The organism is Halomonas litopenaei, assembly GCF_003045775.1.
GTDB lineage: Bacteria > Pseudomonadota > Gammaproteobacteria > Pseudomonadales > Halomonadaceae > Halomonas > Halomonas litopenaei.
This window is the reverse complement of record NZ_PXNS01000001.1, coordinates 1-224,992: the sequence shown is the minus strand read 5'-3', so window position 1 is coordinate 224,992 and position 224,992 is coordinate 1. Positions and strand designations below refer to the sequence as shown.

General features: G+C 64.8%; 208 protein-coding genes, 4 tRNA genes and 2 pseudogenes (1 of these 214 cut by a window edge). 92 read left to right on the top strand and 122 right to left on the bottom strand.

The window, feature by feature from the left end:
• On the top strand, positions 1-617 hold the 3' portion of the coding sequence (locus tag C6W88_RS01070) for an ABC transporter ATP-binding protein (protein WP_108131209.1). Its footprint begins 1,018 nt before the window's first position; the window shows 617 of its 1,635 coding nt (coding positions 1,019-1,635); its start codon lies beyond the left edge, outside the window; its stop codon occupies positions 615-617.
• Positions 618-721: 104 nt separating this feature from the next.
• Here the strand turns inward: C6W88_RS01070 and C6W88_RS01065 are convergent, their stop codons facing one another.
• From C6W88_RS01065 to C6W88_RS01055, 4 genes and pseudogenes are all read right to left on the bottom strand, one after another.
• On the bottom strand, positions 722-1,768 hold the full coding sequence (locus C6W88_RS01065; protein ID WP_108131208.1) for an MBL fold metallo-hydrolase: 1,047 nt from the start codon (positions 1,766-1,768) through the stop codon (positions 722-724).
• 47 nt (positions 1,769-1,815) lie between these two features.
• On the bottom strand, positions 1,816-2,979 hold the full coding sequence (locus tag C6W88_RS22030) for a TonB-dependent receptor domain-containing protein (protein WP_308812409.1): 1,164 nt from the start codon (positions 2,977-2,979) through the stop codon (positions 1,816-1,818).
• A gap of 367 nt (positions 2,980-3,346) precedes the next feature.
• A pseudogene (locus C6W88_RS22025) lies at positions 3,347-3,727 on the bottom strand (TonB-dependent receptor plug domain-containing protein); the annotation flags it as partial.
• Between the two features lie 379 nt (positions 3,728-4,106).
• Positions 4,107-5,435: an OmpP1/FadL family transporter gene (locus C6W88_RS01055; protein WP_308812410.1), complete on the bottom strand. Its 1,329-nt coding sequence runs from the start codon at positions 5,433-5,435 to the stop codon at positions 4,107-4,109.
• Positions 5,436-5,829: 394 nt separating this feature from the next.
• Here C6W88_RS01055 and C6W88_RS01050 point away from each other — a divergent pair, with 394 nt between their 5' ends.
• The 7 genes from C6W88_RS01050 (at position 5,830) to C6W88_RS01025 (ending at position 12,259) form a co-directional block, all read left to right on the top strand.
• On the top strand, positions 5,830-6,279 hold the full coding sequence (locus C6W88_RS01050; protein WP_045991319.1) for a MerR family transcriptional regulator: 450 nt from the start codon (positions 5,830-5,832) through the stop codon (positions 6,277-6,279).
• Complete coding sequence (locus C6W88_RS01045; RefSeq protein ID WP_231498428.1) at positions 6,276-8,963, top strand: heavy metal translocating P-type ATPase; 2,688 nt, start codon at positions 6,276-6,278, stop codon at positions 8,961-8,963. The genes C6W88_RS01050 and C6W88_RS01045 overlap by 4 nt, the downstream gene beginning before the upstream one ends.
• Positions 8,964-9,058: 95 nt before the next feature.
• Positions 9,059-9,514 (top strand): VOC family protein, encoded by a 456-nt coding sequence (locus tag C6W88_RS01040; protein ID WP_045991321.1) that lies wholly within the window; start codon positions 9,059-9,061, stop codon positions 9,512-9,514.
• 90 nt (positions 9,515-9,604) lie between these two features.
• Positions 9,605-9,922, top strand: a complete 318-nt coding sequence (locus tag C6W88_RS21310; protein WP_146164620.1) for a hypothetical protein — start codon at positions 9,605-9,607, stop codon at positions 9,920-9,922.
• 81 nt (positions 9,923-10,003) lie between these two features.
• Positions 10,004-10,153, top strand: a complete 150-nt coding sequence (locus C6W88_RS21565) for a hypothetical protein (RefSeq protein WP_181248578.1) — start codon at positions 10,004-10,006, stop codon at positions 10,151-10,153.
• Positions 10,150-10,590, top strand: coding sequence for a DUF411 domain-containing protein (locus C6W88_RS01030; protein ID WP_045991323.1), 441 nt, complete (start codon positions 10,150-10,152; stop codon positions 10,588-10,590). The genes C6W88_RS21565 and C6W88_RS01030 overlap by 4 nt, the downstream gene beginning before the upstream one ends.
• 190 nt (positions 10,591-10,780) lie before the next feature.
• On the top strand, positions 10,781-12,259 hold the full coding sequence (locus C6W88_RS01025; protein WP_108131206.1) for a multicopper oxidase family protein: 1,479 nt from the start codon (positions 10,781-10,783) through the stop codon (positions 12,257-12,259).
• Between the two features lie 88 nt (positions 12,260-12,347).
• Here the strand turns inward: C6W88_RS01025 and recJ are convergent, their stop codons facing one another.
• From recJ to ffh, 11 genes are all read right to left on the bottom strand, one after another.
• A complete protein-coding gene (gene recJ / locus C6W88_RS01020) occupies positions 12,348-14,177 on the bottom strand; it encodes a single-stranded-DNA-specific exonuclease RecJ (protein WP_108131205.1) in 1,830 nt (609 codons plus the stop codon).
• 131 nt (positions 14,178-14,308) lie between these two features.
• Positions 14,309-14,926: a glutathione S-transferase family protein gene (locus C6W88_RS01015; RefSeq protein WP_045991326.1), complete on the bottom strand. Its 618-nt coding sequence runs from the start codon at positions 14,924-14,926 to the stop codon at positions 14,309-14,311.
• Positions 14,927-15,046: 120 nt separating this feature from the next.
• A complete protein-coding gene (thrC, locus tag C6W88_RS01010; RefSeq protein ID WP_045991327.1) occupies positions 15,047-16,438 on the bottom strand; it encodes a threonine synthase in 1,392 nt (463 codons plus the stop codon).
• 91 nt (positions 16,439-16,529) lie between these two features.
• Positions 16,530-17,846 (bottom strand): homoserine dehydrogenase, encoded by a 1,317-nt coding sequence (locus tag C6W88_RS01005; RefSeq protein ID WP_045991328.1) that lies wholly within the window; start codon positions 17,844-17,846, stop codon positions 16,530-16,532.
• 104 nt (positions 17,847-17,950) lie between these two features.
• On the bottom strand, positions 17,951-18,688 hold the full coding sequence (locus C6W88_RS01000) for a DsbC family protein (protein WP_045991329.1): 738 nt from the start codon (positions 18,686-18,688) through the stop codon (positions 17,951-17,953).
• 3 nt (positions 18,689-18,691) lie between these two features.
• The gene (xerD, locus tag C6W88_RS00995; protein ID WP_231498426.1) at positions 18,692-19,588 is read right to left on the bottom strand and encodes a site-specific tyrosine recombinase XerD; all 897 of its coding nucleotides are present in this window, start codon (positions 19,586-19,588) and stop codon (positions 18,692-18,694) included.
• 157 nt (positions 19,589-19,745) lie between these two features.
• Positions 19,746-20,102, bottom strand: a complete 357-nt coding sequence (rplS, locus tag C6W88_RS00990; protein WP_045991330.1) for a 50S ribosomal protein L19 — start codon at positions 20,100-20,102, stop codon at positions 19,746-19,748.
• Between the two features lie 110 nt (positions 20,103-20,212).
• Positions 20,213-21,019, bottom strand: coding sequence for a tRNA (guanosine(37)-N1)-methyltransferase TrmD (gene trmD, locus C6W88_RS00985; RefSeq protein WP_108131204.1), 807 nt, complete (start codon positions 21,017-21,019; stop codon positions 20,213-20,215).
• Positions 21,020-21,061: 42 nt separating this feature from the next.
• A complete protein-coding gene (gene rimM, locus C6W88_RS00980) occupies positions 21,062-21,631 on the bottom strand; it encodes a ribosome maturation factor RimM (RefSeq protein ID WP_045991332.1) in 570 nt (189 codons plus the stop codon).
• A 50-nt stretch (positions 21,632-21,681) separates the two neighbouring features.
• Positions 21,682-21,930 (bottom strand): 30S ribosomal protein S16, encoded by a 249-nt coding sequence (gene rpsP, locus C6W88_RS00975; protein WP_045991333.1) that lies wholly within the window; start codon positions 21,928-21,930, stop codon positions 21,682-21,684.
• Positions 21,931-22,182: 252 nt separating this feature from the next.
• Positions 22,183-23,592, bottom strand: coding sequence for a signal recognition particle protein (gene ffh / locus C6W88_RS00970; RefSeq protein WP_045991334.1), 1,410 nt, complete (start codon positions 23,590-23,592; stop codon positions 22,183-22,185).
• A 267-nt stretch (positions 23,593-23,859) separates the two neighbouring features.
• On the opposite strand from ffh, the gene C6W88_RS00965 reads away from it, so the two are divergent.
• A complete protein-coding gene (locus C6W88_RS00965; RefSeq protein ID WP_045991335.1) occupies positions 23,860-24,660 on the top strand; it encodes a cytochrome C assembly family protein in 801 nt (266 codons plus the stop codon).
• A 75-nt stretch (positions 24,661-24,735) separates the two neighbouring features.
• Entirely contained in the window at positions 24,736-26,031 is a 1,296-nt protein-coding gene (locus tag C6W88_RS00960) for an HlyC/CorC family transporter (protein WP_045991336.1), read from the top strand.
• A gap of 274 nt (positions 26,032-26,305) precedes the next feature.
• Here C6W88_RS00960 and C6W88_RS00955 read toward each other — a convergent pair whose 3' ends face one another.
• Both C6W88_RS00955 and C6W88_RS00950 read right to left on the bottom strand, forming a co-directional pair.
• Positions 26,306-27,013, bottom strand: a complete 708-nt coding sequence (locus tag C6W88_RS00955) for a 1-acyl-sn-glycerol-3-phosphate acyltransferase (RefSeq protein WP_308812411.1) — start codon at positions 27,011-27,013, stop codon at positions 26,306-26,308.
• Positions 27,010-27,660 (bottom strand): TetR/AcrR family transcriptional regulator, encoded by a 651-nt coding sequence (locus C6W88_RS00950; RefSeq protein WP_108131203.1) that lies wholly within the window; start codon positions 27,658-27,660, stop codon positions 27,010-27,012. The genes C6W88_RS00955 and C6W88_RS00950 overlap by 4 nt, the downstream gene beginning before the upstream one ends.
• 180 nt (positions 27,661-27,840) lie before the next feature.
• Here C6W88_RS00950 and C6W88_RS00945 point away from each other — a divergent pair, with 180 nt between their 5' ends.
• Positions 27,841-28,524, top strand: a complete 684-nt coding sequence (locus C6W88_RS00945) for an SOS response-associated peptidase (RefSeq protein ID WP_108131202.1) — start codon at positions 27,841-27,843, stop codon at positions 28,522-28,524.
• Complete coding sequence (locus tag C6W88_RS00940; RefSeq protein ID WP_108131201.1) at positions 28,524-31,448, top strand: insulinase family protein; 2,925 nt, start codon at positions 28,524-28,526, stop codon at positions 31,446-31,448. The genes C6W88_RS00945 and C6W88_RS00940 overlap by 1 nt, the downstream gene beginning before the upstream one ends.
• Positions 31,449-31,689: 241 nt before the next feature.
• Here the strand turns inward: C6W88_RS00940 and sbcB are convergent, their stop codons facing one another.
• From sbcB to minC, 4 genes are all read right to left on the bottom strand, one after another.
• Positions 31,690-33,180 carry an exodeoxyribonuclease I gene (gene sbcB, locus C6W88_RS00935; protein WP_108131200.1) on the bottom strand — a complete coding sequence of 497 codons (1,491 nt, stop codon included), beginning with the start codon at positions 33,178-33,180 and terminating at the stop codon, positions 31,690-31,692.
• A 215-nt stretch (positions 33,181-33,395) separates the two neighbouring features.
• Positions 33,396-33,650: a cell division topological specificity factor MinE gene (gene minE, locus C6W88_RS00930; RefSeq protein ID WP_045991341.1), complete on the bottom strand. Its 255-nt coding sequence runs from the start codon at positions 33,648-33,650 to the stop codon at positions 33,396-33,398.
• Complete coding sequence (gene minD, locus C6W88_RS00925; protein ID WP_045991342.1) at positions 33,647-34,468, bottom strand: septum site-determining protein MinD; 822 nt, start codon at positions 34,466-34,468, stop codon at positions 33,647-33,649. Before minD ends, minE begins: the two co-directional genes overlap by 4 nt.
• 149 nt (positions 34,469-34,617) lie before the next feature.
• Entirely contained in the window at positions 34,618-35,358 is a 741-nt protein-coding gene (gene minC, locus C6W88_RS00920; protein ID WP_108131199.1) for a septum site-determining protein MinC, read from the bottom strand.
• Between the two features lie 258 nt (positions 35,359-35,616).
• Here minC and C6W88_RS00915 point away from each other — a divergent pair, with 258 nt between their 5' ends.
• Positions 35,617-38,394 (top strand): DUF349 domain-containing protein, encoded by a 2,778-nt coding sequence (locus C6W88_RS00915; protein WP_108131198.1) that lies wholly within the window; start codon positions 35,617-35,619, stop codon positions 38,392-38,394.
• 135 nt (positions 38,395-38,529) lie between these two features.
• Here the strand turns inward: C6W88_RS00915 and phbB are convergent, their stop codons facing one another.
• Complete coding sequence (gene phbB, locus C6W88_RS00910; RefSeq protein ID WP_045991345.1) at positions 38,530-39,276, bottom strand: acetoacetyl-CoA reductase; 747 nt, start codon at positions 39,274-39,276, stop codon at positions 38,530-38,532.
• A gap of 369 nt (positions 39,277-39,645) precedes the next feature.
• Here phbB and C6W88_RS00905 point away from each other — a divergent pair.
• Positions 39,646-39,722: transfer RNA gene (locus tag C6W88_RS00905), tRNA-Met, on the top strand.
• A 403-nt stretch (positions 39,723-40,125) separates the two neighbouring features.
• Positions 40,126-41,070, top strand: coding sequence for a thioredoxin family protein (locus tag C6W88_RS00900; protein WP_045991346.1), 945 nt, complete (start codon positions 40,126-40,128; stop codon positions 41,068-41,070).
• A 104-nt stretch (positions 41,071-41,174) separates the two neighbouring features.
• Here C6W88_RS00900 and C6W88_RS00895 read toward each other — a convergent pair whose 3' ends face one another.
• Entirely contained in the window at positions 41,175-42,359 is a 1,185-nt protein-coding gene (locus C6W88_RS00895) for a MalY/PatB family protein (protein WP_108131197.1), read from the bottom strand.
• Positions 42,360-42,442: 83 nt separating this feature from the next.
• Here C6W88_RS00895 and C6W88_RS00890 point away from each other — a divergent pair, with 83 nt between their 5' ends.
• Complete coding sequence (locus C6W88_RS00890) at positions 42,443-42,877, top strand: hypothetical protein (protein ID WP_045991372.1); 435 nt, start codon at positions 42,443-42,445, stop codon at positions 42,875-42,877.
• Between the two features lie 16 nt (positions 42,878-42,893).
• On the opposite strand, the gene C6W88_RS00885 is transcribed toward C6W88_RS00890, so the two are convergent.
• Positions 42,894-43,229: a hypothetical protein gene (locus C6W88_RS00885; RefSeq protein WP_045991373.1), complete on the bottom strand. Its 336-nt coding sequence runs from the start codon at positions 43,227-43,229 to the stop codon at positions 42,894-42,896.
• A 62-nt stretch (positions 43,230-43,291) separates the two neighbouring features.
• On the opposite strand from C6W88_RS00885, the gene C6W88_RS00880 reads away from it, so the two are divergent.
• From C6W88_RS00880 to C6W88_RS00850, 7 genes are all read left to right on the top strand, one after another.
• Positions 43,292-44,095, top strand: a complete 804-nt coding sequence (locus C6W88_RS00880; protein WP_108131196.1) for a hypothetical protein — start codon at positions 43,292-43,294, stop codon at positions 44,093-44,095.
• A gap of 144 nt (positions 44,096-44,239) precedes the next feature.
• Positions 44,240-44,644 carry an acyl-CoA thioesterase gene (locus C6W88_RS00875; RefSeq protein ID WP_045991349.1) on the top strand — a complete coding sequence of 135 codons (405 nt, stop codon included), beginning with the start codon at positions 44,240-44,242 and terminating at the stop codon, positions 44,642-44,644.
• 2 nt (positions 44,645-44,646) lie between these two features.
• Positions 44,647-45,114 carry a Cys-tRNA(Pro) deacylase gene (gene ybaK, locus C6W88_RS00870; protein WP_045991350.1) on the top strand — a complete coding sequence of 156 codons (468 nt, stop codon included), beginning with the start codon at positions 44,647-44,649 and terminating at the stop codon, positions 45,112-45,114.
• 164 nt (positions 45,115-45,278) lie between these two features.
• Positions 45,279-45,593 carry a hypothetical protein gene (locus tag C6W88_RS00865; protein ID WP_045991351.1) on the top strand — a complete coding sequence of 105 codons (315 nt, stop codon included), beginning with the start codon at positions 45,279-45,281 and terminating at the stop codon, positions 45,591-45,593.
• Positions 45,577-46,098, top strand: a complete 522-nt coding sequence (locus tag C6W88_RS00860; protein WP_108131195.1) for a DUF501 domain-containing protein — start codon at positions 45,577-45,579, stop codon at positions 46,096-46,098. The genes C6W88_RS00865 and C6W88_RS00860 overlap by 17 nt, the downstream gene beginning before the upstream one ends.
• 54 nt (positions 46,099-46,152) lie before the next feature.
• A complete protein-coding gene (locus tag C6W88_RS00855; RefSeq protein WP_108131194.1) occupies positions 46,153-46,704 on the top strand; it encodes an LOG family protein in 552 nt (183 codons plus the stop codon).
• A 66-nt stretch (positions 46,705-46,770) separates the two neighbouring features.
• On the top strand, positions 46,771-47,739 hold the full coding sequence (locus C6W88_RS00850) for an NAD(P)H-quinone oxidoreductase (protein WP_108131193.1): 969 nt from the start codon (positions 46,771-46,773) through the stop codon (positions 47,737-47,739).
• Between the two features lie 202 nt (positions 47,740-47,941).
• On the opposite strand, the gene C6W88_RS00845 is transcribed toward C6W88_RS00850, so the two are convergent.
• Positions 47,942-48,448 (bottom strand): hypothetical protein, encoded by a 507-nt coding sequence (locus tag C6W88_RS00845; RefSeq protein WP_108131597.1) that lies wholly within the window; start codon positions 48,446-48,448, stop codon positions 47,942-47,944.
• 351 nt (positions 48,449-48,799) lie between these two features.
• Positions 48,800-49,255 (bottom strand): annotated as a pseudogene (locus tag C6W88_RS00840) (tetratricopeptide repeat protein); the annotation flags it as partial.
• Positions 49,256-49,514: 259 nt separating this feature from the next.
• Between C6W88_RS00840 and C6W88_RS00835 the strand changes: the two are divergent.
• Both C6W88_RS00835 and yaaA read left to right on the top strand, forming a co-directional pair.
• A complete protein-coding gene (locus C6W88_RS00835; RefSeq protein ID WP_108131192.1) occupies positions 49,515-50,546 on the top strand; it encodes an NADP(H)-dependent aldo-keto reductase in 1,032 nt (343 codons plus the stop codon).
• A gap of 170 nt (positions 50,547-50,716) precedes the next feature.
• Positions 50,717-51,493 carry a peroxide stress protein YaaA gene (gene yaaA / locus C6W88_RS00830; RefSeq protein ID WP_045991356.1) on the top strand — a complete coding sequence of 259 codons (777 nt, stop codon included), beginning with the start codon at positions 50,717-50,719 and terminating at the stop codon, positions 51,491-51,493.
• Positions 51,494-51,618: 125 nt separating this feature from the next.
• Here yaaA and C6W88_RS00825 read toward each other — a convergent pair whose 3' ends face one another.
• Positions 51,619-52,200, bottom strand: coding sequence for an isochorismatase family protein (locus tag C6W88_RS00825; protein ID WP_045991357.1), 582 nt, complete (start codon positions 52,198-52,200; stop codon positions 51,619-51,621).
• 138 nt (positions 52,201-52,338) lie between these two features.
• Here C6W88_RS00825 and C6W88_RS00820 point away from each other — a divergent pair, with 138 nt between their 5' ends.
• On the top strand, positions 52,339-53,184 hold the full coding sequence (locus C6W88_RS00820; protein WP_045991358.1) for a Tim44 domain-containing protein: 846 nt from the start codon (positions 52,339-52,341) through the stop codon (positions 53,182-53,184).
• A gap of 224 nt (positions 53,185-53,408) precedes the next feature.
• On the opposite strand, the gene C6W88_RS00815 is transcribed toward C6W88_RS00820, so the two are convergent.
• From C6W88_RS00815 to C6W88_RS00800, 4 genes are all read right to left on the bottom strand, one after another.
• On the bottom strand, positions 53,409-54,158 hold the full coding sequence (locus C6W88_RS00815; RefSeq protein WP_146164619.1) for a hypothetical protein: 750 nt from the start codon (positions 54,156-54,158) through the stop codon (positions 53,409-53,411).
• 185 nt (positions 54,159-54,343) lie between these two features.
• A complete protein-coding gene (locus C6W88_RS00810) occupies positions 54,344-55,093 on the bottom strand; it encodes a carbonic anhydrase (RefSeq protein WP_108131190.1) in 750 nt (249 codons plus the stop codon).
• Between the two features lie 174 nt (positions 55,094-55,267).
• On the bottom strand, positions 55,268-55,465 hold the full coding sequence (locus C6W88_RS00805; RefSeq protein ID WP_045991360.1) for a hypothetical protein: 198 nt from the start codon (positions 55,463-55,465) through the stop codon (positions 55,268-55,270).
• 165 nt (positions 55,466-55,630) lie between these two features.
• A complete protein-coding gene (locus C6W88_RS00800) occupies positions 55,631-57,094 on the bottom strand; it encodes an aldehyde dehydrogenase family protein (protein WP_108131189.1) in 1,464 nt (487 codons plus the stop codon).
• Between the two features lie 499 nt (positions 57,095-57,593).
• Between C6W88_RS00800 and adhE the strand changes: the two genes are divergently transcribed.
• From adhE to C6W88_RS00780, 4 genes are all read left to right on the top strand, one after another.
• Positions 57,594-60,377 carry a bifunctional acetaldehyde-CoA/alcohol dehydrogenase gene (adhE, locus tag C6W88_RS00795; protein WP_108131188.1) on the top strand — a complete coding sequence of 928 codons (2,784 nt, stop codon included), beginning with the start codon at positions 57,594-57,596 and terminating at the stop codon, positions 60,375-60,377.
• A 274-nt stretch (positions 60,378-60,651) separates the two neighbouring features.
• Positions 60,652-61,590: a helix-turn-helix domain-containing protein gene (locus C6W88_RS00790; protein WP_045991363.1), complete on the top strand. Its 939-nt coding sequence runs from the start codon at positions 60,652-60,654 to the stop codon at positions 61,588-61,590.
• 118 nt (positions 61,591-61,708) lie between these two features.
• The gene (locus C6W88_RS00785) at positions 61,709-63,109 is read left to right on the top strand and encodes an amidase (RefSeq protein ID WP_108131186.1); all 1,401 of its coding nucleotides are present in this window, start codon (positions 61,709-61,711) and stop codon (positions 63,107-63,109) included.
• 106 nt (positions 63,110-63,215) lie between these two features.
• On the top strand, positions 63,216-63,587 hold the full coding sequence (locus C6W88_RS00780) for a DnaJ family domain-containing protein (protein ID WP_108131185.1): 372 nt from the start codon (positions 63,216-63,218) through the stop codon (positions 63,585-63,587).
• A gap of 27 nt (positions 63,588-63,614) precedes the next feature.
• Here C6W88_RS00780 and C6W88_RS00775 read toward each other — a convergent pair whose 3' ends face one another.
• The 14 genes from C6W88_RS00775 to C6W88_RS00710 form a co-directional block, all read right to left on the bottom strand.
• Positions 63,615-64,079 (bottom strand): hypothetical protein, encoded by a 465-nt coding sequence (locus C6W88_RS00775; protein WP_108131184.1) that lies wholly within the window; start codon positions 64,077-64,079, stop codon positions 63,615-63,617.
• Between the two features lie 379 nt (positions 64,080-64,458).
• Positions 64,459-65,685: a benzoate/H(+) symporter BenE family transporter gene (locus tag C6W88_RS00770; protein ID WP_108131183.1), complete on the bottom strand. Its 1,227-nt coding sequence runs from the start codon at positions 65,683-65,685 to the stop codon at positions 64,459-64,461.
• A gap of 188 nt (positions 65,686-65,873) precedes the next feature.
• Positions 65,874-66,647, bottom strand: a complete 774-nt coding sequence (gene benD, locus C6W88_RS00765) for a benzoate diol dehydrogenase BenD (protein WP_108131182.1) — start codon at positions 66,645-66,647, stop codon at positions 65,874-65,876.
• A 53-nt stretch (positions 66,648-66,700) separates the two neighbouring features.
• Positions 66,701-67,471, bottom strand: coding sequence for an ABC transporter ATP-binding protein (locus C6W88_RS00760; protein WP_108131181.1), 771 nt, complete (start codon positions 67,469-67,471; stop codon positions 66,701-66,703).
• Positions 67,468-68,289, bottom strand: coding sequence for an ABC transporter ATP-binding protein (locus C6W88_RS00755; RefSeq protein WP_108131180.1), 822 nt, complete (start codon positions 68,287-68,289; stop codon positions 67,468-67,470). Before C6W88_RS00755 ends, C6W88_RS00760 begins: the two co-directional genes overlap by 4 nt.
• Positions 68,286-69,380: a branched-chain amino acid ABC transporter permease gene (locus C6W88_RS00750; protein ID WP_108131179.1), complete on the bottom strand. Its 1,095-nt coding sequence runs from the start codon at positions 69,378-69,380 to the stop codon at positions 68,286-68,288. Before C6W88_RS00750 ends, C6W88_RS00755 begins: the two co-directional genes overlap by 4 nt.
• Positions 69,381-69,471: 91 nt before the next feature.
• Positions 69,472-70,332: a branched-chain amino acid ABC transporter permease gene (locus C6W88_RS00745; RefSeq protein ID WP_045991438.1), complete on the bottom strand. Its 861-nt coding sequence runs from the start codon at positions 70,330-70,332 to the stop codon at positions 69,472-69,474.
• 90 nt (positions 70,333-70,422) lie between these two features.
• A complete protein-coding gene (locus tag C6W88_RS00740) occupies positions 70,423-71,712 on the bottom strand; it encodes an ABC transporter substrate-binding protein (RefSeq protein ID WP_108131596.1) in 1,290 nt (429 codons plus the stop codon).
• A 152-nt stretch (positions 71,713-71,864) separates the two neighbouring features.
• On the bottom strand, positions 71,865-72,884 hold the full coding sequence (benC, locus tag C6W88_RS00735) for a benzoate 1,2-dioxygenase electron transfer component BenC (protein ID WP_108131178.1): 1,020 nt from the start codon (positions 72,882-72,884) through the stop codon (positions 71,865-71,867).
• 20 nt (positions 72,885-72,904) lie between these two features.
• Positions 72,905-73,393: a benzoate 1,2-dioxygenase small subunit gene (gene benB, locus C6W88_RS00730; protein WP_108131177.1), complete on the bottom strand. Its 489-nt coding sequence runs from the start codon at positions 73,391-73,393 to the stop codon at positions 72,905-72,907.
• Between the two features lie 23 nt (positions 73,394-73,416).
• The gene (locus C6W88_RS00725; protein WP_108131176.1) at positions 73,417-74,784 is read right to left on the bottom strand and encodes a Rieske 2Fe-2S domain-containing protein; all 1,368 of its coding nucleotides are present in this window, start codon (positions 74,782-74,784) and stop codon (positions 73,417-73,419) included.
• A gap of 166 nt (positions 74,785-74,950) precedes the next feature.
• Positions 74,951-75,910: a catechol 1,2-dioxygenase gene (gene catA / locus C6W88_RS00720; RefSeq protein ID WP_108131175.1), complete on the bottom strand. Its 960-nt coding sequence runs from the start codon at positions 75,908-75,910 to the stop codon at positions 74,951-74,953.
• Between the two features lie 106 nt (positions 75,911-76,016).
• Entirely contained in the window at positions 76,017-76,307 is a 291-nt protein-coding gene (gene catC / locus C6W88_RS00715; protein ID WP_045991433.1) for a muconolactone Delta-isomerase, read from the bottom strand.
• A 75-nt stretch (positions 76,308-76,382) separates the two neighbouring features.
• Positions 76,383-77,501, bottom strand: a complete 1,119-nt coding sequence (locus C6W88_RS00710; RefSeq protein WP_108131174.1) for a muconate/chloromuconate family cycloisomerase — start codon at positions 77,499-77,501, stop codon at positions 76,383-76,385.
• 274 nt (positions 77,502-77,775) lie between these two features.
• Here C6W88_RS00710 and C6W88_RS00705 point away from each other — a divergent pair, with 274 nt between their 5' ends.
• Entirely contained in the window at positions 77,776-78,678 is a 903-nt protein-coding gene (locus tag C6W88_RS00705) for a LysR family transcriptional regulator (protein ID WP_045991431.1), read from the top strand.
• Between the two features lie 61 nt (positions 78,679-78,739).
• Here the strand turns inward: C6W88_RS00705 and C6W88_RS00700 are convergent, their stop codons facing one another.
• The 10 genes from C6W88_RS00700 to C6W88_RS00655 all read right to left on the bottom strand — a co-directional run bounded on the left by C6W88_RS00700 (position 78,740) and on the right by C6W88_RS00655 (position 88,198).
• The gene (locus C6W88_RS00700; RefSeq protein ID WP_108131173.1) at positions 78,740-79,102 is read right to left on the bottom strand and encodes a RidA family protein; all 363 of its coding nucleotides are present in this window, start codon (positions 79,100-79,102) and stop codon (positions 78,740-78,742) included.
• A 130-nt stretch (positions 79,103-79,232) separates the two neighbouring features.
• Entirely contained in the window at positions 79,233-79,871 is a 639-nt protein-coding gene (gene pcaG, locus C6W88_RS00695; RefSeq protein WP_083970203.1) for a protocatechuate 3,4-dioxygenase subunit alpha, read from the bottom strand.
• 62 nt (positions 79,872-79,933) lie between these two features.
• Positions 79,934-80,671: a protocatechuate 3,4-dioxygenase subunit beta gene (gene pcaH / locus C6W88_RS00690; RefSeq protein ID WP_108131172.1), complete on the bottom strand. Its 738-nt coding sequence runs from the start codon at positions 80,669-80,671 to the stop codon at positions 79,934-79,936.
• A gap of 214 nt (positions 80,672-80,885) precedes the next feature.
• Positions 80,886-81,866, bottom strand: coding sequence for a pca operon transcription factor PcaQ (pcaQ, locus tag C6W88_RS00685; RefSeq protein WP_231498425.1), 981 nt, complete (start codon positions 81,864-81,866; stop codon positions 80,886-80,888).
• A gap of 28 nt (positions 81,867-81,894) precedes the next feature.
• Complete coding sequence (locus C6W88_RS00680; protein ID WP_045991427.1) at positions 81,895-82,332, bottom strand: hypothetical protein; 438 nt, start codon at positions 82,330-82,332, stop codon at positions 81,895-81,897.
• Positions 82,333-82,583: 251 nt separating this feature from the next.
• Positions 82,584-83,768 (bottom strand): alpha/beta fold hydrolase, encoded by a 1,185-nt coding sequence (locus tag C6W88_RS00675; RefSeq protein ID WP_108131171.1) that lies wholly within the window; start codon positions 83,766-83,768, stop codon positions 82,584-82,586.
• Between the two features lie 18 nt (positions 83,769-83,786).
• Entirely contained in the window at positions 83,787-84,992 is a 1,206-nt protein-coding gene (pcaF, locus tag C6W88_RS00670; protein ID WP_108131170.1) for a 3-oxoadipyl-CoA thiolase, read from the bottom strand.
• Between the two features lie 87 nt (positions 84,993-85,079).
• The gene (locus C6W88_RS00665) at positions 85,080-85,859 is read right to left on the bottom strand and encodes a CoA-transferase subunit beta (protein WP_108131169.1); all 780 of its coding nucleotides are present in this window, start codon (positions 85,857-85,859) and stop codon (positions 85,080-85,082) included.
• The gene (locus tag C6W88_RS00660; RefSeq protein WP_108131168.1) at positions 85,856-86,677 is read right to left on the bottom strand and encodes a CoA transferase subunit A; all 822 of its coding nucleotides are present in this window, start codon (positions 86,675-86,677) and stop codon (positions 85,856-85,858) included. Before C6W88_RS00660 ends, C6W88_RS00665 begins: the two co-directional genes overlap by 4 nt.
• Before the next feature lie 183 nt (positions 86,678-86,860).
• Positions 86,861-88,198 (bottom strand): class-II fumarase/aspartase family protein, encoded by a 1,338-nt coding sequence (locus C6W88_RS00655; protein WP_108131167.1) that lies wholly within the window; start codon positions 88,196-88,198, stop codon positions 86,861-86,863.
• Between the two features lie 357 nt (positions 88,199-88,555).
• Between C6W88_RS00655 and C6W88_RS00650 the strand changes: the two genes are divergently transcribed.
• From C6W88_RS00650 to C6W88_RS00640, 3 genes are all read left to right on the top strand, one after another.
• Positions 88,556-89,347 carry an IclR family transcriptional regulator domain-containing protein gene (locus C6W88_RS00650; RefSeq protein WP_108131166.1) on the top strand — a complete coding sequence of 264 codons (792 nt, stop codon included), beginning with the start codon at positions 88,556-88,558 and terminating at the stop codon, positions 89,345-89,347.
• Between the two features lie 68 nt (positions 89,348-89,415).
• The gene (locus C6W88_RS00645; protein WP_108131165.1) at positions 89,416-90,387 is read left to right on the top strand and encodes an AEC family transporter; all 972 of its coding nucleotides are present in this window, start codon (positions 89,416-89,418) and stop codon (positions 90,385-90,387) included.
• A 164-nt stretch (positions 90,388-90,551) separates the two neighbouring features.
• Positions 90,552-91,475, top strand: a complete 924-nt coding sequence (locus C6W88_RS00640; RefSeq protein WP_108131594.1) for a DMT family transporter — start codon at positions 90,552-90,554, stop codon at positions 91,473-91,475.
• Between the two features lie 21 nt (positions 91,476-91,496).
• Here C6W88_RS00640 and aroQ read toward each other — a convergent pair whose 3' ends face one another.
• The 4 genes from aroQ to dacB all read right to left on the bottom strand — a co-directional run bounded on the left by aroQ (position 91,497) and on the right by dacB (position 97,212).
• A complete protein-coding gene (gene aroQ, locus C6W88_RS00635) occupies positions 91,497-91,937 on the bottom strand; it encodes a type II 3-dehydroquinate dehydratase (RefSeq protein ID WP_108131164.1) in 441 nt (146 codons plus the stop codon).
• 261 nt (positions 91,938-92,198) lie between these two features.
• Positions 92,199-95,174 (bottom strand): bifunctional [glutamate--ammonia ligase]-adenylyl-L-tyrosine phosphorylase/[glutamate--ammonia-ligase] adenylyltransferase, encoded by a 2,976-nt coding sequence (glnE, locus tag C6W88_RS00625; RefSeq protein ID WP_108131162.1) that lies wholly within the window; start codon positions 95,172-95,174, stop codon positions 92,199-92,201.
• 147 nt (positions 95,175-95,321) lie between these two features.
• Positions 95,322-95,696: a diacylglycerol kinase gene (locus C6W88_RS00620; RefSeq protein WP_045991417.1), complete on the bottom strand. Its 375-nt coding sequence runs from the start codon at positions 95,694-95,696 to the stop codon at positions 95,322-95,324.
• A 37-nt stretch (positions 95,697-95,733) separates the two neighbouring features.
• Complete coding sequence (gene dacB, locus C6W88_RS00615; RefSeq protein ID WP_108131161.1) at positions 95,734-97,212, bottom strand: D-alanyl-D-alanine carboxypeptidase/D-alanyl-D-alanine endopeptidase; 1,479 nt, start codon at positions 97,210-97,212, stop codon at positions 95,734-95,736.
• A 316-nt stretch (positions 97,213-97,528) separates the two neighbouring features.
• On the opposite strand from dacB, the gene C6W88_RS00610 reads away from it, so the two are divergent.
• Entirely contained in the window at positions 97,529-98,953 is a 1,425-nt protein-coding gene (locus C6W88_RS00610; RefSeq protein WP_181248580.1) for a mechanosensitive ion channel family protein, read from the top strand.
• Here the strand turns inward: C6W88_RS00610 and C6W88_RS00605 are convergent.
• Positions 98,947-99,276 carry a DMT family transporter gene (locus C6W88_RS00605; protein ID WP_045991415.1) on the bottom strand — a complete coding sequence of 110 codons (330 nt, stop codon included), beginning with the start codon at positions 99,274-99,276 and terminating at the stop codon, positions 98,947-98,949. The genes C6W88_RS00610 and C6W88_RS00605 overlap by 7 nt on opposite strands.
• Entirely contained in the window at positions 99,273-99,689 is a 417-nt protein-coding gene (locus C6W88_RS00600) for a PACE efflux transporter (RefSeq protein ID WP_108131159.1), read from the bottom strand. The genes C6W88_RS00605 and C6W88_RS00600 overlap by 4 nt, the downstream gene beginning before the upstream one ends.
• Positions 99,690-99,802: 113 nt before the next feature.
• Between C6W88_RS00600 and C6W88_RS00595 the strand changes: the two genes are divergently transcribed.
• Positions 99,803-100,708, top strand: a complete 906-nt coding sequence (locus C6W88_RS00595; RefSeq protein ID WP_108131158.1) for a LysR family transcriptional regulator — start codon at positions 99,803-99,805, stop codon at positions 100,706-100,708.
• Between the two features lie 58 nt (positions 100,709-100,766).
• Here the strand turns inward: C6W88_RS00595 and trmB are convergent, their stop codons facing one another.
• Positions 100,767-101,456: a tRNA (guanine(46)-N(7))-methyltransferase TrmB gene (gene trmB, locus C6W88_RS00590; protein ID WP_045991412.1), complete on the bottom strand. Its 690-nt coding sequence runs from the start codon at positions 101,454-101,456 to the stop codon at positions 100,767-100,769.
• Positions 101,457-101,999: 543 nt separating this feature from the next.
• Here trmB and C6W88_RS00585 point away from each other — a divergent pair.
• The 3 genes from C6W88_RS00585 (at position 102,000) to C6W88_RS00575 (ending at position 104,846) form a co-directional block, all read left to right on the top strand.
• Positions 102,000-103,931, top strand: coding sequence for a beta-ketoacyl synthase (locus C6W88_RS00585; RefSeq protein WP_108131157.1), 1,932 nt, complete (start codon positions 102,000-102,002; stop codon positions 103,929-103,931).
• Positions 103,931-104,410 carry a pantetheine-phosphate adenylyltransferase gene (gene coaD, locus C6W88_RS00580; RefSeq protein ID WP_045991410.1) on the top strand — a complete coding sequence of 160 codons (480 nt, stop codon included), beginning with the start codon at positions 103,931-103,933 and terminating at the stop codon, positions 104,408-104,410. Before C6W88_RS00585 ends, coaD begins: the two co-directional genes overlap by 1 nt.
• A gap of 187 nt (positions 104,411-104,597) precedes the next feature.
• Positions 104,598-104,846 carry a YfhL family 4Fe-4S dicluster ferredoxin gene (locus tag C6W88_RS00575; protein ID WP_045991409.1) on the top strand — a complete coding sequence of 83 codons (249 nt, stop codon included), beginning with the start codon at positions 104,598-104,600 and terminating at the stop codon, positions 104,844-104,846.
• A gap of 109 nt (positions 104,847-104,955) precedes the next feature.
• On the opposite strand, the gene C6W88_RS00570 is transcribed toward C6W88_RS00575, so the two are convergent.
• The 10 genes from C6W88_RS00570 to C6W88_RS00525 form a co-directional block, all read right to left on the bottom strand.
• Positions 104,956-105,393, bottom strand: a complete 438-nt coding sequence (locus tag C6W88_RS00570; protein ID WP_108131156.1) for a TadE/TadG family type IV pilus assembly protein — start codon at positions 105,391-105,393, stop codon at positions 104,956-104,958.
• Positions 105,394-105,396: 3 nt separating this feature from the next.
• Positions 105,397-107,022 (bottom strand): pilus assembly protein TadG-related protein, encoded by a 1,626-nt coding sequence (locus C6W88_RS00565; protein ID WP_181248581.1) that lies wholly within the window; start codon positions 107,020-107,022, stop codon positions 105,397-105,399.
• A 154-nt stretch (positions 107,023-107,176) separates the two neighbouring features.
• Positions 107,177-107,611 carry a DUF3613 domain-containing protein gene (locus C6W88_RS00560; RefSeq protein WP_108131154.1) on the bottom strand — a complete coding sequence of 145 codons (435 nt, stop codon included), beginning with the start codon at positions 107,609-107,611 and terminating at the stop codon, positions 107,177-107,179.
• Positions 107,608-108,417, bottom strand: coding sequence for a tetratricopeptide repeat protein (locus C6W88_RS00555; protein ID WP_108131153.1), 810 nt, complete (start codon positions 108,415-108,417; stop codon positions 107,608-107,610). The genes C6W88_RS00560 and C6W88_RS00555 overlap by 4 nt, the downstream gene beginning before the upstream one ends.
• 22 nt (positions 108,418-108,439) lie before the next feature.
• Positions 108,440-109,318 carry a type II secretion system F family protein gene (locus C6W88_RS00550; RefSeq protein ID WP_045991405.1) on the bottom strand — a complete coding sequence of 293 codons (879 nt, stop codon included), beginning with the start codon at positions 109,316-109,318 and terminating at the stop codon, positions 108,440-108,442.
• 44 nt (positions 109,319-109,362) lie between these two features.
• Complete coding sequence (locus C6W88_RS00545; RefSeq protein WP_108131152.1) at positions 109,363-110,241, bottom strand: type II secretion system F family protein; 879 nt, start codon at positions 110,239-110,241, stop codon at positions 109,363-109,365.
• A complete protein-coding gene (locus C6W88_RS00540) occupies positions 110,238-111,518 on the bottom strand; it encodes a TadA family conjugal transfer-associated ATPase (protein WP_052704231.1) in 1,281 nt (426 codons plus the stop codon). Before C6W88_RS00540 ends, C6W88_RS00545 begins: the two co-directional genes overlap by 4 nt.
• 43 nt (positions 111,519-111,561) lie before the next feature.
• The gene (locus tag C6W88_RS00535; RefSeq protein WP_181248582.1) at positions 111,562-112,881 is read right to left on the bottom strand and encodes a type II and III secretion system protein family protein; all 1,320 of its coding nucleotides are present in this window, start codon (positions 112,879-112,881) and stop codon (positions 111,562-111,564) included.
• Between the two features lie 205 nt (positions 112,882-113,086).
• Positions 113,087-114,004, bottom strand: coding sequence for a Flp pilus assembly protein CpaB (gene cpaB, locus C6W88_RS00530; protein ID WP_108131150.1), 918 nt, complete (start codon positions 114,002-114,004; stop codon positions 113,087-113,089).
• Between the two features lie 58 nt (positions 114,005-114,062).
• Complete coding sequence (locus C6W88_RS00525) at positions 114,063-114,305, bottom strand: Flp family type IVb pilin (protein ID WP_108131149.1); 243 nt, start codon at positions 114,303-114,305, stop codon at positions 114,063-114,065.
• Positions 114,306-114,744: 439 nt separating this feature from the next.
• Here C6W88_RS00525 and C6W88_RS00520 point away from each other — a divergent pair, with 439 nt between their 5' ends.
• From C6W88_RS00520 to C6W88_RS00510, 3 genes are all read left to right on the top strand, one after another.
• Complete coding sequence (locus C6W88_RS00520; protein ID WP_231498423.1) at positions 114,745-116,088, top strand: MATE family efflux transporter; 1,344 nt, start codon at positions 114,745-114,747, stop codon at positions 116,086-116,088.
• 151 nt (positions 116,089-116,239) lie between these two features.
• Positions 116,240-117,547, top strand: coding sequence for a short-chain fatty acid transporter (locus C6W88_RS00515; RefSeq protein ID WP_045991402.1), 1,308 nt, complete (start codon positions 116,240-116,242; stop codon positions 117,545-117,547).
• 170 nt (positions 117,548-117,717) lie between these two features.
• Positions 117,718-118,221, top strand: a complete 504-nt coding sequence (locus C6W88_RS00510; RefSeq protein ID WP_045991401.1) for an acyl-CoA thioesterase — start codon at positions 117,718-117,720, stop codon at positions 118,219-118,221.
• A 119-nt stretch (positions 118,222-118,340) separates the two neighbouring features.
• On the opposite strand, the gene C6W88_RS00505 is transcribed toward C6W88_RS00510, so the two are convergent.
• From C6W88_RS00505 to C6W88_RS00495, 3 genes are all read right to left on the bottom strand, one after another.
• On the bottom strand, positions 118,341-118,655 hold the full coding sequence (locus tag C6W88_RS00505; RefSeq protein ID WP_045991400.1) for an I78 family peptidase inhibitor: 315 nt from the start codon (positions 118,653-118,655) through the stop codon (positions 118,341-118,343).
• Between the two features lie 356 nt (positions 118,656-119,011).
• Entirely contained in the window at positions 119,012-119,143 is a 132-nt protein-coding gene (locus tag C6W88_RS00500; protein ID WP_045991399.1) for an entericidin A/B family lipoprotein, read from the bottom strand.
• 159 nt (positions 119,144-119,302) lie between these two features.
• The gene (locus C6W88_RS00495; RefSeq protein ID WP_045991398.1) at positions 119,303-120,049 is read right to left on the bottom strand and encodes a sulfite exporter TauE/SafE family protein; all 747 of its coding nucleotides are present in this window, start codon (positions 120,047-120,049) and stop codon (positions 119,303-119,305) included.
• Positions 120,050-120,140: 91 nt separating this feature from the next.
• Here C6W88_RS00495 and C6W88_RS00490 point away from each other — a divergent pair, with 91 nt between their 5' ends.
• Positions 120,141-120,566 (top strand): HIT domain-containing protein, encoded by a 426-nt coding sequence (locus C6W88_RS00490; RefSeq protein WP_108131148.1) that lies wholly within the window; start codon positions 120,141-120,143, stop codon positions 120,564-120,566.
• A gap of 108 nt (positions 120,567-120,674) precedes the next feature.
• On the opposite strand, the gene C6W88_RS00485 is transcribed toward C6W88_RS00490, so the two are convergent.
• The 4 genes from C6W88_RS00485 to C6W88_RS00470 are packed head-to-tail and all read right to left on the bottom strand — an operon-like array spanning position 120,675 to position 123,362.
• A complete protein-coding gene (locus tag C6W88_RS00485; RefSeq protein ID WP_108131147.1) occupies positions 120,675-121,730 on the bottom strand; it encodes a nickel/cobalt transporter in 1,056 nt (351 codons plus the stop codon).
• Entirely contained in the window at positions 121,724-122,368 is a 645-nt protein-coding gene (locus tag C6W88_RS00480) for a DUF1007 family protein (RefSeq protein ID WP_231498421.1), read from the bottom strand. The genes C6W88_RS00485 and C6W88_RS00480 overlap by 7 nt, the downstream gene beginning before the upstream one ends.
• A gap of 59 nt (positions 122,369-122,427) precedes the next feature.
• The gene (locus C6W88_RS00475) at positions 122,428-122,811 is read right to left on the bottom strand and encodes a hypothetical protein (RefSeq protein ID WP_231498419.1); all 384 of its coding nucleotides are present in this window, start codon (positions 122,809-122,811) and stop codon (positions 122,428-122,430) included.
• A gap of 17 nt (positions 122,812-122,828) precedes the next feature.
• Positions 122,829-123,362 (bottom strand): hypothetical protein, encoded by a 534-nt coding sequence (locus C6W88_RS00470; RefSeq protein ID WP_108195008.1) that lies wholly within the window; start codon positions 123,360-123,362, stop codon positions 122,829-122,831.
• Positions 123,363-123,574: 212 nt separating this feature from the next.
• Between C6W88_RS00470 and C6W88_RS00465 the strand changes: the two genes are divergently transcribed.
• Entirely contained in the window at positions 123,575-124,711 is a 1,137-nt protein-coding gene (locus tag C6W88_RS00465; RefSeq protein WP_108131145.1) for a glycerate kinase, read from the top strand.
• Between the two features lie 182 nt (positions 124,712-124,893).
• Complete coding sequence (locus C6W88_RS00460; RefSeq protein ID WP_108131144.1) at positions 124,894-125,367, top strand: Dps family protein; 474 nt, start codon at positions 124,894-124,896, stop codon at positions 125,365-125,367.
• A gap of 78 nt (positions 125,368-125,445) precedes the next feature.
• Here C6W88_RS00460 and rmuC read toward each other — a convergent pair whose 3' ends face one another.
• The 3 genes from rmuC to C6W88_RS00445 are packed head-to-tail and all read right to left on the bottom strand — an operon-like array spanning position 125,446 to position 130,819.
• Entirely contained in the window at positions 125,446-126,888 is a 1,443-nt protein-coding gene (gene rmuC / locus C6W88_RS00455; protein ID WP_108131143.1) for a DNA recombination protein RmuC, read from the bottom strand.
• 12 nt (positions 126,889-126,900) lie between these two features.
• On the bottom strand, positions 126,901-128,367 hold the full coding sequence (locus C6W88_RS00450) for an aminoacyl-histidine dipeptidase (RefSeq protein ID WP_108131142.1): 1,467 nt from the start codon (positions 128,365-128,367) through the stop codon (positions 126,901-126,903).
• Positions 128,368-128,401: 34 nt separating this feature from the next.
• Positions 128,402-130,819 (bottom strand): tRNA(Met) cytidine acetyltransferase TmcA, encoded by a 2,418-nt coding sequence (locus tag C6W88_RS00445; RefSeq protein WP_108131141.1) that lies wholly within the window; start codon positions 130,817-130,819, stop codon positions 128,402-128,404.
• Between the two features lie 374 nt (positions 130,820-131,193).
• On the opposite strand from C6W88_RS00445, the gene dctP reads away from it, so the two are divergent.
• From dctP to C6W88_RS00425, 4 genes are all read left to right on the top strand, one after another.
• A complete protein-coding gene (dctP, locus tag C6W88_RS00440; protein WP_108131140.1) occupies positions 131,194-132,300 on the top strand; it encodes a TRAP transporter substrate-binding protein DctP in 1,107 nt (368 codons plus the stop codon).
• An 86-nt stretch (positions 132,301-132,386) separates the two neighbouring features.
• Complete coding sequence (locus C6W88_RS00435; protein ID WP_045991387.1) at positions 132,387-132,899, top strand: TRAP transporter small permease subunit; 513 nt, start codon at positions 132,387-132,389, stop codon at positions 132,897-132,899.
• Positions 132,896-134,224, top strand: coding sequence for a TRAP transporter large permease (locus tag C6W88_RS00430; RefSeq protein WP_045991386.1), 1,329 nt, complete (start codon positions 132,896-132,898; stop codon positions 134,222-134,224). Before C6W88_RS00435 ends, C6W88_RS00430 begins: the two co-directional genes overlap by 4 nt.
• A 196-nt stretch (positions 134,225-134,420) precedes the next feature.
• Positions 134,421-135,380 (top strand): alpha/beta hydrolase family protein, encoded by a 960-nt coding sequence (locus C6W88_RS00425; protein ID WP_108131139.1) that lies wholly within the window; start codon positions 134,421-134,423, stop codon positions 135,378-135,380.
• 83 nt (positions 135,381-135,463) lie between these two features.
• Here the strand turns inward: C6W88_RS00425 and C6W88_RS00420 are convergent, their stop codons facing one another.
• The 3 genes from C6W88_RS00420 to C6W88_RS00410 are packed head-to-tail and all read right to left on the bottom strand — an operon-like array spanning position 135,464 to position 140,279.
• On the bottom strand, positions 135,464-138,508 hold the full coding sequence (locus C6W88_RS00420) for an efflux RND transporter permease subunit (RefSeq protein WP_108131138.1): 3,045 nt from the start codon (positions 138,506-138,508) through the stop codon (positions 135,464-135,466).
• Between the two features lie 3 nt (positions 138,509-138,511).
• Positions 138,512-139,669, bottom strand: coding sequence for an efflux RND transporter periplasmic adaptor subunit (locus C6W88_RS00415; protein WP_108131137.1), 1,158 nt, complete (start codon positions 139,667-139,669; stop codon positions 138,512-138,514).
• 16 nt (positions 139,670-139,685) lie between these two features.
• The gene (locus C6W88_RS00410; protein ID WP_045991382.1) at positions 139,686-140,279 is read right to left on the bottom strand and encodes a TetR/AcrR family transcriptional regulator; all 594 of its coding nucleotides are present in this window, start codon (positions 140,277-140,279) and stop codon (positions 139,686-139,688) included.
• Between the two features lie 217 nt (positions 140,280-140,496).
• On the opposite strand from C6W88_RS00410, the gene C6W88_RS00405 reads away from it, so the two are divergent.
• Positions 140,497-142,152 (top strand): ABC transporter permease, encoded by a 1,656-nt coding sequence (locus C6W88_RS00405; RefSeq protein WP_231498506.1) that lies wholly within the window; start codon positions 140,497-140,499, stop codon positions 142,150-142,152.
• Positions 142,153-142,220: 68 nt separating this feature from the next.
• Here C6W88_RS00405 and C6W88_RS00400 read toward each other — a convergent pair whose 3' ends face one another.
• Complete coding sequence (locus C6W88_RS00400) at positions 142,221-143,366, bottom strand: ABC transporter ATP-binding protein (RefSeq protein WP_108131135.1); 1,146 nt, start codon at positions 143,364-143,366, stop codon at positions 142,221-142,223.
• Positions 143,367-143,748: 382 nt separating this feature from the next.
• On the opposite strand from C6W88_RS00400, the gene C6W88_RS00395 reads away from it, so the two are divergent.
• Positions 143,749-144,768, top strand: a complete 1,020-nt coding sequence (locus tag C6W88_RS00395) for a Fe(3+) ABC transporter substrate-binding protein (protein WP_108131134.1) — start codon at positions 143,749-143,751, stop codon at positions 144,766-144,768.
• 146 nt (positions 144,769-144,914) lie between these two features.
• Here C6W88_RS00395 and C6W88_RS00390 read toward each other — a convergent pair whose 3' ends face one another.
• Together C6W88_RS00390 and C6W88_RS00385 are read right to left on the bottom strand one after the other, a co-directional pair.
• Positions 144,915-145,424: a hypothetical protein gene (locus C6W88_RS00390; RefSeq protein WP_146164618.1), complete on the bottom strand. Its 510-nt coding sequence runs from the start codon at positions 145,422-145,424 to the stop codon at positions 144,915-144,917.
• A gap of 265 nt (positions 145,425-145,689) precedes the next feature.
• The gene (locus C6W88_RS00385; RefSeq protein WP_231498504.1) at positions 145,690-146,598 is read right to left on the bottom strand and encodes a LysR family transcriptional regulator; all 909 of its coding nucleotides are present in this window, start codon (positions 146,596-146,598) and stop codon (positions 145,690-145,692) included.
• Between the two features lie 202 nt (positions 146,599-146,800).
• On the opposite strand from C6W88_RS00385, the gene C6W88_RS00380 reads away from it, so the two are divergent.
• From C6W88_RS00380 to C6W88_RS00365, 4 genes are all read left to right on the top strand, one after another.
• Positions 146,801-148,168, top strand: a complete 1,368-nt coding sequence (locus C6W88_RS00380) for a uracil-xanthine permease family protein (RefSeq protein WP_108131132.1) — start codon at positions 146,801-146,803, stop codon at positions 148,166-148,168.
• Positions 148,165-149,619 (top strand): amidohydrolase family protein, encoded by a 1,455-nt coding sequence (locus tag C6W88_RS00375; RefSeq protein WP_108131131.1) that lies wholly within the window; start codon positions 148,165-148,167, stop codon positions 149,617-149,619. Before C6W88_RS00380 ends, C6W88_RS00375 begins: the two co-directional genes overlap by 4 nt.
• Positions 149,613-150,326 (top strand): sulfite exporter TauE/SafE family protein, encoded by a 714-nt coding sequence (locus tag C6W88_RS00370; RefSeq protein WP_197037042.1) that lies wholly within the window; start codon positions 149,613-149,615, stop codon positions 150,324-150,326. Before C6W88_RS00375 ends, C6W88_RS00370 begins: the two co-directional genes overlap by 7 nt.
• Positions 150,327-150,399: 73 nt before the next feature.
• The gene (locus tag C6W88_RS00365; protein ID WP_045992633.1) at positions 150,400-151,467 is read left to right on the top strand and encodes a sodium:calcium antiporter; all 1,068 of its coding nucleotides are present in this window, start codon (positions 150,400-150,402) and stop codon (positions 151,465-151,467) included.
• A gap of 8 nt (positions 151,468-151,475) precedes the next feature.
• Here C6W88_RS00365 and C6W88_RS00360 read toward each other — a convergent pair whose 3' ends face one another.
• The gene (locus C6W88_RS00360) at positions 151,476-152,204 is read right to left on the bottom strand and encodes a haloacid dehalogenase type II (protein ID WP_108131130.1); all 729 of its coding nucleotides are present in this window, start codon (positions 152,202-152,204) and stop codon (positions 151,476-151,478) included.
• Positions 152,205-152,259: 55 nt separating this feature from the next.
• Positions 152,260-153,165 carry a LysR family transcriptional regulator gene (locus C6W88_RS00355; RefSeq protein ID WP_108131129.1) on the bottom strand — a complete coding sequence of 302 codons (906 nt, stop codon included), beginning with the start codon at positions 153,163-153,165 and terminating at the stop codon, positions 152,260-152,262.
• Between the two features lie 89 nt (positions 153,166-153,254).
• On the opposite strand from C6W88_RS00355, the gene C6W88_RS00350 reads away from it, so the two are divergent.
• Positions 153,255-154,001, top strand: a complete 747-nt coding sequence (locus C6W88_RS00350; RefSeq protein ID WP_108131128.1) for an NAD(P)H-dependent oxidoreductase — start codon at positions 153,255-153,257, stop codon at positions 153,999-154,001.
• 38 nt (positions 154,002-154,039) lie between these two features.
• On the opposite strand, the gene polA is transcribed toward C6W88_RS00350, so the two are convergent.
• Positions 154,040-156,841 (bottom strand): DNA polymerase I, encoded by a 2,802-nt coding sequence (gene polA, locus C6W88_RS00345; protein WP_108131127.1) that lies wholly within the window; start codon positions 156,839-156,841, stop codon positions 154,040-154,042.
• Positions 156,842-157,138: 297 nt separating this feature from the next.
• Here polA and C6W88_RS00340 point away from each other — a divergent pair, with 297 nt between their 5' ends.
• The 4 genes from C6W88_RS00340 to C6W88_RS00325 all read left to right on the top strand — a co-directional run bounded on the left by C6W88_RS00340 (position 157,139) and on the right by C6W88_RS00325 (position 161,792).
• A complete protein-coding gene (locus C6W88_RS00340; RefSeq protein ID WP_108131126.1) occupies positions 157,139-157,408 on the top strand; it encodes a DUF2782 domain-containing protein in 270 nt (89 codons plus the stop codon).
• Positions 157,409-157,574: 166 nt separating this feature from the next.
• Positions 157,575-158,540 (top strand): homoserine kinase, encoded by a 966-nt coding sequence (locus C6W88_RS00335; RefSeq protein WP_045992627.1) that lies wholly within the window; start codon positions 157,575-157,577, stop codon positions 158,538-158,540.
• Complete coding sequence (gene speA / locus C6W88_RS00330; protein WP_108131125.1) at positions 158,537-160,456, top strand: biosynthetic arginine decarboxylase; 1,920 nt, start codon at positions 158,537-158,539, stop codon at positions 160,454-160,456. The genes C6W88_RS00335 and speA overlap by 4 nt, the downstream gene beginning before the upstream one ends.
• A 229-nt stretch (positions 160,457-160,685) precedes the next feature.
• Positions 160,686-161,792 carry an alcohol dehydrogenase family protein gene (locus C6W88_RS00325; protein ID WP_108131124.1) on the top strand — a complete coding sequence of 369 codons (1,107 nt, stop codon included), beginning with the start codon at positions 160,686-160,688 and terminating at the stop codon, positions 161,790-161,792.
• A 35-nt stretch (positions 161,793-161,827) separates the two neighbouring features.
• Here the strand turns inward: C6W88_RS00325 and C6W88_RS00320 are convergent, their stop codons facing one another.
• From C6W88_RS00320 to C6W88_RS00300, 5 genes are all read right to left on the bottom strand, one after another.
• Positions 161,828-162,505, bottom strand: a complete 678-nt coding sequence (locus tag C6W88_RS00320; RefSeq protein WP_108131123.1) for a fumarylacetoacetate hydrolase family protein — start codon at positions 162,503-162,505, stop codon at positions 161,828-161,830.
• 147 nt (positions 162,506-162,652) lie between these two features.
• Positions 162,653-163,654, bottom strand: coding sequence for an ectoine hydroxylase (gene thpD / locus C6W88_RS00315; RefSeq protein ID WP_231498418.1), 1,002 nt, complete (start codon positions 163,652-163,654; stop codon positions 162,653-162,655).
• Between the two features lie 316 nt (positions 163,655-163,970).
• Positions 163,971-165,770 carry an ArnT family glycosyltransferase gene (locus tag C6W88_RS00310; protein WP_108131122.1) on the bottom strand — a complete coding sequence of 600 codons (1,800 nt, stop codon included), beginning with the start codon at positions 165,768-165,770 and terminating at the stop codon, positions 163,971-163,973.
• A gap of 4 nt (positions 165,771-165,774) precedes the next feature.
• The gene (locus C6W88_RS00305; RefSeq protein WP_108131121.1) at positions 165,775-166,107 is read right to left on the bottom strand and encodes a lipid-A-disaccharide synthase N-terminal domain-containing protein; all 333 of its coding nucleotides are present in this window, start codon (positions 166,105-166,107) and stop codon (positions 165,775-165,777) included.
• A complete protein-coding gene (locus tag C6W88_RS00300) occupies positions 166,104-167,024 on the bottom strand; it encodes a glycosyltransferase family 2 protein (protein WP_108131120.1) in 921 nt (306 codons plus the stop codon). The genes C6W88_RS00305 and C6W88_RS00300 overlap by 4 nt, the downstream gene beginning before the upstream one ends.
• A gap of 245 nt (positions 167,025-167,269) precedes the next feature.
• On the opposite strand from C6W88_RS00300, the gene C6W88_RS00295 reads away from it, so the two are divergent.
• Genes C6W88_RS00295 through C6W88_RS00285 form a run of 3 tightly spaced genes read left to right on the top strand, consistent with a single transcriptional unit; the run spans position 167,270 to position 169,938 of the window.
• Positions 167,270-167,791 carry a GNAT family N-acetyltransferase gene (locus tag C6W88_RS00295; protein ID WP_108131119.1) on the top strand — a complete coding sequence of 174 codons (522 nt, stop codon included), beginning with the start codon at positions 167,270-167,272 and terminating at the stop codon, positions 167,789-167,791.
• Positions 167,788-168,828, top strand: a complete 1,041-nt coding sequence (locus C6W88_RS00290; protein ID WP_108131118.1) for an alpha/beta hydrolase — start codon at positions 167,788-167,790, stop codon at positions 168,826-168,828. Before C6W88_RS00295 ends, C6W88_RS00290 begins: the two co-directional genes overlap by 4 nt.
• A gap of 51 nt (positions 168,829-168,879) precedes the next feature.
• Entirely contained in the window at positions 168,880-169,938 is a 1,059-nt protein-coding gene (locus C6W88_RS00285) for a zinc-binding metallopeptidase family protein (RefSeq protein WP_108131117.1), read from the top strand.
• Positions 169,939-170,136: 198 nt separating this feature from the next.
• Here C6W88_RS00285 and C6W88_RS00280 read toward each other — a convergent pair whose 3' ends face one another.
• Together C6W88_RS00280 and C6W88_RS00275 are read right to left on the bottom strand one after the other, a co-directional pair.
• The gene (locus C6W88_RS00280; RefSeq protein WP_231498416.1) at positions 170,137-171,123 is read right to left on the bottom strand and encodes an alpha-E domain-containing protein; all 987 of its coding nucleotides are present in this window, start codon (positions 171,121-171,123) and stop codon (positions 170,137-170,139) included.
• Positions 171,124-171,127: 4 nt separating this feature from the next.
• Positions 171,128-172,585 carry a circularly permuted type 2 ATP-grasp protein gene (locus C6W88_RS00275; protein ID WP_045992620.1) on the bottom strand — a complete coding sequence of 486 codons (1,458 nt, stop codon included), beginning with the start codon at positions 172,583-172,585 and terminating at the stop codon, positions 171,128-171,130.
• A 584-nt stretch (positions 172,586-173,169) separates the two neighbouring features.
• Here C6W88_RS00275 and C6W88_RS00270 point away from each other — a divergent pair.
• Positions 173,170-174,108 (top strand): transglutaminase family protein, encoded by a 939-nt coding sequence (locus tag C6W88_RS00270; protein WP_108131116.1) that lies wholly within the window; start codon positions 173,170-173,172, stop codon positions 174,106-174,108.
• A 70-nt stretch (positions 174,109-174,178) separates the two neighbouring features.
• Entirely contained in the window at positions 174,179-174,667 is a 489-nt protein-coding gene (locus C6W88_RS00265; protein WP_108131115.1) for a phosphatidylglycerophosphatase A family protein, read from the top strand.
• A 186-nt stretch (positions 174,668-174,853) separates the two neighbouring features.
• Here the strand turns inward: C6W88_RS00265 and C6W88_RS00260 are convergent, their stop codons facing one another.
• Positions 174,854-175,372 (bottom strand): fasciclin domain-containing protein, encoded by a 519-nt coding sequence (locus C6W88_RS00260; protein WP_108131114.1) that lies wholly within the window; start codon positions 175,370-175,372, stop codon positions 174,854-174,856.
• 403 nt (positions 175,373-175,775) lie between these two features.
• Here C6W88_RS00260 and C6W88_RS00250 point away from each other — a divergent pair, with 403 nt between their 5' ends.
• The 3 genes from C6W88_RS00250 (at position 175,776) to C6W88_RS00240 (ending at position 178,073) form a co-directional block, all read left to right on the top strand.
• Positions 175,776-176,039, top strand: a complete 264-nt coding sequence (locus tag C6W88_RS00250) for a hypothetical protein (RefSeq protein WP_045992616.1) — start codon at positions 175,776-175,778, stop codon at positions 176,037-176,039.
• On the top strand, positions 176,036-176,254 hold the full coding sequence (locus C6W88_RS00245) for a hypothetical protein (RefSeq protein ID WP_108131112.1): 219 nt from the start codon (positions 176,036-176,038) through the stop codon (positions 176,252-176,254). The genes C6W88_RS00250 and C6W88_RS00245 overlap by 4 nt, the downstream gene beginning before the upstream one ends.
• A 481-nt stretch (positions 176,255-176,735) precedes the next feature.
• Complete coding sequence (locus tag C6W88_RS00240; RefSeq protein WP_197037059.1) at positions 176,736-178,073, top strand: Na+/H+ antiporter family protein; 1,338 nt, start codon at positions 176,736-176,738, stop codon at positions 178,071-178,073.
• Between the two features lie 103 nt (positions 178,074-178,176).
• Here C6W88_RS00240 and C6W88_RS00235 read toward each other — a convergent pair whose 3' ends face one another.
• Entirely contained in the window at positions 178,177-179,067 is an 891-nt protein-coding gene (locus C6W88_RS00235; protein ID WP_045992614.1) for a LysR family transcriptional regulator, read from the bottom strand.
• Between the two features lie 173 nt (positions 179,068-179,240).
• On the opposite strand from C6W88_RS00235, the gene C6W88_RS00230 reads away from it, so the two are divergent.
• The 13 genes from C6W88_RS00230 (at position 179,241) to C6W88_RS00170 (ending at position 194,373) form a co-directional block, all read left to right on the top strand.
• Entirely contained in the window at positions 179,241-180,437 is a 1,197-nt protein-coding gene (locus C6W88_RS00230; RefSeq protein ID WP_108131110.1) for a M20 aminoacylase family protein, read from the top strand.
• A 44-nt stretch (positions 180,438-180,481) separates the two neighbouring features.
• Positions 180,482-180,706 carry a DUF3311 domain-containing protein gene (locus C6W88_RS00225; protein WP_045992612.1) on the top strand — a complete coding sequence of 75 codons (225 nt, stop codon included), beginning with the start codon at positions 180,482-180,484 and terminating at the stop codon, positions 180,704-180,706.
• Positions 180,699-182,174 carry a sodium:solute symporter family protein gene (locus C6W88_RS00220; protein ID WP_108131109.1) on the top strand — a complete coding sequence of 492 codons (1,476 nt, stop codon included), beginning with the start codon at positions 180,699-180,701 and terminating at the stop codon, positions 182,172-182,174. Before C6W88_RS00225 ends, C6W88_RS00220 begins: the two co-directional genes overlap by 8 nt.
• A gap of 169 nt (positions 182,175-182,343) precedes the next feature.
• Entirely contained in the window at positions 182,344-183,012 is a 669-nt protein-coding gene (acuR, locus tag C6W88_RS00215; RefSeq protein WP_108131108.1) for an acrylate utilization transcriptional regulator AcuR, read from the top strand.
• A gap of 131 nt (positions 183,013-183,143) precedes the next feature.
• Complete coding sequence (acuI, locus tag C6W88_RS00210; protein WP_045992609.1) at positions 183,144-184,124, top strand: acrylyl-CoA reductase (NADPH); 981 nt, start codon at positions 183,144-183,146, stop codon at positions 184,122-184,124.
• Positions 184,125-184,377: 253 nt separating this feature from the next.
• On the top strand, positions 184,378-185,802 hold the full coding sequence (gene aldA, locus C6W88_RS00205) for an aldehyde dehydrogenase (protein WP_108131107.1): 1,425 nt from the start codon (positions 184,378-184,380) through the stop codon (positions 185,800-185,802).
• A gap of 95 nt (positions 185,803-185,897) precedes the next feature.
• On the top strand, positions 185,898-187,133 hold the full coding sequence (locus C6W88_RS00200) for a mandelate racemase/muconate lactonizing enzyme family protein (RefSeq protein ID WP_108131106.1): 1,236 nt from the start codon (positions 185,898-185,900) through the stop codon (positions 187,131-187,133).
• A gap of 4 nt (positions 187,134-187,137) precedes the next feature.
• Complete coding sequence (locus C6W88_RS00195) at positions 187,138-188,754, top strand: GMC family oxidoreductase (protein WP_108131105.1); 1,617 nt, start codon at positions 187,138-187,140, stop codon at positions 188,752-188,754.
• A 92-nt stretch (positions 188,755-188,846) separates the two neighbouring features.
• Entirely contained in the window at positions 188,847-189,614 is a 768-nt protein-coding gene (locus C6W88_RS00190) for an IclR family transcriptional regulator (RefSeq protein ID WP_108131104.1), read from the top strand.
• Between the two features lie 55 nt (positions 189,615-189,669).
• Positions 189,670-190,542, top strand: coding sequence for a LysR substrate-binding domain-containing protein (locus C6W88_RS00185; RefSeq protein ID WP_231498415.1), 873 nt, complete (start codon positions 189,670-189,672; stop codon positions 190,540-190,542).
• A 158-nt stretch (positions 190,543-190,700) separates the two neighbouring features.
• The gene (locus tag C6W88_RS00180) at positions 190,701-191,663 is read left to right on the top strand and encodes an NAD(P)-dependent oxidoreductase (RefSeq protein ID WP_108131102.1); all 963 of its coding nucleotides are present in this window, start codon (positions 190,701-190,703) and stop codon (positions 191,661-191,663) included.
• A 70-nt stretch (positions 191,664-191,733) separates the two neighbouring features.
• On the top strand, positions 191,734-193,155 hold the full coding sequence (locus tag C6W88_RS00175) for an aldehyde dehydrogenase family protein (RefSeq protein WP_108131101.1): 1,422 nt from the start codon (positions 191,734-191,736) through the stop codon (positions 193,153-193,155).
• A gap of 177 nt (positions 193,156-193,332) precedes the next feature.
• A complete protein-coding gene (locus C6W88_RS00170; RefSeq protein ID WP_108131100.1) occupies positions 193,333-194,373 on the top strand; it encodes an Rpn family recombination-promoting nuclease/putative transposase in 1,041 nt (346 codons plus the stop codon).
• Positions 194,374-194,913: 540 nt separating this feature from the next.
• Here C6W88_RS00170 and C6W88_RS00165 read toward each other — a convergent pair.
• From C6W88_RS00165 to C6W88_RS00140, 6 genes are all read right to left on the bottom strand, one after another.
• Complete coding sequence (locus C6W88_RS00165) at positions 194,914-195,567, bottom strand: DUF1523 family protein (RefSeq protein WP_108131099.1); 654 nt, start codon at positions 195,565-195,567, stop codon at positions 194,914-194,916.
• A 10-nt stretch (positions 195,568-195,577) separates the two neighbouring features.
• Positions 195,578-195,844, bottom strand: a complete 267-nt coding sequence (locus C6W88_RS00160; RefSeq protein WP_108131098.1) for a hypothetical protein — start codon at positions 195,842-195,844, stop codon at positions 195,578-195,580.
• 3 nt (positions 195,845-195,847) lie between these two features.
• Complete coding sequence (locus tag C6W88_RS00155) at positions 195,848-197,203, bottom strand: DUF6638 family protein (RefSeq protein ID WP_146164617.1); 1,356 nt, start codon at positions 197,201-197,203, stop codon at positions 195,848-195,850.
• The gene (locus C6W88_RS00150; RefSeq protein WP_108131096.1) at positions 197,121-199,064 is read right to left on the bottom strand and encodes an AAA family ATPase; all 1,944 of its coding nucleotides are present in this window, start codon (positions 199,062-199,064) and stop codon (positions 197,121-197,123) included. The genes C6W88_RS00155 and C6W88_RS00150 overlap by 83 nt, the downstream gene beginning before the upstream one ends.
• A 76-nt stretch (positions 199,065-199,140) precedes the next feature.
• The gene (locus C6W88_RS00145) at positions 199,141-200,259 is read right to left on the bottom strand and encodes a hypothetical protein (protein ID WP_108131095.1); all 1,119 of its coding nucleotides are present in this window, start codon (positions 200,257-200,259) and stop codon (positions 199,141-199,143) included.
• Between the two features lie 139 nt (positions 200,260-200,398).
• On the bottom strand, positions 200,399-201,481 hold the full coding sequence (locus C6W88_RS00140) for a coiled-coil domain-containing protein (RefSeq protein WP_108131094.1): 1,083 nt from the start codon (positions 201,479-201,481) through the stop codon (positions 200,399-200,401).
• A 639-nt stretch (positions 201,482-202,120) separates the two neighbouring features.
• On the opposite strand from C6W88_RS00140, the gene C6W88_RS21830 reads away from it, so the two are divergent.
• Entirely contained in the window at positions 202,121-202,696 is a 576-nt protein-coding gene (locus C6W88_RS21830; protein WP_052704492.1) for an RpnC/YadD family protein, read from the top strand.
• 154 nt (positions 202,697-202,850) lie between these two features.
• Here the strand turns inward: C6W88_RS21830 and C6W88_RS00130 are convergent.
• From C6W88_RS00130 to C6W88_RS00100, 7 genes are all read right to left on the bottom strand, one after another.
• Positions 202,851-202,926, bottom strand: a tRNA-Thr gene (locus tag C6W88_RS00130).
• Between the two features lie 72 nt (positions 202,927-202,998).
• A tRNA-Gln gene (locus C6W88_RS00125) sits at positions 202,999-203,073 on the bottom strand.
• A gap of 7 nt (positions 203,074-203,080) precedes the next feature.
• Positions 203,081-203,156 (bottom strand) — tRNA-Phe (locus C6W88_RS00120).
• A gap of 95 nt (positions 203,157-203,251) precedes the next feature.
• On the bottom strand, positions 203,252-203,524 hold the full coding sequence (locus tag C6W88_RS00115; protein WP_045994673.1) for an oxidative damage protection protein: 273 nt from the start codon (positions 203,522-203,524) through the stop codon (positions 203,252-203,254).
• A gap of 180 nt (positions 203,525-203,704) precedes the next feature.
• Entirely contained in the window at positions 203,705-204,784 is a 1,080-nt protein-coding gene (gene mutY, locus C6W88_RS00110; RefSeq protein ID WP_231498413.1) for an A/G-specific adenine glycosylase, read from the bottom strand.
• Positions 204,785-204,938: 154 nt separating this feature from the next.
• Positions 204,939-207,305 carry an AsmA family protein gene (locus C6W88_RS00105; RefSeq protein ID WP_108131092.1) on the bottom strand — a complete coding sequence of 789 codons (2,367 nt, stop codon included), beginning with the start codon at positions 207,303-207,305 and terminating at the stop codon, positions 204,939-204,941.
• The gene (locus C6W88_RS00100; RefSeq protein WP_045994670.1) at positions 207,302-207,751 is read right to left on the bottom strand and encodes an acetyl-CoA sensor PanZ family protein; all 450 of its coding nucleotides are present in this window, start codon (positions 207,749-207,751) and stop codon (positions 207,302-207,304) included. Before C6W88_RS00100 ends, C6W88_RS00105 begins: the two co-directional genes overlap by 4 nt.
• Positions 207,752-207,924: 173 nt before the next feature.
• Here C6W88_RS00100 and hisB point away from each other — a divergent pair, with 173 nt between their 5' ends.
• From hisB to hisF, 4 genes are all read left to right on the top strand, one after another.
• Positions 207,925-208,518, top strand: coding sequence for an imidazoleglycerol-phosphate dehydratase HisB (hisB, locus tag C6W88_RS00095; protein WP_108131091.1), 594 nt, complete (start codon positions 207,925-207,927; stop codon positions 208,516-208,518).
• Between the two features lie 100 nt (positions 208,519-208,618).
• A complete protein-coding gene (gene hisH / locus C6W88_RS00090) occupies positions 208,619-209,260 on the top strand; it encodes an imidazole glycerol phosphate synthase subunit HisH (RefSeq protein ID WP_045994668.1) in 642 nt (213 codons plus the stop codon).
• 134 nt (positions 209,261-209,394) lie between these two features.
• Positions 209,395-210,135: a 1-(5-phosphoribosyl)-5-[(5-phosphoribosylamino)methylideneamino]imidazole-4-carboxamide isomerase gene (gene hisA, locus C6W88_RS00085; RefSeq protein WP_108131090.1), complete on the top strand. Its 741-nt coding sequence runs from the start codon at positions 209,395-209,397 to the stop codon at positions 210,133-210,135.
• Positions 210,136-210,144: 9 nt separating this feature from the next.
• Positions 210,145-210,918 (top strand): imidazole glycerol phosphate synthase subunit HisF, encoded by a 774-nt coding sequence (gene hisF, locus C6W88_RS00080; protein WP_045994666.1) that lies wholly within the window; start codon positions 210,145-210,147, stop codon positions 210,916-210,918.
• A gap of 107 nt (positions 210,919-211,025) precedes the next feature.
• Here hisF and C6W88_RS00075 read toward each other — a convergent pair whose 3' ends face one another.
• Together C6W88_RS00075 and C6W88_RS00070 are read right to left on the bottom strand one after the other, a co-directional pair.
• Complete coding sequence (locus C6W88_RS00075) at positions 211,026-211,610, bottom strand: YjaG family protein (RefSeq protein ID WP_108131089.1); 585 nt, start codon at positions 211,608-211,610, stop codon at positions 211,026-211,028.
• Between the two features lie 124 nt (positions 211,611-211,734).
• Complete coding sequence (locus C6W88_RS00070; RefSeq protein ID WP_045994664.1) at positions 211,735-212,028, bottom strand: MGMT family protein; 294 nt, start codon at positions 212,026-212,028, stop codon at positions 211,735-211,737.
• 71 nt (positions 212,029-212,099) lie between these two features.
• Here C6W88_RS00070 and C6W88_RS00065 point away from each other — a divergent pair, with 71 nt between their 5' ends.
• Positions 212,100-212,789 carry a type 1 glutamine amidotransferase gene (locus C6W88_RS00065; protein ID WP_108131591.1) on the top strand — a complete coding sequence of 230 codons (690 nt, stop codon included), beginning with the start codon at positions 212,100-212,102 and terminating at the stop codon, positions 212,787-212,789.
• Here the strand turns inward: C6W88_RS00065 and mnmH are convergent.
• The 4 genes from mnmH to C6W88_RS00045 form a co-directional block, all read right to left on the bottom strand.
• Entirely contained in the window at positions 212,786-213,892 is a 1,107-nt protein-coding gene (mnmH, locus tag C6W88_RS00060) for a tRNA 2-selenouridine(34) synthase MnmH (RefSeq protein ID WP_108131088.1), read from the bottom strand. The genes C6W88_RS00065 and mnmH overlap by 4 nt on opposite strands.
• Positions 213,889-214,926 (bottom strand): selenide, water dikinase SelD, encoded by a 1,038-nt coding sequence (selD, locus tag C6W88_RS00055; RefSeq protein ID WP_045994662.1) that lies wholly within the window; start codon positions 214,924-214,926, stop codon positions 213,889-213,891. Before selD ends, mnmH begins: the two co-directional genes overlap by 4 nt.
• 151 nt (positions 214,927-215,077) lie before the next feature.
• Positions 215,078-216,454: a DNA repair protein RadA gene (radA, locus tag C6W88_RS00050; protein ID WP_045994661.1), complete on the bottom strand. Its 1,377-nt coding sequence runs from the start codon at positions 216,452-216,454 to the stop codon at positions 215,078-215,080.
• A 46-nt stretch (positions 216,455-216,500) separates the two neighbouring features.
• Positions 216,501-217,277: a helix-turn-helix domain-containing protein gene (locus tag C6W88_RS00045; RefSeq protein WP_108131087.1), complete on the bottom strand. Its 777-nt coding sequence runs from the start codon at positions 217,275-217,277 to the stop codon at positions 216,501-216,503.
• A 190-nt stretch (positions 217,278-217,467) separates the two neighbouring features.
• Between C6W88_RS00045 and C6W88_RS00040 the strand changes: the two genes are divergently transcribed.
• On the top strand, positions 217,468-217,737 hold the full coding sequence (locus C6W88_RS00040; protein WP_045994659.1) for a YiaA/YiaB family inner membrane protein: 270 nt from the start codon (positions 217,468-217,470) through the stop codon (positions 217,735-217,737).
• A 5-nt stretch (positions 217,738-217,742) separates the two neighbouring features.
• Complete coding sequence (locus C6W88_RS00035; RefSeq protein WP_108131086.1) at positions 217,743-218,468, top strand: PspA/IM30 family protein; 726 nt, start codon at positions 217,743-217,745, stop codon at positions 218,466-218,468.
• A 152-nt stretch (positions 218,469-218,620) separates the two neighbouring features.
• Here C6W88_RS00035 and C6W88_RS00030 read toward each other — a convergent pair whose 3' ends face one another.
• The gene (locus C6W88_RS00030; RefSeq protein ID WP_045994657.1) at positions 218,621-219,076 is read right to left on the bottom strand and encodes a copper resistance protein NlpE N-terminal domain-containing protein; all 456 of its coding nucleotides are present in this window, start codon (positions 219,074-219,076) and stop codon (positions 218,621-218,623) included.
• A 101-nt stretch (positions 219,077-219,177) separates the two neighbouring features.
• Entirely contained in the window at positions 219,178-220,074 is an 897-nt protein-coding gene (locus C6W88_RS00025; protein ID WP_045994656.1) for an AEC family transporter, read from the bottom strand.
• Positions 220,075-220,210: 136 nt separating this feature from the next.
• On the opposite strand from C6W88_RS00025, the gene hisC reads away from it, so the two are divergent.
• From hisC to C6W88_RS00010, 3 genes are all read left to right on the top strand, one after another.
• On the top strand, positions 220,211-221,266 hold the full coding sequence (hisC, locus tag C6W88_RS00020; RefSeq protein WP_108131085.1) for a histidinol-phosphate transaminase: 1,056 nt from the start codon (positions 220,211-220,213) through the stop codon (positions 221,264-221,266).
• 49 nt (positions 221,267-221,315) lie between these two features.
• A complete protein-coding gene (gene gloA2, locus C6W88_RS00015; RefSeq protein WP_108131084.1) occupies positions 221,316-221,720 on the top strand; it encodes an SMU1112c/YaeR family gloxylase I-like metalloprotein in 405 nt (134 codons plus the stop codon).
• A gap of 66 nt (positions 221,721-221,786) precedes the next feature.
• Positions 221,787-222,773, top strand: coding sequence for a 2-hydroxyacid dehydrogenase (locus C6W88_RS00010; protein WP_108131083.1), 987 nt, complete (start codon positions 221,787-221,789; stop codon positions 222,771-222,773).
• A gap of 303 nt (positions 222,774-223,076) precedes the next feature.
• Here C6W88_RS00010 and C6W88_RS00005 read toward each other — a convergent pair whose 3' ends face one another.
• Positions 223,077-224,756: an IS1634 family transposase gene (locus C6W88_RS00005; RefSeq protein WP_108131082.1), complete on the bottom strand. Its 1,680-nt coding sequence runs from the start codon at positions 224,754-224,756 to the stop codon at positions 223,077-223,079.
• Positions 224,757-224,992: the final 236 nt, after the last annotated feature.

Here is a 224,992-nt window from a genome sequence, read left to right as displayed (position 1 = left end):
CCCTGCTGAGGCTGCTCAAGAGCCAGGGCGAGATCCGCTTCCACGACACCCGCCTCGACGTGCTGGACAAGACCGCCATGCGGCCGATCCGCTCGAAGCTGCAGGTGGTGTTCCAGGACCCCTACGGCTCGCTGTCGCCGCGGCTGACCGTTGGCGACATCATCGGCGAAGGGCTCAAGGTCCACGCCCCGCACCTGTCCCGCGCCGAGCGCGAGGCCCAGGTGATGGCGGCGCTCAAGGAGGTGTCGCTGGATCCTTCGATGCGCAATCGCTACCCCCACGAGTTCTCCGGCGGCCAGCGCCAGCGGATCGCCATCGCCCGGGCGCTGGTGCTCAAGCCGGAGTTCCTGCTGCTCGACGAACCCACCTCAGCGTTGGACCGCTCGGTGCAGGTCACCGTCATCGACCTGCTGCGTGACCTGCAACAGAAACACGGCCTGACCTACCTGTTCATCAGCCACGACCTGGCGGTGGTGCGAGCGCTGGCCGACACCGTGCTGGTGATGAAGGACGGAGAGATAGTGGAACAGGGCAGCGCCGAGGCGCTGTTCGCCGCGCCGAAGACCGAATACACCCGCAAGCTGCTGGCCGCCGCCATGCTCGATCAGGTGGCCTAGGCCAAGCGATCTACGAGCTCTACCTACGTAACGTAACAGGCGCTGCTTGAGCAGCGCCTGTTGTGCGAAGGCAGCGGCCGCTGCTTTGGCTCGTATGAACGTCTCTACTCTGTCGGATGCTCGCCTGCGTAGACACGCTCGGCCTGGGCCAGCGAACAGCTCATCAAGAGGTCCAGGGCACCCAGCGCCTGGTCGCTGACGAAGGGATGGGGATCGCCGGCTTGCCGCTGCTCCAACGCCTCGATCCGCGCCAGGGTGTTGTCGCGGGTGGGATGGTTGGACAGGAAGACGTCCACGCCCTGCTGTTCAGAGATCGTCTTCATTCGTGAGGCGGAGGCCGAGTACTCCCGCAAGCGGGCCTCGTCCGGCCCGAAGTTGAAACCGGTACCGCCCCACAGCACCGCCCGATGGGTACTGTCGCCATCCTTCAGCGGAATCACCAGCGACAGCGTGCCGAGGGTATGGCCGGGGGTCACGTAGGCCTCGAGGGCGGTATCGCCAAGAGTCAGGGTGTCGCCGTCGGCGATGGTGATATCGCGCACTGGAGGCTCGCCCCAGCGGGGATTGTCGATGGCCAGCTCCGGCTGTTCGAGGGCGGTCCAGTCCGCATCGCTCATGACCACCTGGGCTCCGTAGTTGTCGACCAGGTACTGCTGACCACCGTAGTGATCACCGTGGGCGTGGGTCACCACCAGATAGGTGATGTCCTCGGGATCCAGGCCCAGATCCACCAGCCCCTGCTCGATAAACTTCTGCGCTTCCTCGTTGTTGTTGAGGGCATCGATCAGAATGATCCCCTCGTTGGTGGTCAGCGCCCAGCTGGCGACGCCGGGCGTGCCGACGTAGTAGAGATTGTCGAATACCTGGGTCGGCATCGGCTCGGCCGGGCCGCGCTGGCGCCGGTCATCGCGACTGGACTCACGACGCTCCCGCTCTGCCGCCTCGCCTTTCGGACGCTGGCCCGCCACCTTGAGCCTGGCCGACAGGTCACACAGGCTGGACAGCCCGGGGAAGGCCTGTCCGGCCGCCAGGCCCCGCTCAGCCAGCTGCTCGGCCAGCTGCTCGGGCAGCTGCTGGGGAGGTTCATCCACCGCCAGGGCGGTCTGACTCAGGGTGAGGCTTACCACGGCCCCTGCGATCATCGCTTTCATGGTCCTTCCTGTTCGCTGCTGTTCGTTTAGGTGGGTCGCTGCGCGCTTTAGAACTCCAGGTCGAGCCCGACCCAGTAGCGCCGTCCATCGTCCACATGACCGAAGTTATCGAACTCGATGTCCTTGTCGGTCAGATTGTAGATGCCGGAAAGCACACGGATCTGTCGTGTCGCCTGCCAGCTGAGCCCCGCGTCCCAGGTAGCGTAGGATGGGGCCCGGATGGAGGTGCTGCTGTTGCTTGAGAGGTTCACCGGCTGGCTTTCTTCGCCGCGGAAGGTAAAGCGCAGCCAGGGAACGAGGGCCTCGGTGGCCTGCCAGTTGACGGTGGTATTGAACAGGTGGCGAGGCACCTGGGTCAGCGGCTGACCCTCGTTGTCACCGCTCTTCTGTTCGGAATCGGTGTAGGTGTAGGAGGCCTGGGCCTGCCAGCGTTCGCCGATCGGCATCTGGACACCAGCCTCGATGCCCTTGGTGATGGCGTCATCGATATTGACGTTGGTGCGGGCGTCCGGGTCGCCGGCCGCCGCATCACCGCAGTCGCGATCGCCACAGGCGATGGTGGAGATCTTGTCATCGAAGTCGTTGTAGAACAGCGTCAGGCTGGCCTGAAGGCCGTTGGCGCCGTCATGGACCAGCCCCATCTCGTAGCTACGGGACTCTTCCGCGTCCAGATCCGGGTTGCCGTAGATATCGCCGCCCCGGCTCTCCTGGACCCAGTCGCCTGACAGCTCGCGCAGGTTGGGCGCGCGGAACCCGGTGGACATACCGCCCTTCAGGGTCCAGTCGGGCAGCAGGCTCCAGACACCGTAGAGTCTTGGGCTGTAGTGGTCGCCGAAGAACTCGTGATCGTCCATGCGCAGCCCGGCGGTCAACGAGAAGCTGTCGGTCAGATACCATTCGTCTTCGAGAAACAGCGCGTACTGGTAGACGGTGATCTCGTCGGTGCCTGCCAGGGCGTTGGTGGTGGTGTCCTCGAGTTTCTCGTCCTCCCAGGTGCCGCCGAAGGTCACGAAGTGGTCGCCCAGCGGCAGTACCCAGCGTGAATCCGCCACCGTATTGTGAATCTCGATATCGCGACCGACGTTGTCGGTTTCCTCCAGCTGCACGTAGGAATCCGAGGTCAGCAACCCCCAGTTGCCCTGGTGGGACAGCGCAACGGTCTTGTGTCGATTTTCGGTCTCGGCGTCGCTCGGGCAGCGAGAATCCGGCACGACTGGTGCGATCCTGCTCTCGTCGACTGACATCAAGCGAAAGTGAGTGATCGGGCGTGGCCTCCAGCGACAGCCGCGCGGCCAGGTTGGAAAACTCGCGCTTGGCATAGCCGCGCTCGATCTTGTCCTCATGGCGATGCTGGTACTGACCGGTCAGCTGCAACCCGAGGACGTCGTCGGCCAGCGGACCGGACACATACAGCTGATTGTTGAATTCGTTGCCGGAGTCACTGTCTTCCTGAATCGTCGCCTCGGTACGCAGTTGGGTGACCCAATCCTCCGCGACCTTGCGGGTGATGATGTTGATGACTCCACCGATGGCATCGGACCCGTACAGGGTCGACATGGGGCCGCGGATGACCTCGATACGCTCGATGGCGCTCAACGGTGGCAGCCAGTCCTTCTGGAAGCCGCCCCCGCCGCTCGGCTGGGATTCCCGCGAAGTCTGCCGGCGACCGTCTACCAGCCACAGGGTGTACTGCGCCGGCATGCCACGCAGGCTGACGTCTTCGCCATCGCCACCGCCGGTCACCACGACGCCGGGCACATCCTGTAGCGCATCGGTGATGTCCCGGTAGGCACGTTTTTCAAGCGATTCCCGGGTCACCACGCTGATCGAAGCCGGTGCCTCGGTCTGCGTCTGCTCATAGCCCGCAGCGGTAACGACGATATTGTCCAGGGCGAGATCCTGTTGCGCCTGAACAGACAGGGAAGCCGCCCCCAGGGGCAGAACAGACCAGCGAATCATCAAGCGAAGGGACATCCGGAGCACCAGGTTGTTGTATTGACCAAATACGATTGATTCGCAATGTTAACCAACCGGGATACGTCCAGACAGCGTTTAGCGATCAGAAAACCGGCAAACCGATGCAACGGGATGTTCGACAATAGTGGACTTCGCCGATTCGCGTGCTATCACCCTGACGGTGAAGCATCGCTGTTGTTACCCCCTGCCCTTCCAGAAAGGCCTCCACTTGCAACGCTGATATCTTCTCTTGGCATGGCTGGCTTCCACGAACGACAGCGCCCCCTCCTGGGAGGGGGCGCTGCGCAGGGTCTGACTATGTTCTAGCGGAAGCCAATATCGGTCGCCTGGACCGAGGTGGTGGCCGGTCAGAAGCGATAGGTCAGAAGCGATAGGTCAGCTGGGCACCGAAGGCCTGGGCGGTGTTTTCGAAGTCCGCCTCGTAGGTGCCGCGATTTTCCTCTTCCTGGGACAGCTCGGCGTCGGATTCGTGGATATAGGAGTAGGCCACGTCCACGGTCAGATCCGGGGTCGGGGTCCAGCCGGCACCCAGCGAGAAGATGATGCGATCATCAGACGGCACACGCACGCTGCGGTACTCGTCCTTGATCGGGGTCTCGTCGTAGGCGAGGCCAGTACGCAGCACCCACTGGGGGTTGAGCTGATAGGCGGTACCGATGGAGTACTGCCAGCTGTCCTCATAGTTCTGGGCCTCGACGATCTCGCGAACATCGTTCTCGACACGCAGCTCATCGAACTCGCTCCAGTTGGTCATGGCGGCGCCGGCCATCACCGTCCAGCGATCATTGAGCTCGTGGGTTACCGAGAAGTCCCACACCTCGGGCAGGGTGATCGACAGATCGGCGTCGACTTGCTGGCTCGCAGTGCCTACAGGGACTACGGGGCCGATACCAGCAACGACCGTCGGGTCACCCTGTCCACGTACATTGGTAAAGCGCGCCTTGCCTTCGAGGTCATACTCCACCTCAGAGTGGTAGGCGAAACCGAAGGTGGTGTGCTCCCAGGGCTTGTACATGGCGCCGAAGGTAAAGCCCCAGGCGTTATCGTCACCCTCGATGTCCACATCCCCTTCGCCTGCGACTCCGGTAGGAGTGAAGGCACCGGTTTGGTCAAAGAAGCCCACCGGGCCTCCCTGAGTATTGGCAGTCAGCTCACCATCGATCTGGTTGTAGGTCAGGCCAAAGCCGGCCGAGAACTGCTCGCTGAACTTCACCGAGATGGTCGGCTGAACGGTGACCACCTCGACCTTGCTGCGATCGCCGAAGAAACGGCCCTGGAACTGGCCTTCGTAGTCGGTGATCAGACCGAAGGGCGCGTAGACACCGAGGCCAAAGTGCAGGTTGTCGTTGATCGGCTGGACGTAGAAGCCGAAGGGAATAAAGGTGTCCGGCACCATATCGCCTTCGTTGGAGCCCGTGGCGCTGCCGTCGGCATTCTTGATGTCGGTGTCCACGGTCAGGAAGGCGGTACCGGCGGTGACCTGGGCACGATCGAGAAACGACATGCCGGCCGGGTTGCCGAACACGATGGTGGCGTCGGTCACGGTGGAGGCACGGCCCGCGTTGGAGGTGCCCTGGCCACTTACACCCTGCTCGTTGAGCTGAAAGGCGCCGGCCATCGCCTGGCCGGAAAGAGCAGCGGTGGCCACGGCAACCGCCAGGGTCAAAGGCTTGAAGTTGTTGTGCATCATGTCGGCGTCCTTATTATCAGCAAGCGTGTCGGCGTACTTGTTATGGCGTAGTGGTTATTGTGCAGTTGCGTCCGCACACTTGTCCGGGCGCAGTTCCTTTCGAGCACTCTTTGTAATTTGTTTGACCTGAATTGCTTGGCCCTGTCGACGGGCCTGCTCGCAGTGTTTGCGAAGGCGCCAAAGAGTTCAAGGCCAAACGTTCGTTTTAATGGCCAAATTACTCATACTTTGGTCAAAGAACATTTGCCAATTCAGTCATTTCAAAGACTTAGACAAGCTAAACAAAACGCTTCCTGCATACTTCAGGCGCCCTTGACCTTTGTGCAACACACAGGTTTTACACTATCCCCATCGTTCTCCCATGCGCAGCGCCGATGGGCGCCGAGGAGTGCACATGAAGGTCAGTGAACTGGCAAGAATCACCGGCGTGACCGCCGAGACGGTGCGCCACTACACCCGCGAGGGCCTGCTGGCGCCCGATCGAGACCCTGACAACGGCTATCACCTCTATGGCGACCGCGATCGCGAGCGTCTGGACTTTATCCAGCGCGCCCGAACCCTGGGATTCAGCCTGGCCGAGATTCGCGACATCCTGTCCCATGCCGATCAGGGGGATTCGCCCTGCCCCATGGTGCGCGACCTGCTGGCCGAACGGCTGCCGCAGATCCGCAGGCGCATCGCCGAGCTCGAGGCCCTGGCAGCGCGCATGGAAGACGCCATGCAGAGCTGGCAACACCTGCCCGACGGCGTGCCGGACGGACACAGCCTGTGCCGTCTGATCGAAAGCGTGCCGACGGCGTCCGTACCACAATCCGCCACGGCCAGACAGCGGGAGTCGTCATGAATCGCCTCGAGGAGCACCAATTTCAGGTGACCGGAATGTCCTGCCAGGGCTGCGTCGGGCGCATGCGCCGGGCCATCCAGGAGCACGACGCCGAAGCCCAGGTCGAAGGCGACCCCGGGAGCGGCACGCTGTCGGTTGCCTCATGCCTCGGCGCCGACGAATTAGCCGCCCTGCTGTCGCAAGCCGGCTACCCCACCGAGGCGAGTGCCACCGATGAGCAGATAGCCAGCGACAGCACGACCACGCCGCTAGCGCCCGCCGAGGCGCCATCGCCTCAGGAAGCGTCCTCAGCGTCGCCGCATAGAGAGACCTCAGCGTCGCTGCAAGAAGCGCCCTCAGCGCCTTCGCAGCGTCTGGCGATCCAGGGCATGACCTGCGCCGGCTGCGTGGCCAGTGTGCAAAAGGCGCTGGCCGCCACCTCAGGGGTCGAGCGCGCCGAGGTCAACTTCGCCTCCCATACCGCGCGGATCCACGGCGACGTCGACGCCAAGGCGCTGGTTCAAGCGGTGGAATCCGTGGGCTACGGCGCCGAACCCATCGTCGACCTGCGCCAGGCCGAACGCCAGCGTGCCGAACGCAACCAGCGCGAATACCGACGCAAGCTCAAGGGCAGCCTAGCCTCGCTGGCGCTGGCGGTTCCGCTGATGGTGATGATGCTGATCCATCACCCTGAGCCGACGGGTCTTGCCCGCCTTGGCTGGGGACTGGTGGGCCTGGCGACGCTGGCCGTGCTGGCGTTCCCGGGACGCGCCTTCTTCGTCGGCGCCTGGAAAGCGCTGCGTCACCACCAGGCCAACATGGATACCCTGATCGCACTGGGCACCGGCACCGCCTGGCTCTACTCCATGGCGGTGGTGGTGGCTGCCCCTTGGCTGCCACAGGCCGCCCGAGGGCTCTACTTCGAGGCCTCGAGCATGATCATCGGCCTGGTGTTGCTGGGCAAGGCGCTGGAACTGCGTGCCCAGGGCAGGACCTCGGACGCCCTGCATCGCCTGCTCGACCTGCAGAGCCAGAGCGCCCGAGTGGTGCGTGAAGAGGGCGAGCTGGACCTGCCCATCGACGAGGTTCGCCAGGGCGATCTGATCCGGGTGCGGCCCGGCGAGCGCCTGCCCGTGGATGGTGAGGTGGTCGAAGGCGACAGCCATATCGACGAATCGATGCTCTCGGGTGAGCCCGCGCCGTTGGCCCGAGGCCCGGGCGACGAGGTCAGCGCCGGCACGGTCAACGGCCGGGGGTCGTTGGTGTTCCGCGCGACCCGCGTCGGTGCCGATACTCGACTGGGGCGCATCACCGAACAGGTGGCCAACGCCCAGGGCTCCAAGCCACCCATCGGCAACCTGGCCGATCGCGTCTCGGCGGTGTTCGTGCCCAGCGTGATGATCATCGCCGTGCTCACCGCCCTGGCCTGGTACCACTTCGGCCCCGAGCCGCGGGTCATCCATATGCTGGTCACCGCCACCACGGTACTGATCATCGCCTGCCCCTGCGCACTGGGCCTGGCCACCCCGTTGTCGACCATGATCGGTGTGGGCAAGGCCGCCGAGCACGGCGTGCTGATACGCTCCGGCGAAGCGCTCCAGACCGCCAGTCGACTGACCACCCTGGTGGTGGACAAGACCGGCACCCTGACCGAAGGTCGCCCCAGGGTCACCGACTGCCGCTGGTTCGCTGGCGAAGCCAGCGACGACCGCACCCGGCTGCTGGGTCTGGTCGCGGCCATCGAGGCCCGTTCCGAACACCCCCTGGCCGAGGCCCTGGGCCGCTATGCACACGACCATGGCCATGACCATGCCGCCGCCGACACCAACCCCAGCGACGAATCTGGCGGCAGCACCGCTAGTGCCTCTTCTTTCGCCAACAGCACCATCGAGGCCTTCGAAAGCCTGACCGGACGCGGCGTGCGTGCCCGGGACGCCGAGGGACGACGCCTGGCCATCGGCAATGCGGCGATGATGCAGGAGGAAGGCGTCACACTCGCTGACCATGAGCTCGACGACTGGCAGGCCCAGGCCCGCACCCTGGTCTATCTGTCGCTGGACGGCGTCCTGACGGCGGGCTTCGCCATCGAGGATCCGTTGCGCGAGGACAGCCTCGACGCGGTGGCGCGACTGCGGGCCGATGGCCTCAAGGTGGTGATGCTGACCGGTGACAACAGCGCCACCGCCCGTGCGATTGGGGAAGAGGTCGGCATCGATGAGGTCCACGCCGAGCTGTCGCCGGAGGACAAGTACGCCGAGATCGAGCGCCTTCAGGCCGAGGGCGAAGTCGTCGGCATGGTGGGCGACGGCATCAACGACGCCCCCGCCCTGGCCCGGGCCGACGTCGGCTTCGCCATCGGCCAGGGCACCGACGTGGCCATCGAAAGCGCCGGGGTGACGCTGATGCGCTCATCGCTTCACGGCGTCGCCGCCGCCATCGAGATCAGCCAGGCGACCCTGGCCAATATCCGCCAGAATCTGTGGGGCGCACTGGGCTACAACGCCCTGTGCATCCCCATCGCGGCCGGCCTTTTCTACCCGCTCACCGGCACCCTGCTGTCACCGATGATCGCTGGCGCCGCCATGTCGGCCTCGTCGATCACCGTGGTGGCCAACGCCAACCGGCTGCGACTCAAGCGCCTGCGCCCCCAGAACGCGCGAGCGCCACGCCCCGCCACCCCGCCATCGCAGGAGGTGCTGTCATGAGCATCGTGGTGACCCTGACGGGACTGGGATTGATCGGCCTGATTGTGTGGTGGTTCTGGCTATCCTGAAGAGACCGCCACGCCTAGGAGCGCCCCATGAGCAAGCCTTCCGTGAGTGACCTGGATTCGCCCCCCTGCCCCCGCCTCAGGTCGGTGCTGGAAACCGCCCTGTACGTGGCCGACATGGCGCGGGCGCGCGCCTTCTTCGAGGAGGTGATGGGGCTTGAGCCCTTCAACGCCGACCATCGCTTCACCGCCTACCAGGTCGGCCCTTCGGTGCTACTGCTGTTTCTCGAGGGCGAGACCCTGGAGACGGTGGTGCTGCCGGATGACATGGGCACCATCCCGCCCCACGACGGCCGCGGCTGGGTGCATATGGCGCTGGCCATCGACCGCGAGGAGCTCGGTGCCTGGGAGACGCGCCTCGACGCCCACGGGGTCGAGATCGAGGGTCGTACCCACTGGCCCAAGGGGGGTGAGAGCCTGTACTTCCGCGACCCCGACGGGCATCTGCTGGAACTCGCCACCCCGGGCATCTGGCCGAACTATTGACGTACCCGGAACCACTCCGGTGGAAAGTACGCGGCGGCTGACCATAGGAAGCCTGCTTGCGAGGTTAATCATCTCCAGAAGGGCAAGTTGATGAACCCCACGGCTCGAACACTGCTTGGCAACTGCATCAAACGCCTGGCCATGGTACCGATGGTGCTCACGATCATGCTGGTAGTGCTGGCGAGCCTTGCTGGACCGACCGACGTGGCCATGGAGGACTGCGCGGGCCCCTGTATCGCACTCCACAGCGACACTCCAGACCACACACACCCGGAGTGCAGCGTCTGTGCCGCCGTCTCGCCGTTGCCGATCATCCACGACACACCGCCAGCCGGCTTGATCGACATCGTCGTCCCGGCTGGCACCAGTCACATCATTGCGCCGCCGAGGCGCCCTCCCCGTTCCTGACAGCAAAAAGCGTCATTTCACCACCGTACACCACAAAGCACCTACCTCGGTGCCACGCTTCTTCTGTCAGGAGTTACACCAATGAGCACGACATGTTTCGCATTTATGGGTTCGATGGGCTGGATCGGTTGGGTGATGCCGATCGCCTGGCTGATCCTGCTGGGTCTCGGCATCTCCGCCCTCGGCAAGTACCTTCTCACCACTCACCGCTCTCGGGAGAAACAGTCATGAGCCACCGTCACGCCTCCCTGCTTTTCCTCGCCACCAGCCTGCTGGCTGCGGCGCCCGCGATGGCGGACCTGCCCGACACTGCCACCTTGTACAAGAATCCACAGTGCGGCTGCTGTGACGAGTACGCGCGCCTGCTGGAACAACGTGGTGTCGACGTGACCATCGTCGAGACTCGAGACATCGGTAGCATCAAGCAACGCCTCGGCATTCCGTTTGGCCTCGGCGCCTGTCATACCATCGAAATGGGGGGCTACGCGGTCGAGGGGCACGTGCCCTTCGCGGCGCTGGATCGACTCTTCGAACAGCACCCCGATACAGCCGGCATCGGTCTGGCCGGCATGCCTGCCGGCACCCCAGGCATGCCAGGCCCTCGCCAGCAGGAGTGGAACGTCTACGAGTTCCGCGATGGTGAGGCCAGGCCATTCATGACGCTCTGAACGCCCTCACGGGCAAGGCCCCGGCAGCTGCCGGGGCATCACCACCAGCGCCACAGCGATCCAGGGCCAGGCAACCCGGTCTTGTCGCCTTGACCTATCTGCTCTCACCTGACGAGTCAAAAGACTCGCTTGTTCGGCCACAGTCTGTCGATGTGAGCGCAACAAGATGGTTACCGTGAAGGAGAAAAGCATGTTCATGACACGCCGCTCGTTCCTGATGGGCTCCTTGCTATCGGGTGGTGCCGTGCTGGCAGCCAACGCCACAGGTCGCTTGTACTCACTGCCGCAACTCAACGAGCTTTACATCCCGGAACTGATCGATGCCCGCAGCCGTCACCAGTCGATTGCGCTGGAAGTTCAGGAGGGCTCGCGCCATTTCTTCCCTGGCCGAGAAAGCATCACCTTGGGCTACAACGGGAGCTACCTAGGTCCCACGCTTCGGGTCCACCAGGGCGACGATTCCGAGGTCACCATCACCAACACCCTGGGTGAAGACACCACCGTGCACTGGCATGGGCTGCTGGTCTCCGGCAACCTGGACGGCGGCCCTCACCAGACGATCCCCGCCGGAGCCACCTGGCGACCGGTACTACCGATACGTCAGCGGGCATGCACTCTCTGGTACCACTCACACGCTCATGGGCGCACCGCCAGACAGGTCTACGCAGGCCTGGCAGGAATGTTGATCGTCAGTGACGACCATGAAAAATCGCTGGGCCTGCCCTCGGATTACGGTGTCGATGACATTCCCCTGATACTTCAGGATAAGCAGTTCGAGCAGGGAACCCTGGTATTACCACAGGGCATGATGACGACGATGCATGGACGACGTGGCGACACTCTCTTGGTCAACGGCACTGTCAACCCAGTAGCAAAGGTTCCTCCCCGGCTGGTGCGTCTGAGGATGGTCAATGGTGCCAACGCCAGGTTTTTCGATCTGGCGTTCTCCGACGCCAGAATCTTTCACTGGATTGCCTCGGAGGGAGGTCTGCTCGAGAAGCCTGTTGCACTGCGCTCGCTACGCCTCGTTCCAGGAGAGCGAGCCGAAATTCTCGTCGATTTCTCTAATGGTCGCCCTGCGACCCTGACTACCGGACCAGACAGTAGTCTGTCGATGATGCGCATGATGACGCCCATGTCAGGGGCTAGCGAAACGACCGTCATCGAGTTCATTCCCCAAGGCACCGGCAGCAGTTCCCTTCAGGTACCACAGCGGCTTCACGCCCCTGAACCCCGGATCCCCTCAACGGCACTGCGCAGACGTCGCTTCGAGTTGACCATGGGCATGGAGATGGGCATGGGCATGGGAAACATGAGGAGGGACGAAACACGGATGAGCAGGGCCAGCTTCGGCATCAATGACCGTGCCTTCTCCATGGACAGAGTCGATGAGCGGGTCAACCTGGGTGATAGCGAAATATGGGAGGTGACCGGCACAATGATGGCCCACCCCTTCCATGTACACGGCGTGCATTTCCAGGTCATCAGCCGCAACGGTTCTGCGCCGCAGACCCGTGACAAAGGCATGAAAGACACTGTGCTGGTGCGCGAGCCCGTCGAACTGCTGGTCCATTTCAACCAGCCTTCGCAGGGTGCGCCCTTCATGTATCACTGCCACATCCTCGAACACGAAGATAACGGCATGATGGGACAATTCACGGTAACCTGAAGCCAGCAGCGCCAGGACCTCCGCAGGCAACGAAGACCGAGGTTTGCCGGGATCACGGACCCTCGTTCGACCGCTTCAGTCGACCGGCTTATTCAACGGGCTCTGCGTGCTCCACCATCAGCTGCAGTGACTCGCGTCCGCGGAAGCGGTTGCGATTGAGCTTGTAGGCGCAGTGGAGGGTGGCGCCCACGTCGAAGTCCGGCAACTGGCCCGGGGTCAGGCAGCGAAACCAGATGGCCTTCAGGGTCAGTCCGCGACAGGACAGCTCCAGGGTCAGGTGACTGCCGTCACCCACCGGCTTGAGCCGCTCCACCAGAAAGCGCCCCTCGAACAGCGGCGCCTCGAACTCGCGGCCGAAGGGGCCAAGGCCCTCGATCTCGGCCAGGGTCTCGAGGCTTAGCTGATGCTCGCCGAGTTCACCGTCGGTGTAGAGCCTGGGCACCAGTTCCAGATCGCCGAGCTGTTCGCTGACCGCGGTGATCAGCGCCTGGCGGAAGTCGTCGAGACGTTCCTGTACCACGCCGACGCCGGCGGCGCCCCGGTGGCCGCCGAAACGCGTAAGCGCCTCGGGGGCCAGGTCGTGGGCGCGCTGCAGAGCATCGCGCAGGTGCAGCGCCTCCACCGAGCGTCCGGAGCCGGTCAGCATGCCGGCCTCGGCGGCGGGGGTCAGCACCAGGGTCGGCCGTCCGTAGGCCTGCACCAGGCGCGAGGCGACGATGCCCTGAACCCCCGGATGGCCGTTCTCCAGATAGACGATGACCACCGGCTCGTCGGCGTCCAGCGCCCGGCGGGCCAGCAGCCTGGCCTCGGCGACCATGTCGGCTTCGATGGCCTTGCGCGACTGGTTGTCGGCGTCCAGGGTCTCCAGGTGACGCCGCGCCACCCCGTCATCCCCGGCGAGCATGAAGTGAAGCGCCGCGTAGGGATCGTCGAGACGCGAACGGGCGTTGATTCTCGGCCCCATCTGGAAGCCCAGGGTCTCGGCGTCGAAGGGCACGCTGTCGGCGCCCAGGCGCTCCGCCATTACCCGCCAGCAGGGCTCGCCCATGCGATTGATCAGCGCCAGACCGTGGCGCACCACCGCCCGGTTGATGGCGCTGCCACCCAGTGACACACAGTCGGCCACGGTGCCCAGCGCCACGTAGGACAGCCAGGGCGAGAGCTTGGGCGTGGACGGCGACAGTACCGCCTGTTCGATCAGTACCTGGCGGGTCAGCGACATCAACAGCCAGGCCACCATGCAGCCGGCGATGGTGGCGTCCGGGTAGTCGCAGTCGGCTCGGGTCGGATTGACCGTGGCATAGGCCGAGGGCGGCGGCCCTTCCTGGGGCAGAGCGTGGTGATCGCTGACCACCACGTCGATTCCCGCCGCCTTGAGCCTGGCGATACGCGCCTCGTCGCTGCTGCCGCAGTCGGCGGTAATCACCAGGCTGGGCCGCGGGGTCAGCTTCAGGGTGCGCTCCACCAGCGGCAGGCTGATGCCATAGCCGTCATGAATACGGTGACCGATCAGACTGTGCAGACGTGACTCTGGCACCCCGAACAGTTCGTTCAGGGTGCGCCGGATCACCACGTGGGAGGTGATGCCGTCCACGTCGTAATCGGTGAGGATGCCGATGTGCTCGCCCTCGGCCACCGCCTGGGCGATGCGCTCGGCCGCTCTCGGCGCATCGGCCAGACGCTCGGGATGGACCAGATGACGTAGACTCGGGTCGACCAGCGGGCCGAGTTCGCCCTGGTAGTCGGGCAGGCGTCCGGCCAGCAGCCGGGCCTGAAGCTCCGACAGCCCGGCCTCGAGTCCCTGCCGATACAGCCTTTCGTTGCGAGGACGCGGTTCGATACGCGGACGCGGTTCGATACGCGGACGCGGCTCGGCATGCTCGCTCGAGCCGGTATTTGCCGGAGAAGAGTGGGACATCGGATTCTCTGGAAGGTTGAAGCGAGGCTGGCGCAGGAGGGTGTCGGGAACCGAGAAGGTCGGCGCAGATGGCGTGCTGACCGCCACCTGCGCCGACGCGATACCGGCGCGTCCAACGCAGCTGGATCGACTTAACTGATCGGCAGCATCACGTGTTCGCGATAGGCGCTGCGCTGGGTCAGCTTCTCGTACCAGGCCTCGAGGTTCGGCAGGCTCGGGCGCTCGATATCCAGGGCGAACCACAGGTAGACGTAGGCCCCCAGCGGAATATCACCGATGCCGAATTCCTCGCCGGACAGCCAGGGCTGGCGGGCCAGCGCACCGTCGGCGATACGCAGGCTCTTCTCGAACCCGGCCAGGCCACGCTCGATGGCCGCATCGTCGCGGGTCTCGGGGGTGCCGCGCACCAGGTTCATGATCAGATCCCGATAGGGGCCCGCCAGACTGCCAAGCGCCCAGTCCATCCACATGCTGCAGCGCGCCCTGGCGCCGGCAGAGTCGGTCGCGAGCCGACCGTCACCGTGCACATCGGCCAGATAGCGGACGATGGTGTGGGATTCCCACAGCACCAGGTCGCCGTCCTCGAGACAGGGAATCAGGCCGTTGGGATTCTTGGCCAGGAATTCCGGCGTATCGAGCCCACCGAAGGGCCCTCCCAGATCGACCCGTTCGAGGTCGATCCCCAGCTCGATGGCACACCAGACGGGCTTCTTGACGTTGACCGAGTTGTTGCGTCCCCACAGCTTCATGGAAGTCTCCCTGTCGGGATGCCCGGCAGCGGGCACCCTTGGCAAAAACCGATGGATAAGAACCGATTGGCACAAAACCGAGCCGAACGCCGCAAGGCGCTCGGCCCCATGCCGAAGGCCTCAGCGACGACGATGTTCGGCGACGAAGGCCTGTACCGCTTCGAGTCTAGCCGGCAGCACCTCGTAGCGTTCCTCGCGCTCGAGCAGATCGTCCATATGTGGCGGTAGCGGCACACCCGGGAAGCCGGCCTTGACCACCGCCTCGGCAAACTTGGCCGGGTGGGCGGTGGCCAGGGTGATCATCGGCGTAGAGGCGTCCCTGCGCTCGCGCTCGGCGGCACGATAGCCGGTCGCGGTGTGGGGATCGAGGATCTCCTGGGTGCGGTGGTGGGCCTCGCGGATCACCTCGAGGATGGTGTCGTCATCCACGCTGTGGCTCGAGAAGACCTCGCGCAGCCGGCCCAGCGGGGCTTCGGCCAGCACCGTCGGCTCGTTCTGGAAGCGCCCGAGCAGCTCGTCCACGGCGCCGCCGTCGCGGTCGTAGGCTTCGAACAGCAGACGTTCGAAGTTGGACGACACCACGATGTCCATGGACGGCGCCAGGGTGGCCAGCAGTTCCTGCTTGGAGAAGTCGTTGTCGGCCAGGGTACGGTGGAGGATATCGTTGGCGTTGGTGGCGACGATGAACTGCTTCACCGGCAGCCCCATGCGGTAGGCCACGTAGCCGGCGAAGACGTTGCCGAAGTTGGCCGAGGGCACGCAGAAGCTGACCTGACGCTGGGGCGCACCCACCGCCACGGCGGAGGCCACGTAGTAGACCACCTGGGCCATGATCCGCGCCCAGTTGATCGAATTCACCGCCACCAGCCGAGCCCCATCGAGGAAGCTCTGGTCGGCGAAGCTGGCCTTGACCATGGCCTGGGCGTCGTCGAAGTTGCCTTCGATGGCGACGTTGAAGACGTTGTCGGCCAGTACCGTGGTCATCTGCCGGCGCTGTACCTCGGACACCCGGTTGTGGGGGTGCAGGATAAAGATGTCGAGGTTGTCACAGTGACGACAGCCCTCGATCGCCGCCGAGCCGGTGTCGCCGGACGTGGCGCCCATGATCACCGCGCGCTCGCCACGCTTCTTGAGGAAGTGATCGAGGATACGTCCGAGCAGCTGCAGGGCCACGTCCTTGAACGCCAGGGTCGGACCGTGGAACAGCTCGAGCAGGAAGTGGTTGGCGTCGAGCTGATTGAGCGGCACCACGGCGTCGTGACTGAAGGTCGCGTAGGCGTCCTTGACCAGGCCACGGAAGGTGTCGTCGTCGATCTCGCCACCGACGAAGGGCTTCATCACCCGAAAGGCGATCTCGGCGTAGGACAGCCCGGCCATGTCGGCCAGGTCGTCGGCGCTCAGGTGAGGGAAGTCCTCGGGAACGTAGAGGCCACCGTCGGCGGCCATGCCGGTAAGGACGACTTCTTCGAAGGACAGCGCGGGCGCCTGCCCGCGGGTGCTGATATAGCGCATCTTGTGATTCCTTGCCGCCGCCCGGGGCGCGGCCTGAGATTCCAGCGAAGCGCCCGCGAAAGCGAGCCTGGGCCCGCTCCCGCAGGCATCATCAGTCCTGCTCGTCGAGGCTCTCGACGCGAATGCGGGTCACCGAGCCGGCGATGTCGGCCAGGGACTCGATGCGGCGAATGGCCTCGTTCATGTGCTTCTCGAGGGTACGGTGGGTCAGCAGGATGATCGGCACCAGTTCGCCCTCGGTGGCCTCCTTCTGGATCAGCGCCTCGATGGAGATACCCTCCTCGGAGAGGATGGTCGCCACCCGCGCCAGCACGCCGGGGCGGTCCACCGCCAGCAGGCGCAGGTAGTAGGCCGTGGTGATGTCTTCCATGGGCATGATCGGCAGCTCGTCACAGTCATCGGTGACGCCGCAGAAGGCCAGATAAGGCGTGCGATAGCGATGCTCGGTGGAGATGTCGCGGGCCACGTCGAGCAGGTCGGCGACCACCGCCGAGGCGGTGGGCTCGTCGCCGGCGCCGGCACCGTAGTAGAGGGTCGGACCGACGGCGTCACCCATCACGGCGATGGCGTTCTTGACCCCGTGGACGCTGGCCAGGAGCCGCTCCTTGGGAATCAGCGTCGGATGGACGCGCAGTTCGAGGCCGTCACCGGTGCGCTTGGAGATGCCCAGGTGCTTGATGATGTAGCCCAGGTTGTCGGCCTGCTCGACGTCCTCCGCGGTGACCCGAGAGATACCCTCGGTGTAGGCCTTCTCGAACTGCAGCGGCACACCGTAGGCGATGGACGCCAGGATGGTCAGCTTGTGGGCGGCGTCGATGCCTTCCACGTCGAAGGTCGGATCGGCCTCGGCGTAGCCCAGCGCCTGGGCCTCGGCGAGCACGTCCTCGAACGCCCGGCCCTCGTCGCGCATATGGGTCAGGATGTAGTTGCCGGTACCGTTGATGATACCCGCCACCCAGCTGATGCGGTTGGCACCCAGGCCCTCGCGCAGCGACTTGATTACCGGGATACCGCCGGCCACGGCGGCCTCGAAGGCCACGATCACGCCCTTTTCATGGGCCGCCTTGAAGATCTCGTTGCCGTGCACCGCGATCAGCGCTTTGTTGGCGGTGACCACGTGCTTGCCATTCTCGATGGCCATCATCACCAGCTCGCGAGCCACGTCGTAGCCGCCGATCAGCTCCACCACCACGTCGATATCGGGGTTGGTCGCCACCTCGAAGACGTCCTTGGTGGTACGAATACCGGTAAGGTCACAGGCGGGATTGATGCTGCGATGGGCGACCTGCTCGATCACCAGCGGGCGACCGGCACGCCGAGCGATCTCGTCGGCGTTGCGCGTCAGTACATTGAAGGTGCCGCCACCGACGGTACCCAGCCCACAGATTCCCACTCTCACCGGTTTCAATGTCATTCTCCCTTCTCGACCGTCGCCGCAAGCGACGGCTGTGTCAGCGATTTGGCGAGGCCCGAGTCTGGCTCGGGCCTTCTCGATTGTGTTGTCGGACGGGCTCAGCCGTCGATGCCGAGGCGCTCGGCCAGCCGTTCGGCGGGCACATAGCCCGGGACCATGGTGCCGTCGGGCAGGATGATCGCCGGCGTGCCCTGCACGCCCAGCTCCAGCCCCAGATGATACTGCCGCTCCACCGGATTGTCGCAGCTTGTGGCGCCGCTCGGAACCTCTCCACTCTTGGCGGCGGTCATCGCCTCGCTGGTATTGTCGGCGCACCACACCTGTTCGAGCTGGCGGGCGCCTTCGCTCTGCATGCCGCCACGCGGGAAGGCCAGGTAGTTGACCTGGATGCCCAGCTCGTTGAGGCGCGGCACTTCCTCGTGCAGCTTGCGGCAGTAAGGACAGGTGGTATCGGTGAAGACGTGGATGGTGGCCTTGGGCTCATCGACCCCGCGATAGACGATCTGCTCGGACTCGTCGATGGCCGCCACGCGGCTGGCGCGGCTGGCGTTGCGGCTCTGCTCGGACAGGTTGACCAGGCCGTCCTCGGCGTTCTGGTACAGGTCCCCCACCAGGAAGTGGCTGCCGCTCTCGTTGGTGTAAAAGGACTCCCCGGTCTCCAGACGCACCTCGTAGATGCCGTCCATGGGGGTATCCAGCACCTGACTCACCGGCATCTTCTGGCCGTTCACCTCAAGCTCGTTGAGCGCGGCGGGAGGGGCCGCCAGCGCACCGCTGGTCCACAGGGCAGCGGTGAGCAGAGCGGGCAGGGAAAGCACGAACAGAGGGCGTTTCATGGGTCAGCCTCGAGGATGATGGTCGGCGTGCAGGGCTTCCAGTCGCGCCTGCGCCACATGGGTGTAGATCTGGGTCGTCGACAGGTCCGAGTGCCCCAGCAGCATCTGTACGACACGCAGATTGGCCCCATGATTCAACAGATGGGTGGCAAAGGCGTGCCTCAGGGTGTGTGGCGACAGCGGACGATCGATGCCTGCCACACTGGCGTAGTGCTTGATTCGGTGCCAGAAGGTCTGGCGGGTCATGGCGCCGTCGCCCCGTCCGGGGAACAGCGCCGGACGCTGGATATCGCTCATCAGCTCGCTACGCCCCTGGCGCAGGTAGCGCTCGAGCCAGTGGCCGGCTTCCTCGCCCAGCGGCACGAGACGGTCCTTCTGCCCCTTGCCGCGCACCCGCACCACGCCCTGGCGCAGATTGACCGCATCGGTGGTCAGACCGACCAGTTCGCTGACGCGAAGCCCTGCGCCGTACAGCACCTCGAGCATGGCGCGATCGCGCAGTCCCAGGGCGGTGGACAGGTCCGGCGCATTCAGCAGGCGCTCGACCTCGTCCTCGTCCAGGGTGTCCGGCAACGATGGCCGCACCCGCGGCAGGCGCACCCGGGCCAGCGGATCCGCTTCGATCATCCCTTCGGCCAGGGCCCAGCGGTAGAAGCGCCTGAGGCTCGACAGCAGCCGGGCGTTGCTGGTGAGCTTGTAGCCCTCTTCGCGACGCGAGTCCAGCCAGTCCGGCAAGGTCCGCTCACCCGGCGTGAGCAACGCGCACGACTGACCAGCAAGCCAGTTGGCCCAGGCCTCCAGATCGTGGCGATAGGCGCTCAGGGTATGGTCGCTGACGCCCTGCTCGAGCCATAGCTGGTCGAGGAAGCGGTCGATTGTCTGACGATCGCCGGCGCTCAAGCAACACCTCCTGGGCTCTGGTGGCTAGCCATCGAGGGCACTGGTGAAGCACGAGAGGGCCCCCAATGCACCGACACCCCGCCCCACGAAGGTGGTGACGGGGTGTCGGGCGAGGGAGGCGGGGCCTCCCTCAGACTGGCTGACAGCGCTGGCTGTTTTAAGCCAGCTTTTCCTTGATGCGCGCAGACTTGCCGCTACGCTCACGGAGGTAGTACAGCTTGGCCTGGCGCACGTCACCGCGACGCTTGACGCTGATGGAGTCGACCAGCGGGCTGTAGGTCTGGAAGGTACGCTCGACGCCGACGCCGTGGGAGATCTTGCGCACGGTGAAAGCGGAGTTCAGACCGCGGTTACGCTTGCCGATGACCACGCCTTCGAAGGCCTGGAGACGCTCGCGGTTGCCTTCCTTGACCTTGACCTGAACGACGATGGTGTCGCCCGGTGCAAAGTCCGGCACCTGCTTGCTCATCTGCTCGGCTTCGAGCGCCTGGATCACCTTGTTCTTGCTGCTCATTTGACTCACTCCTGAAATCGTTGTGATCCATCGATCGGTCGTGGGTGCCGATGGATCGTGATCCCGGCCCTCGAAGCTCGAGCGCGCGGGTCGTTGATGACGCAGGTCCGTCAGCGGCGACTGGCCGCCTCGTCGGAATCCCGACGTTCGTCCTGCACCTCCGCCTTGTCGGCGTGTTCGTCGATGAACTCGTTCAACAGCCGCTTCTGCTCCTTCGACAGCTGCCTGCCCTCGAGCAGGTCGGGCCGCCGTTGCCAGGTACGCCCCAGGGACTGTTTCATCCGCCACTGACGGATCTGTCCGTGGTGACCGCTGAGCAGCACGTCCGGCACCTTGCGACCGTCGATTTCCTCCGGGCGCGTATAGTGCGGACAGTCCAGCAGACCGTCGTTGAAGGAGTCCTCGACCGCGGAATCCTGATGCCCCAGTACACCGGGCACCAGCCTTGCCGCCGTATCGATCAGCACCATGGCGGGCAGCTCTCCCCCGCTCAGGACATAGTCGCCGATCGACCACTCCTCATCGATGTCCGCTTCGACCACGCGTTCATCGATGCCTTCGTAACGCCCCGCCACCACCACCAGGGGCGGTCCGGACGCCAGTTCCCGCGCGCCCTGCTGATCCAGTCTGCGCCCCTGGGGCGACAGGTAGATCACCTTGGGACGCTCGCCGGTGGCCGCCTGGGCTCGGCTGCGGGCGTCGTGGATGGCACTTCTCAGGGTGTCGACCTTCATCAGCATGCCGGGACCACCGCCATAGGGGCGATCATCCACGGTGCGATGGCGGTCGGTGGCGTAGTCCCGGGGGTTCCAGAACTCCAGCGTCACCTGGCCCTTGTCGACGGCCCTGCCGGTCACGCCGTGACGAGTAATCGCCTCGAACATTTCCGGAAACAGTGACACCACCCCTATCCACACGTTATCGATCTCCTGTCGACGCGGTTTTCGAACGCACTGCGCTCAAAACTCCGGGTCCCAGTCGACCAGCATCTCTCCTGCCTCGAGATCGACGCGCTTGACCACGTCATCGGGCAGGTAGGGAAGCAGACGTTCGCGATCGTCCGGGGCGTCGCCGCCCTTCACGACCATGACGTCGTTGGCACCGGTCTCGAACAGGTAGGCCAGGCGTCCCAGAGACACCCCTTCCAGCGTGACGACCCTGAGGCCTTCCAGCTGGTGCCAGTAGTACTCTTCACTGTCGAGTTCGGGCAGGTCTTGCTTGGCCAGCAGGATGTCCGCTCCGGCCAGACTCTCGGCGCGGTCACGGTCATCGACACCGTCCAATTGGGCGACCAGGCCCTGTCCCTGCTTGCGCCCCTGCTTGAGGCGATGGCGCGAAATCTGTCCGTCGTGACGGACCACCCACTCGGCATAGTCGAGAATGCCTTCCATGGGCGAGGTGTAGGAATACACCTTCAGCCAGCCCTTGATGCCGTAAGGACTGGTCAGCTTGCCCAGCACGACGTAATCGTCGCTGTGGCGATCGTCTTGCGCTTGGCGCTGCGCGCTAGGGCGTTGTGGCGATGCCATCTGGGTCAAACCTCTTTCACACCGGGACATTCACAGGCAAGGCTTGCGCCTCAGGCCTGCTTGCGAGCTTCCTTGACCAGCTCGGCGACGCGGTCAGACAGCTGCGCGCCGTGGGACTGCCAGTGGGCGATGCGGTCGAGGTCGATGCGCAGACGCTCTTCCTGGCCACGGGCCACCGGGTTGAAGAAGCCCAGACGCTCGATGAAGCGGCCGTCGCGGGCGTTGCGGGAATCGGTCACGGCGAGGTGGTAGAAGGGACGCTTCTTGGCGCCACCACGTGCCAGACGAATGGTAACCATACGTTGACTGTCCTTCGGTTGGGATTTCAGATAACGGCGACGGCCAGGCCAGCCACCGGTGTTTCGCTCACGACGAGGGCCGCGCCAGGCGCGGTCCTCGAGTGAAGAGGCAGTATTCTACGGAAAACCACCCCCCAAGGGAACCTTTTTTGCCGCTCATCCCTTGACGAGCGAGGAGAGCCGGGTCCTGTCATCAGCCCTCGTCATCTTCGCGCTTGGCATTAAAAACAGCACCAGCGCAAGAAAACTGACTCAGCGCCAGGGCATGCCGCCGGGGCCACCCATGCCACCCATGCCTCCGGGGCCGCCAGGGCCACCTCCGCCCATCATGCCGGACATGCCCCTCATCATTTTCTGCATGCCGCCTTTCTTGCCGGCCTTCTTCATCATCTTCTGCATCTGCTTGTGCTGCTTGAGCAGACGATTGAGGTCCGGCACCTGCAGGCCGGCACCGGCGGCGATACGGCGCTTGCGCGAGCCGTTGATGATGTCCGGATTACGGCGCTCCTTCGGCGTCATCGAGTTGATCAGCGCCTCGAGCTTGCCAAGCTCCTTTTCGGGCCCAGGTCCCTGGGCCATCTCGGCCATCTGCCCCATGCCCGGCAGCTTGCCCATCAGGCCGCTCATGCCGCCCATCTTCTTGAGCTGCTGGAGCTGTTCGCGGAAGTCCTCGAGATCGAAGCCCTGGCCTTTCTTGACCTTCTTGGCGAGCTGTTCGGCCTTGCCCTTGTCGACGGTACGCTCGGCTTCCTCGATCAGCGACAGCACGTCGCCCATGCCGAGGATACGCGAGGCCACACGATCCGGATGGAAGGGCTCGAGGGCATCGACCTTCTCGCCGACACCCATGAACTTGATCGGACGACCGGTGACGTGACGCACCGACAGGGCGGCACCGCCACGGGCATCACCGTCGGCCTTGGTCAGCACTACCCCGGTCAGCGGCAGGGCATCGGCGAAGGCGCGGGCGGTGTTGGCCGCATCCTGGCCGGTCATCGAGTCGACCACAAACAGCGTTTCGGAGGGCTCGATGGCCTGATGCAGCCCCTGGATCTCCTGCATCATCGCTTCGTCGATGGCCAGGCGACCCGCGGTATCGACCAGTACCACGTCATGGAACTGGATCTTGGCGTGTTTCAGCGCCGCCGTGGCGATGTCCACCGGGGCCTGATCCGAGCGCGACGGGAAGAAGTCGACCTCGACCTCCTTGGCCAGGGTCTCGAGCTGGTCGATGGCGGCGGGGCGGTAGACGTCGGTGGAAACCACCAGCACCTTCTTCTTTTCGCGCTCGCGCAGATACTTGCCCAGCTTGGCCACCGAGGTGGTCTTGCCCGCACCCTGCAGGCCGGCCATCAGCACCACGGAGGGCGTGCCCTTGAGCGACAGCCCTTCGTTGGCCTCGCCCATGGTGACTTCCAGCTCCTGCTGGACAATCTTGATGAACTGCTGGCCCGGCGACAGGCTGCGGGAGACCTCCTGGCCCACGGCACGTTCGCGCACTCGCTCGATGAACGCCTTGACCACCGGCAGGGCAACGTCCGCCTCGAGCAGCGCCTTGCGCACCTCGCGCAGGGTGTCCTTGATGTTGTCGTCGGTCAGGCGTGCCTGACCCTTGATCGACTTCAGCGTCTGGGACAGACGCTCGCTCAGGTTCTGAAACATGGGCCTCTCCAAATGCGATGGCCTCAAGGCGCCCTTGTCGAGACGCCCCTTGAGACGGCCGCCGGTGCGCGGCCTTGACGATGGCGCAAATTATACGCCTTGTGGCGCGGACTCTCCATGCAGTTGCCGGCAAGACAGCCGAAGAAGGCCGCCCGCTGGCTGTCAGCCGAGGCGCTATCCGGTATAGTCGGTGTCGAGGGGAAGGCATTCCCCGGACCCAGGATCCCTATCTTCAAAGGCGCCGGCAAGGCGCACGGACAGCACAGCATGCAGGCGTTACCTCTGGCTCTACTGGCCTTTGTCTTCTATCTGGCGGCTGCCTCCTGGCAAGGGCTGACCCTGATTCGCCGGGTACCTCCGCGCGACCTACTGGTGCGTGGCTTCGGCACCCTGGCGGCGGCTCTCCACCTGGTCGTCGCCGGCGGCCTGCTTGCCCTCGAGGGCTCGATGCTGCCAGGACTGTCCACCAGCGCAGTGCTGGTCACCGCCCTGGCGGTGGTGGTGCTGCTGGGCGCCAGCCTGTTCAAGCCGGTGCTCAATATCGCCGCCGTGCTGTTCCCCTTTGCAGGCGTGGTGCTGCTGCTCGGTACCGAACTACCGACCCCTACCAGCGCAAACGGCATGACCCCCGGCATCGCCTTCCACGCCGTCAGCTCCGCCCTGGCCTTCGCGGTGCTGGCCATCGCCTCGCTGCAGGCGATACTGGTAGGCGTCCAGAACAAGGCCCTCAAGCATCACCGGATACGCGGCGTGGTACAGGCACTGCCGCCGCTGACCACCATGGAGCGGGTGCTGTTCGAGATGATCTGGGTGGGCATGGCCCTGCTTACGCTGGCCATCGCCAGCGGGTTCGTGTTCCTCGATAACATGTTCGCCCAACACCTGGTCCACAAGACGGTGCTGTCGCTGCTGGCCTGGCTGGTGTTCGCGGTACTGCTGCTGTGCCACTACCGCCTTGGGTGGCGAGGTATGCGGGCGGTGCGCTGGACCCTGGGAGGCTATATCGCACTGCTTTTGGCCTACTTTGGTAGCAAGTTTGTCCTTGAGGTGCTGTTAGCGCACAGCTAGACAGGAGGTCTCCTTGACACTCCCGGCCCGACCCCCTACAACTCGACCCCTACCCGCGACCAAGGATTTCACGTCTTGAACGACGACTTTCCGGTGGGCCTGCTGTTCGGCCTGCTCTTTCTGCTGATTGCCCTATCGGGCTTCTTCTCCAGTTCCGAGACCGGCATGATGTCGATCAACCGCTATCGGTTGAGCCACCAGGCCAACAGCGGACAGCGCAACGCCAAGCGCGTGATGCGCTTGCTCGCGCGTCCCGACCGGCTGATCGGCGTCATCCTGATCGGCAACAACTTCGTCAACAACCTGGCGGCCTCCATCGCCACCATCATCGCCATCCACTTCTTTGGCGATGTCAGCGGCCCCGCCATCTCCACGGCGATCCTGACCATCGTGGTGCTGATCTTCGCCGAGGTTACCCCCAAGACCTTCGCGGCGGTGAAGCCGGAGCGCATCGCCTACCCGGCCTCGATGATTCTGGAGCCGCTGCTCAAGCTGCTGTATCCGCTGGTGTGGGTGGTCAACGTGATCTCCAACGGCCTGCTCAGACTGCTTGGCGTCAAGAATATCGACGGCAATGGTGACAATCTCACCCGCGACGAGCTGCGCACCGTGGTCCACGAGGCCGGCACCCTGATCCCCCATCGCCACCAGGCCATGCTGCTGTCGATTCTGGATCTCGAGAATGTCACCGTGAACGACATCATGGTGCCGCGCCATGAGGTGGTCGGCATCGATCTCGACGACAGTCTCGAGGATATCCTGACCCAGATCCGCACCAGCCAGCACACCCGGCTGCCGGTATTCAAGGGCGACATCAACAGCATCATCGGCATGCTGCACCTGCGCAATGCCGCCCGCTTCCTGTCCAGAGGCGAGGTGACCAAGGCGGCCATCGTGCAGGAAGCGCGGGAGCCCTACTTCATTCCCGAATCGACGCCGCTGCACACCCAGCTGTTGAACTTTCAGAAGCAGAAGCGCCGGATTGGTATCGTGGTGGACGAGTACGGCGACGTGGAGGGTCTGGTGACCCTGGAGGACATCCTCGAGGAGATCGTCGGTGAATTCACCACCGACGTGGCCGGCCAGGAACAGGACATGCTGCCCCAGAGCGATGGCAGCCACGTGATCGACGGCACCGCCAATATCCGTGATATCAACAAGTCGCTGGGCTGGCACTTGCCCACCGACGGCCCCAAGACGCTGAACGGGGTGATACTGGAACACCTCGAGTCCTTCCCCGACGGCCCGGCCTGTCTGCAGATCGGCAACATCCGCATGGAAATCCTCGAGATGCGCGACAACCTGATCACCTCAGTCAGCTGCTGGCCTGGCACTCGCCGCGTCCTGGCAGAATCCGACGCGGGCGACTGACCACCGCAAGGACCAGAGGCACGTCAGTCGCGACGCGACATGCAGGGAAGAAACCGGCGGGCAAGGCACCAGCAGGCAGAGTACTTGCCAGCAAAGTACTGACAAGCAAAGTACTGACAAGCAAAGTACTGACAAGCAAAGCACTGACAAGCAAAGCACTGACAAGCAAGGTATTTACGAGAAAGGGACGGCCGAGGCCGTCCCTTTCTGCGTTATCCCTTCCCTAACCCGACCTTCCCTCTGTCGGAGCCTGCGTACCCCGGCGGCGGTTGCCTCAGGGCTTACCGGTCTCGACCCAGCGATCGGCTTCGGCCTTGAGCTCGCGCACCCGGGCCTCCAGCGACTGACGGGTGGCTTGCCCCGGCGGCACCGGCTCGTCGAAGTAGAGCGCCACCCGGGCGCGGCAGCGCCTGGGGAAATGGGCCAGAGCCTTGCCGTGGCAATTGGAGGTCCACGAGCCCCACAGGCCTGACAGCGCGGCGGGAATCACCGGCACCGGGTCCCTCGACAGAATCAGATCGAGGCCCCGGCGGAAGGTCTTGACATCACCATCCGACGTCAGCCGCCCTTCCGGGAACAGCATCACCACGTCGCCGTTTCTCAAGGCGCGGCTGACTTCTTCCAGGGCGCGACGCACATTGCCCGGGTCACGACGATCCGACTCCACGGGTATCGCCCCGACCATGCGGAACAGCCAGTTGAGGCGCTTCGACTCGTAGATCGGGCGATCCATCAAGAAGCGCAGCGGCCTGGGACTGCCGCCGCCCATCACCAGCGCATCCATGAAGCTGACATGATTGCACACCACCAGCGCCGGCCCGCGCGGGGGCACGAAGCGACGCCCCTGGAAGCGAAGTCGGTACAACACATGGATAAAGGCAAACACGAAACGTCGGATATACACCGCCGGGGCGCGATAGAAGCGCCAGGCAGCGATGCAGGCAAGCAGGCCGACGAGGCCCCAGACGAGTACGTCGATCACGGCGTGTCGTTCACCTGTCTATCGCCCCTCTGGTCACGGCCTATCTGCTTGAGTCCGGCGAGGGTGGTCGACAGCAGTTGATCGAGCAGCTCCTCGACCTCAAAGGCGCCGCCCTGGGAATAGCCAAGACGATCATTGAGCCCCAGCTGCACCAGGCCATGAACGCTGCCCCACAGGGTTCGCGCCAGGCGCTGCGCCTCGAGCGATTCGAGATCCGGTTGATACTCGGTCAGGGTCCCCTCGACCCGGGCAAACAGTGCGCCGATCATATCGGTCTGGCGCTGATCGAGCTCGCCTTCCTGGGCCAGCGGATAGTCGAACATCAGCTGCCAGCGATGGGCGTCTTCGCGGGCGAACTTCCAGTACCCCTGGGCCAGGGCACGCAGCCGGGCCTCAGGCTCGGTGGTGTCGACCAGCAGGGGCTCCATCACCGTGCGCAGCCGACCGAGGCTTTCCAGGTTGACGTGCTGAAGCAGGTTGTTGAAGCTGCCGTAGAGTTTCAGCAGGGTGCTCGGCGCACAGCCCACCTCCCGGGCCAACGAGCGCAGCGACAGGGCATGCACCGGCTGCTCAGCCAGCCAGGCATCGCAGGCGGCCATCACCTGGGCGTGAAGCTCCTCGGGGGCATGCTGTCTTGGACGCGCCATCGCTCTTCTCTCTCGCGGCCGGACATCGGCGGCTTCAGGTTCAGCGGTATCGTTCAGCATACATTAATCGAACACTGTTTTCGACCGCTCATTATGCCCCCTTCGCCGCAACAACGGGCTCAAGGCTTTCCTGACACCGGGAGCTTGGGTACGCTGGCCCTCCAGATCGCAGGAGCCCCCATGACCGGCCGTCTCTATATTCCCGCCCGCGCCATCGAGACCGCCCTCGACGACCTCGATGCTCCGGCCCAGGCCATCAGCGGCGTCAACATGGCCCCGCGCCGTCCACTGTCGATCATCCGCCTGGAAGCTGGACGCCCTACCCTGGGGATCGGTTTCTGGGGCCTGACACCGCCCTGGTTGCAGGTGCTCGATCACGCCCCCCACTGCGCCCGCGCCGAAAGCCTCGACTCGCGCCCGATGTTCCGTGACGCCTTCCGCGCGCGGCGCTGCCTGGTGCCGGTAGCCGGCGCCTACGCCTGGCAGCCGCGTCCAAACTACAAGCAGCCCTTCTTGATCACCAGGGCAGACCGCGGGCCGATGCTGCTGGCCGGACTATGGTGTAGGTTTCACACCACCCTTACCGACTATAACGACTCCTTCGCCTTGATCACGGTACCTAGCCCTGGCTTTCTGGCCCCCCTGACCGACCGTCTGCCGGCGGTCATAGCCCCCGGTCAAGCGAGGGCCTGGCTGGACCCGCAGAGTGATCCCGAGGACCTCAAGCCACTGTTGAGCCCCCCTCCCGGGGAACTGTTGGGCGCTTTTCCGGTATCAAGACGAGTGAACAATCCTCAAGAGCAAGACCCATCCTGTGCCCACCCCATCGGCAAGATGTGGCGCCAGACTTCCAAGGAGACGTGATGGCTTCGACCCTCACACGACGCGGCGCCAGCGCCCTCGTCGCCACCCTGATCGGCCTGTGGCTACCGCTGGCTCAGGCTTCCGCGGCCCCGGCCGCTACCAGCGAGCAACCGGTCACGGCTCAGGCCGACGCCGACGTGGCCACCGCCACGACGCCGATCGTCAGCCCCCACGATGATCGCGACTATCGCGTACTGACCCTGGACAACGGCCTCGACGTCCTGCTGGTCAGCGATCCCGAGGCCGACAAGGCGGCGGCTTCACTCAATGTGTCGGTGGGCAGCGCCCAGGATCCCGATGACCTACAGGGGCTCGCCCACCTGCTCGAACATATGCTGTTTCTGGGCACCGAGGCCTACCCCGAGCCCGACGCCTACCAGGGCTACATCAGCCGCCACGGCGGGCGCCACAACGCCTTCACCGCCTCGCTGGACACCAACTACTTCTTCGATGTGGAACCCGAGGCCTTCGAAGGCGCTCTGGATCGCTTCAGTCGGTTCTTCATCGACCCGCTGTTCAACGCCGACCGCCTGGGCAGCGAGCGCAACGTGGTGCACTCCGAATATCAGGCGCGCCTGCGCGATGACGCACGCCGCGAGAACGAGGTCCTCGACGCCCTGCTCAATCCGGCCAACCCCACCGTGGGTTTCTCGGTGGGCAGCAAGGAGACCCTGGCCGAGCGGCCCGAAGGGGAGCCCAGCCTGCGCGAGCGGGTCATGAACTTCTACGAGAACCACTACGGCGCCAACGTCATGCATCTGGCGGTGGTGGCGCCGATGCCGTTGGATCAACTGCAGACACTGGTGGTCGAACGTTTCGCCGAGGTGCCCGATCGCGGCCTCGAGGCACCCGTCATCGACACCCCACTGGTGGATCGCTCACGCCTGCCGCTGGCCGCCGAGGCCCAGTCGCTGCGCGACGCTCGCCGCGTCAGCTTTCTGTTCCCGGTTCCCGACCCCGTGCTCAGCTATCGCCACAAGCCGGCCAGCTACATCGCCAACCTGATCGGTCATGAGGGGCCCGGCAGCCTGTTGAGCCGCCTGCGCGAGGCCGGCTGGGCCGACGGCCTGTCCGCCGGCGTCACCCGAGGTGACGGCCGCCATGCACTGCTGGCCGTGGATGTCAGCCTGACCCCTGAGGGTCACGAGCATCTCGATCGCATCCAGGCCAGTCTGTTTGCCACCATCGAGCAGATTCGCCAACAGGGCATCAGCGAGGAACGCTACGACGAGCAGGCCAGCCTGTCCGAGCAGGCGTTCCAGTTCCAGCAGCACGGTAACGCCCTGGACGAGGCCATGCGCCTGTCCATGAGCCTGACCCACTACCCGCTCGAGGACGTCAACCGCGCCGGCTACCGCATGGACGGGCTCGACGCAGAGGAAGTGCGTCGCTGGCTCGATTCGCTGCGCCCCGACAACATGATCCGCCTGTACACCGGCCCCGAGGTCGAAGGCGACCAACGTAGCCGCTACTACGACACCGCCTGGCAGGAGACGCCATTGGCCGACACCGCAGCCGACCCCCTGGCGGGGCTGGCGCTGCCCGAGCCCAATCCCTTTATCGCCGAGGACCTGGCGCTGCTTGAGGCCCACGACGAGCGCCCCTCACTGCTGATCGACACCCCCGAGGCCGGCGCCTGGTACAAGGCCGATGCCGAGTACGATACGCCCAAGGCCTCCTGGCGCTTCAGCCTGCAGCACCCTGGCGCCAGCCAGTCCCCGCGCCAGGCCGTGCTGACACAACTGCTGGCCGGCTGGCTCAACGACAGCCTCAACGAGAAGCTCTACGCCGCACGTCTGGCGGGACAGAAGTATGAAGCCTATGCCCACTCGCGTGGCATGACGCTGTCCTTCACCGGCTGGCGTGACCGCCAGGACAGGGTGATACGGGAGGTGATCGACCAGCTCAAGCAGGGTGAGATCCTCGACGCAAGCGTTGCCCGAGTACGCTACGGCCTGGAAAAGCAATGGGGCAATGCACCACGCAATCCGCTCTATCACCAGGGTCAACGCACCCTGTCCGAGGCGCTGATTCGGCCCCAGTGGTCCCCCCAGGTACTGCTGGAGGCGCTGTCCGACCTCGAGCCCCAGGACCTGCGCGACTTCCGCGAGCGCTTCCTCGACGAGCTGCACCTGCAGGCACTGGTGGTCGGCAACCTGGAAGAGTCGCTGGCACGCGACGAGGCCGAGCAGGCCATCGCGGCGCTTGAGCCCAGCCTTGGCGCGGACGCCATCACCGACCTGCAGGTACTCAAGGCAGTGGATCTGCCGAGCCTGACGCCGGACTCCAGCCGAGACGAGTCGCTGCTGATTCGCTACCTGCAGGGGCCGGACCAGGGTATCGCCACCCAGGCCCGCATCGCGGTGCTCGGCAAGCTGCTCGAGACTCCCTTCTACCAGCAGTTGCGTACCGAACAGCAGCTCGGGTACATCGTCAGCGCAGGCTACTCACCGCTGCTGCACGCTCCGGGCATCAGCCTGCTGGTGCAGTCTCCCTCCACCCAGAGCGACGAGCTCAAGGCCAGGGTCAGCGACTTCCTCGACCGTGTGCCCGAGCGTCTGGACAGCCTGGATGACGACACCCTGGCCACCTATCGCCAGGCGGTCCACGACGAGATTACCCAGCGTGATTCAGGCCTCGAGGAGCGCACCACCCGCCTGTGGCAGGCGCTGTCCTACGGCGACACCGACTTCGATAGGCGTGAGCGGCTGGCCGCCGCGGTGCTCGAGGTCGACGCCGCCAGCCTGAAGGACAGCTGGCAGCGTCTGGGTGGCGCCGCAGTGGTGGACGTAACCTTCGATCCGGGTGCCGCACCCAGCGACGTCATGGCGTTGAAAGGCGACCTGGAAGCCCTGCCCGGTGACGAGGAAGAAGCGCTGTCACCGACGCCGGCGGACACCAGCGCCCAGGCGGCCAAACCCTGACAGGGCTCTGCCAAAAGGCCCTGGCCCACCCCATCGCCCCCTGCTTGGGGGCGATCCCGCCCGGCTGGCGACGCCGCCGCCGACAGCAGTGACGACAAGGCCCGACCGGCATCGCCGGTCGGGCCTTGTGGTTTCACCCGCGTCGTTTCACCCGCTTCATCACATCTGATTCATGGCGCCATATTGATGATGCCCGACACGGCCAGTGCGACGCCGTACGTCTGCGCCAGGCCGCCCCCCCCTAGCCGAACGCCTGGGCGGGCATGATCGACTCCACAAACATCACCATCTCCTCGAGGATCTGGCGTTCGCGATCGCTCAGCGAGGTCTGGTTCAGACGTTCGATTTCACGCGCGAAGTCCTTTAGCGTCAGGCTCGCCAGCGCCGAGTCGTTCATCCGCTCCCACCGGAAGGTCTCCCAGCGCGCCTGCTCTTCGCCGGTCAGGGTGTCCGGATAGCTGCGGGCGCGGTAGCGAAACAGCATCTCCTCGAGGCGCGGGTCCTGGAAGGCAAAGCTGGCGTCGACCAGATCCCAGGGATCCATGGCACGCACGCGCTCCATCTGCTGGCGGTCGGCAGGAGAGAAGAACCCGCCGGAGTAGAGCATCAGGTCAGGATCCCTCGGCGGCTCCGGCGGTGGCTCGGCGAACACCTCCTGCACCTTGGCGACGATATCGGGGTCCTTGGCCAGCCGCTGGTAGTGACCGCGACAGGCGTCCATCTCGAGCCCCATGCGCGCCACGATCTCGCCGTACTCGCCCTGATGGGGCCCCGACACATCCTTGAGCGCACTGGGCGGAAAGATCACCGGGCACTTGTTGATGTGCACGACCTTCAGCGGAATCCGGCTTTCCCCCTCGGCCAGGTCGTCATTGCTGACAAATACCCGAGCACGAATCTCCTGGGGCGAGAGACTGAGCATGTCGGCAGGGTCCAGCGACAGGTCGTAGACGATGACGCCGTTGGGATTGGTCGGGTGTTCGGCCAGGGGCATCACCAGAGACCCGCAGGCGCGACTGGCCGGATAGCGCCGGGAGATATGCACCACCGGCTTGCGCTGGGTCGTATCCAGGCGTTTACGCACCTCACGCTTGGCCCTGAGCGACAGCAGGTAGTCGAACAGGTTGGCATTGGCGCCACGCAACAGTCGCGCCAGGGCGATGGTAGCGCGCACATCGGCCAGGGCGTCGTGGGCGCCGGCATGCTCGATACCGTTGGCCGCGGTCAGGTCTTCCAGGCGAAAGCTGGGACTGCCGTCCTCGCGCCTTGGCCACTCGATGCCCTCGGGCCTCAAGGCGTGGAAGGCGCGCACCACGTCGATCAGATCCCAGCGCGAATTGCCGTTCTGCCACTCCCGTGCATAGGGGTCGATCAGGTTGCGGTAAAACAGGTGACGACTGACCTCATCGTCGAAGCGCAGGCTGTTGTAGCCCACCGCACAGGTCCCGGCGACGCTCATCTCGTCGACGATGGCGCCGGCGAACTCGGCTTCGGGCACACCATTGCGCCTCGCCTGCTGGGGCGTAATACCGGTGATCAGGCAGGCCATGGGGTGCGGCAAGGCATCATCGGCGGGCTTGCAGAACAGCTCCACCGGCTCGCCAATCTCGTTGAACTCGGCGTCGGTACGGATGGCCGCGAACTGCGAGGGACGATCGCGCCGAGGATCGGCACCAAAGGTCTCGTAGTCGTGCCACAGAAAGGTCAGCGGAGCGGCTTTCGGCTGCGCCATGGGATTGCGGTCTCCACGCGTACGTCAAAGGCCCGTCAGCCTAGCACAGGCCAACGCCGGGCTCAGCCTGCACGATCACAGGTCGAGTCCGGCGCGGGAAGGAAATACACGAAAGACGCCCAAGGGGCGTCATCTTGATGGCTGGCATTGTCGATATCGCATCGGCGATGTGGCATCGACGATATCACGACGTTCAAGCAACACCAGGCGCTGCATCAACTGCTGCGCGGCAGGGTCACGTTGAGCTCGAGCACCGAGCAGTTGTCCTCGCTGTCCAGCGACATATTGATAGCATCGTCGTCCACCTCGACATAGCGGCGGATGACCTCAAGCAACTCCTTCTCCAGCATCGGCAGGAAGTCAGGCTGTCCCCGCTGGCTACGCTGGTGCGCCACGATGATCTGCAGCCGCTCCTTGGCGACAGACGCGGACTTCTTGCGTTCGCGCTTCAGGAAATCGAGTAGTTTCACCGGCGACCTCCTCCTCCGAACATGCGGCTCAGCAGGCTTTTCTTCTGATACTCGTGGAAGCGCAAGGGCACCTCCTCTCCGATCAGGCGGCTGACCGTATCCATATAGGCCTGGCCAGCGTCACTGCTGTCGTCGTGGGTGACCGGGACCCCCTGGTTGGAGGCTCTCAGCACGGCCTCGGACTCGGGAATCAAACCTACCAGGTTGATCGCCAGGATCTCGCGAATGTCCTCGAGATTCAGCATGTCTCCCTGGTCGACCCGTCCGGGGTTGTAGCGGGTGATCAGCAGGTGCTCCTTGATCGGGTCCTTGCCCTGCTCGGCCCGCCGGGTCTTCGAAGACAACAGCCCAAGGATCCGGTCGGAGTCACGCACCGAAGACACCTCGGGGTTGGTCACCACGATGGCTTCGTCGGCGAAGTACATGGCCAGCTGGGCACCACGTTCGATACCGGCGGGTGAATCGCACAGTATGTAGTCGAAGTCCTTGGTCAGGGTGTCCAGCACCTTCTCGACGCCCTCCTGGGTCAAGGCATCCTTGTCCCGAGTCTGGGAGGCAGGAAGGATATGCAGGTTGTCCACGCGCTTGTCACGGATCAGCGCCTGGTTCAGCCCGGCCTCGCCCTGGATGACGTTGACCAGGTCGTAGACCACACGGCGCTCGCAGCCCATGATCAAGTCGAGGTTCCGCAGACCGACATCGAAGTCGATCACTACCGTCTTGTTGCCTCTGAGTGCCAGCCCGGTGGCAATGGCTGCCGCACTGGTTGTCTTGCCGACCCCGCCTTTACCGGAGGTCACAACGATGATCTTGGCCAAGTGTCGCATCCTGTCGTCGTAAAGTTGTTGGTCCTGTGTGGTCACCGCAGTGACCAGGCACGGCCTTATAAAAATCGCTGTCCCGCGCTAAAGCGCCCGCTGATGCGGCAACGCCCCGCTGAAGGCGCTTCACAAGCCCGGCTGAAGGCTCACTTCAGCGCGGTGATCCCCAACTGATCGTCCATCAGCACGACCTGGACGGAGGAGCCGAGCAGCTGGGGGTCGATATCTTCGAGACGCTTGTAGTTGCCCGCCACCGACAACAGCTCCGCATGCAGCTCACGGCAGAAGATGCCTGCCTGGTGGTCGCCGTGAATGCCAGCGAGGGCACGCCCCCTGAGGGCACCGTAGACGTGGACATTGCCCGCCGCCAGTACCTCGGCCCCGGCATTGACCGCACCGATCACGGTCAGGTCGCCGTCGGGAGCGGTGATCTGCTGGCCGGAACGCACGGTGCCACGAAAGATACGTCCGCCATGAGGCGCGTCAGCCTCCACTTCCTCGATCACGGTGACGTCTTCGTCTTCCTGCACCGGAACGCTTTCCAGAGTGCGCGCACGGGCGGCATCCTGGGGGGGGAACCAGCCAAGTCCGAGCGCCCAGGCGGACTGCTTGACCGGATCAGCACCACCACGCACCGCTACCGGCAGCAGCTTGTGCGCCCGGCACACCGCACAGATACGTTCCAGGGCCAGGTGAGGTTCGTCGAGCTTCTCGACGCTGAGCACCACCGGGGTGTGCTGAAAGAAGGCTGGCGACTGCGAGAGCTTGCCCGCGAGCTGATCGCGAATTTCCTCGGGATCCGCACTGGAAAGCTCCATCACCGTCATGGGCAGCATCCCACCCTTGAACGTAAACGCCATGCTGTCCCTGTCCACTTTGAGGCTCATTGCCGAACTCCACGTCGGGTGTTGGTCGGGGGATGATCTCAAGCTAAGTCAGAGCCCCCGGTCCTGCAACCGATCATAAGCCTCAATTGTCCTCCTGTCAGTGTCTCCAATCAGCCACAGCCCTGCGCTGAGGCCTTTTCTGATGGTGGCGCGCATGCTTAGATAAACTTTCTATCTCGACGCCCGGCTTTGCCTGGCGCAATAACAAGATGGTGAAGCCGTTTCGCCACCTTTCTTTATTTCTTTGCAGGAAGCCCCATGCCCGGACTCCTCCGCCGCCTTTTCTCGCCACGCTGGCGACATCCCGATCCACAGGTCCGACGCGACGCCGCCGAACGGCTCGACCCCCAGAGCCAACGCGAGGCCCTCGAGACCCTGGTCCAGGACACCGAGCCCGACGTCCGTCTCGCCGCGGCGAGACGCCTGGACGACCCACAGCGACTGCAGGAGCTGCGCGTTGAGGGTAAAGGATCACGCGAGCTGGATCGTCAGCTCATCGCGCTGCTGATCGGTCGCCAGGGCGGCATCGAACTTGGCCGCCGCCAGCAGATCGTCGAGTCCCTGGACGACGCGGCGATGCTCGAGGAGATCGCCCTCCAGGGCGATAACCAGCAGCTGCGACTCGCCGCCCTGGCCAGGCTCGATGACGAGGCCGCCCTGATTCGCCAGGCCTGCGACAACGGCATCGCCGCCGTACGTCACGCCGCCGCCGAGCGGGTCACCTCCGAGGAAGGTCTCAAGCAGCTGGCCCAGGCGGCCCGCCGGGATCGCCACGTGGTGCGCGACGCCAAGGAACGCCTGGGTCGACTGCGCGCCGACGCCGACGCCGTGGAACAGGCTCGGGAACGACGCGAGCAACTGCTGGCCAGTCTCGAGCAGCACGCCCGCGCCACCTGGGAGCCCCTCTACGCTGGGCGCTTCCGCCATCTGGAGCGCGAGTGGTCTCGACTGGCGGATCTGCCCGACGCCGGGCAGGAGCAGCGCTACCAGGAGGCCAGCCTGCGCTGTCGCAAGGTGATTCACGATCACGAGGCCCAGGAACACGCCCTGCGTGCCGACCGACAGCGCCGCGAGCAGGCCGACCAGGACCGAGAGGCACTGGTCATGGCGCTGGAAGAAAGCCTGGCCGCGCTCTACCAGGGCGAATATGTCGGTGAACAGGACCTGGCCAGCCTGCGCGCTCAGAAGCAGTTGATGGCCAACCGCTGGCAGGCACTGTCCGAGATCCACCTGGCCGACGACGGCCTGCGCCAGCGCTACGACAAGGCCTTGAAGAACTACGACGCCATCAACCAGGCCCACCAGCGCCTGGTCGAGCGCGCCCTGCCGCTGGAGGAAGCCATCAGGGCCGGCGACGAGGCTGCGCTCAAGCAGCTGGTGAGCGACTGCAAGTGGCCCGAAGGTCTGCCGCCAGACCCGAGGCTCGAACGTGCCCGACACCATCTTCGCCTGGAGAAGGATCTTTCCGGAGACGAACCGTCGGAGTCCCAGCTCACACGCTTCGATGAGGAACTGGATCGTCTCGAGGCGCTGCTCGACGAGGGTACCTTCAAGGGAGCAAGCCGCCTGCACCAGCGGCTTCGCCACCTCGCCGATCAGCTGCCGTCCTCGGCCGGTGCCCAGCAGTCTCGACTCAAGCGCCTCGGCGCACGACTCGCCGAACTGCGTGACTGGCGCGGCTTCGTCGCCGGTCCCAAGCGCGAGCAACTGTGCCAGGCCATCGAGGCCCTGGAGCAGGACGCCACCCTCACCGACCGTGACCGTGACCGCCGCCATCGCCAGCTGGTCAAGGAGTGGAAGGCACTGGGCGACGCCGCGGCCAACCGCGAGCAGTCCGAGCGCTTTCGGGCAACCTCCGAACGTATTCGCGAGTCGCTCAAGGCCTGGCGTGAACAACAACAGCGCCTGCGCGAGGCCAACCTGGCAGAACGCGAAGCGCTGTGCGAGCAGATCGAGGCCCTTCTGGAGCAGCCCGCCGCCCAGGCCGACCCCGACGCGCTGCGCGAGATCCGCGACCAGGCCAGGGAACAGTGGCGCCGCACCGCCCCTGTCCCGCGCGATCACGCTGAGGCCATCGGACGACGCTTCGGCCGCATCCGGCACCAGTTGCAGGCGCTGATCGATCGCCGCGCCAACGAGATCGCCGACGCCAAGCGTGAGGTGATCGACCAGGCCCGAGCGCTGGTCGATGCACGACTGCCGGCACGCCAGCGAGCCGACCAGGCCAAGGCACTGCAACAGCGCTGGCGCGAACTGGGGCGCGCGCCCAAGGGCGAGGAGCAGACCCTGTGGCGAGAATTCCGCCAACTATGCGACCAGATCTTCGCCCAGCGTGACGCCGAGCGCGATGATCGTGCCCAGCGTGCTCGCGAGCGGCTGGAACAGATGCAGGCCCTGATCGACCGCATCGATGCCTGGCAACCCGCGGCAAGCAGCGAGGCCGACTGGCTGGACAAGGCGGTGGATGAGGCCAGCGCGCTGGAACCGCTGCCCTCGGGCCGGCGCACCGAAGGCATGCGCAAGCGCTGGACCGGCATCGTACGGGCTCGGCGCGAGCGCCTGGAACGGCTCTCCGTGGCAGAAGTCGTCGGTCGTTGGCGCGAGGTCAAACCCCTGATTCTCGAGCACCTTGAGGCCGACGATGACTGCCTCGCCGGTCGCCTCTGCAGTGATGTGGAGATTCCTGCCGCGTTATCGTTGCCGCCGGCGCTGAAACAGGCCCACGCACAGCGCAACGCCGCACGACGCGATCCTGCTCCAGCGGAGGAAGTCGCCGAGCGTCTGGCACGACTGCGGGTGCACCTGGCGCTCCTGGCGGGCCATCCGATCGGCCACCAGGACGAGCCACTGCGCCTGGCGATCCAGGTCGACCGCCTCAACGATAGCCTTGGCCAGGCGCCGAGCCGGGAAGACGAGCTGATCTCGGTACTGTGCGGGCTGCTGGCCACCGGTCCAGTGTCGCGCCAGCAGTGGGAGCGCGAGGTACAGGAGCTCGACGCCCTGCTGGATGGGCTGAGTCAACTGCCACCACCCTGAGCGATGCACGGCTTGCCGTGCCTCCCCCCCCCTCTTTCAACCCCTGAAAACCACGATGCGAGGCCTTTTGGCCTCGCATCGTGGTTTCTGGCGAAATGTACATCGCCGAGCCTCGTGAGCCCGGCGCGACGTCTGTCAGCCCATGAACTGACCGCCATTGATGTCGATATTGGCACCGGTGATAAAACCGTTGTCCTTGCTGGCCAGGAAATTGACCAGGCGGCCGATCTCTTCCGGCGTGCCGTACCGCTTCATCGGGATGGTCTCGCGAATGGCCTCGCGCACCTTCTCCGGAATCTTCATGATCATGTCGGTGGCGATATAGCCAGGCGAGATGGTGTTGACGGTGATGCCCTTGGTCGCAGTTTCCTGCGCCAGCGCCATGGTCAGACCGTGCATGCCGGCCTTGGCGGCGGAATAGTTCACCTGGCCGAACTGCCCCTTGCGGCCGTTGATGGACGAAATGTTGATGATCCGTCCGTAGCCCTGCTCCAGCATGCTCTCGATCACGCTGCGGCAGGTATTGAAGACGCTGTTGAGGTTGGTGTCGATGACCACGTTCCACTGGTCCGCCGACATCTTCTTCAAGGTGCCATCCTTGGTGATACCGGCACAGTTGACCAGCACTGCGATCGGCCCATGCTGGTCCTCGATCGCCTTGACGCCATTCTGGCAGGCCTCGAAATCGGTCAGATCGATGCCGGCGATGTCGATATTGTCATAGCCATCCGACTTCTGGGTCTCCAGCCAGGTCTTGGCCTTGTCAGGATTGTTGTAACCGGCCACTACCTGATAGCCGGCATCCGCCAGTTCGCGACAGATTGAGCTTCCGATACCACCAGTACCACCGGTGACCCACGCGACGGGCTTTTGCTGAGTCATAGACGACCTCCCTGATTGTCCTTCACGCCGCCGCTTGGCGACGGCACTTGTTGTTGCAAGCATGTATAGCAGTGGATGCTCTGGTGCTGCGCATTCGCGCAACCAGGAACCTCGGGCCCAGAGCGATCGCGGGTGGCCTCCTGCCACTGCGACGCCCAGCCCCACCTGCCTACCTCGGCAGGCCTTCGTCGTGGTACTGCGTCGAATCAACGTCCACAACGACTATCCACCAGGCTAGCGTCTAGCACTGACATTTGCATGACAGCCCCTCCAGTATGGACCACAGCGCCCGAACGGCACGACCCATCACACCCGAAATCGCACAGGGTTGACGCAGCCAGAATTATCCGTATACTACGTCCTCGTTGATGCGGGGTGGAGCAGTCTGGTAGCTCGTCGGGCTCATAACCCGAAGGTCATCGGTTCAAATCCGGTCCCCGCTACCAAATACGAAAACGAGGCAGTCCTTCGGGACTGCCTCGTTTTTTTGTTGGCTGTCCGGTGCTGGCCGAGGCCAGCGCTTCGCCACCAGACGCCGTTGCGGCATCGCTGTACTACGAAGCCCGCCCCCTGATTAAATCTTAATTTTTCTGTGCCAATTCGATATTTTTTGGCGCTTCCGTGTCCCCGGATTAGCCATCCACCCCTCCTTCTTTCGTCGAAGAGCTGACCTCGATCAACCCGAGTCGGTCAAGAATCGACCGTCGCCGCAGCCCTTTACCGCGTCTTGGGCACACCGCTGGCCAGTCATCGATTCCAGGCATGCTCCGGCGTATCGGCAGGCGCCTTGAAGTCGGTGGCCGTCGCCCGCATCTTTAGGGCAATTCACTTTTGACAAGGTTGTGTCCCATGCCCATCGTCGACCCTCGTACAGGCGAACCTCTGAGCAGCGATCCGAGCAGCGAACCCGCCCAGGGTGCCGCCGCGGCGTCCCAGGGGCCGGCCGACAGCGACCTGATCTTCGACGTCGACCGCAGCAACATTCAGCAGGTGCTGGAGCTGTCCATGCGCATCCCGGTGCTGCTGGACTGCTGGGCCCCTTGGTGCGAGCCCTGCAAGAACCTGATGCCGGTGCTGGAAAAGCTGACCCGCGAGTACGCCGGCACCTTCCTGCTGGCCAAGCTCAACATCGACGACAACCAGGACATCGCCGGCCAGCTCGGCGTACGCTCGGTACCCGACGTCAAGTTGATCAGCCAGGGCGGTCTGGTGGACCACTTCCAGGGCGCCTTGCCGGAAAAGGAAATTCGCGAGTGGCTGGGCCGCTACTTCCCGGCCCCGGAAGATGCTCCGGCAAGCCCCGAAGAACAGGCCGAGCAGGCCCTGGCGGCGGGCGACACCGCCACCGCGCTGGAGATCCTGCAGCAGCTGACACAGCAGTACCCCGACCACCTGGCCTACCAGATCCAGATGGCCCGAGTGCTGGTGGCGGAAGGTCGCAATGATGAAGCGCGCGCCCTGCTTGACGCGCTACCTCCGGAAGACCGCGACGGTCCCGAGGCCCGCGGCGTTCGTGCCAGCATCGAGTTCGGCGAAGAAGCGCCCGACGCCGAGACCCTGGCCGCCCTGGAGGGGCGTGACGACAGCGAGGCCAACTATCTGAGGGCGCTGCGCCAGGTGGCCGACGGTGACTATGAACCCGGCCTGGAAGGATTGCTGGCAGTGATGAAGCGCGACCGTGCCTACGGTGACGACCTGGCGCGCAAGACCCTGCTGCGGGTGTTCGACGCACTCGGCGCCGATCATCCGCTGACGGTGAGCTACCGCCGCAAGCTGTTCGCCCTGCTCTACTGAGTGGATCGAGACGTCGAGCGCCTTGCCGCTCATCGCCTGAGCATGAAAACGGGGCCCCTTCGAGGGCCCCGTTTTCGTTGTTGAGGATATTACGCCAGCGCCACTCAGCCGCCCAACACCTGGTCCAGGCGCGCCAGCGCCTCGTCAAGCTGGATGGCCGTGGTGCCGAAATTGAGCCGCGCAAAGCCCGGCCAGCCGAAGTCGGCGCCATCCGACAGCGCGACCCCGGCTCGCTCGAGCAATGCCGAGGCAGGCGATTTTTCGGCCCCCAGGGTCGACTGGCGCAGATCGAGCCAGGCCAGATAGGTCGACTCGGGGGCGCTGAAGCCCACGCCGGGCCAGCCAGCGACACGCTCGACCAGCGTCTGGCGGTGGCCACGCAGTACCGTCAACAACTCCTGGCGCCAGGGCTCGCCGTGGCGATAGGCGGCCTCTGCCGCCACCAGCCCGAGCACATTGGCGTCCGGCATCAATCCCTTGGCGGTATCACGAAAGCGCTTTCTCAGGCCGGCGTCGGGGCAAATCGCGCAGGCGGCGGTCAGCCCAGCCAGATTGAACGTCTTGGAGGGCGCCCACAGGGTGATGATGCGATCAGCCAGCGCCGGGAAGGCGGCGGCCAGGGGCTGGTGGCGCGCTCCTTCGTCGAGCAGCAGGTCGCAGTGCAGCTCGTCTGAGACCACGATCAACCGATGACGCTCGACCAGTTCGGCCAGTCCTTCGAGCTCTTCGCGGCGCCAGGCTCGTCCGGTGGGGTTGTGGGGCTGGCACCACAACAGCAGCCGGGTCCGCTCGGTGATCGCCGCCTCCAGCGCCTCGAGGTCCAGCGTCCAGGGCTCGCCCGGCGCCTGGGGCGGGCGCATGGCTGCCTGCTGGGGCAGGCGCCCGGTGCGCCTGGCCACCTGCAAGAACGGCGGATAGATTGGCGTCACCGTCAGCACCCCATCGCCAGGCTCGGTAAAGGCCAGGCTCGCCAGGTGCAACGCCGGAACCACCCCCGGCAGCCAGTGCTGCCAGCGGGCCTCGATGTCCCAGCCATAGTGGCTGGCACTCCAGTCGATCAGCGTCTGTTCCAGACTTTCCGCCACCAGACCGTAGCCAAAGACGCCATGATCGATGCGCGCCGACAGCGCCTCGACCACCGCCTCGGGCGAGCGGAAGTCCATGTCCGCGACCCACAGCGGCAGGACGTCATCACCGTGGCGGTGCCACTTCTGTGACGGCCAATGTGGCGAACGATCATCACCGCGGGGCTGTCGTCGATCGATCGGCGTGGCAAAATCGGGTTTCATGGTCATCTCCCTGACGATGGCTGGTCGGTTGCCAGGATACCCTGGCCAAGCACTTGAAGGACGCTTCCCCCATGACAAGCACCATGCCGCATCACGGATTCTTCGCCAAGGTATGCCGAGGAATGCCTGCCCTGATCGGCCAGTGGCTGGCGCTTGGACGCGGCGACCCCGATCGCCTGGCGCTGATCCTGGCAGAAACCGCCCGGGTCGCCGGCCTCGGCGACCCGGGAGAGACCCCGGACGGCGCCACACTGGAGCGCTGGGCCGCCGCCGACAACGACGAGATCCCACCCCACTGGGCGGTGCGTACCGCGCTGTTCCTGCTGGTCCAGATGCCTGCGCGGCCGACACCCGGCGATGAGCCCGAGGCCTGCGCCTGGGCCTACTGCTGGCTGCGCAATCGCGCCTTCGACAGCCGCGACGCCGCCGTCGATGCCCTGCCGGAACACCTTCGCCAACCGCTGGCGGCCGCGGTGACCGCCGCCTGGGTCGATCGCCAGGGGCTCAGGCTGGTCTAGGCACCGCACTGAAGCCCTAGCCTCTTCGCCGGGTCGGCCGCTTCGGCCGAAACCCATCCGGCTTGGTCGACAGCCATTCGACGAAGGAACGAATCTCCGGATGTGCCAGCAGCGCCTCGCGGCTGCGATAATGGTCGGCCAGCTCACGCTCGCTCAGCAGCGCGTGAAGATGGCGGTGGCAGCCATGGCACACCCACAGGATCGCCGTCAGGCGCTCGACGCGATCGTGGCGCTTGCGATAGCGCGCCTTGCCGTGCAGCGAACGCGGTATCAGATGATGCTTGGTCAGGGGCGCCCCTCGCGCGCACAGCTCGCAGCGCTCCGGCCTCGGGGGCGGCGACAGCTCGGTCATGGTCATCTCGCTTGAACCTGGTCACCAGATACATACGATAACCCAAGGAACCCCCTCCCCTCATGGACGTCCCCCTTCATTGGCAACTGGCCAAACTGCTTATCTCCGTCGGCGTCGTGCTCGGCCTGTCGGTCATCGCCGAGCGGGTCAGCCCCCGGGTCGCCGGCCTGCTCTCCGGCTACCCGTTGGGCACCGCCATCGCACTGTTCTTCATTGGCCTGGAGCTGTCGCCCCAGTTCGCCAGCGACAGCGCCGTACACACCCTGGCCGGCTTCACCGCGACCCTGGCGCTGGGCGGCGGCTACCTGCTGGCCGCACGCGGTGACGGGCTCAAGGGCGTGGCCCAGGGAACCGCGGGTGGCCTTGCCGCCTGGCTCGCCGCCAGCAGCCTGCTGACCCAGGTCGATTTCAGCCGCCTCGGAGGCACCCTCACCACCCTGGCCGCCATCATCGTCTTCACCTGGCTGTATCGCCGGGTCCCCGACGTCAAGGCCACCCCCAAGGGCGGTTTCTCCTGGCCGGCGCTGGCGCTGCGGGCAGGGCTCGCCGCGGGCATCATCTTCCTGATCACCGGCCTCGCCCATGTGGTGCCGAGCGCCTGGGCCGGGGTCATGGCGGCGTTCCCGGTGACCATGTACCCGTTCCTGGTGATCCTCCACCTGACCCAGGGGGCAGCGCCAGTGGCCACGGTCATCAAGCACTATCCTGCGGGCCTGGGCTCGCTTCTGTGCTACGCCCTGGTGGTGTCACTGACCTACGCAAGCCTCGGCCTGTGGCCAGGCACCCTGCTGGGCTTCGCCGCCGCCACCCTGTGGCTGTTGTCGTGGATGCGCGTGCAGCAGTGGTGGGCAGGCCGCCGAAGTTGAGAGACAAGGGCTGAGCTAAAGGCTGAGCCAAGCGTTGAGCCAAGACGGGCGCGCCGACGCCCGCATCTTGACCTAGCGCTTGCTTGGGATAATCCTGAAACCCTGACATCACCACATCGCCACCACAACAAACGAGAACGCCCTATGCTGACCCGCACCATCGAGCCCGCCTTCTACGACACCGACGCCCTCGGTCACGTCAACAATACCCGCCTGCCGGCCTGGTTCGAGCTGGCACGCAATGACCTCTTCCGCCTGTTCACCCCGGACCTGGACCCGGCCAAGTGGCGGTTGATCATGGCACGCATGGAGATCGACTATCGCGCCGAACTCCACTATGGCCATGACATCGAGGTTCGCACTTACCTGTCACGCCTGGGCAACAGCTCCTTCACCGTGACCCAGGAAGCCCACCAGAAGGGCGAGCTGACCAATCTCGGCCACACCGTGCTGGTGCACTTCGACCACCAGACCAAGAAGGCGGTGCCGATTGAAGGCGAGCTGCGCGAAGCCCTGATGGAGCACCTTCACGAACCGGAGATCGCCTGACCATGACCCCTGCCGTCAAGACGCTGGAAAAGGCCGGCAGACCATTTTCCACCCTCAGCTACGAGCATGACCCGCGCTCGCCGGCCTACGGCGAGGAGGCGGCCGAGGCGCTGGGGCTGGACCCCGCGGCGGTGTTCAAGACCCTGCTGGCAAGCATCGATGGCCAGCGCCTGGTGGTGGCCATCGTGCCGGTATCGCGCAAGCTCGACCTCAAGACCCTGGCCAAGGCGGCCAAGGGTCGCAAGGCCGCCATGGCCGAGGCCGAAGCGGCCGAACGAGCCACCGGCTATGTGGTCGGCGGCATCAGCCCGCTGGGTCAGAAGAAGCGTCTGGCCACCTTTATCGATGACAGCTGTCACGACCACAGCCAGATCCACGTCAGCGGCGGACGCCGCGGCCTGGAAATCACCCTGGCCCCGGACGACCTGATCGCGCTGACCGATGCCCAGGTGGTGGCGCTGGCGAGATAGTCCTTCGAAATAGCGCTTCGAGATAGCGTTTCAAGATAGCGCTTCGAGACAGCCTTTCGAGCTAGCCCTTCGAGACTGCCCCGTTCGCGGTAAAAAGACCGGCCGAACAAGCGTCAAAATGGCAAAAATGCTAGGGTGGAGCCATATCGACACCAGAGGTGCCCATGGCGATCCGCTACACCCTGTGGCTGGACCCGGACGACAAGGTCCGCCATCGCGCCGCCGAGGCCAGCCTGGAAGCCTTCTTCCTCGAGCGCTTCGCCGACTATCCGCACATTCGCTTGTTCGGCGCCGATCCCTACGATTATGATGCCCCGTTCAATCGCCTCTACGACGTGCTGATCGCACGCGGCGCCGAGTTCATCGAGCGCGAGCAGGCCTACGTCCCCACCCCGGAACAGCTCAATCGTGCCTTCTTTCGCGCGGTGGGGCGCTCCACCAAATTCGTAAGAGACAACCCCGATGGTGATCCGTCCTGACACGCCCCCCGATGCCGCCCAGACGGCGATCATCGCCGAGCAGCTCGGTCGCGAGCCCCGCGGCATCGAGGCCCTTGCCGCCACCGACGGCGAAGGCACTCCGCTGGTGCTGCGCATGGCCCCGATCGTCGACGGCAAGCCGTTTCCCACCCTGTTCTGGCTGAGTTCCGAGCTGCTCAAGGTGGAGCTGTCACGGATCGAGGCCGCCGGCGTGATCAAGTCGCTGGAAGCCCGGCTGAAGGAGGATGACGACTTCCGTGCGGCCTACCATGCAAGCCACCAGGACTACATCGCGACCCGCTGGGCGCACATGAGCGCCGGGCAGCGTGCCGAGGTCGAGCGTCTGGGCTATGACAAGGTGCTGCGTGAACGCGGCATCGGCGGCATCGCCAACCACGATCAGGTGCGCTGCCTGCACACCCAGTACGCCCATCACCTGTGCGGCAACAATGTGATCGGCCAGTGGGTCGACGAGCACTACGGCATCATCGATCTATTGCCCTGAGCTGCTCGCAGACAAGCGCTCTCCCCCTTCACGCCGCGACAGGAAGAACGTTCCATGGCCCAGATCTGTGTCTATCTTGGTTCACGCCAGGGCGAAGATCCCCGCTTTCTCGAGGATACCCGCGCCTTCGGCCGGCGCCTGGCCGAACGCGGCCATGGCCTGGTCTACGGTGGCGCCAGTGTCGGCCTGATGGGCGCGCTGGCCGATGCCACCCTGGAGGCCGGAGGCCAGGTCATCGGGGTCATGCCCCACCACCTGGTGGACCGGGAGCTGGCCCACGATGGCCTGACCGAACTGGTTCGTGTCGGCGACATGCACGAGCGCAAGGCCCAGATGGCGGCCAACGCCGACGCCTTCGTGATGCTGCCGGGCGGGATCGGCACCCTGGAGGAATTCTTCGAGACCTGGACCTGGCGCTACTTGGGGCTGCACGCCAAGCCCATCGGCATTCTCGACACCTGCGCCTTCTATCGCCCCTTGCTTACGTTCCTCCACGCTGGGGTGGAGCAGGGCTTTCTCGACACCGCCACGCTCGATACCCTGATCAGTGCAGCCAACCCCGACGCTCTGCTGGAGGCGCTCGAGGCCCGCCTGGACAAGCGCTAGGCTCCTGCGTCCAGGCGGCTTCTCAGCCGCCTCGTCGACCTCTCATTTCATCATGGAGGATGTCCGATGTACGCCATGCAGCAAGACGGCGACCGCCTGATCTGGCGGTCCACCGACGATCTCCCCGCCCCCCAGGCCAGAGAAGTGCATATCGAGGTGGCCTGGGCCGGCGTCAATCGCGCCGACCTGATGCAGCGCGCCGGTCAGTACCCGCCGCCCCCAGGCGCCTCCGAGGTGCTGGGACTGGAAGTCAGCGGTAGCGTGGTGGCGCTCGGCCCCGAGGTCGAAAAGCTCCAGGTTGGGCAGCAAGTGTGCGCGCTGCTCGCCGGTGGCGGCTACGCCGAGAAGGTCTGCGTGGACGAACGCCAGGTGCTGCCGGTGCCCGATGGCCTTGGCCTGCGCGAGGCCGCCGCCCTGCCGGAGGTCTACGCCACCGCCTGGCTGAACCTGTTCATCGAAGGCCAACTCGCCGAAGGCGAACAGGTGCTGCTGCACGCCGCCGCCAGCGGCGTCGGTACCGCCGCGATCCAGCTGTGCCGCGAGTTCGGTCACCCCTGCTTTGTCACCGTGGGCAGCGATGAAAAGCTCAAGCGCTGCCTGTCGCTGGGTGCCAGGGCGGGCTGGAACCGCCACCAGGGCAGTTTCGTCGAGGCGGTCAAGGCATTCGGCGAGGTCAACCTGATCCTCGACCCGGTGGGGGCCAGCTATCTGGCCGACAATCAACGGGTGCTGGCCGCCGATGGACGAATGGTGGTGATCGGGCTGATGGGCGGACGCCACGCCGAGCTCGATATCGGCCGCCTGCTGATGAAGCGCCAGCGCCTGATCGGCTCGACCCTGCGGGCCAGGTCACCGGAAGACAAGGGCAGGATTCTGGGTGAACTCGCTCGCCACGTATGGCCAAGGCTCGAGCGCGGCGAACTCGCTCCGCTGATCGACGCCGACTGGCCCATCGAGGAGGTCGAGGCCGCCCACCAGCACCTCGCCGACAATGCCAACACCGGCAAGCTGCTGCTGCGTGTCGCCGCCGATTGATCTCGCTCCCTGAAGGTTCACACCCGCATACGTTATCCACAGACGGTCAGCCGGACCGGCTGTGGGTAACTGTTCAGGTAGGCAGGCTCCCAACAGCTCCATAGAGAGCGGCGCCACATAGAGCGGCGCCATGGCGAAGCAAAGAGTGCGACAAAGAACGCGAGAAAGAGTGAGCGTCAGCGAGAGTGATAAACAGTGAGCGTCAGCGGCGCGCGCTGAGCTCCTGGGTGCGGGCGAAGGTCAACTGCAGCAGCCGGGCGTCCTCGCCGGCGCGATGGCGCTGGATGCCCCGCTCCTCGATCACCGACTCCTTGATGTCGCTCCACATCGCCATCTGGGTTTCGTCGAGCAACCGCCGCAGCGCTTCCAGGCGGAAGGCGGGAATCATGCCTGCGTGGTGGAACAGCAGCGACATCCAGGTGTTGTCGTACCCCCAGCTATCGCTGTAGGCGATGCCGATATCGTGCAGCTCATCGTTAAGCCAACGGGCGACGTGACGTACCGGATAGCCCTCGCGCTCGAGCCGGGCCCGGGATATCCCGTGCAGCAGCTCGGCCTTGGGATCCCAGTGGGTCCATTCCTCGAGGGGCTGAATCAGAAAGGCGCAGCAGCTGCCGTCCGGCCGCGCCAGGCCGATCTCGATCGGGTAGCTGCCGCGCCCGAATCCAGAGGCTTCGATATCCAGCAGAGTCGGTAACACCACAGGCAGCAAACCTCGTCGTGACAGTCGGCCAAAACGCCTCCCCGACGTCACCCGACAACGAAAACCGTACCCGAGGCCCAAACTACCAGCGGCGGCCAGGGAATCCTGAACCGCCGCTCGTCTCGGCCTCACCGGGACCCGTGCGCGACCCAACCGCCGCGCCTGATACCTCTAGTGTCGCTGTTGGGCTTCCGCTTTGTCCAGCGTGACACCGTCTTGCCTGGCGGACTGCCCCGGAACAGGCTGTCCATTGGCCAGGGCGCTATTGGCCGAACCTGGCGAGGCCTGCCGTGCCAAGGTTTGCCCTGACGAGGCCTGCCCTGACGAGGGCTGTCCTGACGAGGCCTGCCCTGCAGAAGCCAGCACCGCCCAGTAGGCGGCACGCTCTGGATCCACCGGTAGCGACAGCTCACCATCCCGGTAGGCGCGCTCCAGGCGCGCCGCCGCCAACGCATGACCTGCTTCCCCGGCCCGGGCGTACCAGGTCACGGCGTGGTCGTGGCGCGCCGGGTACAGCGCGCAGCCATGTTCGTGGATCTGGCCTGCCTGGTACTGCGCCCTGACGTCCCCGCCATGGGCGGCCTGCAGCACGTAGCGAGCGCCGCGTGCCTTGTCCTGGGGTGCCCGTGACCGGTGAAACAGCATGTGCCCGTACAACGACAGTGCCGCCGGGTGCCCGGCGTCCGCACAGCGTTGAAACAGACGCATGGTCAGCCTCTGGGTTCGCGGCGAGCGGGGCAACCAGCGAGTGTGAAACAACTGCTGGGCCAGACGGTACTCGAGCCGCGTCTTCAGTGACGATGCCTGCTGCATGGCAACAACCTTGAGTCCAAAGGATGGAAGTCGGACCGGACACCTCCTGTGTCGCGGGCGATCTCCTGTTGAATCGACGGTGCCACGGACTCCTCCGCGGCAACGGGGTGGCAAGCATACGCCTGGCCCGATACGGACTCAACCCCCGGGATTTGGCGACCCCTATCGGCCAAAGGTACCATCTCGATGCTTTGCAGCAAAAACGGTCCGGCGGCGGCGCTGCGCCCCCCCTGACAAAGGCCTACCACAAGGAGTCCCCATGCAGATCCGTCCCCTTGGCAACACCGGCATCGACGTCAGTCGCCTGTGCCTTGGAACCATGACCTTCGGCGAGCAGAACACCGAGGCCGAGGCCCATGCCCAGCTCGACCGCGCGGTGGCCTTCGGCGTCAACTTCATCGACGCCGCCGAGATGTACCCGGTGCCACCCAAGGCCGAAACCCAGGGACTGACCGAGAGCTATGTAGGCTCCTGGCTCAAGGGCCGCCAAAGCCGCGACGACGTGGTCATCGCCACCAAGGCTGCCGGCCCCGGTATCAAGCACATCCGCGGCGGACCTCGCCTGACTCGCGCCCATCTTCATGAGGCCATCGACGCAAGCCTTGCACGCCTGAACACCGACTACGTCGATCTCTACCAGCTGCACTGGCCGGACCGTTCGACCAACTTCTTCGGTCGCCTGGGCTATACCCACGACGAGGACGAGCAGGCCACCGATCTGGAAGAGACACTGTCGGCCCTCAAGGAACTGGTCGATGCCGGCAAGGTACGCGCCGTGGGTCTGTCCAACGAGACACCCTGGGGCGTGATGCGCTGCCTGCAACTGGCCGAGTCCCTGGGCCTGCCGCGGGTCGCCTCGATACAGAACCCCTACAACCTGCTCAACCGGACCTTCGAGGTGGGGCTGGCAGAGATCGCTCACCGCGAACAGGTGGGACTGCTGGCCTACTCGCCGCTGGCCTTCGGTGTGCTGTCGGGCAAGTATCTGGACGGCGCCCGTCCGCCTGGCGCCCGCCTGACCCTGTGGGACCGCTTCAGCCGCTACAGCTCCGATCAAGCGATCGATGCTACCCGGGCCTACGTCGAACTGGCCCGCGAGCACGCCCTGGACCCGGCCCAGATGGCGCTGGCCTACGTCAACTCGCGCTCCTTCCTGACCAGCAACATCATCGGCGCGACCACCATGGAGCAGCTCGAGAGCAACCTCGCCTCGGAGTCCCTGGTGCTGGCCGACGAAGTCATCGAAGGCATCGAGGCCATCCATCACAGGCTGCCCAACCCCAGCCCCTGAAGCGGCCTCGCCCCCTCGGCCTCAAGCAAAGAACAACGCCTGCCCTTGCCGGCAGGCATGCCCTCTTTACTATGGCGTCCATAGCCTCGCCCTCGTCCCGAGCGGCGGCGGGGCTTGGTACAATGACGGCCACTTGCCAATTTTCCCTACCTGACATCAGGAGCACGCCCATGCTCAGCGTGATCTCTCCGGCCAAGACGCTGGACTTCGAGACCCCGGCCACCACCGATATCCACAGCGAGCCCGACTACCTCGACCGCTCCCGCGAGCTGATCGACATCCTGCGCGACTACAGCCCGGCCCGCATCTCGGAGCTGATGGGCGTCAGCGACAAGATCGCCGGACTCAACGCGGCGCGCTTCGGTCAGTGGCAGACCCCGTTCACTCCGGACAACGCCAAGGTCGCCGCCCAGGCCTTCCAGGGCGACGTCTACGTCGGCCTGCAGGCCGACGCCTTCGATGAAGCCGACAACCGCTTCGCCCAGGACCATCTGCGCATCCTGTCGGGACTCTATGGCCTGCTGCGTCCGCTGGATCTGATCCAGCCCTATCGCCTGGAAATGGGCACCCGTCTGGAAAACGCCAAGGGCAAGGACCTCTACGCCTTCTGGAAGCCGCTGCTGACCGAGGAGCTCGACCGGGCGGTGGCACAGAGCGGAACACCTGTGCTGGTCAACCTGGCCTCCAACGAGTACTTCAAGGCCATCGATGCCAGAAAGCTCAAGGCCGAAGTGGTCACCCCGGTGTTCAAGGACTGGAAGAACGATCGCTACAAGATCATCAGCTTCTACGCCAAGAAGGCCCGGGGCCTGATGGCCGCCTGGATGATCCAGCAACGCCTGGACGACAAGGAAGGGCTCAAGGACTTCGACGTGGCCGGGTACCGCTTCAACGCCGCCGAGTCCGAGGGTGGCACCCTGGTGTTCACCCGCGACAACCCCGCCTGAGTCGCGCCGCCGCTACGCCGGTAGCGTCTCGCCTGAGCGCCGCAGACGGTGCACGGTGCCACCTTTCAGCGATCATGAAGGAGTGGCTTTATTGACTGGCTTGGCTGGCGCGCCAGCTGTGATCCTCAGGGCGCCAGCCGCAGCGGCCGGGACGCCCTGGGGCGCAGCAGTTCACGATGCACCTCGCGAAAGGTCGCGTCGTCACAGCGTTCCAGCCATTCGTAGGCCACCATGTCGGCGCTGACTTGCCAGGCGCCGGCCTGTCTTGCGCGCTCGCCGGCAAGTCTCGCTTCATCGCTGCGGCGACTGACGCAGCCTTCGACCAGCCAGAACAGCTCGACACCCCGTTCCAGCAGGCCAAGTGCCGTCTGCAGCACACAGATATGGGCTTCGGCCCCGGCAATCACGACCTGACGCGGCGCAGCCGCCTCGAAGGCCTGTGCAATATCGCGCTCCCGGCAGGCGTTGAAGTGACTCTTGGTGAACCAGCGGGTGCTCTGTGGCAGGGCACATTTCAGTCGCGGCTCGGTCGCCCCGAGCCCCTGAGGATACTGCTCGGTCACCCACACAGGCACCTCCAGGCGCTCTGCCACGGCCGCCAGCCAGCCGATCTCGGTGATCGCCTGATCCCCTCTTTCCACCACCGGCATCAATGCCGTCTGCACGTCGACCACCAGCAGCAGACTGTCACTACGTTCGATCAGCATGGGGTCTCCTCGACTTTTCGTTGTACACGGCTTCCCGCGGCGCCCGTTATCGCTAGAATGGACGAGCGACGTGCCTCTGACCACCAGGGTCAAAGGCCCAGACTGGCCAATGCAGGCCGAACTACGGAGATGTCTTCGATGCGTCACCTTCTCGTGATGATCCTTGTCGGCGTGATGGGCTTCGGCCTTGCCGTCGACAGCGCCGACGCCCGCCGCCTGGGTGGCGGCAAGAGTGTTGGTTCCTACTCGCGCCAGGCCAGCCCCAGTGCGACCCAGTCACAGAACACCGCTCGTCCCAACGCCGCCCCGACCGCCGGCAAGAAGAGCGGCCTGATGGGCGGTATGCTCGGCGGTCTGCTGGCCGGCAGCCTGCTCGGCGCGCTGTTCTTCGGCGGCGCCTTCGATGGCCTCGGCATGGTCGACCTGCTGCTGATGGCAGGCGCGGCCTTCCTGCTGTTCAAGCTGCTGGCACGGCGGCGCACGGCCACCGCATCGGCGGGAGGCGGTTCATCCGGCATGCACCGTGAACAGCACCAGAGCTCACCGTTCAACATGCCAGGCTCCGCGGGAGGTCTCGGTGCCCACAGCGCAGGCACTCAGACCGGAGGGCCTCAGGGAGACCCCGCCTGGTTCGACCGTGAACGCTTCCTCGGCGGCGCCAAGGAGCACTTCATGACCCTTCAGCGGGCCTGGGACAACAACGACCTGCCGCGCATCCAGGAGTACGTGACGCCGGAACTCTACAACCTGCTGCGCGAACAGCGGGCCCAGGAGCCGGCCAACAACCAGACCGAAATCGTGCGCCTGTTTGCGGAGCTCGGCGGCGTTCAGGAGTTCGCCAACCAGGCCGAGGCGCGGGTGCTGTTCCACGGCGTGCTCAAGGAAAACGGCAGCGAAACCGAGTTCAACGAGACCTGGCACCTGATCCGCGAAATGCGTGACGATGCCCCCTGGTACATCCAGGGCATCGAGCAGAACGGCTGATCATCGTCGCTGCCTGCCGCCCTCAGCGGCGGGCAGTGATGGCCACCCAGCCCACAGATAGGCAACGCAAAAAGGCCGAGATCCAGGATCTCGGCCTTTTTGTGTTTCTGACGGGCTCAAGGGCCGGTGGGTGCGTCTGAAGGCGCCATGAAGGCGCCAAGCCTGAAGAAACCGAGCCTGTAGAACCGACGCCCGGCGCAAAAGCCCCGACCAGAAGGTTCGACTTACTGGGCCGCCTCGTCGGTCGCCTGCTCGACCTCGTCACCGGCTTCCTCGACCGCCTGACCCGCGCTCTCGGCAGCCGCATCGGCCCCCTGTTCGGCGTCACCGGCCATATCGCTCAGGGCATTCTGGGCGTCCTCTGCCAGATTGCTCATGCCCTCCATGGCCTCGTTGGCCTGCTCTTGCACGGCATCGACAGCATCACCCAGCGCTTCCTGAGCGTCGTCGACCAGGTTGGAGGCTCCTGCGGCAGCCTCGTCGGCCTGCTGTTCGGCATCGGCAGCGGTTTCGTCCATCGCCTGCTCGGCGTCCTCGGCCTGCTGCTCGGCATCGGCGGCGGCTTCATCCATCGCCTGTTCAGCGTCGGCAGCAGTTTCATCCATCGCCTGCTCCGCCTCTTCGGCCTGCTGTTCGGCATCGGCAGCGGCTTCATCCATCGCCTGCTCAGCGTCGTCGGCGGTCTCGCTCATCGCCTCTCCGGCGTCCTCGGCCTGCTGCTCCGCTTCGGCGGCGGCTTCATCCATCGCCTGCTCGGCATCGTCGGCGGTCTCGCTCATCGCCTCTCCGGCGTCCTCGGCCAACTGCTCCGCTTCGGCGGCGGTCTCCTGCGCCTGCTCTTCCACCGCTTCGCGTGCATCGTCCACCTGAGCGCCAGCGTCTTCGGCCGCGTCGTCCTCGCAACCCGCCAGTACCAGCATCATGGACGCCACAGCGCTGGCCAGGGCCAGACGACGAAACATTCCTTGCTTCATGAAGCACCTCCAGGAGAAAAATTTGTAACTTCCCCGTTTACATTAGAGTGACAATCGCGACTTGGCTAGTACCGACGGCATCAATGATGCCATGCAAGTGCCGGCCCGGACCCAGCGCAGCAGCGCCGACGACGTCCGGGAGCGATGCTTATCACCATGTGACAAGGTGTTGTCGAGAGACGGAACTACTTGAGTGGCACTCTGGCATTCAGAGGCTGCAGCGGCCGGTTATTGGCGTCCCCGATCGCAGCAGAGAACGACTCGACCTGATCAGATGAAATATCCTGCGTGCTCTGCATGATCACCCAGCGGACGCCTTCGGAGCAGGGTGGAGTGGTCAAGGAACCGTTCAGGCGATAGTAGTCATGCTGGGCCGGCAACATCTGCGTGAAGTTCACGGTATCGGTTACGTCGGCACGTTCACCGGCGGTATCTGGCAGGCTATCGGCAAGCGAGCGCAATGCTGCATTTTCCTCGCCTTCCTCGAACAGCACCGTGACTACCGCCAGGTTGCCGTCCTTGTCGCTGTGCACCAGATGCGCTTCCAGCGGGAACCGGCGTCCGTCTACCGTGTGCTCGGAAGGCGCGTGAAAGTGCATCTGCTGCAGGATGAAGAGATCCCCATCAAGCGTCAGCGTGTTGCCCTCGGGGGAGGCTACCTGCACCGTGTGGCCATTGTTGAAGACCCTGGTCCCGGTGGTCGCGTAGTCAAGTTGTAGCGGTGGAAGTTCGGCATCGATAGCGCCATCGATATCGACGGGCGACTGGTTGCGACCCAGGCCACACATACTGAAGTCGTCGTCGATGTCAGCCCAGTAGGCAGGTCCCGTGTCTCCCGTGTAGGACCAGTGTGACGTTTCGGGCGCGGCGGCCATCACTGCCTGGGACATCAGCAGGCCGCTCAGTGCCGCCGCGATCTTGATCCGCTTGATCATGAAACAACTCCGTTGCACACAGAAAAGGCCTGCCCCTGGGGACAGACCTCTTATCCTGATACTCCTCAGCGGCGAAGACAGGCGACATCACCGACCCACAAGGTCAGTGTGAGCAGACCCGTCCTTCACGCTGCCTCTCTCGGCATAGCGCCGCTGACGGTGACGCCTGTCACATCAGTTGGTGGCTTCCTCGGCCGACTCTTCCATCTCTTCGCCCATGTCTTCCATGGACTCACCGGCATCCTCGACCGCCTGATCCATTTCCTCGCCGGCCTGCTCGGCAGGGCCTTCCTCTTCGCAGGCGGCCAGACCACCCGCCATCATCGCGATCACGAAAGCCATTCCGAAACGACGCATCATGCTGTTTTTCATAACATCTCCTTGTCTAAGACGTTGGTCGTGATTCCCTTTCACCCTAGCGCTGTCGGTTGACCCTGGCCAGGGTCCAGGGACGCTCACAGAGGGTTCAATCCACAACCCTAAGTCTACTTGACTCTAGCAGGCGGCACGCGCTTCGCACCGTATCCGAGGAATCCATCAGAAGGGATAGTCGCGAGGCTCGTGCTGGACGCTGACCCATTGCACGGTTGTCATCTCGTTCAGCACCCAGTCGCCGTTGAAGCGGCCGATCCCGGAATTCTTCTCACCACCGAACGGCATGTGTGGTTCGTCGTTCACCGGCATGTCATTGACGTGCACCATTCCCGACTCTATCTGGCGTGCCACCCGTTCGCCGCGCGCCGGACAACCGCTGAAGACCGCTGCGGAGAGGCCATACTCGGTGGCATTGGCGATGCGTATCGCCTCGGCCTCACCGTCGGCCTTGATGATGCCGGCGATCGGACCAAATATCTCGTTGCAGGCCAGGTCCATCTCCTCGCTGACATGGCTGAACACCCAGGGATGCAGGCAAGGGCCTTCAAGAGAGCCCTCGAGCGCCACCCGGGCACCAGACTCCCGGGCCCTGTCGATGGTGTCCTTCAGCCCGTCTAGCTGTTGATCGTTGATGATCGGTCCGATGACGGTATCTGCGTCGGAGGGGTCCCCGACCTTGAGCCCCTTGACCCGCTCGACGAAGCGCTCGACAAAGGCGTCGTGGATCGACGCATCGACGATGATACGGTTGATGGCGATGCAGATCTGGCCCTGATGCATGAACTTGCCGACCACCGCCGCCCGTACGGCCCGATCGATGTCAGCGTCATCGAGCACCACAAAGGGACTGTTGCCGCCGAGTTCCAGTGCCACTGGCTTGATATGTTCTCCGCCGACCGCCCCCTTGGCGATCTGTCGGCCCACCTCGGTGGAACCGGTGAAGGAGATAAGCTTGGCTAGCCGATGTCCGACCAGCGGGTCGCCGAGCTCGCTGCCGGCACCAACCAGAACACTGAGGAGCCCCTTCGGCAGCCCCGCTTCCTCGTAAAGCCGTGCCAGCAGCAATCCACCGGTCAAGGGGGTATCGCTGGCAGGCTTGAGCACCACGGCGTTACCCAGCGCAAGGGCGGGGCCGATGGTGCGCTGGGTCAGGTGGAAGGGAAAGTTCCAGGGACTGATCACGCCAATCACGCCCAGCGGCTTGCGATAGACCCTATGGTCCTTGCCCGGGACGCTCGAAGCGGCAGTGGTACCTTGCACGCGAGTGGCCATGGCGGCGGCTTCGAGCGACATCTCCCAGGCATTGTTCCACTCGAGTTCGGCCTTGATGCGAGTGCTGCCCGACTCGCGGATGAGCCACTCGACCAGTTCATCCTTGCGCTCTTCCATCAGTTCGGCGACACGGCGCAGTACAGCCGCTCTGTGGGTAGCGCTGGTATCCGCCCACTGCCGTTGCGCTCGGTCGGCTGCATCAAAGGCATGCTCGACGTCGGAGCAATCTGCCTGGGTGATCTCCACCAGTTGTTTCTGGTGGTAGGGGTCCATCACCTTGAGCGACTCGCCGGAACTTCCAGCCCTCCATTCACCGGCGATCGGCTGCAGATGAAGATCCTTGAGGCTCCACATAACGACTCCTTTCGCTCCGTATAGCTTTCGTCCAACTATCGTCACACGAGGCTAGTCAACCATCACTCGGGTCGCAAGACCCGTCGGAGTGACGATTTGTGTCCTGACATTATTGCCAATGGCCTCTCCTGACCGAGGTGGAGTCTACCTCTCCTCCTCCACAGGGGGCTCGGCTGAAGCGCCCTCCCTACCCCAGCCCACGGATAGGCTGAGCTGATGCTTGCGATCATCATGATGTTCGAATCAGCGGAATACCGGCGACAAAACTGACCCCTGTCAGCAGAGCTGAATCGAGACAGCCATAGACTGAATCTCGACGGGAAGACATCAAGCCACTTTTCAAGCCGCTTTGCTTCTTATGCTCGCCGACGCCCGAGCCTTATGCCCGCCGACGCCCGAGCCAGGCACATGCCCAGCTCCGAGCAACAGGCACTGCACACGCCAAGGAGGTTTCGCAGGTCGCTTTTTCTTTCCTTTGTCATGTTACTGGAGGCCAATGATGGCTGTTACCAACCTCGCTGAACTCGACGCTCTCGTCGCCAGGGTCAAGGCCGCGCAACGGGTCTTTGCCAGCTTCTCTCAAGAGAAGGTCGATGCGATCTTTCGCGCCGCCTCGCTTGCCGCCAACCAGGCCCGCATACCGCTGGCCCGCCAGGCGGTAGAAGAGACCGCCATGGGCGTGCTCGAGGACAAGGTGATCAAGAACCACTTTGCCTCGGAGTTCATCTACAACAAGTACAAGGACGACAGGACCTGTGGCGTCATCGCTACCCACGATGAAGCCGGCACCATGACCATCGCCGAGCCGGTGGGCCTGATCTGCGGCATCATCCCCACCACCAACCCCACCTCCACGGCCATCTTCAAGGCGCTGATCTCGCTGAAGACCCGCAACGGCATCATCTTCTCGCCCCACCCGCGCGCACGTCACTGCACCAACGCCGCCGCGAAGCTGGTGCTGGAGGCGGCGGTGGCTGCCGGTGCACCACAGGACATCATCGGCTGGATCGACCAGCCCTCGGTGGCGCTGTCCGAGGCCCTGATGAAGCACGAGGGCATCAACCTGATCCTGGCCACCGGCGGGCCCGGCATGGTCAAGGCGGCCTACTCCTCGGGCAAGCCGGCCATCGGTGTGGGTGCCGGCAACGTGCCGGTGGTGATCGACGAGAGCGCGGACATCAAGCGGGCGGTGGCCTCGATCCTGATGTCCAAGACCTTCGACAATGGCGTGGTGTGCGCCTCGGAGCAGGCGGTGATCGTGCTCAAAGAGGTCTACGACGAGGTGCGTGAACGCTTCGCCTCCCACGCGGCCTACCTGCTGTCCGCCGACGAGGCCGACCAGGTCCGTCAGGTGCTTCTGAAAAATGGCGCGCTCAACGCCGCCATCGTCGGCCAGTCGGCGGCGACCATCGCCGGGCTCGCCGGCATCGAGGTGCCCGCCGACACCAAGATCCTGATCGGCGAGGGCGAGCGGGTCAGCATCGACGACGCCTTTGCCCACGAAAAACTGTCACCGACACTGGGCATGTTCCGCGCCAGTTCCTTCGAGGACGCGGTGGACCAGGCCTGCACCATGGTCGAGTTCGGTGGTATCGGCCACACCTCGGGGCTCTACACCGACCAGGACACCCAGCAGTCACGTATCCGCTACTTCGGCGACCGCCTCAAGACCGCGCGCATCCTGGTCAATATCCCCACCTCCCACGGTGGCATCGGCGACATGTACAACTTCGACATGGCGCCTTCGCTGACCCTCGGCTGCGGTTCCTGGGGCGGCAACTCGATCTCCGAAAATGTCGGTCCCAAGCACCTGATCAACACCAAGACCGTGGCCAACCGGGCGGAAAACATGCTGTGGCACAAGCTCCCCGAATCGATCTACTTCCGTCGCGGCAGCCTGTCGGTGGCGTTGACCGACCTCAAGGACAAGAAGCGCGCCTTTATCGTCACCGACCGCTTCCTGTTCAACAACGGCTACGCCGATGAGCTGATGGCCCTGCTCAAGGGCCTCGGCATGGAGGTCCACACCTTCTACGACGTCGAGGCCGACCCCACCATGTCGATCGTCGACAAGGGCGCCGAGGCCATGGCCAGCTTCCAGCCCGACGTGATCCTGGCGCTCGGCGGCGGCTCACCGATGGACGCCGCCAAGATCATGTGGGTCAAGTACGAGCACCCGGACGTGCACTTCCAGGATCTGGCGATGCGCTTCATGGACATCCGCAAGCGGATCTACCAGTTCCCCACCATGGGCGAAAAAGCCAGCCTGGTGTGTATCCCCACCACCTCCGGAACCGGCTCCGAGGTCACGCCTTTCGCGGTGGTTACCGATGACGCCACCGGCATCAAGTACCCGCTGGCGGACTATCAGCTGACCCCGGACATGGCCATCGTCGATGCCAACCTGGTGATGAAGATGCCCAGATCGCTGACCGCGTTTGGCGGCTACGACGCCGTGACCCACGCGCTGGAGGCCTACGTCTCGGTGCTGGCCAACGAGTTCTCCGACGGTCACGCGCTGCAGGCGCTGAAGCTGCTGAAACAGTACCTGCCGGCCAGCTACCGTGAGGGCGAGCGCAACGCCGTGGCCCGCGAGAAGGTCCACAGTGGCGCCAGCATCGCCGGCATGGCCTTCGCCAATGCCTTCCTTGGCGTGTGCCACTCCATGGCCCACAAGCTCGGCGCCGAGTTCCACCTGCCCCATGGCCTGGCCAATGCGCTGCTGATCACCAACGTGGTGCGCTTCAACGCCAACGACAACCCGACCAAGCAGACCGCCTTCTCCCAGTACGACCGGCCCAAGGCGCGCAGCCGCTACGCCGAGGTCGCCGATCACCTGGGGCTGTCCCTGGCCGGCGACCGCACCGCCCAGAAGGTCGAGCGCCTGATCAACTGGCTCGATGAGCTCAAGCGCGAGCTGGACATCCCCGCCTCGATCAAGGAAGCCGGCGTCCCCGAGGCCGACTTCCTGGCCAAGCTCGATGAAGTGGCCGCAGAGGCCTTCGATGACCAGTGCACCGGCGCCAACCCGCGCTACCCCTTGATCAGCGAGCTCAAGGAAGTGCTACGAGCGTCCTACTACGGGGAGGTCTATGTGGAGGGCGAGACCTTCGCCGGCACCACCGTGATCAAGAAGAGCGAAGCGCGCGCGCCGGCCCGGGCGCTTGCCGATGACCCTGCCAAGGCCCCGGAAAAGGCCCGACAGAACGCCAGGAACGAAGCGAGCACACCCACCGGCAAGGCGGCTGGCCGCAAGGCGAAGAAGGAGAAGGCCGACGCCTGAGCCCAAGCTAGCGCCAGAGCCCTTGGCAGGGCTTGATCGAAAGGGGTCCCGCCACGACCACAGCCCCCGCGAGAGCGATCTCGCGGGGGCTGTTGCGTCTCGCAAACAGTCACCAGTGCTTATCCCCTGCGCTAAGGGCCCAACCGGTGTGCATGCCGCCGCCAAACCCGCCTGCGCTATGCCTGTGCTATACCTGCGCTATAGTGTCGGGACGATGGCTGCATCAATGTCCATTTTGAGACCCTGTGGCCGCCCCGCCTGGAAGGACACCTGCATGACGGCCGCCTTTACCACCCGACAGATCGACTCCCGAGAGCGCTTCGCCTTCTGGCACGACGTCGTCTGCAGCCACTGCATTCCAGCCGACAGCCAATGCCTCGACGAACGGCCCTTCCATGGCAGCCTCAACATCAGGCAATACGGCGACGTCGCCATCAGTACCATGGCCGCCTCTTCCCACCGCTGGCGCCGGCAGTCACACCACCTGTCCCGCGACAGCGACGATGACCTGTGGCTCGGCTTTCTCGAGAACGCCACGGCCAGACTCGACCAGGATCAGCGGCGGATCGCCATCGGGCCCGGCGACCTGGTGCTGTACGATGCCTGCCGCCCGTTCGAATGGTGCCTGAGCGCCAGCGCGCTTCATCTGGTGCGCCTTCCTCGGGCGCCCTTGATGCGTCGCCTGACCTCCACCGAGCCGCTGACCGCGCGACCTATCCCGGCGACCTTGCCCGGCGCCACCTCTTTGAAGGCGTTGATCCGAGACGGCGCCCGGCTAGACGCCGAAGCCTCGTCGATCGGGCTCGGCGAGGCGATGGTCGATCTGGCGGCTCTGGTGCTCGAGGGGCTGGGCGGCGCTGGCGACAGTCGCAACGACGTGCTCTACCGACGCCTTTGTCACTACCTGCAACAACAGCACCAGGACCCGTCCCTGAGCCTCGATCGCATCGCCCGGGACAACCATGTCTCTCGGCGCACCCTCACCCGGCTGTTCGCTCAGCACGGTCACACCCCCATGGCAGCACTGTGGGCGATTCGCCTGGAGCAGAGTCGCGCCACCCTGCGGGCAGGTGGTATCCGCAGCGTCACCGAGGTCGCCCTGGAGCATGGCTTCACCAGTGTCTCCCATTTCAGCCGAAGCTTCCGTCAGGCCTACGGTCATTCGCCCTCTACCTTGCTGCAAGCAGGTCGCCACGCACCCGAGACGATGTGACCCCACCAGCTCGCTCTGGCCCTCTCGGGCCACCGCTTGGCCCGTTCAGGCAAACCTGAGTCCCTCGCCCTGCCTACCCTGAAGGTGAGCGTCTTCTCTCACCATCAGGATGACAACAATGACAGACCATCCGCTGCACTTTGACGGCCTTATCGAGGTCGGCCGTCGAATCCAGTCCAGGGAACTGAGCGCCGTCGAGGTCACTCGAACCATGCTCGAGCGAATCGACAGCGTCGATACCACCCTGAACAGCTTTGTCACCGTCATGGCCGACAGTGCACTTGAACAGGCCGCCCAGGCGGACCGCGATCTGGCCGCTGGCATCCACAAGGGGCCGCTTCAGGGTGTTCCAGTGGCCGTCAAGGATCTGCTGTGGACAGCGGGGACCCGGACGACCCACGGCATGCCCCTGCACCGTGACCACGTGCCCCGGGAAACGGCCAGCGTGGTCACACGCCTCGACCAGGCCGGGGCCGTGCTGCTAGGCAAGCTGCAGCAGACCGAAGGCGCCTTCGCCGATCACCACCCCGACATCACGCCGCCCACCAACCCCTGGGGCGAGGCCCTGTGGTCAGGCGCCTCGTCCAGCGGTTCCGGCGTGGCCACCGCCGCCGGGCTGTGCTTTGGCTCGCTGGGCACCGACACCGGTGGCTCGATTCGCTTCCCCTCGGCCGCCAACGGCGTCACCGGCCTCAAGCCGAGCTGGGGCCGAGTCAGCCGACACGGCGCCTTCGAGCTGGCGGCCTCGATGGACCACATCGGGCCGATCGCCCGCAGCGCCGCCGACGCAGGGGCGCTGCTTGGCGTTATTGCCGGTGCCGACGAACGTGACCCCACCGCCGTCCCCCTCGCCGTGCCGGATTACCTGGCCGGCATGACACGGGGCCTGAAGGGCCTGCGTATCGGGCTCGACCCTCACTGGGCCATCGAAGCGGTGGATAACGAAACCCGCGGCGTCCTCGAACAGGTCGTGTCCACGCTAGGACAGCTCGGTGCAGTGATCGAGGAAATCGACTTCCCCGACACCCAGCAGGCGGTATTCGACTGGGCGCCACTGTGCGGCGTGGAGACCGCCGTCGCCCATGCCGAGACCTTCCCCAGCCAGCGCGAAGCGTACGGCCCTGGTCTTGCTGGTCTGATCGACCTGGGCCGCGCCCAGAGCGCCATGGACCACCAGCAACGACTGCTGCGCCGGGCCGAGTTCAAGGGCCGGGTCGATCGCCTCTTGGCCAGTATCGACCTGCTGATCGCCCCGGTCACCGCCTACGCCGCCCCGTCGATGGCGTTCATGGAGAAGTTCGGCGAGGATGAAGCGCTGTTTTCCGGCATGCTGCGCTATACCTGTCCTTTCGACCTGAGCGGGCACCCGACCATTACCCTGCCGGCGGGCTTCAGCCAGCAGGGCGGGCCCATCGCCTTCCAGTTCATCGCACCGATGTTCAATGAAGCGATGCTGGTACGCGCTGGCTGGGCCTTCCAGCAGGTCACCGACTGGCATCGTCGACATCCAGAGCTGTAGCCCTCGCGCCTTCCTTCTCTTGATGGCTCCCGCTGGCGGGTGATGGGAGCGCTCCGATGGCCTAAAGTCGGGTCAACAGGACCGCTTTACGCCACGAGGTGCTCCCATGTCCCTGCTCGACCAACTGGCCGAGGCACGTATCCAGAAGGCGCAGCAGGAAGGCGCCTTCGACAACCTGCCGGATCACGGCAAGCCCATCGAACTCGACGACGACAGCATGATTCCCGAGGCGCTGCGGGCAGGCTACCGACTGCTGAAGAACTCAGGCTATCTGCCCCCGGAGCTTCAGCTTCAGCGCGAGATTCGTGAGGTGGAAGACCTGCTGGCGCAGACACAGGAAGCCGCCGAGCGAAGCGCTTGCGAGAAACGCCTGCGTCTTCTGCGCGCACGGCTTGGCGAAAGCGGGCGGGGTGCCAGTCGGCTTCTTGAGCTGGGGCGCTATCATGACCGGCTGCTGGAGAAGTGGGAGGGAGACTGACCCTGCGGTTACCGTCAGTACGGTGTGCTAGCGTGAGTCCGACCGGGTGTGCAACGGGACGTCGCGTTGGCGCCAGCGCCGTGACCGCCACAGCCCCAGCGCCAGCAAGACACCGGCGGCGATGACCGGCAGCATGGGCGGCGACGCCGGCGTCCTGAGGGCCACCCCGACCTGGGCGTAGAGCGAGGTCGCGCACAGCACAAAGCCGGCCAGCGGCACCGTCCAGGTCGCCCAGGCAGCCCCCTTCCGAAACGGCCCCCACAGCAGCACACCGACCAGCAGCGCCACGCTGAGACAGGCGCCCCCCAGGGCGTGCATCAGCGCCAGCAGGACCTGCCGGGTACCTGGAGCGACCGACGCCCAGTCGAGCCCCATGGCGGCGGCGTGGTAGGGCATGAACTCGCTGCTGCCGAGATAGACCAGGCCGAAGGCGATCAGAATCAGGGTCGCCAGTGCATGGCAGGCGAGAGCACTTCTTGAATACGGGGTCACGGCGGTTTCCTGGTGATTCGAGCGAGTACAGCGGACATCTTTGCCTAGGGCTTGTCTGAAAAGTGCCTGCACTCGGTAATACGGCGTTAAAAATCGGATCAAAATGCTCATTTACACTCCGTAAACTGCGCTTTCTCACCGATTTTTGCCTTGTCTAACCTTCGCTCGTCGACTTTTCGGACAGCGCCCAAATAGGGCTCCGCCGATGATAGCCGGCAACTTTGTCACCCCGCGCTCCCACCCTGACGCCGCGATCGTTTCAGCACACTAATCCGACGGTATCAGACGGCCGCAGGTCAGGCTCACCGACGGTGCTGACATCGATGAATTCGCGACGCTCGAGCGCCATTCGGCCTGGGACCATGCATCACCGCCAGCGTCAGGCTGCGGCGCGTCCACCATGCAGCAACCTGACCGCCAGCATGCCGATCACCACCCCCCAGAAGGCCGCGCCCAGACCGAACAGGCTCATGCCCGAGGCCGTCACCATAAAGGCGATCACCGAGGCCTCGCGGTGGTCCTCGGCGGCGATCATGGCGGCCAGGTTGCTGGTGATCGCACCGATCAAGGCAAGCCCCGCCAGTACCGCCACAAAGGCCCCGGGCAAGGAGGTGAAGAGCGCCACGATAGTACCGGCGAACAGCCCGCCGACCAGGTAGAAGACGCCGTTGGCGACCCCGGCGACGTAGCGACGGCCCGGGTCCTGGTGGGCATCCTTGCCGGTGCACAGCGCAGCGGTGATGGCCGCGATCACCGTGGTGATGCCGCCAAAGCAGGCGGTGGCGAAGGAGGTCAGGCTGGCCACCGTCAGAATCGGCCGAGCCCTGGTGTGATAGCCCGCTGCGTGCAGGATTGCCATTCCCGGCAGGAACTGGCCGGTCAGGCTCACCACCACCAGCGGCAACGCGAGGCTCAGGGTGCTGGTGATGCTCCACTCGGGAGCGATGAAACGGGGAATCGCCAGGTGCACACCGACGCCGGCGAGACTCGCGCCTTCCAGCACCACGGCGAGCACCACACCGGTGATCAGCAACAGGATCAGGCTGTAGCGCGGCGCCAGCCGCTTGAACACCAGATAGGCCAGCAGCATGCCGACGGCGAGCCAGGGCGAGGTCTCGATGGCCGCAAAGGCACCGAGGCCGAACTGGAACAGGATGCCCGCCATCATGCCGGCGGCCACGCCCGACGGAATCAGCGCCATCAACCGGTCGAAGCTGCCGGTGATACCGATGATCAGCATCAGCACCGCCGCTGTCAGGTAGGCGCCTACCGCCTCGCCCAGCGACAGCTCCGGGAACAGGGTGATCAGCAGCGCCGTACCCGGCGCCGACCAGGCCGTCACCACCGGCACCCTGAGCCACAGGCTCAGGACGATGCCCGACACCGCCGCCCCCAGCGAAATGGCCCACACCCAGGAGGTCATCATCTCGGGTGAGATATCCGCCGCCGCCCCGGCCTGGAAGAAGATCGCCAGCGGCCCCGAGTAGGAAATCAGCACCGCGACAAAGCCTGCCGTCACCGCCGACAGTGACAGGTCACGAAAAAGGGACGACCCTGCAGCCGCCCCTTGGGGTGCGGTTACGGTATCGGAGTCGGTTCGGCGCATGGGCTGGCTCCTTGATGATGGCGTCGATGTACGGCCAGGAATGTCACCTGGTGGGTCCCCCGGCGACGTCGACGGAAGACAAAAAAGGCCCGGCACGCGGCCAGGCCAAGGAGGATACAAGATTCACCACGCCGTCCCGCAGGTACAGCGGGATGCAAGGTGGGTCCACGTCACGCGGCATCAACCGGCTAGCCCAGGTCGCCGCCGGCCACCGGCACCACCGTGCCGGTGATATAGCTGGCGTCGCGGGAGGCCAGAAACAGGATCGGCCCGACCTGCTCGTCCAGGGTGCCGTAGCGGTGCATCAGGCTCGACGCCAGGGTCTGGTCGATCAACTGCTGGTACCACAGCTTGTCCTGTTCGCTCTGGGGCTCGGCGTTGCGCGGCGTCAGCCGGGGCGGCGCCTCGGTGCCGCCGGGGGCGGTGGCATTGACCCGTACGCCGTGCTCGGCCATCTCGATGGCCAGCGCCACGGTCATGGCGTTCACCCCGCCCTTGGCTGAAGCGTAGGGCACCCGATTGACCCCGCGGGTGGCCACCGAGGAGACGTTGACGATATTGCCGCCGCTGTCGATCAGGTGGGGCAGCGCCGCGCGACAGCACCACAGCGTCGGAAACAGCGAGCGACGCACCTCGGCCTCGACCTGCTCCGGGCTGTAGTGGGTGTAGGGCTTGGCCCAGATGGTCCCGCCGACGTTGTTGACAAGTACGTCCAGTCGCCCGAAGCGCTCGATGGCGCTCTTGATGGCGCTCTCGGCGCCCTCCCAGGTTTCCAGATCGGCGTTCAGGGCAAGGACCTCGACTCCCTGCTCGCCAAGCTCGCGGGCCACCTGGTGGACATGTTCGGCGCGATCGACCAGCACCAGGGCAGCGCCCTCGTCGCCGGCCCGCTCGGCCAGACGCCGACCGATCCCCTGGGCGGCGCCGGTGATCAGCATCACCTGTCCTTCGAATCGCTTCATGTTGCTGTCCTTCTGCTGTCGGATGCGGTGGGTGAAGTGGCCACGGCGTGGCCTCAGCCCACACCGAGGTGGGTATCGAGGATCGAGGGATCGGCCCTCAGCGCCTGGCTGTCACCGTCGAACACCACCTTGCCCTTGACGATCAACAGGTGGCGGTCGCCCACCTCGAGCAGGTTGTCGATGTTCTTGTCGACGATGATGCTGGCGATGCCCGAGGCCTTGATGGTGCGCAGGATCGACCAGATCTCGTCGCGGATCAGCGGCGCCAGCCCTTCGGTAGCCTCGTCGAGAATCAACAGGCGCGGGTTGAGCATCAGCGCGCGACCGATCGACAGCATCTGCTGCTCGCCGCCGGACAGCAGCGAACCATCGTGGCCGATGCGCTCCTTGAGCCGGGGAAAGGTGTCCAGCACCCGCTCGATGTCCCAATCGGTGCGACCGTCAGCCCCCGGACGTGCGGCCATCACCAGATGCTCGCGCACGCTGATACCGGGAAAGATGCCCCGCCCTTCGGGCACATAACCGATGCCCTGACGAATGATCTGCCAGGGACGGCGCTTGCGAGTATCCAGCCCCATGATCCGCACCTCGCCATGGCGCGGCGGCACAAAGCCGAGGATCGACTTCAAGGTGGTGGTCTTGCCCATGCCGTTGCGACCGAGCAGGCTCAGCGTCTCGCCGGCTCTGAGGGTCAGATCCACCCCGTGCAGCACATGGCTTTCGCCGTAGAAGGTGTGCAGGCCGGTGGCCTCGATCAACGGCGACTCGACATCCTCGGCAGCGTCCACCCGTTGCGTTCCTGCCTCCTTGATCGCCACATTCATGACGTCACCTCGCTATTGCTGGAGCCGTTGCCGATATCGACGCTATCGCTGTTCGGGCGACTGTCCTCGCTGTTGTCGTGACGTCCCAGATAGACGTCACGCACCGTTTCGCTTGCACGAATGCTCTCGGTGTCGCCGCTTTCCAGCACGCAACCGTCGACCATCACGGTGATGCGATCGGCCAGGCGGAACACCGAGTCCATGTCGTGTTCGATCAACACGATGGTGTAGTCGCGAGACAGCCGCTTGAGCAGGTCGGCGACCTGGTCGGTCTCCTCCCGGCCCATGCCGGCCATCGGCTCGTCCAGCAGCATCAGCTGTGGCTGGGTCGCCAGCACCATGGCGATCTGCAGCTGGCGCTGCTCGCCGTAGCTCATGCCGGAGGACACCGTATGGGCCCGGGTCACCAGACCACAGGTGTCCAGCGCGGCCAGCGCCCGCTCATCGACTTCGCGGGCCCGCCGGCGCGAGCGCCAGCTGCCGATGACGCCACCGTGGTGGATACGCGCGGCCAGCTGGCAATTCTGCAGACAGCTCAGCCGCGGAAAGATGTTGGTCTTCTGGTGGCTGCGACCGATACCGAGTCGGGCGACCTGGTGGGCCTTCTTGCCCTGGATCGCGCTGCCGCGATACTCGATCTCGCCGCGGGTCGGCGGAATCTCGCCGGACAGCAGGTTGATCAGAGTGCTCTTGCCGGCACCGTTGGGGCCGAGGATGGCGTGGATCTCGCCCTGCTCGACCTCGAAGTCGACGTCATTGACCGCCAGCAGGCCACCGAAGCTGCGGGTCAGCCCGCGGGTCTTGAGCATGCTGCTCATGAGGACACCTCCCCGGCGCTTTTGCCGACGCTTTTACCGTCGCTGTCGGAGGCGGAAGTCTGTCTGCCCTTCGCCAAGTTGTCCTTGCCACCGCCAAGCCGCCCCAGCAGCGAGGCCTGGCGCCCCGGCGGGTCGAGCAGCAGCCCGGCGATGCCCTTGGGCAGCACCAGCACCGCGACGATGATGGTCAGGCCCATCAGGATCGGCCAGTGGTTGGTCAGGTGCTCGTAGAAGTACAGCAGCAGTTCGTAGGCGAAGGCGCCGAGGATCGGCCCGAAGATGGTGCCCATGCCGCCGAGGATGACCATCATCAGCACCTCGCCGGAGTGGTGCCAGCCAAGCTGGGCCGGGTTGGCGAAGCCGTACTGCATGGCCGCCAGCATGCCGGCGACGCCGGCGATCATCGCCGAAACCACGAAGGCGATCAGCTTGTATCCGGTAGTGGCGTAGCCCAGCGCCTGCATGCGGTGCTCGTTGTCGTGGATGCCGTCGAGCACCTGGCCGAAGTGGGAACGGGTCAGCGCGCGCAGGATAAGATAGACCGCTACCAGGAGCGCCAGGCAGAAGTAGAAGAACGTCAGCGGGTTGTCGAGGTCGATCAGCGGCGTCTCGCCCATGGCAAGGCTCGGCCGGAACATGATGAAGACGCCGTCGGTACCGCCGGTCATGCTGGAGGTGCTGACGGTGTAGAACAGCATCTGGCCGAAGGCCAGGGTGGTCATGATGAAGAAGATGCCCTTGGTACGCAGCACCAGCAGGCCGACGATGGCGGCGACCAGGCCGGAGACCAGCATCACCAGCGGCAGCATCCACCACAGCGAGGCGGCGCTGAAGTCGGGGCTGGCCATCGCCAGGGTGTAGGCCCCCAGGCCGAAGAACAGCGCATGGCCCAGGCTGACCAGGCCAAGGATACCGACCAGCAGGTCGAGACTGACGGCGAACAGGGCGAAGATCAGCATCAGGGTCAGCTTCTCCATGAAGAAGGCGCTGGACTCCCCGAATACCGCCGGCCCCCAGGCCGGATAGGCGATCAGCAGCGCCAGGCCCGCCAGCAGCAGGACCGTCACGCGCTTGGGATATCGATGCAACATGGTGTTTCTCCTCCAGACGGGTGTCCCGTCTGCAAAGGGGTCCGATCAGGCGGCAAGGGATGCCCGAGCGGAGGGTGATTGTCGTCGGGTCTCAGGCGAACAGGCCGCGCGGCTTGATCAACAGCACCAGCGCCATGATCAGGTAGATCAGCATGCTGGCGAGACTCGGGATCAGCACCGGACCGAAGGTCTCGGCCATGCCGATCAACAGCGCGCCGAAGAAGGCCCCCTTGATCGAGCCGATGCCGCCGATGACCACCACCACAAAGCAGGTGATCAAGATCGAGTCACCCATGCCCGGCGTGATCGACGACAGCGGCGCCGCCATCATCCCGGCGAAGGCCGCCAGGGCCACGCCGACACTGAAGATCAAGGTGAACAGGGTGCGGATATTGATGCCGAGCCCTTCGACCATCTCGCGATTGACGGCGCCGGCGCGGATCACGATACCGAGCCGGGTGTGGCGGATGATCCAGTAGATGGCCCCCGCCAGTACCAGGCACACCGCCGCCACGAACAGCCGATAGACCGGGTACTGCAGGTTGTCGGTCAGGGCGATGGCGCCGGTAAAGGGCTCCGGCAGCGCCACCGAGTGGACGTCGCCGCCCCAGATGATGCGCTGGGCCTCGTTGAGCACCAGGATCAGGCCGAAGGTCAACAGCACCTGGTAGAGGTGGTCACGCTTGTACAGGGTGTCGAGAAACAGCCGCTCGATGACCAGCCCCAGTAGCACCGCGATGGGCACCGCGATCAGGATCGCCAGCCAGAAGTTGCCGAGGCGCTGGGTCAGGTCGAAGGCCAGGTAGGCGCCGATCATGTACATGGCGCCGTGGGCCAGGTTGATGATGCCCATGATGCCGAAGATCAGCGTCAGGCCGCTGGCGATAAGGAACAGCAGCAGGCCGTACTGAAAGCCGTTGAGCAGCTGCACCCCGAAGAAGGCAAGGTCCATGAAGAACTCCTTTGGCGTTGGCCCGCCCGAGAGCGCCCGGTATTCGCGGGCACCTCGGCGAGGTCATTGACGCGGTGAACGAAGGTCGCCTCAGCTCTTCATCGGGCAGGCGCTGTCAGGAACTTCCAGCTGCTCGCTGGCGATCGAGGTGACGTGGTGCTCGCCGTCCCTTACCTCGCGCAGGTAGACGTTCTGGATCGGGTGGTGGGAGGCCGAGAAGCTCACCGGGCCGCGCGGGCTGTCGAGTTCTACCGCTTCCAGCGCCGCGATCAGCGCCTCGCGGTCGGGCTCGCCGTCAATCGAGGCGTAGGCCTGGGCCAGCAGCTTGCCGGCGTCGTAGCCTTGCACCGCGTAGGTGTCCGGGGCCTCGCCGTAGGCTTCCTGGTAGGCCGAGACGAAGGCCTGGTTCTGGGGGGTATCCAGGGTCTCGGCGTAGTGCATGGTGGTCTGTACGCCGTTGGCGGCCTCACCCAAAGCCCCCAGGTTGCCGTCGGTCAAGAAGCCCGAGCCATACAGCGGAATGCTGTCGTTGAGCCCGGCAGCGGCGTAGTCCCGCACGAAGCCGACCCCGCCACCACCGGCGAAGAAGGTGTAGACGGCGTCCGGGGCGATGCTGGCGATCTGCGCCAGGTAGGTCTGGAACTCGGTGCTCGGAAACGGCACCAGGATCTGCTCGACGATCTCGCCGCCGGCATCGGTGAAGGCCTGCTCGAAGCCGGCCAGGTCTTCCTTGCCGCCGGCGTAGTCCCAGGTGATGGTGACGATCTTGCGATGGCCCTGGTCATAGGCCACCTGACCCATGGGATAGCTGTTCTGCCACATGCTGAACGAGGTACGGAAGACGTTGGGCATGCACAGCTGGTTGGTGGCCGCCTCGAGTCCGGCGTTGGGAATGATGGTGATGGCGCCGGTCTGCTTGGCCACCCGCAGCATGCCCATGGCGACGCCGGAGTGGACCGGACCGATGACCACGTCGACGCCATCACCCTTGACCAGGCGGCTCATGTTCTGGGGCGCCTTGGACGGGTTGGCCTCGGAGTCCAGGGTCACGTACTCGACGCCATGACCGCCGAGGCTGCCGCCCTCCTGCTCGATGGCGAGCTTCAGCCCATTGGTGATGGACTCGCCCAGTGCGGCGTAGGTGCCGGAGTACGGCAGCATCAGCCCGAGCTTGACGTCGTGCTCGGCCAGGGCCTGGGTGGACAGGGCGGCGCCGGCCAGCGCCAGGGTCGCGGCCTGCAGCGACCGTGCAAGCGGGCCAAGGCGCCGGGATGACTGGGAAGCCTGGCGGCGGCGGTGCGTGTTATCGGTGGTGGGCGTGTTATCGGTGCTGGGCGTGTTATCGGTGTTGAGGTTTTTATCGATAGTGAGCTTGGCCATGATCATGTCTCGTCAGGTTGTGATTATCGTTATGAGATTGCGGGGCTCTCGGTCGACCGGACGCCCCGGCCTGTGGCTGTCGGTTGTCGGCTGTCTCTTGTCGGCAAGGGCGAAAGGTCTCCCTTGCCGGATCTGCTTCGGGGCAGGGCGCGTCAGTTGGGCGTGAACTTTTCGTAGTGAAAGCTCGCCGGCTTGATGCCCTGTTGGTCGAAGTGCTTGAGCACCGCGTCCACCATCGGCGGCGGGCCGCACAGGTAGACGTCGACGTCGCCGTCATGCAGCTTCTGCGGGTCCATGTGATGGGTGACGTAGCCCTTGCGCTCGTGGCTGCTGTCCTCGTCGGCGACCACCGTCAGGTAGTCGAAGTCGGGCAGCGCCTCGACCGCCGCGTCGAGTTCTTCGCACTTGACCAGATGATCGTCCTTGGTCACGCCATAGATCATGTGGATCGGCTGGTCTGCTCCCTCGCCCTGGGCCTCGAGCGCGGCAAGCTGCTTGAGCATCGACAGGAAGGGTGCAAGCCCGGTGCCGCCGGCCAGCATCAGGATCGGGCGCTGGATGGCGCGCAGGTAGAAGCTGCCCATGGGGCCGGTCACCGCCATGGCGTCACCGGCCTTGGCCTTGTCCGCCAGATAGCCGCTCATCAGCCCGTCCGGCACATTGCGGATCAGGAAGCTGGCGCGGGATTCCCCCGGCAGCGAGCTGAACGAATAGCTTCTGTGCTCACCACAGCCCGGTACCTCCAGGTGCACGTACTGCCCCGGCAGGAAGTTCAGCGGCTCGCCTTCGATATCGATGGCAAGCTCGATGGAGTCCTCGGACAAGGGCTCGACGTGGACCACCGTGGAGGCACGGCTGTCGACCTCGGTCTTGCATATCGTCGAGGCCACCGGCACCGACAGCACGCAGTCCGAGGACGGCACCATCTGGCAGGTCAGCACCTGCCCCTCGTGCAGTTCCTCGTCGGACAGCGCCTCGTCGATGTACTCGTCACCCAGCTCGAACTCGCCCTGGTCGCAGTGGCACTTGCAGGTGCCGCAGACGCCGTCGGAGCAGTCCATCGGCAGGTTGACCTTGTTGCGGTAGGCCGCATCGAGGACGGTCTCGCCCTCGTTGCAGTCGATAAAGCGCGACACCCCGTCTTCGAAGTTGAGCGCGATGGTGAAGCTCATGGTCGTTCTCCTTCACCGACTTAAATGTGATAAACGTCGATGACCTGGTGGATATAATCGTTATTGAGCTGCACCTTCTTGCGCGTGATAAGCGGGCTGTCACCGGACACGTCCAGGGTGTAGAAAGACACCCCGAAGTAGCTGTCGGTCTGCTTGTAGCGGTGGCTCAGGGTGTGCCAGTTGAAGCGCACCTCCAGGCTGTCGCCCTCCTCCTTCATCACCTCGATATTGGTGATCTGGTGGGTGGTGCGCGGCTCCGGCGTGCTGGCGCCACTGCGCTCGGTCTTGATCCGATAGACGCGATCCTCGAGCCCTTCCCGATTGGGGTAGTAGATCAGCGAGATCTCGCTGTTCGGGTCACCGGTCAGGGTGTCGTCGTCGTCCCAGCAGGGCATCCAGAACTCGGCCTTCTTGTGGTACAGGGTCAGCCACTCGTCCCACTCGCGTTCGTCCAGAAGGCGTGCTTCGCGATAAAGAAAGGCCTGGATGTCGTGATAGCTGATGCTCATGATTCGTCTCCTTTCCGCAGGATTCAGGCTGAGGCCGTGGCGATGAACTGGCTGCGTTCCTTGTCGATGGCGCGCAGCATTTCCTCGACCCAGTGCTGGTGGTGCAGCACGTAGAGGCCTTCGTCCTCCGGCGAGGCACCGCTCTTCAGCGGCTTCATGTCGATGGCGCTGGCGTCTTCGTCGGGACCATCGATCCACTGCTTGGCGCCACGCGACAGGTCATTCCATTCGGCCAGGGCACCGTTGTAGCCGTTCTGGCAGCCGCGGAACTCTTCCAGATCATCCGGCGTGCCCATGCCGCTGACGTTGAAGAAGTCCTCGTACTGGCGGATGCGCACGCGACGGTTCTCCGCCGATTCACCCTTGGGCGCGAAGCAGTAGATGGTGACCTCGGTACGGTCCACAGCCAGCGGACGCAGCACCCGAATCTGGGTCGAGAACTGGTCCATCAGATAGACGTTGGGGTACAGACACAGGTTGCGGGTCTGGTTGACGATGTTGTCGGCGCGGGCCTCGCCCAGCTCCTTCTCGATGCGCTCCTTGTGCTCGTAGACCGGACGCACCTCGGGATTGAGCAGCCGGGTCCACAGCATCATGTGGCCGTTCTCGTAGGAGTAGAAACCGCCCTTGGACTTGGACCAGCCGTCGGCGTCCACCGCCTTGGTGCCGCCTTCGTCGTAGTTGCGACGGTCCATGGTGGAGGCGTAGTTCCAGTGCACGGTGCTGACGTGGTAGCCGTCGGCGCCGTTCTCGGCCTGCAGCTTCCAGTTGCCGGTGTAGGTGTAGGACGAGGTGCCGCGCAGGATCTCGAGACCTTCCGGGGCCTGGTCGACGATGTTGTCGATGACCTTCATGGTCTCGCCCAGGTACTCCTCGATGGGCATGACGTCGTCGCTCAGGCTGCCGAACAGGAAGCCCTTGTAATTGCTGAATTTGGGCAGGCGCTTGAGGTCGTGGGAGCCGTCCTGCTTGAAGGCGTCCGGGTAGGCGCCGGCCTTCTCGTTCTTGGCCTTGAGCAGACGCCCGTCGTTCTTGAAGGTCCAGCCGTGGAAGGGACAGGTGAAGGTGCCCTTGTTGCCCTGCTTGCGACGGCAGATGGTGGCACCGCGGTGGGCGCAGGCGTTGATCAGGGCATGAAGCTCGCCCTCCTTGTCGCGAGTGATGACCACCGGCTGGCGCCCCATGTTCAGGGTGAAGTAGTCACCGGGCTCGGCGATCTGGCTCTCGTGGGCCATGAACAGCCAGTTGCCCTCGAAGATGTGCTTCATCTCGAGCTCGAAGAACTCGGGGTCGGTGAACATGCTGCGGTGGCAGCGAAAGACGCCCTGTTCGGGGTCATCCTCGACGGCACCACGCACGCGGGCTTCGATCTGATCGAGTTTGTTGCTCATCGTTGTTCTCCTCTCTCATTCGGGCAGCTGTTCCGAGTCGCTCGCCCAGCCCACCCTTTGGGGCAACATGCCCGTAGGGCAGGCGTGGCTTGGCGCGGCGCTGTCCACCACGGGGGCTCCCGTGGAACTCGGCGGTTAGTTCAGGGTTGTCGCGAGTCCAGGCGGCTCAGCCGTCTTCGAGGGCGCGGGGGCGCTTGTGACGCTGCTGCAGCTCGGTCTCGCTGGTGGCGGCAAGCTCGATGTCGAACACCACCTCGGTGAAGGGCCCCTCGAGGCCACGATCGCTGGCCTCGCTGGCGTCCTCGATGCGCCTGGCGTCCACCACCAGCTCCTCGCGGGTGGCGAAGGCGAAGTCGTCGTAGGTGTAGGGGTCGCCGGCGAGGTTGATCTGGGTGGTCAGGTGCTTGTACCCGGGCGCCGAGATAAAGAAGTGGATATGCGCCGGTCGCTGGCCATGACGACCGAGCAGGTCCAGCACCTGCTGGGTCGGGCTGTCCGGGGGGCAACCGTAGCCGGAGGGGATGATGCTGCGCGCGCGATAGCGGCCATCGGCGTCGGTGTAGATGGTACGACGCAGGTGGAAGTCGGCCTGGGACGGGTCGAAGAAGCTGTAGTTGCCCTTGCTGTCGGCGTGCCAGATCTCGACCTTGGCCCGTGAGATCGGCTGGCCCTGGGTATCGCGTACCTGACCGGTCAGCCACATTGCCTCGGCGTCGGTGTCCGAGCCGTCGTCCAGGCGCGCCTCGCCCTCGGACTCCGGGGCACCGGCGACGTACAGGGGCCCCTCGATGGTGCGCGGGGTACCCCCGGCAAGGCCGCGGGCGGCGTCCTCGGCGTCCATGCGCATGTCGAGGTAATGATCGAAGCCCAGACCCGGGGCCAGCAGGCCGTACTGGGTCTCGGCGCCGAGCGCGTTGAGCACGCTGACGCCCTGCCAGAATTCTTCCGGGGTGACGTCGAAGTCATCGATCAGCTTGTACAGGTCCGACAGCAGACGATGCAGGATTTCCTTGGCCCGCTCGTTGCCTTCGGTCTTGTCGAAGCCGGCGACGGTATTGAGGAAGTCCTGTACCTCCGGGGTGTCGAAGATGCGCACTGACTTGGTGGTGGGATTGAGACTGTTCATCTGGCGGTCCTCAGGTGTGGCGTACTTGTCGTTATCGTTGTTGGCGGTACTGGCCGGGGCCTGGCGATTCGCTCTGCCCCGACGTCTGGCTGGCCAGGGGCAGACCCTAGCTGTCGTCATCGCGGATCGAGGACGGGTGGCGGCACAGCGGCTTGACGCGGATCTCCATGTAGGGAAACAGCGGCAGGTTCGATACCAGCTCCTGCAGCTCGGCGTTGTCGGCCACGTCGAACACGCTGACGTTGGAATAGCTGCCGGCCACCCGCCACAGATGGCGCCACTTGCCGGAGCGCTGCAGCTCCTGGGCGTAGTCCTTCTCGCGGGCCTTGATCTCGGCGGCGCGCTCCGGCGCCATATCCGGCGGCAGCTTGACGGTCATTTCCACCTGAAACAGCATCTTCGTTCTCCTCTCGATCGGGGGCCGTCGATGCAGCCCTGGAGGCTCGCGCGGCCGGTCTGATGGCGATGTCGCTCAGCTGCGTGCGTACTCGCGCAGCTTGTCGTGATCCAGTTCGAGCCCGAGTCCCGGGCCTTGCGGCAGCGCCACGCCAAAGTCGTCGTAGCGCAGGGGGGTGGTGACGATGTCATCGGTCAACAGCAAGGGGCCGAACATCTCGGTGCCCCAGGCCATCTCGGGCAGGGTCGCCCAGGCGTGCAGCGAAGCGGCGGTACCGATGGAGCCCTCGAGCATGGTGCCGCCGTAGAGGCCAATGCCCCCGGCGTCGGCCAGGTGGGCCAGGCGCAGCGCGCCGCGCGGCCCGGCGCTCTTGGCGATCTTCAGGGCGAAGGCGCCGCTGAAGCCGGACTCGATCAGTGCCAGCCCGCAGCGCAGGTCCTGGACACCTTCGTCGGCCAGCATGGTGACCTCGAAGCGATTGGCCAGTCGTGCAAGCCCAGCCCGCTCGTGGGCCGGAATGGGTTGCTCGATCAGGTCGACCCCGGCCTCCTCCAGGGCGGCGATGGCGCGCACCGCGGTGGCCTCGTCCCAGGCCTGGTTGACGTCGACCCTGACGCTGGCGCGATCCCCCAGTGCGGCCTTGATGGCGGCAACGTGGCGCACGTCGTGATCCACCTCGTTGGCGCCGATCTTGAGCTTGAAGTCACGATGGCGACGCTGCTCGAGGCGCTTTCTGGCCTCCTCGATATCCTTGTCGGTATCGCCACTGGCCAGCGTCCACAGCACCGGCAGGTGATCGTGGCGGGCGCCGCCCAGCAGTGTCGCCAGGGGCACCCCGAGACGCTTGCCCTGGGCATCCAGCAGCGCGGTCTCGAGCGCCGACTTGGCGATGACGTTGCCCTTGGCCAGCTTGTCGAGCCGGGCCATGGCGAGGTTGACGTTGTCCGCCGCCAGGCCGACCAGCGCCGGCGCCAGGTAGGTATCGATGTTGACCTTCATGCTCTCCGGACTTTCCGGGCCATAGGCCAGGCCGCCGATGGTGGTGGCCTCGCCGATGCCTTCGATACCGTCTGCGCACTTGAGGCGTACGATCACCAGCGTCTGGGTGGCCATGGTGGCCATCGACAGCTTGTGCGGTCGGATGGTGGGCAGGTCGACCAGCAGGGTCTCGACGCTTTCGATCAGGGCGGTCATGGCGGCTCCGGCAATTACCATCAGCTCGTTGTCATCCACGGGCTGGCGATCTGGGTGATGAGGAAAGCCGCAAGCGCTGTAAGCCTCGGCGACTCGTAAGCGATCAAGCCATACCTTGGTAAGATTTCTCTTACGCTGCGAAGCACCACTGCCATCGACATCGGAAGAGACCTACGGCGGAAAGGCGCTTGATCCGGCGATTGAGTGCAGTGTGATTGTCTTTGAGGGGCACAACCAATATGGTCTGGGTAGATCGCAATACCCTGGAGGTATCATGGAGCTTCGACACCTGCGCTATTTCTGTGCCGCAGCGGAAGAGCTGAACATCACCCGGGCGGCCGCCAGGCTGCATATGGCGCAGCCCCCTTTGACCCGGCAGATCAATCAGTTGGAGGAAGAATTGGGGGCCCAGCTATTCATTCGTGGTCCCCGAGGGCTGACCCTGACGCCCACCGGCAAGTTCTTCCATGAGCATGCCCTGCAGATGCTCGAGAAGCTCGATACCACGGTGGCGGCGGTACGCCGTATGTCTCGAAGCCACAAGGAAATGTTCGGTATCGGCTTTGTGCCCTCGCTGTTTTACGGCCAGCTGCCGCTGCTGGTGCGCGAGTTGCGACAAAAGGACGAGGTGGAGCTGACCCTGGCCGAATTGACCACGGTGGAGCAGGTGCAGGCGCTCAAGGCAGGACGTATCGATATCGGCTTCGGACGCCTGAGGATCGACGATCCCGACGTGGAACAGGAGGTGCTGTTCGAGGAACCGATGATGGCGGCGGTGCCGGAGGGCCACCCGCTGGTGGGCACCACCCCGACCATGGAGGAGCTCGCCCGCTACCCGCTGGTGCTGTATCCGGCGAGCCCGCGCCCGAGCCTTGCCGACCTGGTGCTGGGGCTGTTTCGCCGCCGGGGGCTCAAGGTCACGGTGGTGCAGGAGGCCAACGAGATGCAGACGGCGCTGGGCCTGGTGGTGTCGGACTTCGGCATCACCTTGGTGCCGGAGCAGGTCAAGCGACAGAACCGCGATGGCATTCGCTACCTGTACCTGGCGGAGAAGCACATAACTTCACCGATCGTCTGCAGCCGGCGCCGGGGAGAGACGCCCAGCGCGACCATGCAGGCGGCCAACGCCATCCTTGAGGTGCTGGTGGAGAATCGTCGGACGGGCAAGTACCCGTGAAACATATCGAGGGGCGGCAGGGCCAGGGCCCTGCCTGCGGCGCGTTGATAGCGCTGCGGTGTTAGCGAAACTCTTCCCCCGCCGCGGCCACGAAGGCCATCTCGACCAGCAGTTCGGGGTTGGCAAGCTCGGCCTTGACGCAGGCGCGGCTGGGGGCGGTGCCGGGCTCGAACCAGGCCTCCCAGGCGACGTTCAGGGCATCGAAGTGGGCAAAGTCGGTCAGGTAGATGGTCACCGAGATGATGCGTGTCTTGTCGCTGGCCACCTTAGCCAGCGACTCCTCGGCCTGTTCGAAGATCTGCTCCACCTGGCCGGTGATATCGGCGCGGGTGTCCGCCTCGGCGACTTCGACGAAGTGGGCCATGCCATTGAACACGGTGATGTCGGACCAGCGGGGGGTGGGATTGATGCGGTGGATATCCATGGGGGGCCTCGAAGCCAGGGCGGGAAAGACCGCTAGCATAGGCCATGGAAGCGTCGGTGCAAACGCGGGCAAATAGCGACACGGACGTCGCGGTTCACGCCGCGACGTCCGTGTGGTCAGGCGAACGCGATCAGAAGTCGAAGAACACCGTCTCTCCCTCACCCTGCAGCACGATATCCAGACGATAGCGTGGCAGGCCGCCTTCCCCGCCCTCTTCACGCCGGGCGATCAGCGTCTGGCGCCGGGCCGGCGACTCGATCGCACCCAGCACCGGACAGCCGGCATTGGCTTTGTGCTCGTCATCGAAGTAGAGCCGGGTCTGCAGATGCAGGTTCACGCCCCGGGCAAAGATCGTCAGGTTGATGTGCGGGGCCATGGTGCGACCGTCGGGCCGAGCGATGGCGCCGGGCTTGACGGTGACAAAGCGCCACTCGCTGTTGCCCTCGGCGGTGGTCGCGGTACGCCCGAAGCTGTTGAACGGCGCCTTGAGGTCGAACGCCGTCTGATAGTCACCATTGGCGTCGGCCTGCCAGGCCTCCAGCAGGGCGTCGCGGACCAGGTCGCCGTTACCGTCGATGACCCGTCCCGCCACCTCGATACGCTCGCCTTCGGCGTTATCCTTGGCCAGTTCGTTCCAGATCTCCTCGTCGCGCTCGGGCAGGCCGGCGACGGCCAGCGCCAGGCCGATGTGCACGTAGGGGCCGGCGGTCTGGGACGCGGTCTCGCGCAGCATCAGGTTCGCGGTGGGGGTAAGGTTTGGCTGTTGCATGAGGTCTCCTCGCTGCCGTGGGCCGACTCGGGCACCACGGCACCTGTTGTTCCTGGTCTTGTTCACTGATTCTCGAAATAGGTCTGCAGTTCGCCACGCACCACCAGGTCGAAGCGGTAGGCCAGGGCGTCCATGGGACGCGAGCGGGCCATGTCGAGTCGACCGATCATGGTGCCCACGGCCTCCTCGTCCTTCAGGGTCTGGACGATGGGGCAGATCGGAATCAGCGGGTCCCCCTCGAAGTACATCTGGGTGATCAGCCGGGTGGAGATGGCCGGGCCCATGACGCTCACATGAATGTGCGCCGGGCGCCAGGTGTTGATGCCATTGGGCCAGGGATAGGGACCGGGTTTGATGGTGCGGAAGTGGTACCAGCCATCGTCGTCGGTGAGACAGCGCCCGACGCCGCCGAAGTTGGGGTCCAGCGGGGCCAGATAGCTGTCCTTCTTGTGGCGATAGTGGCCACCGGCATTGGCCTGCCACATCTCCACCAGAGTCTGCGGCACCGGCTTGCCGAACTGGTCGACGACCCGGCCGAACATGATCACCCGCTCCCCCACCGGCAGACCGGGGCTATCGGCATCGCGGAAGTTCAACAGCAGGTCGTTGTCATGGGGTCCCATGCGCAGGCGGCTAAACTCGGGGCCGGTGAGTTCCGACACGCTGGGGGTCTGCAGGCTGACCAGCGCCTGGGAGGGAGAGCGCGGCACCGAGGTCTTGTAGCCGGGGGTGTAGGCGGCGGGGTGCCACTGGCGATCCCGCTCGACGAAGCGACGATTGAGGTTCCGATTGAGGGTCATGGGGGAAGAGGTCCTGGCGTGATTGTTGGTTGTTCACACGCGCCTCGAGACACGAGGCGATGATTGCAGTGTGACCAGCCACACCCGGGCTGCCAATTGAGACCTTGGCCGGTCGTCATAACCCAGGGGTTATGATGACCGGATGGCGGGGCGTCGGACCGCAGGAACGAGTACGTCCTGGCCTGCTGCTTCGCCCCCGGATATTTCAGCGCCGCTACTGGGGTCTTGCCGCGGCGGCCTGGCGCAGCGACTCGGCGAAGCCTTCCAGCGCCAGGCTGGGGCTCAAAGAGGTGTTGGTACACAGCCCTACCGAGCCACCCTGGTGCTCGAAGGACAGTGCCAGCTCGACCAGCTGGCCGCTTTCCAGATCCTCGGCCACCGCCTCGAAGGGCGCCACCCAGATGGCATCGGTGTCCAGTGTGAAGCGCCGGCTGACCGGCAGCGACAGGGTCTCCAGACAGGGCGCGGGCAAACTGATGGCGTGACGCACACAGAAGCTGTCGACCCGCTGACGCAAGGTGGTCTGAGGGGGAGGCACGGCCCAGGGGTAGTCGCTCAGGACCTCGGGAGGACAGGGCGAGACGGTGGCCAGCGGATGCCCCCGGCGCACCACCAGCCGCAGCGACTCGTAGTAGAGATGTTCGAAGGCCAGGTCACGAATCTCGCGGGCTTCGGTCATACGCCCCACCACCACGTCGAGCTCACCCAGCGCCAGCCGCGACAGCAGAAAGGCGCTGGCGCCGGTGGTCACGGTCACGCTGGTCTCCTGGCCCAGCGGCGAGGCCTGGAAGTGCTGAATCGCCGCCGGCAGCAGCCGCGATTCCACCGTCGACAGCGCCCCGACCCTGAGCCAACGCTGCCCACCATGGCCGTCGGCCAGCGCCACCACGCCCTCTTCCAGGGCGCGCAGCGCAGGCCCCGCGTGGCGCAACAGGGTGAGTCCCGCCTGGGTCAGACTGACGCCCTGGGCGCTACGCTCGAACAGGCTGGCGCCAACGATCTCCTCGAGTTCACGGATGGCCTTGGAGATGCCCGGCTGGGTGATCGCCAGGGCATCGGCGGCACGGGCGAAGCTGCGGCTGCGCGACACCTCGAGGAAGGCGTTGAGATGGCGCAGCTTGATACGATGATTGAGCATGGTGGCCTGCGATCTGGCGACGTGACGGGTGTCCAGCGTGGCGCCGTGGCGTGGCACCTCGTCAGCCTCCACCACGCCGACAGCGCTAGCGACAGGCCGCCAGCACGCGCTCGATGGGCTCGTCGGCGCCACTCAGCGGGAAGCGTGAGGGACGGGTATCCTGGGGTGTGACCACCGCCACGTTGCCGCCTTGCAGGGTCTTGGTCAAACCGAGGGGAGACGGGGCGAACCACACGCCGTCGTGGGGGGAGTGGCGTGACTCCAGGCGATACCCGATGCCGTCCACCAGCACCTCCAGCGGCTTGCGCCGATCGGCGCCCATCTGGGAGGCATAACCGGCCACAGATACCATGGGCACACCGTTCCAGCACACCAGTGCCAGAGAATGACCGCTGCCATCATCGACTCGCGCCGCCGGGGCGTCGCCGAACATCTGGTGGGCCTGGGTGTAGCGCCACTCTGCCGACGCCGTATTCGCCATCAGGGTGCCGAGCAGTATCGCCACAAACGTCTTGAACCACATCAATAGTTGACCTCTTGCTGCCGAAACGGGCATGCATCGGGCACTCCCTGCCTGACGGAATCCTCTCCTTCTCCTTTTGCCAAGTCTAGCAACTGACTGAGGATCCACGAATGGAGCAGCAGGGTTGCCCTGCCACCTATGGCATGGCAAGTCACCAACGGCCAGGAAGCCTTGCTGCCTGCCTGGAGGATTCTGTGCTCCGTGAGTCAGCTATTTACCACTCTTTTACCCCAGGCGGCAAACCATGTCCCTCATGCCGATGATTCGCCGCTTCCCCAGCCCAGTTCCTTGGCCAGGGCAAAGGCATGATTGGCCGCCGGCACGCCGGCATAGATGGCCACGTGCATCAGCACCTGACGCAGCTCCGCCTCGCTGAGGCCGATACGCTGGGCGGTCTTCAGGTGCAGGGTCAGCTCCTCGCGCCCCAGGGCGGCGAGAATGCCGGTGGTGATCATGCTGCGCTCGCGTCTCGTCAGGTCGTCGTTGGACCACAGCTCGCCCCAGGCCAGCCGTGTGATCATCTGCTGAAACGGAGTGTCCAGGCTGTTGGCATTGTGGGTGGAGCGGGCCACATGCTCCTCGCCCAGCACCTGCTTGCGGGTCGCAAGGCCAGTGGAATAGTCGACGCCCTCCGCGCCCACATCGCCCAGGTCCACCGCCATCACCGCCAGCAGCTTCTCGGCGAATCGGCTTGGCGCCTCTACCGAAGGCACGTGACCGACGCCTTCGAGTACCTCGAGCGGGGCGCCGTCGCACTCGGCCGCCAGTGCCTCCAGGGTGGCCGGTGGCGTCGCCAGGTCCTCGCTGCCACCGAACAGCTGCACCTTGACGCCCTTGCCGGAGAGCTTGCCGGTGAAGGTGTCTCGCCCCAGCATTTCGCAGAGCAGCGCGTAGGACTCGTCGTCACCGCGCCCCATCTGGGTGCACCAGCCCGCCTTGAGGGCCGGCTCGGCGTCGAAGCAGGCGGGAGCGAACCAGCGCGGCACGATCTCGCCGGACATCGCCGCCAGGCCCTCGCGCCGCACACGCTCGGCCCTGGTGGTCCATAGCTCGCTGGTGCCGATCACCGCCCCGGTGTTGGTCAGGGCGGCGGAGAGCAGGCGCTCGCCGTGCTCGCTGATCAGCTGCTGCCCCACCACGCCACCGATGGAGGTACCGACGAAGTGGAAGCGGCCGGCGCCGGCGTGGTCGGCCAGGGCGATGGCTTCCTTCGCCAGTTCGGCCGGAGTGATCGGCCCGTCGCCCCAGGCCTGGCTGGCGCCGTGACCGGGCAGGTCCCAGGTCAACACTCGGTAGCGTGGCAGCAGCGCCGGCAGGACGTCTTCCCACACCGCCTGGCTCATGCCCAGCGGATGCGCCAGCACCACCAGAGGATTGGCCTCGGCGCCGAGCAGGCGATACGCGACACTGCGTCCTTCGATATTCAGAAATGCCATGACCTCTCTCCTGTTCCTCTATACCCGTTCGATCAGGGTGGCGATGCCCTGGCCCACGCCCACACACATGGTGCACAAGGCGTAGCGCTTGCCGCTCCTGTTGAGCTCGTGGGCGGCGGTCATCAACAGGCGCGCCCCGGACATGCCGAGCGGATGGCCCAGGGCGATGGCCCCGCCGTTGGGGTTGACCCGGGGATCATCGTCGGCGACGCCGAGGTCGCGCAGACAGGCCAGGGCCTGGGCGGCGAAGGCTTCGTTGAGCTCGATCACGTCGATCTCATCGATCGTAACGCCGCTGCGCTCGAGCAGCCGGCGCACCGCCGGGACCGGGCCATAGCCCATGATGCGCGGTTCCACCCCGCCGGTGGCCATGCCGACGATACGCGCCATCGGCACCAGGCCATGGCGCTCCACCGCCGCCTGGCTCGCGACCAGCATGGCACAGGCGCCGTCGTTGACCCCGGAGGCGTTGCCGGCGGTGACACTGCCATTGTCCTTGAAGGGGGTCGGCAGGGCGGCCAGCTTCTCCAGGGTGGTGCCGGCGCGAGGATGCTCGTCGATGTCGAACACCAGCGGCTGCTGCTTGCGCCGGGGGATCTCGATGGGGGTGATTTCCTCGGCGAAGCGACCCTCCTGCTGGGCCCGCGCGACCTTTTGCTGGGAGCGTACGGCAAAGGCGTCCTGATCGGCGCGGGAGATGTCGAACTGTTCGGCCACGTTCTCGGCGGTCTCTGGCATCGAGTGGGTATCGTGAAGCTTCTTCATCAGCGGGTTGACGAAGCGCCAGCCGATGGTGGTGTCCTCGATCTGCTGCCCCCGTGAAAAGGCGCCTTCCGCCTTGCCCATGACGTAAGGCGCCCGGGACATCGACTCCACCCCGCCGGCCAGGGCCAGATCCATCTCGCCGGCCTTGATCGCGCGCATGGCGGTGCCTACCGCATCCATGCCGGAGCCGCACAGACGATTCATGGTGGTACCGGGCACCGAGGTCGGCAGGCCCGCCAGCAGCGCCGACATGCGCGCCACGTTGCGGTTGTCTTCGCCGGCCTGGTTGGCACAGCCCATGAAGACCTCTTCGATGGCGCCGGGATCAAGCTCTGGCGCCTGGGCCAGCACCGCCTTGAAGATGTCGGCGGCCAGGTCGTCGGGGCGCACACTTGCCAGGGTGCCACCGAAGCGCCCGATGGCGCTGCGACGGGGATGACAGAGAAAGACGTCGGTCATGTCGGACTCCTTGGTCACCCCGCGCACTGGCGCAGGGTGTGTCGGGGAAGGGGCGAAATGGAGGTCTAGTTGGGGCTGACGGGCCGGTTACTGGCCGCTGTGGGCACGATCGGTGCGCGCCTTCAGCTCACGCAACACCTCGAGCTCGTGGGCACTGGGGACAGGCGTGGTCTCGAGTTCGGCGGCGAAACGAATGTCCCAGCCGGTGGCCTCCTGGACCTGCTCGCGCGTCACGCCGGGATGCAGCGAGACCACCGTCAGTTCACGATCCTCCGGGTCTGGCTTCATCACGCACAGGTCACTGATCACGCGAGTCGGCCCCTTGCCGATATTGGGTACACCGTCGCGTCCCTTGCCGTCGCGACCAAAGCCCAGGGTGGTGATGAAATCGACGTCACGCACGAAGGCCCGCGGCGAGTGCTTCAGGGTGATGAACACTTCACCTGCGTTGGTGGCGATCTCAGGGGCGCCGCCGCCGCCGGGCAAGCGCACCTTGGGTGCGGTGTAGTCGCCGATCAGGGTGGTGTTGAGGTTGGCGTAGCGATCGATCTGGGCGGTTCCCAGAAAGCCCACACTGACCTTGCCGCCCTGCAGCCAGTAGCGAAACATCTCCGGCACCGACACTGTGGTCAGCGCCGACTCGCACAGCTCGCCATCGCCGATCGACAGCGGCAGCACGTCCGGCCTGGTCTGCAGGGTGCCGGATTCGTAGATCAGCACCACCTCGGGGGCATGGGTGAGCCGCGCCAGGTTGGCGGCCTCGGACGGCAGGCCGATACCGACGAAACAGGTCATGCCGTTTTCCAGCGCCCGGGCGGCGGTGACCGTCATCATCTCGCTGGCGCTGTAGTCGATTGCGGTGCTCATCGGGCGTCCTCCGCGGTGTTCATGATGTTGTCGTCAATCCAGCGGGTGAAGGCGTCACGGTCGCGGGCAATGGCGTCCCACTCCTTGTAGAAGCGGTTGTCACGCGGGTAGTAGCCGTGGGCGTAGGACGGCAGCGAGCCCTTTTCGGCCACGGCGATGGCGTCGATGGCCCAGCCTGGGATCACGCAGGCGTTGGGGTGGGTGTCCAGGTCATCGACGATCTCCTCGACGGTGACGATGGCGCGGCTGGCTGCCAGCACCGCTTCCTTCTGCACCCCGATGATCCCCTCGACCAGCACATTGCCGGCACGGTCGGCCTTCTGGGCGTGAACGATGGAGACGTCCGGGCGCACCGAGGGCACCGCCGCCAGGCGCTCGCCGGTGAAGGGGCACTCGATGAACTTGATCTGGTCATTGACGTTGGGCAGCTCGCTGCCGACGTAGCCGCGCAGCACCGCCAGCGGCAATCCGGCGGCGCCGGCCTCGAAGGCGCAGGCCATGGCGGCGTGGCTGTGCTCGAGAATCTCGACCTTGTGGGGCCAGCCCTTTTCCACCGCATCACGCAGGCGATGGAGCGAGCCGACGCCAGGGTTGCCCCCCCAGGAAAAGATCACCTTCTTCACACAGCCGGCACCGATCAACTGGTCGTAGATCAGGTCCGGGGTCATCCGGATCAGGGTGAGGTCGCGCCTACGCTGGCGAATGACCTCATGCCCGGCGGCGAAAGGAATCAGGTGGGTAAAGCCTTCCATGGCGACGGTGGCGCCGTCATGGACGTAGCGCCTTACCGCTTCGTCAAGACTCAGGATCTCGGCCATGTGGGTTGCCTCTGTTAACGATGAACCAATGCGGTGGACAGAATAGCCTTGTTCGCTATGTGAACGTAGGTTTGTTATACGAACAAGTTACTGCTGATCGTCAGGGCCGTCAAACGCAAAAAGGGCGGGAACGGCATACGCCGCTCCCGCCCCTTCTCGTTCTTCTACCGATCAATCAACGTGTTAGCGTTGCTCCAGCCACTCCCTGGCCTTGCTGACCTGTTGTCGACTGCTACCAATGTATAACGCCGGATCGGTGGCGGCCTTGAGCTGCTCGACACTGATATCGGGGGGCAGCCGGGGAGCCTCATGCAAGACCTCGTGATAAGGACGCCCCTGGCGGCGCGCGGTCTCGGCAGCCTCGGCCGCCAGCGCCTTGGCCCTGTCGCTGCCGAGGTGGGGTGTCAGCAGGCGCGCCACCGGCTCGGCCATGATCGCGCCGCCGGTCAACGCCAGGTTGGCGGCCATGCGCTCAGGATGTACTTCGAGTCCCTCCAGCAGGGTTGCCGCCTGCTCCAGCGCCCCTTCCACCAGCAGCACCGATTCGCTGAGCGGTGCCCACTCGGCGTGCCACTCGCCGAGGCCTCGTTCCAGCGGCTGGGCCACGGCACCGATGATCACCGTGGTGTGGCCGTGCACCCGACGCGACGCGCCGCGAATCAGGGCGCAGCGTACCGGATTGCGCTTGTGCGGCATCGACGACGATTCGCCCATGCCAGGGGCGCTCGGCTCGCTGACTTCGCCAACCTCTGTCTGGGTCAGCAGGGCGACGTCCAGCGCCAGGCTCTCCAGCGCCCCGGCGACGGCGTCCAGGGCGGTCTGCAAGGCATGGATCGGCTGGCGGTCGGTATGCCAGGGCAGTACCGGGCAGGACAGGCCAAGCTCCTCGGCCAAGGCCTGCATCAGCTCGAGCCCCTGTTCCCCCCAGCCCGAGTGCACCCCCACTGCACCGCCGAACTGCACCGGCAGTCCTTCGGCGGCGATATCCCCAAGCCGGCGTCGCGCGCGCTCGAGCCCGATGCCCCACTGGGCCGCCTTGACCCCAAAGGTCATCGGCAGCGCTTGCTGCATCAGGGTACGGCCGACCATGGGCGTCTGCTCGTGGTCACGCATCAGCGCGAGAACCGCGTTGCGACAGCGCTCGAGCAGGCCATCCAGGCTCGCCAGGCGCGGCGTCAGCAGGTGCATCAGCGCCGAATCCACCACATCCTGGCTGGTCGCCCCCTGGTGCCAGCACGCCTTGAGCTCGTCCGGCAACGCCGCTCGCCCGGCCTTGACGAAGGGGATCGCCGCGTTGCCGCCGCTGGCGATACCCCGGGCGATGGCCGCGGTGTCAAAGTTATGATGCTCAAGCGCCGCCGCCATGCGCCCGGCGCTGCCCGCTGGCAGTGCGCCGACACCTTCCTGGACGCGCGCCAGGGCGAGTTCGAAGGCCAGCATCGAGGCCACCAGGTCATCGTCGCGACAGGCTTCCAGGGCACTCTGGCTCATGAATGGATGGCTCAGCAGGGCGTCGGACATGGCAAGGTTCCTCTTCTTCTGGGGGAGCGAATGGGGCGTATCGACCGGGGCGAGTTCAAGGGGATAGCAGCGAGGAGGCAACGACAAGGACACGCGATAGCGACAGCATGGCCGCTCCACCAATAGTCGCACAGGTGTTCGCACTTCGAACAAGCATGCTAGATTATCGACAACACGGGAGCAAACCGTCGCCCACAGAAGACGAATGTCTTCTCGCCGCCATGACATCGGGGGCCGTATCCGGACGCTGCCCTGCTATCATCGTCGCTCGGGCTGTACAACGCTCTCACGTCGTGGCGCTCGATCACTGCAACACTAGATCTTAGTGACACTCGAATCTGAAAAAAGGACACCTCGATGGATACGGCACCGGCCGACGCCGCCCTGAGCCCGGATGACCGCGACTTCGTCACTGCCCTCGCCAGCGGCCTCGACGTCATTCTGGCCTTCGATGAGGCCCACCCTCGGATGACCTTGAGTGAGGTGGCGACGCGCACTGGCATGAACCGTGCCCGCGCCAGACGCTTTCTGCTGACGCTGCATGCCCTGGGCTACGTGCGCAAGGACCATCGCCACTTCGAGCTGGCGCCGCGGGTGCTCAAGCTCGGCTACGCCTTCCTGTCCGCCAACAATTATCAGCACCTGATCCAGCAGGTGCTCGAGGACATCACCACAGAAAGCGGCGAATCCTCTTCTCTTGGCGTACTCGACGGCGATGAGGTCACCTATGTGGCGCGCTCGGCGTCGCGCCAGCGGCTGATGGCCATCACCCTGTCGGTGGGCACGCGGCTGCCCGCCGCCTACACCTCGATGGGGCGCATGCTGCTGGCACAGAAGACCGACGACGAACTGGATGCCTTTATCGAACGCACCACCCTCGAGCGCTTCACCGACAAGACGATCACCGACAAGGCTGAGCTCAAGCGCGCCATCCTCCAGGCTCGTCAGCAGGGCTATGCCATCGTCGATCAGGAGCTGGATTCTGGGCTGCGTTCGTTGGCAGTACCCGCCTTCGACGCCAACGGCGAGCTGATCGGTGCGATCAATATCAGCACCAACGCCGCCAGAATCGACCACGACACATTGCTTGAGCGCTACCTGCCGCTGCTCCAGGGCAAGGCTCGCCAGATTCGTGTCAACGTGAGCTGATCGTCTTTGTCTGAGCGCACCGGGGACAGGAGCACATGGGGAAGTGTGACAATGGCAGGGAGGCCTGAATGCTAGCGATACTCTCCATCACCACACCGATCTTTCTGCTGATCGGCGTCGGCTTTCTAGCCCGGCGCTGGAACCTGGTGTCGCCGGTGCAGCTCTCCGGTGTCGCCAACTTCGTGCTGTACGCCGCGCTGCCGGCACTGATCCTCGGCGCCCTGACCCGCAACTCGCTTGGCGAAGTGATCAGCCTGCCGCTGCTGGCAGCCTACGCCCTGGGTTCCGTGGCCACCTTCGTCGCCTGCCTGTGGCTGCCGCGCAATCGCCAAAAGAAGTCCCCCACCGAGCGGGCCATCCAGGCCCTTGGCATGTCCGCCTCCAACAGCGGCTTTGTCGCCTACCCGATCGCTGCCCTGGCGCTGGGTCAGGCGGCTGCGGGTATCATCATGGTCCACACCATGATGGTCGAAATCCTGCTGGTGATTCCCGGCGCCCTTGTGCTGGCCGAGGTCGGTCAGCAGCGCGACACCCGCGCCGGTGATGCCCTGCGCCAGACCCTGACCAGGCTTGTCCGCAACCCGATCCTGATCTCGCTGAGCCTGGGGCTGGCACTGGCGGCACTGGGAATACGCCTGCCGGCGACGCTGGATCGCACCATCGAGCTGCTGGCCGGCGCCGCCGGGCCCGCTGCGCTGTTCGTCATCGGCGGCACCCTGTACGGCCTCAAGATCCGCGGCATGGTCAAGGACATGGGCCAGATCATGCTCGGCAAGCTGGTCCTCCACCCGCTGCTGGTGCTGGGCATGCTGCTGGCGTTCCAGGCCGTCCTGGCGCCCTTGCCCCCCCTGATCTTCGCCGGCGCCATGATCTTCGCCGCCTGCCCGATGATCAGCATCTACCCGCTGATCGCCCAGCGCTTCGGCATGGAGGGCGTGGGTGCCGCCTCCCTGATGGCAAGCACGCTATCGAGCTTCGTGACCCTTAGCATCGTCCTGTGGGCGCTGTCACACACCGGCCTGATGCCGCTGCTTGGCTGAACCTCCCGCGGTGCCGACAACTGACTGAGGCCTGATGCCCAACCCTGGCTGACTCGCTGGCGACCGACTGCTGGCTCACGTACCATGAAAGGCATCATTTAGCTTGCTACTTTTTTTGTCGGCGCCGAATGTCGCCGTCCCGCTTCGACCGCCAACGGCCCGCCATGTCCACACCTTCATCGACACCAGACACTACGCCCCTGACGCCGCCCCAGGCCCTCAATCGCGACCGGCCGATGAAGGGCATCGCCTTCATGCTGGCGGCGGGGCTCCTGTTCTGCATGCTCGACACCGGGGTCAAGACTCTGGCCCAGGACTATTCGCCGGTGCAGGTGGTTTGGGCGCGCTACGTTGGCCATATGCTGGTGCTGACCGGCTACCTGGTCTATCTGGGACGTGGGCCGGGCATGGCCATGCTGAAAACGTCATCCCTGGGCGGACAGTTCGTTCGTGGCCTGCTGCTGCTGGGGGCCAGCACCTTCGCCTACCTGGCCTTTCGCACCCTGCCGATCCTGCAGGTCTACGTCATCAACTTCAGCTCGCCGCTGCTGGTGACCCTGCTGGCGATTCCGCTGCTCAAGGAGCGGGTCGGCTGGCGCCAGTGGCTGGCGATCCTGGTGGGCTTCGGTGGGGTGGTGATCTGCGTGGGCCCGGTGGACTGGCGCGCCAACCCGGCGATTCTGCTGCCGTTCGGCCTGACCGCCTGTTTCGCGCTCTACCAGCTGTCTACCCGACGTTTCGGGCGCGAGGACCATCCGCTCACTTCGCTGTTCTACGCGGGCCTTGCCGGCGCCCTGGTCAGCTCGGCCGTGGTCCCGGCCTTCTGGACCCCGGTGGCATTGGGTGATCTGCCGCTGTTCGTCTTTGTCGGCCTGATGGGCGCGGCCAGTCAGCTCACGCTGATCCTGGCCATGCGCTATGCGCCGGCCTCGCTGGTCTCGCCCTTTCTGTATCTGCAGATCGTCTGGGCGGCGCTGTTCGGCTTCCTCTTCTTCGGCGACGTGCCACGCCCGGAGACCTGGATCGGCGCGGCGCTGATCAGCGCCGCCGGAATCACCCTGGCGCTGACTCGGGGGCGCGATCGCTGAACCGGCGTCACCCCTTTCCGATCAGCCCTTCCTGATCACTGCATCCAGGGCGGCGTGGTAGCCCTGACTGCCGAGCCCGGCGATGACGCCATCGGCACGCAGCGAGACGTAGGAGTGGTGGCGGAAGCTCTCGCGCTTGTGCACGTTGGAAAGGTGCACCTCGATCACCGTGCCGTCGAAGGCGTTCAGGGCATCGAGGATCGCCACCGAGGTGTGGGTATAGGCCGCAGGGTTGATGATGATGGCGACGGTGCCATCGAGACGTGCGGCATGGATGGCGTCGATCAGCTCACCTTCGTGATTGCTCTGGCGACTGGCGAGCTCCCAGCCTTCAAGCACGGCGTGCTCGCGCAGCGCGTTGTCGATATCGGCCAGGGTCTCGTGGCCGTAGATCTCGGGCTCTCGGGTACCCAGCAGATTGAGGTTGGGGCCGTGCAGGACCAGTACCTTGCCACTCATCAAGGATTCTCCTTCAACAGTTCACGCCGTGGGGGGCAAAAAAGAGAGACGGCCTGCTCGTTGGCGGCACGCTTTCGCTCATCCTCACAGAACTGCTTGAAGGCGTCCACGCCCAGGACCACGAACCGGCTGGCGCGAACAGGCAGCGAGGTGCGACGCTTGAATCCACGGTCATGTCGCTTCACCAGGTGTTTGCCCTGTTGCCCTGGCGTGCCTCGCCCTCTTGCGGTGTGCCACTCGAGCGGGGCTGGACCCCGCCGTCATTCACCCCTGTTCAGGCTCCAGCCAGGCTTTCCAGGCCTCGATGATGGCCCGGCGGTGGTCCTTGAACGCCTCGACGTCGCCCCGGGCGCTTTCCCGCGTCAGGGCGGCGCGGTGGTTGGCGCTGCGCGCGGCCAGGTAGCCGTCACGCAGCGCCTGGGCCTCGCCGGCCTCGAGATGGTCGGTCTCCTCCAGGGTCTCGAGGATGCGCATGTTGTCGCTGAAGCGCATCAGCTCCGGTGTCTGGTGGGATAGCGCCAGCACCGCGTACTGGCACAGGAACTCGATGTCGACCATGCCGCCGGGGTCGTGCTTGAGGTCGAAGGTATCGTCGGAGCCCTTCGAGCCCAGGTGATCGCGCATCTTGTGGCGCATCTTGACCACCTCCTCGCGCAGCGCCTCGCGATCGCGCTCGCGGCCGAGGATCTCCCGGCGCACCTCTTCGAAGCCTTCGGCCAGGGTCGCGTCGCCGGCCACCACCCGGGAGCGCACCAGCGCCTGGTGCTCCCAGGTCCAGGCCTGCTCGCGCTGGTACTCGGCGAAGGCCTTGAGCGGGCTGACCAGCAGGCCGGAGTTGCCCGAGGGGCGTAGCCGCATGTCGACCTCGTAGAGCGAACCGGCCGGCGTCACCGCCGACAACAGGTGGATGATGCGCTGGCCCAGCCGGGTGAAGAAGACGGTGTTGTCGATCACGCGCTTGCCGTCGGTCTCGCCCTGAGAGGCGCAGTCATGCAGGAACACCAGGTCGAGATCCGAGCCGTAGCCAAGCTCGATGCCGCCAAGCTTGCCGTAACCGACGATCAGAAACTCCGGTGCTTTACCGGCGCGCTCGCCGTCCTTGCCCAGCGGATAGCCGTGCTTGCGGGTCAGGGTCTTCCAGGCCATGGCCAGCACAGCATCGAGGATCACTTCGGCGATGTAGGTGAGGTAGTCGCTGACCTTCATCAGATGGCGGGTGCCGGCGATGTCCGAGGCCGCCACGTGCAGCACCTGGGCGTGCTTGAACACCCGCAGTGCCTCGAGCTGGGCTTCCTCGTCGTCCTCGGGAATCCGTGCCAGGGTCTGGCGCAGCTCGTCGGCCAGGCGTTCCTTGTCCGCCGGGGTGTAGAGGGTATCCGGAGTCAGCAGCTCGTCGAGCAGGATCGGGTAGCGGGCGATCTGTTCGGCGATCCAGGGACTTGCACCGCACAGCTTCATCAGGTGGCCCAGGGCATCGGGGTTCTCGCGCAGCAGCGCCAGGTAAGCGGTGCGCCTGAGCACCGCCTCGATCAGCGGCAGCACCCGCTCAAGCGCCGCATCCGGCGCCTCGCTCTCGGCCACCGCGTCCAGCAGCAGCGGCATCAGCGCATCGAGGCGCTCGTAGCCTACCCGCTGCATGGCCTGAACCTGGCGTGACCCGGCCAGTCCCTTGATTCGCTTGAGTGCGGTGGCGGCATCGTCGAAGCCGGCGTCCTGCAGTGTCGCCTGGGCCTCGTCATCGTCCGGCTCGCCGCGCCATAGCTGGCGCCAGGTATCGAGACTGGCGCCCTCGTCGACGCCATCTTCCTCGACCTCGTCCTCGGGGTCGCTGATGACCGCGTCGAAGTGCTTGCGCACCCGCCCACGCACCTCATCCAGACGCGCCATCAGCGCCGGCCAGCCCTGGGCGCCCATCGCCAGCGCCACCCGCTCGCGGTCGAGGTCGTCGTCGGGCAGCGCCTGGGTCTGGCGGTCCTCGAGGGCCTGGATGGCGTGCTCCAGGTCGCGCAGAAAGGCGTAGTCCGGCAGCAGTTCGTCGATCACCTCCTGGGGCAGCAGGCCCAACTCCGGCAGCCGCTGCATGGCGGTCTTCAGCGAGGTCACCTGCAATTCCGTATCGCGCCCGCCGCGAATCAACTGAAACGCCTGGACGATGAACTCCACCTCGCGGATGCCGCCGGGCCCCAGCTTGATATTGCCCTGCATACCCTTGCGCCGGACCTCGCGATTGATCATCGCCTTGAGCTCGCGCAGCGACTCGATGGCGCCGAAGTCCAGGTACTTGCGGTAGACGAAGGGGCGGATGCTCGACAACAGCTCGTAGCCGGCGTCGATATCGCCGGCCACCGGGCGCGCCTTGAGCATGGCGTAGCGTTCCCACTCGCGGCCCTGATCCTGGTAGTAGCCGGCCAGCGAAGAGAAGCTGCCGACCAGGGGGCCACCGTCGCCCAGCGGGCGCAGGCGCATGTCGACGCGAAAGACGAAGCCGTCGGCGGTCACCGGGTCCAGCGCCGAGATCAGCTTCTGGCCGAGCTTGGTGAAGTACTCGACGTGGTCCAGCGACTTGCGCCCACCCTGGGTCTCGCCCTTCTCGGGGTAGGCGAAGATCAGATCGATGTCGGACGACAGGTTCAGCTCGCCGGCCCCCAGCTTGCCCATGCCGAGCACCACCAGGCGCTGCTCGCTGCCGTCCTCGCGCGGGGCCGGACGCCCCCAGCGGGCCTCGACAAAGCGCTCGAGCCAGCCAAGCGCCCCTTCCAGGCAGACCTCGGCCAGGCGCGACACCGCGGCACCGGTGGCCCAGGCGTCGACGCCCTCGGGACGGTTGATGTCGCGCCACACGATGGCCAGCATGCGCGCGGCACGAAAGCGCCGAATCGCCGCCTGCATGGCGGCTTCGTCCTCGGCGGCCTCGAGGCCCTCGTCGAGCAGCTGCCTGAGCGCCTCGGGCGTCAAGGCACGATCCAGCTCACCGCTGGAGTCCAGGCAACCCAGCCACTGGGGATGGCGACACAGGGTCTCGCAGGCGAACTCGGAGATCGCCAGCACCCGGGCGAGTTCGACCCGGCGATGGGGCTCCAGTGCCTGGTAGAGCTCGCCGGGGGGCTCATTGCCGCTCATTTCGGCGACGTTATCTGCCTGTTCGAGCCGCGAGGCAAGGCGCTCCCAGGCGGCATCCAGGGCACCGACAAGGGCGGTGGGGATGTCGTCTCGGGGCAAGAAATCCTGGCTCAGCTGCATGGCGGCTCTCCTTGTTCACTCGTCGCCCCCGTGCGCAGATCACGGCGGGCCTGGGCCTGTGCTCCTCCCCTGAGCATACTCAAGCCCGGGCGTGTGAGCACGGTCCCTTAGGCCATCAGGCAAGCCCGGTCGTGTGAGCACGGCCGCTTATGCCATCAGGAATTTCTCCACGGCCAGCAGTCCCCAGGTCAGCCCCGCCATCGCCAGCGACAGCATCACCGCTGCCGAGCCGATGTCCTTGGCCCGACCGGACAGCACATGGCGCTCGGGGCCGATGCGATCGACCACGCTCTCGATGGCACTGTTGAGCAGTTCCACGATCAGCACCATGAAGCAGCTACCGACCAGCAGGATCCACTCCACCGGGGTGTCACCGATCCACCAGGCCAGCGGTACCAGCACCAGGCACAGCGCGAGCTCCTGACGGAAGGCGGATTCGTGACGAAAGGCGGCCCGCAGGCCCTTGAGCGAGTAACGCGTCGAGTGAATCAGGTGGCGCCAGCCGGTGTGTCCGGGCTTCATGAGGGTTCCTCGTGGCGAAAGGGGCGCTCCCGGCCCCTCAGTGGTTGGCAATCATGCGGTCGAGATCCAGGGATACCAGGTCAAGGACCCTGGCCCAGCTGATGTAAGGGGTGTTGGCAGTACCGTTGACCAGCACGGTGAAAACACCGAAGCGGTGGCTGGCGGTACGGAAGTAGCCGGTTACCGCGCGTACCGCCACCGGCTGATTGAGGGTGCCGGTCTTGAGCGTCACGTGGCTCTGGAAGGTCGGCGAGCCGCGCCGGATAAAGCGCATGGGGCCGTTGGTCGGGGCCTGGAGGCCTGCGTTGAACACCGGGAACAGGTCCGCCCGCCCGAACATGTACTCGAGCAGGGCGTTGCCGCCCCGGGCCGAGATCTTGTTGCCGGTGGTCAGGCCGCTGCCGCTTTCCAGGGTCACCTCGCCGTGGCCAGGCACCCGGGCGACGAAGGCCTCCAGCGCCGCACCGGCCTGATCGAGTTCGACCCGGGGCCCCTCCACCAGATCCAGCGCCAGCACATCGGCCATGTAGTTGTTGGAGTAGTTGAGCATGCGCAGCAGGATCTCCTGCAGCGGCTTGCCGTCCACCGCTGCCAGGCGACGGGCGCCGCCGGGGGGCGCCTCGCTGCTGGTGGCCACGCCGCCTTCGACGAGGATGCCGGAGCGCGCCAGCATGGCGTTGAGGGTCGCCGCCGTCTGGGCCGCCGGATCGGCGCTGGCACGGTAGACCTCTCGCGGCAGGGCGTTGGACGAGATCTGGCCGCTGACCGTCAGGGTCTCGCCTTCGGCGCCATTGACCCGGGTCGCCTGCAGGCTGGTGCCGGCGTTGGCGCCCTGGGTGGTGACCCTGTTGTTGACCGCGAACAGCGGCGCCTGGCTGTTGCAGCCGGTGATACGCGCCGGGCCGCCGACGGCGCCAGGCGCCACCTGCACGCACCAGCTACCGTAGTTGACCCCGGCCGACGTCAGCAGCGCGCTGTAGGCGTTGTCGGAGCGCTCGCGGGCGGTGCAGCGATCGATGGTCCGGCAGGTCACCGGACCGAAGCGCCATTGACTGACCACCAGCCGTCCGGTCACCCGGCGCACCCCGGCCTGGTGCAGACGCTGGGCCAGGCGCCACAGGTCCTCGCTGGTCAGGCTGGGATCGCCTCCCCCCACCATCACCAGATCGCCGGCCAGGGTACCGTCGCTTCCCGGGCGCGCGGTGCTGACAAGCTCGGTGGTGAAACGATGCTGCGGGCCCCAGGCATCCAGCGCCGCTGCCGCGGTGTAGACCTTGGTCACCGAGGCCGGGGTGAGCTGGCGCTCCGGGGTCAGGCTGCCGAGGGTCTCGCCGGGCGCATCACCGGTGCCGAGCAGACGTGCCTCGGCACTGATCAGAAAACCCTGCTTGGATAATTCGGCCAGATTGCCGAAGCCGGCGGCCTGCGCCGAGGCGGCGGACAACAGCGTGAGGCACAACGCCACCAGGGCGGAAACGAGGAGAACGGGCCAGGCGAATGGCGAGCGAGGCGACATGAAGACTTCCCTGCGATGAACGGGCGTTGCGCCCATGCGGCGCAACGAGGGCCGAGTCTACCGCCTGGCGTCCAAGGATTCGACTATAGCTTGATGACATGACCACGCACGCTCTCTACGCCACCGGGGCGGCGGCGGATTGGTGACGATTCTCGCAATCCTCGGAGAACCACCCGCCTTCTTCGACCGACATCACCCGACGCACGACCGCGCGTATCGACGAGCAGAAACAGCGCCAGCCAAGCACAGCCTGCAGTGGCTAAGCCAGGAAAATACCAGCATGCTGAGAAGCGACTTGCATTCGTGGAGAAAGGCCATGCGCGGGATCCTGTACGTACTGATCCTTGGCACCATGCTTGGCAACGTCGTACTCGACAGCAGCGCACGTGCCCAGGAGGCGCCGAGCGCCGAGGGCACCCAGACAATCGCGGTCTCCGAGCGCACCGAGGATGCCGATATCGAACGTCGATTGACCGGCATTCTGGCCTCGGCCGGCTGGTATCGTAGTCTCGACGTCGAGGTCAAGGAAGGCATCGTCTACCTGGACGGTGCGACGGCCTCGGGGAACCACCGCGACTGGGCCGGTTCCCTGGCCGCCAAGACCGAGGGCGTTGTCGCCGTCGTCAATCGCATCGAGGTGCAGCCCGAATTCACGCTGTCGCTGACGCCGGTCATCGACGAACTTGGGCGCTTTGGCCGCGAGGCGCTGACCTATGTACCGCTGGCCTTGCTGGCGTTGCTGGTGCTGCCGCTGGCCTGGCTGATTGCACGCCTGGTCTCGGCGCTGGCCAGGCGTCTGTTGCGCAAGCGTGTCGCCTCGCCCTTTCTACGCCAGGTGCTGGCCCGTGCCATCGCCCTTCCTGTGTTGCTGCTCGGCATCTATCTCATCCTGCAGGTCGCCGGGTTGACCGGCCTGGCGTTTTCCGTGGTCGGCGGCGCCGGCATGATCGGCATTGTCGTATCCTTTGCCTTTCGCGACATCGCCGAGAACTTCCTGGCCACGCTGATCATGTCGATACGCCAGCCCTTTCGTCGCGGCGACTGGATCACCGTCGCAGAGCACAGCGGGATCGTGCAAAGCATGAACGCCCGCTCGACGGTGCTGCTGTCTGCCGAGGGCAATCATATTCAGATTCCCAATGCCACGATCTTCAAGACGATCGTCATCAACTACTCCACCTCACCAGGCCTCAGGACCAGCGTCGATATCGGCATCGGCTACGATGACTCTGTCACCCATGCCCAGACGCTGATCCATCAGGTTCTGACCGCGCACGAAGCGATCATCGCGCACCCCGAACCCATGGTACTGGTCGATGCCCTTGGCGCATCCACGGTCAATCTCAAGGCCTACTTCTGGTTTGACGGCCAGACCATCGCCGGCGTCAAGCTGCGCTCGGCAGTACTGCGCCAGATCAAGAACACCTTGACCGAAGCCGGTATCTCGATGCCGGACGAGGCCCGGGAAATCATCTTTCCCCAGGGTGTACCCGTCGTTTCCCCACCGGAAGTCTCCGCCGTCGAGCCGCCTCAGGGAGTCGCGACACCGTCCACGACAGCACCGAGCAACGTCGTCCCGGCCAGTGACAGTGCCGACGTCACCAGTGCCGAAGGCGGCCTCGAGACCGAACGCCGGGCCATCGAGCAGTCCATCGGCACTACGACGCCGCCGGAAGGCCGCACCGACCTGCTGGGCGGCAACGACTCAACCCGGTCACACGACGAACCACCCCATCAGTGAGAGGACACCGAGGAAAACAGCTGAATGACAGCGACACCTCCCACGATCATGGCCAATCCGATCACCGCGGGAAGGTCTGGCTTCTCGCCGTAGACCACGATACCCACCAGGGTCACCAGCACGATGCCAAGCCCCGCCCAGAAGGCGTAGGCGATGCCTACCGGCACGCTGCGCAGCACCAGTGACAACAGATAGAAGGCCGCCAGGTAGCCGACCACCACCACCACGCTTGGCCACAGCCGGGTGAACTCGTTGGAGGCCTTGAGCGCCGAGGTGGCAATGACCTCGGCCACGATGGCGAGCGCCAGGTACAAGTAGCTCATCCGTTTGCCCCGTGGAGTCGACGTTCGACGAGGCGGTCGAACAGGGAATTGAAGACCATGGCATAGACCAGAAAGAACAGCATGAAGCCGGCGTCGAGCCAGAATGCCTCGACCAGGCCGATCTCCATCCACCAGGCCACCGCCGGCAGGGTCATGATCAGAAGCCCGGTCTCGAAGCCCATGGCCTGGGCGAAACGCTGGGACAGGGTGCGCCGACGGGTCGGCAGCCAGCGATCGAACAGCCAGTTCCAGACCAGGTTCCAGAGCATGGCGGCGGTGGCCAGCCCCGCCGCCAGCGCGCCCATCTCACCCAGACCGTGGCCTGTCAGCACGCTGGCCAACGGGGTGACGATCACCAGCCCGCCGAGTTCAAACGACACCATATGGACCAGGCGTTCCTTGAGCGACCGCATTTCATTACCCCCGCCGACGGCATGATGACTATCGATGGATCGCTATTCTAGTGACTTGGACGATGGTTGCCAGGTAGCTACTATCAGGTTTTACGATAGGTGAGACCCACCCCATGCACTGGACCCTGGATCAGCTGCGCCTGTTCATTGCCTGCGCCGAGCGTGGCTCCTTCTCCGCCGCGGCGCGCCACCTTGGCCGCGCCCAGTCGGCAGTGAGCACCGCCATCGCCCATCTCGAGCTCGATCTGGCCTGCGAGTTGTTCGACCGCAGTTCGCGCTCGCCAACCCTGACCCCGGCGGGTCAGGCGCTGCTGCCGGAAGCCAGGGCGGTGCTGGCCCAGTGCGAGCGCCTGAACGCGCGAGCCGCGACCCTGTCCCAGGGCGAAGAGGCCCAGCTGGTGGTGGCGATCCACGAGGCGCTGGTCGAGATGCCGCCGGTGGATGCCACCCTGGAGGCACTGGCGCAACACTACCCGGCGCTGTCGCTGACCCTGCTCTACGGCGCCCAGGGCGACGTCGCCGACTGGGTCGAACAGGGCACCGCCCATCTCGGCATCCTGTTGAGCCAGGCCCACACCGCCGGCCCGCTGGAGGGTCAGCGTATCGCCCACCTGCGCCAGCGCTGGGTGGCGGGTAGCGACCACCCCCTGGCCAGCGTCCACTCGGTGACCCCTAGCGAACTGGCCCATCATCGCCAGCTGATGATCGCCTCGCGCCAGCCAGACCGTCAGGCCGAACAACCGTTGAGCCCCCAGCACTGGCGACTCAACAGCTTCTACTCCATGGCCGAGTTGACCGCCCGCGGGCTTGGCTGGTCGCTGGTACCGGAGCACATCGCGCACTATCCACCCTTCCGGCGCCAACTGGTCGAGCTGACCGGACCGGGACTCGGCGAGCCCCCCACCATCGAGGTGGAGACCGTGGCCCGCCGCGACGCCGCCCGTGGCCCCATCGCCAGCTGGCTCGCCCGGACCCTGGGCGAAAGCTTCCGCGCGCTAGAGCACAATTCGTCCCGGTGAGCCATGTGCCGTGCCCCCCCCTGGTAGAGTGCCGGCCTGGGAGTCGGCGAGTGGCCGCTTACATGCCGGGCATCAGCCCCGGGCGATGATCAAGATTGACGACCAGGTGCCACAGCGGCTGGTGGTGCTCATGGTACTTGCGCTCGAAGTGGGTGAGCGGGTCATCGCCGGGGTCGAAGGGCCCCAGCGGTGTGGTGACGCCGGTGGCCCGGGACACGGCGATGGCGAACTCCTCGATGTACAGACGCCAGTTGGAGCGCACCTCGAGACGTCCGCCCAGGCCGACGATGGCGGGAAATACCGGATGCCCGTGCCAGCGCAGCTTGAGCTGCACCGACTTGGGATAGGGGTTGGGGTACAGCAGGTAGTGGCGCTCAGGTCGCCAGCCTTCGGCCAGCGCCAGCCGCCAGAAGTCGACCAGGTCGGCGCGCACCAGCAGGGCGTTGTCCGGCAGCCGGCCGTGGTCCCGCGACAGTCGATCGGCGCTGCGATCGACGCCGATCACGCAGTGCTCGGGAAACCGCTCGGCCAGCTTGCGGGTCGACAGCCCGACCCCGCAGCAGGCGTCGAGAATAAGCCCTCGCTCACCCTGAGCCCTGCGCCAGGTCTCGGCCTCGGCGAAGGCTTCACGGGTGTGCTCGGCCAGCGGCTTGCGCCAGACATGGGACAGACCGCGACTGACCCGACGCGGCAGGTCCTCGTGGGGGCCGGTCTGGTTCGAGGTGACGATGCGGGGGGCGTCGGACATGGGCGATCTCGGGCAGTGGAAACGGCGAGGCGAAGACCTGGTCTTGCCCTGGCGTGCAGTGTATCAAGTGCCTCACGCGTAAGCAGGGGCTTACACCGCAGGACTCGTCCCGCCTTCACCATTCACGCTGTCGAGCGAGACCAGGCGCGAGCCCCGGCGCCAAGCCTTTCTCCCCCTTGGCTTCACCGAAACGCGCATGACTGAGGCAAGACCAAGTGCTAACATCGCTGGCCTGAATCCCTCTCCCATGGCAATATCGAACGGCGTTTTGCTTGGGGCGCACGCGGCATCGCGCGAGGCACGACTCCTCGCCGCCAGAATGGTGAGGTTCAGGCTCCTCTCGACCGACGCTTGCAGGCGATCGTCACGCTATCGCTGCAAGGCAACACGAGAGTCGAGCCGTCTTTACCTCGTTCACGGACAGCCAGGCTGTCCGGGTCTGTCGCAGCGCCCTTCAATGTCGTTTCTCCGCTCCGAGAGCGAGCCTTTCACCCGCTTCAATACGAGGACTCCGGCTTGTCACACTTACCGGTGATCGTGGGCATGGGCGGCGTCAACCCGGCCGGCCGTACCTCGGGCCACCAGGCCTTCCGTCGCACCGTGCTCGACGCCCTTCCCGAGGCCGAGCAGACCTCCACCCTGCTCGGCCTGGCGGCGATGATGCGCCTGGCGCACTGCGACGCCGACCAGCGCTGGCACAACGCCCAGGGGCAGGTGCTCGATACCGCCCAGCTGGCGCTGGAGACCCGCGACCAGGTGCTCAGTCACACCCTGATTCGTCGCATCGAGGATCCCCGCTTCAATGACGAGGGGCTGCCCGCCAATCGCCGCGCCAACCTGGCGCTGGAATCGCCGTTGACCTTTCGCCTGCGCCGCAGGCAGCTACCGGACAACCTGCCGCCCACCTGGCAGGTGCGTGAGGTCGATCGCCATCATCTGGAAGTCACGGTACCCGCCGGCCAGATGGACGTGATGCTGCCGGAGACCCGCCAGGCCCAGGTCCGTGCCGCAGGCCAGTTGCCCAGCGGCTTCGACCCGAGTCAGCTCTACCGTAGCGTGCACCACCCGCGCGGGCTGTCCATGGCGGTATTCGCCGCCAGCGACTGCCTCGGTGACAGTGGACTCGACTGGGACTCGCTGCGCGACCGCCTGGACCCGGACGCCATCGCCGTCTATGCCGGCAACTCCATCGGTCAGCTCGACGACGAGGGCTGGGGAGGCCTGCTCAAGAGCTTCGTCTCGGGCAAGCGCGCCACCTCCAAGCAGATGCCGCTGGGCTACGGCCAGATGCCCGCTGACTTCCTCAATGCCTATGTGCTGGGTAGCGTCGGTGCCACCGGCGCCGCTCTGGGCGCCTGCGCCAGCTTCCTCTACAACCTGCGCCTGGGCATCGACGACATCAGAAGCGGCCGCCGCCGCATCGTCATGGTCGGCACCGCGGACGCCCCGATCACCCCCGAGATCATCGAGGGCTTTCGCACCATGGGGGCGCTGGCCGACGACGACAGCCTCAAGGCGCTGGACGCCCTGGAGCTTCTGACCGACGCCGACTACCAGCGCGCCAGCCGCCCCTTCGCCCGTAACTGCGGCTTTACCATGGGCGAGTCCAGCCAGTTCGTGATGCTGATGGACGACAGCCTGGCGCTGGAAGTGGGTGCCGATATCCTGGCCGCCGCACCGGAGGTGTTCGTCAACGCCGACGGCTGGAAGCGTTCGATCTCGGCCCCCGGCATCGGCAACTACGTGACCCTGGGCAAGGCCTGCTCGCTGATTCGCGACATGCTCGGCGAGACCAGCCTGCGAGAACGCAGCTATATCCACGCCCACGGTACCTCGACGCCGAAGAACCGCACCACCGAGTCCCATGTGTTCGACGCCGTGGCCAAGGCCCACGGCATCACCGACTGGCCGGTGGTGGCGATCAAGGCCTACCTTGGCCACTCCCAGGGCAGCGCCGCCGGCGACCAGCTCACCAACGCCCTGGGCAGCTTCGCCTACGGTCTGCTGCCGGGCATCTGTACCCTCGACCGGGTCGCCGACGACGTCCACGCCGAGCGCCTGCGACTGTTCAAGGACACCCAGACGTTCAAGGCCGACGCCAGCCTGATCAACGCCAAGGGCTTTGGCGGCAACAACGCCACCGGGGTGCTGATCTCCCCCGAGGCCACCGAACGGCTGCTGGCCAAGCGCCACGGCGCCGATGCCATGGCCGCCTGGCGCGAGCGTCGCGAGGCGACCCGGGCCCAGGCCGCCGTCTACCACCAACAGGCCGATGCGGGACACTTCGCCGTGCGCTATCGTTTCGGTGAAGGCGTGCTGGAAGGCCCTGAGCTTGAGGTCGGTGCCGACAGCATCCACATCCCCGGCTACCAGCAGCCGGTGTCGCTGAGCGTGGACAATCCCTTCGGCCGGCTCGACGAAGCCGGCGACGAGCTGGACACGCCGTTCGCTGACGAGAGACAGGAGAAGAGGTGATGACCACCGCCATCTATCCTGGCACCTTCGATCCCATCACCAATGGCCACTATGACCTGATCGAGCGCGCCTCGCGGCTGTTCGGCAAGGTGGTGGTGGCCATCGCCTCGAGCCCTGGCAAGGGCCCGACGCTGGACCTGGACACCCGTCTGGCGCTGACCCGAGAGGTGGTTGCCTCCCTTGGCAACGTCGAGGTGGTGGGCTTTTCCGGCCTGATGACGGAGTTCATGAAAGAGCAGAACGCCCGGGTGCTGCTGAGAGGCCTGCGCGCCGTCTCCGACTTCGAGTACGAGCTGCAATTGGCCAACATGAACCGCGCCCAGATGCCGGACCTGGAGACCGTGTTCCTGACCCCGGAGGTGGAGAACTCCTACATTTCCTCCACCCTGGTGCGGGAGATCTCTCGGCTGGGCGGCGACATCTCGAAGCATGTGCACCCCAAGGTCGCACAAACCCTGCGTAGCCATTACAATACTTGACCATCACACTGGGAATTGACCTCGGCGCGCTGCGACCAGGCCGTGGTCTTCCCGTTGATCCCGAACTCCAGGGTGGCTATCGGCCATGCCGAGCCCCCGTGCAGCCTGCCCGGCCCCCTCGCGACGGCGAGATTCCGGCGGCACGCTGCCTTGGCCCTGTGGCCACGACTCTGCGCGAGGACCCCCAATGTCACTGATGATCACCGACGAGTGCATCAACTGCGACGTCTGCGAACCGGAATGCCCCAATGGCGCCATTTCTCCCGGCGAGGAGATCTACGTCATCGACCCCAACCTGTGCACCGAATGCGTGGGCCACTATGACGAGCCCCAGTGCCAGCAGGTGTGTCCGGTGGACTGCATTCCGCTGGACCCGGAGCGGGTCGAGAGCCACGATCAGCTGATGGAGAAGTACCACATCATCACCGCTGCCTGAGTCCGGCAACGGGCCAAGCCTGCAGGACGACGCAAGCCACGACCCGAAAATCTCAACGAGCCGCCCAAGGGCGGCTCGTGTCGTTTCAAGGCCAGGGGCGGCACGCCGGCTAGAGCTTGATCACCGCCCGCCCACTCAAGGCGTCGGGCAGATCGGGGACGCTGATGCCCGCCACGCTCAAGGTCTTTATCGAAAGCGAGCGCTCAAGACACACCGTGAGGGTGTCGTCCTCGATCGCCACCCTGGCACCTTCGATGCAGCCAGGGGTATCGTCGGCAAGCCAGCCCATGGCCTCGATGCTGTCCAGCACTCGCTGGGAGGCCTCGGCCAGCATATCCTCGTCGGCGAGCCAGGGGGCGCTCGCCACCACCGCGGCAGACCTGGCCGCCTCGCTGGTCACCTGGGTCAACTGGTGCTGCTGCACCATGGCCACCGAATAGCTGACCAGGGCGTACAGCAACAGCAGGAAGATCGGCAGCACGATGGCAAACTCGATGGCCACTGCTCCGCCCTGGCGGCACGCTCGCGTGCCCTTGCCTCTATGCATGGTCTAGGTTCCTCCTCGACAGCCGGCCTGGGTTGCCTCGCAGGCAGTCAACGACTCGACGCCTCCGGCGTCCACCGCCAGCACCCGCACCTCCAGGGTGTTGATACCGATGCCCAACCCCTCGAGCAGCGGCTCGAGCAGTATCGTATTGACGTCCGTGAGGGTCCCGGACAACAGCGCCGAGAGCCCCAGGTCTGATAGCAGGCCGCTGAGCACGCCGGTCAGTTGAGCCCCCCCCTGGTCATCGAACTCCGCCCCCTTCTGCGCTGGCCAGCGGATGAGCTGCGTGGCATCACCAGTCCCGCCGGAGCGCACGGTCTGCGAAACCGAGCCGATGCCGAGCAATCCAGTACCCTCCACCGACTGGGTGACCTCGAGCAATTCGCGCCTGGCGGCGAGCGTCAGCGCGAGGTTATCGTCCGCTGGGGCCAGTGAACCGATCGCCGCCTTGCCACTGGCCCCGGTCACTCGCGTGCTCGCCTTCACACCGATCAGCCCAAGAACATTCAGCTCGACATCCAGCGCCACCCCGAGCTGGGCATTGCGTGCCACGCTGCGATAGCAACTGGAAGGTGCACAATCGCTCGCGAGGCTTGCCACTGCGGGCCCCGGAGGGCCCACGGCGATGCTCGGCGGCGAGATGACGTCGAGTTCAAGCGAGATATCGGCAAGGCCTAGCCCCAGGCCGACAACAAGCGGGGAGAGATCGTCCAAGCCGAGGCTGACGCCATCCTGCTGCTTGCTGGTCGTCAGCAGCAGCGCCCCCTCGAGCAGATCCCGTACCGGAACGCGTGCCTCGAGCAAGGATGTCATCGACACTTCGCCACTGGTATCGATCGCCAGCAACTCGCCCAGGGTGAAGCTCTCTCCTGGCGCGTCGCCAAGCACCGGGTTGCCACCCGCCAGATCCAACACCGATGCCAGTCGACTGCCCAGCGTGTGCAGATCCAGAGGTTCGTTCAAGGTCTGGGCCAAGTTCTGAGCCAGGCCCTCATCGAGGTCGACGTCCAGCGCTTCCACGTCCAGCACCTCGCCCAGGCTGACGTCCAGGCCCACGCCGTCATCTGCACCCAGCACGGTGAGATCGAGACTCCCCCCGATCAGCTTTCCGAGCAGCGCATCGAGCAGCGTCGACTCGCTGGTATCGAGCGCAAGCAGGCGGGTGCCGGCGCTCAGGGTCACCACCGCGGTTCGCCGCGCCACACCGCTGGCCTGGAGCATGACCAGATCTTCCACCTCGTTCCCGAGCAGCTCTCCCAGGTTGGCCAGCAGGCTGCTGGGCACCTGGCGGTTCAGGACCACGCTGACGGCGTTGGCCAGTCCCGCCTCGTCATCAAAAGCACCTTCATCGTCCAGCGCCCCCTGGGTCACCGCCAGAGTGGCCTCGCCCTGTTCGACATCGGCGCCCACGACGACTCCGTTGGCCGCGGCGGCGGCGATGGCGGCCTGGCGCAGCTCTCCCGAGCGGCACGCCTCGCCCTGAAACAGCGCGTCGCAGCTTGCCGCCGTCGAGACCGCCGCCAGGTCGGCAGCCTGCTGAAGTCGGCGCTGCTCGAGATACAGGCGACCGGCGTCCAGTGCCAGCGTCACCACCACCACCAACCCCACCAGCAAGAAGGCGGTCATCACGCCGATGGCGCCACGCTGGGAGGCTGGGCCACACCTGCGCTCCTTCGCTCGCCCAATCGCCTGAGCACTATCGCCCACCGGCCAGCCGGTTCTGGCCTTTCTGGTTACGTGATTCGGCCAGGGCTCAACCCGCGGCGATGGCGCCATGGCACGTCTAGTCCTCGCCAAAGCCCGTCTCGATATAGCGCTCAGGAATCGGGTGGCCGAAGCTGTCCACATAGCGCTGGTAGATCTGACCTTGCACCTTGCCCGAAAGCGCCTGGGGCGAGGGTGACGCCAGGCGCCCGTCACGCTGGACGGCCAGCAGCGTGCGGGTACGCTCGCCGAAGGGATCCCGGGTGGCCGGCAGGCGCACGACCTGCGACGAGGCAACGGCCTGGGAGCTGGTCTGCGCGGTTCCTGTCTGCGCGGTTCCTGTCTGCTGCGCGCTGGCGCTGTCGGGCCAGAACACCAGCGCCAGGCTGACCAGCAGGCAGATAAGGGCGACGGTGACCAGCGTTCGCGGCTCGAGCAAGGTCTTTTTCGACAACAGGTTCGACAGCATGGACAGGCGCTCCTTGCACGGATGGATGGATCGACGAGGCTTCATGACTCTTCACTCTCGGCCTGCGCCCCCGGACGTGATACCGACCGCGATGCCGAGCCCGATGCAGAGAGCACCGTGGCTGCAGCGCTATCGCGCACGCCCACCAGCCTTGAATCCACACCGAAGTGCCGGGCGGCGTCGGCGGCACGCTGCCGCTGTCCGCTGCGGCTCAGCGCCAGCACCAGATTGGCGGCGGCCTGCTCGTGCCCCGGGTCCAGCTCGAGCGCGGTGCGGAACTCCTCGGCGGCGGCCCGATTGTCCCCCGCCAGCATCAGCAGGTAGCCCAGGTCGTTGCGAATGCGTGGATCGATCGGCCGTGTCTGGCGGGCTTCGCGCATCAGCGCCAGCGCCTGCTCACGCCGTCCCTCGCTGAAGGCATTGCGGGCCAACCCGCGATAGCCGTCAGCAGCCAGGCAGGTGCCCAGCAGGGCCTCGTAGGCCCGGTCGCTGGCGACAGTGTCGCCGACGGCGCGTAGCGCCTCGCCCTCAAGCCGCCAGGCCAGCGGTAGACCATAGTCGCCGGCCTCTAGATGGGCCGCGGCCGAGCGCGGCTTGTCGTCGTCCAGCATGCGCTGGATCAGCGACAGCTCGACGCCGATCTCGGCGTCGTAGCGTCGGCCGCAGGGGCCGACGCTCTGCTCCGGGGCGGCCCGCGAGATGTCCGGCGACAGCGCGCCCAGCGCCGCCATCGACGTCGGGCCATCCGGTGTACTCGAGCATCCGGTCATCAGCACCACACCGGTGGCCAGCCACAGGCGACGCATCTTCGGTGATGGCGAGCGCTTGTTCAGCGTTGTTGTCATGCGCATGGGCGCCTCCAGCGATCCGTTGTCATGGTCCACCGAGCGACCCCATCAGGCCGCCCAGGTTGACCAGCGCAGGCCCTGCCATGACGATCAGCAGGGCGGGAAACAGGCACAGCATCATGACCAGCGACATGGTGCCGGAGAGCTGGCTGACCTTCTGTTGCAGCCGGGTACGTCGCTGCGCCCCGAGGCGATCGACCAGGGTCGCCAGACTGTCCCTGGCTCGCCCGCCGGTACGGGCGATCTGGGCGAACAGCAGAAAGAACTGCTCGACCCCTTCGCTGGCCTGCACCGCGGCCGCCTCTTCCAGCACCCGTTCCCGGTCCTGGCCGCTGTCGATACGATTGGCCACGACACGAAGCTCCAGCACCATGTCCGGGGTGGTCGCACCAAGCTGCTGGATCAGCCGGTTGAGCAGACTCTCCAGGGTCATGCCGGTGTCCCACAGCATCCGCGTCACCTGCAGCACCAGCTCGATATCCTCATCGAGTCGCCGAATACGTCGCCGCCGCTTGCGCTCCATGGCGAGCCAGCCGAGCCCGAGCGCGAAGCCTCCCCAGGCGGCTCCCATGGCGACCACCGCCAACGGTGGCCTGCCACCGGCCAGCGCCAGAAGCCCCCCCAGCATCACCGCACCGACAGCGAGCACGCCCCAGGCCAGCAACACCGCAAGCTGCGCCTTGGCACCGACATGCCCACACTGGCGCAGGCGCAGCGACAGTCGCGCCGCCATGCCCTGCTGACGGGACCGACTACGCCACAGCCCGCGCCCCTCGCGCAGCAGCCGGGATTCGTCGTGGCGTCGCTCGCCCTCGGCGCCCAGCGGCCGGCGGGCGCTGATCAACAGCAGTGACGCCGCCAGCGCCAACGCCATCACCGCCCCGCTCCACCATAGGTTCCACATCCGCGCCTCCTGTTCGTTATCGTCATGTCGCGACGCGCCCGGGTTTACACCGACTTGAGCATTCGCCACAGCAGCCAGCCGCCGCCGAGCTGCAGCGCCACCGCCAGCATCAACGCCTGGCGTCCGCCGGCGCTTTCGAGCATCGGTGCCAGAAATTCCGGCTGGGTGAAGTGGATAAACAGCGTCAACGCCAGCGGCGACAGTCCCAGCACCCAGGCGCTGACGCGGGTCTCGCCGGTCATGGCGGCGAGTTCTCGGCTGCTTTGCTCGCGTTGATGCAGGGCCGAGGCGAAGGCGTCGAGCATCTCGGAAAGGCTGCCGCCGTGACGCTGATTGATGCGTATCGCGGTGGCCAGCAGCCGCAGTTCGTCGAGCCTGAGTATCTCGCCCTCCCGAGCCAGGCCCTCGTCCAGCTCCTGGCCCAGCTGGCGACGCAGCTTTACTCGGGAAAGGGCATCCGACAACGGCGGTCGAGAGCGCTTGATGGCCTGTTCGAAGGCGGTTTCCAGGCCCTGACCGGCGCTGAGCCCTCGCGTGATCTGCCCAAGAAAGGGCCCAAGCTGGCGCCTCGCCCGGCGTCGCAGCCTCGCCGCCCTGAAGCGAATCAGGGCGTTGGCTGCCAGCACCATGACCAGCACCATGGCGGGGCCCCACACCGCCCCCAGCCGCGACAGCAGCAGCATCGCCAGCACCAGCAGGCTGCCTCCCGACAGCGCCACGACGGCCGGCGAGGCCGGCAGCCCCGCCGCGGTGAGTCGCTCCACCAGCCACTCCATCAACGAATCCTGGGACATCAGCCGCCGCCGGGCGGTACGTGTGCCACCTGCGGCGCGTTCTGTAAGCGCACTGGCGCTCTTCAGCAGCAGCCAGGCGGCGCCCCCCAGGCATAGGGCTACCAGCGAAAACATCCCCCAGACCGTCATGGCGAAGGCTCCTGCAGGGAGCTCAGCAGCCGGCGCCAGCCGATCGGTGAGTCATCGTCGCCCGGTGGCTGCAGCGAGGGCACCGCGCCACCGCCGGCTCGGTACAAGGGCTCCAGCTGGACTTCGCCGCGCTGGAGACCACCGACTCGCAGTACCTCGGCCACCCGACGCTTGCCGTCGCTGCCCCGCTCCACATGGACGATCAGATCGAGGGCGGTGGTGATGATCTGGCGTACCAGGGCGTCGGTGCCCTGAAAGCGTGACATCCGTACCATCATTTCCAGGCGCACCACGGCGTCGCCGGCGGAGTTGGCGTGCACCGTGCTCATGGACCCCTGGTGGCCGGTATTCATGGCCTGCAGCATGTCGAGCACCTCGTCGCCCCGGCTCTCCCCCAGCAGCACCCGGTCAGGACGCATGCGCAGGGCGTTCTTGACCAAGGCGCTGGCGCCGACTTCGCCTTCGCCTTCGATGTTTGGCGCCCGGGTCTCGAGGCGTACCACGTGATGGCTGGCGAGCTGCAGCTCGGCGCTGTCCTCGATGGTCACCACCCGCTGGCTGGCCGGTATCGCCCCACTCAAGACGTTGAGCAGGGTGGTCTTGCCGGCACCGGTGCCGCCGCTGATCAGCACATTGCAGCGCTCTTCCACCGCCCGGCGCAGAAAGGTCATGAGGTTGGGCGGCACACTGCCCATGGCCACCAGGTCATCGGCACCCAGCGCCTCGCGGCGAAACTTGCGAATCGACACGCTGGGGCCATTGAGCGACAGCGGCGCGATGATGGCGTTGACCCGGGAGCCGTCGGCCAGTCGCGCGTCGACCATGGGGCTCGACTCGTCCAGCCGTTTACCCAGGGGGGCCAGCATGCGTCGCACCACCCTCAGCACATGGTCGTCGTCGAGGAAGTTGACCGCGCAGGGTTCGAGCCGACCACCGCGCTCGATAAACACCTGGGAATGGCCGTTGATCAGGATGTCCGAGATACCGTCATCGGCGAGCAGCGGCTCCAGCGGCCCAAAGCCGTTGAGCTCGCGGCAGACACCTTCGACCAGCCGCTCGAGACACTCGTCGGAACGCGCGTAGCCCCTGAGTCTGAGGGTCTCCTCGATCAGCTCCCGCACCCGCTGGCGTAGCTGCAGCGGATCATCCAGCAGTCCCCGCGAATCATCCTCGAGGCGCTCGATGACCAGCTGGTGCAACTCGCTGACCAGCCCAGGCCCCACCACCGGGGCGGACTGGGGCTCAGTTTCCTGGACTCGCTTTTGACGAAAGTGCATGCATCCTCCTGATCGCCGAACACCAGCCGTCGAACGCCAACCTTCAGGGACTGAAGCCGACCTCGGAGACACGCTGGATCTCCTGGGCATCACGGGGATCGAACATCAGCTCGAGAAAATTGGGGTCATAGTCCTCGAAAGCCTCCCCAGGCATCGGCCCCAGATCGACGCCGGCAGCCAGTGGCCGCACCAGATGGGGGGTCACGATCATCACCAGCTCCTTCTCGTCGCGATCCAGTCGGGTGGAGCGAAAGAAGCTGCCGATCACCGGGATATCGCCAAGCCCCGGAATCTTGTCCACGCTCTGGATGATGTTGCGACTGACCAGGCCACTGATGATGAAGCTCTCGCCGTTGCCGAGCTGCACGGTGGTGTCGGTCCTGCGCACGTTGAGTGCCGGCACCGCCACTCCTGCGGTCTGCACGCCCCGGGAGAAGTCGAGCTCGGACACCTCGGGCGCCACCTTGAGCATGATCCGACGCTCATCGAGCACCGTCGGCGTCAGCTGCAGGCGGATACCGAACTCCTTGAAGTCGACGCTGATCTCGTCATCGCCGCTTTGCACCGGGAAGGGAAACTCACCACCGGCCAGGAAGCTGGCGGTCTGGCCCGACAGGCTGACCAGGCTGGGTTCGGCCAGGGTGTAGGCGAAGCCGTTGGCGCTCAGCGCACTGATCGCCGACAGCACCCCGCTGGTGTTGACCTGGATGATCGAGAAGCCACCGTCTCCGGCGTTGGGTGCCACCGCACCGCCAGAAAGGAAGTCGAGGGTCTCGTCGCTGCGCCCCAGCGCGAAGCGGGTGGAGCCGGCCTGATTGCGACCGATGAAGAAGCCGGCCGAAGCCATGCGACTGCGGTTGACCTCGACGACGCGGATATCTGTCTGAACCTGAACAGGGCCTAGCTGCTGGCTGGCATCGATGGGAGGGGTAGCGAAGCGTGACACCGCCTGATCGTGGCGTTCCAGCGACCTCGTAACGCCACGGATCTCGGCGCTGGAAGAATGGGGGGCCAGCGAATACTCGCCTTCGAGCCCCTCGCCGCCGGCGGGACGTACCTGAATGAGCGTCTCGCGGGGCTGGCTCGCCCCCGCCGTCCACACCCTGAGGGTGGTGCTGCCCGGCCCCACCGCGGTGACCAGCAGCGAACGCGGGTCCAGAACCTGGGCCTCGACCACGTCGCCCCGCCCCACCGCCGTGCGGGTGATACGGCCGGGCTGGCCCAGCCACTCCTGATCGCCGACCGCCAGGGTCAGCGGCGGCTGTTGCGCCAGCGCCTGGCCGTTGCTTGCCGTGACACCGGCCAGCATAAGTGCCAGACCGAATACAAGGCCAAGCACCAGGCTGCGCCCAAGGCCGAACATCAGGCTCGGTGCCGAAGGGGCCGCGTTCGCCAGACGGCTAACCGGCGTTCCGGCGCACGTACCCCCGCGCCCCGATCTGCGTGGGACGATCTCATTGTCTCGCGTCATGGTCCTTCCTGTTCCCTGCGCGGGCGCGGTATCTCGCCTTTCCCTCGGCGACTACCGGCCTCTCGTTATGGTTGTCTGCCTGCTTCTTCCAACGCCGTCACGGCAGGGTGACCACGCTACGACTGGCGCCGACGTGCTGCACCACCCGATAGCCGGTCTGTGGCGGCGCGGGAGCCCTTTTCGCTGCCGGTCGCTCGACACCGGTCAACTCCTCGAAGCTGACGGTCTGGCCCGGCTCACTGAGGCTCTGGCCCAGGGATACCGGCAGGAAGCTGGCGCCGCCTGCCATCATGCGCAGATCATCGATCCCCTCGCCAAAGCCGGCGGCCTCCTCGCTGCCCACCACCGCCAGGCGCAGCCGCCCGGTGGTCTCGGCCAGCAGCAGCCGGGCGGTCTCGGTCTCGGGCATCGCCAGCACCGCGGTGCGCTCTCCACCCTTTTCGTCGTCACCGTCCACGCCCACCAGTCGCTCGCCGACCCCCAGCACCGACACGTCGGCAAACAGTCGTCGCGCCAGGCGGTGTCGCTCGCCACCTTCCCCCTGAGCCTCGGCAAAATAGAGCACGTCGACGCGATCCCCCGGGGCGACGAAACCACCGCCACCGATCACCGCATCGATGCCGACCCCCACCGCGCGAAAGCCCGGAGGCACCACCTCGGCCAGAGCGCTGCCACCGACAAAGCCGCTTTCACGCAGCACGTCGCCTTCCGCCAGAGGACGTGCCAGGCGCGTGTCGGGCAACTGATCGAGAGCAGAGAAGGTGCTTGCAGGCGGCTCGGGGAAGTAGGCCAGGCGCAACGCGTCTTCGAGATCGGCAGGACGCTCCCCCGCTGCCAGGTCTCTGGCCGCCACCAGAACCGGATGGCCCAGAGGTTCGGGGGTGGGCTCGGGGCCTGACACCGAATCGACGCTCGTCGTCATCGCGGTGCGACTTAGCGACCAGCCGATAAAGGCCATGACACAGGCAAGTACTACCAACCCGACGGCTGCCCAGCGCAACACCATTGGCGACATTCAAGCAACTCCCTTAGCATTCTAATATAAATCAATCGCAAATAAGACGGAGCGCATATTAGGGATCTTCGGTTGTCGGCGGGTTAATCGTATTGCTGATATTTTCGACAAAAGTGTTTAGCGCTTCCGGTATTCCCCCACTACTAAATGCGGCCACCAAGGCTACGGCTATAAGCGCAATAATGACCGCATACTCGATCGCACTGGCTCCGCGCTGCCCACGGTAGCGGGGGTGATTCAGGGAGGAAATCTTGCGCACAGGGGCCGCCTCGCCCCGGGAAAAGCGCTGGAATACTTTCATTTTGACACTCCTGCGTAAAATCGTTTTTTTCTTTGTATATCGTCAGCTTTTCGCGAGTGATTCCTGTTTTCTTCTTATACCTCCTGCCTCTTATTAATCCTTTTTTATTAATATCGACCTCTCTTTATTAGTAGTCATCCTGACTATTTTTGTCATCCTCTAGAATGAAACCAAACGTATCTATTGATTAACAGGAGATACAGATTGTTTCATCACACGAGATGACACTTGAATGATATATCGGACATTTCAACTCCAGGCATGGCCCTGCCCTGAGCAACCACTTCCCGCGACGCGACCGCCATGCCTGGCGACGGCATTACCTTGAGGCCGTCGCCTTGGGGTCATGGCCTTGACCCCCTTCCCCCATCACCGGACACTTGCCCACCTCGCCGCCGTCCCGTAGCGCCCTTGCCTTCAGCCGAACAGGCCTTTCATCGTGTCGACCTCCACCAGCACCTTCTCGTCCACCCTCGAACGCCTGCCGCGCATCGCCGGCCTGGCCTGGCCGATCATCCTGTCCAATATCACGGTGCCGCTGCTGGGCCTCGTCGACACCGCCGTGGTCGGCCACCTGCCCGATTCACGCTACCTGGCCGGAGTGACGCTGGGCGCGACCCTGTTCGGCTTCCTCTACTGGGGGTTTGGCTTTCTGCGCATGGGGACCACCGGCCTGACCTCCCAGGCGCTGGGACGCGAGCGCGACGATCAGGTGCGCCATCTGCTGGGGCAGTCGCTGCTGTTGGCAGGAGGGATCGGACTTGCGCTGATCCTGCTGGGTGACCCGCTGATCGCGCTGGGGCTATGGCTACTGGACGGAAGCCCCGAGGCTACCGGGCTCGCCGAGAGCTACGCCGCCATTCGTCTGCTGTCGGCGCCAGCGGTGCTGGCCAACTACGCCATCCTCGGCTGGTTCCTCGGCCAGCAGAACAGTCGGGTGACGCTGTTGCTGCTGCTGACCAACAACGGCGTCAATATCGTGCTCGATGTGCTGTTCGTAGTGGGGCTCGACATGACCAGCGACGGCGTGGCCTGGGCCACGGTAATCGCCGACTACACCACCGCCGCCCTGGGGCTGTGGCTGTGCCGTCGACGCCTGGGCCGACTGGGTGGACATTTCGAGCGGGCGCGACTGTTGACCATTGGCGCCTACCGGGAGCTGTTCTCGGTCAACGCCAACCTGTTCGTGCGCACCCTTGGCCTGCTGTTCGCCCAGGCCTTCTTTACCGCCCAGGGGGCGTCCCAGGGGGACACCGTGCTGGCCGCCAACGCGGTGCTGCTGCAGTTCATCATGCTGACCTCCTACGGCCTGGACGGCTTCGCCAACGCCGCCGAGGCCCTCACCGGTCACGCCATCGGTCGCCGTCGTTTCGATGACTTCGCGCTGTCGGTGCGCGCGGCGGCGTTGTGCTCGCTGGCCACCGCGGCCCTGGCAAGCCTCGCCTTCGCGCTGGGTGGCAACGCCCTGATCGCGCTGCTTACCGGCCTGCCGGAGGTGCGCGCCACGGCGGCCCAGTTTCTGCCCTGGATGGTCGCCATGCCGCTGATCGCGGTGTGGAGCTACCTGCTCGATGGGGTCTTCATCGGCGCCACCGCGATTGCCGAAATGCGCAACTCCATCTTCATCGGTCTGGCGGTCTATCTGCCGCTGTGGTGGCTGACCCAGGGGCTCGGCAACCACGGCCTGTGGCTGGCCTTTACGACCTTTACCGCAGTGCGCTCGGCGGTACTTGTGACCTACTATCTTCGCTATCGCAGCACGCGCTGGCGTGACACTGCCTGAGGAGCGACGGCCGAAGATCACCGATGGTGAATGTGCCGAGACGTTATCTGCCTTACAGGTGGTTTTGACTCACGGGCGCCTGCTGCGGCACCGTTGACTCCCAGTGGCCCGGGAAGGCCCTCTTTCACAACCAGAAGAAGCGATACACGCCATGCTGAGAGCATTGTCACGACCCGCCGTGAAACTGGTGGAACGCTATCTGCCAGATCCCTACATCTTCGTCCTGTTGCTGACGATCATCGCCGCCGCAGCAGCCATCGCCATCGAACGCCAGTCGCCCATGGCCGTGCTCACCTATTGGGGTGACGGCTTCTGGAACCTGCTGAGCTTCTCCATGCAGATGCTGCTGGTGCTGGTCACCGGCTTCATGCTGGCAAGCTCACCGCCGGTCAAGCGACTGCTGCAGAGCCTGGCAGGCCTTGCCAACAATGCCGGCGCTGCCATCCTGCTGGTGACCCTGGTGTCGCTGGCGGCCAGCTGGATCAACTGGGGCTTCGGTCTGGTGGTCGGCGCCCTGTTCGCCAAGGAGCTGGCCCGGGTCATTCGGGTGGACTATCGCCTGCTGGTGGCCAGCGCCTACTCCGGCTTCGTGGTCTGGCACGGTGGTCTTGCCGGCTCGGTGCCGCTGACCATCGCCACCGATGGCCACTTCTCGGTGGAGCAGATCGGCGTGATCGGCACCAGCGAGACGATCTTCTCCTACTTCAACCTGTTGATCGTGCTAGCTCTTTTCATCGCGGTGCCGCTGGTCAACCGGCTGATGCTGCCCGGCGAAAAGGAAAGCGTCTACGTCGATCCGGCGCTGCTGGGAGATGACGAGGACCGTCGGGTACGCATCACCCGCCCGGCCGAGCGCCTCGAGAACAGCATGACTCTGGCGCTGCTGGTAGGCGTACCGGGTCTGATCTATCTAATCAGCTACTTCGTCGGCGGCGGCGGTCTGAACCTGAACGTGGTCAACTTCATGTTCCTGTTCCTGGCCATCATCCTCCACCGCACCCCCCAGAGCCTGCTCAACAGCCTGCACGAGGGCATCAAGGGTGGCGCCGGCATCGTCATCCAGTTCCCCTTCTACGCCGGCATCATGGCCATCATGATCCAGTCGGGACTGGCCGAGACCATGTCCGAGGCGATGATCTCCTTTGCCACCGAGACCAGCCTGCCGTTCTGGACCTTCCTCAGCGCAGGCATCGTCAACATGTTTGTGCCCTCCGGCGGCGGCCAGTGGGCGGTTCAGGCCCCGGTGGTCATTCCTGCCGCCCAGGCGCTTGGCGTGGATATTCCCCGCGCGGCCATGGCCGTGGCCTGGGGTGACGCCTGGACCAACCTGCTGCAGCCCTTCTGGGCGCTGCCGGTACTCGGCATCGCCGGGCTAAAGGCCAAGGACATCATGGGCTTCTGCCTGATCCAGCTGTTCGTCACCGGCATCATCATCTCGGTCTGCCTGACCTGGCTGTAGAGGCCTCCCGGAGCGTCAGCCGGGCGCCTGGCGGCCTGTACAGCCGAGGCGACAACTGACTTTCAACGAGCGCCTTGTCCCCTTGCCGGGGGGCAAGGCGTTATGCTGTGGTGGAGCGCCAGACAGACGCCAACAGCCCCCTCCGCGCACCGTATTCCGAGGAAACTTCGATGGCAGAGCAGAGCCTACCGGGTCAGCACGAATTGAGCATGACCGTACTGATGACCCCCGACATGGCCAATTTCAGTGGCAAGGTACACGGTGGCGCCATCCTCAAGAAACTCGACGAGGTCGCCTACGCCTGCGCCAGTCGCTACTCAGGCCATTATGTGGTGACCCTGTCGGTGGACCAGGTGCGCTTCAAGCAACCGATCCACGTGGGCGAGCTGGTGACCTTTCTGGCCAGCGTCAACCATGTGGGCCGCTCTTCCATGGAGATCGGCATCAAGGTGGTGGCGGAGGACATCCGCCAGAAGGTCATTCGCCACACCAACAGCTGCTACCTGACCATGGTGGCGGTGGACCCCGACGGCCGCCCGGCCTCGGTGCCTCCGCTGACCCTGGACACGCCGATCCGCAAGCTGCGCTACGAAAAAGCCGCGTTGCGCAAGAAGTTGCGCAAGCAGGCCGAAGAGGAAGAGATGCGAACGAATCAGGAACTGGGCGAGCGCTGAACGCGAGCCATCCCCCAACAGCTCGATAGGTCTTCACACAGCAAGTCCACATTGCTGTCCACACAACAAGGCCGCCCCGAAGGGCGGCCTTGTCGATTGCCGAGCAGGCAGCATGACGCTCAGCCGCAGGCCAGCTCACGGATGACATCGGCATCATCCAGGCGCACGTTGAGGCGATCCAGCCGCAGGTCCATGGTGGCAACCCCGCCGGGACGCAGCACCCGCACCGTCTTGGCCCCGCTCTCGGCCTTGAGCCGTTCATCGAAGCTGGCGTCGTAGCTCTGGCCGACCAGGCCCTGCACCGCCTCGGCGTCGCAGGCCTCGGCCATGGGAGCGCGCTCCGGCGGCAGCGGTGCCGGTTCGCCGGATCCACCGGACGACGACGAGCAGCCGGCCAGAGCGGCGACCAGCAGCAGGGGAAGAAGTGGTTTCATCGATGGCCTCCAGTGCCAGAAATCCTTGTGCAAGCGCCCGCCAGCCTCGTATCGCTGCAGCGCGCCTCAAAACCTATCACGGCGCTGCGCCTGACGGACAGGCCGTGGTCAACTCGTTGCCAACTGACAGACCTGGCGGTCGGGACGACGAACACGGAACCTGTTGGAGACAGCAATGGCGGGAAAGTTCCGGCGGAGAAACGGATAGCGCGAGTCAGCAGAGGCACGGCGATAAAGAGCACCCATGGAGGGAACAGCGACGACGAGGCAACTCACCGCCGTGGTTCTTCTCGCTGCCCCTGCGTTTCCTGGCTTGGTCTAGCCGGAATGTTTCCGGCTAGACCGAGCTTTTCTGGCTAGCTGGAGCTTTTCTGGATCGCCTCTCCACCCTTCTCGATATCCTCGCCCACCCCACGAACGGTGTTGCAGCCGTTCAACAGCGCCAGGGTGAATACTGATACCAGAATCAACGACAGCATCCTTTTCATGGTTCCTATCTCCTTGCAGCCAGGCAGGTAAGCGAAATACATCATCCTCTGACAATCTAGCACGATCACCGCCCATCGCTAGCCTCCCAGCCAACGCTCGGACGAGGTAATCCGCCACACGGCACAACGCCAGACGCCGTCCGGCTACTGCGAAGCCCCTCACGACAGCGCCAGCTTGAGAATGATCACGCCAATCACCGCCACCGTCAGCCACTTGACCACCATGGCGCCACGGGAGCTCATGTTGACCTTCACCGCCAGCCAGGCCCCGGTCATGCTGCCGGCAGCCAGCACCAGGCCGTAGCTCCAGCGCACCTGGTCGTGCCACAGGAAGATGGCCAGCGCCGGCAGGGTGTAGACCAGGATGATCAGTACCTTGAAGGCGTTGACCTGGCCAAGATCGATCTTGAGCATGCGATAGAGCACGATCATGAACAGGATGCCGACACCCACCTGCAGAAAGCCGCCATAGAGCCCGATGACAAACATCGCCAGATAGACCCCAGGGGTCAGTCGCTCGACGGTCAGCGGGCGGGTGTCGAGCTTCGGCTGGGGCAACAGCATGATGATCGCCGCAGCCACCATCACCACCATCAAAATGGTTTCGAACAGGGCGTCGCTGACCCTGAGCGCCAGCCACACCCCCAGCATCGAGCCCAGTACCGCGGGCACCGACAGGCGCAGGCTGAGACGGATATGACGGGCGCCGGCGCGGAAAAAGTTGGCCACCGCCGACACGCTTTGCAGGGTGATCGACACCCGGTTGGTACCGTTGGCCACCTGCGGCGGCAGGCCCAGAAACATCAACAGCGGCAGGGTCAGCATCGAGCCCCCGGCCGCCAGCACATTGATAAAACCTGCCACGATACCCGCAAGCAGCAGGGCCACTCCCTCGACTGGCGTCATCTGTCGTCCTCTGTTCGAATCATCTGCGTTGTCACCCTGCCCACCCGCTCTGATGTACCCTAGGCGCTGGACACCATCCTGGAGGCCTTGCATGAGCGACTTCGTCGTCGATCCGCGCCTCGTCGCGGACAGCTACCCCATCACCGAACTGCCACTGTGTCAGCTGCGGCTGATGGACGACGCCCGCTATCCCTGGCTGATGCTGATCCCGCGCCGCGCCGAGGTGAGCGAGGTGTACGATCTGTCCGAACAGGACCAGCAGCAGCTATGGCGAGAGGCCACCCGCATCGGCAAGGCGTTGAAGGCCTATGCCAGCGGCGACAAGCTCAATATCGCCAGCCTCGGCAATATGGTCGCGCAACTGCACATCCACGTCATCGTTCGCCACCAGGGAGACCCCGCCTGGCCTGGCCCGGTGTGGGGTCAGGGCCAGGCGACGCCCTACGACAAGGACAGCCTTGCCGCCACCAAGGACCGTATCCTGGCGCTGGCAGGCGGGCTTTCCTTCAAGGGTTGAACGAGACGGTGTCATGCTCGGGGCAGTGCCCCGGGCATGGCCCCGGGCCGCCAGATAGCGGACTACAGCCCTGGTCCCATCGCGAAAGCCAGGTCGAAGCGGCCTGGCTCAGGCTCCCAGTCCCCCTGGTCGCCCTCCGGGGGACATCAGTGGCAGGCTGGGGTCGCTGGCGCCGACCTGAGACATCAGCAGGATCCCGAGCCCGGCGATCAACAGCCCCCCGGTCAGCGCTACCAGCGCACCCAGCCGCGCCATCACTCGACCACGAGCGGCGGAGGTCCGTGCGGCACGGGCGGCGACCCAGTCCCGCGCCAACACGCTGGCAAGCCCCAGCGTCGATACCGTCAAGGCGGTACCCAGCGACATCGCCAGTACAGCGGCCACCCCCATCCAGGGCTGGCCGAGCAGGCTGGTCACCCCCATCAGCAGCACCGCCCCTGAGCAGGGTCTTGCGCCGATCGCCAGCACCGCAAGCCAGGCCTCCCGACGCGGCCCGTGGGGCGAGACATGATGATGGCCGGAGCAGCAATCGTGGTGTTCGTGGTGACCGTGGTGGTGTTCGTGGTGACCGTGGTGTTGGTCGTGGCGGTGCGCTTCATGAGGGCCATGGTGGCCATCATGAGAAGGCGCCGGGTCCGCCGAGGAGGATCGCGCGATCTTGAGCAGTCGTCCAAGCGCCCGTGCACTCAGCCACAGGCCCAGCAGCGCGACCAGCGCAAAGCTCAGTCGCTCAACCCAGACCACGCTGCCCAGGGCCTCCCGGGTCAGCCAGCCAAGCCCCTGCACCAGCGCCAGGATCAGCACGATGGCCACCGCACCCTGCAGCAGGGCGGCCGCCACCGACAGCGCCAGGGCCCGCCGCCAGGCTCCGCCCTGGGAGACCAGGTAGGCACTGATCACGGCCTTGCCGTGGCCTGGCCCGGCGGCATGGAAGACACCGTAGAACAGGCTCAGGCCGATCAAGGTCAGCCAGGCGTCGGAGGAAGGCGTCCGGTCGAGCAGCGTTACCGCCTGGGTCAAGCGGCGGTGCAGGTCGGCCTGCATGGCGATGACCCAGTGTCCGAGGGCGTCCAGCGCTCCGCTGGCCTCGAGCGCCAGGATGAGCACCGCCACCACGCCCAGCGCCAGAACCAACTGCAGCCAGGGTCGTTGCCTGCTCAGCATGACACCCGCCCCGTCTCGGCAAAGAAGCGACCGAGCCCCTGGGGGGCGCTATCGTCGACATCGAGCTGGGCCGCCGCCATGACCTTCTCGGGATCGGGGTCGGCGACGATGATCGACGCCTGACAGGCATCCGGCACGCTCAACGCCTGGGCCAGAGGCCCCTCGTCGTCGGCTTCGTGCACCACCTCGACGTAGTAGGAGGGATCGAAGACGCGATATTCCAGGGTACTGCCGGCAAGGTCCTGAGGCTCGGCCAGCGGCAGCCGAAAGTGCAGCACCACGCGCTCGTCACGGGCCATCACCGTGGCTTCGCTGACCGCTGCGAAGGCCAGCGCCTTGCCGTCGACCTCGGCCTCGGTAAAGAAGTCCCGAGGCGCAAGATTGACCAGCATGTCGCCCCCCAGGCGATCCAGCGCGGCGTCCTGGCCATCCTCGGCGGCGCGAGCCTCCTCGAGCAGCACTAGGCTGTAGAAGGGATCCAGGCGCCACACCTGGCGCAGGGCGGTGACCCTGCCCTGGTCGTCGGTCTCGAGCGTCACCGACAGATCCACCCAGCTATGGGGATGCGCCATCGCCAGTGTGGCGGGCGCCAGCCACAGGCCGGCGCCCAGCGCGAGAGACAGAAGAAATGCCGCCACGGCGCGGCGATGCAAGTCCAAAGCGGCCTGAAATCCGGCCACAGCACGCGAGAGATAGATCAACGAGCGAGTCTTCCTTGTAGTTCGACAAACAGGGGTTCCACCACCGCAGGCGGCAGACGCCGCCCGCCACGGTAGCCTTGCAGCGAGACGCTGGCACCGGAGGCGCCGGCAGGCTCGCCCCTCGCCTCGATGCGATAGCCCGGCGGACGTGCCAGGGAGGCGTCGATACGCCCCAGTTCGCCGTCGGCCTGGGTGATGACATAGCCCTGCTCCATCAGCATCGCCAGGGTTTCGTTCAGGGCCGGCCCGGGCGCTACCGCGACCAGCATCTGGCGCGGCGGCTCGGCCATCGATGATGAGCCGGCGCACCCCGACAGCCAGACGGCCATCAGTACCACCGCCAGCGCCAGCAGTCTCTTTCCGGGGGCCTTTCCCTCCACTGATGTCCACCTTCGCGTCATTGCACACCCCCGCTGCTGGATGCCACCGACGCCAGTTGCTGACGCACTGATGCGCAGAAGTCGGCGTCACTGGCGGTGCGGGACTCACGTAGCTGGCCGGTCCAGTCAAACAGGCGAATATCCCGCGTCAGACGGACGTCCTGGCCATCCAGCGCCACCGAGACCCGCTCGACCCGGGTCGCATCGTCGTTGGTACCCCAGCCCCAGGAGCCAAAGCCGACCCCTACGCCGGCGCCGACGTGGCCACCGCTGCCACCCAGCACGAAGCCGCCCAGGCGTGGGCGCACGGCGTCGGCGTTATGGTAGGTGGTGCGCTCGGTCTTCTCGGCGCTGACCACCCCGAGTGCGGTATCGGTATCACGCACCAGGAAGTCGCGGCCTTCCAGCACCGTGACCACATCGGCCAGGGATACCGAGCCGGCTACCACCGGCCATTGACACCCGGACGAGGGAGCGGGTTCCGCCACCGGCATCTGCTGAGGCGTGCTCTGACAGGCGCTTAGCCAGGGCAACAGGCCCAGCACCGCCACTGATGAGCATTTCGCCCAAATGTTGCGGCCTCTATCGGGCAAATTTTTGTACATTTGCATCAGGACCTCCCAGCCAGGGGCGTGAAATACTGTCAAGAGTCTACGCTGTCCCGAGCCACGGGCAAACGCTCGCCCAGCCGAACCTCGGGCCCAGCGGCGATCCGCCTGTCGCCCCTCAGGCGTGCGCCCACCTTTTCACCAGAGGACCGACCATGAACCTGTTGATCTGCCCCGACAGCTACAAGGATGCCCTGGCCGCCAGCGACGCCGCCCGCGCCATTGCCGAGGGGGCCCGCCGCGCCGACCCGGACATCACCATCGACGAGTGCCCCATGGCCGATGGTGGCGAGGGCAGCCTCGACGCCCTGCTCGGCGCCACCGGGGCCGAAAAACGCAGCGCCAGGGTACAGGACGCCCTGGGGCGCCCCGCCGAGGCCGCCTGGGGTTGGCACCCAGCGTCCCGCACCGGCTATATCGAGCTGGCCGAGGCCAGCGGCCTGCAGGCGCTGGGCCCGTCAGAGCGCACCGCGCTGGACAGCACCACCCACGGTGTCGGCGAGCTGATCCTGGCCGCCCTGGACGCTGGCGCCGAACGCCTGTTGATTACCCTGGGCGGCAGCGCCACCAACGACGGGGGCGCCGGCATGCTGGTGGCCCTGGGTGCACGCCTGCTCGACGCCGACGACCAGCCGATTCCCCCCACCGGGGCGGGACTCGAGGGACTGGCACGGGTGGATCTGTCGGGGCTCGATTCGCGCCTGGCCGATGTCAGGGTGGAGGCGGCGGTGGACGTGGACAATCCGCTGCTGGGCGAGCGCGGCGCCAGCGCGGTCTTCGGTCCCCAGAAGGGTGCCAGCGAAGCCGATGTAGCGCGCCTGGACGCCGCCCTGGCGCACTGGGCCGACAAGGCTGCCGAGTGCCTCGGCGAGGACCTGCGCGACGCCCCCGGCACTGGCGCGGCCGGGGGCATGGGCTTTGCCGTCGCTGCCTTCCTTGGCGGCGAGCTTCGCCCAGGTATCGAGATGATCATGGAACAGGCCGGCATGGACGAACGCCTGGCACGAGCGGATCTGGTGATCACCGGCGAGGGTCAGCTCGATGGCCAGAGCCTGTCGGGCAAGACCCCGATCGGCATTTCGCGGGCGGCCCGCGCCAAGGGGGTGCCAGTGATCGTGCTGGCCGGTCGTATGGCGCCAGGCTGGCAGGCGGCGCTGGACGAGGGCGTCAGCGCCGCCTTCGCCCTGGCCGACGGCCCGATGGCACTGGACGAGGCGCTGGAACGCTGCGCCGAGCTGCTCGCCGATCGCAGCGAGAACCTGATTCGCACGCTCCAGGCCATCGGCCGTTGAAGGGAGGCTCGGCCTACCAAGGTGACAGGGCTGCCCTTGAAAGCGGCCTTCGTCGTCCCTATGTCATCCCTACGTCATAGGCAGGCGTCATCAATGGACGCTATCGTGGCGATGGAAGAGATTCACTCTCCAACGCCCTCCCTTAGGGATAGACTGGAACACAGCGATCAAGGAGGTATTGCATGAGCGACACTAACGCCATCGGCCTGCATTCAGGCAGCGCCAGCGATCTGGCCGAAAAGCTCAACGAGCTCCTGGCCAACTACCAGATCTTCTACATGAACGTTCGTGGCTATCACTGGAATGTGAAGGGCTCGAACTTCTTCGAACTCCACGAAAAATTCGAGGAGTTCTACACCGACCTGCTGGCCAAGGTGGACGAGGTCGCCGAGCGCATCCTGACCCTCGGACACAAGCCGGTTCACGCCTACAGCGACTATATCTCGCTGTCGCGCATCACCGAGGCCAAGGACGTACATGACGGCGAAGCCTGCGTACGCGGCGTGCTGGAAGGCTACCAGCGGCTGATCGAACTGCAGCGCGAGATCCTGTCCGTTGCCTCCGACGCCGACGACGAAGGCACTGCCTCCCAGGTCGGAGACTACATCCGCGAGCAGGAAAAGACCGTGTGGATGCTGGGCGCCTACCTGGGCTGACCCCCTGGCGACCCACGCAGTGCAAAGGAAGACGCCCCGCTCGGCTTGAGCGGGGCGTCGTCGTTTACGGCGGTCACTTCAGTCGTCGTCGACGGCCTGACCATCGTTGCCCAGCGTCGCCGGCGACTGAGCCGCCCTTTTGAGCCCCTCCGGCAGCGGCTTTTTCATCCGCGCGCCGAGGCGTTCGAGCTCGAGCGCCTGAGCGACCAGGCTGCCCTGGCCCTGGGACAACCGGTTCATCGCCTGGTGATGACTGGCGCTGGCGCGCTCCAGGTGCTTGCCGACGTCGTCGAGGCTGTCGACGAACCCCGAGAACTTGGCCAGCAGGCGCTCTGCCCGTGACACGATGACCCGGGCGTTCTCGTTCTGGCGCTCCATGCTCCAGAGCCCCGCCACGGTACGCAGACTGGCCAGCAGGGTGGTCGGGGTGACCACCACCACCTGGCGGTCGAAGGCTTCCTGGAACAGCGAAGGATCACGCTCGAAGGCCGCGGCGAAGGCCGGTTCCACCGGTACGAACAGGAACACGAAGTCCGGCGAATGCAGCCCCGGCAGGGCCGGGTAGTCCTTGGCGGCGAGTTCGCGGATATGGCTGCGCAGCGAGGTCAGGTGGGCGCTCATGGCGCTTTCGCGCTCGGTTTCGTCGTCGGCGTTGACCACCCGGGTCCAGGCGGTCAGGGAGACCTTGGCGTCGACGATCAGGTGGCGATCCTCGGGCAGGTAGATGATGGCGTCGGGACGCTGGCGTCCCTGCTCGCCGTTCATCGACACCTCGCGGCGGTACTCGATGTCGCGCCGCAGGCCGCTGCGTTCCAGCACGGTCTCAAGCATCAACTCGCCCCAGCCGCCCTGGGCCTTCTGGTCGCCCTTGAGCGCCCGGGCAAGCCCCGCCGCCTCCTCGCCGAGGCGGGCGTTGAGACCCGCCAGCTGCTCGATCTGGGCCTTGAGCGATACCGCCTCGCGGCTGTGCTGTCCGGTCAGGTCCTCGACCCGCTGGCGGAACTGGTCCACCTGCTCGCGAAACGGCTTGAGCAGCGACTCGAGTCCCTCGCGGCTCTGGGTCTGGTAGGCCTGCTGGCGCTCGTCGAAGACCTGGCCCGCGAGCCGATGAAATTCCTGCTTGAGCTGCTCCCGGGAGGATTCCACCAGCGCCATCTGCTCGCGATGACGCGCCGCCATCTGCTCGCGCTCGGTCTCCAGGCGGGCGTTGTGCTCACGCACATCGGCGAGCTGCTGACGGGCGGCCCCGAGCTCGCCCCGCTGGGTCTCGAGCTGCTCTCGGCTGGCGTCGAGCTGGGCATCGCTGATGGCCAGCTCCTGCTCGAGCTGGCGTGCGGCCTCGCGCCGCTGCTCGAGCTGAGCCTTGGTCGTCTCGAGCTCTGCTGCCAGGGCCTGTTCACGCCGCTGCCCCTGTCGATGCCCTCGCCAGGCCAGCGCCAGCAACGCAATCGCCAGCAGCGAGACGCCGGCAAGAGCCGGCGCCAGGGGCTGGGCGAACAGTGACTCGAGGGCCGGACTCATCTCAGCCTCATATCAGCGGGTGCCCTCGGCCAGGTCGCCGATCAGCGCCTTGAGCAGGCCGTAGAATTCCTCCACCGAGGCGATCTCGACGCGCTCGTCCGGCGAGTGGGCGCCGCGAATCAGGGGGCCGAAGGAAATCATCTGAAGCTCGGGGTACTTGCCGCCGAGAATCCCGCACTCGAGCCCGGCGTGGATGACCTTGATCTCCGGGTCCACCGCCAGGCGCTGACGATGCAGCTCGCAGAAGCGCTTGAGCAGGTCGCTGTCGGGCTGAGGCGTCCAGCCGGGGTAGCCGTTCTCGACCCGGGTACGGGCACCGATCAGCTCGAACAGCGCGGTGAAGCGCTCGGCCAGATCCATGGTGGCGCTGTCGCGCAGTGAACGCACCAGGGCGCACAGGTGAAAGCGGCCGTTCTCGAGGCTGACCACGCCCAGGTTGTTGGAGGTCTCGACTACGCCTGGCACCTCGACGCTCATGCGCTCGACACCGCAGGGCGCGGCATGCAGCGCCGCCACCAGCAGGCGGCTGGCGTGGCGGGTCAGCGCTTCCTCGCGCGGCGTGGCGCAGGGCTCCAGGGTCAGCCGCAGGCCCTCGTCGACGCCGGACAGCTCACGGCGCATATCGGCCTCGAGGCGCTCGATGCGCGAGCGCAGCGCGTCGATCTCGTCCCGAGGCACCATCACCACCGCCTCGGCCTCGCGGGGGATGGCGTTTCTCAGGGTGCCGCCACGGTAGTCGACCAGGCGCACCTCACAGCTGTCGAGGGCGCGCAGCACCCGCACCAGCAGGCGATTGGCGTTGCCCAGCCCCTTGTCGATATCGATCCCGGAGTGGCCACCACGCAGTCCCTTGAGGCTCAGCGTCAGGGCTTCTTCGTCCTCGCCCACCGACTCCACCGGCAACTGGGCCTCGACCACCACGTCGGCGCCACCGGCACAACCGATGTAGACCTGGCCACGGTCCTCGGAGTCCAGGTTGAGCAACAGACTGCCCTCCAGCCAGCCTTCGGCCAGATTCAGCGCACCGCCCATGGAGGTCTCTTCCTCCAGGGTGAAGATCGCCTCCAGCGGACCATGGACGAGTTCATCATCGCCGAGGATCGCCAGCGCCGCCGCCACCCCCAGGCCATTGTCGGCGCCCAGGGTGGTCTGGTCGGCCTTGAGCCAGCCGTCCTCGACCCGCGTGACGATGGGATCCCGGGTGAAGTCGTGGGGCTTGTCGGCGTTGGCCTGGGCCACCATGTCCAGATGGCCCTGGAGGATCACCCCCGGTGCCCCTTCGCGCCCGGGGCTCGCCGGCTTGGACAGACGCAGGTTGCCGTAGGCGTCACGGTCGTGGGCGATGCCGCGCTCGTCTGCCCAGGCTTCAAGGATCTCGACCAGAGCCGCCTCGTGGCCCGAGGGGCGCGGCGTGTTGCACAGGGTACGGAAGTGACGCCATACGGCGGTCGGAGCGAGGCTATCGAGATGTTCGTTCATGATGTCTATGTCTGCCTTTGCGAATGTTGGCACTCTACCCTCGCCCCGGGGCCTTGGAAAGGGTCTCCAGCAGTGCCAGGGCTCGGCCCACGGCGTCCCGCAACCATTGCTTGACCTGTGCCTTGCCGCGCAGCGATAGCCCCTGCGCCAGGGAACTTTCCGAACGTCCCTGAAACGCCCACGCTGCGAGCCAGGCCAGACTGTCGTGGTCATCGCCAGCCTTGGACCTCGCCTTGGACCTCGCCTTGGACATGGACGACGACATGGGCGGCGACAGTGACAGCGACGCCAGCCGGCGAACCAGAGCCTGGATGGCCGGACGCGCCAGCGCCGGCTCGCGCTGGCCCCTGGCCAGGTCCTGGAGCTCACGACGGTCATCGGCGTCGAGCGAAAAGCGATCTTCGGCGTCGAGCGAGAAGCAGTCCTCGACGCCCGCCAGCAACGCCAGCACCAAAGGTGGCGACAGGCGTGTCAGTTCGAAGGCCAGCAGCCCCGGCAACTGCCGCTCAAAGCGCCGCGACAGCCGCTCGATCAGGTCCCGGTTGTGCTCCCCCAGGGCCAGCGCCACCATCGCCGCATGCTCGCCGGTGGCGGCCTCCCGGGTCAGTCCCAGGCGCACCGGACGAAAGCCCTGCGCCTGCCAGAACGCCAGCAGCTCGGGATCGGCGCCGAAGCTCGCCCCCAGCAGCGCCTTGCCGGCCTGTTCGGCCTGGCATGCCGCCTCCTGGATTAGCCTCGCCCCGCACCCCAGGCGGCGCCAGTCGGGGTGTACGGCAATCCGGGTGATGCGGGCGCTGGGTGCCTTCAGCGCCGCTGCTTCACCAGCGTGGGCCGCCAGCGACTGGGCCATCAGGTGACCACGCGGGCGTCGCCGTCCCAGCAGCACTCGCTCGGCCAGATCGGCATCGAAGCCGCCCTCATCGACGTACACGCACACCGCCAGCGGCGCACGTGGTGTACCAAGGATCGAGATGCGGGTCGCCGGTGCGTCAAGCAGCGCCCGCAGGTCCGCCGGGGTGGTGCGGTAGTGAGCCTGGACCAGCAGGCCGAAGATGGCTCTCAGGGAGGCTTCGTCCCGGGCCAGGACCTCGCGATCGAGCGTGGTACAGGGCAGCTCGGCCAACTTTTGACCAGGACAAGGCGCACTCACCCTCGCCCCCTTCGGCACTGTGGGAAGTTCTGCATCCAGGCACAGCAGCGCGTCGATGGCCCGCTCAAGGGGGTCTCCATCGGCCCAGCGTATCGGCGTCCTGAGCTCGATGGCCTGCCACTGGGGCGTCTGCGCCTCCAGATGACGACGAAAGCGCAACGCAAAGCCTCGCCCCGAGCCCTCGTAGCCGTGCACCGTGGTGGCGAAGGCGAGCCGCGGAAATGCCGCCAGCCACTCGCCCAGCAGCGCCGCCGGAATCGCCGCCGCCTCGTCCACCAGCAGCAGCGAGCCGGGGCCGCCGGCTTCCCCCCGGGCGACGGCGTCAGTCAGTGCGTCAGGGGCGATAAAACGCACCCGCCCCCCGGGCGCCTCGAAGTCCCTTTCGTCGCCCTGTCCCTCGGGCAGCAGCGTCGCCAGGCGCTCGAATACCGGCGCCACCGAGGACGCCCTCGGTGCCGTCACCAGGATATCCAGCGGCGCCTGGCACTGCTGCTCGGCCTTGACCAGCAGGCGGGCGCAGGCGATGCCCAGCGCCGCCGACTTGCCGCGACCACGGTCGGCGGTGATCACCAACGGGCGGCGACGCCTGAGCCGCGTCAGCCGACGTACCACCTCGGCCTGGTCGGGGCTCAGGCAATCCGGGTCGGGGCTGTCTAGACACGGGCTGTCTGGACAAGGGTTGTCTGAACATGAGCCATCGGCAAAAGGGCTTTCCTGGCCATCATCGGGCGTTGCCGTCAGGCCCTCCCCCTGCCGCCAGCGCAGCATCCCGGGAAAACCCGCCAGCAGCCGATGGCAGCGCTCTAGATAACGGCTCGTGAGCTGTTCCGGCCGCCAAGGGTGAGCCGCCAGGCGGCGGTAGTCGTCGTCGGGTCGGCGGCCACCGTCGTCGGGGGTCAACAGCACCAGCAGGCCTCCCGCCACCAGGGTGCCGGCCACCGCCCCCAGGGCGTCAGGATCGAGGCCAGTGCCTGGCGAGGCGGCGTCGAACACCACCAGGTCGTGCTCGCCGCCGAGCCGGGTACGCGCCTTGGCGGCGGGAAGGCGCTCAAGCGACGGCGGGGGGTTGGCGGCCCTGGCATGGGCCCCGGTGCCGGCCCTGTCAGCAGCCTCGTCGATCGCCGCTTCCCCGACCCACAGCGGCGCCGACCATCCGCCTAGGGCCAGGCACTCGCGGGCAACGCCCCGCGCCCGGTCAGGAGCCTCGCTCACCCACAGCAAGCCGCGAAAGCGCCGCCCTCGCAGTTGCTGTCGAAAGGCAGCGAGCCGCGCGAGGTCCTGTCGGGTCAAAAAGTGGGACATTAAGGCTCCCTGATAAATCAACTTTGGTCTAAAGGCTGCGCCGATTAAACGATCGAGCCGACTACGGCAGCGCAGCATAGATGTCGCTCTAACTTATTCATTTTGCTGAATTGTCGAAACTTTTTCTCACGCCATCGACTGTGCAGCCGCCAAAAAAGTGTGCCGTTTCATCGACATGGGTCGCATCGATCATCTCTTGAAGACCGTGCTAGCTTGATGAAGCCGAGGCGCCATCGTGGGCCAACCCCACGCTGGAACGCCACTACCCCCAGGCACCGAACCCAAGACAATGGCCCAGGGTGCCGGACGCAATTTCGGTGAGGCAGCGATCGCCTCCTTTGCACAGAACACAACAACCCACGGGGAGCACCTGCATGAAGCAAATGACCAAGTTTACCCTGACCAGCATGGCTGCCGGCATCGCCCTGGCCGCCCTGTCGAGTGGCGCCATGGCCCAGGAAAAGTGGACCATGACCACCACCTGGCCGGAAAACCTCGACCTGATCCAGATCGACAAGCACTGGGCCGAGCTGGTCAACCAGCTGGCCGGGGACGAGATCCAGATCGAGTTCTACGCTGGCGGCACCCTGATGCCCGGCACCGAGGTCTTCGACGCCACCGAGACCGGCAGCATCCAGGCCGCCGGCGACTGGCCGGGCTACTGGGCCGGCCGCAGCCCGGCGTTCTCGCCGCTGGCAGCCACCCCCAGCCTGTTCAACGGCATGGACTACCTGAACTGGATCACCCAGTGGGGCGGCTTCGAGCTCTACCAGGAGATCTACGGCCAGTACAACCTGGTCTACCTGCCCTACGGTATCACCAACAACGAGTCCGGCTTCCGCGGCGGCACCCCGATCGCGTCTCTCGCCGACATCGAAGGCAAGCGTCTGCGTCTGTCCGGGCGTGACCAGGGGCGGGTGCTCGAGCAGCTTGGTGGTTCCCAGGTCACCCTGGCCGGCGGCGAGATCTACCAGGCCATCGAGCGTGGTGTGGTCGACGGCGCCGAGTTCTCGACCCCCGGTGTCGACTACAAGGCCGGCTTCTCCGAGGTTGCCGACTACTGGATGACGCCGGGCTGGCACCAGTCTGCCAGCGTGTTCGGTGTAATGATCAACAAGGACGCCTGGGACGCTCTGTCCGAGGAGACCCAGGAGAAGCTGAAGATCGCCTCCGAGGCTACCATGGCCTGGTCGCTGGCCTGGTCCGAGAAGCAGTCCACCGAGGGTACCGCCAAGTTCCTCGAGGACGGCACCACCATCAACCAGCTGTCCGAGGAAGACCTGGCCCAGATCCAGGAGGTCACCAATAAGGTGATCGTGCAGGGTTCCTGCGAGGACCCGATGCTCGGCAAGGTCTACCAGTCGATGATCAGCTACATGCAGGACTACGCCCAGTGGCGTGACGTCTCGGTGCCCTACAACATGAGCCGCGTCACCGACAACCTGCCGTCGCTTGACGAGATCGAAGCCTGCCTCGAGTAACAACCAGGCACGTTTCTGTCACTACCGGCCGGCGGCTCTCTGCGCGAGGCCGCCGGTCATCGTTGGACTTCGACGAGAACCCCACCATGAACGCCATTGCCAAGGCCATCGACTGCTTGAACGAGTGGTTCGGCCGTTTGATCGCTCCGCTGATCGCGATCATCACCCTCGTGGTGGTCTACGACATCGCGATGCGCTTCTTTATCGGACGCCCCAGCGACTGGGCCTTCGACGTCACCACCATGCTGTTCGGTACCCATTTCATGCTGATGGCCGCCTACGGGCTGCGCCACCACGCCCATGTGGAGGTGGACATCGTCAAGCAGCTGCTTTCCCGGCGCGGTCGCGCACTGATCGACCTGCTCGGCTACCTGCTGTTCTTCACCCCCTTCATCATCATGTTCATCACCTATAGCTGGCGCTTCTTCGAGCGCTCCTGGAGCCGCGCCGAGTCCACCTACGGCATCGTCTCGATCCCGGTCTACCCAGTAAAAGCCGTGCTGGTCATCGCCAGCGTGCTGATCCTTCTGCAGGCCATCGCCATCGTCATTCGCGCCATCAATGAGCTGACAGGCCAGGGCGTGGAGGAAGCCAAATGAGCGCTGAACTTCTGACCATCTTCATGTTTGCAGGCCTGATGCTGGGGCTGTTCATGGGCCACCCGTTGGCCTTCGTGCTGGGCGGTGTCGCGGTACTCGGCGCCTGGTTCGGCCCCGGTCCCCAGGTGCTCGGCATCATCATCAACAACATCTATGGGCGCGCCATGGACAATTATGTCCTGGTGGCGATCCCGCTGTTTATTCTGATGGCGCGCTTTCTCAATGACTCGGGCGTCACCGAGAAAATGTTCGAGAGCATGCGCCTGTTGCTCGGACGCGTGCGCGGCGGCCTGGCGCTGACCGTGGTCATCGTCTCGGTGCTGCTGGCGGCCACCACCGGCATCGTCGGCGCCTCCATCGCGGTGATGGGCCTGATCGCCCTGGCACCGATGCTCAAGTACGGCTACAACAAGGGCCTGTCCGCCGGCGTCATCATGGCCAGCGGCTGTCTCGGCATCCTGATTCCGCCAAGCATCATGCTGATCCTGATGGCCAGCTACTCGCCGGTGTCGGTGGGTGCGCTGTTCGCCGGTGCCCTGGTGCCGGGTCTGCTGCTGGGCTCGATGTACGCGCTCTACGTGCTGGTGATCTGCCTGATCAAGCCCGACTTCGGCCCTCCTGTAGGCGCCGAGGAGCGTGCCGAGACCAGCACCGGGGAGCTGGTGATCCGCTTGTGCAAGTACGTACTGCCGCCGATGAGCCTGATCCTCGGGGTGCTGGGCGCCCTGTTCACCGGTATCGCCACCGCCACCGAGGCCTCGGCCATCGGCGTGACCCTGGCCTTCCTGCTGTTCCTGATCTTCGGTGATCGCAAGCTGTCGACCTGCTACAACACCTTCATCGAGGCCGGCAAGACCACCACCATGGTGATGTTCGTGCTGGTGGGGGCGACCGCCTTCACCGGGGTGTTCTCCATCGGCGGCGGCATGGACGTGATCAGCGAACTGGTGCTGGCGATGCCCGGTGGCACCACCGGCGCACTGATCCTGATGTTCCTGCTGGTATTCGTGCTGGGCATGTTCCTCGACTGGACCGGCATCGTGCTGCTGAGCTTCCCGATCATGCTGCCGATCATCGAGACCATGGGCGTCGACATGCTGTGGTTCGTGGTGATGGTGGCGGTGGTATTGCAGACCTCCTTCCTGACCCCGCCCTTCGGCTATGCGCTGTTCTACCTGAAGGGCGTGGCGCCACCGGAGGTCGAGACCCTCGACCTGTACAAGGCGGTGATCCCGTTCTGCGCGCTGATATTGATTGCCTGCGTGCTGATGTCCTACTTCCCCGCCCTGGTCACAGGCCTGCCCTCGATGCTGCTGGGCTACTGACCCTCAGGGTAGCCTCCAGCACAACCACACAGCCCCCGCTTCGCGGGGGCTACTCGTTTAGAACGACGATTTTGACAGTGCGTTTCCGGCATATTCTTCGACTTTTCACCCCCTCGCGCTCCTGATTGGGTAAAGCCTCGACGCCGTTCCTGCATCGTATTAAGAGTTCTTAGACACTCTGTGCAAGGGCAGCATCATGGCCAACGTGACCCGCTTCACCCTCTCCGCCTCCGATGCCTATCCGCTCGGCGCCAGCCACTTCGAGGCCACACAGCCGCTGCGTGGGGTGGTGATCATTCACTCCGCTTCGGCGGTGTCACAACGCCTTTATCAGGCCTTCGCACTATTCCTGGCCGAGCAAGGCTTCCACGTGCTGAGCTACGACTATCGCGGCATCGGGCGGTCGCGACCGGAGCATCTCGAGAAACTGGGGGTGCGCATGCAGGACTGGGCCGAGCTAGACGCCGACAGCGTGACCCAGTGGGCTCGCCAGCACTGGCCGGACTTGCCGCTGCTTGCCATCGGTCACAGCTTCGGTGGCCATGCCATCGGCCTGGGCGACGCCAGTCGACACTTGAGCGGCGCGGTGCTGATCGCCTGTAATGCCAGCTGTCTGCGCTTCATCTCATCACCCTGGCTGAGGCTGCGCGCCTGGATGCTGTTCAAGCTGGTGTTTCCCTTGCTGTCCCGCATCAAAGGCTATGTGCCCTGCCGACGGCTCGGTATCGGTGAAGACGTGCCCGATGGTGTGGCTCGCCAGTGCAGTCGCTGGACCAGCCTGCCGCGCTACTTCTTCGACGACCCGGAACTCAACGCCGAAGTGCGATTCGCCCGCGTGGCGTTACCTCTGTTGGTGGTGGGGCTAGACGACGACCCCTACGCCAGCAGCGACAGCATCGACCTGCTGGCAGGCTACTTCACCGGGGCTTCGATCAAGCGCCTGCAGCTGTCTCCCAGGGTAATGGGCAGTGGTGTGCTGGGGCACCTGGAAGGATTTCGCCGCCGCCACCGTGACACCCTGTGGCCGCTGGTTTCTTCCTGGCTGGTGGAGCGGGCCCCGTCGACGCAGCCAGATGGCGTGTCAGACGCCCCCTGGTCCCCCATCGCCGACGAGGCTGGCCCCCATGGGGCCAGCGTTCAGGGGGCCGGCGGCTAGGCAGCGGCGGTTGGAATGTCGCGCCAGAATCAGCCGGCGCGCACTCGCACCAGGGTGCGGGTGGCTAGACAGCGGCGGCAGGATCAGTCGGCGCGAATTCGCATCAAGGTGCAATACACCACCGGCAGGATCACCAGGGTCAACAGGGTGGCGACGCCCAGACCGAACACGATGACCACCGCCATGGAGGCGAAGAAGGCATCGGTGAACAGCGGCAGCATCCCCAGCATGGTGGTCACGGCGGCCATGGTCACCGGCCGCACACGACTGACCGCGGCCTGGATCACGGCGTCGTGGGCATTGTCCTGCTGGCCACGCTGCACGTTGATCTCTTCCATCAGCACGATGGCGTTCTTCAGCACCATGCCGATCAGGCTCAAGGTGCCGAGCAGCGCCATGAAGGTGAAGGGCGCCCCGAGCAACGCCAGGCCACCGATGATACCGATCAGCATCAGCGGCACGATCGACCAGATCGCCAGCGCCTGGCGCAGCCGGCCAAACAGCAGCACGGTGATGATGAACATCCCGAGCAGGCCCATGGGCAGCGATGACAGCAGCGCCTTCTGGGCGTCGCTGGCAGTTTCGTACTCACCGCCCCATTCGATGGCATAGCCCGGCGGCAGCTCGATGGCCTCGACCTGGGGACGCAGCCGCGCCAGCACGCTGGCGGCGGTCTCACCGGACAGCGGCATCGGCTCGGCGTACACCGCCAGCATGCGACGCCGGTCACGGCGCTTGATCAGCGGATCACGCAGCTCGGTGTGCAGCTCGCCGAGCACGTTGCCGGCGCTGAGATAACGTCCCTGCTCTTCACTCCAGACGTTGACCGCGCTGAGGTTGTCGATGTCGTGGCGCTGGTCCTCCCGGGAGCGCATCACGATCGGAATCAGCTCGCTGCCTTCGCGGTAGACGCCGACCTGCTCGCCGTCATTGTTGAGCCTGAGCGCCTGGTGCAGGGCGTCCCGGGTGACTCCGACGCGACGTGCCTGTTGCTCGAGGAACTCGGGCACGATGACGCTCTCGCGATTGCTCCAGGACAGTCGGATGCTGTCGGTCATCGGCTCGTCCTGGAAGATGCCACGCACCTTGGCGCCCAGGCGGTGCAGGGTCTCGGGGTCGTCACCGTAGATGCGCGCCTCGATGCTGGCCTTGGCCGAGGGGCCGACCTGCAACGCCTGGACCTTGTACTGGACCCGGGGGAAGTCCTCGCGCAGGGTCTCGATCACCTCTTTCATGCGGGCTTCCCGGGACGCGCGGTCCTCGGTCTCGACGATCAGCTGACCAAAACTCGCATAGCGGTCCTCGGGGGCATAGGTCAGGGTGAAGCGCTGTGCGCCGCCACCGATCACGCTGGTCACCCGGGTCACGTCCTGCATCTCCAGCACCTGCGTCTCGAGGCGCGCGATGGTGCGCTCGGTCTCCAGCACGTCGGTGCCCTCCGGCAACCACACATCGGCAAAGAACAGCGGAGTGGTGGCGTCGGGAAAGAAGGCGTTCTTGACCTGCCCCGACAGCGACAAGGCACCGGCCAGCAGCGCCACCGCCAGCACCAATGTCAGGTAGCGGAACCGAATCCCCACCACCAGCAGGCGGCGAAACACCCGGAACAGCAGGCCACGATAGGGATCGCTATCCCCCTCCTCGCCCGCTTCGATGCGTTCCTTGAAGAACAGATCGAAGAAGAAGGGGGTCAGGGTCAGGGCGGTGATCCAGCTCAGGAACAACGAATAGCACAATACCCAGAACAGTGACCCGACGAACTCGCCGGTAGCGTCCGGCGACAGCCCGATGGGAGCAAAGGCGGTGATCGCGATGACCGTGGCACCCAGCAGCGGCAGGCGATTCTGACCGACCACCTCCAGCGCCGCCTGGCGCTTGGTCTTGCCCCGGGCAAGGCCGATCATCATGCCCTCGGTGACCACGATGGCGTTGTCCACCAGCATGCCGAGGGCAATGATCAAGGCGCCCAGCGAGATCTTCTGCAGCTGGATGCCGTGAATCGACATCATGATGAAGGTGCCGAGGATGGTCAGCAGCAGGATCAGGCCCATCAGCAGCCCGCTACGCACCCCCATGAACAGCAACAGCACCAGTATGACGATGCCGACCGCCTCGGCCAGGTTGATCAGAAAGCCGTTGACCGCGTCCTCCACCACCTCGGGCTGGTGGTAGACGGTGGCCAGTTCCATGCCCAGCGGCATGCGCTGTTCGAGCTCAGAAAGCCGCTTCTCGACCCGTTCGCCGACCTCCACCACGTTGACGCCGGAACCAAACGAGATGCCGATGGACAGCGCGGACTGCCCCCCTGCGTGGTAGAGCAACTGGGGCGTATCGGTGGTCTGGCGAGTGACCTCGGCGATATCGCCAAGGCGGATCAGGCCGTCACCGGGACGGCCCACCACCAGCCGCTCGAGCGACTCGACGCTGTCGAACTCGCCGGTGGGCTGCACCGACAGCGACAGGCCATCGAGCTTGATATGGCCCGCGTCGCCCACCACGTTCTGGGCGTTGAGCAGGTCACTCAACTGCTGTGGCGAGATCCCCAGCGCGCGCATCCGGTCACGGTCCAGCGACACCACCACCTGGTCCTGCACGGTGCCGGCGATGGCGACCTTCTTGACCCCGTCGACCAGGCGCAGCTCCCGCTGCAGCAGGTCGGCGTGGTCTTCTAGGTCCTGCTGGCTGTAGTCCTCGCCGGTCAGGGTCAACAGCAGGCCGAAGACGTCACCGAAGTCATCGTTGACGATGGAGGTCCCGGCGCCGGGGGGCAGCTCGGCCTGGACGTCGCTGATCTTGCGCCGCAGCAGGTCCCAGTACTGGGCAAGTTCGTGCTCGCGCACCGTGTTCTCGAGCTCCACGGTGATCTGCGACAGGCCGTCGGCGTTGACCGAGCTGACCCGCTTCAGGTCGGGCATCTGCTGGATCGCCTTCTCCAGGCGCAGGGTGACCTCCTCTTCTACCTGTTCTGGCGTGGCGCCGGGGTACTGGGTCGAAATGATGGCGTTGCGGATGGTGAACTCGGGAAACTCCAGCTGCCCGAGCCCGAAGAAAGACACCACCCCGCCGACGGCCAGCAGCAGGGTGATCATCCAGCTGATGACCTTCTGGCGCAGAAAGTAGTCGACCATCGATCAGAGCCCCTCTTCCTTGATCCAGGGTCGTACCCTGCGTCCTTCCTGCATGCGTTCGGCACCGGCGGCGACCAGCCGGTCGCCGGCCTCGAGCTCGCCCTCGATCAGCATCCCCTGGGTGGTGATGCGCCCCGGCACGACCGGCACCGCCTCGACACGTCCAGGGCCATCGGCGCGGGACTCGTCGTCGGGCACGAAGCGCCACACCACCGCCTGGTCAGGCTGCGATTCCCGCGTGGCCACCGCCGCCACCGGCACCCGCCAGGGATCCTGGCTATCACCGGTCAGGGCGCTCATGTCCAGCAGCACCGTGGCGCTCATGCCCGACAGCACCGTGATGTCGTCGGGTTCAGGCAAGGTCAGGGTGACCTCATAGCTCAGCGACCCCTGGCTGACGCTGCTGTCGTGCTCCTTGTAGCGGGCCGGGTAGCGCTGCTGCTGGTTCTCGGCGAAGGTCACCCAGACCACCGCATCCTCGCCGTCCTGCACCGCCTGGGCGCGCTCGTCATTGATCCGGCGGACCTGCTGCTCAGGCAGTTGGAAGGTCACGTCGATGGATCCCGGCTGCTGCAGCTCGGCGATGGTCTGCTGGGCACCGACCACCTGATAGTTGTCCACCGGGACCGACGCGATCACGCCGCTGAAGGGCGCGCTGAGCTCGGTGTAGCTGAGCTGGTCCTGGGCCTGCTTGAGCTGGGCCTGGGCCGACAGAAACTCGGCACGCGCCTCGTCGAAGCGGGACCGACTGATGGCACCACGCTCCAGCGAGATACGCATACGCTCGTAGGTCGCCTCGGCCAGGTTGTAGCTCGAACGGGCGTTGGCCAGCTGGCTCTTGGCATCACGATCATCGAGGCGGGCGATAAGGTCCCCCGCTTCCACCTCATCCCCCGGCTGCACGGCCAGCTCGCGCAGCTCCCCACCGACCCGGAACGACAGCTCCGAACGCTCCGAGGCCTGCACCTGGCCGGGATAACGCATCAACATGCCCTGGCGCCCGGCGTCCAGCGACACCAGCTTCACCGGGTGTACCTGCTGCTGGGACAAGGGCGGTTGGTCGGATTCACAGCCGGCGACAAGCGCCACGACGGCAAGCAGACTGAACCTGGCCAGCAGGCGCTCAAGGCGCGACGTCGGAGGAAACGTAGAGAAGGTCATGGGGGCTCCTGAGGCGTCAGGGACGCGGGTTGTCGTGGCGAACGGCAATGGCGTCCCAGGCCATCGCAAAGGCCTGGTCGATATTGGTGTGGGTGGGCTCGAACGGGTGGCTCCCCTGGCTCTGCACCAGGTGGTAGATCGGGCGGAACATGAAGCTTTCCAGCAGCGCAAGCCCAACCGGCTTGAGCACGCCATCCCGATGCCCCTGGGCGATGGCATCGAGCAAGGGCGCCAGGCGCAGATCGTTGCGCTCGCGGACCCGATCATTCATCCATACCGAATGGCTGAAGGCGTCGTGGAAGCGAAACAGGCGCGGCTGGTCGAGGGCCAGATGAAACAGCGCATGCCACATCTCGCGCAGCGCCTGGCGCAGCTCGAGTGCCGCATCGAAGGCCTCCAGGGCGGTATCAATCAGCTGGTCACAGACGTGCACAAAGGTCGCCTCCAGCAGGGCGTCCTTGTCGGCAAAGTGGATATAGAGGGTGGCGGGCGACACCCTGGCGCGACGTGCGATACGGGCCACCGAGGCCACGCCGAAGCCGTGCTCGGTGACCTCGACCAGGGTCGCCTCGAGCAGTGCCACCCGCTTGGTGTCGTCGCGTGGGCGCATGACATTTACCCTCTTTTGAGATGCCTCTTAAAATAAATGAATAGTTATTCACTTTCAAAGCCCGCCGAGCCAAGGTCTCACTTCCGTTTGGTGCGCGCCTCCATGCCTCCCCTTGATGGCCAACTGCAGCCGCCGGCACGGACTGGTATGATCTGGCCTCCCGTCCGTCAGCGGTGCCCGCAGCAGGAGTCCGTCCGTGTCCAGCAGTACTCATTCCGTGGCCAAGGTTCGTTCCCGGCGGCTTTCGCGCTGGGGCTGGTTGACGCTGGCTGTCGCCGCGGTGGTGGCACTGCCGGTGCTGGTGATCCTGGCCCATATTCTGGTGCCCGCCGGCGATATCTGGCGTCACCTGGCCGACACTGTGCTGACGCGTTATCTGCTCAACACCCTGTTCCTGGTACTCAGCGTCGGCCTTGGTACCCTGGCCATCGGTACCGGCTGCGCCTGGCTGGTAGTGATGTGCCGTTTTCCCGGCAAGCGCCTGTTCGAATGGGCCATGCTGCTGCCGTTGGCGGTACCCACCTACGTCATCGCCTACGCCTACACCGACTTTCTGCAGTACGCAGGGCCGGTGCAGGAGGCCCTGCGCGAAGCCTTCGGCTGGTCCCGCGGGGACTACTGGTTTCCCGACATCCGCTCGTTACCGGGTGCCGCCACCCTGATCACCCTGGTGCTCTACCCCTACGTGTACATGCTGGCCAGGGCGGCCTTCCTCGAGCAGTCGGTGTGCATGCTCGACGTGGGACGCACCCTGGGCCGCGGCCCCTGGCAAATGTTTACCCAGGTGGCGGTACCGCTGGCGCGACCGGCGCTGGTGGGGGGCGTGTCGCTGGCCTTGATGGAAACCCTCAACGAGTTCGGCGCGGTGCAGTACTTCGGCGTGGATACCTTCACCACCGGCATCTATCGCACCTGGTTCGGACTTGGCGAACAGGTCGCCGCCGCCCAGTTGGCGGCGTGCCTGCTGGCCTTCGTGATCCTGTTCGTGCTGCTGGAGCGCTGGTCCCGGGGCAAGCGCCGCTTCCACCACACCTCTCACCGCTACCAGCAACTACCGGAGTACCGTCTAAGCGGTGCACGCGCCTGGGCGGCCACCCTGGCCTGCGCGCTGCCGGTGACGGTGGGCTTCCTGTTGCCCTGCCTGCTGCTGGGGTACATGGCGCTGAAGGCCGGAGACAGCGTGCTGGGCAGCGCCTTTTTCGAGTACGCCGGCAACAGCCTGCTGCTGGCAGCCGTCGCCGCCCTGATCGCGGTGGGGCTGGCGGTGGTGCTGAGCTATGGCGCCCGACTCGAACAGGGCCCGCTGACCCGCACGGCCACTCGGGTGGCCTCGCTGGGCTACGCGATTCCGGGTTCGGTGGTAGCGGTAGGCATCCTGATCCCCTTCGCCTGGGTCGACGTCCAGCTCAACCAGCTGTACAAGGCCGCCACCGGGGAGGTGATCGGCCTGATCCTCAGCGGTACCGCCTTTATCCTGATCTATGCCTATGTGGTGCGTTTTCTCGCGGTGTCGTTCAACGCCGTGGAAGCGAGCCTGGGCAAGGTCACCCCGTCGATGGACGCGGCGGCCCGGACCCTCGGCGAGACCGCCACCGGCACCCTGCGCAAGGTGCATACGCCGATCATGCGCGGCAGCCTGCTGGCCGCCGGGATCCTGGTCTTCGTCGACGTGATGAAGGAGCTGCCGGCCACCATCATCCTGCGCCCGTTCAACTTCGACACCCTGGCGGTGCGAGCCCACAACCTGGCCGCTGACGAACGCCTGGCCGAGGCCTCGACAGCGTCCCTGGCCATCGTTGCCGTGGGGATCATTCCGGTGGTGCTGCTGAGCCTGGCGATGCGCCGCTCGCGCCCGGGCCAGGCCAGCGACTGACGCTGGCCCCTGCTGGATACGACTGGATACGAATAGTCCCCCCCCCTGGTGCGCCGGGGCCAGGGGCCCTAGACGGCCTCGAGGCCGGACGCCTCGGCGGGGAACACGAATACCTGGGCCGGGTCGAGACTGACCTGCACGGCCTGGCCTTCCCTCGGCAGAAAGACCCCGGGTACCCGGGCGTGCATGTGGGCCTCCTGGCCATCGATACCGTGCACGCAGAGGTGCAGCAGACTGCAACGCCCCAGCAGTCGTGCCATCAGCACGTGGCTGTGGTGGGCGTGCTGGCCGTCGCTTTCGATTTCCACCACCCTGAGCGCCTCCGGGCGCATCAGCACCTGGGCGCGGGCGCCGTCAGGCAGGTCGGTGGCGACGGGCCCCACCGCGGTATGCACATAGCCACGCTGGGCGACGCCTTCCAGGCGATTGACGTCCCCGAAGAAGGTCACCACGAAGGGGTCGGCCGGCCCGCAGTAGAGCTCTTCCGGCGTGCCTACCTGCACCACCCGACCATCGCGCATCAGCACGATGCGATCGGCCATGAACATCGCCTCTTCGGGGTCATGGGTCACCAGTAGGGTGCCTGCGCCCACCTGCTTGAGCACGTGCAGGGTGTCATCGCGGATACGGTCCCTGAGACGCGCGTCGAGGCTCGAGAAAGGCTCGTCCAGCAGCATCAATTGCGGCGAGGGCGCCAGGGCCCTGGCCAGGGCCACCCGCTGCTGCTGGCCACCGGACAGGGTGTGCGGGAAGGCCTCGGAGTAGCCGTCCATACCCAGCTGAGCGAGCAGCTCCAGGGCTCGTTCACGGCGCGCCCGCGCCGGCATCCCCTTGAGCCCGAAGGTCACGTTGTCGAGCACGCTCAAGTGGGGAAACAGTGCCGATTCCTGGAAGGCCAGCCCCACGCTGCGCTTCTCCGGCGGCACGTGGGGGCGCCCCGGTGCGGCCAGGGTCTGGCCGTCGAACTTGAGCTCCCCCTGCTGCAACGCCTCGAGTCCGGCGACGATGCGCAGCAGGGTCGTCTTGCCACAGCCCGACGGCCCGAGCAGGCACACCACCTCGCCCGGCGCGATGTCGAAGGAGGCGTCGCTGACGGCTAGCTTGCTGTCGTATCGATGCTGGATATTGCGCACAGCCAGCAGAGGATCGGCGACAACGCCTTCCTCGAAGGTCTGCTCGGAAACGGTGGCGGAGCTGGCAAGGTGTGAGGTCATGGAGGGGATCGCGTGTCGAAGGTCGGATGGACGACGGCGAAAGCCGATGGATTGGCCATGGTAACGCGAATCCTTTCGACACGCCTTCTCCTTTGCCTGTGCGATATCTCCCGCTCCAACAGGTCAGCCTCGCAGTTCTGCCGGCTCCCGAAGCAGCGGGTGCCAGGGGGCCCAGCGCCAGGCTGGAGCGCCCGATGGTCGGAGGTATCCGCCCCCGACGCAGCCCCCATCAGTACATCGATCGTGCCCCCTCCACTATGCCGAGAGAAGCACCCTGCATCAGCCCAAGGAGGCACAGTGATTGACGCCGTGCCCGGGAGGTCGTTCAATACGGACACCGAATGACACGTATTATCATTCCATCCGCCACTCGAGGTCTCCGATGTCCAACGTCTCTCGTCTTGCCATCGCCATCGCCCTGGCCGGCGCTTCCGGTCTCGCCTACGCCGACGGCAGCGTCAATGTGTACTCGGCACGTCACTACGACTCCGACCAGGCCATGTACGACGCCTTCACCGAACAGACCGGCATCGAGGTCAACGTGCTGCAGGGCGATTCCGACCAGCTCATCCAGCGCATCAAGCGCGAGGGCGAGGCCAGCCCCGCCGACATCATGATGACCGTGGACGCCGGCCGCCTGTGGCGCGCCGAGGAGGAAGGCATCTTCGCGCCGGTGGACTCCGAGGTGCTCAACGAGCGCCTGCCCGAGAGCATGCGCCATCCCGAAGGCGACTGGTTCGGCTTCAGCCAGCGCGTGCGGGCGATCTTCTACAACCCCGAGACCATCGAGCCCGAGCAGGTCGACAGCTACGAGAAGCTGGCCGACCCCAGCCTCAAGGGCAAGATCTGCATCCGTTCCTCCAACAACATCTACAACCAGTCACTGCTGGCCTCGATGGTCGAGCACCACGGTGAAGAAGGTGCCGAAGAGTGGGCCCAGGGCGTGGTCGACAACATGGCTCGCGACCCCGAGGGTGGCGACCGCGACCAGATCAAGGGCGTGGCCAGCGGCGAGTGCGACGTGGCGGTGGCCAACCACTACTACTACGTGCGTCTGCTGACCTCCGACGACGCCGACGAGCGCGAGGCCGCCGAAAGCGTGCAGATCCTGTTCCCCAATCAGGATGACCGTGGTGCCCACGTCAACGTCGGTGGTGCCGGCCTGGTCAAGGGTGCACCTAACCACGACAACGCCGTCGCCTTCCTCGAGTTCCTGGCCTCCGACGAAGCTCAGGAACTGTTCGCCGTGGGCAACCACGAATTCCCGGTGGTCGAGGGTGTCGCCGTGGACGAGGTACTCGGCTCCTGGGGCGAGTTCAAGAAGGACGAAGTCAACGTCAGCGTGCTGGGCGAGAACAACCCGGAAGCGGTCAAGATCTTCGATCGCGTCGGCTGGCGTTAAGCCCGTCCACGCCAGGCCCTCGCCGCTGGCGGGGGCCTGCGCAAGCAGCACAAACGCCAAGGCCACAACGACAGGGCCCGTGCCGATCGGCACGGGCCCTGTCATTGGTGCAGCCAATGGACCCGTCATGGGTCCAACAGCGGCAGTCAGCCGTCGGTGGACTCCAGACGCAGGTCATCCGGGTGCTGCCAGACATCCAGGCTGCCCATACGGCGGCCGCGGTCGTTGAGGAAGGTTTCCAGCGTCACGGTGGTGTCGCTGCCGGCCCTGGAAAAGACCAGACGATCGGACGTCTCGCGGGTGGAGGTCCAGTCACTGCCCAGGCACTGGCCAAGGGCCTCACCACCGGCCACCAGGGCACCACGCGGGTCGTCACTGTCCATCCGTCCGAAACAGGAGTAGTGATCCGGGCGCTGCGCCGAGGTGATCAGACAGGAGTCGTGGAAGGCCTGGACATCGGTTTCCCAGCTGCGGGTCAGCCGAGTGTCGTCGAAGCGTCCCTTGATGTCGGTGAAATCATTGTCGGCACTGGCCACGGCCTGATTGAGGGCGTCGCAGTCGAACATCTCGGCCGCCGTCTGCGGTTGTGAGGTCGACGCACAGCCAGCCAGTGTCAGCATGGCCACAGCGGCCCATCCCATCTTTCCCCGTGTCATATCCTTGTCTCCGGCAGTGAGGCCGTGGCAACCACGACCAGATAAGCAATCCATGACCGACACCATAGCACCCGCAGTGCCATCTCGGCAGTCTGAAGACCTACTTCGCGTGACGCGAGTGACTAGGCGCTGTCCGAAAAGTCGACGAGCGAAGGTTAGACAAGGCAAAAATCGGTGAGAAAGCGCAGTTTACGGGGTGTAAATGAGCATTTTGATCCGATTTTTAACGCCGTATTACCGAGCGCAGGCACTTTTCAGACAAGCCCTAGACGGTGGTGGCGACATCCAGTTCCTTCAGCGCCTCATCCAGCATTTCGGCGAATACGGCGATGGCCAGAGGCAGCGGCCGATCCTTGGCCACACACATTTCCAACTGTGCCGCAGCGATACCACGATCCCGCAAAGGCACAAAGACAAGCTCCCCCTCGGCCAGTTCACGAGTCACATCCAGCGGATTGAGAAACGCCACGCCCACGCCCTCTCTGGCGAGCGACTTCATGCTCAGGATGCGGCCACACGCGGCAACGGCGGAGAGTCGCACGTCCTGAGTGGACAGCGCGCGTTCCAGAGTAGAGCCACGAAACATTGCCTGGTCCGGCAAGATCACCGGGACGTTCTCGAAATCCTTGAGGCGAAGCTCGCTCGCCCTGGCCAGAGCGTGCCACGGCGCCATGACCGCCCCGAAACGCAATTCGAGCCGGCGCAGGGTACGCAGGCGGGGATTGGACGGCGGATTGATGCAAAGTCCGATGTCAGCCTCTCCCGACAGGATAGCGTCGATGATGGGGTCGGTAAGATCGGTGGACAGGTCGAAACGCACACGAGGATAGCGCTCCATGAAGCGCCGAATGGTCACCGGCAGCAGGCGGTCGGTCACTGACTCCACCGACGCGACCCGCACCTCACTGGTACCGGTGCCACGGATATCGTCCAGCACCCCCAGCAGCTGACGTTCGTCCCGCTGCCACTGTCGCACCTGATAGACCAGCAGCTCGCCCGCCGAGGACAGGCGCAGGCCGCGGGGAAGCCGCTCAAACAGCGGTACGCCAAGCTCGTCCTCCAGCTTGAGGATCTGGCGATTGACCGCCGAGGCCGCCACATGGAGGTGGTCTGCGGCCCTGCGGATCGACCCTTGTCGGGCAACCTCATCGAAATAGCGTAGCGCGGTGGTCATCAAGGGCACGCGGAGTCTCCTGATTCGTCAGACCATGGCTGGCTCACTAATCGTTGCCATTTCGGCAACACATCTCACGAAAAACGATGATAGACGCGCACACTGACTCAGCGCTAGCTTTCCTCTGAAACCTGCTGAAGAAACGCGATTCGACAAACACCTGGACGCACACTCTTGAACGACAACAACAATGAGGCCACCCATGTCTTCTCCTCTTCACACCGATTCCGTCGATCCGGTGGATGAACGGCTGCCACTGAAGGCTGCCATCCTCTACGGCTTGCAGCACGTATTGGTGATGGCAGCCGCACCGATCACGGCGGTCTTCCTGGTCGGCCAGGCGCTGGGCTTCGGGCCTGACGTCACGGTACCGCTGATGAGCGCCACCTTCCTCGCCTGTGGCCTCGGCACCCTGCTGCAATCCATCGGGGTACTGGGCTTCGGTGCGAGACTCCCGTTCGTGCAGGTACCTGGCGGTGCCCCCATCGTCATTTTTCTGGCGATCGCCCAGGCCACCGATATCCAGACCGCCACCGGTGCGGTGATTCTGACCGCCTTGTTCTACTTTCTGGCACTGCCCTTCTTCACCCGAGTTCTCCGCTTCTTTCCGCCCATCGTGATCGGCACCATGCTGCTGCTGGTGGCCATCAACCTGGTCAAGATCTTCGGTGGCCTCATCGCCGGGCGCCCTGACAGCCCCGACTTCGCTGCCCCTTCGACCATTCTGCTGGCGCTGGCCACCATCGCCTGCATCGTCGTGAGTGCCAGAGTGTTTACCGGCGCCCTGCGTCGCATCTCGGTGATGATCGGGCTGGTCATGGGTGCGCTGATCGCGGCAGCCTTCGGTCACCTCAGCGTGGCGGGCATCCTCGATGGCCCCTTGATCGCCCTGCCCCAGCTCTTTCCTTTCGGCATGCCCAAGTTCGACCTGCTGGCGTCGCTGCCGCTGATCATCTTCAGCGTGGTGTCGATGACCGAGGCCACCGGCCAGACCATGGCCACCGCCGAAATCGTCGGCAAGCGAGGCGATGCCAAGGCCCTGGTTCCCAGGAACATTCGCGCCGACGCCCTGGGCTCGCTGTTCGGCGGCTGCCTCGGCACCTCGCTGATCATCACCAGCGGCGAGAATATCGGCATCATCCGGGCCACTGGCGTGCGCTCGCGCTATGTCACCATCGCCGCCGGCTGTCTGCTGATCCTGCTGGCCATGCTGGCACCTCTGGGCCGACTGGCCGCCACCCTGCCGACACCGGTGGTGGCCGGCACCGCCGTCATCGTCTTCGCCATCATCGGGGTCATGGGCATCAATATCCTGCGCCGCGTCGACTTCAATGAGCACGGCAACCTCTTCACCCTGGCCTCGGCGCTGGCCATGGGTCTGCTGCCGATCGTTGTACCGGGCTTCTACTCTGCCTTCCCGACCCACCTGCAGATCATCCTGGGTAATGGACTGGCCATGGGCACCCTCACCGCGGTGATCGTCAACCTGGCCTTCTACCACCTGGGCAGCGGCAACAGCGCCCGAGAGACCCAGCCCACCCACACCGAAGCTCCGGAGACAGATTCATGACGCTCGATCAGCAACTGCGCCAGCGACTCTCGGCCAGCGAGCTGCTGCTGTGCCCTGGCGAACTGCTTGCGAATGGAAGCATTCAGCGTGACATGGGAGTCGTGACGAGCGCCGGGCGCTTCATCGATATCGGACCCAAGGAAGCCCTGGTCGCCCGTCATCCGACGTTGCCCCCGATCGACCTGCCGGGACACCTGATGATGCCGGGGTTCGTCGACAGCCACCATCACCTGACCCAGTCACTGGGCAAGTCGCTGGTGTTCGGGGAGCCCTCCGAAATCTTTCGACGCATCTGGGTGCCGCTGGAGTCCAGCCTGGACGAGCGACTGCTTCACTTGTCGTCCAAACTGGCGGCGCTCGAGGCCTTGCGTGGAGGCTTTACCACTGCGGTGGACGCGGGTACCCGCAGTGCGGGGGAAATCGGCGCACTCGCCAAGGCGGCCGAAGAAAGTGGGCTTCGCTGCGTGCTCGGCATGATCTGCAATGATCGCGGCGGTAGCGCTTCGCCCCAGCAACGCAACGCCATTCTCGACCGTGCCGTGGCCCACCTGGCGGACTACCGCGACCACGCGTTGATCCATCCATCCCTGGCAATTTCCATTCCCGAAGCGGCCAGCGACGATATGCTCAACGACGTCGCCACGCTATGCCGCGACAAGGGAGCGATCTTCCAGAGCCACGTCAACGAGCACCTCCAGGCGGTCGAACGTTCTCTGGTAACGCGCTCACAGCGGCCGCTGGAGCATCTGCATGCGGTGGGCGCACTCGGCCCACAGACCCTGATCGCCCACGCCACCCTGGTCACGCCAGACGAACTCAATCTGCTGCGAGATACCGATACCGCGGTGGCCTTCAATCCGGTCGCCAGCAGCTGGAAAGGCAACGCGGTGGCGCCCGCCCTGCAGATGGCGGCGCTTGGCATCCGTTTCGGGCTCGGTACAGACGGGACCCGCAGTGACGGCTTTCGCCTGATGGATGCGGCCGAGACCAGCCAGCGAATGGCCTTCGGTCTGGCTACCGGCGACAGCTCCTGCGGCGGTGGCTGGCGCTGGCTGGAACACGCTACCCAGGGCAGCGCCGAGTGCTGCGGGCTTGGCAGCATCACCGGCGACATCACTGTGGATAAAGCCGCCGACTTCCTGCTGGTGGATCTCGAGGTGCCTGAGATGACGCCTTCCTGGGACCGGCCCTGGGAACTTGTGCGCTACGGCAATCGGGATCAGATCGAAGCCGTGTTCACCGCTGGCCGACTGAGACTCTGGCAAGGCTGGCCAGTGGACTGGGACGCACGGGCACTGCTTGCTGAAGTCCGCGAGGTGGCTCCCGCCGCCATCAACAAGGCACCGATCCAGCGGGTCCATCCGACCTCCGAGGTGCATCGCGAGCGCCATGGAAAAGCTGGTGAAGCGACGCCCTCAAGGCAGCGAGGCAATGGGGAGCCCCGATGCTGACGACCACTACCTATGCGATCGCCGCCGTAGCCACCCTGCTGGCGTCCTTCGTCCAGGGTGCCATCGGTATCGGTTTCGCGCTGATCGTGGCCCCGGTGCTGGGAATTCTGGCACCGACTCTGCTGCCGGTGGCATTGCTGGTCCTGATGCTTCCGCTGAATCTGCTGGTGGCGCTGCGCGAGCGAGAGGCGATTGATTGGCGCGGCAGCGCCTGGATCAGCGCTGGACGATTGCCAGGCACCCTGGCCGGGCTCGCGGTGTTGATGGTGCTGAGCACCCAAGGGCTCAACCAGTTGATCGGAGCGTCCACCGTGCTCGCGGTGCTGGTCGCCCTCTTTGCTCCGGTGTTTCGACCGGGCACCGGCGCCTGCCTCACGGTGGGTGCCATCACCGGTGTCACCGAAACCGCCACCGGGGTCGGTGGCCCTCCCCTGGCCCTGCTCTACCAGCATCGACCGGGTCCCGAGCTACGCTCCACCATTGCCTGCTGCTTCGTGGTCGGCGAAGTGCTGTCACTGTTGATTCTCGCCATGGCAGGTGCCGTGCAACAGACACAGCTGTGGTGGGCGCTCGCTCTTCTTCCCCCTCTGCTGATCGGAACCGTCTTGAGCCGAATCATGCACCAGCGTCTGGATGCGAAGCGCCTGCGTCAGGGCGTCCTGTTGTTTGCGCTGCTCTCCGGGCTGTTCCTGATGGTGCCGCGATAGCCAGCGTCTGTCTTTTGCGCGAGCGATCAGGAAGGCTAAGCTGACAGGGCCACCTCTCGCTCAAGGATAGGGAATGTCCGCCATCTTGCTCTGGACGCTGGTCGCCGTCATCGCCACCGCCATCATCTGGAAGGGCAGCGGTCTGCTCGAACGCTCGAGCCAGCGCCTGTCGGCCTACTACCGGCTGCCGGAAATCGTTCAGGGTGCCATCGTGGTGGCGGTGGGCTCGAGCTTCCCGGAGCTGTCCACCACCGTCATCTCGACCCTGGTCCACGGCGAGTTCGAGCTCGGTGTGGCGGCCATCGTCGGCTCGGCGCTGTTCAATATTCTGGTGATTCCCGGGCTCAGCGGGCTGGCCTCGAAGTCACCGCTTCAGGCCAATCGCGACCTGGTCTACAAGGAAGCCCAGTTCTACATGATCGCGGTGGCGGTGCTGACCCTGACCTTCGCCTTCGCCGCCATCTACCACCCGGTGGAGACCTCGCCCCAGGGCGGCAGCATCCAGGGCGAGATGACCCGCTGGCTGGCCTTGATGCCGGTAGCCCTGTACGGGCTCTACCTATTTGTGCAGTACCAGGACACTCTGGATCATGAATCCGACGAGGACGTCAGCGACATCCGCCCGGGACGTGAGTGGGGACGACTGGCGCTGTCGCTGGTGGTCATCGTGGTCGGCGTCGAGGGGCTGGTGCGCGCGGCGATCAATTTCGGCGAGATCTTCGGCACTCCGAGTTTCCTGTGGGGCATCACCGTGGTCGCGGCCGGCACCTCGATTCCCGATGCCTTCGTCTCCATCCGCGCGGCACGCCAGGGACGCGGCGTCACCAGCATCGCCAATGTGCTAGGCAGCAACACCTTCGACCTGCTGGTGTGCATCCCGGCAGGCGTGCTGATCGCCGGTACCGCGGTGATCGACTTCTCGCTGGCGGCGCCGATGATGGCCGCGCTGACCTTCGCCACGGTGCTGCTGTTTCTGATGATGCGCACCCACATGATCCTGTCGCGGCGCGAGTCGATCTGTCTGCTGGTGGTCTACGCGGCCTTCGTGGTGTGGGTCTCGCTCGAGTCCTTCGGCACCATCGACCTGGTGCCGCACCTGCCGCCATCGGGCGCTGTCAGCGCCCACGCCACTACTGGATAGCGATGACACTAGGCGCCCAGACGATCGGCCAGATCGATCAACGAGGTGCAGTGGAGATCGTTGTCGGGCGAACCTTCCACCGCGTTGGGGGCGTCTTCGCCGAACTCATGGGGACGCTCGATGTAGGCGGTCTTGAGGCCGCAGCGGCGGGCGGCGTCGAGGTCGTCCTGGTGGGCGGCCACCAGCATCACCTCCTCGGGGGCCACCTCGAAGACCTCGGCCACTCCCAGGTAGGTGTCGGGATGGGGCTTGTAGGCGCGGAAGACCTCGGCGGACAGGATCAGGTCCCAGGGCAGGCCGGCGTGCTTGGCCATATTGGCGAGCAGCCCCAGGTTGCCATTGGACAGGGTGCACAGGGTATAGCCGCGCTTGAGCCGTGACAGCCCCTCGACGCTGTCGGGCCAGGGCGCCAGACGATGCCAGGCGCGGTTGAGATGGGCCCTGCCCACCTCGTCCAGTGCCAGCCCGTGGCGATCGAGCAGCTCATCGAGAATCATCCGATGCAAGTCGTCGATACGCGTCCAGCCAAGCTCGCCGGACATCACCCTGTCCATGGCCGGCCGATAACCCGCGCGCCAGGCTCGGGCGAAGTCCGCGGGCGTCATCGATGCCGCTGCGCCTGGCGACGTGAGCAAACCCAGCGCCTCGACCTCCCGGGCGATACTGCCGTGCCAGTCGACCACGGTGCCGAAGATATCGAAGGCGAGTATCTGCGGGCGTACCGGTGTTGTCGTCATCGTCGCTCTCCTTGTTTCGCGGCCGGTGGATCTTGTCCGAAGTCGTAGCGGTACCCTACGGCGGGTACCAAGGCTTGGCATAGCGCTTTGGGTCTGCCGCCCCGGGCGCCAACCTCGCCCTGAGCGACTCGGCAAGAAAGTCGATAAACAGGCGTATACGCACGACCTGACGCATGTCCTGGTGGGCCAACAGCCACAGGTCGACCGCCAACGCCTCCAACTCATCTCCCACCTGTTTCAAGCCGACATCAGCATCGCCCAGATAACGAGGAAGCACCACCGCCCCCAAGCCACGCCTGGCGGCCTGCTGCCGCCCCAGCAGGCTATCGCAACGGAAGCGGACCATCGCTTGCTCGACCTTGTCTTCCATCCAAGCCGCCAGCGCCGCATCGTCGGGGCGCTGTCCCTGATCAATCCAGGCGGTAATATCGCCCGGCTCGGAGATGTCGCCATCGCGAGCCACGTAGATCGCCTGGCGGATCGAACCGACTCGCCGACCCACCAACGTCTCGGGCGGCTGGTTGGAGGGCCGAATCGCCACCTCGGCGTCGCGAGCAGCCAGATCATAGAGGGCATTGGAGACCGAGACATCAAGCACGATGGCGGGATGGCGTTGCTGGAACGCCTCGAATACCGGCATCAGCAGCCCCTGCAGCAAGGAGTCTGTCAGGGTGACGCGAATGACGCCCTCCAGCCGTTGATCCCTCCCCTGGATGCGGCGCGTCACCCCTTCTACCTCCTGGTGCACGCGCGCTGCCGCCTGCGCCATCTCTTCCCCCGCCAAGGTGGGCTGGTAACCGCCGGGTGAGCGCTCGAACAACAGCACGCCAAGGCGCCGCTCGATGTTTCGCAGGCGCCGAAACACGGTGGCGTGGCTGACGCCAAGCTGGCGTGCCGCCCCTGAGAGAGAGCCCGAGCGCGAAATCTCGAGGACCGTCCTCAAGTCGTCCCAACTGTTCATTTTTGCAAAGCCTACCGACAAGAATAGGGAATTTCGTTGCACAAGTGTAAGGCATAGCCTGAACCACACCCACCGCAACGGAGTCGACCATGAATGTCCTGATCGTTCACTGTCACCCTGAACCCCACTCCTTGAACGGCGCCTTGACCGCCATCACCGCCGACACTCTGACCCCCCAGGGCCATAGGGTGGTCATCAGCGACCTTTACGCTGAAGGCTTCGATGCCATTGAACACCCTCGCCACTATCGCAATCGCCAGGACTCGCAGGTGTTTAGTGCACTGACGGAGCAACGCCATGCCTTCGAAGGCGGACAGCTTCCCGAGGATGTGGCAAGAGAAATCCAACGGCTGGAACAGGCAGAGTTGGTGATTTTTCAGTTTCCACTGTGGTGGCATGGACCACCGGCCATGCTCAAGGGCTGGTTCGATCGCGTGATGGTGTACGGAGGGATGTACTCCGGAAGTCGCCGCTATGATCACGGGCGACTCAAGGGCAAACGTGCCATCTGCGCGGTGACGACAGGTTCGCCGGCGGAAGCCTTCGAGCCCGCCGGCAGAGCGGGAGACATCGTTCGGCTGATGTACCCCTTCCACTGTTCCCTGTATTACCTGGGCCTCGAAGTGCTGCCACCACAGCTCGCCTTCGGCATCCAGGGCGGCGGCCTCGCCTATCAGGAGGAGACCGCATTCCGCCGGCACCTCGAAAGCACCAAGACCGACTGGCGGGCCAGGCTCAAGGGCCTGGAAGGGGAGTCGACGATCCCCTTCTCAGGGTGGGATGACTGGGACGAACAAGGTCGGCTGGGCCTGCGTCATCCTCTGCGATGGCGATAGAAGCTCCGACCCGGCACTCCAGTATCCGCGGCAACGTCTCAGTGCGCTTCATCCCAGTTGTCACCGCACTCGGCCTCGACGATCAGCGGTACGTCGAGGCTGGCGGCGTTCTGCATGCGCGTCTTGACCTCTTCCATGAAGGCCTCGGCCTGGTCCTCTCTGACCTCGAACACCAGTTCGTCATGGACCTGCATCACCATCCAGGCGTCGAAGCCGTCGCTGCCGGCCTGGTCTGCGAGCCAGGCATCCATGTCGATCATCGCGCGCTTGATGATGTCCGCCGCGGTGCCCTGCATCGGTGCGTTGATGGCGGTGCGCTCGGCGCCCTGGCGCCGGGCACGGTTCTGGGAGTGGATCTCCGGCAGGTAGAGCCGGCGTCCGAACACCGTCTCGACGTAGCCGTCTTCGGCGGCCTGGGCGCGGATGCGCTCCATGTAGCGTGCGACTCCGGGATAACGATCGAAGTAGCGGTCGATGTAGGTCTTGGCCTGGCTCTGCTCGATATGCAGCTGGCGGCCCAGGCCCCAGGCACTCATGCCGTAGATCAGGCCGAAGTTGATCGCCTTGGCGCTGCGCCGCTGCTCGCCGTTGACCTTGTCCAGGGCCACCCCGAACACCTCGGCGGCGGTGGCGGCGTGGATGTCCTTGTCCTCGGCGAAGGCTGACAACAGGCCCTTGTCGCCGGACAGGTGGGCCATGATGCGCAGCTCGATCTGGGAGTAGTCCGCCGCCACGATGCGATAGCCCGGGCGTGCCACGAAGGCCTGGCGGATGCGCCGTCCCTCGTCGGTGCGAATCGGAATATTCTGCAGGTTGGGGTCGGAAGACGACAGCCGCCCGGTGGCGGTCACCGCCTGGTGGTAGCTGGTGTGGACCCGGCCGGTGGCCTTGTTGACCAGCTTCGGCAGCTTGTCGGTGTAGGTCGAGCGCAGCTTGGACAGGCCGCGATGCTCGATGATCACCTTGGGCAGCGGGTAGTCCAGCGCCAGCTCCTCGAGCACCGCCTCGGCGGTGGAGGGCGCGCCCTTGGGGGTCTTCTTGATCACCGGGATGCCCTGCTCCTCGAACAGGATCTGGCCGAGCTGCTTGGGCGAGCCCAGGTTGAACTCGCGCCCGGCAAGCTCATAGGCGCGGGCCTCGAGCTCGCGAATGCGCTCCCCCAGCTCCCGGCTCTGGGTGTGCAGTAGCTCCGCGTCCAGCGCCACGCCGTTGCGCTCCATGCGCGACAGCACCCGCACCAGCGGGCGTTCGAGCTCGTCGAGGACCTCGGCCAGGCGGCCAGTCTCGTCCACTCGCGGGCGCAGCGTCTGGTGCAGCCGCAGGGTGATGTCGACGTCCTCGCAGGCGTAGGGCGCGGCCTGTTCCAGTGCGATCTGGTTGAAGGTCAGCTGCTTGGCGCCCTTGCCGGCGATGTCCTCGAACTTGACGGTGCCCTCGCCCAGGTACTTGAGCGCCAGCGAGTCCATGTCGTGGCGGGTGGCGGTGGAGTCGAGCACATAGGACTCGAGCATGGTATCCACCAAGGGCCCCTTGACCGGGATGTCGTAGCGCGCCAGCACCGAGATATCGTACTTGAGATTCTGGCCGATCTTGGCGATCGCCTCGTCGGCCAGGATCGGCGCCAGCGCCTCGAGCACCGCCTTGCGATCGAGCTGGGCCGGGGCGTCGAGATAGTCGTGGCCCAGCGGAATGTAGGCTGCCTCGCCGGGCGTCAGGCACAGGCCGACACCGACGATGTCGGCCTCCATGTAGTTGAGGCTGGTGGTCTCCAGATCGAAGCAGAAGGCCTCGGCAGCGGCCAGTCGTTCAAGCCAGGCGTCCAGCTCGGCCTGTTCGAGGATCACCGTATCCTGACGCTCGCTGGAAGGTGTCGCCTGGGCCTTGTTCTTGTTATCGCCTTCGCCTCCGTTGTCCCCCTCGGGGGTGGCGGAACCACCGGCGACATCATCGACGCCTTCATCCTGGCCTGCCAGCAGCTCCGACAGCCAGTTCTTGAACTCCAGGCGTTGATAGAGCGTCTTCAGCGCCTCGCGATCCGGCGCGGCGATGGCCAGATCATCGAGGCCGAGCTCCAGCTCGCAGTCGGTCTTGATGGTCGCCAGTTCGTAGGACAGGTAGGCCTTGTCGCGGTGCTCCTCGAGCTTCTTCGGCAGCGTCTTGGCGCCACGAAACGACAGCGTCTTGACCTTGTCGAGATCGCCGTAGATGACGTCGAGCCCGCCTTCCATGCCCTGCAGCAGGCCGATGGCGGTCTTCTCGCCCACCCCGGGGACTCCGGGGATGTTGTCGACCTTGTCGCCCATCAGCGCCAGGTAGTCGATGATCAGCTCCGGCGGCAGGCCGAACTTGTCCTTGACCCCGTCCACGTCGAGGGTCTCGCCCTTCATGGTGTTGACCAGGGTGATATGGCCGTTGACCAGCTGGGCCATGTCCTTGTCACCGGTGGAAATCACCGCGTCGCGACCGGCGTCGGTGGCCATCTTCGCCAGGGTGCCGATGACGTCGTCGGCCTCGACCCCCTCGATGCACAACAGTGGCAGGCCGAGCGCACGCACGCACTCGTGCAGTGGCTTCACCTGAGCGCGCAGGTCGTCGGGCATCGGTGGCCGCTGGGCCTTGTACTGGTCGTAGAGCTCGTCGCGGAAGGTCTTGCCCGGGGCGTCGAAGATCACCGCCATGGGACTGTCCGGGTAGTCCTTGATCAGCCGCTTGAGCATGTTGATCACGCCCTTGATGGCGCCGGTGGGCTGACCCTCGGAGGTGGTCAGCGGCGGCAGAGCGTGGAAGGCACGGTACAGATAGGAGGAACCGTCGACGAGAACGATGGGGCTTGAGGCCATGGATCGGCGTCCCTGTAAGGATAAATGACTACGATGCCACCCATGATACGCATCCCTTTCGTCTTTTGCCGGACGCTTTTGCGACCCTCGACGCGGTCACGGCCATCGCCCTGTCCTTGCGTCAGCCCCTGGCCCGCCCCACGCCCGCCCCCTGTGCCGGCCATCAGGCGTCGACCTGGGGCATCGGCCTTGTTCCTTTACTTTGCGAGGGGAACCTGTGCCGACGTATCATGGTCTGATCGAACAGTGTTCCCTTTGCTTTGCCAACCGCTCATTCTCCCATCCTGGAGACCCACCATGACGATCACCCGCATTGCGAGCGCCCTCCTGCTGTCGCTGGCCCTGCTGGCCGCCGCCGCGCCGGTGCTCGCCCAGGCGCAACCCGACATCAGCGTCCGCCAGGAAGCCAACCAGACGCTGCGCGAGTACCGCGTCAACGGCAAGCTGTACGCCATCAAGGTCGAGCCCAAGGATGGCAGCGCCTACTTCCTGGTCGACCGCAACGGCGACGGCAACTTCGAGCGCCAGGGCGGCGGCAATGTCGAGATTCCCGGCTGGGTTCGCTGACCCAAGGCCGCTGCCTGGGCGGCGCGCCCGCCGCTACGTCCCCTAGCTGTTGGTGCCCGTCTGGCAAGCGGCGCGAAAGCCCGCTGAGACCACTCCCGTAGATCACGTGCAACTCGGTGCCAAGTCGCTACAATAGGCGCCTTGGCAACCCCGGGCGAGATGATTCATGGCCGTATTCACTCCGCTTGACGACGCACAGGTCGCAGGCTTTCTCAGCCGTTTTGACGTCGGCGAACTGACGAAGCTGCAGGGCGTGCCCGCGGGCACCGAGAACAGCACTTTCTTTGTCACCACCGACCGTCGCGAACTGGTGCTGACGCTGTTCGAGCAGGGAGAGCACGAAGAGCTGCCGTTCTTCGTCGAGCTGCTCGACTTCCTCGACGAGCACCGAATCCCGGTGGCCGGGCCGATTCACGACCGTGACGGTATCGCCCTGCACGAACTGGCGGGTCGGCCCGCGCTGCTGTTTCCGCGGCTGCCGGGCGCCCATCCCAGCGCGCCCGACGTGACCCAGTGCCGAGCGCTGGGGCAGGCGCTCGGCGAGATGCATCGTGTCTCCCGCCACTTCGGTGGACACCGTCCCAATCCTCGCGATATTCACTGGCTGTCGGCCATGCACCACAAGGTGCTGGTCTACCTCTCGCCCGAGGACCAGGCGCTGATGCAGGACGAGGTCGACGCCTATCAGGCCGCGCTGGAAAGCGCCGAGCCGCTGCCCCAGGGCGCCCTGCACGGCGACCTGTTTCGCGACAACACGCTGTTCGACGGCGAGCGCCTGGGTGGCATCATCGACTTCTACAACGGCTGCACCGGCGACCTGCTGTTCGACCTGGCCATCGTCATCAATGACTGGGCCACCGACGCCGACGGTCGCCTGGTAGCCGAGCGCCACGACGCCCTGCTCGAGGCCTACCTGGCCGAACGCCCGCTGACCGCCACCGAGCGCGAACTGTGGCCGCTGATGCTGCGTCTGACCGCCCTGCGCTACTGGCTGTCTCGCCTGCTGGTGGTCTACGTTGACCCGCCGGCCCACGACCTGACCCCCCACGATCCCGAACAGTTCCGGCGCATCCTGCTTGCGCGCCTGGAACATGGAGCCCTGCCCTTGCCAGATATCGAGGCCCGCCCGTGAGCCACAAGCCCGACGCCGACTCCGCCGTGCAACGCGCCCGCCGCACCTGGAACATCGACCAGTGGGGCAGCGGCTACTTTGACGTGGACGAGGACGGACAGGCACTGGTCCGCCCACTAGGCGAGGTCGAACCCGGCCCCAGCCTGCCGCTGCGTGGCCTGGTCGACCAGATCCGCCAGGCCGGCCTGCGCCTGCCAGTGCTGATCCGCTTCACCGATATCCTGCACGACCGGGTCGAGCAGCTGTGCGCGGCCTTCGACCAGGCCATGGGTGAGGAAAACTTCGAGAGCGGCTACACCGCAGTGTACCCGATCAAGGTCAACCAGCAGCGCCGAGTGGTGGAAGAGATCCTCGCCACCAACGAGCGCGGGCGCGACCGGGTCGGCCTGGAGGCCGGCAGCAAGCCGGAACTGCTGGCGGTGCTGGCGCTGTCCGGCGATGGCCCCTCGCTGATCGTGTGCAACGGCTACAAGGATCGCGAGTACATTCGTCTGGCGCTGATGGGCGAGAAGCTCGGCCACCGGGTCTACCTGGTGGTGGAAAAACTCTCCGAGCTGCCGATGATCCTCGAGGAAGCCGAACGCCTGGACGTGACCCCGCGCATCGGTCTGCGTGCCCGACTGTCCTCGGTGGGCCGCGGCAAGTGGCAGGACACCGGCGGAGAGAAGTCCAAGTTCGGCCTGACCGCCGGCCAGATCCTGACCGTGGTCGAGCGCCTGACCGAAGCCGGGCGACTCGACAGCCTGCAGCTGGTGCACTTCCACCTGGGTTCCCAGATCGCCAACATCGGTGATATCCAGCGTGGCCTGCGCGAGTGCGCGCGCTTCTACCAGTACCTGCGCCAACTGGGCGCGCCGGTGGACACCGTGGACGTGGGCGGTGGACTTGGCGTCGACTACGAGGGCACCCACTCGCGCAACTTCTGCTCGATCAACTACTCGATGCTCGAGTACGCCCGCAACGTGGTCTACGCCTTCAATCAGGTGTGTGCCGCCGAAGGTCTGCCGCAGCCGCATCTGATCAGTGAATCCGGCCGTGCCCTGACCGCCCATCACGCGGTGCTGATCACCAACGTGATCGGCGAGGAAAGCGTGGACACCGCGCCGCCGACCGAACGCAAGAGCGACGATCCCGAGGTCGAGGCGCTGTGGCGCACCCTGGACTTCCTCAAGCGCGAGCCGGAACCGCGTGGGCTGGTGGAGGCCTGGCACGACCTGATCCAGGACATGGGCGACCTGCACGACCGCTTCGTGCTGGGGGCCGCCGATCTGGCCGCCCGTGCCGAGGGCGAGAGCGTCTACTTCGCCGCCTGCGCCGCCCTGAGGTCACAGCTCGACCCACGCAACCGCGCCCACCGCGAGATCCTCGACGAGCTGGCCGAGAAACTCGCCGACAAGCTGTTCGTCAACTTCTCGCTGTTTCAGTCGATGCCCGACGTCTGGGGCATCAAGCAGATCTTCCCGGTGCTGCCGCTGTCCGGGCTCGACCGTCGCCCAAGCCGCCGTGGAGTGATTCAGGACATCACCTGCGACAGCGATGGGCGCATCGACAGCTACGTCGACGGCCAGGGCGTCGAAACCACCCTGCCGCTGCCGGAGTGGCGCGAAGACGACGAGCGCCTGCTCGGGTTCTTCATGGTCGGCGCCTACCAGGAGATCCTCGGTGATCTGCACAACCTGTTCGGCGACACCGACGCCGTCGATGCCTCGCTGGATCGCGACGGTGGCTGGCGCCTGACCAACCTGCAGTGGGGCGACCGGGTCTCCGACGTGCTCGGCTACGTCAACTTCAACGCCGACGTGCTGCGCGAACGGCTCCGGGTCCAGCTCACCCGCAGCAACCTCGACCCACGCGAACAGCGTCACTTCCTCGATGATCTGTCAGAAGGGCTCGACGGCTACACCTACCTGGAGTGAGCCGATCCGCACGCCTCACTCCGTGTGAGCCTTCGCCCGGCGATGCCTACAGGTATCGCCGGGCGCCTGCTATTGGGGACTTGAGCTCTTGCGCCTGGCCCACGCTCGTGGCGAGATATGCATCAAGCCAGAGACATCTTGACCACAGGAGGACAGCGCCATCGCATCCCCGGCCCCCTACCCCCAAGACTCACAGCCCCGAGACTCACAGCGCAGCATTCCCCCCACCATGATGGCGGTGGTCACCACCGGCAACGGTGGCTACGACAAGCTCAGCTATCAACAAGTCCCGACCCCGACGCCGGGCCCCGGAGAGGTGCTTCTGCGGGTGCTCGCTGCCGGCGTCAACAACACCGAGATCAATACCCGGCTCGGCTGGTACTCCGCCAGCGTCAAGAGCGACACCCGGGCATCGGCGGACGCCTTCGATGACAGCGCCGAGAACGCCGCCGACGCCGAGGATGGCGGCTGGAATGGCGCCACTCCCTTTCCATTGATTCAGGGCACCGACTGCTGTGGCGAGGTAGTGGCCCTGGGCGCGCCGGGAGAGGAAGGTGCCAACGCCTCGGTCACGGCGGACCTGCTGGGTAAGCGGGTACTGGTACGCGCCTGCATGCGCACCAGGGGCTTCGATCACTGGGACTCGGTGTGGATGGCCTCTGACTTCGACGGAGCCTTCGCCCAGTTCGTCAAGGTGCCCGCCAGCGAGGTATTCCCGGTGGACTGCGACTGGAGCGACGAGGAACTCGCCACCATCCCCTGCGCCTACGGCACCGCAGAGAACATGCTGCACCGCGCTGGTGTCAGCGCCGGCGACCGGGTGCTGGTCACCGGTGCCTCGGGAGGTGTCGGCTCGGCGGTGGTGCAGTTGGCCAAGCGCCGGGGCGCCCACGTCACGGCGGTGGCGGGCAGCGCCAAGCACGAGGCGATCCGCGCCCTTGGCGCCGACCGCCTGCTCGACCGCGACGATGACCTGCTGGCAAGCCTCGGCGAGTCGAGCATCGACGTCGCGGTGGATAACGTTGCGGGCAAGGGCTTTGGCGGGGTGCTGGAGGTGCTCGACCGCGGCGGCCGCTACGTCTCCTCCGGCGCCATCGCAGGGCCGGTGGTGGAACTCGACATGCGCAAGCTGTACCTCAAGGACGTGCGCCTGATCGGCTCCACCGCCTGGGACGAGCCGATCTTTCCGGACCTGATCGGCTACATCGAGCGTGGCGAGATTCGTCCCCTGCTGGCCAGGACCTTCCCGCTTGCGCAGATCGTCGAGGCCCAGCAGGCCTTTCTCGAAAAGCAGCACGTGGGCAACTTCGTGCTGCTGCCGCCGCCGCTGGACTGACGCCGAAGGCGTCGGGACTGCGGGTTAGCCAAGCGTCAACCGAGCACGCGGGTCTCGAGGGCGTGGCGCTGGCCGCTGGGCAGTGTCAGTTCGAAAGCCAGGGTCGCGCCCTTCTCCAGCTTGCCGACACCGGCCGGGGTGCCGGTCAGCACCACGTCGCCCGGGGCCAGGGTGAAGTGCTGGCTCATCTCGGACAGCAGCGCCGGGATCGCGAACAGCATGTCTCGGGCCACGCCGTGCTGGCGACGTTCACCGTTCATGTCGAGACTGAACTCGATGGCCGACCAGTCGAGCGGTGCCTCGATGGGCACGAAACGCGACAGCGGGCAGGCGCCGTCGAAGGCCTTGGCGATCTCCCACGGATGGCCCTTCTTCTTCAGTGCCGACTGGACATCACGCAACGTCAGGTCCAGCGCAAGCCCGACCCCGACCACTGCCGCCTCGGCCTGCTCTGGCGTGGCCTCACGCAGGGTCTCGCCGATCAACAGCGCAAGCTCGGTCTCGAAGTGTACGTCGGAGCGCTCGAAGGGACCGCCGATCGGCTCTTCCAGGGGCACCACACTGGTTGCCGGCTTGATGAACAGCAAGGGTGCGTCGGGTACCGGGTTGTCGAGCTCCTTGGCGTGCTCGGCGTAGTTGCGTCCCACACAGACCACCTTGCCAAGTGGCTGGGAGAAGGCGTCACCGTCGACAAAGCTCGGGACGAGAGACATGGCAGGCTCCTGAAGGCATGAAAAGGATAGGAAACGACACGGCCCAGCGAACGGGGTCGCGTGGCATGCAAAAAAGGCGCGCCCAGGGCGCGCCTTTCGAGTCTATCCCAGCCATCGCGCTCATCGCGAGCGGTGGCGACCGTCGCTTCAGGGATTGAAATCGCTGCCAGGCTCGTGGGCCAGGAAATCCGGGCGACGGCGGTTGGCCGCAAACGGCTCGACGCAGCGGTTGTCGACGCGGTTGTAGACAAAGAAGGCATTGCTGCGCGGATCCGGCGACATGTTGGCGTTGGAGCCATGCAGGGTGTTGCAGTCGAACAGCAACAGCCCACCAGCGCTGCCCTTGGGCGCCTCGATACCGTTGCGATCGATCAGCTGGCGCAGGGCCTCCTGACTCGGCACCCCGATCTCCTGCTTCTGCAGCGACTTCTCGTGGTTGTTGTCCGGCGTCTCGCCAATGCACGGCACGAACACCCGATGGGAGCCGGGAATCAGCATCAGCGGACCGTTGAACTCGTGGTTGTCGGTCAGCACGATGGAGGCACTCACCGCGTGCATGTCGGGCATGCAGTCCTCGGCGTGCCAGGTCTCGAAGTCCGAGTGCCAGTTGAAGCCCTTGCCCTCGAAGCCCGGCTTGTAGTTGATACGCGACTGGTGGACGTAGCTCTCGCCGCCGAGAATCTGGCGAGCGCGGCCGACCAGACGTTCATCATTGGCCAGGTGGGCGAACACCCGGGACAGATAGTGCACGGCGAACAGCGAGCGGATCTCCTTGCCGCTCGGCTCGACGATGCTGTAGTTCTTGCCCCGATAGGCGTCGTTGTCGAGCAATGCCTTGAGCTCTTCACGCAGGCGTGCGAGCTCTTCGCCACCGAGGAAGCCGGGCTCAAACAGAAAGCCCTTCTGCTCGAACTCGTCGAGCTGCTGCTGGCTCAGCGGCCCCTGGTCGGCGCTGCCCTTGACCACCGGGCCCTGGCGGTCGACCCACAGGCTGTCCATCGGTTCGGGCAATCGCGTCGGGTAGCGGGTGGCGCGAGCCTGGCCGCTGTCGAGCCCGGCGAAACGTTGCCAGTCGAAACGCTGCTGGTCTTGTGGGTCCAGGTTGCTGCGATGCTTGGTTTGCGGATTGGACGATGTCTGCACTTCCATCCGATCACCCTCCCTTGGTATTGATCAGCTTTCAGATTCGAACTCGTACCCGCGGCGCTACTTACCTGTACACCAGCGACGGCCCAGAAATGCTGCGCCACACAGGCGTCACTGACCGTCAAAGGCCATATCACCGACTGCATCAAGGGCAGCATTCAAGGCCACATCACAGGGTGCATCTAAGGCTGAACTCAAGGCTGCATTCAAGGCTGAATTTGAGGTATAGCGCCGCCCTGAAGGAGAAGGCTATCTCCCCGAGTCCAAGCTACAAAAGCCGCCTCTTGAATTCAACCCTTGCACAACTTGCGTCCAACTTTCAGCGATGCGTCACTCCTGCTACCTCGCCGGTGACAGGCTGTGTCTCGGTGAAGTAGCGCCAGGCGCCGGAGCCAGGAACCGACGTTGGCGCCAGGTAGATCGGTGCTGCGCCGCGATCCTGGTGGCAGCCGGCGAAGGCGATGCCCGGCAGCAAAAGCCAGTCGTGGCGATTCTGATGGCCGAGGTCGAACCCTTGGCCAAGCTCGCCGCAGTCGATGTCTTCCAGATCCTTGTCCACCACCAGCATCCAGCGCCGGGAGGGTGCCTTGGCGAGCCAGGCCATGGCGGCGGGAAGCTCTTCCTCGATGGGCGTCATGTCGCCGAAGTGAACACTTGGCGTGCGCGAATGCAGCAGGATCTCCTCATCGAAGTTCAACAGCGCCACCTCGCCGGTCGGCCCTACCTGTTGCGCCACCCTGGCCATCATGTCCCGGGGCGAGCGCTCCGGGTCCATCCAGACGTAGCCTTGGGTACTCCACCACCCCCACAGGCACCACAGGAACAGGGTCACGGCGACCAGGCCCCGGCGCGGTCTCAACACCAGCGCCAGGCCGAAGGCCAGACCACCCAGCGCCAGCCACTCCCACCAGGGGGTGATCCCGTAACGATGGGCCAGACGCTCCAACGGCGCGAAGTCACAGAGCCCAAGAATACCCGCCAATCCCAGCAGCCCGCCAAGCAGGATGACGGCTGCGAAGCCCGCGCGATTGGGGCCGATCCGCCTGACAAGCGCCGGCAGCAGTGGCGCCAGCGCCAGCACCATCAGCGGCAGGGTCGGCAGCATATAGACGCCGCGTTTACCCGGTGACAGCGAGAAGAAGATCACGATCAACACCACGGCGCTTACAGGCAGCAGCGTACGGGCATCACCACGGCGAATGCGTCGCCACCAGTTGGAACAGGCCCAGGGGAAGGTCAGCACCAGCGGCATCCAGGCCCAGGGCAGCACCTGGGCGATGTAGTAGTACCAGGGGCGCAGGTGGGCCCAGGCGTCGGCGTAGCGCTCACCGGTCTGCTTGAACAGAATATTGTCACGATAGGCCGCCAGGCTCGGGTCGTCGCTCAGGCTGGTGATCAGGATCATCGGCAACCCCCAGGCCAGCACCACCGCGAGCAAGCACCCCAGTCCCTCGAGAAGGTCGCGAAGGCGGAGCGGCGTCAGCCGGCCAGCCCCCCTGTTACCGCTGACACCGCCGCGCCCCAACCACCACCAGGCGGGCAGCAGCGCCAGCGGCAGAAAGCCCACCCCCTTGGTCAGGATGCCGGCCCCCATGGCCGCAAAGCCCGCCCGCCACCACCAGCGAGAGGGCCCCAGCAGGGCATGGCGTAACAGTCCGTAGGCGCCCAGGGTGGTAAAGAAGGTCAACAGCATGTCGATCTGGGCGGTCTTGGCCTGCAGCACGAACTGCAGGGTCGCCAGGGTGGCAATGCCCGCCAGCAGACCAATGCGCTGGCCATACAGGCGCCGGCTCAGATCCACGATCAGCGCCAGGGTGCCGAGCCCGGCCAGCAGCGACGGCAGCAGAAAGCCGATTCGCATCGAGCCGGTCAGCCAGATGCCCAGGGCGCTCGTCCACATGAAGATCGGCGGCTTGTCAGCGTAGAGTTCACCGCCGCGATGGGGGATCCAGAAGTCTCCGGTCACCAGCATCTCGATGGCATTCAAGGCGAAACGGGGCTCATCGGCAGGCCAAGGATCGCGCCAGCCGAGGCCGAGCGCCAGCAGCAGGACGGCGAAGGCGCCGAAGGCCAGCCAACCGGCCCAGGACAGGCGAAGAGGCATTCTCAAGGGGGGCATGACGCTATCCTACGGCACGCGACGACGTCGACTTGATGGAGGCCTGCGACGTTTCTTGCTGGCGGAGACCCGAACTGCAGAACCTGTTGCCACGCAATAACGTCAGGTTGCGTAGATAGATAAAGAGCCCGGCCCCCTGCCCGAGCATGAACACCGGGTCTCGGCGATGGATGGCATAGACCAGCAGGGTCACACCCCCGGCCAGGCTGAGAAACCAGAAGGCCACCGGCACCACGCTGCGTTTCGCCCTCTCACTGGCGATCCACTGCACGACAAAGCGCGCCGAAAACAGTGCCTGACCGAGAAAGCCCACCGCCAGCCACCAGGACAGCGTCATTGCGACGGCCCTGCGGCGGCCTGGTTCAGGGTAACGCTGCTGCTTGAGGCCGTACTGCCAAAGACGACACGGGGCAGGACAACATCGAGAGCGTCAGGCATCGGCTGCTGCCGACCAGTTTTGTTGACGGTGGTGTCCGTCGCAAAGGCCAGCTCCCCATGCCCCAGCGTCGTCCCGACCCGAGGCGGGTCGAGCGCATCATCGATACCACGACAGTCCACCGGCAGTCGCGAGCGACGTTGAAGCCAGCGCACTCCGACCAGATCGATGATGCCGACCCATAGCCGGTTGCCGAGACCATAGTGGGAACGCCCCGCCCCCCGGGGGCGGTGATTGACGGGGCGGGACAGACAACGCCCGCCCTGAGCGGCGACAAGGGCAGGTAAAAAACGATGCATATGATCGAAGTACGGTAGCGAAAGAAACGCCTGCCGGCGGATCACCTTGAGACCACAGCCGCTATCCGGCGAGCCATCGCCGAGCAGTCGTGCTCGAACCGCGTTGGCCACCCTAGAAGACAGCCGCTTGAGCGCGGAGTCCTGGCGCGTGACGCGATGGCCGCCCACCAGGTCCACCCGCGCCGCCTTTGCGGCTTCCAGCAACGCAGGAATATCGGCGGGGTCGTTCTGGCCATCGCCGTCCAGGGTCGCCAGCCACTCGCCTCGGGCATGCCTCGCTGCCTGCCACAGGGCGGTGCTCTGACCCGCGCTATCGCGATGGCGAAGTGGCCTCAGTGAGTCCTGACGGTGCGCCCGCGTCACCAGCAGGGGCCAGGTATCATCGTCAGAGCCATCGTCTACCACGACGACCTCGTAGGCCTGGTGCGACAGCGCTTGCTCGATCTCATCGAGCAGCGTGGGCAGGTTGGCGGCTTCGTTATGGGCGGGGATCACTATCGATACGGTGACAGCGTGCATGGGATTCGCCTCGGACTGGGGAATACCGTCACCTTGCCCGGCGATACTTAAGCCACCCTTAATTCATCGATACCGCCCTTGGTCGAGACGTCACCGAGACGTCACCACGCTCACAGCGTCGCAGGAGCCTCCAGGCGAGACACCTTCATCGACCTCCTGTGCGAGACGACGTGCCACCGCATACTCGATGTCCGAAAACCGTGCCACCTGAGGTACCCTGAAGGCACCACTGCATCGAGGTAGCCATGTTGCGTTTCCAGCAAGAGGACCCTGCCGCCCCCGCCATGGCGGCGATGATCCGCGCCCACCGCCGCGGGCTGAAGAAACTGGCGCCCACCTCGCCGCCGGAAAGCCGCCATGCCCTGACCCTGGATGAACTGAAGGCGCCGGAGGTGACCCTGTGGGGGCTGTGGGAGGATGACGATCTGGTCGGCTGCGTCGCCCTGAAGGAAGTCAGCCACGACCATGGCGAGATCAAGTCCATGCGGACGGCACCAAGCCACCTTCGCCGGGGTCTGGCCTCCTTGATGCTCGACAAGGTGATCGAGGAGGCCAGACTGCGTGGCTATCGCCGGCTGAGCCTGGAGACCGGCTCACAGCCGGGCTTCGCTCCGGCTCGCCAGTTCTACACGCGTCACGGCTTTACCCCCTGTGCGCCCTTCGCCGGCTATGTCGAGGATCCCAACAGCGTCTACATGACCTTGGCCGTCATCGATGACGGGCGGGATGACGGCCTGGATGGCGAGCTGAAGGAGGCCAGCCGATGAGCGAAAGTGATGACGCCAGTCCCGACAACAGCGCCACACCGTTGCCCCTCGACAGTGCCGGCACCCGCGAGCTGTCCTGCGCCGAAGCGGTAACCTTCGACAGCGGTGATACTCGCTGTCGCGGCTGGTGGTTCGAAGGTGTCGACGATGGTGCGGTGGTGGTCATGGCCCACGGTCTTGGTGGCACGGTGGCAGGCGGCCTTGTCGGCTACGCCCAGGCCCTGCATCACGCCGGCCACAGCGTGCTGGTCTTCGACTATCGTCACTTCGGCCGCTCCGACGGCGAGCCTCGCCAGCTGCTCGGCATCAAGCGCCAGCAACAGGACTACACGGCCGCCATCGAGTACGCCCGGGGCCGGGCACCGGCCCTCCCGCTGGTGCTGTGGGGTACGTCGTTCTCGTCGGCCCATGTCATCACTCTGGCGGCTCGTCGCGACGATGTCGCTGCGGTCATCGCCATGAATCCGATGCTCGACGGTCGGGCCTCGTCGCTGCTCAAGCTCAAGGACGCAGGACCTGGCACCTTCCTGCGCATGACCGGAGTGGGACTCGCCGACCTTGCCAGGGGTTGCCTCGGCCGGGCTCCTCGGTACCTGCCACTGGCCGGCGAGCCGGGGACCCTGGCCGCGCTCTCCGCCCCGGACGCCCTGACGGGGATCCTGTCGTTTGTCGATGACGACTTCGACAATCGCATTGCGCCACGCGCCCTGCTGGGGCTTGGGCTCTACCGTCCGGTCACCCGGGCCCGCCAGGTTCACTGTCCGGTGCTGCTGCAACTTTGCCTGCGTGACAGCGTCGCGCCGATCGCCCCCGGCTACCGACTGGCCGAAGCACTGGGATCACGGGCCACACTCAAGACCTACGACACCGGCCACTTCGAGATCTACGAGGGTGACTGGCGGGCGGCCTTCGCCGACGACCAGCGGAAATTTCTCGCCCAGGCGCTGGCGCAGTCGCCGGCGCCAGCGCCCACGGCCCACGCCACCGAGTCGCCTCAGCACACTCCAGACGAGACCGCCCCGCCGCCCGCCCGGTAGCCTGGCTATACTGGCGACGACACCTGACTGGCCACGCCCGAGGGCATGCGAATGCGCCATTACCCCTGCCAACGCTGTGACAACCGCCTGTTCTTCGACAATACCCTCTGCCTGGTATGCCACTCCGAACTTGGCTGGTGCCCGGGTTGCCATGCCCTGGTGACGGTCGATCTCCAGCCCGATGGTCGCTACCGTTGCGTCGACGACACCTGCGCTACGCTACTGGTCAAGTGCCACAACTATTCCGTGGAAGGGGTCTGCAACCGCATGATCACCAGCGAGGAGGCCGACCGTGGCATGACGCTGTGTGACTGCTGTCGCCACAACCAGGCCATCCCCGACCTGTCGGTGCCCGGTCATCGTGAACGCTGGGCCAAGCTCGAGAGTGCCAAGCGCCGGCTTTTCTACACCCTCGACCTGCTGGGGCTGCCCCACGAGGTGGATGGCCGCCGTGCCAACCCGCCGCTGGCCTTCGCCTTCCTCGCCGACGAAGTGGCGGCGGAAGGCGACTGGCACTCCAGCGACGAGGGCATGCCGGTGTTCACCGGTCACGCCGGCGGACTGATCACCATCAACGTCAAGGAAGCCGACGACGTCGAGCGCGAGCGCCTGCGCAACGACTTCAATGAGGCCCACCGCACCCTGATCGGCCACTTCCGCCACGAGATCGGACACTATTACTGGGAGTTGTTGATCAAGAACCGGGACGAGCCAGCCTGCATCGAGGTATTCGGTGACCACAACAACCCCAGCTACAGCGAAGCCCTCGATCGCCACTATCAGCAGGGACCACCGAATGACTGGCGCGGCCGCTTCGTGTCGGCCTACGCCACCATGCACCCCTGGGAGGACTTCGCCGAAACCTTCGGCTTCTACCTGGACATGGTCGCCATCCTCGATACCGCCGGACACTTCGGCATCACCCCCACCGGCTTCGACGAGGACCTCGAAGCGATGTTGACCACCTTTCGCCGCCTGAGTCTCGGCTTCAACGAGATGAATCGCGAGATGGGGCTGCTCGACCTGGTGCCGGAGGTGATCACCCCGACCATCGCCTGCAAGCTTTGCTATATCCACGACATGGTGCTGGCAGCGCGACGACAGCAGTGAACCGCCCGGTGCCCACCTAGCACCACCATGCGCCCCTCCCTTTCCAGGAGGGGCCGCAATGCTTGGCAAGGTCCGGCTTGGCTAGATCCGGCCTGGCTAGATACGGCTTGGCTAGATCCGGCCTGGCAAGATCCACCTTGGCTAGATTCAGCAGTGGCTCAGGGCAGGCGGGCCATGGGATACCTGGCCCGCCTGGCTTCACGCCTGGTCGCTGGCCGCCAGTAGCTCGCCATCGCCCAGGTCATCGAGGGTCGGGAAGTAGGTGCGGGCGATCGCCGTATGCAGCTCGGCAAAGCCCTGTTGCAGCACGTCGATAAAGTCGTGCAGGGCCTCGGGGGAGCGCACCAGGGCACGGACGTCGGCCTCGGCCACATCGGCCAGCACCAGCGTTGCCGTGGCCAGGGCGCGCTCATGTCGTGGCAGCGAGCGCAGCGCGCGAATACTGTCCTTGAGACTGCGCGACACCGAACGCGGGAACAGGGAGTCCTGCACCAGGAAACGCAGCACGTCGGTGGCCCTGACCCGGCAGCGCACGTGCTGTCGATACATCTGGTAGGCCGTCAACGACTTGAGCACGCTCATCCACTGCAGGTGCTCGAACGGACGAATCTCGTCGCTGTCACGCTGCAGCAGGTTGGCCGAGCGCACATCGATGATGCGGGTGATCATGTCGGCCCGTTCGAGCTGGCGCCCGAGCATCATGAAGGTCCGTGATCCACCGTAGCTGAGGGTGCCCTCGATCAACCCGATCAACGTCTGACAGCCACGAATCACCAGCTTCAGAAAGCGCTCTCGGCGTCCCGGGCCGAGGCCCGCATCGGCATGGGCACTGGCGGTCATGTAGAGCTGGTTGATTTCTTCCCATACCTCCCGCGGTACCACGTCCCGCGTGGTGCGCAGATTCTCGCGGGCCTGGGCAAGGGCGGACAGGATCGAGCCGGAGTAGCGTCGGTCGGCACACAGGAACTGCACCACGTTGCGATCGTTGGGCTCGTCGTAGAGGGTCTCGAACACCTCGGCGCCCCCGGTGATATCGACCATCGCCGCCCATCCCAGCGGTTGGCGGTAGGGCATGTCGAGCATCAGGTGACTGGAGACGTTGATCAGCCGGGCGGTATCTTCGGCACGCTCGATGTAGCGGGCCATCCAGTACAGGTTTTCGGCGACTCTGGAAAGCATCAGCATGGTCTCAGTCCTCCCCCGTCTCGACGATCCAGGTGTCCTTGCTGCCGCCCCCTTGGGACGAGTTGACCACCAGCGAGCCCTTGACCAGGGCCACACGGGTCAAGCCACCGGTGGTGACGTAGGCACCGTCCTGGCCCGACAGGATGAAGGGGCGTAAATCGACGTGGCGCGGCTCGGGCCGGCCATCGAACAGCGTGGGGGTGGTGGACAGGTTCAGCATGGGCTGAGCCATGTAGTTGCGTGGGTTCTCCTGGATCAGCCTGGCGAAGGCATCACGCTCGGCCTGGGAGGCCTGAGGCCCCATCAACATGCCGTAGCCGCCGGACTCGTTGGCGGGCTTTACCACCAGTTCATGCAGGTGCTCCAGCACATAGCGGCGGTCTTCCTCGAGCATGCACAGGTAGCTCGGCACATTGGGCAGCAGTGCCTCCTGATCCAGGTAGTACTTGATCAGTTTCGGCACGAAGGCGTAGACCACCTTGTCATCGGCGACACCGGCCCCCGGGGCGTTGGCCAGCGCCACCTTGCCGCTGCGCCAGGCCCGCATCAATCCGGGTACGCCCAGTACCGAGTCCTTGCGAAACGCCTCCGGGTCGAGGAAGGCGTCGTCGACGCGGCGGTAGATCACGTCCACACGGGTCAGCCCCTGGACGGTGCGCATGTAGACCACGTCGTCGTCATCGACCAGCAGATCCGGGCCCTGGACCAGTTGCACACCCATTTGCTGGGCCAGGTAGGCGTGCTCGTAGTAGGCCGAGTTGTAGATACCCGGGGTCAGCACCACCACCTGGGGATCGTCCCAATGGCGTGGCGACATGCCCGCCAGCATGTCGTAAAGCTGGGGCACATAGTCGTCCACCGGATGAATCTTGCCCGAGGCAAACAGCTCCGGCAGCACGCGCTTGGTCACGTTGCGATTCTCGAGCATGTAGGACACCCCGGACGGTATCCGCAGGTTGTCCTCCAGTACGTAGACGGTGCCGTCGCCACCACGCACCAGATCGGAGCCGCAGATATGCGCCCAGACCCCGTGGGGCGGATCGATCCCTACACACTGGGGGCGAAAGTTGACGGATTGCTCGAGCACCGCCGCCGGCAGCACGCCATCCTTGACGACCTTCTGGTCGTGGTACAGGTCGTCGATGAACAGGTTGAGCGCCTCGACCCGCTGCTTGAGGCCTGCCTCGGTGCGTCGCCACTCGTCGGCGGGGATGATGCGAGGCACGATGTCGAAAGGCCAGGCGCGGTCGATCATGCTGCCCTCGGAATACACCGTGAAGGTGATCCCCATGGTGCGAATGGCGATCTCTGCTGCGTTCTTGCGCTCTTCCAACTCGTCAGGGGCAAAGCCCGCGAGCACGTCACACAGCATCTTGGCCGCCTCCCGCGGCATCCCGGGCGTCGCCACCAGTTCGTCATAGAACCCTGCGCAGTCGTACTGCTGCCAATCCACATGGCTCATCGGCACACCCTCGATTGTTTTCGGCATCCGGCGACCCGACCACGACGATGGCACCCCCGCCTTCGACCGTACCGGGTCCCTCCTTGCTGTATAGCAAGCCCTGTACCAGACCGCCGAGAATAGGCCGCAGCGCCGAGCCTTCTCGCCGAATGGGCTGGCGCAATTGAGCAATTTGGACAAAAAGCGACCACTTGCTCCTGCCGAAAGTGCCCCACGAACCAGCAAGAAGGGGCAGCGAGCACCGATCTGGTGCAATCATGGCGCCCCCCGGCAAGCGCGGGCGGTAGCCCTCGGCAGCCCTTGCAGAAGCCGGTCGATGGCACCTGCTGCTGACGACGCCCACCTTTCGGGCTTGAGAGAAAGGCAGGAGTCGGGTACATCTTGTCGCCACGGTTCGGGGGGGATATCGTCACCTTCTGCAACATTCGCCGACACCCAGGAGCCTCCTCGCTTCCCATGCCTGCCTCTTCTCGTTCCGCACTCCCTGGCTCGTGCGCACCGCTGTCCTGCCCTGCTCAAGACAGCGGCGCCAGGCGGTGCCGTCTGGCCAGCCTTGTCAGGGGTGGCACGGCGGGATCCGGCAGATGATCTATCGACTTCGCCACACCACGCGCTACCACTACAGCGAGATCGTGACACTCAGCGAGAACGAGGCCTGCCTGATGCCCCGTGAGATGGCCTACCAGCAGGTTGCCTGGGCGCAATTGTCGATCTCGCCGGGCGAGTCGCTACGCCAGAGCCGACAGGACGCCTTCGGCAACCATATCGCGCTGTTCGCGGTCGACACCCCCCATACCCAGCTCGAGGTCACGCTGGAGGCGCAGGTCATGACCTCGCCTCGCGCCACACCGCCGCAGGCCATCATTAGCTGGGAGCGGTGTCGAGAGCTGTTGGCAGACCGCCACCAGCCAGGTTTCCGCGAAGCACAGCCGTTTCTTGAAAACTCCGCCTATATCGAGCGCCGCCCGCTGCTCGCCGCCTGGGCCGAAGACTGTTTTCCCGCTGGTGGCGATCTGGTGGACTGCGTGGAGCGCTTGAACCGTCGCATCCATGAGGAATTCCGCTACGACAGCGAGTTCAGCGACCTGGAGACGACACCGTCCCAGGTGCTCCAGCATCGCCGTGGGGTGTGTCAGGACTTCTCCCACCTGGCCATCGCCACCCTGCGCTCGGTGGGTCTGGCCGCGCGCTACGTCAGCGGCTATCTCGAGACTCGACCGCCTCCAGGACAGCCTCGACTGATGGGCGCCGACGCCTCCCACGCCTGGTTCTCCGTGCTGATACCCGGCTGGGGTTGGCTCGACTTCGACCCCACCAACGGTGTGCGCGCTGGCGAACGTCACCTGCTGCTTGGCTGGGGCCGCGACTACGAGGACGTGGCGCCGCTCAAGGGCGTGGTGACCGGTGGTGGGCGCCAGCGCCTCGAGGTGGAAGTGGACGTTGTTCCCGCCGGGGAAGTCACGGCCACCGGCCCGACCTCCACCAGCCCCGGCGATCACCCGGCAGCGCCGATGGCCGGCTGATTCGCTGTCCTTTATATTGCGCAGGCTCTGCCCGGCCTTGCCCTGCCCACCGTCTTCCAGGAGAGATTCCATGCAGGACCTGTTGATCTGGATCGCCACCGGCTTCGGCCTGGGCTATTCCCCCTGGGCGCCGGGGACGGTCGGCTCCCTGATCGGACTACCGGTCGCCTGGTGGCTGTTCCGGCTACCGCTCGGCACGCGCCTGGCCGTTACCCTGACGCTCCTCGTGCTGGCCGTTCCCGTCTGCCACTTTGCTTCGCTGTGGCTGGGCGGCGGTGACCTGCCCCAGATCGTGCTCGACGAATGGGTGGCCCTGCCCATCGCGGTGCTGGCCTTCTCGCGCTACCGACGGCGCATCATCCTGCCGCTGGGCTATCTACTGTTTCGCCTGTTCGATATCTCCAAGCTGTCTCCGGTACGCGAGATCGAAGGTATTGGCGGGGGACTCGGCATCGTCGCCGACGACGCAATGGCGGCATTGTATGCAGCCCTCACCCTGGTACTGCTGGTGCGCCTGACCCGCCGCTACTGGCAGCGAGATCCCGAGCAGTCCTCATAAGCCAATAGCGGCCTGCCAATGCCGGGCGCTGCTTCCTATATCCACAGCCCTGACACAAAAAAACCGCCCTCGACGGGCGGCCAAACGGGACAGGGATCTATCGAAACAGTGACCGGGGGAACTCGTACCCGGCCTCTGGCGACCAGTGCAGCAGATGTTGCACTGGCGTCAGTCACTCAGCATCGGTTATTCAGGGATCAGCACGCTGTCCACCACGTGGATCACCCCATTGCTGGCCTTGATGTCGGACTCCACCACGGCGGCATTGCCTACGCTTGCCGAGCCTTCCTGGGCGTCGATGGCCATGTCGGTTCCCTGCAGGGTGGTCACCTCGGATGACCCCTCCAGTGACACTTCTCCTTCCACCATGTGGTAGGAAACGACCTCGACCAGACGTCGGTGGGAGGCCTTGTCGTTGCTCATCCACTCGTCGAGCTGTCCTGGCTGCAGGGTACCGAAGGCTTCGTTCGTTGGAGCAAAGAGCGTATAGGTTTGATCTCCCTGTAGCGGCTCGTCGAGGCCAGCCTTCTCGACAGCATCAAGCAATGTCGAGAAACGTCCGTCGGCCTGGGCGACTTCGAGCAGATTGCGTGAGGGATCCTGCTGTTGCTGCTGATCCGCTTCGGCCACCCCGCCAGCGAGCAGCGCTACGCCGAGCACGCAGCTCGGCAGGAACGACGTTGCGGCAGACATTGCTTTTTTCATGCTCTCGCCTCCTTGCGGTGATTGCTCCGAGATGTCGCGTCGCCACTGCGCGCCTCCCGGGAACCTCTCTGTCGGGGCTGTTCAACCAGGACGACGCAGTTCATGTACAAAAATTAGATCAAGAACAAGTAATGTACAAGAAAAAGTTTTACGACAGCTTTCGCCACTCTGATCATCAAAGCGTCATCTTTTGACGTCATGATATGGGCGCTGCTCGGAAAGACGGTAATGACGGCGAGATGCCGATACGCTTCCGGCGACAGAAAACCTATACAATACTTGCATATCAAGCCTGGCGATGAGAACCTTTCGTACCGTTGAGGCTCGGCCAGGAGGGCCATGCGCAGCCTCGCTTCCACAACGGAACGAACGACGGCACGTCATGCGCCAAGGAGGGCGACCCGTGTACTACCCGATTTCCTGTACCCGCTGTGGCCACGACCTGGCCAGCACACCGGGACCTGTAACGGCTCAGCCCAATGACTGGGAAGAGCTGAACTGCACCGAGTGCGGTGAGTTTCATGCCACCTTGGGCGCCTGGGAAGAACAGCAGACGCCCGACCGCCTGCGCTTTCTCAACAAGTCTCGCAGCCTGATGATGGCCATGCGACGTGAGCACGATGCCTTGATCGAGCAGCAGCACACCAAGGGAGAGCGAGTCGCATGATCACCGTCGCCCTGGACCTGAGCTGCACCATCTGTGGCCACTCCCGCTTCACGCTGCCTGTTGGTCAAGACGACGGCGACAGCGTTCACTGCGCCAACTGCACTGCCTACAAGTGCAAGGCCATGGACCTGGAGCGCGCGCTGATGGCGACCCTGCCACCGTCCATGCCTGCAGTACCGGCTTCCTCTGGCGCCGCCCAGGCGGTACCCGCCTGAGCGATGGCTTGAGAGACAGCGTTTCTGCGCCCCGCTTTTCGCCGACGCGTCCTGGCGATTCACGCCGCCCCTTTTGGGGCGGCGTTTTTGATGGAAGGCAGCGCAGCCGCTTCTTTGCTTTCTTCCTTTCCTCCTTTCCCCCCTTGCCACCATGGCGGCGACCATCGAGACCGCTATCGAGGCAACTATCGAGGCCAGTGCGGGCCACGGCCCAGGTTTGGGGTATCATTCGCCCGCTAGCGAACGGCCGTCAGGCTTCAACCTCCCCTAGAAGAGGACCAGCCCTCCGCGGTTACGCCACGCTCGCCGGCACTCTCACGCCCCCTGGACACGTGGCTCATGACGAGCCGGAGACCCCATGCAAGAGACCGCCCTTACCGACCCTTCTCCCAAGGCAAACCGTTTTGCCCGCACCCGCGCACTGCCGACCATTGCTCTGTGCGCCCTGATCTACGCCTCGACCCTGGCCGTCGGCTACCACATCAACGCGGCGGTGTTGACGATCCTCAGCATGATCGTGCTGTGCCTGCTGCGTATCCCCGTGGCCATCGCCCTGATCAGCGCCGCCATGCTAGGCGCGCTGCACGCCGGACTGTCGATGAACGACGCCATCGGCGCCTTCAATGACAACCTGCTGGTCGGCGCCCAGGTCGGCCTGACCTACGTGATGATCGGCGCCTTCGCCGTGGCGCTGTCACGCTCGGGCTTGCTCGAATTGCTGGCCGATGCTATCTCGGCGCGCCTCGGCAGCGACGAGCAAAGTACCCGCAAGGGCGTCAAGTGGACGCTGTTCGGCCTGTTCATCGTCGCCTCACTGATGTCGCAGAATCTGGTGCCGGTGCACATCGCCTTCATTCCGATCCTGCTGCCACCGCTGCTTGTGGTGCTCGATCGCCTGCGAGTCGACCGCCGCGCCGTGGCCTGCATCCTGGCCTGCTCGATCAGCGCCAGCTACCTGCTGCTGCCCACCGGCTTCGGTGCCATCTTTCTCAACGAGATCCTGCTGGCCAACGTCAACAGCGTCGGCGCGGACTACGGGCTGACCGCCACCGCCGACATGGCCCCCAAGGCCATGGCACTACCGGTGCTGGGCCTGGTCGCGGGGCTGCTGGTGGCCGTTTTTATCAGCTATCGCCGCCCGCGCGACTACGTCACACCACGCCCCACCGCCGCCGCCAGGCCCGCCTCGCCGGCGCGCCTGAAGCCGCTGCAACTGGTCATCACCTTGGGCGCTCTGGCGGTGGCCCTGGTCTTTCAGCTCAAGTTCGACTCGCTGTTGCTCGGAGCCATGGTCGGTTTTCTGATCCTGGGGGTGTCCGGTATCTTCCGCTGGCAGGAGCAGGATGACGTCTTCACCGACGGGCTGCGGATGATGGCGCAGATCGCGGTCATCATCACCGTCGCCTCCGGCTTCGCCGGCGTGCTGACCGCCACCGGAGAAATCGAGCCTCTGGTAGCGGCGTCGGCCGAACTGATCGGCGGCAACATGGCGCTGGGCGCAGCGGTGATGCTGGTCGTGGGACTGTTCATCACCATCGGCTTCGGTGACTCCTTCGCCAGCGTGCCGATCCTGGCGCCCATCTACCTGCCGCTGGCGCTGACCCTGGGCTTCGACCCGCTGGCGGCGATGGCCTTGCTGGGCGCCTCGGCGTCCCTGGGAGACGCTGGCTCCCCGGCCTCGACCATCACCCTGGGCGCCACCGCCGGGCTTAACGCCGATGGCCAGCACGACCATATTCGCGACAGCGTCATCCCCACCTTCCTGCACTGCAACATCGGCATGCTGGTGTTCGCCTGGATCGCCGCCATGGTGCTGTAATGCACAGCACCTGACACCAAGCCTCGCAGCAATGGCAAAGGCCACCCCTCGGGTGGCCTTTTGCACGGCACCAGGCCAAGCGCAGATAACAGGGCGCGGCCGTTCAGGCCAGCGATTGCGACTCTGCCACCTCGATCAAGCGTCGGACCGCCGGCAGGCTGGCATCCCTGCGCCAGACCAGCATCAGTGGCAGCACTATATCCAGATCCTCCAGAGGAAAGCTGACCACGCCTTCCGGGGCCCCGGCCATGGTCATTTCCGGCAATATCGTGCAGCCCATGCCCGCCGCCACCAGGCACAGCATGGTGGCGTTGTCGGTGCCTTCCTGCACCACGTGGGGGGTGAAGCCACGTCGCTGAAAGGCATGGATCAGCTTGTCGTGATAGACCGGTGTCGCGCTGCGCTCGAACCAGATGAAGTCTTCACCGGCCAGGTCCGCCAGTCGAGAGGGGGGATGCTGCGCCAGGCGCGACCCTTCGCTGGCTACCAGCACAAGACGGTCTTCATAGAGGCAGTGGCTGTCGAGCTGATCATCATCGTCAGGGGGAAAGAACAGCATCCCCGCATCCAGCTGATGATGGCGCAGCGCCTCCACCTGGGGCGCGGACAGCAGCGACTGTACCTTGAGGCTGACGTCCGGGTAACGCTGGCGATACCCGTTGAGCAGCTTGACGATCTGGGGCACCCACAGGTGCATGACGGTGACGCCCAGACGCAGCTGTCCGAGCTGTCCATCGGCAATCCGACGAGCATCGAGCTTGGCTGTCTCGAACTCTCGCAACAGTCGTCGCGCTTCGCCGTGAAAGGCAACCCCCGCAGCGGTCAAGCTTACGCCCTGACGTGATCGCTCCAGCAGAGTGGCTCCCACCGACTCCTCCAGCAGCCTGAGCTGGCGGGTCAAGGCCGGCTGGGCCAACGGGATCTTTCTTGCCGCGCTGGAAATCGCGCCCTCCTCGACCACCGTCAGAAAGTAGCGCAGCTGCTTGAAGTCCATGTTCGATCCTTGTTGAGCGGGGCCACCACGCCAGTGCCAGGATTCACCCAAGTCGACGGCTCATACGGCAAATCCATACAATAAAAGCATGGAAATATAAAAATAATAATATTTTATCTATGACATACCGCCAACCATGATGAAGGACACAATCAACAAGCGTCCGGAATATCATGACCCAGCCTATCGACCCCACCTTCTTCGACGACCAGCACAGCAGTCTGACAGAACTGCGCCAGCACTTTCATCGGCATCCGGAACTCGGCTTCAAGGAACACGCCACCTCCGCGCGTGTCTGCGATGAACTCGAGCGGCTCGACATACCCTTCGACCACGGCCTGGGCGGCACCGGTGTCGTGGCCACCATCAGAGGGCTTGGCCCCGACAACGGTCGCCGTATTGGCCTGCGCGCCGACATGGACGCGCTGCCGATTCAGGAGGCAAGCGACCACGGCCATGTCTCCGAAGTGCCTGGTGTCATGCATGCCTGCGGCCACGATGGCCACACCACCATGCTGATCGGCGCCGCTCGCTACCTCGCCCGCCACCGCGATTTTTCCGGCACCATCCAGCTGGTGTTCCAACCGGCGGAAGAAGGCCTGGGCGGTGGACGAGCGATGGTCGAGGAGGGGCTGTTCGAGCGCTTCCCCATGGATGCGATCTACGGCCTGCACAACTGGCCGGCTCTGCCCCGGGGGCAGGTGGCGATTCGCCCGGGCCCGATCATGGCCGCCACCGATCGCCTGGATATCTGCATCCGCGGCAAGGGCGGCCACGGCGGGGTGAACCCACACCTTTCTACCGACCCGGTCAGAATGGCCGGCGCTCTGATCCAGGCCCTGCACAGCGTGGTCTCGCGCGATGCCGACCCGCTGTCTCCAGCGGCACTGAGCTTGTGCGGCATCAAGGGAGGTGAACTCGACGGCTTCGCCATCATTCCCGACGAGGTCCGACTGAGCGGCACGGTGCGAACCCTCGACAGCGCTACCCAGGATCGCATCGCCGAGGCCATCCAGCGCACCTGCGATGGTGTGGCGGCGACCTACGGCGGCGAGATCGAGGTCGATCACCAGCGCATCTTTCCGGCCACGGTCAATCACCCGGCGGCGACCGACCACGTCATCGCCACCGCGAAGGAACTGCTGGGCGAGACCGCACTGGAGCGCGACGTGAGTCCCAGCCTTGGCGGTGAAGACTTCGCCTTTATGCTCGAAAAGTGCCCGGGAGCCTACTTCTTCCTCGGCAGCGCCGAATCGGACACCACCCCGCCGCTTCATAACGCTCGCTACGACTTCAACGACGCCATCATTCCCGTAGGCAGCCGACTGCTGGTTGCCATCGCTCTTGGCGCCTTGAACGACCATCGCTGAGGCGATGCCGACAACGACCACACTCAACAACAAGAGGTCTTCCCATGAACCACCAAAAAGGCATGCCTTCCAAGGGCCTGCTGATCTACTTCGTGCTGTGCACCCTGGCCATGGTGTGGCCGGGTGCGCTGATCGCCAATCGCATCGATCCGATGGTGCTCGGCATGCCGTTCTTCATGTTCTGGTACGTGGCCTGGGTCTTCGCCCTGTTCGTGGGCCTGTTGATCGCCTATCGCAAGGATACCGGCGAGGAGGCAGACCATGAGTGATTCTCTGCTGATCACCGCCATGACGGTGGGCTATCTGGTCATCGTGCTGCTGGTGGGCCTGCGCGCAAGGCGTGGCCAGGGCTCCTCGCTGGAAGGCTACGTAGCGGGCGGTCGCCATATGGGCCTGCTGGTCCTGTTCTTCATCCTCGGTGCCGAGATCTTCTCCGCCTTTGCCTTCCTCGGTGCACCTGGCTGGGCCTACAGCAAGGGCGCCCCGGCGTTCTATATCATCGCCTACCTGACGCTGGCGGTGATCGTGTGGTGGCTGATCGCGCCGCATATCTCGCGACTGGGTCGCCGCCACGGCTTTCTAACCCAGGCCGAGTTTCTGTCGGCCTGCTACCCCACTCCAAAGAATGTGCTGGGCCTGGTCATCGGTGTCGTCAGCGTGCTGGCGATGATTCCCTACCTGACGATCCAGATCGCTGGCGCCGGCATGCTGTTCGAAGCGGCGACCTCTGGCACCATTCCGTTCTGGCTGGGCAGTCTGCTGGCCTGCGGCGTGGTGGCCGCCTACGTCTACGCCAGCGGCCTTCAGGGCATCGGCTGGACCAACCTGATGCAGGGCCTGATGATGGTCGTCATCGCCTGGGCACTGGGGCTGACCACGGCCGAGCAGTTCTTCGGTGGCGTCGGTGAAATGTTCCAGCAGATCAAGGACCAGGCGCCGGAATACCTGACCATGCCCGGCGCCACCGGGATGGGCTGGGGCGCCTTCTCCACTGCGGTGCTGGTCAGCGCGCTGGGCTGCGTGATGTGGCCTCACATCTTCATGAAGTTCTACAGCGCCAAGGACGTCAGGACGCTCAAGCGCGTCTTTGTGCTCTACCCGCTCTACAGCTACCTGCTGGTACCGCTGCTGATCATCGGCTTCGCCGGCATCGTGCTGCTCGCCGACACGCCACTGGATTCGCCTGACCGGGTGCTGCTGACCATCGTGGTGGAACTCGCCGACCTGCCCGCCTGGGTGATCGGACTGGCACTGTCCGGCGCCTTGGCGGCAGCCATGTCGACCGCCGCCAACCTGGCTCACACCTCGGCCACCATCCTGGTACGTGACGTGGTCCAGTTCACGCCCAGGATGCGCGCCCTGCCCGAGCACAAGGCGCTGTCACTGACGCGCTACGGGGTCATCGCGATATCGCTGATGGCGTACCTGCTGGCACTGGCCAACCCCGGCTCGCTGGTCAGCCTGCTGCTCGGAGCCTACGGCATTATTGTGCAACTGCTGCCGATGCTGCTGGGTGCCCTGTTCTGGCGTCGCGCGTCCCAGACCGCGGCCTTTATCGGGTTGAGTGTCGGCGCCGTCATCACCCTGCTGCTGCAATTCGGCATCGATGCGCCTTTCGGCTGGCACCCGGGCTTCTGCGGGTTGGTGGTCAACTCGGCAATCTTTGTTGTCATCAGCCTGATGCGCAAGTCGAGCGAGTCTCGCTCGCCGGTCGAGTGCCTGTCACCCCAGGTCTGATAGACCCTCGTCGATGACCTGCTCCAATCGCCAGCGGCCCGATACCGGGCCGCTGGTGTCGTGTCAGGTGACGCTGTCGCCCCCCGTGGCCACCCTCGCGTGTCTTCTCGTCTCCCCTCGTGGTCAGCCCCATCATTGATTTTATAGACATCTGGTCTAAAATCATTGCATGACCAATCCGACGATAGCCAGGCGCCGGGGGCGACCGCCGAAGACCGACTACAGCGTCGGCGCCACCCAGGGCGACGCCAGAGCGGCGCTGATCGCCAGCGGCCTCGAGACCCTGACCGAACACGGCTTTCTGAGCGCGGGACTCGACGGCATGCTCAAGCGTGCCGGGGTGCCCAAGGGGTCCTTCTATCACTACTTTGCCAGCAAGGAAGCCTTCGGCCAGGCGGTGCTCGAGCGCTACGCCCGCTATTTTGCCGACAAGCTCGACCGCCATCTGCAAGACGATTCCCGACCACCGCTCGAGCGCGTGCAGGCCTTTGTCGACGATGCCAAGGCCGGCATGGCACGCCACGACTATCGCCGTGGCTGTCTGGTGGGCAATCTCGGTCAGGAGGCGGCTGGCTTGCCACCGGACTACCGCGAGCGGCTGATCGCCACGCTCGCCGACTGGCAACGACGTCTCGCCGCTTGCCTGGAAGAAGCCCGCCACCACGGCAATATCGCCTCCGACAGAGACCCTGACCGGCTGGCCGAGGCCTTCTGGATCGGCTGGGAGGGCGCCATCATGCGCGCCAGGCTGGAACGCAGCCCGCGCCCGATCGATGTGTTCACCGACAGCTTCTTTTCGGGCCTGGACACCCAACGCCAGGGTCGTCCGTCGCCATGAACTGAACTGAGCCGACCTGACTTGACAATAGTCCGACACTGAACCAAGAGCCCGCTCCTGCGGGGTCGTATACGGCGCCCTGATACTGCTTGCGCCAATTTATAGACAAACCGTCTAAAAAGGAGACCGCCATGTTCGACGCCATCGTGATCCGCAAGGAAGGCGACACTCAGAAGGCCGCTATCGAGTCACTGGATGACCAGGCCCTGCCAGAGGGCGACGTGACCGTGAACGTCGAATACAGCACCCTGAACTACAAGGACGGGCTGGCCATCACCGGCAAGGGCCCGGTGGTCAAGTCCTTCCCCATGGTCCCGGGTATCGACCTTGCCGGCGTGGTGGAAGCCTCACAGCACCAGGACTTCCAGCCGGGTGACCGGGTGGTCCTGAACGGCTGGGGCGTCGGCGAGAAGCACTGGGGCGGGCTGGCCCAGAAGGCACGGCTGAACGGCGACTGGCTGATCCCGCTGCCCGAAGCCTTCAGCACCAGAAACGCCATGGCCATCGGCACCGCCGGCTACACCGCCATGCTCTCGGTGCTGGCGCTGGAGCGCCACGGGGTGACCCCGGACCAGGGCGAGGTGCTGGTCACCGGCGCCAGCGGTGGCGTCGGCAGCTTTGCCATCACCCTGCTGGCCAAGCTGGGCTACGAAGTCGTTGCCTCCACCGGCAAGGTCGAGGAGGCGGACTATCTGAAGGCACTGGGCGCCACCTCGATCATCGACCGCGGCGAGCTCGAACAGCCCGGAAAGCCCCTGGCCAGGGAACGCTGGGCGGGTGCCGTCGACAGCGTCGGCAGCCACACCCTGGTCAATGTGCTGGCCTCGACCCGCTACGGCGGCACGGTGACCTCCTGCGGCCTGGCCCAGGGCATGGACCTTCCCGCCACGGTGATGCCCTTCATCCTGCGCGGCGTGACCCTGGCCGGCATCGACAGCGTGATGCAGCCCAGAGAAGTTCGCCTGGAAGCCTGGCAGCGCCTGGCCGAGCTGATGCCTGAAGAGCGTCTCGACGACATCGCCAGCGAGATCCCGCTGAGCGAGGCCATCACCACCGCAGAGCGCCTGATGGAAGGCAAGGTCAGAGGCCGCGTGGTGGTCGCCACCCGCTAGGCCCGATGACACGTGCCCTGCTGGCCGTCGCCGGCAGGGCGCCTGATGTTGCTTTCCTCGGCGCTTTCTCGGGCCTTACCTGGCGCTTACCTGGCGCGTACCTGGCGCTGTCTTGGCTTCCTGCCGGCTCGCCTACAGGCACCAGCACACCGCAATATATTCCATATGCGGAATTTTATTTCTACATAGGGAATTTTCTTGACGCCTTCATGGTCGCTTCCTAGGCTGGTTTGAACTTGACGAGGAATCAGCCATGAGCACCGATGGGAACTTCATCAACAACGACTTTGTCAGCGCCCCCCAGGCCAGCATGATCCCGGTCTACTGCCCCGCCACGGGAGCGATGGTGGGCGAGGTACAGGCCGCCACCAACGCCCAGGCGATGGAAGCTGTCGAGGTCGCGGCCAGGGCCCAGAAGCACTGGCGCAGGCTGACCAGTGCCGAGCGGGCGGTACATATGCAGCGCCTGGCCGACGCCCTGATGGAGCGTCGCGAGGCCATTGGGCGGGCGCTGGCCGAAGAGTCGGGCAAGAGCCTCGAGGACGCCACCAACGAGGCGGTATACGCGGCCGATATCACCCGCTACCACGCCGAATGGGCGCGACGGATCGAGGGCGATATCGTGCCCAGCGACACCCCTGACGAGAGCCTGCTGCTCACTCGGGAGCCGATCGGCGTGGTGGCCTGCCTGATTCCCTTCAACTACCCCGTCTTCACCCTGCTGCGCAAGATTGCACCGGCGATGATCACCGGCAACAGCGTGATCGTGCGCCCGAGCAACAACACTCCGCGTTCGGCCTTCGAAATTGCCCGGGCCGTCCAGGCGGCCGAGATCCCGCCGGGGGTGGTCAACATCCTGAGCATGGACCACGCCACCGCCGAGGCCGTGTGTACTCACCCAAGGGTCGGCATGATCACCCTCACCGGCAGCGTCGGCGCCGGCCGCAAGGTGCTGGAGTACTCCCAGGTCAATATCGCCAAGTCGTCGCTGGAACTGGGTGGCAAGTCACCGGCCATCGTCGAGCCCGACGCCGACCTCGAGCAGGCCGCCCGTCAGATCGTGGCCTCCAAGACCACCAACTGCGGCCAGCTGTGTACCGCCATCGAGCGAGTCTACGTGCATCAGTCCATCGCCGAGCCCTTCATCGCCCTGCTCAAGGACAACATGGAGGCCTGCACCTTCGGCAATCGTGCCGAGGACCCCAGCCACATGGGCCCCCTGATCAACGAGAACACCCGCCTCAATGTCCACCAGATGGTCGAGCGTGCCATCGACGACGGCGCCACCCTGGCCACCGGCGGCGCGATTCCCCCTGGCCCCGGACACTTCTACCCGCCGACCCTGCTGACCGACTGCCGCCAGGACATGGAGATCGTCCAGGAAGAGATCTTCGGCCCGGTACTGCCGGTGCTGACCTACGCCAATGTGGATGAAGCCCTGGCGCTGGCCAACGACCACCAGTTCGGCCTTGCCTCGGTGGTGTTCACCGAGAACTACCGCACCGCCATGAAGGTGGCCCACAACATCGAGGCAGGCGAGGTCTACATCAATCGCACCCCATCGGACCCCTACCAGGGCTACCACGCCGGCTGGAAGCGTTCGGGCCTCGGTGGCGACGACGGCAAGCACGGCATGCTGGACTACACCCAGACCCGGCTGGTGGTATTGAACTACTGACGCCATCCCGCGCCACCCCACACCCAAGCCCATCACCGCCGCGTCTACGCCGGGCGGTCGGCCGCTTGCTGCCCTTTTCAGAGGACTCGCCGTTCATGAAAGTCGTCAGTTGTGAAAGCCATGTGGTCGCCACACCTCCGCCCCACATCGGCGGCATGTACTGGATCTTCGTCAAACTGGGAACAGCCTGTGGCATCGAGGGCGTCGGCGAGGTCTATGCGGCGACCTTCCACCCGCAAGTGGTGGTCGCCGCCATCGAGGACGTGTTCGAGCGCTACCTGAAGGGACGGGATCCCCACCATCTGGAACGGCTGTATCGCGAGACCTACTCGAGCGGCTTCACCCAGCGCCCGGACCTGACCATGATGGGGGTGCTCAGCGGCCTCGAGATGGCCTGCTGGGACATCGTCGGCAAGGCGGCTGGCCAGCCGGTACATGCACTGATCGGCGGCAAGCTCCACGATCGGCTGCGCTCCTACACCTATCTCTATCCCCGGGCCCCCGGCGGTGAATATGACTACGACAATGTCGAGCTGGCGGTGGAGTGCGCCCTGGAGCAGAAGGCCCTCGGCTTTACCGCGCTCAAGTTCGATCCGGCGGGCCCCTACACCGCCTACTGCGGGCATATGCTGTCACTGGAGGCGCTGGAAAAGAGCGCAACCTTCTGCCAGCGCATTCGTGAGGCGGTCGGCAACGGCTGCGACCTGCTGTTCGGTACCCACGGCCAGATGACGCCGGCCTCGGCGATCCGCCTGGCCAAGCGCCTCGAACCCTTTGACCCGCTGTGGTTCGAGGAGCCGGTGCCACCCGGCCAGAGCGAGGCCATGGCCAGGGTCGCTGACCATACCTCCATCCCGGTGGCCACCGGTGAGCGGCTGACCACCAAGTACGAGTTCCATGACCTGCTGCGCCACCAGGCCGCCTCGATCCTGCAGATGAACCTTGGCCGGGTCGGCGGCATCCTCGAAGGCAAGAAGATCGCCGCCCTGGCCGAGGTCCACTACGCCCAGATAGCGCCCCACCTGTACAACGGCCCGGTGGGTGCGGCGGCCAGCATTCAGCTCGCCGCCACCACACCCAACTTCCTGATCCAGGAGAGCATCGGCACCTGGGACGGCTTCCACGCCGAGGTGCTCGAAGCCAAGATCGAGTGGAGTGACGGCTTTATCATTCCCTCCGATCGACCGGGGCTCGGGGTGGAACTGGACATGGCGGTGGTCAGGGCCCACTCACCCTATACCGGCAAGCGCCTGCACCTGAGCATGGACGCCACGCCCTACGACGTCGTCCAGCAGTCCTGCACCCGCTGGAAGACCCGACCGGAGGCCTGAGGCGATGGACTACGACTTCATCATCGTCGGTGCAGGTTCCGCAGGCTGCGTGCTGGCCCACCGGCTGAGTGCCAGCGGACACCACAAGGTACTGATCGTCGAGGCCGGCGGCCGTGACAGTTCCCCCTGGCTTCGGGTGCCGGTGGGCTTTGCCAAGACCTACTATCACCCCGGCTACAACTACATGTACTACAGCGCCGAGGAGCCGGCGTTGGCCAACCGGCGGATCTACACACCCCGGGGCAAGGTCCAGGGAGGATCGGGCTCGATCAACGCCATGATCTATGTGCGAGGCCAGCCATCGGACTTCGATGACTGGGAGCGCGCGGGTAACCCGGGGTGGGGCTACCAGGCGCTGTTGCCCTATTTCAGGAAACTCGAGCAGCACCCTGCGGGCGATACCGAATTCCACTCGAGCCAGGGACTGATCGGCATCACCCCGCTCAAGGAAATCGCCCATCCGATCTGCCAGTCCTACCTCAGGGCTGCCGATGAACTCGGCTACCCGCTCAATGACGACTTCAATGGCGCCTCCATCGAAGGTGCCGGCCTCTATGAGACGAACATCCGCCGAGGCCGTCGCGATTCCAGCAACACCGCCTACCTGAAGCCGGCGCTCGAGCGCTCCAATCTCACCCTCAAGCACGTCCGCCAGGTTCAACGGGTGCTGTTCGACGATCAGCGTCGCGCCAGCGGCATTGAATACCGAGAGCAAGGCCAGTTGAAGACCCTGCGCGCACGCCGCGAGGTGATCGTCTGCGCCGGTGCGGTGGACTCGCCAAAGCTGCTGATGCTATCGGGGCTCGGGGACAGCGAGAAGCTGCGACAACACGGGATCGCAGCGCTCCAGCAGCTGCCCGGCGTGGGCCGAAACCTGCAGGATCACCTGGCCGTCAGCTACTTCTATCGCGCCAACTGCCGGACCCTGAACGACGACTTCAACTCTCTGCCCGGCCTGACCAGGGCAACGATGAGGTACCTGATCAATCGCAGCGGCCCGCTGGCGATGAGCGTCAACCAGGCCGGCGGCTTCTTTCGCGGCCATGCCGACGAACCCGTGCCCAATATCCAGCTCTACTTCAACCCGCTGTCCTATCGCATCCCGGCACCGCCGGACACGACACTGACCGCGGATGCCTACTCCGGCTTCCTGCTGGCCTTCAATTCCTGCCGTCCCGACAGTCGTGGCGCCATCGAGCTGGCCAGCGCCGATGCCAATGAGCCGGCGGTGATCCGGCCGAACTATCTGGGAAGCCGGCGAGATCAGGACGAGGCCATTCAGGGCAGCCGGCTCATTCGCGCGCTGGCCGAAACGGCGGCCCTGGGTGCCGTCATCGACGCCGAGGTCACTCCGGCGGATGCCGTCCACGATGACCAAAGCATGTTAGAGTACTTTCGCGCCAACGCAGGCTCCATCTATCATCTGTGCGGTACCTGCGCCATGGGGCCCGACCCTCGCGAGGCGGTGGTCGATGGCAGTCTCAGGGTGCATGGCGTGTCCGGGCTCAGGGTCATCGACGCCTCGATCTTTCCCAACATCACCTCGGGTAACCTCAATGCACCGGTGATGATGGTGGCGGAAAAGGGGGCCGACCTGATCCTTCAGGACCACCCGATCTGAACGACGCCCAGGAGCCACATCGCCCCTGAGTCTGACCGGACGAGTCATCTGCATTCGTCCTCGCATTCGCGTTTTGGAGACCGCGGCTGATCATGAATTCGGAAAGGACCTCGGAAAAGACCAAGGCTCCGGCGGTCGATCATAGCGTCATGATCCTGGACCTGCTGGCGGCCACCAGCTATCCCATGACGCTTTCGGAAATCTGTGACGCTACCGGTATTTCGCCGGCCACCGGTCACCGTGTCATCAACGCCCTGCTTCACCACCAGCTGGTGGCCCAGGATCCAAGCCGCAAGAAGTCCTACTGCATCGGCTCACGCATCTTCCAGATATCCTCCACCATCTATAACAAGCAGAGCCTGATACCCTACTTCTATCCGATCGCGGAAATCCTGAAAAACGAAATCCACAAGACCATCTTTCTGTGCGTGCCCATCGGCAACAAGGTAGTGGTGGTGTCCAAGATCGACGGTGCCAGCGGTGCAAACTTCAACCTTTACGTGGGCAAGACCATGGCGCTGCACGAAGCCGCCAGTGGCAAGATCATCCTGGCAATGCGCGACGAGGACTCCTGGCAGGGCTATCTCGCCGACGAGCTTGGTCTTGCTCCCGAGAACAAGGGAGTGAAAGGCGTCATGGCGGAACTGGGGCGGGCCCATCGGCTCGGTTACGCCACCTCCAACGGCGCGCCTGAGCAGGGCGTCAGCTGCATCGCCGCACCGGTGCTCAACCTGCGTAACGAGCCCATCGCAGCGATCAGCGCCGCCATCAGCAGCGACACCCTGAGCTCCCAGGAGGCGCGCCGCTACTCCAAGAACCTGGTGCAGGCCGCGCGCCAGCTGTCGTCCCGCGTTGTCTGACGTCCCGCGTCATCGGACATCCGCGGCACCGCTGCCGCTGGATCGCCTGCCGCCCTTGAGTGCGCTGAAGGGATTCGAGGCCGCGGCGCGACTATCAAGCCTGCGCGCCGCAGCCGAGGAGCTGCACCTCTCCCACCCCGCCATCGCCAACCAGATACAGCGTCTGGAGCAGAGCCTGGGGACGAAACTGTTCGCCCGCCGGGGTCGGCATATCGAGCTCACAGAGTCCGGTCGACGTTTCTACCCTGTCGTGCGCGACGCCATGGAAGCTCTGATCCAGGGCGCCGAAACACTGCGTCGCCAGCCCTGCCTTGAACCCCTGCGCGTGCAGGTCTATGTGACCACCTCGATCCGCTGGCTGGCCCCACGACTGGCACAATTTCACCAGCGCTATCCCGAGACCGAACTGAGGATCAAGACCTACAGCCTGGACTGGACCTTCGACAGCGCCCACGCCGATATCGCCATCCTCTTCCGTGATGGCCCACTACCCTCTCGACTTGACTGGACACCGCTGTTTCCCTCGACGCTGACCCCTGTGTGCAGCCCCTCGCTGGTGATGGGGCATTCGTTACCGCTATCCCCCGAGGCGCTGCAGGCCTTCCCGCTGATCAGCGTCTACACCGAGAGCTGGAGCTGGCAGGGCTGGTTCGACACCCAGTCGCCTCCTGCCATACGGCCCGCGCCGCCACGCGCCCTTCAGGTCGACACCCTGGCCGCGGCGCTCGAGATGGCCGCCCGAGGTGAAGGCGTCGCCCTGGTCAATGGCCCCTTCGCCGAGGATGACCTGGCGACGGGTCGGCTGATCAACCCGGCGGGCAAGGTACAGCCCGCCAGCGGCGAATGGGGCATCGCCTACCCCTCCCATCTGGCCGACGATCCGCGAGTGGAGGTCTTCAGCACCTGGCTGCTGAGTCAGCGGGACTGAGTCGCCTTCACTCACCAAAGTTACCAATCACCAAGAAAAGATGAATTGTCGTCTGCCCCCGCCGTGCCTAGCGTGAAGTCTACCTGCAGCACTTCATCCGCCCCCGCGCAAGGATGTCACTGCAAGGTGATCGGCTCACCGGCATGAGATGACATCCCATGAATATCGGCTTTATCGGACTTGGCAACGTCGGCGGCAAGCTCGCCGGCAGCCTGCTGCGCAACGGCTATCACGTCACGATCCGCGACCTCGACCCCGAGATCACTCGACGCTTCATCGACCAGGGCGCTGCCGCCGCCAGCAGCCCCAGAGCAGTGGCCGAGGCCAGCGACATGATCATCACCTGCCTGCCATCTCCTCGCGCCTGCAGCGCGGTAATGGAAGCCGAGGATGGGGTCATCGCCGGGCTATCTGCCGGCAAGGTGTGGCTGGAGATGAGCACCACCGATGCCCAGGAACTGGTACGCATCGCCGCCAGGGTCGCCGCCACCGGCGCCCTCGCCATGGAGACACCGGTCTCCGGCGGCTGCCACCGCGCCGCCACCGGCAACATTTCGATCTTCGCCGGCGGTGATCGCGACACCTTTGAACGGGTGTTGCCGGTGCTGACCACCCTGGGGCGTCGGGTCCTGCACACCGGACCTCTGGGCACGGCCTCGATGCTCAAGGTACTGACCAACTACCTCGCCACCGCCAACCTGTGTTCGGTGGCCGAGGCCTTGACCGTGGCTAGCAAGGCCGGCCTGGACATGAACACCGCCTTCGAGGCCATCCGTATCTCCTCGGGCAATTCCTTTGTCCACGAGACCGAATCCCAGGTCATTCTCAACGGTAGCCGCGATATCAGCTTCACCATGGATCTGGTGCTCAAGGACGTGGGCCTGTTCGACGCCCTGGCCAGAAGCCTCGAGGTGCCCCTCGAGATATCGCCGCTGCTGCTCGACATCTTTCAGGATGGCCAAGAGCGCTATGGCCCCCGTGAGTGGTCATCCAACATCATCCGGCGCCTCGAGGACGCCTGCGACGTCGAGGTGCTCGGCGACGGCTTCCCCGCCGAACTGACCGACACCGAGCCGGAAGAGGTCGGCCATGAGGTGGTCGTGCGCGGCAGGTCCGGATAAAGGGCTGCCAGGCTGACCGCGACGGCATACGCCGGTCTTGATCATCATCCGAGCCAACGAGGACCTCGCCATGCACTACAGAGAACACTTCTTTATCGATGGCCGCTGGCACACGCCCAGCGACAGCGAGCGCTTTGGCATCCTCGACCCTGCCACCGAGAATCTGTGCGCCTCGGTGCCAAGAGCGCACCGAGCGGACATCAACGCCGCCGTCGAGGCGGCGCGGCGCGCTCTGCCCGACTGGTCGGCGCCCCCCGCCGGGCAACGGCGCGAGATACTTCTCGCCGTCGCCGACGAGATGCAAAGGCGCCACGCAGACCTGGTCGAGGCGCACGTCATCACCCTGGGCTGCCCGATCCAGATCACACCCGCCATGCACGTGGATGGCCCCATCGAAGGCATGCGCTACTACGCCGAGCGGGCCTTGCGTTCCGAAGAGATCGAACGCCGCAATGGCGTCGCCATCGTCCGCGAGCCGGTCGGCGTGTGCGCGCTGATCAACCCCTGGAACTACCCACTGCATCAGCTGGTCGGCAAGCTGGCCCCGGCCCTGGCGGCAGGCTGTACCGTGGTCACCAAGCCGGCCGAACAGACACCGCTGCAGGACTTCATCATGGCCGAGATCTTTCAGAGCGTCGGCCTCCCCGCCGGGGTCTTCAACCTGGTGACGGGCTCCGGCAACGAGATCGGCCCTCTGGTGGCGAGCCACCCTGGGGTCGACATGGTGTCTTTCACCGGTTCCACCCGCGCCGGTATCGAGGTGGCCATCAACGCCGCCGCCGGGGTCAAGCGAGTGTGTCAGGAGCTGGGGGGCAAGTCGCCGCTGATCATCACCGAGGACGCGGACCTGCCCCGGGCGGTACGCTTCGGGGTGGCAAACGTGATGGCCAACAGTGGTCAGACCTGCGACGCCTTCACCCGCATGCTGATACCACGTTCACGTCTGGCCGACGCCGAACGCATCGCCCTGACGGTCGCCCTGGAGCAGGTGACAGGTGACCCGACGGACACCGCCACCACCATGGGGCCGCTGGTGACCCGGCGACAGCGCGACAGCGTACGCCAGCACATTCAGCAGGGTATCGCCGAGGGAGCGCGCTTGATGCTGGGTGGTACCGAGGCCCCTGAGGGGCTGGAGCAGGGCTACTATGTTCGCCCCACCCTCTTCAGCGACGTCAGCAACCACATGGCGATCGCACGCTCAGAAATCTTCGGCCCGGTGCTGTGCCTGATTCCCTACGACGACCTGGAACAGGCCATCGAGATCGCCAACGACACGCCCTATGGGCTGTCTTCCGCCGTCTACGCCGCCAGCGCCGAAGCCGCCCAGCCCATCGCCCGCCGGCTCAAGGCCGGCCAGTGCTACCTGCAAGGGGCGGAATTTTCCTTCGATGCCCCCTTCGGCGGCTACGGCCAATCCGGCAACGGTCGTGAATGGGGCGAAGAGGGCCTGGAGGAATATCTGGAAACCAAGGCCATTCTGGGGGGTTGAGGGCTTGTCACTACGCCTCTCTCTAAAAAGTTCTGAACAAGACTTTGCTCAAACTTCTGACATTTGGTCAGGTTTCCACCCAATCGACTCCGTAGCCGTACATGCCAGCCATTAGCCGCCAGGATGATTGCCATCTCCTTCCATTACTGGCTCTCGCCAGTCGGCGGCTGATATCCCATGAACCACCAGCACGACCACAGCTACAAACTGCTGTTCAGCGAACCTAGAGTCATTCGAGACCTCCTGACAGGCTTCATCAAGGAGGACTGGATAGCGCATCTCGACCTCGACTCACTGGAGAAGGTCAGCAGCAGCTTTGTCAGCGACGACCTGCGCGATCGGGAGTCCGACGTCATCTGGCGCGCACGCTTCGGCGATGACTGGATCTACGTCTATCTGTTGATCGAATTCCAGAGCACCATCGATCCCTTCATGGCGCTGCGCATCATGACCTACGTGGGCCTCCTGTATCAGGACCTGATCAAGCAGCAGAAGCTCTCGCCCCACGCCAGGTTGCCCCCGGTGCTGCCCGTCGTGCTCTACAATGGAGAGAAGCGTTGGAACGCCGCCGTCGACGTATCGGACCTCGTTCAGAGCGTGCCCAGGGAGCTGGAGCGATACCGCCCACGAATGCCCTATCTTCTGCTGGACGAAGGCGCCATCGTGGACTCGGAGCATTGGTCGCCGGAGGCACGCAACGTGGTAGCCGCCATATTTCGACTGGAACACCACCGTGGCACCAGGGAGGCGGTCGAACTGATCGGACTGCTGGCAAGATGGCTCGAAGCGCCGGACCAGACTCGTCTGCGCCGTCACTTCGCCATCTGGATCAAACGCGTGCTGCTGCCCAACTGGATACCCGAGAGCGAAGGAACCGAGTGGCAGAATCTTAACGAACTCAATGAGGTACACAATATGCTGGCCGAGCGTGCAAAACGATGGCCCGAGCAGTGGAAGCAACAGGGTCTTGAAGAAGGCCGCAAGCAAGGACGTGAGGAAGGCCGCAAGCAAGGACGTGAGGAAGGCCGCAAGCAAGGACGTCAGGAAGGACTGCAGGAGGGCGAACAAAAGGGCGAACAGAAGGGTGAACAGAAGGCTCGCCTGGAGGTCGCCCGCAACATGATCGAGCGGACTCAGCTGGACGACCAGACGGTGGCGGATCTGTCGGGGCTGGACATCGCGCAGGTCAGGACGCTGAGAGACGAACTCAAACGCTAGGTGTGAAAACCCGCCAGGTTGTTCACGGAACGGGCCAGCCGGACAACGCGAGACTGATCATTCAGGAAGGCATGTGGTCGGTGCCAGTTGTCCTGATGAAGCCAGGCGCGCAGCTGCTGGCCTCACTCCTCCGAGCTCCGTAAAACCAGGGATAGGCCCACTCGCGCTTGAGAATACGTGCCACCGTGCTTTAGGCGCTGTCCGAAAAGTCGACGAGCGAAGGTTAGACAAGGCAAAAATCGGTGAGAAAGCGCAGTTTACGGGGTGTAAATGAGCATTTTGACCGGGCTGGCGCACCAGCCGATTTTTAACGCCGTATTACCGAGCGCAGGCACTTTTCAGACAAGCCCTAGCCAATCCCCAGCGCCTGGGCAATCTGCCAATAGGTCTAGCGTTGCCGGCGGCGCTCGGCGATCTGTTCCACCGGCGTTGCGTCTGATGCCAAAACACTTCGAGCTGGGCGTGCGCGGACGCAGTTTCCGAGTACACCACCTTCAATGCGGTTTTTCCAAGAACCGAGGTTCATCCGCGACCCGACACCTAGCGCCTGTTGCGGCCCTTCCATGTATCCAGCCATCGGCGTAGACGGTGCCAACGGTGATTTACAGCTTCACCAGCACTATCGAGGCCACCTTCAACTTCCTCCATCACCGGGTCGAGATGGCGCCGCCTGAAGCGCACCCAGGCTCGCCACAGGAAAGCGACAGCGCTTCCCATCAGCACCAGAAAACCGTATGTAAACCAATTGAATGGCTTGTCATTCGGGCCTTCGACCGACTCAATCGAGACAGCATTAGGAAAGATGGAAAAGAATTGGTTGCGCCAACCGTAATGCATGATAGAAACCCATTGAGGATCCGCCCGTGTCGAAATCCGGTCACTGGCCTCCGTATAAAGATTTGCGGTATCGAACTTGAAGTAAGGTGGCCAGCTCCAGCCGGTATCCTCATTGCGATAGACGATCGCTTTACCACTAGGGAAAACTGCTTGTATGAACTGAACATCACGATTTTCCAGCGTATTGGTCAAATCATCCGGATCAGACCAAAAGATGCGCGTCCAATCGTTGATATCCTGTCGCTTTTCGTAGGTATCGACGATACGAACGACGTCATACTGGGGAAGGCTATAATGCATGACCGCTCCGACCATCAGCCAGAAAACACCCCAGAAACTCCACTTCACGATTGCCATTGACTGCCCCCTAGAAAAAATTGATAACAAACACCAAAACAGTCATCAACGTGACGGGAAAGATATAAATCAAGGATATCAATATAGGCCGCCAGCGGCGACGATACCGACGCATCGATCTGCGCACAAAGACTCTATCGTCACCCGCTGAAGAACGCCTTTTCCATTCATCTTCAAGCCCCTTGCGCCAACGAAAGAAAAGGTAAATATTGACAATGATATAGCAGATCGTCATAAGAACCATGACGACCAGGATCAGTCGAGCAAAAGCAATCACGCATTATTCCTTGTTACTGCCAAATAGCATGGCGCGAGCGGAGTCTTTATCGGAGATATACTCACGAACAATAGCATCGACGGAAAAATCTCTGACCTCACGTGGCCAGCTGCGGTAGCGGCGATAGAACTCATCCTTGTGACAGATATAGAGCTGTAGAACGTCATTCGGAACCAGTTCCGCCAGCAGCATATTGACCAGATCCTTCACCGGCGTATCAGCAGCACGAAGGGTGGCAAAGTAGGCGGGGTGACTTATGCCGACCTTTGGCCTTGTTCCACCAGCCTCTGCCCACCGGACAATGGACGCCAGCCCTTCATACTCCATGGGTAGTGAGACGCCATTGCGGGCCGCAAGACGACGTAGTCGAGACCCGGCATGTCCAGTTGAATCAACAGACTTTTTCGCCAACTCCAGACCAAGCATAAGGTCCAGCTTTCGGCGCAGGACAGCAACACCCTCATCGCCTGGAAACTTGACGACAGTCTCGACGAGCTCGTTGTCGCTCAAAAAACGGGCCACATCACGTCGATCATCGAGCAGCATTACAAGCGCCGACGGCAGCTGGCGCCGGTACTTCTCTTCGCGCACGACAACACTCGGCTTCTCCATATCTTGAAAGATATACAGACCGCCAAACAAAGACGTCCAGAAATTCCTCTGCTCGAAGACAGCATGCTGGAGCTGGACCGGGTTCCGCGTGACATCACCAGTACAACGAGCAACTTCGATCATTTCGTTGATCAGTTGTTCATTGAACCAGCCATCCTTCTCATCGTGGAAACGATCCACCAGCCTGGCAAGGTGGCCCGCCTTGGCAATGGTGCCATTCGTCGTGTCCGCAACCACCCTGATTTGACGAATATCGAAAAGGTCCCGGGGGCTCTCGACACTGAAAACAGAATTCTCCAATTCACCGGCTATGGCGTCGGTCGCTGTCAAGGCAAATAGTTGTCGTTCGTTCTCTCTGATAAATCGGTTCAAGATTTGTCGACTGGTGGAAAAATGGGCGTTGAGCAAGGGGCATCGGCCTTGTTCGTTACTCAATAGAATGAATTGACGATTGACTCCGCCATGATTCAAGTACTGATGATCACCCAACTCTGAACCAACTTCCGGGGAATACCCGGAAACATCAACATGAAACTCGGAAAGCTGGGTGGTCGCACCAGTCAGGTGCTCGAGTGCTCTGTTGTAGCGATCCACCAACACAGGCGAGTCGACGTGGAAAAGATTGGAATACATCAGACCACTTTCGATCAGCCGCTGCATAGGATCACCCTCTGCCATCCTGGAAGCGACGCTGAGCTTCGTGACGACGTTCCATATCACGTACCAAGGCATCAATCGCTGCTTCATCGGAGCTTCCTGCATAGCGAAACTCGCTGTCGGCGTAGCGATTGATTTCCTGAAGGACCATATTTGAAGTGATCGGGACACGAAGCTCTGAAATCATCGCCTTCTTCGTTTCATAGTCCTTGGCCAGAAAGACATCCGGAACCTCCATCCACTCATCAGGTATATCGAAATCCATCGAGCGAACTTTAACCGCGTCGCTTATGTTTTTTATTGCGCGGCCGGTAAATCTCTCATCAACCTGCTGAATCTCCTTCAGATATGTCCCCAAAGCAGCAACTGAATCAATATCGCCGAATTTCTCGAAAACTCGTTCAAGAACCTCTTTCAGGCGTGGCTCAGCCGGCCTATTGTAGGAAGAAAAGGATTGAGCGATTGCTTGCTTTATGCTCTGAGAAGAATAGAGTTCGTGCTTTCCGAGTGGGATACCATGGTGACTGCCCAGCAAAAGATGCAGAATATCGATATAGTCCTCTCTGGTTTTTGGTCCATCAACCAGAAATCTGGCACCCGCCCGCTGGCGAAGAGCGTCGTCGACATTTTCCGGATAGTTCGAAAACATTCCGAAAGTACAATTCCCTCTTACCACGGTATTGGCGCCGGCAAATGCCTCCATCAACACGGCAGTCACCTCCTGCTGCCCGGCGGAGGACTGACGGTCACCGCGTTTTCCAGCAATCTGGTCGATATCATCAATAGTTCCAAATCCTATCACCGAAGGATCCATGACATGATGAATGAAGGCCTTGGCGTTCTGTCCCGACTTGCCTTGATAACTGTCAATATTGTCAACACCGAAGTTCTGGTAGCGAAAGGGGTAACCCGCCACTTGACAGTAGTCATGAATCAATCCCGCCATCATCTGGATCAGAGTGGTCTTGCCGGTGCCTGGTTTACCGTCCCCCATGAAGGTGAAGATAAAACCTCCCAGCTCGGCGAAGGGGTTCATGCGACGTTCAAAGTCGTACGCCATCACCATACGGGCAAGCCTCTGCGCCTGGTGCTTGGCGATATGATTACCGATGACCTCTTCAGGTCGCTTGAACACCATGTTCAAATTACTGGATCCACCTCGACGCGCCGGCTCGAAACCTCTCAATGTGAGCCTATCTGTCTCTACTCTCCATACGCTGGCGGTGAAGGTTCCCAGTCGCGGAGCGTTCTCTGCTCTTAGAACCACCTTCTCCAACAACTGTTCGGTCCAGGCAAGCAGGGCGGCAACAAGGTGAACGTCATCGCTGGCATGCAAAGCGACAATCTGATCCAGTTCCCACAAGACACCATGAAGAGCCAGTTGAGCGTTGTCAGTAACCAGTTCTTGTAACTCGCCCACCTCAACCTGTGTCTCGCTGCCATGATCGAGCAATAGCCATGCCAAGGCGTTGGCAAGAACATGGGTGGAGATCAGCGCCTCGGCGGCAAGCAGCTCCGTGAACTCGGTACGCCGCGATGAAGCCAGTGAGCCAGAGAGATTGGCCTGTTTAAGCTCCAGCAAGCCATTGCGCTCGGCCCAGCATTCGCCAATCGCCAGAGCAATCGCGATGGATCGCCGGAGGCCATGCTGGACGGTCGCCTGGAGCGGAGACATCAATGGGTCTCCTCCATTGCTTGTCGCTATCCGTTCCCCCAAGTGCACTCCATCCGGGCGCCCCGTGGAGCGTGTGGCGAGCCCCGGCGTGGTCGATCGAAGCCTGCGAGTACGACCTATACCTGGAGATATTTCTTTCTCGTCAAGCGTAAGCTGCTGCCGTGGGCGGGCGATACGAGGACTGTGATCAAAGCCCTCCAGCATCCTTTCAGCCGCAGCGTAGTGCCTCTGGATATCATCTTCGCGCAGTTCCATCTGATCGCTGTCAAGACTCATGAATCCCTCGCTACCGGGCCTTCCTGCCACGGTTATCTATTGTTGCTTCGCACCTCAGGACGGCGCCGTCATCGTGTTATAAGTGCAGCACCTGTCCCGATGGGCTGACCACAAACTTCTGCACATCGGCAAACCCGGAGGGGGCCAGCTCAGCCAGAACCTGATACGGACGCTGAGGCAAAATGATGGAGCGTAACGTACGAGTAGCTCCGGAATGACCTGCACCATCAGAGAAGGGGTCCAGGGCAAAGATTTCGCGCTCGACCTTACTGAACCATCCACTACGTTCTTCTTGCGTCCCATCACTATCGAGCTCCTCCTGGGTCCAGGCCAAGGCCCAATCGTCCTCTCCCCCTGGACAGGCCTGCTCGAGAATCTGCCGCAACGGTCCGGCCTGCTCGGTATAGGAGGACGAGTACATGGGCCCAATGTGATAGCGGTGGAGCCGTTTTGGATGAACGTCATCGAAGTCCGCGTCCAACCCACGGGCAATGGTCAGCAATGTCAGTCCAGCAAGGGACTGGGCCATCAGGTGAGCCTGGACAGCTGGCCAACGGTATTCGTCTTTTGGCAGAGGGGCAGAACCACTGTCATCGACCTCCATCAAGTAGATGACAGGTAGATTGACCTGGCTGTCGTAGACAGCCCAATGGATGAAAAAACGCCTTCGCCCACCGTCACTGTCCAGCATCTCGCACTGAGGGTCATTTTGAATCCAGAAAAGAGCTCCTCGAGAGATTTCCTCGTAATAGAGTCGCTGGGACATGGCATACTGAAGTCGGGTAGGCGAACGGCACTCACCAAGGATGGTGCGAATCATCTGAGCCTTGAGTTCGCGTGTACTTGGCATATTTGTCAGATGGCGTGAAGCTTGCTGAGCGTCATTAGCCATACGCATCAACTCGCTGGCGACCGGAAAGCCACTCTCGCGCCGGTCCACGGTGAGGCTACCGAGACTACGGGAGGGGGTTTGCCCCACCATCAAATACTTGGTGCTCAAGGCGTCAAAGGTAAAATCAAGGCGCTTCAGATAATCCGTCAGTGCTCTTGCATCTATGCGGTTCAGTTGATCGCTGGCATGCATGGCTGCCGCCACTCTCTCGAGCCGCTGGAGGATCTCGCTGAATCTCCGAAAGTAATGACGCGAAGCATACACGTCAGCTAACTCAAGATGATCACAATCTGACGAATCCATCGCACCCTCTTTTCGGCGAGTACTGGCTAGCACATCATTCTCATTCAACGATGACATCATTCACCGAATGATCGCCTCCAGAAGGAAGCTGGTATAAAACCTCTACCTATCACGTCTCGAGTGATGGGGAACCTACCCCTCAACGCCCATACAGATTCTTGTCATGTTTCTCGACGATCTTTGAAAATCTCCGAGCAAAGCGCTCGTCAGCGCGGGCCTTTTTCTCCAGGACGTCTCTTGCATACACCATCTGGCCTTCATGTGCTTCGAGCATATCGGCCATGCGCTGGTTGGTTGCACTGCCGATGCCCGCCATCGCTGTCTGAGCTTCCTGGTCTGTCTGGGAGCCAATTTCGTTGATCCTGTGCGCTACGTCCTGCTGCTGAGCCGTCTTCAACGACTTACTCAGGGCGTCATATAGCACAACTCTTTGCTGAGTATCTGTCTGGAGCTTGTTGATCAGCACCTTTTGAGTCGCCGCCTTATTCTGAAGACTGTCCAACCAGGTTTTCCCCTTCTCGATGTAGCGCTCGAGCGTTTGCGAGCGGGAGATGCTGACCTGTTCATCCTGGACCAGCGCGTTGTAGCGTGTATTCGTGTCTGCAAGCTCGGTTTCCAGGCGAGTACGCTGCGCTGCATCCTGCTCCACGGATATCTTGCTCTCCAGATCGATGAGCTGTGGGTCAAGTGCCTCTATTTCGGCTCTCAGCGACTCAAGCTCTGCTACCGCTGCCTCTCTATCACCCAGCGATCGTTCCAGATTCTTCTGGACCTTTTCCTGCTGGCTCTCGAGCTCCTGTAATTGGCCATCCAGGAGCTTTACGATGATGTCGGATTTGGCGATGAGGTCCTGCAGCTTTTCGTCTATGCTTGCGCTCCTCATTCGCTCCTGACGCATGGACTCAGCCTTTCCCTTGCTAAAGATTCCGACGAACTTCTCCATACTGGACTTGTTGCGCATTTCGTCAAAATCTTTGGAAAAACCGGCAGTAGTGTCATCAAGCCCCATGATCAACTCTGCGATATTTGCGTTCATGGTCTCGGTGTGGGCATGAACGTCATCCAAGGTAGCAACTTCGATGTTGAAGCCTACTGAGTCTCCTGCGTCTGCGCGGGCACGAGCGGCTTCAACACTGGCAGTGACCTCGGCGATTTTTCGCTGCGACTCTTTTACCTTGTTGCTCGATTCTTCAATCATGGTATCGAAATGGGATTTCTTCATTTTTTCGATATTTCCCTGTGATCTGTCCGGATAAAAGGCATCTAGCGCGACCCAAATCCTAACCTTGACTGCGCCTATACCGCTTTTGAGTTATACAGCAACCAAAACGCCACATTTTTTCGAGAAAACCATGTGTCCTGTGATATACCTGTACACCTTCAGTCAGGACGACTTTCTCTCCCATCCTATTCCTACGTCTTGAATAAAAGTACACGTAAGCTTTGCAATATCAGCGATATCTTCTTCAAAGCATCGCCTAATCCCGGATGTGGCAAACCTGTAAGATTTCACCCATAAACATACAAAAAACACATGATTTACCATCATGACTGGCCATTGCCAGCTGCCACACACAACAACAATGATTCGTGAATGGTGAGCGGGAACCAGAAGAGACAAACAAACATCAGGTCAATCTCGCCACCAAGAATAATGCGCCATCGAGAAAGCCATACAACTTCATGATGTGGATCAAGAAGTAAAACCATCTCCTACAGCCTAACCAGGGCAATCAATGCTCAATATCGAGTCCTCCTGATAGGCTTCATCTACAATGGAGAGAAACGTTGGAACGCCGCCGTCGACGTATCGGACCTCGTTCAAAGCGTGCCCAGGGAGCTGGAGCGATACCGCCCACGAATGCCCTATCTTCTGCTGGACGGAGGCGCCATCGTGGACTCAGAGCACTGGTCGCCAGAGGCCCGCAGCGTGGTGGCCGCCATATTTCGTCTGGAACACCACCGAGGCTCCAGGGAGGCGGTCGAACTGATCGGGCTACTGGCAAGACGGCTCGAAGCGCCGGACCAGACTCGTCTGCGCCGTCACTTCGCCATCTGGATCAAGCGCGTGCTGCTGCCCAATTGGATACCCGAGAGCGAAGGAACCGAGTGGCAGAATCTTAACGAACTCAATGAGGTACACAACATGCTGGCCGAGCGTGCAAAACGATGGTCCGAGCAGTGGAAGCAACAGGGTCTTGAAGAAGGCCTCAAGCAAGGACGTGAGGAAGGCCGCAAGGAAGGACGTGAGGAAGGCCGCAAGCAAGGACGTCAGGAAGGCCTGCTGGAAAGCGAACAGAAGGGCGAACAGAAGGCTCGTCTGGAGGTCGCCCGCAACATGATCGAGCGGACTCAGCTAGATGACCAGACGGTGGCGGATCTGTCGGGGCTGGACATCGCGCAGGTCAGGACGCTGAGAGACGAACTCAAGCGCTAGGGCTTGTACGAAAAGTGCCTGCGCAGGTGCCGAACGCCTGAAGTACACCCGCGCTGCCGGGCACGACACCATGATTCACCCACGCACAAAAAAACCGCCTCGATGGGCGGTTTTGATGTTGCAGCAAGTCGTTGATCCATAACCATCTTTTAGATGGTGCCGGCACCAGGAGTCGAACCCGGGACCTACTGATTACAAGTCAGTTGCTCTACCAACTGAGCTATGCCGGCTCGGGCCGACCGGAAGGTCGCTTGCTGCTCTGGTGTTACGCCTTGGGCGTCTCACCCGAAACGGGGTTGGCGTGGCTGGGGTAGCAGGATTCGAACCTGCGCATGCCGATACCAAAAACCGGTGCCTTACCACTTGGCGATACCCCAGCAGAGTTGGTGGCCAGAGACGGAATCGAACCGCCGACACGGGGATTTTCAATCCCCTGCTCTACCAACTGAGCTATCTGGCCCCTTGCCAACGCGACGTATTAAACCAATTCCTCCGTTTTCCGTCAACCCCTTTTCTTTCAAAATGATGGCGAGCGCTTTTCAAGGCGTCGCAAGGCTAGGCGTCACGCGGGACATAGCCCTCGGCGCGGTCGGTCTCTTCATTGTCGAAGAAGCGCTCCATCTGCTCCATCAGGTACTCGCGGTTAGCCGGGTCCATCATGTTCAGATGCTTCTCGTTGATCAGACGGGTCTGCAGCGCCTGCCATTCTTCCCAGGCCTGGCGTGACACGCTCGCCTGGATTTCCTGCCCCTTCTTGCCCGGCAGCGGGGGGAAGGGCAAGGCGTCGAGCTCCTTCTGGTACTTGCGGCAAAACACGGTCTGACTCATGGCGGTCTCCTTTCTATGGTACGGCCTGCTGGCTATGGTGTGGCCTGCTGGCACGAGGATAGCAGTGTGCCCCGCCCAGACTTAAGCGTTCTGTTGCTGCAGAGCCGTGGCGCTCGTCCCGGGCTCCCTGTGCGCCAAGGTCAGCGCGGGGGCAGCACGGGGGGGGGGGCAGCACGGACGTCAACGCGACGGTGGCTGGCTCAAGGCAAAGGGAGCAAGTGAGGCGAGCAGCTTCTTTACCGGTGCGGCAAGCCCCACCGACTCCGGCGCCTGGGGGTCGTACCACAGCCGTCCCTCGGCAACGCCATCGACTCGCCCGCCACGTGCCGGCACCGGCGTGATTTCCAGGCGAAAGTGACTGAACACATGAACGAAGCTCGACCAAGGCTCGTCTCGCTCGGCTCCTGGCGCGTGGGTATCGAGCCAGGCATCGATCTCGGCGTCGCTGTCGAACTGGGGAAGCCCCCACAGCCCGCCCCACAGCCCCTGGGAAGGCCGCTGCTCCAGCAGGATGCGCCCGGCCTCGTCGCTCAGCACCAGCATGCGGGTATGGCGCAAGGGGATCGCTTTCTTCGGCTTGGACTCCGGGAAGCGCTTTTGTTCCCCTCGGGCGCGGGCCACACAGACATCGGCGAACGGGCAGCGCTCGCAGTCCGGCTGGCCACGGCGGCACAGCGTCGCCCCAAGGTCCATCATGCCCTGGGTGAAATCCACCACTCGCTGTTCCGGCGTGTAGTGCTCGGCCAGGTGCCAGAGCTCGCGTTCCACCGCTGGCCGGCCGGGCCAGCCTTCCAGCGCGTGCAGGCGCGTCAGTACGCGCTTGACGTTGCCATCCAGAATGACGGCTCGCCTACCGGTGCTCTGGGCGATGATCGCCCCGGCGGTCGAGCGGCCAATGCCAGGCAGCGCGGCCATGGCATCGAGGCTGTCCGTGGGAAACTCGCCTGCATGCTGTTCCACCACGACTCGGGCCGCCTTGTGCAGATTCCGGCCTCTGGCGTAGTAGCCCAACCCGGTCCACAGATGAAGGACCTCATCCTGGCTGGCCTCGGCGAGGGCCTTTACATCAGGAAAGCGCTGCATGAACCGCTCAAAATAGGGAATGACGGTAGCAACCTGGGTCTGCTGCAGCATGATTTCCGAGACCCACACCCGATAGGCAGTACGATCATGCTGCCAGGGAAGATCGTGGCGACCGTGCACATCGAACCAGTCGAGCAGGCGCCGGGAAAACACCTCTGTACTGAGCAGCGGCGACACTCGACCGCTATCCTTGTCGCCTTTCACCCGACTGTCAGGGCCAGAGACTTCTGATAAATATTTCATAAAACCAATTAGTTATCATCACTCAAAAGTCAGACACGAAAAAAAGCGCCGACACGGAGGTCGGCGCAGTGACTGGCTTGCTTGATGCTCAATTAAATAGACCACGGACGGCGTCACGAAGTTCCTTGCCAGCCTCTTCTCCGATGCGTTCGTCGAGACGCTCGAGCTCCTTGCCCAGCCGCTCCTCGACTTCCTCGTTGACGCGGGAGCGGGCCTCTTCGGCGACCAGCTCGCCCAGATTGGCCTTGAAGGCGTCGGCGTCAAAGCCGCACCACTGGCTGCTGTCACCCTCCAGGCTGCCTTCGCAGCGCACCGGGAAGGGCACCTTTTCGAGACGCCGATTGACGCTGCAGGCGGCATCGGCGGTGTCGACAAAACGGGCCGCCCCGTCGGCATCGAAACGCTGGCTGCCCAGATCGAGCTGACCACCACCACTGACCTCGATACCCGGCAGGGTGATCAGCAGGTCGTCGTTATGGGCGACGCCGTCACGGATGGTGAAGCGCGCGCTGATGTTCTCGAAGCGGGTGTTCTCGCTCCACTCGCGCGTGGTCTGCTCGCCTTCGAGGCGCGCCACGGCGGTACACAGCTGACGCGAAATATTGGCGCGGGGAATGCTGCCCTCGTTGATCCGCGTGTCCAGGGTGCCGTTGAGGTTACGGGTCAGCTCATGGCGAGCGTTGCCGCGGGTGGTCAGTTCACCACTGGCATGCAGCGAGCCGCTGAGCGGGGCGGGCTCCTGCCCAAGCGATGTCAGCAACGACTCCAGACGCACGCCCTCGACCTCCGGCGCCAGCTGCCAGGCGAGGTCATCGCCGCTGGCGTCGAGCACCCCGGTGGCCTTAAGCCGACCTTCATGGAAGCCCGCTTCGAAGCCGGTCAGACGGTGCCTGCCACCCTCGCCCTGCATGCTCAAGGACACATCCTGGTAGCGCTGGCCGCCCAGGATCAGCTGACCCAGCGCCAGCGATACGCTCTCGTCCAGCCCGGCCAGAAAGCTTTTCGGCAGGATCGCCGGTGCGCCGTCCTGGTCCTGGTCCTGGGCCAGCGCCGACGCGATGCCGGGAATGCCGTTGGCGGCGGTGTCCTGCTCGGGCGGCGGCAGATAGCTGTCGGCGTCGAGGCGGTCGCCTTCCAGATCGAGATCGACCCGGGTGCCATCGAAGCGTGCGCCGAGGGAACCGGAGAAGGTGTTGTCATCGAGCACCAGCGTCAGGCCATTGAGCGAGAGCTGCTCGAGGGTGCCTTCCACCGGACTGGTCAGCGCCACTTCCGACAGCGCCTCGTCGCTGGACATGCTGGGCATGGCGTCCATGCGCGCAAGCCAGGCACGCAGCGACAACGGTGCCAGACGCACCTGGCCGTCATAGCGTGGCGCCGAATTCAGCTCCTTCAGGTTGAGATTGCCCTTGATCGACAGACCATCGGGGCCGCTCAAGGCGATATCGCGCAGCTGGGCGGTACCGGCGTCGAAGTCCGACTCCAGCTGGAACGAAAGCGTCATGGCCACACGCTTCTCGCCTAACTGGGGTGCCAGCAGGCTGGCGTCCAGTTGACTCGGCGCCATGTGCAGACGCTGCTCGCCAAGGTTCAGCACCACCTCGTCGCTGGTCAGGGTCGCCTCCTGGGGTTCCGAGGCACCGGCCAGCAGAGTACTGGTCTCCAGCGTCACGTCGCTGAGCACGTGGCGGCTGTCGGCGAGACCCAGATTGACGTCGCTCTCCAGGGTGACATCGCTTTGCAGCCCAGGGGTGCGCTCTTCCGTTGTTTCGCCCTCACCGCCGCCATCGAGCTGGTCGAACACCTTCAGCTGGAAGGTGGAGCTGAGCGGAAAGGCGGTATCCGGATTGACGTTGCTACCGTTGATGGTGAGCTTCTCGGCCTGCCACTCACGGCCGGCCTGATGATCGACCAGGCTCAGATGGCCCTTGGTCACCTCGACGCTGGCGATGTTCAGGGCCACCGACAGACCGCCTTCATCATCCGGGTTGGGGCCTGCGCTGGCCGGCGCCAGCGCCTTTTCGGCGTCATCGGCCCTGTTTTCGAGGCGTTCGAGCAGCGCCTCCCAATTGCCGGTGCCATCACTGTCGCGCTCGAGATTCAGCGACAGCCCATCCAGGGTCAGGCCGTCGATGGCGATTTCGCCGCGCAACAGCGGTGTGAACGCCAGGCTGACCGAGGCCTCGGAGAAGGCAGCAAAGGCCTGGGCGTCATCCGCCTGATCCGGCAGGCGCGCTTCGGCCTCGGCCACGCTGACACCAATGCGCGGATAGAAGGACCACTCCAATGGGCCTTCCAGCGACAGTTCGAGCCCGGTGTGCTCCTTCACCACGGACACCAGCCTCGGCTTCATGTCCTCGGGGTTGAAGAAGGTGGTGACGTAGACCACCGCGCCCACCGTGACCAGGGCGAGGACGCCGACGACCGCCAGCAGGGTTCTTACGAGTCGTTTCATTTGCCGCTTTCTCCGGTGGGCAGATCAAGTTGGAAATCATCGCCGCTTCGCGTCAGCTGATAGCCCAGACGCTTTAGCAGCATCTGGTCGGCCAGGGTCAGCTGCGAACCGGCCACGCTCAGCGCCACGCCGTCACGGTTGGCGGCAGCGCTGATCAGCGCCAGCAGGCGCGAGCCCACGCCACGCCGACGAGTGGTCTTGCGAACACAGAGGTCGAACATGCGCCAGCGCCCGTCACCAGGACTGACGGCGACAGCGCCAAGCAGGCGATCATTGAAGCGCGCCGCCCAGAAGAAGCCATGTTCGAGCTGGCGGGTAACGTAGGCTCCCGGCGGGAGCTTGATGCGCTCCTCCGGCGCATCGGCATAAATGCGGGTCAGATCGATCCGCACCTGTTCATCGGCGTCCCAGACATCCTGGTCGACGCGAAAGAGGGTCACCGGCATACGCTGTCTCCCTTGGCCGGAGGGCGGCGACGGCCGCCACTGGAATGGCTGCATTGTAGCGGATGGGGGTGCCGATTCACTATAATAGCTGTCTTGTGCGCCTCGCACCGCGACCGGCCCACCTTAGAAACAAGGCCCCCAATTCCGACATGCGCGTGAGCGCAGGAGACGACATGTCCGAGCGTATTGCCACGGTCAGCCGTGACACCAAGGAAACCCAGATCAGCGTCACCCTCAACCTCGACGGCGAGGGCAACCTCAAGGGTGAAAGCGGGGTTCCCTTCCTCGACCATATGCTCGACCAGGTGGCCCGCCACGGCATGGTCGACCTGGACATCAGCGTCAACGGCGATTTGCACATCGACGACCACCACACCGTCGAGGACCTCGGCATCACCCTGGGACAGGCGTTCAACCAAGCCATCGGCGACAAGCGCGGCATCTATCGCTACGGCCACGCCTATGTGCCGCTGGACGAGGCACTGTCCCGGGTGGTGATCGACTTCTCCGGCCGTGCCGGCCTGTCCATGAACGTCGAGTTCACCCGCGCCACCATCGGGCGTTTCGACACCCAGCTTTTCTGGGAGTTCTTTCAGGGCTTCGTCAATCACGCCCAGGTCACGCTGCATATCGACACCCTGAAGGGCTTCAATGCCCACCATCAGGCGGAAACCATCTTCAAGGCCTTCGGCCGCGCCCTGCGCATGGCCGCCGCCGAGGACCCCCGCATGGCCGGCAAGCTGCCCTCCACCAAGGGTAGCCTCTAACGCCGCCGGCTGCGGTCCAACAGCAACAAGACGACAAGACACCAAGCGAGGCGGTCGCCGGCAGCGGCGCCCCTCCGGGCCAACCACCAAGGAGCGCTTCATGACCATTGCCGTCATCGACTACGGAATGGGAAACCTCCATTCCGTCGCCAAGGCACTGGAACACGTCACCCACGAGAACGTGCTGGTGACCCGCGACGCTCGCTCGATCCAGGGCGCGACCCGTGTCGTGCTACCGGGACAGGGCGCCATACGCGACTGCATGGGCGAACTGGAGCGTACCGAGCTCAGCGGCCTGGTTCGCGAGCTGCTGGCCAGCCAGTCCAAGCCGCTGCTGGGCATCTGTGTGGGTCAGCAGATGCTGATGGACCACAGCGACGAGAACGGCGGCATCGACTGCCTGGGCCACCTCGCCGGTCAGGTAAAGCGGTTTCCGCTGGACATGCAGGACAGTGACGGCGCTCGCCTGAAGGTCCCGCACATGGGCTGGAACCTGGTGGCGCAGCCCAACGCCCACCCGCTGTGGGAGGGTATCGAGCCCGGCTCGCACTTCTACTTTGTGCATAGCTACTATGTGGCCGCCGAGCATGACGCCGAGGTCTTCGGCACCACCGACTACGGCAGCGTCAGCGCCCATGTGGCGGTGGGTCGTGACGCCACCTTTGCGGTGCAGTTCCACCCGGAAAAGAGCGCTCGTGCCGGCCTCAGGCTGCTCGAGAACTTTGTCCAGTGGAACCCCTGACCCAGACCTGAGCGCCGGCCGGGCAGGCGCTCGCTTGCCCTGGCCGCCGCCCGACATCTGCACCGGCACGGCCCACGCCCTGCCTGCATCGATCACACTGGCACGCCCCTGAAAAGGCACCCCGAGGACACAACATGCTGGTAATTCCCGCCATCGATCTCAAGGACGGACAGTGCGTTCGTCTCAAGCAAGGCCGCATGGACGAGGCCACCACCTATGGCGACGACCCCGTCGCCATGGCCGCTCGCTGGGTCGAGGCCGGCGCGCGGCGCCTGCATCTGGTCGACCTCAACGGCGCCTTCGAGGGGCGTCCGGTCAACGGCGAGGCGGTGACCGCCATTGCCCGCCAGTACCCCGACCTGCCGATCCAGATCGGTGGCGGCATTCGCAGCGCCGAGACCATCGAGCACTACCTCAAGGCCGGCGTCTCCCAGGTGATCATCGGCACCAAGGCGGTCAAGGAGCCTGACTTCGTGACCGAAATGTGTCGCGCCTTCCCCGGCCATATCATCGTCGGCCTCGACGCCCATGATGGCCGTGTGGCCACCGACGGCTGGGCCGAGGTGTCCGAGGTGATGGCGGTGGATCTGGCCAAGCGCTTTGCCGACGACGGCGTCTCCAGCATCGTCTACACCGATATCGCTCGCGACGGCATGATGAACGGCGTCAACGTCGAGGCCACGGCAGCCCTGGCCCGGGACGGTGGCATTCCGGTCATCGCCTCCGGCGGCGTGACCAACCTCGATGACCTGCGCGCCCTGGTGGCGGCTGGCGAGCCGGGCATTCTCGGCGCCATCACCGGACGCGCCATCTACGAAGGCAGCCTGGACGTCGCCGAAGGGCAGCGCCTGTGCGACGAACTGACCCAAGGCTGAGGAGGCTCCATGGCTCTTTCCAAACGCATCATCCCGTGTCTCGACGTCGACGCCGGCCGAGTGGTCAAGGGTGTCAACTTCGTCGGCATCCGTGACGCCGGCGACCCGGTGGAGGTGGCGCAGCGCTACAACCAGCAGGGCGCCGACGAGATCACCTTTCTCGACATCACCGCCAGCCACGAGGACCGCGACACCACGGTGGAGATGGTTGAGCGCATCGCCGGCGAAGTGTTCATCCCGCTGACGGTAGGCGGCGGCATCCGCACCTGCGACGATATCCGCACCATGCTCAACGCCGGCGCCGACAAGGTCTCGATCAATACCGCAGCGGTGACCAACCCTGAGTTCGTACGTGAAGCCGCCGAGCGCTTCGGTAGCCAGTGCATCGTGGTGGCGATCGACGCCAAGCGCGTCAGCGAGGAAGGCGAAGCCCCTCGCTGGGAGATCTTCACCCACGGCGGCCGTCGTCCCACCGGGCTCGACGCGGTGGAATGGGCCAAGAAGATGGTCGAGTACGGCGCCGGCGAACTGCTGTTGACCAGCATGGACCGCGACGGCACCAAGGCCGGCTTCGACCTGGGCGTCACCCGCGCCATCAGCGATGCGGTGGCGGTGCCGGTCATCGCCTCCGGCGGTGTCGGCAACCTCGACCACCTGGTCGAGGGCGTGACCGAAGGCCACGCCGATGCGGTGCTGGCGGCCAGCATCTTCCACTTCGCCGAGTACACCATCCCCGAGGCCAAGCGCTATATGGCCGACAAGGGCATCACCATGCGCCTCTGACCGACGCCTTTGGCTGGCTCTTCAGCCAGGGCTTGCAGAGCCAGCAACCAACCACCCCCGCCGGGTAGCCCGGTGGGGGTGGTCGTTTGTACGGACTGAAACCGACCTCAGTCCAGGGTCAGCCCCAGATTGCTGACACCACCGTTGCGTCCAAGCTTTCTCAACGCCTTGACGTGCTTCTTGCTCGGCTCTTCCTCCGCCGCCTCCAGCGCCGCATCCTGGAAGTCGTTCTCGTCTTCCATCAACGGGTGCTGCTTGACCAGTTGGGCGAGCTTTTCGGCATCGTCTTCTCCCTCGGTCAGCTCGATAAAGGAGCGCACCGCTGCCTTCGAGACCTTGCTGACCTCAAGCACCGCGTCCGGCGCATCGCCTCGCAGGGTATCGAGGATCGCCGATAGCGCGACCACCCCATCGAGGGCACGACGGGCGCCGAAGCTGTCGTCCTGTTGAGGAGGCTCCAGCTCGCCGAGCTTTTCGGCCTGGAGATCGAAGTCGATCTTGGCGTCCTTGACGGTCAACTGCTCCCACACCAGGTCGAGGATCGCCCTCATGCCCGCCAGATCCCCGTGACCGCTGGTATCGGCGTAGAGCGCATAGTTGGGCAGCATGCGCTCGGTCAACGCGGCCATGAAGGCCTGTTGCTGACGTAGAGTCAGCGCCTGCAGGCGCTGGTGAAATCCTGGCTTTGCCATGATGGCTCCTGTGCTGGCAATAAACGGGCTGCCGGTCCCTTTATTCAAGGTTCAAGGGGCGAGAGTCGAGGGTCGCGTGTCGAATGTCGGGAAAACGGCGATGGCCGAAAGCGGACTGGGCGACTCAAGGCCAGAAGCGCTCCTGGGCGATCCGTCCACGCTCATCGAAGGCCACACCTTCATCGATCAGACGCTTGCGCTGCTCGTCGGCTCCGCCATGGTCGGCGAGCTTGCGCGAGGCCGTCACCACCCTGAACCAGGGAAGCTCATGCCCCGACGGCAGATCGCGCAGCGCCCGCGCGACCATGCGTGCGCTGGCCCCATCGGTCATGGCGGCGATGCGCCCGTAGCTGGTCACCCGCCCCGAAGGAATCTCGCTGATGATGGTAAGAATCTGTTCTCGGACGTCCGGATTCATGTAACCTTTCGTTCTGGTTGCATTTTCATCGAGGGATGGCGCCGCCCACCCTCAGTCTGAGCGAGGCCCCCATGCACCTTCATCTGCTCAAGCACCATCCTGACCTGGGCCCCGCACGCATCGGCGACTGGCTTGCCAGCATGGGCCACAGCTTCACCGTCTTCCACCTCTACGACGGTGAGCTGGTGCCGCGCCCCGGGGACTGCGACGCCCTGATCATCCTCGACGATCTCGAGGACCGCGACCAGGCGCCCTGGCTCAAGGCCGAACGCAAGCTGATCGACCAGATGCTCGACGGCCACAAGCCGCTGCTCGGGCTCGGCGCCGGCGCCCGGCGCATCGCCGAAGCGCTGGACGCTCCGGTGGGCCGTGGCACCCAGGCCGAAGCCGGCTGGCAGACCGTCAGCCTGGCCGACGACAGCCCCTTCGACCTGCCCGACGACTTCCCCGCCCTGCTGTGGCATCGCCAGGTGTTCGGACTGCCCGATGACGCCCTGCCGCTGGGCGGCACGCCGACAAGCCCGGTGCTCGGCTTCGCCTGGGACGCCGGCCGGGTGGTTGGCCTGGCCTGCCACCTGCATCATCACCAGGAGAGCCTGACGGCCTTTCTCGAGACGATGCCGTTGCCGCAAGGCGCCGACGCAAGCCCCAGGACCCAGTCGCCGGAAACGATCCTTGCCGAGGCCCGGCGCCTGGATACCCTGGCGCCGCTGCTGGATCGCCTGCTGAGCCAGTGGCTGCGCACGGCACCGGACGTCTAATTCGCCACCGCGTCCCGCTGCTGCTGGCTCCAGGCCCTGGCAAACTCGAGGCAGCTGTCCCAGTCACCGACATGCAGGAAGCGACGCTCGGTGTGCTTCTCCAGCTGGTAGCGGTACATGGGGTCATAGTACTCGGTAAGCAAAGGCGCCAGCCAGGCCTCGTGGGCCTGGCGGTTGCCGGCCTCGTGCTCGCGGAAGGCCAGCGCCTGCAGCCGCTGCAGGCGGGCCAGTCGCGCGCTCCCCAGGCGCTTCTTCAGTCGCCCCAGCGCCGTCGACAACTGCTTGCGCATCAGTGACCAGCCAAGGCGCTCGCCGAACTGGTTGCGATAGATCGTCCACAGGTCGTCGATGTAGTCCTTGTGGATCTGGTTGAGGCGCCAGTCCAGCGGCATCTCGACGCGGATCCTCGGCGCCGGCTCCATTCCCCGCCAGAACTCGAGCGGTATATTGGCCGCGCCGATGTGGCGCGACTCGTCTTCCAGCACCAGCGGCCCGTGCAATGACAGCAGCCGCAGGCCCATGGCGTGCTCGAAGTCGATCTGGCTGGGGGCGATCAGCGGATGGCGGCCGAAGGCCGAGCCCTTGTGACGGGCGCAGCCCTCCAGATCCAGACCGTTGTCCAGGGCCTGCACGATGGACGTCTTGGCGCAGCCGGTCAGGCCACCCACCACCAGCATAGGCTGGGCGGCGGCGTCATCGATGCGTGCGCACAACGTCTGGCGCATTGCCTTCCAGCCACCCTCGATGCGCGGTCGTTCGACGCCGGCCTCAAGCAGCCAGCGCTGGGCGATCTGCGAGCGCAGGCCACCCCGAAAACAGTAGATGATGGCGTCCGGGGCCGCCTCGAGCTGGCGCTTCCAGGCTTCGATGCGCGCGGCCTTGATCTCGCCGGACACCAGCCGCTCGCCCAGGGCGATGGCGGCCTGCTGGCCGGACTGCTTGTAGGCGATCCCGACCTGATGGCGTTCCTCGTTGTTCATCAGCGGCAGGTTGACCGCCCCGGGCAGGCTGCCCTGGGCGAACTCCACCGGCGCCCGCACGTCGATCAAGGTGCGCCCCTCGACCAGCAGGGCGGGATCCGCCGGGACCAGCGGCAGCTTCATCCGCGCACCTCGATCAGCGCCTCACCGCTGGCCTCGACGACCTCGCCGAAGGGTGCAAGCTCGATACCAAACTCGCGGCCGACCCGCTCGACATCGTCCTCCCAGGACGGGTGTACCGAGATCAACAGACCGCCCGAGGTCTGCGGATCACACAGCCACTGCCAGTGGGCCTCATCCATCTGCGGCAGGCTGGCCCCCAGGGCGTCACGGTTACGACGGGTGCCGCCGGGTACCGCGCCCTGGCGCCGGTAAGCCTCGGCCTCGGCCAGGCGCGGCAGGCGGCGAAAGTCGATGCGAGCCGCCACGCCACTGGCCGCGCACACCTCGGACAGGTGGCCAGCCAGGCCAAAGCCGGTGACGTCGGTCATCGCACGCACCCCTTCGATGCGCGCAAGGGCGGCACCGATACGGTTGCTGATCAGCATGGTTTCCCGCGCCAGGCCATGGTGACCGCTTTCCAGAAGCCCCTGCTTCTCCGCCGTGGTCAGCATGCCCACCCCCAGCGGCTTGGTCAGAAACAGCAGATCGCCGGGCTTGGCGCCCTTGTTGAGCTTCAGGTGCTTGAGTTCCACCAGACCGTTGACCGCAAGACCGAAGATCGGCTCCGGGGCATCGATGGAGTGGCCGCCCGCCAGCGCCAGGCCCAGCTCACGACATACCGCCTGAGCCCCGGCCACCACGTCACCGGCGATGTCCGCGCCCAGCTTGTCCAGCGGCCAGCCCAGAATGCCCAACGCCATCACCGGGTCACCGCCCATGGCGTAGACGTCGCTGATGGCGTTGGTGGCGGCGATGCGGCCGAAGTCGAAGGGGTCATCGACGATCGGCATGAAGAAGTCGGTGGTGCTGATCATGCCGCGCCCGTCGCCCAGGTCGAAGACGGCGGCATCCTCGCGTCCCTGATTGCCGACGATCATCTTCGAGTGGCTTGCTCCCGGACCGGCCTTGGCCAGGATGCTGTCGAGCACATCGGGGGCGATCTTGCAGCCACAGCCGGCACCGTGACTGTATTGGGTCAAGCGGATGGCGCTCATGGAAGTCTCCTTGGCAATGATGGGCCCATTCTACACCAGCAGGACCGGCGGAATCGGCACGGCGCAGTCACCATCGTCCTGATCACAACCCGGGTAAAAGGCTGTGATCAGGGTATGGTCTGGCGCCCAGGTGATCAGTTCATGGATGGGGTTACAGCACTTCGAGGGCGTCGGCGAGCTTGTCCACCGCCACCACCTCCATCCCCGCCGGTGAGTTCTTGGGAGCGTTACCCCGGGGCACGATGGCGCGGGTAAAACCGTGCTTGGCGGCCTCGACGATACGCTCCTGGCCGCTCGGCACGGGGCGAATCTCCCCGGACAGGCCAACCTCGCCGAATACCACCAGCTCGCGCGGCAGTGCCCTGCCCTGCAGGCTCGACACCACCGCCAGCAATACCGCCAGGTCGGCACTGGTCTCCAGCACCTTGACCCCGCCGACGACGTTGAGAAAGACGTCCTGGTCGCCGGTAAACAGGCCACCGTGACGGTGCAGCACCGCCAGCAGCATCGACAGGCGATTGGCATCCAGCCCCACCGCGACGCGGCGCGGGTTGCCCAGCGCCGACTCATCGAGCAGCGCCTGCACCTCCACCAGGATCGGCCGGGTGCCTTCCCACACCACCATCACAAGGCTGCCGGGGGCCTGCTCCTGCTGACGCGAAAGGAAGATCGCGCTGGGGTTCTTCACCTCCTTCATGCCGTGTTCCAGCATGGCGAAGACGCCCAGCTCGTTGACCGCGCCGAAGCGGTTCTTCTGGCCGCGCAGGGTACGAAAACGTGAGTCGGCGCCGCCTTCCAGCAACAGGGAGGCGTCGATCATGTGCTCGAGCACCTTGGGCCCGGCCAGGCTGCCGTCCTTGGTGACGTGGCCGACCAGCAGCAGCACCGTGCTGGACTGCTTGGCGAAACGGGTTAGTGCCGCCGCGGATTCGCGTACCTGGGCCACACCACCCGGCGCCGACGAGATGTCCTCCAGATGCATGGTCTGGATCGAGTCGATCACCAGCACCTCGGGGCGCTCGCGCTCGGCCACCGCCAGGATGGTCTCGACGCTGGTCTCCGCCAGCATCTTGAGTCCCTGGGTCGGCAACTGCAGGCGGTGGGCGCGCATCGCCACCTGGGACAGCGACTCCTCGCCGGTGACGTAGAGTACGCTGCGCTCCTGAGCCAGCTTGCAGGCGGTCTGCAGCAGCAAGGTGGACTTGCCGGCCCCGGGGTGGCCGCCCAGCAGCACCGCGGAGCCCGGCACCAGACCGCCACCGAGTACGCGGTCGAACTCGGCAAAGGTCGACGACAACCGCGGCACCTCCGACAGATCCACGTTGGCCAGATCCACCACCTCACGCGACAGGCTGCCGGCGTAGCCACCGCGCGCCGTCGCACCGGCGCTCGACCCGCTTCTGGCAGGCGAGGACAGACGCACCTCGGTCAAGGTGTTCCACTCCTGGCAGCTGGAACACTGCCCCTGCCATTTACGGTACTCGGCACCGCACTCGGTGCACACGAAGGCGCTCTTGGCCTTGGCCATGAATCCTCTCTCTATCGGTTCAATCGGGTTCGTTCGTCAGCGATGGTCAACACTGCGGCTTGTCGCCGTGTCCCGGGTAGCACTTGTCGTCCTCAACACGGCGGTAGCGGCGAAACACCTCCATCTCCCAGGGGCGCATGGCGATCATCAGGCTGACACCAAAGCGCTGCTCCAGCGGCAGCGACAGATCTTCCTGGTGACAATGGCGAAGGTCCAGCGCCAGCCGCCGAAGCTTCTGCTGCATCACCTCATTGGAGCGCACCGACAGCATGCCATTGACGAACAGTCTTATCTCGCCCGGGCGGTCGAAGCGACACGCCAGGAAATCCTCCTGGACCCGGGACTCGAAGAAGCGCTGGATAGGCCCTTGCGGCTGCCACTGGAAGTCATAGCTGATCAGCAGCTTGATGCGATTGCCCGGCAGCAGCTCGATCAATCCCATACGATCGAGCCGCACCAGGTGCGTTATCACCTGAGGCTCGCCGAGCGAATAGGTCGCACAGATATCTTCGAAGCGCCAGCGATTAAGCGCACAGAAGGCCACCAGCAGCAGCGACATGTCAGAGACCAGCTCCTGCTCAAGCTCAGGGGCGATCGCGTCGACCAGCGCCTGGGGCTCCAGCTGGCGTACAAGGTCTGTGATCTCGAGACCGACCAGGGCACACACCTGATCCAGGCGCTGCAGCGAAAACTGGCGCTCGGCGAACAGCCGCTTGACGCTGGCCTCGGACAGGCCAAGCGCCGCCGCCACCTGCTGATAGGTGACGCCATTGGCCCGCAGTGCCGCCTTGAGCGCATCCACAATCGCCACCGTCTGCGCCATGACTCACATCCCTCATCGCCGAAAGCCCCGGCCAAGGTAGCAGAATACGCGACTCACGGCTCAACAACACGCTACCTTCCGGATCCTGCTGGCGTACCGCGCCCCGACCTCGCCATAGTGCCATCGACGCCGCGCTCGCCACACCCTGTAGGCGATGTCGGCTCCACCACCCAGCAAGCAGGAGATCTCCATGGAAAATGAAGCGAGCAACAATTCGTCAGGCTGGCTGTTCTTCGTCAAGGTCACCTTTGCCATCGCGCTGGCCGCCATGGCGGTCGGTATCGTGATGGCGCCCATCGACCTGCTGGTCAAAGGCTATCTCGGCGTGTGTTCACTGTTTCTGGTCTCCACCACCATCACCCTGTCCAAGACGCTACGCGATGATCACGAGAGCCGGCGCTTCCACAACCGCATCTCCGAGGCTCGCACCCAGCAACTTCTCAAGGAATACACGGAGTAGCCACCATGTCACTTTGGACGAAACTGCACACCCTGGTTCGGGCGACAGCTCACGAACCGGTAGAGAAGCTGGTGGATGCCAACGCATTGCGGATCATGGCCCAGGAGATCCGTGAGGCCGAGCAGGCCTTGCACCAGGCACGCCTCGATCTGGCCGGCCTGATCGCCGAACGCAGACAGCTCGAGCGCCACAACCAGCAACTGGCCGAGCAGCTCGAAGCCAGAGAGCACCAGGCTCGCGCGGCCCTCGAACAGGACGATGAAGCGCTGGCCTTGGCCGTGGCCAGCCGCATCGCCGAGGTCGAAAGCCAATTGACCTCACAGCGACAGCACGCCGAGGCCTTGTCGCGACAGGAACAGACCCTGCGCGAGGAGCTCGGGCAAGCGGCTCAGTCACTGCGCCACTACCAGCGCGAAATGAAACTGGCCAAGGCGCGAGGCGGCAATGCTGGCCTTGGGCGGAAGCTGGGCGCTTGCAGTACCGGGCTCCAGCGACACATGGACGAAATTGCAACCAGCTACGAACGCATCCGCACGTCCCAGCAACACCAGGCAGAGGTCACGACGGCCCTCAAGGAGCTGGATGAAGAGGCCAGCGGCCAGGATCTGGATCGACGCCTCAGGACGTCGGGTATCCTCGAGGGATCGATGGACGCCAGGAGTGTGCTTGCCCGGCTGAAGGCCCAAGGGAGCGCGGCTGCCGTTCCAGGCGAATCGCCCAGTGGGGCATGAGCCCTGCGATCAGCGCGAGCACCGCCAGCGCTTCGAAACAGCCTCCAGGCGGTGCCGAGCGAGCCTGTCGGCATAATACCATCACGTCAAGACGCCAAAGGGCGGCCCACCTGGGGCCGCCCTTTGTGTTCGACACGTGCATGTCGTGCGACTTACTGCTGGCGGGTCAGCTGCAGCATGTCGTTGTTCTGGAAGCGACGACGCTGGGGGTCGATCAGCTCCAGAGTCTGCGGGTTGACGCGCATGAAGTAGTAGGTCTGGCCTTCACCGTTGGGGACCAGCTCGTAGACGGTGGCCTCCGGATTGTCGGCGGTACCGGTCAGCACATCCCAGTTGCCGGAGTAGTTCTCGTTCGGCGGATTCTGGGGATGGTTCTGGTAGGCCGCGGTCAGATCGAAGGTGCGCTGCGCCGGGGCGCTCTGGTCTTCACCTTCCATGGTAACCGTCAGGGCGATGCCGTCGCAGTTACGGCACGGCAGGGTCCCCTGGTAGGTCGCCGAGGTCGCCTGGATGGCTTCACCACCGGATCCCTCGTCGCTGGGGCCACTCGCACAGCCGGCCAAAAGGGCGAGCATGGCGGATCCCGCCAGCAAAGTCCTGAGTTGCATATTAGTCCTCCTAACCATTGAGCATGGAACCGACGAATCGGCAGCCTGCCGACAGCATAACCTCCCAGCTTCGTTGCGCACAGCCCTGTATCGCTGCCGGCTCACGACACCGGAGGCATCACGTGGGCGAACACCAGGCCAAGCACGATCGGCATCACGATCAGACTACCGAGGTTGCCGATCAGCACCAGCGACGCCACCGAATGCGGCTGCTGGCGATACTGCTCGGCCACCAGGTAGTTGAGCACCGCCGGCGGCAGGGCAGCGAACACCCACAGCGACGCGGCCTTGAGTCCCTCTAGTTCAAGCAGCATGATCAACGGCCAGGCCAGCAATAACCCGGAAAGCGGGCACAGCACCGCCCCGAGCAGCCCGGTCTTCCAGTCACCGAAGTCGATGTCGAGCATCCGCACGCCCAGGGCGAACAGCAACAGCGGGATGCACACACCACCGAGCATATGCATCGCCTCCAGCAGCCAGCCCGGTAGCGAAAGCCCGGACAGATTGACCGCCAGGCCAGCGAGGCTCGCCAGCACGATGGGCATGCGCAAAAGGCGCCACAGCGGCGTATGGGGACTGAGCATCTTCAGTCCCAGCGAGAAGTGCAGCAGCATTTCGACGATGAACAGCACCACTGCCGCCGGCAGCGCCTGCTCACCGAAGGCCAGGATCAGCAGCGGGATGCCCATGTTGCCGGAATTGTTGAACATCATCGGCGGCACAAAGGTCTTCGGCTCGAGCCTGAGCCACTTCACCACCGGCCATACCAGCAGCCCCGACCCCACTACCACCACGGCGCCGGCCAACGCCAGCCAGGCGTAGTCCTCAAGCGGCGCCTGGCGGTCGGCCAGCACCACAAATACCAGCATGGGCACGAACAGCTCCATGTTGAGGGTGTTGAGGCTACGGATGTCGGGAGAGCGCAACTTGCCATAGAGGGTACCGGCCCCCGAAATCAGAAATACCGGTAGCAGAGTGGCGAGGATCTGAGCGGTCATGGAGTCTCTTAGGCGGCAAACGGTCAGCGCTCGCAGCCTAGCACGTCAGCGACTTGCGCAGGGCTCTGGCAGCGGTCACCATGACCAAAGTGGTAATCAAGCCTTCGATTCTGCCAAGCCTGCCAAGCGAGAGACCATGAGCCAGTTGTGGAGTCCCAACGTTCGGGAACTGACCCCCTACGTGCCGGGCGAACAGCCCCGCGAGAAGCTGATCAAGCTCAACACCAACGAGAACCCCTACCCGCCCGCGCCTGGCGTGGAACGGGTCCTGCGCGAGTTCTCGGCGGACCATCTGCGGCGCTACCCGGACCCCACCTCGAGCGCCCTGCGTGAGGCCCTGGCACAGGCCCTCGGCACGACCTCCGCCAACGTCTTCGCCGGCAATGGCTCCGACGAGGTGCTGGCGCTGGCCTTCCAGGCATTCTTCCGCCAGGACAAGCCGCTGGCGATGCCGGATATCTCCTACAGCTTCTATCCGGTCTACTGCCGCATGTACGACATCGACAGCCAGCGTTTCGCGCTGGACGATCAGTGGCGTGTCGACCTGGACGCCCTGGCCAGCGACAGCGGCGGCGTGATCTTTGCCAACCCCAATGCCCCCACCGGTCACGGCCATGGCCGCGAGGCCATCGCGGCCTTGCTCGACAAGGTCACCGACCGCGTGGTGCTGGTGGACGAGGCCTACGTGGACTTTGGTGGCGAGAGCGCCGTCCCCCTGGTCGAGCGCTACCCCAACCTGCTGGTGACCGGCACCTTCTCCAAGTCGCGCAGCCTGGCAGGGCTTCGTCTTGGGTATGCGGTGGGCTCACCGGAGTTGATCGAGGGTCTGACCCGGGTGAAGGACTCCTTCAACTCCTACCCGGTGGACGCTCTGGCCAGCGCCATCGGCATCGCCGCACTGGAAGACGGCGACTACTTCGAGGCCACGCGTCAGGCGGTGATCACCACCCGCGAACGTACTCGCCAGCGTCTCGATGACCTGGGCTTCGAGGTGCTGCCGTCACAGACCAACTTCGTGCTGGCGTCACACCCCAAGCACGACGCAGCCCAGCTTTTCGTCGGTCTGCGCGAGCGCGGCATCCTGGTACGCCACTTCAATACCGAGACGCTGCGCGATCATCTGCGTATCTCCATCGGCACCGATGACGAGATGGACTCGCTGATCGAGGTGCTCAGCGACCTCTGTCGCTAGGCCACAACATCGGGCGCCGCGCGGCGCCCCTTCTTTGCAAGAGGCCCCCATGAGTGAGCGTCTGCCGTTGACCGGAGTGCACCACGTCGCCCTGATCACCGCCGACTACGAACGCGCCCGGCGCTTCTATATTGAGGTGCTCGACGCCCGCATCCTCAACGAGGCCTACCGCCACGAGCGTGACAGCTACAAGCTGGACCTTGCCCTGCCTGGAGGCATCCAGCTCGAGCTGTTCTCCTTTCCCTCTCCGCCGCCTCGGCCAAGCTATCCCGAGGCCTGCGGTCTTCGTCACCTTGCCCTGGCAACATCAGACCTGGAGGCCAGCGTCGCGTTGCTGAAGCGGCGTGGCGCGCGACCCGAACCTATCCGAGTCGACGAGTTCACCGGTGCCCGCTTCACCTTCTTCGCCGATCCTGACGGAACGCCTATCGAACTCTACGAGACGCAAGCCTGACGTCACCGCAACCACACAGCGCTTCAGCCGATTCCGCCACTGTCCCTGACCCGCGAGGCAAGCACCATGCTCAAGGTAGGCTTCTTCAGCTCTCAGCCCTACGAACGCCCCTTCTTTTCCGATGAGCATCACCCGCAGCTGAGTATCGTGCACTTCGAGCAACGCCTCAGCGCCCGCACCGTGACCCTTTGCCAGGGACTCGATGCAGTGTGCGTATTCGTCAACGATGAGCTGGATCGCACCGTACTCGAGCGTCTGGCCGTGGTAGGGGTACGCCTGGTCGCGCTCAGGTGTGCAGGATTCAACAACGTTGACCTCGACGCCGCTCGCCGGCTCAACATCCAGGTGTGTCGCGTACCGTCCTACAGCCCCGACGCCGTTGCCGAGCACTGTGTCGCCCTGATGCTCACGCTCAGCCGCAAGATCCACAAGGCCTACAACCGGGTGCGTGAGGATAACTTCGACCTCAATGGCCTGCTCGGCTTCAACCTCGCCGGCAAGACCGTCGGGATCGTCGGCTTCGGCCAGATCGGCCGCTCCCTGGCGGGTATCCTGAGCGGCTTTGGCTGCCGCGTGCTGGTCACCGACCCAGCTCCCCTCCCGAACCAAGCCGACATCGCGCAGGTCGAGTTCGATGAATTGCTGGCACACAGCGACATCATCTCGCTGCACTGTCCGCTCACCCCAGACACCCACCACCTGATCGACGAGTCGGCCTTTTCCCGAATGAAGGACGGGGTGATGCTGATCAACACAAGCCGCGGCGCCCTGGTCGACACCCGCGCCTGCATCGAGGCACTCAAGCGTCGCAAGCTCGGCTACCTGGGTCTCGACGTCTACGAGCAGGAAGCCGGCATGTTCTTCGAGGACCGCAGCGACGACATCCCGCTGGACGACGTTTTTGCCCGCCTTATCAGCTTCCCCAATGTCGTCGTCACCGGCCACCAGGGCTTCTTCACCCGGGAAGCCCTGAGTGAGATCGCATCGACCACGCTGGAAAGCCTCACCGCCTTCGAGGAAGGGCGTTCTCTCGATCAGCACTGTCAGCTCTAGAGAGTCGACGCTGCCCTGAACAAAAGAAGGCCCGATTATCTTCCGATAATCGGGCCTCTTCTGAATAAATGCCTGATGGACGGGCCGGCCTACCGGCTACTCTCGCATGGGGGTGAGTCACCCCGAGCTTTTGCGGCAACGCCGCAAGGGGGGACGAACGACGCGAGCTTGCGAGCGGCCGGACCGCGCCGAGGGGGTTATCGGCGCGGCCCCACATATAAAGAGAGGGGTCTTCCCCCCCGAGTTCGACAGTTAGAAGCGTAAACTACTGATTAGCCTGGAAACGCGTTTTCAAAATTGGCACTACAAGCGTGATGCAGCAGGTGCCGGCAGGCCAATCGCCTCGAAAAGGTCGCGCTGTTCAGGCTTCAATTTGGTCAGGCCGCTCGCCGTCTCGCGACGGTGGAGCAGGACCTGGTGGAACTGGATCTTGCGGGCAATCTCCAGTGCCCGCGTCGGCGACAGCGGATGACTGCTCGCCTTCAGTCGCATCCTGAGCACCCGGTAGAGCACCAAGGCGAGGAAGCAGATCAGCGCATGAGCGCGGATGCGATCCGGTAGCCGGTGGTAGACCGGCGCGATCTCGATGTCGCTCTTCAGCACTCGGAAGCCGCGCTCGATGTCAGCCAGCGCCCGGTAGCGCTCCACGATCTGTTGTGGCTCATGATCAGCCATATTGGTGACCAGCAGCAGCTTGCCATCCAGCATCCTGGCGCGATCGAGCGCTCGCTGATCCAGCACGTAGTTAAACGTCTCGGCCGTCAGGTCGACCTTCAGGATATGCCCGAGGTGAGCATCAGTGACGGCCTTGTAGAACCTGGCCGTCACGCCGGCATCAGAGAGCTTTCTGCCGCGATAGCGACGCCCGGCATCCTGGTTATCCAGCTTCTCGAACCACTGGCGAGCATCAGCTTGCAGTGCCTCGAGCTTTTGATCGCGCGCCGCCGTCTGCACCTTGGCGACTTCCGGCCGGTGCGCCACGATCAACCGGTGATCCTGCCATGCCATCTCGCCATAGGCTTCGGTGTCGGCGTCCTGGCAGTGGGTCTGATGAAACACCTTCAGCAGATCATCAAAGTCGCTGTAGCGGCGACCCGGAACCGCCAGGATGAACTCGAGGGGGCGTCCCTCGACACGCACGGCTGACAAGGCCTCCAGGTTATCGAGGGAGAGCAGCCCACGGTCGGCCACCAGCACGACACGGCGGACGTTGAAGCGCTTGACCACGGTCTCGATGGTCGGCAGCAGCGTCTTGGTTTCCGCGACGTTGCCATCGAATACCTCATGGTGGATGGGCAGGCCTTCCGCCGTCTGCACGACGCCCAGCATGAACTGTCGGGCGATCCCGCCCTCCTTCGAGGGACCATAATGGCGAACATCACCATCGAGTGAGGTACTGCCTTCTGCCCGGATCGTGGTGAGGTCATAGAAGACGATCGACAGCTCTTGATCGATCAGCGGCTTGAGCTGCTGTGCCAGCACGTCATTGAGGGCTTCGCTGCAGTTCGACAGCGTGTCCATGGTGCGCAGCAGGTGCTGATGGCTGATCGAGGCTGTGTCGACATCGGGCACCAGCACATCTTCCAGCCAGCGCAGCACACCGAGCTTCGATTCGGGATCGCATAGCCGATTGAATACCATGACCCGCAGTAGCCGCTCGGCATCGAACTGCCGCTTGGTGCGTAGCACCCGCCGGAAGGCGTCATCCAATCCAAGCTCTTTCCAGAGCGACGTCAGCAGCCAGGTATCGCCAACGGATCGCGCCGGCGCAAAGTCGGTCTCGCCGGTGCCTTCTTCAAGCGTCGGCTGGCCGGAGACGCGCAGCAGGCCATTGATCAGCGCGCTGGATTCCCCCGCCGTGACGGCTTCCAGGCGTCCCAGCGTCGCGATCACGCGTTGGCGCGACTTGCCGGCTTCGTCGCGGTAAGACTCGACGAGCTTCACGTAGCGGCGCGGCCCGGATTTGGTAACTTTGACGAACATGTCACCACCATAGACAGCCTACTCAGCTATTGGCAAGGTGCCACGAGAAAAACGTGTCACTACAAGAATGTTGGCCACGATTCGATAAGTCACTGAATTCTCAGACCACAGGGGCCGGTTTCAGGCCAAAATCGGGCTGAAAGTGTCGAACTCGGGTTCCCCATGCGTACGAAAAAGCCCAACTCCTCTCGGAATTGGGCTTCTTCTGAATAAATGCCTGACGATGACCTACTCTC

Excerpts from the sequence above, each read along its gene's own strand:
- C6W88_RS00640 (WP_108131594.1), top strand. The coding sequence starts at position 90,552 with ATGTCCACACCTTCATCGACACCAGACACTACGCCCCTGACGCCGCCC.
- C6W88_RS00560 (WP_108131154.1), bottom strand. The coding sequence starts at position 107,611 with ATGAAGCCTCGTCGATCCATCCATCCGTGCAAGGAGCGCCTGTCCATG.
- C6W88_RS00535 (WP_181248582.1), bottom strand. The coding sequence starts at position 112,881 with ATGTTCGGCCTTGGGCGCAGCCTGGTGCTTGGCCTTGTATTCGGTCTG.
- C6W88_RS00500 (WP_045991399.1), bottom strand. The coding sequence starts at position 119,143 with ATGAAAAGGATGCTGTCGTTGATTCTGGTATCAGTATTCACCCTGGCG.
- aldA (WP_108131107.1), top strand. The coding sequence starts at position 184,378 with ATGAGCACCGATGGGAACTTCATCAACAACGACTTTGTCAGCGCCCCC.
- radA (WP_045994661.1), bottom strand. The coding sequence starts at position 216,454 with ATGGCCAAGGCCAAGAGCGCCTTCGTGTGCACCGAGTGCGGTGCCGAG.
- C6W88_RS00285 (WP_108131117.1), top strand. The coding sequence starts at position 168,880 with ATGCGCCATTACCCCTGCCAACGCTGTGACAACCGCCTGTTCTTCGAC.
- C6W88_RS00855 (WP_108131194.1), top strand. The coding sequence starts at position 46,153 with ATGGCCCAGATCTGTGTCTATCTTGGTTCACGCCAGGGCGAAGATCCC.
- C6W88_RS00335 (WP_045992627.1), top strand. The coding sequence starts at position 157,575 with ATGGCCGTATTCACTCCGCTTGACGACGCACAGGTCGCAGGCTTTCTC.
- C6W88_RS00225 (WP_045992612.1), top strand. The coding sequence starts at position 180,482 with ATGAACCACCAAAAAGGCATGCCTTCCAAGGGCCTGCTGATCTACTTC.
- C6W88_RS00370 (WP_197037042.1), top strand. The coding sequence starts at position 149,613 with ATGCTGACGACCACTACCTATGCGATCGCCGCCGTAGCCACCCTGCTG.
- C6W88_RS00940 (WP_108131201.1), top strand. The coding sequence starts at position 28,524 with ATGGCTTCGACCCTCACACGACGCGGCGCCAGCGCCCTCGTCGCCACC.
- C6W88_RS00280 (WP_231498416.1), bottom strand. The coding sequence starts at position 171,123 with ATGCTGATGCTTTCCAGAGTCGCCGAAAACCTGTACTGGATGGCCCGC.
- C6W88_RS00245 (WP_108131112.1), top strand. The coding sequence starts at position 176,036 with ATGATCACCGTCGCCCTGGACCTGAGCTGCACCATCTGTGGCCACTCC.
- acuI (WP_045992609.1), top strand. The coding sequence starts at position 183,144 with ATGTTCGACGCCATCGTGATCCGCAAGGAAGGCGACACTCAGAAGGCC.
- C6W88_RS00915 (WP_108131198.1), top strand. The coding sequence starts at position 35,617 with ATGCCCGGACTCCTCCGCCGCCTTTTCTCGCCACGCTGGCGACATCCC.
- C6W88_RS00540 (WP_052704231.1), bottom strand. The coding sequence starts at position 111,518 with ATGCACTTTCGTCAAAAGCGAGTCCAGGAAACTGAGCCCCAGTCCGCC.
- C6W88_RS00675 (WP_108131171.1), bottom strand. The coding sequence starts at position 83,768 with ATGGCATTTCTGAATATCGAAGGACGCAGTGTCGCGTATCGCCTGCTC.
- C6W88_RS21565 (WP_181248578.1), top strand. The coding sequence starts at position 10,004 with ATGAGCACGACATGTTTCGCATTTATGGGTTCGATGGGCTGGATCGGT.
- C6W88_RS00790 (WP_045991363.1), top strand. The coding sequence starts at position 60,652 with ATGACGGCCGCCTTTACCACCCGACAGATCGACTCCCGAGAGCGCTTC.
- C6W88_RS00140 (WP_108131094.1), bottom strand. The coding sequence starts at position 201,481 with ATGAAGAAATCCCATTTCGATACCATGATTGAAGAATCGAGCAACAAG.
- C6W88_RS00425 (WP_108131139.1), top strand. The coding sequence starts at position 134,421 with ATGGCCAACGTGACCCGCTTCACCCTCTCCGCCTCCGATGCCTATCCG.
- C6W88_RS00645 (WP_108131165.1), top strand. The coding sequence starts at position 89,416 with ATGCTAGCGATACTCTCCATCACCACACCGATCTTTCTGCTGATCGGC.
- C6W88_RS00070 (WP_045994664.1), bottom strand. The coding sequence starts at position 212,028 with ATGAATCCGGACGTCCGAGAACAGATTCTTACCATCATCAGCGAGATT.
- C6W88_RS01040 (WP_045991321.1), top strand. The coding sequence starts at position 9,059 with ATGAGCAAGCCTTCCGTGAGTGACCTGGATTCGCCCCCCTGCCCCCGC.
- C6W88_RS00260 (WP_108131114.1), bottom strand. The coding sequence starts at position 175,372 with ATGAAAAAAGCAATGTCTGCCGCAACGTCGTTCCTGCCGAGCTGCGTG.
- hisB (WP_108131091.1), top strand. The coding sequence starts at position 207,925 with ATGTCCGAGCGTATTGCCACGGTCAGCCGTGACACCAAGGAAACCCAG.
- C6W88_RS00400 (WP_108131135.1), bottom strand. The coding sequence starts at position 143,366 with ATGACCTCACACCTTGCCAGCTCCGCCACCGTTTCCGAGCAGACCTTC.
- C6W88_RS00700 (WP_108131173.1), bottom strand. The coding sequence starts at position 79,102 with ATGGATATCCACCGCATCAATCCCACCCCCCGCTGGTCCGACATCACC.
- C6W88_RS00750 (WP_108131179.1), bottom strand. The coding sequence starts at position 69,380 with ATGTTGCATCGATATCCCAAGCGCGTGACGGTCCTGCTGCTGGCGGGC.
- C6W88_RS00820 (WP_045991358.1), top strand. The coding sequence starts at position 52,339 with ATGCGTCACCTTCTCGTGATGATCCTTGTCGGCGTGATGGGCTTCGGC.
- C6W88_RS00665 (WP_108131169.1), bottom strand. The coding sequence starts at position 85,859 with ATGAGCACCGCAATCGACTACAGCGCCAGCGAGATGATGACGGTCACC.
- C6W88_RS00175 (WP_108131101.1), top strand. The coding sequence starts at position 191,734 with ATGCACTACAGAGAACACTTCTTTATCGATGGCCGCTGGCACACGCCC.
- yaaA (WP_045991356.1), top strand. The coding sequence starts at position 50,717 with ATGCTCAGCGTGATCTCTCCGGCCAAGACGCTGGACTTCGAGACCCCG.
- C6W88_RS00320 (WP_108131123.1), bottom strand. The coding sequence starts at position 162,505 with ATGTCTCTCGTCCCGAGCTTTGTCGACGGTGACGCCTTCTCCCAGCCA.
- C6W88_RS00610 (WP_181248580.1), top strand. The coding sequence starts at position 97,529 with ATGCGCGGGATCCTGTACGTACTGATCCTTGGCACCATGCTTGGCAAC.
- C6W88_RS00025 (WP_045994656.1), bottom strand. The coding sequence starts at position 220,074 with ATGACCGCTCAGATCCTCGCCACTCTGCTACCGGTATTTCTGATTTCG.
- C6W88_RS00230 (WP_108131110.1), top strand. The coding sequence starts at position 179,241 with ATGACCCAGCCTATCGACCCCACCTTCTTCGACGACCAGCACAGCAGT.
- C6W88_RS00235 (WP_045992614.1), bottom strand. The coding sequence starts at position 179,067 with ATGGACTTCAAGCAGCTGCGCTACTTTCTGACGGTGGTCGAGGAGGGC.
- C6W88_RS00875 (WP_045991349.1), top strand. The coding sequence starts at position 44,240 with ATGCTGACCCGCACCATCGAGCCCGCCTTCTACGACACCGACGCCCTC.
- C6W88_RS00585 (WP_108131157.1), top strand. The coding sequence starts at position 102,000 with ATGGGCGGCGTCAACCCGGCCGGCCGTACCTCGGGCCACCAGGCCTTC.
- C6W88_RS00465 (WP_108131145.1), top strand. The coding sequence starts at position 123,575 with ATGAACCTGTTGATCTGCCCCGACAGCTACAAGGATGCCCTGGCCGCC.
- C6W88_RS00195 (WP_108131105.1), top strand. The coding sequence starts at position 187,138 with ATGGACTACGACTTCATCATCGTCGGTGCAGGTTCCGCAGGCTGCGTG.
- C6W88_RS00760 (WP_108131181.1), bottom strand. The coding sequence starts at position 67,471 with ATGAATGTGGCGATCAAGGAGGCAGGAACGCAACGGGTGGACGCTGCC.
- thrC (WP_045991327.1), bottom strand. The coding sequence starts at position 16,438 with ATGCGCTATATCAGCACCCGCGGGCAGGCGCCCGCGCTGTCCTTCGAA.
- dctP (WP_108131140.1), top strand. The coding sequence starts at position 131,194 with ATGAAGCAAATGACCAAGTTTACCCTGACCAGCATGGCTGCCGGCATC.
- C6W88_RS21310 (WP_146164620.1), top strand. The coding sequence starts at position 9,605 with ATGAACCCCACGGCTCGAACACTGCTTGGCAACTGCATCAAACGCCTG.
- C6W88_RS00545 (WP_108131152.1), bottom strand. The coding sequence starts at position 110,241 with ATGACGGTCTGGGGGATGTTTTCGCTGGTAGCCCTATGCCTGGGGGGC.
- benB (WP_108131177.1), bottom strand. The coding sequence starts at position 73,393 with ATGAGCATCAGCTATCACGACATCCAGGCCTTTCTTTATCGCGAAGCA.
- C6W88_RS00945 (WP_108131202.1), top strand. The coding sequence starts at position 27,841 with ATGACCGGCCGTCTCTATATTCCCGCCCGCGCCATCGAGACCGCCCTC.
- C6W88_RS00115 (WP_045994673.1), bottom strand. The coding sequence starts at position 203,524 with ATGAGTCAGACCGTGTTTTGCCGCAAGTACCAGAAGGAGCTCGACGCC.
- C6W88_RS00575 (WP_045991409.1), top strand. The coding sequence starts at position 104,598 with ATGTCACTGATGATCACCGACGAGTGCATCAACTGCGACGTCTGCGAA.
- C6W88_RS00415 (WP_108131137.1), bottom strand. The coding sequence starts at position 139,669 with ATGACCTTCTCTACGTTTCCTCCGACGTCGCGCCTTGAGCGCCTGCTG.
- C6W88_RS00325 (WP_108131124.1), top strand. The coding sequence starts at position 160,686 with ATGATGGCGGTGGTCACCACCGGCAACGGTGGCTACGACAAGCTCAGC.
- C6W88_RS00650 (WP_108131166.1), top strand. The coding sequence starts at position 88,556 with ATGGATACGGCACCGGCCGACGCCGCCCTGAGCCCGGATGACCGCGAC.
- C6W88_RS00380 (WP_108131132.1), top strand. The coding sequence starts at position 146,801 with ATGTCTTCTCCTCTTCACACCGATTCCGTCGATCCGGTGGATGAACGG.
- ffh (WP_045991334.1), bottom strand. The coding sequence starts at position 23,592 with ATGTTTCAGAACCTGAGCGAGCGTCTGTCCCAGACGCTGAAGTCGATC.
- C6W88_RS00030 (WP_045994657.1), bottom strand. The coding sequence starts at position 219,076 with ATGCAACTCAGGACTTTGCTGGCGGGATCCGCCATGCTCGCCCTTTTG.
- C6W88_RS01055 (WP_308812410.1), bottom strand. The coding sequence starts at position 5,435 with ATGATGCACAACAACTTCAAGCCTTTGACCCTGGCGGTTGCCGTGGCC.
- C6W88_RS00655 (WP_108131167.1), bottom strand. The coding sequence starts at position 88,198 with ATGTCCGACGCCCTGCTGAGCCATCCATTCATGAGCCAGAGTGCCCTG.
- C6W88_RS00340 (WP_108131126.1), top strand. The coding sequence starts at position 157,139 with ATGACGATCACCCGCATTGCGAGCGCCCTCCTGCTGTCGCTGGCCCTG.
- C6W88_RS00860 (WP_108131195.1), top strand. The coding sequence starts at position 45,577 with ATGGTGATCCGTCCTGACACGCCCCCCGATGCCGCCCAGACGGCGATC.
- C6W88_RS00755 (WP_108131180.1), bottom strand. The coding sequence starts at position 68,289 with ATGAGCAGCATGCTCAAGACCCGCGGGCTGACCCGCAGCTTCGGTGGC.
- polA (WP_108131127.1), bottom strand. The coding sequence starts at position 156,841 with ATGGCCTCAAGCCCCATCGTTCTCGTCGACGGTTCCTCCTATCTGTAC.
- C6W88_RS00740 (WP_108131596.1), bottom strand. The coding sequence starts at position 71,712 with ATGGCCAAGCTCACTATCGATAAAAACCTCAACACCGATAACACGCCC.
- C6W88_RS00620 (WP_045991417.1), bottom strand. The coding sequence starts at position 95,696 with ATGAAGCCCGGACACACCGGCTGGCGCCACCTGATTCACTCGACGCGT.
- C6W88_RS00705 (WP_045991431.1), top strand. The coding sequence starts at position 77,776 with ATGGAGCTTCGACACCTGCGCTATTTCTGTGCCGCAGCGGAAGAGCTG.
- gloA2 (WP_108131084.1), top strand. The coding sequence starts at position 221,316 with ATGAGTGAGCGTCTGCCGTTGACCGGAGTGCACCACGTCGCCCTGATC.
- C6W88_RS00105 (WP_108131092.1), bottom strand. The coding sequence starts at position 207,305 with ATGAAACGACTCGTAAGAACCCTGCTGGCGGTCGTCGGCGTCCTCGCC.
- C6W88_RS00895 (WP_108131197.1), bottom strand. The coding sequence starts at position 42,359 with ATGAAACCCGATTTTGCCACGCCGATCGATCGACGACAGCCCCGCGGT.
- catA (WP_108131175.1), bottom strand. The coding sequence starts at position 75,910 with ATGAACAGTCTCAATCCCACCACCAAGTCAGTGCGCATCTTCGACACC.
- recJ (WP_108131205.1), bottom strand. The coding sequence starts at position 14,177 with ATGTCCCACTCTTCTCCGGCAAATACCGGCTCGAGCGAGCATGCCGAG.
- C6W88_RS01045 (WP_231498428.1), top strand. The coding sequence starts at position 6,276 with ATGAATCGCCTCGAGGAGCACCAATTTCAGGTGACCGGAATGTCCTGC.
- C6W88_RS00745 (WP_045991438.1), bottom strand. The coding sequence starts at position 70,332 with ATGGACCTTGCCTTCTTCGGGGTGCAGCTGCTCAACGGCTTTCAGTAC.
- C6W88_RS00395 (WP_108131134.1), top strand. The coding sequence starts at position 143,749 with ATGTCCAACGTCTCTCGTCTTGCCATCGCCATCGCCCTGGCCGGCGCT.
- C6W88_RS00550 (WP_045991405.1), bottom strand. The coding sequence starts at position 109,318 with ATGTGGAACCTATGGTGGAGCGGGGCGGTGATGGCGTTGGCGCTGGCG.
- C6W88_RS00310 (WP_108131122.1), bottom strand. The coding sequence starts at position 165,770 with ATGCCCCCCTTGAGAATGCCTCTTCGCCTGTCCTGGGCCGGTTGGCTG.
- C6W88_RS00355 (WP_108131129.1), bottom strand. The coding sequence starts at position 153,165 with ATGAACAGTTGGGACGACTTGAGGACGGTCCTCGAGATTTCGCGCTCG.
- rpsP (WP_045991333.1), bottom strand. The coding sequence starts at position 21,930 with ATGGTTACCATTCGTCTGGCACGTGGTGGCGCCAAGAAGCGTCCCTTC.
- C6W88_RS00435 (WP_045991387.1), top strand. The coding sequence starts at position 132,387 with ATGAACGCCATTGCCAAGGCCATCGACTGCTTGAACGAGTGGTTCGGC.
- C6W88_RS00290 (WP_108131118.1), top strand. The coding sequence starts at position 167,788 with ATGAGCGAAAGTGATGACGCCAGTCCCGACAACAGCGCCACACCGTTG.
- C6W88_RS00265 (WP_108131115.1), top strand. The coding sequence starts at position 174,179 with ATGCAGGACCTGTTGATCTGGATCGCCACCGGCTTCGGCCTGGGCTAT.
- C6W88_RS00660 (WP_108131168.1), bottom strand. The coding sequence starts at position 86,677 with ATGGCCGAGATCCTGAGTCTTGACGAAGCGGTAAGGCGCTACGTCCAT.
- mnmH (WP_108131088.1), bottom strand. The coding sequence starts at position 213,892 with ATGAAGCTGCCGCTGGTCCCGGCGGATCCCGCCCTGCTGGTCGAGGGG.
- benC (WP_108131178.1), bottom strand. The coding sequence starts at position 72,884 with ATGAGCTTCACCATCGCGCTCAACTTCGAAGACGGGGTGTCGCGCTTT.
- coaD (WP_045991410.1), top strand. The coding sequence starts at position 103,931 with ATGACCACCGCCATCTATCCTGGCACCTTCGATCCCATCACCAATGGC.
- sbcB (WP_108131200.1), bottom strand. The coding sequence starts at position 33,180 with ATGGCGCAGCCGAAAGCCGCTCCGCTGACCTTTCTGTGGCACGACTAC.
- C6W88_RS00770 (WP_108131183.1), bottom strand. The coding sequence starts at position 65,685 with ATGCGCCGAACCGACTCCGATACCGTAACCGCACCCCAAGGGGCGGCT.
- C6W88_RS01065 (WP_108131208.1), bottom strand. The coding sequence starts at position 1,768 with ATGAAAGCGATGATCGCAGGGGCCGTGGTAAGCCTCACCCTGAGTCAG.
- C6W88_RS00005 (WP_108131082.1), bottom strand. The coding sequence starts at position 224,756 with ATGTTCGTCAAAGTTACCAAATCCGGGCCGCGCCGCTACGTGAAGCTC.
- C6W88_RS01000 (WP_045991329.1), bottom strand. The coding sequence starts at position 18,688 with ATGAAACGCCCTCTGTTCGTGCTTTCCCTGCCCGCTCTGCTCACCGCT.
- C6W88_RS00885 (WP_045991373.1), bottom strand. The coding sequence starts at position 43,229 with ATGACCGAGCTGTCGCCGCCCCCGAGGCCGGAGCGCTGCGAGCTGTGC.
- C6W88_RS00680 (WP_045991427.1), bottom strand. The coding sequence starts at position 82,332 with ATGTGGTTCAAGACGTTTGTGGCGATACTGCTCGGCACCCTGATGGCG.
- C6W88_RS00460 (WP_108131144.1), top strand. The coding sequence starts at position 124,894 with ATGAGCGACACTAACGCCATCGGCCTGCATTCAGGCAGCGCCAGCGAT.
- C6W88_RS00835 (WP_108131192.1), top strand. The coding sequence starts at position 49,515 with ATGCAGATCCGTCCCCTTGGCAACACCGGCATCGACGTCAGTCGCCTG.
- C6W88_RS00155 (WP_146164617.1), bottom strand. The coding sequence starts at position 197,203 with ATGAAGCAGCGATTGATGCCTTGGTACGTGATATGGAACGTCGTCACG.
- C6W88_RS00035 (WP_108131086.1), top strand. The coding sequence starts at position 217,743 with ATGTCACTTTGGACGAAACTGCACACCCTGGTTCGGGCGACAGCTCAC.
- C6W88_RS00490 (WP_108131148.1), top strand. The coding sequence starts at position 120,141 with ATGAGCGACTTCGTCGTCGATCCGCGCCTCGTCGCGGACAGCTACCCC.
- C6W88_RS00300 (WP_108131120.1), bottom strand. The coding sequence starts at position 167,024 with ATGCACGCTGTCACCGTATCGATAGTGATCCCCGCCCATAACGAAGCC.
- C6W88_RS00145 (WP_108131095.1), bottom strand. The coding sequence starts at position 200,259 with ATGGATTCGTCAGATTGTGATCATCTTGAGTTAGCTGACGTGTATGCT.
- C6W88_RS00810 (WP_108131190.1), bottom strand. The coding sequence starts at position 55,093 with ATGATCAAGCGGATCAAGATCGCGGCGGCACTGAGCGGCCTGCTGATG.
- C6W88_RS21830 (WP_052704492.1), top strand. The coding sequence starts at position 202,121 with ATGCCCTATCTTCTGCTGGACGGAGGCGCCATCGTGGACTCAGAGCAC.
- C6W88_RS00165 (WP_108131099.1), bottom strand. The coding sequence starts at position 195,567 with ATGGCAATCGTGAAGTGGAGTTTCTGGGGTGTTTTCTGGCTGATGGTC.
- hisH (WP_045994668.1), top strand. The coding sequence starts at position 208,619 with ATGACCATTGCCGTCATCGACTACGGAATGGGAAACCTCCATTCCGTC.
- C6W88_RS00710 (WP_108131174.1), bottom strand. The coding sequence starts at position 77,501 with ATGACCGCCCTGATCGAAAGCGTCGAGACCCTGCTGGTCGACCTGCCC.
- C6W88_RS00190 (WP_108131104.1), top strand. The coding sequence starts at position 188,847 with ATGAATTCGGAAAGGACCTCGGAAAAGACCAAGGCTCCGGCGGTCGAT.
- C6W88_RS00170 (WP_108131100.1), top strand. The coding sequence starts at position 193,333 with ATGAACCACCAGCACGACCACAGCTACAAACTGCTGTTCAGCGAACCT.
- C6W88_RS00410 (WP_045991382.1), bottom strand. The coding sequence starts at position 140,279 with ATGCGCCCACGCGACGACACCAAGCGGGTGGCACTGCTCGAGGCGACC.
- hisA (WP_108131090.1), top strand. The coding sequence starts at position 209,395 with ATGCTGGTAATTCCCGCCATCGATCTCAAGGACGGACAGTGCGTTCGT.
- C6W88_RS00505 (WP_045991400.1), bottom strand. The coding sequence starts at position 118,655 with ATGAAACCACTTCTTCCCCTGCTGCTGGTCGCCGCTCTGGCCGGCTGC.
- C6W88_RS00595 (WP_108131158.1), top strand. The coding sequence starts at position 99,803 with ATGCACTGGACCCTGGATCAGCTGCGCCTGTTCATTGCCTGCGCCGAG.
- C6W88_RS00390 (WP_146164618.1), bottom strand. The coding sequence starts at position 145,424 with ATGACACGGGGAAAGATGGGATGGGCCGCTGTGGCCATGCTGACACTG.
- C6W88_RS00045 (WP_108131087.1), bottom strand. The coding sequence starts at position 217,277 with ATGGCGCAGACGGTGGCGATTGTGGATGCGCTCAAGGCGGCACTGCGG.
- C6W88_RS01050 (WP_045991319.1), top strand. The coding sequence starts at position 5,830 with ATGAAGGTCAGTGAACTGGCAAGAATCACCGGCGTGACCGCCGAGACG.
- C6W88_RS00600 (WP_108131159.1), bottom strand. The coding sequence starts at position 99,689 with ATGCGGTCGCTCAAGGAACGCCTGGTCCATATGGTGTCGTTTGAACTC.
- benD (WP_108131182.1), bottom strand. The coding sequence starts at position 66,647 with ATGAAGCGATTCGAAGGACAGGTGATGCTGATCACCGGCGCCGCCCAG.
- pcaH (WP_108131172.1), bottom strand. The coding sequence starts at position 80,671 with ATGACCCTCAATCGGAACCTCAATCGTCGCTTCGTCGAGCGGGATCGC.
- C6W88_RS00180 (WP_108131102.1), top strand. The coding sequence starts at position 190,701 with ATGAATATCGGCTTTATCGGACTTGGCAACGTCGGCGGCAAGCTCGCC.
- minC (WP_108131199.1), bottom strand. The coding sequence starts at position 35,358 with ATGAGCCTCAAAGTGGACAGGGACAGCATGGCGTTTACGTTCAAGGGT.
- dacB (WP_108131161.1), bottom strand. The coding sequence starts at position 97,212 with ATGTCGCCTCGCTCGCCATTCGCCTGGCCCGTTCTCCTCGTTTCCGCC.
- adhE (WP_108131188.1), top strand. The coding sequence starts at position 57,594 with ATGGCTGTTACCAACCTCGCTGAACTCGACGCTCTCGTCGCCAGGGTC.
- C6W88_RS00495 (WP_045991398.1), bottom strand. The coding sequence starts at position 120,049 with ATGACGCCAGTCGAGGGAGTGGCCCTGCTGCTTGCGGGTATCGTGGCA.
- C6W88_RS00365 (WP_045992633.1), top strand. The coding sequence starts at position 150,400 with ATGTCCGCCATCTTGCTCTGGACGCTGGTCGCCGTCATCGCCACCGCC.
- C6W88_RS00350 (WP_108131128.1), top strand. The coding sequence starts at position 153,255 with ATGAATGTCCTGATCGTTCACTGTCACCCTGAACCCCACTCCTTGAAC.
- C6W88_RS00780 (WP_108131185.1), top strand. The coding sequence starts at position 63,216 with ATGTCCCTGCTCGACCAACTGGCCGAGGCACGTATCCAGAAGGCGCAG.
- C6W88_RS00150 (WP_108131096.1), bottom strand. The coding sequence starts at position 199,064 with ATGAGTCTTGACAGCGATCAGATGGAACTGCGCGAAGATGATATCCAG.
- C6W88_RS00075 (WP_108131089.1), bottom strand. The coding sequence starts at position 211,610 with ATGGCAAAGCCAGGATTTCACCAGCGCCTGCAGGCGCTGACTCTACGT.
- C6W88_RS00800 (WP_108131189.1), bottom strand. The coding sequence starts at position 57,094 with ATGTGGAGCCTCAAGGATCTTCATCTGCAGCCGATCGCCGGTGAATGG.
- ybaK (WP_045991350.1), top strand. The coding sequence starts at position 44,647 with ATGACCCCTGCCGTCAAGACGCTGGAAAAGGCCGGCAGACCATTTTCC.
- C6W88_RS00605 (WP_045991415.1), bottom strand. The coding sequence starts at position 99,276 with ATGAGCTACTTGTACCTGGCGCTCGCCATCGTGGCCGAGGTCATTGCC.
- C6W88_RS00850 (WP_108131193.1), top strand. The coding sequence starts at position 46,771 with ATGTACGCCATGCAGCAAGACGGCGACCGCCTGATCTGGCGGTCCACC.
- C6W88_RS00360 (WP_108131130.1), bottom strand. The coding sequence starts at position 152,204 with ATGACGACAACACCGGTACGCCCGCAGATACTCGCCTTCGATATCTTC.
- C6W88_RS01030 (WP_045991323.1), top strand. The coding sequence starts at position 10,150 with ATGAGCCACCGTCACGCCTCCCTGCTTTTCCTCGCCACCAGCCTGCTG.
- thpD (WP_231498418.1), bottom strand. The coding sequence starts at position 163,654 with ATGGAAGTGCAGACATCGTCCAATCCGCAAACCAAGCATCGCAGCAAC.
- C6W88_RS00865 (WP_045991351.1), top strand. The coding sequence starts at position 45,279 with ATGGCGATCCGCTACACCCTGTGGCTGGACCCGGACGACAAGGTCCGC.
- C6W88_RS00450 (WP_108131142.1), bottom strand. The coding sequence starts at position 128,367 with ATGAACGAACATCTCGATAGCCTCGCTCCGACCGCCGTATGGCGTCAC.
- rimM (WP_045991332.1), bottom strand. The coding sequence starts at position 21,631 with ATGGCATCGCCACAACGCCCTAGCGCGCAGCGCCAAGCGCAAGACGAT.
- C6W88_RS00900 (WP_045991346.1), top strand. The coding sequence starts at position 40,126 with ATGCCCATCGTCGACCCTCGTACAGGCGAACCTCTGAGCAGCGATCCG.
- C6W88_RS00555 (WP_108131153.1), bottom strand. The coding sequence starts at position 108,417 with ATGCGCATGACAACAACGCTGAACAAGCGCTCGCCATCACCGAAGATG.
- C6W88_RS00965 (WP_045991335.1), top strand. The coding sequence starts at position 23,860 with ATGCAGGCGTTACCTCTGGCTCTACTGGCCTTTGTCTTCTATCTGGCG.
- C6W88_RS00510 (WP_045991401.1), top strand. The coding sequence starts at position 117,718 with ATGGCAGAGCAGAGCCTACCGGGTCAGCACGAATTGAGCATGACCGTA.
- C6W88_RS00270 (WP_108131116.1), top strand. The coding sequence starts at position 173,170 with ATGATCTATCGACTTCGCCACACCACGCGCTACCACTACAGCGAGATC.
- C6W88_RS00375 (WP_108131131.1), top strand. The coding sequence starts at position 148,165 with ATGACGCTCGATCAGCAACTGCGCCAGCGACTCTCGGCCAGCGAGCTG.
- C6W88_RS00295 (WP_108131119.1), top strand. The coding sequence starts at position 167,270 with ATGTTGCGTTTCCAGCAAGAGGACCCTGCCGCCCCCGCCATGGCGGCG.
- C6W88_RS00485 (WP_108131147.1), bottom strand. The coding sequence starts at position 121,730 with ATGCTGAGCAGGCAACGACCCTGGCTGCAGTTGGTTCTGGCGCTGGGC.
- rplS (WP_045991330.1), bottom strand. The coding sequence starts at position 20,102 with ATGAGCAGCAAGAACAAGGTGATCCAGGCGCTCGAAGCCGAGCAGATG.
- C6W88_RS00725 (WP_108131176.1), bottom strand. The coding sequence starts at position 74,784 with ATGAGCAACAAACTCGATCAGATCGAAGCCCGCGTGCGTGGTGCCGTC.
- C6W88_RS00825 (WP_045991357.1), bottom strand. The coding sequence starts at position 52,200 with ATGCTGATCGAACGTAGTGACAGTCTGCTGCTGGTGGTCGACGTGCAG.
- C6W88_RS00385 (WP_231498504.1), bottom strand. The coding sequence starts at position 146,598 with ATGACCACCGCGCTACGCTATTTCGATGAGGTTGCCCGACAAGGGTCG.
- C6W88_RS00950 (WP_108131203.1), bottom strand. The coding sequence starts at position 27,660 with ATGGCGCGTCCAAGACAGCATGCCCCCGAGGAGCTTCACGCCCAGGTG.
- C6W88_RS00880 (WP_108131196.1), top strand. The coding sequence starts at position 43,292 with ATGGACGTCCCCCTTCATTGGCAACTGGCCAAACTGCTTATCTCCGTC.
- C6W88_RS00430 (WP_045991386.1), top strand. The coding sequence starts at position 132,896 with ATGAGCGCTGAACTTCTGACCATCTTCATGTTTGCAGGCCTGATGCTG.
- C6W88_RS00515 (WP_045991402.1), top strand. The coding sequence starts at position 116,240 with ATGCTGAGAGCATTGTCACGACCCGCCGTGAAACTGGTGGAACGCTAT.
- phbB (WP_045991345.1), bottom strand. The coding sequence starts at position 39,276 with ATGACTCAGCAAAAGCCCGTCGCGTGGGTCACCGGTGGTACTGGTGGT.
- C6W88_RS01015 (WP_045991326.1), bottom strand. The coding sequence starts at position 14,926 with ATGAAGCTGTGGGGACGCAACAACTCGGTCAACGTCAAGAAGCCCGTC.
- acuR (WP_108131108.1), top strand. The coding sequence starts at position 182,344 with ATGACCAATCCGACGATAGCCAGGCGCCGGGGGCGACCGCCGAAGACC.
- hisF (WP_045994666.1), top strand. The coding sequence starts at position 210,145 with ATGGCTCTTTCCAAACGCATCATCCCGTGTCTCGACGTCGACGCCGGC.
- C6W88_RS00570 (WP_108131156.1), bottom strand. The coding sequence starts at position 105,393 with ATGCATAGAGGCAAGGGCACGCGAGCGTGCCGCCAGGGCGGAGCAGTG.
- pcaG (WP_083970203.1), bottom strand. The coding sequence starts at position 79,871 with ATGCAACAGCCAAACCTTACCCCCACCGCGAACCTGATGCTGCGCGAG.
- C6W88_RS00040 (WP_045994659.1), top strand. The coding sequence starts at position 217,468 with ATGGAAAATGAAGCGAGCAACAATTCGTCAGGCTGGCTGTTCTTCGTC.
- C6W88_RS00200 (WP_108131106.1), top strand. The coding sequence starts at position 185,898 with ATGAAAGTCGTCAGTTGTGAAAGCCATGTGGTCGCCACACCTCCGCCC.
- C6W88_RS00420 (WP_108131138.1), bottom strand. The coding sequence starts at position 138,508 with ATGGTCGACTACTTTCTGCGCCAGAAGGTCATCAGCTGGATGATCACC.
- C6W88_RS00010 (WP_108131083.1), top strand. The coding sequence starts at position 221,787 with ATGCTCAAGGTAGGCTTCTTCAGCTCTCAGCCCTACGAACGCCCCTTC.
- C6W88_RS00445 (WP_108131141.1), bottom strand. The coding sequence starts at position 130,819 with ATGTCCCACTTTTTGACCCGACAGGACCTCGCGCGGCTCGCTGCCTTT.
- C6W88_RS00220 (WP_108131109.1), top strand. The coding sequence starts at position 180,699 with ATGAGTGATTCTCTGCTGATCACCGCCATGACGGTGGGCTATCTGGTC.
- trmB (WP_045991412.1), bottom strand. The coding sequence starts at position 101,456 with ATGTCCGACGCCCCCCGCATCGTCACCTCGAACCAGACCGGCCCCCAC.
- C6W88_RS00275 (WP_045992620.1), bottom strand. The coding sequence starts at position 172,585 with ATGAGCCATGTGGATTGGCAGCAGTACGACTGCGCAGGGTTCTATGAC.
- C6W88_RS00525 (WP_108131149.1), bottom strand. The coding sequence starts at position 114,305 with ATGAAAGTATTCCAGCGCTTTTCCCGGGGCGAGGCGGCCCCTGTGCGC.
- C6W88_RS00805 (WP_045991360.1), bottom strand. The coding sequence starts at position 55,465 with ATGAAAAACAGCATGATGCGTCGTTTCGGAATGGCTTTCGTGATCGCG.
- C6W88_RS00890 (WP_045991372.1), top strand. The coding sequence starts at position 42,443 with ATGCCGCATCACGGATTCTTCGCCAAGGTATGCCGAGGAATGCCTGCC.
- rmuC (WP_108131143.1), bottom strand. The coding sequence starts at position 126,888 with ATGAGTCCGGCCCTCGAGTCACTGTTCGCCCAGCCCCTGGCGCCGGCT.
- cpaB (WP_108131150.1), bottom strand. The coding sequence starts at position 114,004 with ATGTCGCCAATGGTGTTGCGCTGGGCAGCCGTCGGGTTGGTAGTACTT.
- C6W88_RS00100 (WP_045994670.1), bottom strand. The coding sequence starts at position 207,751 with ATGCCGGTGACCCTCTTTCGCGTCGACCAGGATGTCTGGGACGCCGAT.
- catC (WP_045991433.1), bottom strand. The coding sequence starts at position 76,307 with ATGCTGTTTCAGGTGGAAATGACCGTCAAGCTGCCGCCGGATATGGCG.
- selD (WP_045994662.1), bottom strand. The coding sequence starts at position 214,926 with ATGAGCGCCATCCGCTTGACCCAATACAGTCACGGTGCCGGCTGTGGC.
- C6W88_RS00065 (WP_108131591.1), top strand. The coding sequence starts at position 212,100 with ATGCACCTTCATCTGCTCAAGCACCATCCTGACCTGGGCCCCGCACGC.
- C6W88_RS00815 (WP_146164619.1), bottom strand. The coding sequence starts at position 54,158 with ATGAAGCAAGGAATGTTTCGTCGTCTGGCCCTGGCCAGCGCTGTGGCG.
- hisC (WP_108131085.1), top strand. The coding sequence starts at position 220,211 with ATGAGCCAGTTGTGGAGTCCCAACGTTCGGGAACTGACCCCCTACGTG.
- C6W88_RS01025 (WP_108131206.1), top strand. The coding sequence starts at position 10,781 with ATGTTCATGACACGCCGCTCGTTCCTGATGGGCTCCTTGCTATCGGGT.
- pcaF (WP_108131170.1), bottom strand. The coding sequence starts at position 84,992 with ATGACCGACGTCTTTCTCTGTCATCCCCGTCGCAGCGCCATCGGGCGC.
- C6W88_RS00305 (WP_108131121.1), bottom strand. The coding sequence starts at position 166,107 with ATGACGCTGTCCTGGTGGCTGGCGGTGGGCTTTCTCGGTCAGGCACTG.
- glnE (WP_108131162.1), bottom strand. The coding sequence starts at position 95,174 with ATGCAGCTGAGCCAGGATTTCTTGCCCCGAGACGACATCCCCACCGCC.
- C6W88_RS00785 (WP_108131186.1), top strand. The coding sequence starts at position 61,709 with ATGACAGACCATCCGCTGCACTTTGACGGCCTTATCGAGGTCGGCCGT.